The sequence below is a fragment of the Caldicellulosiruptor bescii DSM 6725 genome (genome assembly GCF_000022325.1).
GTDB classification, from domain to species: Bacteria; Bacillota; Thermoanaerobacteria; order Caldicellulosiruptorales; family Caldicellulosiruptoraceae; genus Caldicellulosiruptor; species Caldicellulosiruptor bescii.
Genome location: NC_012034.1, coordinates 1029215 through 1259900, shown reverse-complemented (window position 1 = coordinate 1259900; position 230686 = coordinate 1029215). Strand labels below are relative to the sequence as shown.

The 230686-nt window shown below is 34.8% G+C and carries 232 protein-coding genes, 1 tRNA gene, 1 other RNA gene, 11 pseudogenes and 2 riboswitches (2 of these 247 cut by a window edge); of the genes and pseudogenes, 44 read left to right on the top strand and 201 right to left on the bottom strand.

The window, feature by feature from the left end; all coding sequences use genetic code 11:
* The 3 genes and pseudogenes from ATHE_RS05840 to ATHE_RS15475 form a co-directional block, all read right to left on the bottom strand.
* Positions 1–676 carry the 5' portion of a hypothetical protein gene (locus ATHE_RS05840; RefSeq protein ID WP_013430483.1) on the bottom strand. It extends 26 nt beyond the left edge of the window, so the window shows 676 of its 702 coding nt (coding positions 1–676); its start codon is at positions 674–676; its stop codon lies off the left edge, out of view.
* A 19-nt stretch (positions 677–695) separates the two neighbouring features.
* Positions 696–1271, bottom strand: a complete 576-nt coding sequence (locus ATHE_RS05835) for an amidase domain-containing protein (protein WP_015907663.1) — start codon at positions 1269–1271, stop codon at positions 696–698.
* A 573-nt stretch (positions 1272–1844) separates the two neighbouring features.
* A pseudogene (locus ATHE_RS15475) lies at positions 1845–1982 on the bottom strand (ISNCY family transposase); the annotation flags it as partial.
* 140 nt (positions 1983–2122) lie between these two features.
* Here ATHE_RS15475 and ATHE_RS05830 point away from each other — a divergent pair.
* Positions 2123–3356: pseudogene (locus ATHE_RS05830) on the top strand (IS256 family transposase).
* 7 nt (positions 3357–3363) lie between these two features.
* Here the strand turns inward: ATHE_RS05830 and ATHE_RS05825 are convergent.
* From ATHE_RS05825 to ATHE_RS05740, 18 genes and pseudogenes are all read right to left on the bottom strand, one after another.
* Positions 3364–3927 (bottom strand): annotated as a pseudogene (locus ATHE_RS05825) (PLP-dependent cysteine synthase family protein); the annotation flags it as partial.
* Positions 3928–4080: 153 nt separating this feature from the next.
* Positions 4081–4341, bottom strand: coding sequence for a stage V sporulation protein S (locus ATHE_RS05820; RefSeq protein WP_013430486.1), 261 nt, complete (start codon positions 4339–4341; stop codon positions 4081–4083).
* Between the two features lie 106 nt (positions 4342–4447).
* Positions 4448–5290, bottom strand: coding sequence for a phosphate ABC transporter permease PstA (pstA, locus tag ATHE_RS05815; RefSeq protein WP_015907661.1), 843 nt, complete (start codon positions 5288–5290; stop codon positions 4448–4450).
* A complete protein-coding gene (pstC, locus tag ATHE_RS05810; RefSeq protein ID WP_015907660.1) occupies positions 5287–6141 on the bottom strand; it encodes a phosphate ABC transporter permease subunit PstC in 855 nt (284 codons plus the stop codon). The genes pstA and pstC overlap by 4 nt, the downstream gene beginning before the upstream one ends.
* Positions 6142–6172: 31 nt before the next feature.
* Entirely contained in the window at positions 6173–6991 is an 819-nt protein-coding gene (locus tag ATHE_RS05805; RefSeq protein WP_015907659.1) for a phosphate ABC transporter substrate-binding protein, read from the bottom strand.
* A 125-nt stretch (positions 6992–7116) separates the two neighbouring features.
* Positions 7117–8142, bottom strand: a complete 1026-nt coding sequence (locus tag ATHE_RS05800) for an elongator complex protein 3 (RefSeq protein ID WP_015907658.1) — start codon at positions 8140–8142, stop codon at positions 7117–7119.
* Entirely contained in the window at positions 8139–8807 is a 669-nt protein-coding gene (gene rnc / locus ATHE_RS05795) for a ribonuclease III (RefSeq protein WP_015907657.1), read from the bottom strand. Before rnc ends, ATHE_RS05800 begins: the two co-directional genes overlap by 4 nt.
* Positions 8808–8899: 92 nt before the next feature.
* Complete coding sequence (gene fabF, locus ATHE_RS05790; RefSeq protein ID WP_015907656.1) at positions 8900–10138, bottom strand: beta-ketoacyl-ACP synthase II; 1239 nt, start codon at positions 10136–10138, stop codon at positions 8900–8902.
* A gap of 81 nt (positions 10139–10219) precedes the next feature.
* The gene (locus ATHE_RS05785) at positions 10220–10456 is read right to left on the bottom strand and encodes an acyl carrier protein (protein WP_013290663.1); all 237 of its coding nucleotides are present in this window, start codon (positions 10454–10456) and stop codon (positions 10220–10222) included.
* Between the two features lie 56 nt (positions 10457–10512).
* Positions 10513–11259 (bottom strand): 3-oxoacyl-[acyl-carrier-protein] reductase, encoded by a 747-nt coding sequence (gene fabG, locus ATHE_RS05780; protein WP_015907655.1) that lies wholly within the window; start codon positions 11257–11259, stop codon positions 10513–10515.
* Positions 11260–11300: 41 nt separating this feature from the next.
* Entirely contained in the window at positions 11301–12212 is a 912-nt protein-coding gene (fabD, locus tag ATHE_RS05775; RefSeq protein ID WP_015907654.1) for an ACP S-malonyltransferase, read from the bottom strand.
* Positions 12213–12230: 18 nt separating this feature from the next.
* Positions 12231–13217, bottom strand: a complete 987-nt coding sequence (locus ATHE_RS05770) for a beta-ketoacyl-ACP synthase III (protein WP_015907653.1) — start codon at positions 13215–13217, stop codon at positions 12231–12233.
* Positions 13218–13219: 2 nt separating this feature from the next.
* Positions 13220–14224: a phosphate acyltransferase PlsX gene (plsX, locus tag ATHE_RS05765; RefSeq protein ID WP_015907652.1), complete on the bottom strand. Its 1005-nt coding sequence runs from the start codon at positions 14222–14224 to the stop codon at positions 13220–13222.
* A 21-nt stretch (positions 14225–14245) separates the two neighbouring features.
* The gene (fapR, locus tag ATHE_RS05760; protein WP_179121870.1) at positions 14246–14824 is read right to left on the bottom strand and encodes a transcription factor FapR; all 579 of its coding nucleotides are present in this window, start codon (positions 14822–14824) and stop codon (positions 14246–14248) included.
* 130 nt (positions 14825–14954) lie between these two features.
* Complete coding sequence (gene galU, locus ATHE_RS05755; protein ID WP_015907650.1) at positions 14955–15863, bottom strand: UTP--glucose-1-phosphate uridylyltransferase GalU; 909 nt, start codon at positions 15861–15863, stop codon at positions 14955–14957.
* Positions 15864–15973: 110 nt separating this feature from the next.
* On the bottom strand, positions 15974–16273 hold the full coding sequence (locus tag ATHE_RS05750; protein WP_015907649.1) for a DUF1292 domain-containing protein: 300 nt from the start codon (positions 16271–16273) through the stop codon (positions 15974–15976).
* Between the two features lie 84 nt (positions 16274–16357).
* Positions 16358–16675: a hypothetical protein gene (locus ATHE_RS05745; protein WP_013430500.1), complete on the bottom strand. Its 318-nt coding sequence runs from the start codon at positions 16673–16675 to the stop codon at positions 16358–16360.
* Positions 16676–16753: 78 nt separating this feature from the next.
* Positions 16754–17671, bottom strand: a complete 918-nt coding sequence (locus tag ATHE_RS05740; RefSeq protein ID WP_015907648.1) for an NAD-dependent epimerase/dehydratase family protein — start codon at positions 17669–17671, stop codon at positions 16754–16756.
* Between the two features lie 126 nt (positions 17672–17797).
* Here ATHE_RS05740 and ATHE_RS05735 point away from each other — a divergent pair, with 126 nt between their 5' ends.
* Positions 17798–18388: a hypothetical protein gene (locus ATHE_RS05735; RefSeq protein WP_015907647.1), complete on the top strand. Its 591-nt coding sequence runs from the start codon at positions 17798–17800 to the stop codon at positions 18386–18388.
* Here the strand turns inward: ATHE_RS05735 and ATHE_RS14270 are convergent.
* The 11 genes from ATHE_RS14270 to ATHE_RS05685 form a co-directional block, all read right to left on the bottom strand.
* A complete protein-coding gene (locus ATHE_RS14270; protein ID WP_015907646.1) occupies positions 18332–18514 on the bottom strand; it encodes a pro-sigmaK processing inhibitor BofA family protein in 183 nt (60 codons plus the stop codon). The two genes, ATHE_RS05735 and ATHE_RS14270, sit on opposite strands and share 57 nt — an antisense overlap.
* Before the next feature lie 74 nt (positions 18515–18588).
* The gene (locus ATHE_RS05730; protein WP_015907645.1) at positions 18589–18837 is read right to left on the bottom strand and encodes a hypothetical protein; all 249 of its coding nucleotides are present in this window, start codon (positions 18835–18837) and stop codon (positions 18589–18591) included.
* Between the two features lie 73 nt (positions 18838–18910).
* Positions 18911–19510, bottom strand: coding sequence for a recombination mediator RecR (recR, locus tag ATHE_RS05725; protein ID WP_041727129.1), 600 nt, complete (start codon positions 19508–19510; stop codon positions 18911–18913).
* Between the two features lie 18 nt (positions 19511–19528).
* Positions 19529–19870 (bottom strand): YbaB/EbfC family nucleoid-associated protein, encoded by a 342-nt coding sequence (locus ATHE_RS05720; RefSeq protein WP_015907643.1) that lies wholly within the window; start codon positions 19868–19870, stop codon positions 19529–19531.
* A gap of 53 nt (positions 19871–19923) precedes the next feature.
* Positions 19924–22497: an AAA family ATPase gene (locus ATHE_RS05715; protein WP_015907642.1), complete on the bottom strand. Its 2574-nt coding sequence runs from the start codon at positions 22495–22497 to the stop codon at positions 19924–19926.
* A gap of 27 nt (positions 22498–22524) precedes the next feature.
* The gene (locus ATHE_RS05710) at positions 22525–23787 is read right to left on the bottom strand and encodes a metallophosphoesterase family protein (RefSeq protein ID WP_015907641.1); all 1263 of its coding nucleotides are present in this window, start codon (positions 23785–23787) and stop codon (positions 22525–22527) included.
* 29 nt (positions 23788–23816) lie between these two features.
* Positions 23817–25481, bottom strand: coding sequence for an ATP-binding protein (locus ATHE_RS05705; RefSeq protein ID WP_015907640.1), 1665 nt, complete (start codon positions 25479–25481; stop codon positions 23817–23819).
* Between the two features lie 7 nt (positions 25482–25488).
* Positions 25489–26082: a hypothetical protein gene (locus ATHE_RS05700; RefSeq protein WP_015907639.1), complete on the bottom strand. Its 594-nt coding sequence runs from the start codon at positions 26080–26082 to the stop codon at positions 25489–25491.
* Positions 26083–26099: 17 nt separating this feature from the next.
* On the bottom strand, positions 26100–27272 hold the full coding sequence (locus ATHE_RS05695) for a DNA double-strand break repair nuclease NurA (protein ID WP_015907638.1): 1173 nt from the start codon (positions 27270–27272) through the stop codon (positions 26100–26102).
* Positions 27273–27337: 65 nt separating this feature from the next.
* Positions 27338–27811 carry a 2-C-methyl-D-erythritol 2,4-cyclodiphosphate synthase gene (gene ispF / locus ATHE_RS05690; RefSeq protein ID WP_015907637.1) on the bottom strand — a complete coding sequence of 158 codons (474 nt, stop codon included), beginning with the start codon at positions 27809–27811 and terminating at the stop codon, positions 27338–27340.
* Positions 27812–27865: 54 nt separating this feature from the next.
* On the bottom strand, positions 27866–28249 hold the full coding sequence (locus tag ATHE_RS05685) for a nucleotidyltransferase substrate binding protein (protein ID WP_015907636.1): 384 nt from the start codon (positions 28247–28249) through the stop codon (positions 27866–27868).
* A 160-nt stretch (positions 28250–28409) separates the two neighbouring features.
* A riboswitch (Lysine riboswitch) is annotated at positions 28410–28593 on the top strand.
* A 139-nt stretch (positions 28594–28732) separates the two neighbouring features.
* On the opposite strand from ATHE_RS05685, the gene ATHE_RS05680 reads away from it, so the two are divergent.
* The 6 genes from ATHE_RS05680 to ATHE_RS05655 all read left to right on the top strand — a co-directional run bounded on the left by ATHE_RS05680 (position 28733) and on the right by ATHE_RS05655 (position 37228).
* Positions 28733–29716: an aspartate-semialdehyde dehydrogenase gene (locus tag ATHE_RS05680; protein ID WP_041727369.1), complete on the top strand. Its 984-nt coding sequence runs from the start codon at positions 28733–28735 to the stop codon at positions 29714–29716.
* A 53-nt stretch (positions 29717–29769) separates the two neighbouring features.
* Positions 29770–30657: a 4-hydroxy-tetrahydrodipicolinate synthase gene (gene dapA, locus ATHE_RS05675; RefSeq protein ID WP_015907634.1), complete on the top strand. Its 888-nt coding sequence runs from the start codon at positions 29770–29772 to the stop codon at positions 30655–30657.
* Between the two features lie 37 nt (positions 30658–30694).
* Entirely contained in the window at positions 30695–31453 is a 759-nt protein-coding gene (gene dapB, locus ATHE_RS05670; RefSeq protein ID WP_015907633.1) for a 4-hydroxy-tetrahydrodipicolinate reductase, read from the top strand.
* Positions 31454–31465: 12 nt separating this feature from the next.
* Positions 31466–31933: an ACT domain-containing protein gene (locus ATHE_RS05665; RefSeq protein WP_013432426.1), complete on the top strand. Its 468-nt coding sequence runs from the start codon at positions 31466–31468 to the stop codon at positions 31931–31933.
* Positions 31934–32070: 137 nt separating this feature from the next.
* On the top strand, positions 32071–35439 hold the full coding sequence (rgy, locus tag ATHE_RS05660) for a reverse gyrase (RefSeq protein WP_015907632.1): 3369 nt from the start codon (positions 32071–32073) through the stop codon (positions 35437–35439).
* 73 nt (positions 35440–35512) lie between these two features.
* Positions 35513–37228 (top strand): methyl-accepting chemotaxis protein, encoded by a 1716-nt coding sequence (locus ATHE_RS05655; RefSeq protein ID WP_015907631.1) that lies wholly within the window; start codon positions 35513–35515, stop codon positions 37226–37228.
* Between the two features lie 46 nt (positions 37229–37274).
* On the opposite strand, the gene purB is transcribed toward ATHE_RS05655, so the two are convergent.
* From purB to ruvC, 16 genes are all read right to left on the bottom strand, one after another.
* Positions 37275–38705, bottom strand: coding sequence for an adenylosuccinate lyase (purB, locus tag ATHE_RS05650; RefSeq protein WP_015907630.1), 1431 nt, complete (start codon positions 38703–38705; stop codon positions 37275–37277).
* Between the two features lie 60 nt (positions 38706–38765).
* Positions 38766–39959 (bottom strand): pyridoxal phosphate-dependent aminotransferase, encoded by a 1194-nt coding sequence (locus ATHE_RS05645; RefSeq protein ID WP_015907629.1) that lies wholly within the window; start codon positions 39957–39959, stop codon positions 38766–38768.
* Between the two features lie 128 nt (positions 39960–40087).
* Positions 40088–40981 (bottom strand): dipeptidase, encoded by an 894-nt coding sequence (locus tag ATHE_RS05640; protein ID WP_015907628.1) that lies wholly within the window; start codon positions 40979–40981, stop codon positions 40088–40090.
* Between the two features lie 33 nt (positions 40982–41014).
* Positions 41015–41737 carry an MBL fold metallo-hydrolase gene (locus ATHE_RS05635; protein WP_015907627.1) on the bottom strand — a complete coding sequence of 241 codons (723 nt, stop codon included), beginning with the start codon at positions 41735–41737 and terminating at the stop codon, positions 41015–41017.
* A complete protein-coding gene (gene metX, locus ATHE_RS05630) occupies positions 41734–42879 on the bottom strand; it encodes a homoserine O-acetyltransferase MetX (RefSeq protein ID WP_015907626.1) in 1146 nt (381 codons plus the stop codon). The genes ATHE_RS05635 and metX overlap by 4 nt, the downstream gene beginning before the upstream one ends.
* A 123-nt stretch (positions 42880–43002) precedes the next feature.
* The gene (locus tag ATHE_RS05625) at positions 43003–44280 is read right to left on the bottom strand and encodes an O-acetylhomoserine aminocarboxypropyltransferase/cysteine synthase family protein (protein WP_015907625.1); all 1278 of its coding nucleotides are present in this window, start codon (positions 44278–44280) and stop codon (positions 43003–43005) included.
* A 113-nt stretch (positions 44281–44393) separates the two neighbouring features.
* Positions 44394–44517, bottom strand: a riboswitch (SAM riboswitch).
* Positions 44518–44589: 72 nt separating this feature from the next.
* Positions 44590–44877 carry a ribosome assembly RNA-binding protein YhbY gene (gene yhbY, locus ATHE_RS05620; RefSeq protein WP_013403491.1) on the bottom strand — a complete coding sequence of 96 codons (288 nt, stop codon included), beginning with the start codon at positions 44875–44877 and terminating at the stop codon, positions 44590–44592.
* Positions 44878–44992: 115 nt separating this feature from the next.
* Positions 44993–45178, bottom strand: a complete 186-nt coding sequence (locus ATHE_RS05615; protein WP_011917100.1) for a hypothetical protein — start codon at positions 45176–45178, stop codon at positions 44993–44995.
* A 108-nt stretch (positions 45179–45286) separates the two neighbouring features.
* The gene (gene obgE, locus ATHE_RS05610) at positions 45287–46570 is read right to left on the bottom strand and encodes a GTPase ObgE (protein WP_015907624.1); all 1284 of its coding nucleotides are present in this window, start codon (positions 46568–46570) and stop codon (positions 45287–45289) included.
* Positions 46571–46675: 105 nt separating this feature from the next.
* Complete coding sequence (gene rpmA / locus ATHE_RS05605; protein WP_013290701.1) at positions 46676–46975, bottom strand: 50S ribosomal protein L27; 300 nt, start codon at positions 46973–46975, stop codon at positions 46676–46678.
* Positions 46959–47300 (bottom strand): ribosomal-processing cysteine protease Prp, encoded by a 342-nt coding sequence (locus tag ATHE_RS05600; protein ID WP_015907623.1) that lies wholly within the window; start codon positions 47298–47300, stop codon positions 46959–46961. The genes rpmA and ATHE_RS05600 overlap by 17 nt, the downstream gene beginning before the upstream one ends.
* Positions 47301–47315: 15 nt before the next feature.
* Positions 47316–47627 (bottom strand): 50S ribosomal protein L21, encoded by a 312-nt coding sequence (rplU, locus tag ATHE_RS05595; protein ID WP_011917095.1) that lies wholly within the window; start codon positions 47625–47627, stop codon positions 47316–47318.
* A 168-nt stretch (positions 47628–47795) separates the two neighbouring features.
* Positions 47796–48332: an epoxyqueuosine reductase QueH gene (locus ATHE_RS05590; RefSeq protein WP_041727125.1), complete on the bottom strand. Its 537-nt coding sequence runs from the start codon at positions 48330–48332 to the stop codon at positions 47796–47798.
* Positions 48329–49345: a Holliday junction branch migration DNA helicase RuvB gene (ruvB, locus tag ATHE_RS05585; RefSeq protein WP_015907620.1), complete on the bottom strand. Its 1017-nt coding sequence runs from the start codon at positions 49343–49345 to the stop codon at positions 48329–48331. Before ruvB ends, ATHE_RS05590 begins: the two co-directional genes overlap by 4 nt.
* Positions 49346–49377: 32 nt before the next feature.
* Positions 49378–49971, bottom strand: a complete 594-nt coding sequence (gene ruvA / locus ATHE_RS05580; RefSeq protein ID WP_015907619.1) for a Holliday junction branch migration protein RuvA — start codon at positions 49969–49971, stop codon at positions 49378–49380.
* A complete protein-coding gene (gene ruvC, locus ATHE_RS05575) occupies positions 49968–50468 on the bottom strand; it encodes a crossover junction endodeoxyribonuclease RuvC (RefSeq protein WP_041727123.1) in 501 nt (166 codons plus the stop codon). The genes ruvA and ruvC overlap by 4 nt, the downstream gene beginning before the upstream one ends.
* Before the next feature lie 158 nt (positions 50469–50626).
* On the opposite strand from ruvC, the gene ATHE_RS05570 reads away from it, so the two are divergent.
* Entirely contained in the window at positions 50627–51109 is a 483-nt protein-coding gene (locus tag ATHE_RS05570) for a GNAT family N-acetyltransferase (RefSeq protein WP_011917090.1), read from the top strand.
* 223 nt (positions 51110–51332) lie between these two features.
* Here ATHE_RS05570 and ATHE_RS05565 read toward each other — a convergent pair whose 3' ends face one another.
* The 7 genes from ATHE_RS05565 to ATHE_RS05535 all read right to left on the bottom strand — a co-directional run bounded on the left by ATHE_RS05565 (position 51333) and on the right by ATHE_RS05535 (position 60423).
* A complete protein-coding gene (locus ATHE_RS05565; protein WP_015907617.1) occupies positions 51333–53546 on the bottom strand; it encodes a peptidase domain-containing ABC transporter in 2214 nt (737 codons plus the stop codon).
* 21 nt (positions 53547–53567) lie between these two features.
* A complete protein-coding gene (locus ATHE_RS14770; protein ID WP_015907616.1) occupies positions 53568–54284 on the bottom strand; it encodes an ABC transporter permease in 717 nt (238 codons plus the stop codon).
* A gap of 19 nt (positions 54285–54303) precedes the next feature.
* Complete coding sequence (locus ATHE_RS05555; protein ID WP_015907615.1) at positions 54304–55056, bottom strand: ABC transporter permease; 753 nt, start codon at positions 55054–55056, stop codon at positions 54304–54306.
* The gene (locus ATHE_RS05550) at positions 55049–55960 is read right to left on the bottom strand and encodes an ABC transporter ATP-binding protein (RefSeq protein WP_015907614.1); all 912 of its coding nucleotides are present in this window, start codon (positions 55958–55960) and stop codon (positions 55049–55051) included. Before ATHE_RS05550 ends, ATHE_RS05555 begins: the two co-directional genes overlap by 8 nt.
* A gap of 68 nt (positions 55961–56028) precedes the next feature.
* Entirely contained in the window at positions 56029–56787 is a 759-nt protein-coding gene (locus ATHE_RS14100) for a flavodoxin family protein (RefSeq protein ID WP_015907613.1), read from the bottom strand.
* Positions 56788–56836: 49 nt separating this feature from the next.
* Entirely contained in the window at positions 56837–59959 is a 3123-nt protein-coding gene (locus ATHE_RS05540; RefSeq protein ID WP_015907612.1) for a type 2 lanthipeptide synthetase LanM family protein, read from the bottom strand.
* 176 nt (positions 59960–60135) lie between these two features.
* The gene (locus tag ATHE_RS05535) at positions 60136–60423 is read right to left on the bottom strand and encodes a plantaricin C family lantibiotic (protein WP_015907611.1); all 288 of its coding nucleotides are present in this window, start codon (positions 60421–60423) and stop codon (positions 60136–60138) included.
* Positions 60424–61410: 987 nt separating this feature from the next.
* Between ATHE_RS05535 and ATHE_RS05530 the strand changes: the two genes are divergently transcribed.
* A complete protein-coding gene (locus ATHE_RS05530) occupies positions 61411–61887 on the top strand; it encodes a GNAT family N-acetyltransferase (RefSeq protein ID WP_013432408.1) in 477 nt (158 codons plus the stop codon).
* Positions 61888–61984: 97 nt separating this feature from the next.
* Here ATHE_RS05530 and melA read toward each other — a convergent pair whose 3' ends face one another.
* Together melA and arfA are read right to left on the bottom strand one after the other, a co-directional pair.
* The gene (gene melA, locus ATHE_RS05525; RefSeq protein ID WP_015907610.1) at positions 61985–63301 is read right to left on the bottom strand and encodes an alpha-glucosidase/alpha-galactosidase; all 1317 of its coding nucleotides are present in this window, start codon (positions 63299–63301) and stop codon (positions 61985–61987) included.
* 164 nt (positions 63302–63465) lie between these two features.
* Positions 63466–64983: an arabinosylfuranosidase ArfA gene (gene arfA, locus ATHE_RS05520; protein ID WP_015907609.1), complete on the bottom strand. Its 1518-nt coding sequence runs from the start codon at positions 64981–64983 to the stop codon at positions 63466–63468.
* Positions 64984–65257: 274 nt separating this feature from the next.
* On the opposite strand from arfA, the gene ATHE_RS05515 reads away from it, so the two are divergent.
* Positions 65258–66172, top strand: coding sequence for an ArsR/SmtB family transcription factor (locus tag ATHE_RS05515; RefSeq protein WP_013403511.1), 915 nt, complete (start codon positions 65258–65260; stop codon positions 66170–66172).
* A gap of 63 nt (positions 66173–66235) precedes the next feature.
* Here ATHE_RS05515 and ATHE_RS05510 read toward each other — a convergent pair whose 3' ends face one another.
* From ATHE_RS05510 to ATHE_RS05415, 20 genes are all read right to left on the bottom strand, one after another.
* The gene (locus ATHE_RS05510) at positions 66236–66709 is read right to left on the bottom strand and encodes a coiled-coil domain-containing protein (RefSeq protein ID WP_015907608.1); all 474 of its coding nucleotides are present in this window, start codon (positions 66707–66709) and stop codon (positions 66236–66238) included.
* Between the two features lie 73 nt (positions 66710–66782).
* On the bottom strand, positions 66783–67448 hold the full coding sequence (locus ATHE_RS05505) for a DUF2225 domain-containing protein (protein WP_015907607.1): 666 nt from the start codon (positions 67446–67448) through the stop codon (positions 66783–66785).
* Positions 67449–67466: 18 nt separating this feature from the next.
* Positions 67467–68843, bottom strand: coding sequence for a VanW family protein (locus ATHE_RS05500; RefSeq protein WP_015907606.1), 1377 nt, complete (start codon positions 68841–68843; stop codon positions 67467–67469).
* 8 nt (positions 68844–68851) lie between these two features.
* On the bottom strand, positions 68852–69391 hold the full coding sequence (locus ATHE_RS05495) for a 2-oxoacid:acceptor oxidoreductase family protein (RefSeq protein WP_015907605.1): 540 nt from the start codon (positions 69389–69391) through the stop codon (positions 68852–68854).
* 2 nt (positions 69392–69393) lie between these two features.
* A complete protein-coding gene (locus ATHE_RS05490) occupies positions 69394–70134 on the bottom strand; it encodes a thiamine pyrophosphate-dependent enzyme (RefSeq protein WP_015907604.1) in 741 nt (246 codons plus the stop codon).
* Between the two features lie 38 nt (positions 70135–70172).
* The gene (locus tag ATHE_RS05485) at positions 70173–71225 is read right to left on the bottom strand and encodes a 3-methyl-2-oxobutanoate dehydrogenase subunit VorB (RefSeq protein ID WP_015907603.1); all 1053 of its coding nucleotides are present in this window, start codon (positions 71223–71225) and stop codon (positions 70173–70175) included.
* A gap of 3 nt (positions 71226–71228) precedes the next feature.
* The gene (locus ATHE_RS05480) at positions 71229–71432 is read right to left on the bottom strand and encodes a 4Fe-4S dicluster domain-containing protein (RefSeq protein WP_015907602.1); all 204 of its coding nucleotides are present in this window, start codon (positions 71430–71432) and stop codon (positions 71229–71231) included.
* A 24-nt stretch (positions 71433–71456) separates the two neighbouring features.
* Positions 71457–72146 carry a hypothetical protein gene (locus ATHE_RS05475; protein ID WP_015907601.1) on the bottom strand — a complete coding sequence of 230 codons (690 nt, stop codon included), beginning with the start codon at positions 72144–72146 and terminating at the stop codon, positions 71457–71459.
* A 33-nt stretch (positions 72147–72179) separates the two neighbouring features.
* Positions 72180–73181 carry a hydrogenase expression/formation protein HypE gene (hypE, locus tag ATHE_RS05470; RefSeq protein WP_015907600.1) on the bottom strand — a complete coding sequence of 334 codons (1002 nt, stop codon included), beginning with the start codon at positions 73179–73181 and terminating at the stop codon, positions 72180–72182.
* Positions 73178–74233, bottom strand: coding sequence for a hydrogenase formation protein HypD (gene hypD / locus ATHE_RS05465; RefSeq protein WP_015907599.1), 1056 nt, complete (start codon positions 74231–74233; stop codon positions 73178–73180). The genes hypE and hypD overlap by 4 nt, the downstream gene beginning before the upstream one ends.
* Complete coding sequence (locus ATHE_RS05460; RefSeq protein ID WP_015907598.1) at positions 74220–74447, bottom strand: HypC/HybG/HupF family hydrogenase formation chaperone; 228 nt, start codon at positions 74445–74447, stop codon at positions 74220–74222. The genes hypD and ATHE_RS05460 overlap by 14 nt, the downstream gene beginning before the upstream one ends.
* Before the next feature lie 15 nt (positions 74448–74462).
* The gene (gene hypF / locus ATHE_RS05455) at positions 74463–76730 is read right to left on the bottom strand and encodes a carbamoyltransferase HypF (protein WP_015907597.1); all 2268 of its coding nucleotides are present in this window, start codon (positions 76728–76730) and stop codon (positions 74463–74465) included.
* 12 nt (positions 76731–76742) lie between these two features.
* Positions 76743–77405 carry a hydrogenase nickel incorporation protein HypB gene (gene hypB, locus ATHE_RS05450; protein WP_015907596.1) on the bottom strand — a complete coding sequence of 221 codons (663 nt, stop codon included), beginning with the start codon at positions 77403–77405 and terminating at the stop codon, positions 76743–76745.
* Position 77406: 1 nt separating this feature from the next.
* Positions 77407–77748 carry a hydrogenase maturation nickel metallochaperone HypA gene (gene hypA, locus ATHE_RS05445; RefSeq protein ID WP_015907595.1) on the bottom strand — a complete coding sequence of 114 codons (342 nt, stop codon included), beginning with the start codon at positions 77746–77748 and terminating at the stop codon, positions 77407–77409.
* Positions 77749–77799: 51 nt separating this feature from the next.
* On the bottom strand, positions 77800–78180 hold the full coding sequence (locus ATHE_RS05440; protein ID WP_013403526.1) for a 4Fe-4S binding protein: 381 nt from the start codon (positions 78178–78180) through the stop codon (positions 77800–77802).
* A gap of 27 nt (positions 78181–78207) precedes the next feature.
* On the bottom strand, positions 78208–79287 hold the full coding sequence (locus ATHE_RS05435) for a hydrogenase large subunit (protein WP_013430555.1): 1080 nt from the start codon (positions 79285–79287) through the stop codon (positions 78208–78210).
* A 7-nt stretch (positions 79288–79294) separates the two neighbouring features.
* Positions 79295–79666: an NADH-quinone oxidoreductase subunit C gene (locus tag ATHE_RS05430; RefSeq protein WP_015907594.1), complete on the bottom strand. Its 372-nt coding sequence runs from the start codon at positions 79664–79666 to the stop codon at positions 79295–79297.
* The gene (locus ATHE_RS05425; protein WP_013411860.1) at positions 79650–80114 is read right to left on the bottom strand and encodes an NADH-quinone oxidoreductase subunit B family protein; all 465 of its coding nucleotides are present in this window, start codon (positions 80112–80114) and stop codon (positions 79650–79652) included. The genes ATHE_RS05430 and ATHE_RS05425 overlap by 17 nt, the downstream gene beginning before the upstream one ends.
* Before the next feature lie 22 nt (positions 80115–80136).
* Positions 80137–80997 (bottom strand): respiratory chain complex I subunit 1 family protein, encoded by an 861-nt coding sequence (locus tag ATHE_RS05420; protein ID WP_015907593.1) that lies wholly within the window; start codon positions 80995–80997, stop codon positions 80137–80139.
* The gene (locus ATHE_RS05415; protein WP_041727122.1) at positions 80994–82904 is read right to left on the bottom strand and encodes an NADH-quinone oxidoreductase subunit 5 family protein; all 1911 of its coding nucleotides are present in this window, start codon (positions 82902–82904) and stop codon (positions 80994–80996) included. The genes ATHE_RS05420 and ATHE_RS05415 overlap by 4 nt, the downstream gene beginning before the upstream one ends.
* Positions 82905–83079: 175 nt before the next feature.
* Between ATHE_RS05415 and ATHE_RS05410 the strand changes: the two genes are divergently transcribed.
* A complete protein-coding gene (locus tag ATHE_RS05410; RefSeq protein ID WP_015907591.1) occupies positions 83080–83934 on the top strand; it encodes a Cof-type HAD-IIB family hydrolase in 855 nt (284 codons plus the stop codon).
* A gap of 43 nt (positions 83935–83977) precedes the next feature.
* On the opposite strand, the gene ATHE_RS05405 is transcribed toward ATHE_RS05410, so the two are convergent.
* Positions 83978–86089 (bottom strand): N-acetylmuramoyl-L-alanine amidase, encoded by a 2112-nt coding sequence (locus ATHE_RS05405; RefSeq protein ID WP_015907590.1) that lies wholly within the window; start codon positions 86087–86089, stop codon positions 83978–83980.
* Between the two features lie 170 nt (positions 86090–86259).
* Between ATHE_RS05405 and argC the strand changes: the two genes are divergently transcribed.
* Both argC and argB read left to right on the top strand, forming a co-directional pair.
* Positions 86260–87291, top strand: coding sequence for an N-acetyl-gamma-glutamyl-phosphate reductase (gene argC, locus ATHE_RS05400; RefSeq protein ID WP_015907589.1), 1032 nt, complete (start codon positions 86260–86262; stop codon positions 87289–87291).
* Positions 87292–87319: 28 nt separating this feature from the next.
* Positions 87320–88201 (top strand): acetylglutamate kinase, encoded by an 882-nt coding sequence (argB, locus tag ATHE_RS05395; RefSeq protein ID WP_015907588.1) that lies wholly within the window; start codon positions 87320–87322, stop codon positions 88199–88201.
* Between the two features lie 59 nt (positions 88202–88260).
* Here argB and ATHE_RS05390 read toward each other — a convergent pair whose 3' ends face one another.
* The 18 genes from ATHE_RS05390 to ATHE_RS05305 form a co-directional block, all read right to left on the bottom strand.
* Positions 88261–88725 (bottom strand): 23S rRNA (pseudouridine(1915)-N(3))-methyltransferase RlmH, encoded by a 465-nt coding sequence (locus tag ATHE_RS05390; protein WP_015907587.1) that lies wholly within the window; start codon positions 88723–88725, stop codon positions 88261–88263.
* A complete protein-coding gene (locus tag ATHE_RS05385) occupies positions 88722–89186 on the bottom strand; it encodes a low molecular weight protein arginine phosphatase (RefSeq protein WP_015907586.1) in 465 nt (154 codons plus the stop codon). The genes ATHE_RS05390 and ATHE_RS05385 overlap by 4 nt, the downstream gene beginning before the upstream one ends.
* A 2-nt stretch (positions 89187–89188) precedes the next feature.
* Positions 89189–90235, bottom strand: a complete 1047-nt coding sequence (locus ATHE_RS05380; RefSeq protein WP_015907585.1) for an L-threonylcarbamoyladenylate synthase — start codon at positions 90233–90235, stop codon at positions 89189–89191.
* A complete protein-coding gene (locus ATHE_RS05375) occupies positions 90232–90999 on the bottom strand; it encodes a ZIP family metal transporter (RefSeq protein WP_015907584.1) in 768 nt (255 codons plus the stop codon). Before ATHE_RS05375 ends, ATHE_RS05380 begins: the two co-directional genes overlap by 4 nt.
* Before the next feature lie 76 nt (positions 91000–91075).
* Positions 91076–91849, bottom strand: coding sequence for an OmpA family protein (locus tag ATHE_RS05370; RefSeq protein WP_013430567.1), 774 nt, complete (start codon positions 91847–91849; stop codon positions 91076–91078).
* Between the two features lie 7 nt (positions 91850–91856).
* Positions 91857–92654, bottom strand: a complete 798-nt coding sequence (locus ATHE_RS05365; RefSeq protein WP_015907583.1) for a flagellar motor protein — start codon at positions 92652–92654, stop codon at positions 91857–91859.
* Between the two features lie 64 nt (positions 92655–92718).
* A complete protein-coding gene (gene prfA, locus ATHE_RS05360) occupies positions 92719–93786 on the bottom strand; it encodes a peptide chain release factor 1 (protein ID WP_013430569.1) in 1068 nt (355 codons plus the stop codon).
* 24 nt (positions 93787–93810) lie between these two features.
* On the bottom strand, positions 93811–94677 hold the full coding sequence (gene prmC / locus ATHE_RS05355) for a peptide chain release factor N(5)-glutamine methyltransferase (RefSeq protein ID WP_015907582.1): 867 nt from the start codon (positions 94675–94677) through the stop codon (positions 93811–93813).
* Entirely contained in the window at positions 94667–95608 is a 942-nt protein-coding gene (locus ATHE_RS05350) for a DUF1385 domain-containing protein (protein WP_015907581.1), read from the bottom strand. The genes prmC and ATHE_RS05350 overlap by 11 nt, the downstream gene beginning before the upstream one ends.
* A gap of 79 nt (positions 95609–95687) precedes the next feature.
* Positions 95688–95897: a 50S ribosomal protein L31 gene (gene rpmE, locus ATHE_RS05345; protein ID WP_013430572.1), complete on the bottom strand. Its 210-nt coding sequence runs from the start codon at positions 95895–95897 to the stop codon at positions 95688–95690.
* A gap of 142 nt (positions 95898–96039) precedes the next feature.
* Complete coding sequence (locus ATHE_RS05340) at positions 96040–97311, bottom strand: MFS transporter (RefSeq protein ID WP_015907580.1); 1272 nt, start codon at positions 97309–97311, stop codon at positions 96040–96042.
* Between the two features lie 38 nt (positions 97312–97349).
* A complete protein-coding gene (locus ATHE_RS05335; RefSeq protein ID WP_015907579.1) occupies positions 97350–98054 on the bottom strand; it encodes a PrsW family intramembrane metalloprotease in 705 nt (234 codons plus the stop codon).
* 30 nt (positions 98055–98084) lie between these two features.
* Positions 98085–98939, bottom strand: a complete 855-nt coding sequence (locus ATHE_RS05330; protein WP_015907578.1) for a DNA-3-methyladenine glycosylase family protein — start codon at positions 98937–98939, stop codon at positions 98085–98087.
* A 93-nt stretch (positions 98940–99032) separates the two neighbouring features.
* Positions 99033–99605, bottom strand: coding sequence for an N-acetylmuramoyl-L-alanine amidase family protein (locus ATHE_RS05325; protein WP_015907577.1), 573 nt, complete (start codon positions 99603–99605; stop codon positions 99033–99035).
* A 174-nt stretch (positions 99606–99779) separates the two neighbouring features.
* On the bottom strand, positions 99780–101450 hold the full coding sequence (rho, locus tag ATHE_RS05320; protein WP_015907576.1) for a transcription termination factor Rho: 1671 nt from the start codon (positions 101448–101450) through the stop codon (positions 99780–99782).
* Positions 101451–101697: 247 nt separating this feature from the next.
* The gene (locus ATHE_RS05315) at positions 101698–102921 is read right to left on the bottom strand and encodes an NAD(P)-dependent malic enzyme (protein ID WP_015907575.1); all 1224 of its coding nucleotides are present in this window, start codon (positions 102919–102921) and stop codon (positions 101698–101700) included.
* 51 nt (positions 102922–102972) lie between these two features.
* On the bottom strand, positions 102973–104298 hold the full coding sequence (locus ATHE_RS05310) for a replication-associated recombination protein A (RefSeq protein WP_015907574.1): 1326 nt from the start codon (positions 104296–104298) through the stop codon (positions 102973–102975).
* A 17-nt stretch (positions 104299–104315) separates the two neighbouring features.
* Entirely contained in the window at positions 104316–105563 is a 1248-nt protein-coding gene (locus ATHE_RS05305) for a serine hydroxymethyltransferase (RefSeq protein WP_015907573.1), read from the bottom strand.
* Positions 105564–105784: 221 nt separating this feature from the next.
* Here ATHE_RS05305 and ATHE_RS05300 point away from each other — a divergent pair, with 221 nt between their 5' ends.
* Both ATHE_RS05300 and ATHE_RS05295 read left to right on the top strand, forming a co-directional pair.
* Complete coding sequence (locus ATHE_RS05300; protein ID WP_015907572.1) at positions 105785–106537, top strand: threonine/serine exporter family protein; 753 nt, start codon at positions 105785–105787, stop codon at positions 106535–106537.
* Between the two features lie 19 nt (positions 106538–106556).
* A complete protein-coding gene (locus ATHE_RS05295; RefSeq protein WP_015907571.1) occupies positions 106557–107003 on the top strand; it encodes a threonine/serine exporter family protein in 447 nt (148 codons plus the stop codon).
* A 62-nt stretch (positions 107004–107065) separates the two neighbouring features.
* Here ATHE_RS05295 and ATHE_RS05290 read toward each other — a convergent pair whose 3' ends face one another.
* From ATHE_RS05290 to ATHE_RS05170, 25 genes are all read right to left on the bottom strand, one after another.
* Entirely contained in the window at positions 107066–109171 is a 2106-nt protein-coding gene (locus tag ATHE_RS05290; RefSeq protein WP_015907570.1) for a polyribonucleotide nucleotidyltransferase, read from the bottom strand.
* 61 nt (positions 109172–109232) lie between these two features.
* Complete coding sequence (rpsO, locus tag ATHE_RS05285) at positions 109233–109499, bottom strand: 30S ribosomal protein S15 (protein ID WP_015907569.1); 267 nt, start codon at positions 109497–109499, stop codon at positions 109233–109235.
* Positions 109500–109617: 118 nt separating this feature from the next.
* Positions 109618–110535 carry a bifunctional riboflavin kinase/FAD synthetase gene (locus ATHE_RS05280; protein ID WP_015907568.1) on the bottom strand — a complete coding sequence of 306 codons (918 nt, stop codon included), beginning with the start codon at positions 110533–110535 and terminating at the stop codon, positions 109618–109620.
* Positions 110522–111394 (bottom strand): tRNA pseudouridine(55) synthase TruB, encoded by an 873-nt coding sequence (gene truB, locus ATHE_RS05275; protein WP_015907567.1) that lies wholly within the window; start codon positions 111392–111394, stop codon positions 110522–110524. The genes ATHE_RS05280 and truB overlap by 14 nt, the downstream gene beginning before the upstream one ends.
* Positions 111391–112347 (bottom strand): DHH family phosphoesterase, encoded by a 957-nt coding sequence (locus ATHE_RS05270; RefSeq protein WP_015907566.1) that lies wholly within the window; start codon positions 112345–112347, stop codon positions 111391–111393. The genes truB and ATHE_RS05270 overlap by 4 nt, the downstream gene beginning before the upstream one ends.
* Positions 112344–112742 (bottom strand): 30S ribosome-binding factor RbfA, encoded by a 399-nt coding sequence (rbfA, locus tag ATHE_RS05265; protein WP_015907565.1) that lies wholly within the window; start codon positions 112740–112742, stop codon positions 112344–112346. Before rbfA ends, ATHE_RS05270 begins: the two co-directional genes overlap by 4 nt.
* A 27-nt stretch (positions 112743–112769) precedes the next feature.
* Positions 112770–115307 (bottom strand): translation initiation factor IF-2, encoded by a 2538-nt coding sequence (gene infB / locus ATHE_RS05260; RefSeq protein ID WP_015907564.1) that lies wholly within the window; start codon positions 115305–115307, stop codon positions 112770–112772.
* Between the two features lie 25 nt (positions 115308–115332).
* Positions 115333–115596: an RNase P modulator RnpM gene (rnpM, locus tag ATHE_RS05255; protein WP_041727120.1), complete on the bottom strand. Its 264-nt coding sequence runs from the start codon at positions 115594–115596 to the stop codon at positions 115333–115335.
* Between the two features lie 13 nt (positions 115597–115609).
* Positions 115610–116683, bottom strand: a complete 1074-nt coding sequence (gene nusA, locus ATHE_RS05250; RefSeq protein WP_015907562.1) for a transcription termination factor NusA — start codon at positions 116681–116683, stop codon at positions 115610–115612.
* A 29-nt stretch (positions 116684–116712) separates the two neighbouring features.
* On the bottom strand, positions 116713–117168 hold the full coding sequence (locus ATHE_RS05245) for a ribosome maturation factor RimP (protein ID WP_015907561.1): 456 nt from the start codon (positions 117166–117168) through the stop codon (positions 116713–116715).
* A 169-nt stretch (positions 117169–117337) separates the two neighbouring features.
* A complete protein-coding gene (rpe, locus tag ATHE_RS05240) occupies positions 117338–118003 on the bottom strand; it encodes a ribulose-phosphate 3-epimerase (protein WP_015907560.1) in 666 nt (221 codons plus the stop codon).
* Positions 118004–118019: 16 nt separating this feature from the next.
* Complete coding sequence (gene rsgA, locus ATHE_RS05235; protein WP_015907559.1) at positions 118020–118892, bottom strand: ribosome small subunit-dependent GTPase A; 873 nt, start codon at positions 118890–118892, stop codon at positions 118020–118022.
* A 2-nt stretch (positions 118893–118894) separates the two neighbouring features.
* Entirely contained in the window at positions 118895–120778 is a 1884-nt protein-coding gene (pknB, locus tag ATHE_RS05230; RefSeq protein ID WP_015907558.1) for a Stk1 family PASTA domain-containing Ser/Thr kinase, read from the bottom strand.
* 34 nt (positions 120779–120812) lie between these two features.
* The gene (locus ATHE_RS05225; RefSeq protein WP_015907557.1) at positions 120813–121550 is read right to left on the bottom strand and encodes a Stp1/IreP family PP2C-type Ser/Thr phosphatase; all 738 of its coding nucleotides are present in this window, start codon (positions 121548–121550) and stop codon (positions 120813–120815) included.
* A gap of 12 nt (positions 121551–121562) precedes the next feature.
* Positions 121563–122588 carry a 23S rRNA (adenine(2503)-C(2))-methyltransferase RlmN gene (gene rlmN, locus ATHE_RS05220; protein WP_015907556.1) on the bottom strand — a complete coding sequence of 342 codons (1026 nt, stop codon included), beginning with the start codon at positions 122586–122588 and terminating at the stop codon, positions 121563–121565.
* Positions 122589–122593: 5 nt separating this feature from the next.
* Positions 122594–123889: a 16S rRNA (cytosine(967)-C(5))-methyltransferase RsmB gene (gene rsmB / locus ATHE_RS05215; RefSeq protein WP_079504015.1), complete on the bottom strand. Its 1296-nt coding sequence runs from the start codon at positions 123887–123889 to the stop codon at positions 122594–122596.
* Positions 123890–123891: 2 nt separating this feature from the next.
* Positions 123892–124587 carry a zinc metallopeptidase gene (locus ATHE_RS05210; RefSeq protein WP_015907554.1) on the bottom strand — a complete coding sequence of 232 codons (696 nt, stop codon included), beginning with the start codon at positions 124585–124587 and terminating at the stop codon, positions 123892–123894.
* 21 nt (positions 124588–124608) lie between these two features.
* Positions 124609–125538 carry a methionyl-tRNA formyltransferase gene (fmt, locus tag ATHE_RS05205; protein ID WP_015907553.1) on the bottom strand — a complete coding sequence of 310 codons (930 nt, stop codon included), beginning with the start codon at positions 125536–125538 and terminating at the stop codon, positions 124609–124611.
* A 46-nt stretch (positions 125539–125584) separates the two neighbouring features.
* Entirely contained in the window at positions 125585–126085 is a 501-nt protein-coding gene (gene def, locus ATHE_RS05200; protein WP_015907552.1) for a peptide deformylase, read from the bottom strand.
* Between the two features lie 27 nt (positions 126086–126112).
* Positions 126113–128287, bottom strand: coding sequence for a replication restart helicase PriA (gene priA / locus ATHE_RS05195; protein WP_015907551.1), 2175 nt, complete (start codon positions 128285–128287; stop codon positions 126113–126115).
* Between the two features lie 41 nt (positions 128288–128328).
* Positions 128329–129531 (bottom strand): bifunctional phosphopantothenoylcysteine decarboxylase/phosphopantothenate--cysteine ligase CoaBC, encoded by a 1203-nt coding sequence (gene coaBC / locus ATHE_RS05190; protein WP_015907550.1) that lies wholly within the window; start codon positions 129529–129531, stop codon positions 128329–128331.
* Positions 129515–129748, bottom strand: a complete 234-nt coding sequence (gene rpoZ, locus ATHE_RS05185) for a DNA-directed RNA polymerase subunit omega (protein ID WP_013403576.1) — start codon at positions 129746–129748, stop codon at positions 129515–129517. Before rpoZ ends, coaBC begins: the two co-directional genes overlap by 17 nt.
* Before the next feature lie 7 nt (positions 129749–129755).
* Positions 129756–130355, bottom strand: coding sequence for a guanylate kinase (gene gmk, locus ATHE_RS05180; RefSeq protein WP_015907549.1), 600 nt, complete (start codon positions 130353–130355; stop codon positions 129756–129758).
* A complete protein-coding gene (gene remA, locus ATHE_RS05175) occupies positions 130352–130642 on the bottom strand; it encodes an extracellular matrix/biofilm regulator RemA (protein WP_041723413.1) in 291 nt (96 codons plus the stop codon). Before remA ends, gmk begins: the two co-directional genes overlap by 4 nt.
* Before the next feature lie 31 nt (positions 130643–130673).
* A complete protein-coding gene (locus ATHE_RS05170) occupies positions 130674–131555 on the bottom strand; it encodes a YicC/YloC family endoribonuclease (RefSeq protein WP_015907548.1) in 882 nt (293 codons plus the stop codon).
* 174 nt (positions 131556–131729) lie between these two features.
* On the opposite strand from ATHE_RS05170, the gene ATHE_RS05165 reads away from it, so the two are divergent.
* Positions 131730–133370 carry a hydantoinase/oxoprolinase family protein gene (locus ATHE_RS05165; protein WP_015907547.1) on the top strand — a complete coding sequence of 547 codons (1641 nt, stop codon included), beginning with the start codon at positions 131730–131732 and terminating at the stop codon, positions 133368–133370.
* Between the two features lie 21 nt (positions 133371–133391).
* The gene (locus ATHE_RS05160; RefSeq protein WP_015907546.1) at positions 133392–134708 is read left to right on the top strand and encodes a histone deacetylase family protein; all 1317 of its coding nucleotides are present in this window, start codon (positions 133392–133394) and stop codon (positions 134706–134708) included.
* 17 nt (positions 134709–134725) lie between these two features.
* On the opposite strand, the gene ATHE_RS05155 is transcribed toward ATHE_RS05160, so the two are convergent.
* Entirely contained in the window at positions 134726–135622 is an 897-nt protein-coding gene (locus ATHE_RS05155) for a damage-control phosphatase ARMT1 family protein (protein ID WP_041727117.1), read from the bottom strand.
* A 121-nt stretch (positions 135623–135743) separates the two neighbouring features.
* Between ATHE_RS05155 and ATHE_RS05150 the strand changes: the two genes are divergently transcribed.
* Positions 135744–135818, top strand: a tRNA-Thr gene (locus tag ATHE_RS05150).
* Positions 135819–135927: 109 nt separating this feature from the next.
* On the opposite strand, the gene ATHE_RS05145 is transcribed toward ATHE_RS05150, so the two are convergent.
* Genes ATHE_RS05145 through ATHE_RS14095 form a run of 3 tightly spaced genes read right to left on the bottom strand, consistent with a single transcriptional unit; the run spans position 135928 to position 138545 of the window.
* The gene (locus tag ATHE_RS05145) at positions 135928–137130 is read right to left on the bottom strand and encodes a tyrosine-type recombinase/integrase (protein WP_015907544.1); all 1203 of its coding nucleotides are present in this window, start codon (positions 137128–137130) and stop codon (positions 135928–135930) included.
* 1 nt (position 137131) lies between these two features.
* Entirely contained in the window at positions 137132–137713 is a 582-nt protein-coding gene (locus ATHE_RS05140; RefSeq protein ID WP_015907543.1) for a Uma2 family endonuclease, read from the bottom strand.
* Complete coding sequence (locus ATHE_RS14095; RefSeq protein ID WP_231503289.1) at positions 137694–138545, bottom strand: helix-turn-helix domain-containing protein; 852 nt, start codon at positions 138543–138545, stop codon at positions 137694–137696. Before ATHE_RS14095 ends, ATHE_RS05140 begins: the two co-directional genes overlap by 20 nt.
* A gap of 154 nt (positions 138546–138699) precedes the next feature.
* Between ATHE_RS14095 and ATHE_RS05130 the strand changes: the two genes are divergently transcribed.
* The 11 genes from ATHE_RS05130 (at position 138700) to ATHE_RS05085 (ending at position 147671) form a co-directional block, all read left to right on the top strand.
* Entirely contained in the window at positions 138700–138918 is a 219-nt protein-coding gene (locus ATHE_RS05130) for a helix-turn-helix domain-containing protein (protein ID WP_015907541.1), read from the top strand.
* A gap of 99 nt (positions 138919–139017) precedes the next feature.
* Positions 139018–141546: a DUF927 domain-containing protein gene (locus tag ATHE_RS05125; protein ID WP_015907540.1), complete on the top strand. Its 2529-nt coding sequence runs from the start codon at positions 139018–139020 to the stop codon at positions 141544–141546.
* A gap of 398 nt (positions 141547–141944) precedes the next feature.
* The gene (locus tag ATHE_RS05120) at positions 141945–142649 is read left to right on the top strand and encodes a hypothetical protein (protein ID WP_015907539.1); all 705 of its coding nucleotides are present in this window, start codon (positions 141945–141947) and stop codon (positions 142647–142649) included.
* Positions 142650–142693: 44 nt separating this feature from the next.
* Entirely contained in the window at positions 142694–142870 is a 177-nt protein-coding gene (locus tag ATHE_RS14765; protein ID WP_015907538.1) for a hypothetical protein, read from the top strand.
* Positions 142871–142890: 20 nt separating this feature from the next.
* Positions 142891–143373 (top strand): hypothetical protein, encoded by a 483-nt coding sequence (locus tag ATHE_RS05115; RefSeq protein ID WP_015907537.1) that lies wholly within the window; start codon positions 142891–142893, stop codon positions 143371–143373.
* Positions 143370–143672 (top strand): DUF6809 family protein, encoded by a 303-nt coding sequence (locus ATHE_RS05110; RefSeq protein WP_015907536.1) that lies wholly within the window; start codon positions 143370–143372, stop codon positions 143670–143672. Before ATHE_RS05115 ends, ATHE_RS05110 begins: the two co-directional genes overlap by 4 nt.
* A gap of 78 nt (positions 143673–143750) precedes the next feature.
* Positions 143751–144401: a hypothetical protein gene (locus tag ATHE_RS05105; protein ID WP_015907535.1), complete on the top strand. Its 651-nt coding sequence runs from the start codon at positions 143751–143753 to the stop codon at positions 144399–144401.
* A gap of 187 nt (positions 144402–144588) precedes the next feature.
* Positions 144589–145071: a hypothetical protein gene (locus tag ATHE_RS05100; protein WP_015907534.1), complete on the top strand. Its 483-nt coding sequence runs from the start codon at positions 144589–144591 to the stop codon at positions 145069–145071.
* Positions 145072–145101: 30 nt separating this feature from the next.
* Positions 145102–146034: a sigma-70 family RNA polymerase sigma factor gene (locus tag ATHE_RS05095; protein WP_015907533.1), complete on the top strand. Its 933-nt coding sequence runs from the start codon at positions 145102–145104 to the stop codon at positions 146032–146034.
* 1003 nt (positions 146035–147037) lie between these two features.
* Positions 147038–147247, top strand: a complete 210-nt coding sequence (locus ATHE_RS05090) for a type II toxin-antitoxin system HicA family toxin (protein WP_015907532.1) — start codon at positions 147038–147040, stop codon at positions 147245–147247.
* 7 nt (positions 147248–147254) lie between these two features.
* A complete protein-coding gene (locus ATHE_RS05085; RefSeq protein WP_015907531.1) occupies positions 147255–147671 on the top strand; it encodes a type II toxin-antitoxin system HicB family antitoxin in 417 nt (138 codons plus the stop codon).
* 262 nt (positions 147672–147933) lie between these two features.
* On the opposite strand, the gene ATHE_RS05080 is transcribed toward ATHE_RS05085, so the two are convergent.
* From ATHE_RS05080 to iorA, 8 genes are all read right to left on the bottom strand, one after another.
* Positions 147934–148329, bottom strand: a complete 396-nt coding sequence (locus ATHE_RS05080) for a CoA-binding protein (protein WP_015907530.1) — start codon at positions 148327–148329, stop codon at positions 147934–147936.
* Between the two features lie 11 nt (positions 148330–148340).
* Entirely contained in the window at positions 148341–148985 is a 645-nt protein-coding gene (locus ATHE_RS05075) for a hypothetical protein (RefSeq protein WP_015907529.1), read from the bottom strand.
* A gap of 75 nt (positions 148986–149060) precedes the next feature.
* The gene (locus tag ATHE_RS05070) at positions 149061–149441 is read right to left on the bottom strand and encodes a DUF4363 family protein (protein ID WP_015907528.1); all 381 of its coding nucleotides are present in this window, start codon (positions 149439–149441) and stop codon (positions 149061–149063) included.
* A complete protein-coding gene (locus tag ATHE_RS05065) occupies positions 149438–150124 on the bottom strand; it encodes a YetF domain-containing protein (protein ID WP_041727114.1) in 687 nt (228 codons plus the stop codon). The genes ATHE_RS05070 and ATHE_RS05065 overlap by 4 nt, the downstream gene beginning before the upstream one ends.
* Before the next feature lie 63 nt (positions 150125–150187).
* On the bottom strand, positions 150188–151165 hold the full coding sequence (locus tag ATHE_RS05060; RefSeq protein WP_015907526.1) for a hypothetical protein: 978 nt from the start codon (positions 151163–151165) through the stop codon (positions 150188–150190).
* 7 nt (positions 151166–151172) lie between these two features.
* Entirely contained in the window at positions 151173–152420 is a 1248-nt protein-coding gene (locus ATHE_RS05055) for a phenylacetate--CoA ligase family protein (RefSeq protein ID WP_015907525.1), read from the bottom strand.
* 56 nt (positions 152421–152476) lie between these two features.
* Complete coding sequence (locus ATHE_RS05050) at positions 152477–153037, bottom strand: 2-oxoacid:acceptor oxidoreductase family protein (RefSeq protein WP_015907524.1); 561 nt, start codon at positions 153035–153037, stop codon at positions 152477–152479.
* Positions 153030–154826, bottom strand: a complete 1797-nt coding sequence (iorA, locus tag ATHE_RS05045; protein WP_015907523.1) for an indolepyruvate ferredoxin oxidoreductase subunit alpha — start codon at positions 154824–154826, stop codon at positions 153030–153032. The genes ATHE_RS05050 and iorA overlap by 8 nt, the downstream gene beginning before the upstream one ends.
* A gap of 149 nt (positions 154827–154975) precedes the next feature.
* Here iorA and ATHE_RS05040 point away from each other — a divergent pair, with 149 nt between their 5' ends.
* The 3 genes from ATHE_RS05040 to ATHE_RS05030 all read left to right on the top strand — a co-directional run bounded on the left by ATHE_RS05040 (position 154976) and on the right by ATHE_RS05030 (position 157448).
* Positions 154976–155347 carry a hypothetical protein gene (locus tag ATHE_RS05040; protein WP_015907522.1) on the top strand — a complete coding sequence of 124 codons (372 nt, stop codon included), beginning with the start codon at positions 154976–154978 and terminating at the stop codon, positions 155345–155347.
* 66 nt (positions 155348–155413) lie between these two features.
* Entirely contained in the window at positions 155414–155965 is a 552-nt protein-coding gene (spoVT, locus tag ATHE_RS05035; RefSeq protein WP_015907521.1) for a stage V sporulation protein T, read from the top strand.
* Between the two features lie 142 nt (positions 155966–156107).
* On the top strand, positions 156108–157448 hold the full coding sequence (locus ATHE_RS05030) for an MFS transporter (protein WP_015907520.1): 1341 nt from the start codon (positions 156108–156110) through the stop codon (positions 157446–157448).
* Positions 157449–157518: 70 nt separating this feature from the next.
* Here ATHE_RS05030 and rnpB read toward each other — a convergent pair.
* The 40 genes and pseudogenes from rnpB to ylxM all read right to left on the bottom strand — a co-directional run bounded on the left by rnpB (position 157519) and on the right by ylxM (position 188619).
* Positions 157519–157870: RNase P RNA component class A (gene rnpB / locus ATHE_RS14145), an RNA gene on the bottom strand.
* A gap of 41 nt (positions 157871–157911) precedes the next feature.
* A complete protein-coding gene (locus ATHE_RS05025; RefSeq protein WP_015907519.1) occupies positions 157912–158811 on the bottom strand; it encodes a polyprenyl synthetase family protein in 900 nt (299 codons plus the stop codon).
* Complete coding sequence (gene xseB / locus ATHE_RS05020; RefSeq protein ID WP_015907518.1) at positions 158808–159068, bottom strand: exodeoxyribonuclease VII small subunit; 261 nt, start codon at positions 159066–159068, stop codon at positions 158808–158810. Before xseB ends, ATHE_RS05025 begins: the two co-directional genes overlap by 4 nt.
* Positions 159061–160425, bottom strand: coding sequence for an exodeoxyribonuclease VII large subunit (gene xseA, locus ATHE_RS05015; RefSeq protein WP_015907517.1), 1365 nt, complete (start codon positions 160423–160425; stop codon positions 159061–159063). The genes xseB and xseA overlap by 8 nt, the downstream gene beginning before the upstream one ends.
* Positions 160422–160859, bottom strand: a complete 438-nt coding sequence (gene nusB / locus ATHE_RS05010) for a transcription antitermination factor NusB (RefSeq protein WP_079504014.1) — start codon at positions 160857–160859, stop codon at positions 160422–160424. The genes xseA and nusB overlap by 4 nt, the downstream gene beginning before the upstream one ends.
* A gap of 24 nt (positions 160860–160883) precedes the next feature.
* Complete coding sequence (locus ATHE_RS05005) at positions 160884–161093, bottom strand: DUF2273 domain-containing protein (protein ID WP_013403605.1); 210 nt, start codon at positions 161091–161093, stop codon at positions 160884–160886.
* Positions 161094–161103: 10 nt separating this feature from the next.
* A complete protein-coding gene (gene amaP / locus ATHE_RS05000) occupies positions 161104–161643 on the bottom strand; it encodes an alkaline shock response membrane anchor protein AmaP (RefSeq protein WP_015907515.1) in 540 nt (179 codons plus the stop codon).
* A 52-nt stretch (positions 161644–161695) separates the two neighbouring features.
* Positions 161696–162082: an Asp23/Gls24 family envelope stress response protein gene (locus tag ATHE_RS04995; RefSeq protein ID WP_013411746.1), complete on the bottom strand. Its 387-nt coding sequence runs from the start codon at positions 162080–162082 to the stop codon at positions 161696–161698.
* Positions 162083–162168: 86 nt separating this feature from the next.
* Positions 162169–162705 carry a SpoIIIAH-like family protein gene (locus ATHE_RS04990; protein ID WP_015907514.1) on the bottom strand — a complete coding sequence of 179 codons (537 nt, stop codon included), beginning with the start codon at positions 162703–162705 and terminating at the stop codon, positions 162169–162171.
* Entirely contained in the window at positions 162702–163256 is a 555-nt protein-coding gene (locus ATHE_RS04985) for a hypothetical protein (protein ID WP_015907513.1), read from the bottom strand. The genes ATHE_RS04990 and ATHE_RS04985 overlap by 4 nt, the downstream gene beginning before the upstream one ends.
* A 6-nt stretch (positions 163257–163262) precedes the next feature.
* Positions 163263–163757: a stage III sporulation protein AF gene (locus ATHE_RS04980; RefSeq protein ID WP_015907512.1), complete on the bottom strand. Its 495-nt coding sequence runs from the start codon at positions 163755–163757 to the stop codon at positions 163263–163265.
* 4 nt (positions 163758–163761) lie between these two features.
* Positions 163762–164871 carry a stage III sporulation protein AE gene (locus ATHE_RS04975; RefSeq protein WP_041727112.1) on the bottom strand — a complete coding sequence of 370 codons (1110 nt, stop codon included), beginning with the start codon at positions 164869–164871 and terminating at the stop codon, positions 163762–163764.
* Between the two features lie 12 nt (positions 164872–164883).
* Positions 164884–165270 carry a SpoIIIAC/SpoIIIAD family protein gene (locus tag ATHE_RS04970; RefSeq protein WP_015907510.1) on the bottom strand — a complete coding sequence of 129 codons (387 nt, stop codon included), beginning with the start codon at positions 165268–165270 and terminating at the stop codon, positions 164884–164886.
* A gap of 21 nt (positions 165271–165291) precedes the next feature.
* The gene (gene spoIIIAC, locus ATHE_RS04965; protein ID WP_015907509.1) at positions 165292–165492 is read right to left on the bottom strand and encodes a stage III sporulation protein AC; all 201 of its coding nucleotides are present in this window, start codon (positions 165490–165492) and stop codon (positions 165292–165294) included.
* Positions 165493–165514: 22 nt separating this feature from the next.
* Positions 165515–165997 carry a stage III sporulation protein AB gene (locus ATHE_RS04960; protein ID WP_015907508.1) on the bottom strand — a complete coding sequence of 161 codons (483 nt, stop codon included), beginning with the start codon at positions 165995–165997 and terminating at the stop codon, positions 165515–165517.
* Positions 165990–166931: an AAA family ATPase gene (locus ATHE_RS04955; protein ID WP_015907507.1), complete on the bottom strand. Its 942-nt coding sequence runs from the start codon at positions 166929–166931 to the stop codon at positions 165990–165992. Before ATHE_RS04955 ends, ATHE_RS04960 begins: the two co-directional genes overlap by 8 nt.
* Positions 166932–167063: 132 nt before the next feature.
* On the bottom strand, positions 167064–167843 hold the full coding sequence (locus ATHE_RS04950; RefSeq protein WP_015907506.1) for a TIGR00282 family metallophosphoesterase: 780 nt from the start codon (positions 167841–167843) through the stop codon (positions 167064–167066).
* 92 nt (positions 167844–167935) lie between these two features.
* On the bottom strand, positions 167936–169501 hold the full coding sequence (rny, locus tag ATHE_RS04945) for a ribonuclease Y (RefSeq protein WP_013430636.1): 1566 nt from the start codon (positions 169499–169501) through the stop codon (positions 167936–167938).
* 96 nt (positions 169502–169597) lie between these two features.
* The gene (locus ATHE_RS04940; RefSeq protein ID WP_015907505.1) at positions 169598–170200 is read right to left on the bottom strand and encodes a regulatory protein RecX; all 603 of its coding nucleotides are present in this window, start codon (positions 170198–170200) and stop codon (positions 169598–169600) included.
* Entirely contained in the window at positions 170184–171254 is a 1071-nt protein-coding gene (gene recA, locus ATHE_RS04935) for a recombinase RecA (protein ID WP_015907504.1), read from the bottom strand. The genes ATHE_RS04940 and recA overlap by 17 nt, the downstream gene beginning before the upstream one ends.
* Positions 171255–171316: 62 nt before the next feature.
* Positions 171317–172552, bottom strand: coding sequence for a competence/damage-inducible protein A (locus ATHE_RS04930; protein WP_015907503.1), 1236 nt, complete (start codon positions 172550–172552; stop codon positions 171317–171319).
* Between the two features lie 11 nt (positions 172553–172563).
* The gene (gene pgsA / locus ATHE_RS04925; protein ID WP_013403620.1) at positions 172564–173112 is read right to left on the bottom strand and encodes a CDP-diacylglycerol--glycerol-3-phosphate 3-phosphatidyltransferase; all 549 of its coding nucleotides are present in this window, start codon (positions 173110–173112) and stop codon (positions 172564–172566) included.
* Entirely contained in the window at positions 173112–174434 is a 1323-nt protein-coding gene (rimO, locus tag ATHE_RS04920) for a 30S ribosomal protein S12 methylthiotransferase RimO (protein ID WP_015907502.1), read from the bottom strand. The genes pgsA and rimO overlap by 1 nt, the downstream gene beginning before the upstream one ends.
* A gap of 18 nt (positions 174435–174452) precedes the next feature.
* Positions 174453–175322, bottom strand: a complete 870-nt coding sequence (folD, locus tag ATHE_RS04915; RefSeq protein WP_015907501.1) for a bifunctional methylenetetrahydrofolate dehydrogenase/methenyltetrahydrofolate cyclohydrolase FolD — start codon at positions 175320–175322, stop codon at positions 174453–174455.
* Positions 175270–177139 (bottom strand): annotated as a pseudogene (locus tag ATHE_RS15380) (YgiQ family radical SAM protein). The gene folD and the pseudogene ATHE_RS15380 overlap by 53 nt, the downstream one beginning before the upstream one ends.
* A gap of 9 nt (positions 177140–177148) precedes the next feature.
* Entirely contained in the window at positions 177149–179335 is a 2187-nt protein-coding gene (locus ATHE_RS04905; protein ID WP_015907500.1) for an FtsK/SpoIIIE family DNA translocase, read from the bottom strand.
* 96 nt (positions 179336–179431) lie between these two features.
* Entirely contained in the window at positions 179432–180028 is a 597-nt protein-coding gene (locus tag ATHE_RS04900; protein WP_015907499.1) for a dipicolinate synthase subunit B, read from the bottom strand.
* A 4-nt stretch (positions 180029–180032) separates the two neighbouring features.
* Positions 180033–180911 carry a dipicolinate synthase subunit DpsA gene (gene dpsA, locus ATHE_RS04895; protein ID WP_015907498.1) on the bottom strand — a complete coding sequence of 293 codons (879 nt, stop codon included), beginning with the start codon at positions 180909–180911 and terminating at the stop codon, positions 180033–180035.
* Positions 180912–181036: 125 nt separating this feature from the next.
* Positions 181037–181396, bottom strand: a complete 360-nt coding sequence (locus ATHE_RS04890; RefSeq protein WP_015907497.1) for a YraN family protein — start codon at positions 181394–181396, stop codon at positions 181037–181039.
* 4 nt (positions 181397–181400) lie between these two features.
* The gene (locus ATHE_RS04885) at positions 181401–181679 is read right to left on the bottom strand and encodes an EscU/YscU/HrcU family type III secretion system export apparatus switch protein (RefSeq protein ID WP_015907496.1); all 279 of its coding nucleotides are present in this window, start codon (positions 181677–181679) and stop codon (positions 181401–181403) included.
* Between the two features lie 4 nt (positions 181680–181683).
* The gene (locus ATHE_RS04880; RefSeq protein ID WP_015907495.1) at positions 181684–183096 is read right to left on the bottom strand and encodes a hypothetical protein; all 1413 of its coding nucleotides are present in this window, start codon (positions 183094–183096) and stop codon (positions 181684–181686) included.
* Positions 183097–183107: 11 nt separating this feature from the next.
* A complete protein-coding gene (locus ATHE_RS04875; RefSeq protein ID WP_015907494.1) occupies positions 183108–183728 on the bottom strand; it encodes a ribonuclease HII in 621 nt (206 codons plus the stop codon).
* Positions 183709–184557, bottom strand: coding sequence for a ribosome biogenesis GTPase YlqF (ylqF, locus tag ATHE_RS04870; protein ID WP_015907493.1), 849 nt, complete (start codon positions 184555–184557; stop codon positions 183709–183711). Before ylqF ends, ATHE_RS04875 begins: the two co-directional genes overlap by 20 nt.
* A 52-nt stretch (positions 184558–184609) precedes the next feature.
* Positions 184610–184996, bottom strand: a complete 387-nt coding sequence (gene rplS, locus ATHE_RS04865; RefSeq protein WP_013430653.1) for a 50S ribosomal protein L19 — start codon at positions 184994–184996, stop codon at positions 184610–184612.
* Between the two features lie 107 nt (positions 184997–185103).
* Positions 185104–185842, bottom strand: a pseudogene (gene trmD / locus ATHE_RS04860) (tRNA (guanosine(37)-N1)-methyltransferase TrmD).
* A gap of 2 nt (positions 185843–185844) precedes the next feature.
* Complete coding sequence (gene rimM / locus ATHE_RS04855) at positions 185845–186354, bottom strand: ribosome maturation factor RimM (RefSeq protein WP_013403633.1); 510 nt, start codon at positions 186352–186354, stop codon at positions 185845–185847.
* A 49-nt stretch (positions 186355–186403) separates the two neighbouring features.
* On the bottom strand, positions 186404–186637 hold the full coding sequence (locus tag ATHE_RS04850; RefSeq protein WP_013290831.1) for a KH domain-containing protein: 234 nt from the start codon (positions 186635–186637) through the stop codon (positions 186404–186406).
* A gap of 28 nt (positions 186638–186665) precedes the next feature.
* The gene (gene rpsP, locus ATHE_RS04845; protein WP_013290832.1) at positions 186666–186911 is read right to left on the bottom strand and encodes a 30S ribosomal protein S16; all 246 of its coding nucleotides are present in this window, start codon (positions 186909–186911) and stop codon (positions 186666–186668) included.
* Positions 186912–186944: 33 nt separating this feature from the next.
* Positions 186945–188276: a signal recognition particle protein gene (gene ffh / locus ATHE_RS04840; RefSeq protein ID WP_015907492.1), complete on the bottom strand. Its 1332-nt coding sequence runs from the start codon at positions 188274–188276 to the stop codon at positions 186945–186947.
* Positions 188269–188619, bottom strand: coding sequence for a YlxM family DNA-binding protein (ylxM, locus tag ATHE_RS04835; RefSeq protein WP_015907491.1), 351 nt, complete (start codon positions 188617–188619; stop codon positions 188269–188271). The genes ffh and ylxM overlap by 8 nt, the downstream gene beginning before the upstream one ends.
* 337 nt (positions 188620–188956) lie before the next feature.
* Here ylxM and ATHE_RS04830 point away from each other — a divergent pair, with 337 nt between their 5' ends.
* Both ATHE_RS04830 and ATHE_RS04825 read left to right on the top strand, forming a co-directional pair.
* On the top strand, positions 188957–189685 hold the full coding sequence (locus tag ATHE_RS04830) for a zinc metalloprotease (protein WP_015907490.1): 729 nt from the start codon (positions 188957–188959) through the stop codon (positions 189683–189685).
* The gene (locus ATHE_RS04825) at positions 189673–190458 is read left to right on the top strand and encodes a hypothetical protein (RefSeq protein ID WP_231503287.1); all 786 of its coding nucleotides are present in this window, start codon (positions 189673–189675) and stop codon (positions 190456–190458) included. The genes ATHE_RS04830 and ATHE_RS04825 overlap by 13 nt, the downstream gene beginning before the upstream one ends.
* A 196-nt stretch (positions 190459–190654) precedes the next feature.
* Here ATHE_RS04825 and ATHE_RS04820 read toward each other — a convergent pair whose 3' ends face one another.
* Genes ATHE_RS04820 through ATHE_RS04800 form a run of 5 tightly spaced genes read right to left on the bottom strand, consistent with a single transcriptional unit; the run spans position 190655 to position 194742 of the window.
* Positions 190655–191509 (bottom strand): ABC transporter ATP-binding protein, encoded by an 855-nt coding sequence (locus ATHE_RS04820; RefSeq protein ID WP_015907488.1) that lies wholly within the window; start codon positions 191507–191509, stop codon positions 190655–190657.
* A gap of 37 nt (positions 191510–191546) precedes the next feature.
* A complete protein-coding gene (locus ATHE_RS04815; RefSeq protein WP_015907487.1) occupies positions 191547–192641 on the bottom strand; it encodes an alpha/beta hydrolase family protein in 1095 nt (364 codons plus the stop codon).
* Between the two features lie 4 nt (positions 192642–192645).
* On the bottom strand, positions 192646–193269 hold the full coding sequence (locus tag ATHE_RS04810) for a hypothetical protein (protein WP_015907486.1): 624 nt from the start codon (positions 193267–193269) through the stop codon (positions 192646–192648).
* Positions 193256–193618, bottom strand: a complete 363-nt coding sequence (locus tag ATHE_RS04805; protein ID WP_015907485.1) for a GntR family transcriptional regulator — start codon at positions 193616–193618, stop codon at positions 193256–193258. The genes ATHE_RS04810 and ATHE_RS04805 overlap by 14 nt, the downstream gene beginning before the upstream one ends.
* 8 nt (positions 193619–193626) lie before the next feature.
* Positions 193627–194742 carry a hypothetical protein gene (locus tag ATHE_RS04800; RefSeq protein WP_015907484.1) on the bottom strand — a complete coding sequence of 372 codons (1116 nt, stop codon included), beginning with the start codon at positions 194740–194742 and terminating at the stop codon, positions 193627–193629.
* Positions 194743–195063: 321 nt separating this feature from the next.
* Between ATHE_RS04800 and ATHE_RS15470 the strand changes: the two are divergent.
* Positions 195064–195885 (top strand): annotated as a pseudogene (locus ATHE_RS15470) (transposase); the annotation flags it as partial.
* Here the strand turns inward: ATHE_RS15470 and ATHE_RS04790 are convergent.
* From ATHE_RS04790 to ATHE_RS04775, 3 genes are all read right to left on the bottom strand, one after another.
* Positions 195842–196426 carry a hypothetical protein gene (locus ATHE_RS04790; RefSeq protein WP_015907483.1) on the bottom strand — a complete coding sequence of 195 codons (585 nt, stop codon included), beginning with the start codon at positions 196424–196426 and terminating at the stop codon, positions 195842–195844. The pseudogene ATHE_RS15470 and the gene ATHE_RS04790 overlap by 44 nt on opposite strands.
* A 289-nt stretch (positions 196427–196715) precedes the next feature.
* Complete coding sequence (locus ATHE_RS04785; RefSeq protein ID WP_232422008.1) at positions 196716–198941, bottom strand: RCC1 domain-containing protein; 2226 nt, start codon at positions 198939–198941, stop codon at positions 196716–196718.
* Positions 198942–199499: 558 nt separating this feature from the next.
* Entirely contained in the window at positions 199500–203564 is a 4065-nt protein-coding gene (locus ATHE_RS04775; protein ID WP_015907480.1) for an Ig-like domain-containing protein, read from the bottom strand.
* Positions 203565–204002: 438 nt separating this feature from the next.
* Here ATHE_RS04775 and ATHE_RS04770 point away from each other — a divergent pair.
* Positions 204003–204260 (top strand): annotated as a pseudogene (locus ATHE_RS04770) (glutamate--tRNA ligase family protein); the annotation flags it as partial.
* A gap of 105 nt (positions 204261–204365) precedes the next feature.
* Here ATHE_RS04770 and ATHE_RS04765 read toward each other — a convergent pair.
* Positions 204366–205313 carry a hypothetical protein gene (locus ATHE_RS04765; RefSeq protein WP_015907478.1) on the bottom strand — a complete coding sequence of 316 codons (948 nt, stop codon included), beginning with the start codon at positions 205311–205313 and terminating at the stop codon, positions 204366–204368.
* A gap of 288 nt (positions 205314–205601) precedes the next feature.
* Here ATHE_RS04765 and ATHE_RS14480 point away from each other — a divergent pair.
* Positions 205602–205808: pseudogene (locus tag ATHE_RS14480) on the top strand (ISNCY family transposase); the annotation flags it as partial.
* 162 nt (positions 205809–205970) lie between these two features.
* Positions 205971–206408: a hypothetical protein gene (locus ATHE_RS04755; RefSeq protein WP_015907476.1), complete on the top strand. Its 438-nt coding sequence runs from the start codon at positions 205971–205973 to the stop codon at positions 206406–206408.
* A 473-nt stretch (positions 206409–206881) separates the two neighbouring features.
* Here the strand turns inward: ATHE_RS04755 and ATHE_RS04750 are convergent, their stop codons facing one another.
* The 6 genes and pseudogenes from ATHE_RS04750 to ATHE_RS14625 form a co-directional block, all read right to left on the bottom strand.
* Positions 206882–207751, bottom strand: a complete 870-nt coding sequence (locus ATHE_RS04750; protein WP_015907475.1) for an ABC transporter ATP-binding protein — start codon at positions 207749–207751, stop codon at positions 206882–206884.
* Positions 207741–208295, bottom strand: coding sequence for a hypothetical protein (locus ATHE_RS04745; protein ID WP_143287408.1), 555 nt, complete (start codon positions 208293–208295; stop codon positions 207741–207743). The genes ATHE_RS04750 and ATHE_RS04745 overlap by 11 nt, the downstream gene beginning before the upstream one ends.
* A gap of 100 nt (positions 208296–208395) precedes the next feature.
* Positions 208396–210447: an ABC transporter permease gene (locus ATHE_RS04740; RefSeq protein WP_015907473.1), complete on the bottom strand. Its 2052-nt coding sequence runs from the start codon at positions 210445–210447 to the stop codon at positions 208396–208398.
* A gap of 135 nt (positions 210448–210582) precedes the next feature.
* Positions 210583–210745, bottom strand: a pseudogene (locus ATHE_RS15465) (ISNCY family transposase); the annotation flags it as partial.
* Between the two features lie 459 nt (positions 210746–211204).
* A pseudogene (locus tag ATHE_RS04735) lies at positions 211205–212152 on the bottom strand (transposase).
* Positions 212153–212428: 276 nt separating this feature from the next.
* Complete coding sequence (locus ATHE_RS14625; protein ID WP_015907472.1) at positions 212429–212575, bottom strand: hypothetical protein; 147 nt, start codon at positions 212573–212575, stop codon at positions 212429–212431.
* Positions 212576–212962: 387 nt separating this feature from the next.
* Here ATHE_RS14625 and ATHE_RS04730 point away from each other — a divergent pair.
* A pseudogene (locus ATHE_RS04730) lies at positions 212963–213208 on the top strand (glutamate--tRNA ligase family protein); the annotation flags it as partial.
* 117 nt (positions 213209–213325) lie between these two features.
* Here ATHE_RS04730 and ATHE_RS04725 read toward each other — a convergent pair.
* Both ATHE_RS04725 and ATHE_RS04720 read right to left on the bottom strand, forming a co-directional pair.
* On the bottom strand, positions 213326–214264 hold the full coding sequence (locus tag ATHE_RS04725; RefSeq protein ID WP_015907470.1) for a hypothetical protein: 939 nt from the start codon (positions 214262–214264) through the stop codon (positions 213326–213328).
* A 19-nt stretch (positions 214265–214283) separates the two neighbouring features.
* The gene (locus tag ATHE_RS04720) at positions 214284–215129 is read right to left on the bottom strand and encodes a DUF6345 domain-containing protein (protein ID WP_015907469.1); all 846 of its coding nucleotides are present in this window, start codon (positions 215127–215129) and stop codon (positions 214284–214286) included.
* 583 nt (positions 215130–215712) lie between these two features.
* Here ATHE_RS04720 and gltX point away from each other — a divergent pair.
* Positions 215713–217155 (top strand): glutamate--tRNA ligase, encoded by a 1443-nt coding sequence (gene gltX, locus ATHE_RS04715; RefSeq protein ID WP_015907468.1) that lies wholly within the window; start codon positions 215713–215715, stop codon positions 217153–217155.
* A 56-nt stretch (positions 217156–217211) separates the two neighbouring features.
* Here gltX and galE read toward each other — a convergent pair whose 3' ends face one another.
* The 7 genes from galE to lon all read right to left on the bottom strand — a co-directional run bounded on the left by galE (position 217212) and on the right by lon (position 224754).
* Positions 217212–218195 carry a UDP-glucose 4-epimerase GalE gene (galE, locus tag ATHE_RS04710; protein WP_015907467.1) on the bottom strand — a complete coding sequence of 328 codons (984 nt, stop codon included), beginning with the start codon at positions 218193–218195 and terminating at the stop codon, positions 217212–217214.
* A 32-nt stretch (positions 218196–218227) separates the two neighbouring features.
* Positions 218228–219397 (bottom strand): galactokinase, encoded by a 1170-nt coding sequence (locus ATHE_RS04705; RefSeq protein WP_015907466.1) that lies wholly within the window; start codon positions 219395–219397, stop codon positions 218228–218230.
* Complete coding sequence (galT, locus tag ATHE_RS04700) at positions 219398–220387, bottom strand: galactose-1-phosphate uridylyltransferase (RefSeq protein ID WP_015907465.1); 990 nt, start codon at positions 220385–220387, stop codon at positions 219398–219400. It lies immediately after the preceding gene.
* 93 nt (positions 220388–220480) lie between these two features.
* Complete coding sequence (locus tag ATHE_RS04695) at positions 220481–221356, bottom strand: PocR ligand-binding domain-containing protein (protein ID WP_015907464.1); 876 nt, start codon at positions 221354–221356, stop codon at positions 220481–220483.
* A 24-nt stretch (positions 221357–221380) separates the two neighbouring features.
* Positions 221381–221797, bottom strand: a complete 417-nt coding sequence (locus ATHE_RS04690; protein ID WP_015907463.1) for a DUF523 domain-containing protein — start codon at positions 221795–221797, stop codon at positions 221381–221383.
* Positions 221794–222408: a ribosome biogenesis GTP-binding protein YihA/YsxC gene (gene yihA / locus ATHE_RS04685; protein ID WP_015907462.1), complete on the bottom strand. Its 615-nt coding sequence runs from the start codon at positions 222406–222408 to the stop codon at positions 221794–221796. The genes ATHE_RS04690 and yihA overlap by 4 nt, the downstream gene beginning before the upstream one ends.
* Before the next feature lie 18 nt (positions 222409–222426).
* Complete coding sequence (gene lon / locus ATHE_RS04680) at positions 222427–224754, bottom strand: endopeptidase La (RefSeq protein WP_015907461.1); 2328 nt, start codon at positions 224752–224754, stop codon at positions 222427–222429.
* 81 nt (positions 224755–224835) lie between these two features.
* Here lon and ATHE_RS04675 point away from each other — a divergent pair, with 81 nt between their 5' ends.
* A complete protein-coding gene (locus ATHE_RS04675; protein WP_013430681.1) occupies positions 224836–225399 on the top strand; it encodes a glycerol-3-phosphate responsive antiterminator in 564 nt (187 codons plus the stop codon).
* On the opposite strand, the gene ATHE_RS04670 is transcribed toward ATHE_RS04675, so the two are convergent.
* The 4 genes from ATHE_RS04670 to ATHE_RS14760 form a co-directional block, all read right to left on the bottom strand.
* Positions 225388–225765, bottom strand: a complete 378-nt coding sequence (locus ATHE_RS04670) for a DUF1667 domain-containing protein (protein WP_015907460.1) — start codon at positions 225763–225765, stop codon at positions 225388–225390. The genes ATHE_RS04675 and ATHE_RS04670 overlap by 12 nt on opposite strands.
* 28 nt (positions 225766–225793) lie before the next feature.
* Positions 225794–227056 (bottom strand): NAD(P)/FAD-dependent oxidoreductase, encoded by a 1263-nt coding sequence (locus ATHE_RS04665; protein ID WP_015907459.1) that lies wholly within the window; start codon positions 227054–227056, stop codon positions 225794–225796.
* 1 nt (position 227057) lies between these two features.
* The gene (locus tag ATHE_RS04660) at positions 227058–228497 is read right to left on the bottom strand and encodes an NAD(P)/FAD-dependent oxidoreductase (RefSeq protein ID WP_015907458.1); all 1440 of its coding nucleotides are present in this window, start codon (positions 228495–228497) and stop codon (positions 227058–227060) included.
* A 157-nt stretch (positions 228498–228654) separates the two neighbouring features.
* A complete protein-coding gene (locus ATHE_RS14760) occupies positions 228655–228825 on the bottom strand; it encodes a hypothetical protein (RefSeq protein WP_013403648.1) in 171 nt (56 codons plus the stop codon).
* A 153-nt stretch (positions 228826–228978) separates the two neighbouring features.
* Between ATHE_RS14760 and ATHE_RS04655 the strand changes: the two genes are divergently transcribed.
* Entirely contained in the window at positions 228979–230073 is a 1095-nt protein-coding gene (locus ATHE_RS04655; protein ID WP_015907457.1) for an iron-containing alcohol dehydrogenase family protein, read from the top strand.
* A gap of 101 nt (positions 230074–230174) precedes the next feature.
* Positions 230175–230686 carry the 5' portion of an FMN-dependent NADH-azoreductase gene (locus tag ATHE_RS04650; protein ID WP_015907456.1) on the top strand. Its footprint extends 94 nt past the window's final position, so the window shows 512 of its 606 coding nt (coding positions 1–512); its start codon is at positions 230175–230177; the stop codon falls past the right edge of the window.

The window sequence follows — 230686 nt, the reverse complement described above, 5'->3', positions numbered from 1 at the left end:
TGAATGTTTCTGAAGTTATTTTCCACTCTCCATTTTCTTTTTCTAAGTTGAAACCATACCTTTCACCAAATTTTACTTTATATTCACGTACTTTCTTAGGTAACTTTTCAGCTTTTTCGATAAACCTTTTCTGTTCTTCAGCTGACATTTTATAACCTTTAGCATTGGTTATTTCATTTAATTCAGAAGGCGGAATTGTATCAGTATCTAAAGCCAAACCTACAGATTTATATTCACCAAATACGTCTACAACAACTGTTGCTTTGTCTCCATTGATTTTTATTTCTAAAAATTTTATATCAGTCATTTTATGTTCAACAGGTTTAAATGAAGAGGGATATGCATCAAAAAGTACAGCATTCTTATAAATTTCCAATCTATTGGCCATCCAGCCGTATTTATTACTATAATACTTTTCACATGCTTGAGTAATTTCCTTTAATTTTCTATTTACAACTTCTTGAGGAATCTGAATGTCAGGTGATTTTGTATATTCTGCAGGATAGTCAAGCATTCCATGTGCTAATTTTAAAGCCCCTATTACTGTTTTCTTTATTTCCTGTTCATTATCTAATTGTTGACTACTTTTTACATTAATAGCAATAATTAATGCGCTGCACAAAATTAGTATTGATATTAAAGAAATAATTAAAGAGAAAATTTTCCTATCCTTCATTCTCAACACCTCTCTCATCTCATTTTGGACGAATTGCTACTATTGTTGTAGTAGTAGCTCTGACATTGTATGGTTTTAAATGCCAAATTGCATGAAATCTATCATAAGTGTGTTGATCTTGAACATTGCCAGTTCTCCCATAAGTAGAATCGTACCCTAAACCTACAGAAACACCAGCATGGTCAAATCTTCCATCTGAATTCCAATCATAAAATAGAATATCACCAGGTTGAAGTACATCATTATAATCATTAAAGCCTATTTGCCCCTCATATTTCCATCTACCTAAAATCGTTCCCCTGGCTGAGTTTGATAGATATCTGTACAAATCATCAGCTACACTCCAAGCTGTTCCCCAATTCCACCACCAAAGAACTTTCTCGCAATACCAACCATTTTGTTTATCAAATGGCAAAGTTCCTCCCTCATGCATTGCTTGAGATGCAAAATTTGTGCAATCTGCGTCAAAACTAGGGTAGTTTGAATTTCTGCTTAGTGCCCAAATATCTGCATATGAAGCAGCCCCAAAGCTATTGTAAGCTGCTTCAACTTTTACGCAATTGAAACAGTTTATCAGAACAAAACAGATAAGCATTAAAGATAGCGCAATGTTTCTTTTTATAGTCTATCCCCTCCATCCACACAAAATACCATGTTTGATTTTAGGCTCTTAAGTATTGCATTTTCAATTTGCTAATGTTGTACTCTTATGTTTCTTAATAATTTCAGCAGAAATATAAATAGTTATACAAAACGGAAATATATTATTTTAGTATACAAAAGTTTTAATGGAATAATATTACCTCTTTGGTAATTTATTTGTCTTTATAATAAAAAAAAGAAAAAAATCAATGTGTACTTTTCACAAAATTCAGAGTTATATTTTATTATCTTTTACCATTTCTGCGACTGGCTTTCAAGCGATATGTAAATATTTTGAATTTAACAACAGAATAAAGGTGTTAAAGAGAAAAGCATAACGGGTTTAGGAATTTCGAGAGGTTCAAAAAAAGGATACTGGTATGTCTTACAAACTAATAAGATAGCAAATGTAAATATTTAAAAATTCATTTTTTAGTATGGAATAGACTTAGTTGATATGTTTTTTTCAATTAAATTAGGTTGTTGAATAAAAAATATTACCAACAATACATAAAATAAACACAAATTATTGATTCCATTCATAAGAAAAAGAAAACTTCTTGCCTTCTAACTTTCTAAGAAGTTGCTCAAACAAAAAAGTAATTAGTATCCAATCAATATACCTTTTATAATTTCTAAATCCCTTGAGCCTCACATTCTCAAGAGGGTGTGTAAATAATTTTGTGTATTTAAGATAAGCCATCCTTCTTGGTAAGTAATCATTCAAAATTTTAGGGAGTTAAAATAAAATTGTGTCCACTGTATAATTAGTATTGAAATAATCACCAAAGGGGGTTCACGATTATGGAGAAAAATGAAATTTTTGAGACCGCTAAAAATATGGCTATCGAACAAGTGCTAAATATGTATTGCTTCCTGTGATGATCCTACTCGCCCAGCTCTAAAACAGCTAAAAGTAAAACTTGCTCGATTGCTTTATGTTATCAGAAAGAACTGTTTACCTTGCTAAAAACGAAAACGACAAAGGCAATGGCTTCTATGAAAGAAAACTTGCAACACCTGCCTAACGTCTTGAAATCTCTGTCCCTCGCACACGCCCTTAGAATTTCCGACCTTCTATTCTCTTCTTTCCGCTACAAAAGAGTTGATAGCTTATCTACTTCCCTGCTTATGTCGCAAGTACCTCAATGGTTACTCTTGAGCGTTCTCTTGTCCAAACTCTTAAAAGCATGAATTTGCCTTATTCTGAAGACGAAATCGAAAAAATCAAAAACGATCTAAAAAACGAGCTTCAACTCTTTAAACAAAGAGAACTTCCTGAAAGTACTTTTGCTCTCATCATTGACGGTTATTCAAAAGCGAAATTAAAGATAACTCAAAAGCTAAACAAGCTACTTGCTATGTTGTCCTCGGTATTGATTTAGAAGGCAAAAAAGATATCTTCGGTATTCTGCCCTTTCTTCGGCAAAGAAAACAAAGCCGATTGGATGAGAGTCTTTGACGACTTAATTACAAAAGGTCTTAAAAAAGTCTTAATAGTCGTAAGCGATGATTTCCCAGGTATAATCGATGCTGCTTAGCTCGCTTATCCCCTTGCCGACCATAAGCTTGTTCACCTTCAACGCAACGTTAGAAAACAATAGTCTTGAGATGATGCTTCTGTTTTCAACAAAGAACTTGATAAATTAAGAACTTCCTCTTCTGACTTCGATGAAGCAGTTTTAAAGTTTAAAGAACTTTGTAATCAATATTCCTCAAAATACCCCAGATTCTTAAAGGGTGTTTGCGAAAAAGCCGAATTTTATCTTGCACATATGAAGTATCCTGAAGATTTAAGAAAGCATATCTATACTTACCTGTGCAGTAGAAAGTGTTAACAGTATAATTGAAAAAATAAGAATAAACTCAGGCGGTTATTTTCAATCTGTAGAAATTTTAGAAATAAACATTTACTTACAAAGAGAAAACTTGCATCGTGGCAAGTGGAAAAACGGAATACCTATTCTTAAAAAATGCAGTTACAATATATTACAGCTCTACAATATGCGCTATTGATGTGGAAACACAAAATTCTTGACAAGTCTCCCCGTTATTGTTCCACCAGTTCCAACACCTGCAACAAATATATCTACCTGCCCGTCCGTGTCTCTCCATATCTCCTCTGCTGTTGTCCTTCTATGAATTTCAGGATTGGCTGGATTTTTGAATTGTTGTGGTATAAATGAATTTGGTATCTGTGCTGCTAATTCCTCTGCTTTTTTTACAGTTCCCTTCATTCCTTCAGCACCCGGAGTTAATACAAGCTCGGCTCCCAAAGCCTTTAAAAGTTTCCTTCTTTCAATACTCATTGTATCTGGCATTGTGAGTATTAACCTGTACCCTTTTGCAGCTGCCACAAAAGCTAATGCAATCCCAGTATTTCCACTCGTTGGTTCAATAATAACAGTGTCTTTATTTATCAACCCTTTTTCCTCAGCATCTCTGATCATTGCGTATCCAATTCTATCCTTTACACTTGATGCTGGATTAAAATATTCTAATTTTGCTATAATTCTTGCTTCTAAATTATTTAACCTGTTATAGTTTGATAGCTCTAATAAAGGTGTATTACCAATGAGATCAGTAAGATTTTTTGCAATCCTTGACATAGTATTACCTCCTATTTTTTACTCCAAGTATTTTTATATAATTACTTGGTTATCTTTGTTTTAATACCTTAAAAAATGTTTGTCAATAGATTTTAGAATAAAAAAAACAGGTAGTGTTTCTACCTGCCCTAACTTGTAAAACATTGATTTTCCTTACCTTGCCTGAACAATAAACTTTATTGCAGTTCTTTCTTCACCATCAATATCAATTTCAGAAAATGCTGGAATTACAATTAAGTCAATACCATTTGGCGCTACTTTTCCTCTTGCAATTGCAATAGCCTTGACAGCCTGGTTTACAGCACCTGCTCCAACTGCCTGAAGCTCAGCAACTCTTTTTTCCTTTATTACTGCAGTCAGAGCTCCTGCCACTTTTTGTGGTTTTGAATTTGCAGCAACTTTTAGAACTTCCATACTCACATTATACCTCCTGAATATGATGTGGTGATTTCATTTAAATATAAAACCGAATTTTATACTATATATAATTCTACATCATTTTAAAAATTCCTTCTTTAATTTATCCTCTGCCCAAAATTCTGTTATACCTTCGAATTATCATGTTTGCAAACGTATTTATTATAAACACAATTACAATGAGCAATGTTGCAGTAGCATATGAATTTAATTTTGAAAGTCCTTCTGAAGAAAGAATATAAAGATGCACAGACATGGTTCTCGTTGGACTAAATATGCTTGTGGGGAAATTTAGCGAACTTCCAGCTGTTAAAAGCACTGCAGCAGTCTCACCTATTGCCCTTCCAACTCCCAAGATAACTCCTGTCAATATCCCAGGCATCGCAGGTGGGATCACAACCTTAGCTATTGTCTGCCACTTTGTCGCACCAAGTGCAAGACTCCCTTCCCTAAAAGACATCGGAACAGTTTTTATAGCCTCTTCTGAAGTTCGTATAATGGTAGGCAGAATCATTATCGAAAGCGTAAGTGCACCTGATAAAATGGACCATCTAAATCCAAGTGCAATTACAAAAAATGCAAATCCGAAAAGTCCATAAATTATAGAAGGTATTCCTGCCAATGTTTCTGTGCCGAATCTTATAAGTTCAACAACTTTTCCTTTCTTTGCATATTCAGTCAAATAGATTGCTGCTAATACCCCTACAGGCGAAGCAATTATAACTGCAAGCAAGGTCACATACAAAGTTCCCACAATAACAGGGAATATTCCTCCGCTTTTGCCCATCTCTTCAGGGTACTGTAGAATAAAGTTTAAACTTATACCTTTTAGTCCATTAGAAATAATGTGAAATACTATAACAATTAATATTACCATGGTGATTAACGTAAAAAGTCCAATTATAGAAAATACAATACCCTGTACAACTTTATTCTTTCTTATCATCTCTCTTCACCAACTTTTCTTGCAATTACATTTGCAATGGTGTTTAAAATCATAATAATTACAAAAAGAACAATTCCGGTTGCAAAAAGCGCCTGAGCATGTTTACCAGACGCATACCCCATCTCAATTGCTATATTTCCTGTCAAGGTTCTTACCTGATCCAAAATACTATTTGGTATTTTTGGACTATTGCCTGCTACCATAATCACAGCCATTGTCTCGCCAATCGCCCTTCCCATGCCAAGAATTATTGAAGCAATAATTCCAGACTTTGCAGCAGGCAAAATAACCCCTTTTATTGTCTGCCAGTGAGTTGCACCAAGGGCTAAAGACCCTTCTTTATACTCTCTTGGCACAGACCTTATTGATACTTCTGAGATGTTAATAATTGTTGGCAAAATCATAATTCCCAAAATTATAGAAGATGCCAAAATAGAAAAACCAGAGCCTCCTAAAAATTTCCTTATTAGAGGAACCACCACAACAAGACCATAAAAACCGTAGATCACAGATGGAATTCCTGCCAACAGCTCAACAAATGGTCTTATAAGCCTTGATATCTTTTCATTTACAAGTTCACCCAAAAATATTGCTGTTGCAATTCCAATTGGTACACCTATAATAATTGCTCCCAAAGTAACATAAATCGAACCTAAAATCATTGGAAAAATCCCAAATTTGCCACTCAAAGGTGCCCATTTTCTGCCTAAAATGAAATTCCAAAGCCCATATTCTTTTATGATTGCAAAACCTTCTTTAAAAATAAAAATGGTGATAAGCAGTACAGAAACTACTGAAATAGCAGCAGCTAAAAACAAAATCATTTCTATGGCACTTTTCTTCTTAGGCATAATAAATCTTACACCCCATTGCAATAAAATACTACTTCACTTTGATGTAATGGTGTTTTTCTACAATGGCCTGTCCTTCTTCACTTAAAGTAAAATCAATAAATTCTTTTACAAGACCTTTTGGTTCATCCTTGGTCAAAAACAGAAAAGGTCTTTGAAGTTTATACTTGCCATTTTTTACATTATCCTCTATCGGTTCCACTCCTTCTATTTTTACAGCTTTAACACTTGAATCCAGCACACCTATTGAGATATATCCTATTGCATTAGGGTCTTGCGAAACAGATTGCTTTACTGCACCAGTTGATGGCTGAACAACTGCAGAATCAGAAATTGAACTACCACCCATCACAAGTTCTTCAAATGCACCACGTGTTCCAGACCCTTCTTCTCGTGTTACAACAACAATCTGCGCATCTTTTCCACCAACATCTTTCCAATTTTTTATTTTGCCTGTATATATATCTTTTATCTGATCTATTGTAAGATTTTCAATAGGATTTGAAGGATGCACAACAATTGCAATTCCATCAACTGCTATCTTGTATTCATGAAGACCTTTTTCTTCTGGTTTTAGTTCTCTCGAAGATGTGCCAATATCAGCAACACCGTCTCTGGCTGATTTTATCCCAACACCTGAACCTCCGCCCTGGACCTCAATTTTGGTGTCTGGGTGTTTTTCCATAAACGCCTTTGCCAAATCGTCTGCCAATGGCTGAACAGAGGTTGAACCCGCAACTGTAATTGAATTTTTAGATTTCTGAGCTTCATTTCCCACATTTTTGCAACCAAAAAGAAGCAAACTCAAAAAAGATAATACAACTACTAAAACAAAAGATTTTTTGAACATTCTTCCACTCCCCATTTTAATTTTTTACATAATTATTTTTACCCTTATGTTTTTGATATATTACGATTTTACACAACTAATGTTAAATCAAATTAAAATGAATGTTAAATCTATGTTAAATAACCTCAAAGTCTGCTAATATCAACTACAGTTTCGTTAGATTCTGTAATCATCCTTATCTTATCAACCTCTTCATTGCTACATAACACTTCAATTTCAGCATGAGAAAAAAGCAGTTTAAACCTCTTGATATTACTTTTTTTCTGTCCTACAAACTTTGAGTAGTTCTTAGGATGTACTATAAACAATACTTTAGTAAACTTTTGGTCTTGTAATCTTTCTACAACCTTTCTGAATATTATCTCTGAGTCTACAAGCTCACCAAACGAAGGATGAAAAGGTCCTGCTAAAACTTTTGCATTGTAATTTATCTCTTCTGTTGGCTGAAGCCCAACTCTAATAACATTTACGCCCTTTTCTATAAATATGGATTTTATCTGGCTACATCTTTCCACTGCCTCATTTAAAGAAAGAGGCTCATATTCTCCTCTTTGGTACATCTTTGCAAGATAAGTACCCTCTATGACAAGAGTTGGATAAATCCTTGCAATGTCTGGTGAAAAACTGGTCAATATCTTTGCTGTTTCAATATCCTTCTCAGACGTTGATTTTGGAAGCCCTACCATAACTTGAACCCCGAGTAAAAACCCAAACTTTTTTATCATTTCCATTGCATTTTTGCTATGTTGAGCAGTGTGTCCTCTTGCACTCGCATTTAAAACATGGTCAAACATGCTTTGGATTCCAAGTTCTATTGTCCTCACATTGTAAAGTTTTAATAATCTTAATCTCTCCTCATCAATACAGTCAGGTCTTGTGGAAATTCGAATACTCTTTATTCTCTCGAAACTATTAGCAAGTTCAAGCAATTTTTTTTGAAAATCTATATCGATGGCAGTAAAATTACCACCATAATATGCAAGTTCAACCTCCTCATCTGAATTAATTTTCAGCCCTTGTTCAATCTGCCTTTTTATCCTGTCCAAGCTTACCTCTTCTTTTTCTCCAGATATTGTTTTTTGATTGCAAAATATACAGTTAAAAGGACAGGCATACTGAGGAATAAATATGGGCAAAATCCTCTGTTTCACTCCTCTTGCTCCCCCATTTCAAGCAAGAATTTATACGCTGCATCCTGCTGAGCTTCTTTTTTTGAAGTTCCGTATCCTTCAGAGACTTTTTTCCCTTCAATGAAAAGCTCTGACTTGAAATATTTCTTTTCAATTATTTCATAATCTTTGTACACAATCTTTTTTTGCCCTTTCTTCTGTACAAACTCTTGAAGCTTTGTCTTGTAATCGTAAAAAAGCTTGCCTGCTACAGCTTTTTGAATGTAAGGTTTAAGAAGATTAACAATAATCTTCTCAAGTTTTTCGAAGCCAGATTCAATAAAAATTGCTCCAAAAATAGCTTCAACTACATCTGTTAAAATAGATTTGTTCTCATGAAATTTTTCCATTTTTTCACGTTTCCCAAAAATTATATGATTTTTAAGATTCAGCTTTTCAGCAATCTTAGATAACGTCTGACTACACACAACTGCAGCTCTTATATTAGTAAGTTCACCTTCAGAAAGCTCTGGAAAATGGACAAACAAATATTTGCTCACAACAAGTTCTAAAGCTGCATCACCAAGAAATTCAAGCCTTTCATAGCAGTTTTTGTTACTATGTGTTGCTGATTTATGAGTAAGCGCAAGTCTCAACAAGTTTTTATCCATGAATTTGTATCCTAAAGCTTTCTCTATTTCTTCCATCCTTACTTCTGTTTTCCCCTTTCGTGAAAATCTTCTATTAACAAATACAAAATGCCCCAATTTCTTTTTTAAAATTGGGGCATCTTTATTTTCTACTCTTCGTATTTTTTAAGAACAAGAACTGCGTTGTGACCTCCAAAACCGAAAGAGTTTGTCATAGCATACTCAATATTTCTTTCTCTGCCCTGATTAACAGTATAATCCAAATCGCACTCTTCATCTTTGGTAGTATAATTAATTGTTGGTGGAACAAATTGGTTATATATTGCCAATGCAGTTATCAATGTTTCCACTGCTCCTGCAGCGCCAAGCCAATGACCTGTCATAGACTTTGTAGAACTTACTGAAAGTTTATATGCATGTTCACCAAACAATTTCTTAATTGCAAGTGTTTCGTATTTATCATTATAAGGTGTAGAAGTACCATGAGCATTTATATAGTCTATCTTTTCAGGATCAATTCCTGCATCCTTTATTGCCCTTTGCATTGCAAGCATAGGCCCTTCCCCTTCTGGGTCAGGGGCTGTTATGTGATATGCATCATCTGACGCACCATATCCCACAACCTCAGCATATATTTTAGCTCCTCGCTTTTTTGCATGTTCAAGTTCTTCTAAGATAAGTATCGCTCCACCTTCGCCCATTACAAACCCGTCCCTGTCTTTATCAAACGGTCTGCAGGCTGAATTTGGGTCAGGGTTTGTTGACATTGCCTTCATAGCACAAAAACCTGCAAATGAAAGTGGAGTGATTGCCGCCTCAGACCCGCCAGTGACTATCACATCAGCATAGTCTTGCTGAATCATTCTAAATGCTTCTCCAATTGCATGTGCGGAAGAGGCACATGCTGTAACAATTGTTTCATTTATACCTTTGAATCCATATGTTATTGCAATGTGTCCTGCTGCAATATTTGCTATCATCATTGGAACAAAGAAAGGACTTACCCTTGATGGTCCTTTCTCTCTCAATATATTTGCCTGTTCCTCTAATGTCTCAATTCCCCCAATGCCACTTCCTATTACTACACCAACTTTTGTCTTGTCAATGTTTTCTAAATTGAGTTTACTATCTTCAAGTGCAAGTTTTGTTGCTGCTAAAGCAAAGTGTGTGAACCTATCCATTCTTCGTGCTTCTTTTTTGTCTATGTAATTTGTGGGGTCAAAGTTTACAATCTCTGCAGCAACCTTTGTAGGAAAGTTTGAAATGTCAAATTTCTCTACAACTTTGATACCATTTTTCCCATTTTTGATAGAATTCCAAAACGTATCTATATCAAATCCCAAAGAGGATATAACTCCCAGCCCAGTTATCACAACTCTTCTTTTCATTCAAGTTTACCTCCTAAACGTTTAAAAGTTGAATACTTTACCCCTGCTTTTGAAATTCTTAAAAGCAGGGGCAAGTATTTTTTATTGATGCTCTTCAATATATTTTACCGCATCTGCAACTGTTCTAATCTTTTCTGCATCCTCATCTGGAATTTCAATGCCAAACTCTTCTTCAAGCTCCATGATAAGCTCAACAATGTCCAGTGAGTCTGCACCAAGGTCATCCAAGAAAGAAGATTCAGGTGTTATCTTGTCTTCTTCAATGTCAAGTTTGTCTGCTATGATTTTTTTTACCTTTTCAAAAATTTCGCTGTTCACAAAAAACACCTCCAAAAATTTTGTATTTTTAATAATCGCTCTACTTAAGAATATTATTACATAATCATCCCACCGTCAACAACAATAACTTGCCCAGTAATATAGGATGAAAGGCTTGAGGCAAGAAAAAGTGCCACGTTTGCAATCTCATCAGCCTCGCCAAATCGACCAAGTGGGATGGAAGAAAGCATGGCCTCTTTTACCTTGTCACTTAAAACTTCTGTCATGTCAGTTTTAATAAATCCTGGTGCTATTGCATTTACCCTGATATTGCGGGACGCAAGTTCTTTTGCAAGAGACTTTGTAAGACCTATTATTCCTGCTTTGGACGCTGCATAATTTGCCTGTCCAACATTTCCTGCAATTCCTACAACAGAGGATATATTAATTATATTGCCAAACCGCTGTTTTACCATCATTTTGGCAGCTGCTCTTGCGCACAAAAACGCTCCTTTTAGGTTTATCGAAATAACCTTATCAAAATCCTCCTCATTTATTCTAAGAATTAGTCCATCTTTTGTAATTCCAGCATTGTTAACAAGTATATCAAGTCTTCCAAATTCATTTTCTACTTGTGAAAACATCTGATTTACTTCATCTGGATTTGAAACATCACATTTTATTATCATCGTTTTTGTTCCTATTTTCTCTATCTCTTCTTTCAAATTTTCTGCTTGGGACTGACTTGACGAATAGTTAATAACTACATTTGCTCCGTTTTGAGCAAACTTTAAAGCAATAGCTCTTCCAATTCCACGTGATGCACCTGTAATGAGCGCCACTTTATCTTTTAAAAGTTCCATAATTTAAAATCCTCCTACAACAAAATCTTATGAATGCGATATTAAAGATTATTTATGTCTTCAACCTTGTTAATGTTTATAATTTTAACATCCTTTTTTATCTTCTTTACAAGACCACTTAAAGTGGTTCCAGGTCCTATCTCTACAAATGTATCAAACCCATCTTCCAAAAGCCTATTTACACATCCAAGGAAATTTACAGTAGTATAAACCTGTTTTTCTAAAAGGTCTATTATATCCTCTTTTTTCATATAATCTGCTGTAACATTCGATACAACAGGGATTTGAGGTTCTTTTATGTCAATTTCTAATAAGTGTTTTTTTAGTTTCTCTCCTGCACCTTTTATAAGGCTGCAGTGAAATGGGGCAGAGACGTTAAGTTCCACACATCTTTTTGCTCCCTTTTGCTTTGTAATCTCCATTGCAAAATACACAGCTTGTTTTTCTCCGGAAATCACTGTCTGTTCAGGAGAATTGATGTTTGAAATTTCAACAACTCCCTTCTCTTTTGCTATTCTACAGACTTCTTTTACATCTTCAGCTGACAAGCCCAAAACCGCTGCCATTGCTCCTACACCTTCAGGCACCTCATTTTGCATATATTCTCCTCTTTTTGAAACAAGCCACACAGCAGTTTTAAAATCAATACAACCAGATACAACAAGCGCAGAGTACTCTCCTAAGCTCTGACCAAATACAGCTTTAGGTTCCAGTCTGTCTTTCACAGCTTCATATATTGCAATTGAGGTTGTAAGAATCGCAGGCTGAGTAATTCTTGTAAGTTTTAGCTCCTCTTCAGGACCATTGAAAACAATGTTTTTCAAATCGAAATCCAAAGCTTCATTTGCTAAATCAAAAATCCTTTTAGAAGCGTCAAAATTCTGATAAAAATCATAACCCATACCAACAAATTGCGCACCTTGACCAGGGAACATAACTGCCAATTTTCCCACTTTTTATATCTCTCCTTTCTAAATCCATTTAACAGCACAAGATGCCCACGTAAGGCCTCCTCCGAATCCAACAAGTACAATCTTGTCACCTTTTTTTATCTTTCCTTCTTCTATTGCCTCATCAAGTGCAATTGGGATTGATGCAGCAGATGTATTACCATATTTGTGCAGGTTAACAAACACCTTCTCCATCGGAATTTTGAGCCTCTTTGCAGCACTTTCAATTATCCTTATATTTGCTTGATGGGGTATGAAAACATCAATATCCGAAGAAGAAAGCCCAACCTTTTCCAAAACTTTTTCAACTGCGTATGGCATTATTTTAACAGCAAACTTATAAACCTCGTTGCCGTCCATAAAGATTTTTCTAAAATTTGGCATATCTTTGGACTGAGAATAGCTTAAATCACTGAGCCCAAACGCATGACAGTAAAGCAAAAGCCCATTTTCACCATCACTTCCAAGCTCAAACCCTAAAATACCTTCTTCGCTTGAAGCTGTTAAAATGGCAGCACCTGCCCCATCACCAAAAAGCACACATGTGGACCTGTCAGACCAGTTAGTTATCTTAGAGAGTGCTTCGGCACCTATAACAAGAGCAGTTTTGCAAAACCCGTTTTGAATAAATTGAGTAGCAATTGCCATACCATATATAAAACCTGAACATGCTGCGGATATGTCAAAAGCAAATGCATTTTTAAGTTTTAACTCTTTTTGAACAAGGCATGCTGTTGAAGGAAAAAACATCTCAGGTGTTACTGTTGCAACAACCACAAGGTCAATCTCATTGGGTAAAATTCCTGCCTTTTGAATAGCATTTCTTGCCGCTTGGACCGCTAAATCGGTTGTAGAAAGTTTTCCATCAACTATTCTTCTTTCTTTTATACCTGTTCGCTGGGTTATCCATTCATCAGATGTATCAACCATCTTTTCTAAATCATGGTTGGAAAGAATTCTCTCGGGTACAAATCTTCCTGTTGAAATAATCTTGACATTGTGTTTCATTTTTAGACCTCGCTTTCGGCTGTGATTTCTTCTTTAAGTAATGCTAATACATTATTTTCATAAAAAGCCTTTGCTTGATGTATTCCGCTGAAAATTGCCTGCCCATCTGATGAACCATGACATTTTACTATTATTCCATCTATTCCCAAAAGAGGAGCTCCTCCTACTTCCTTGTAATCGTATTTACCTTTTAATCTTTTGAGGTACGGTTTTAACAAAAGTCCACCAATTTGGGCTCTAAAACTTGATTTTGCAATATCTTTTAGGATATCAAAAAACAAAAGTCCCATTCCCTCTGTAAGTTTTAAAACTATATTGCCAACAAATCCATCACACACAACTATATCAGGGGGTGAAAATGGTAAACTTCTTGCCTCAACATTCCCCACAAAGTTTATGTTTTTTGCACTTTTTAAAAGTTCATACGACTGTTTTGAAAGGTCATTGCCTTTATTTTCTTCTGTGCCTATATTCAAAAGCCCGACTGTCGGGTTTTTCTTACCAAGCACCTTACTTACATACACTGTTGCCATCTGAGCAAACTGCAAAATATTTATTGGTCTGCAATCTGTGTTTGAACCAACATCAATTAAAAGGTACTGCCCATCTTTGTAGGGAAGCCGAGTTGTCAAAGCAGGCCTGTCTATCCCTTTGATTCTTCCAACAATCAAAAGCCCGCCTGCCATCAAAGCACCAGTGCTTCCTGCTGATACAAAAGCATCAATCTTGCCTTCTTTCAAGTACTGCAAACCCACTACGATAGATGAGTCTTTCTTTTGCCTTATTGCTTTTACTGGTTCATCTTCAAATTCTATCTTTTCTTTACAATCTATTATTTCTAATTTATCGAGAGGTTGCACTTTTTGAACACACTCTTCTTCAATAATGTTTTTATCGCCAAAAATTACTATTTCGTCATCTCTATTCTCCTTTAAATAGAGTGCAACGCCCTCTATAACTGCATGTGGTGCGTTGTCACCGCCCATTGCATCAATACCAATCCTCATATTTTACTACACTCCCATTTCCTATTGCGCTGAATTAGTCTCTTCATTTAATGCAACAAGAATAAATTTGCCCCTGAAAACCTCCTCATTATTCCTCTTGATAAATACCCATACTATATATTTATTGTTCCTTTTCTTTTTCAGCTCAGCTCTTGCAACAAGCCTATCATTTGCAAAAACTGGTGTTTTATACTTTATATTTGCCACTCCAATCAACGCTGCTTTTGCATCAATAACAGACATCGCAACCGACTCAGCAAAAGCATAGATGTACTGACCTTTGACCATATTACTATTGGTAAAGGTCATCCACAGCTCTGGCTCAAATGTTGCAATAGCAAAATTTTCAAGCTCTATGTCAATAATCTCACCCACAACATCTCGCGGTGAGATTGTCTTGAGCTTAGATATGCTTTCTTTTGCCATCTCCTTTATTCTTTCTCGAACTTCTTTGATATCCAAAATTGCCCTGTCAAGCCTTATTGTCTGAACCGAACATCCAAATTCACTTGCTAACTCCTCATCTGTTATAAAAGGGTTTTCTTTTATTCTTTGAAGCAGAAGTCTGTGTCTTTCTTTCCTTGATAGTTTTGCCATAATTTTATCACCATGATTTAATATTTGATATTAATATCAGGTATTAAATTCTTATGCCAATATTATATATAAATATGACTTAATTTTCAATAACAAAAAAGCCACTTTTTTGAAAGTGGCTAAAAAACTAATCTTAAATTTCTTCTATTTCGTGTAATTTCTCTTTATAATTTTTGGCATTTACAAGAGTAACAAGATAATTGTAAAAATCTTTGCCAATGTCTTTTCTTGAAAGAGCAATCTCGACTGTTGCTTGCAAAAATCCAAGTTTATTGCCCACATCATATCTTTTCCCTTCAAACTCATAAGCATACATAGCTTCTTTTTTTGAAAGTTCTCTTAAAGCGTCAGTCAGCTGTATTTCTCCACCAACACCTTCTTTTGTGTCTTCTAAGATATTTAATATCTCAGGTGTGATGATATATCTTCCAAGCACAGCGATATTCGAAGGTGCTTCTTCCTTTTTTGGTTTTTCAACAAGGTCCTTTACCTTATAGATTCTATCTTCTATTTGTTTTCCTGCCACAATTCCATACTTGCTAACATCATCATCTGATACTTTTTGCACACCCAAGATGGTTGTCCTGTACTCTTCATACACCTCTATCAGCTGTTTCAAACATGGCTTTTCAGAAATGATGATATCATCACCAAGCAAAACTGCAAAAGGTTCATTGTCAATAAAAAGTCTTGCACAGTATACTGCATCACCAAGTCCTCTTGGCTCTTTTTGACGTATGTAATGAACATTGTAGTCTGCTATTTTTCTTATTAGCTGAAGATTATCATAATCCTTTTTGTTTTCAAGTGCAACTTCAAGCTCAAAAGACTTGTCAAAGTGGTCTTCAATTGCTCTTTTGCCACGCCCTGTGACAATTAAAATACTCTCTATCCCCGATTCTAACGCTTCTTCAACTATGTATTGAATTGTTGGCTTGTCCACAATGGGAAGCATCTCTTTTGGCTGTGCCTTTGTTGCCGGCAAAAACCTTGTTCCAAGTCCTGCCGCAGGAATGATTGCTTTTTTAATAATTCTTTTCACTTATTTATCACCTTCTTTTTATGATTTTATTTAATTAATTCCATTATATCACAAATTGAGAGAAAAAAATAAAGCACGACCTCAAAAATTGGCCGTGCTTTATTTTTCACTTACTCTTCATCATCGTCATACATATCAAAGTCTTCGTCATCAAATCTGGACTGGAAGATTTCAAATACATTTTCAAGCTCTTCTTCGTCTTCTACACCCACATATACCTCTTCACCGTCTCTATCTTCTATTCTGAGAATTACAACCTCAGCCTCTTCATCTTCTTTCTCCATCTCTTCTAAAGGAAGAAGTACTATATAGTCATTACCATTGTAATTGACCCTATCAAGCATCTCAAAAGATATTTCTCTTCCTTCCTCATCTACCAATGTTACTACATTGTCTGCAAACATATCCATAATAAATTCACCTCTTTTCTAAATATAGATTATTGTAATACAAAAATTGGCACATGTCAACACTCAAATTCATCTACAAATATATTATCCCCACCAGATTTCATCATAACCATCTTCTTGGTCATTTGGTCCTTCGTAAAAGTCCAAATAACAAATCTTACCTGTAGATTTCTCAACCATTTTCAACCTAAACATAAAATCCGGATGCTCAATTTTATCAACTGCATCATAATCATAGGCATTATCAGTGGCAACTTCAAACCCAAAACCTTCAAGGTCGCTTATGACTTCTTTAATCTCATATTCAAAGTCGATATCAATCTCAGGGATATTTCCTTCTTTTAAAAGCTTTGCAACCTCATCGATTTCGCCTGTTTGATACCTGAAACCTCTTTTTATCATATTCTAAACAACCCCTTTTTAATAGCATTTATAAGTATATTAAATCTTACGATATAATGATACCCTTTATAAAAATTGTTAAACAGATTTAGATATAAAACATTCAACTGTCTTTTTCAATCCTTCCAAAAGTGAAAATTGTGGTGAAAATCCAAAGACATTCTTCAAAAGATTATTGGAAAGACAGCTGTGTGCAATATCGCCGGGCCGTTTTGATTGATAAACAGGACTTTTTTTGTACCCTGTTAAGCCAGAAAGAATCTCAAATAGTTCATTTACCGATATATTTTTACCAGTGCTCAGATTAAATGTTCCCGAAACAGAACTTTCCAGTGCAATACAGTTTGCTTCAGCAACATCTTCAACATATATAAAGTCTCTTGTCTGAGTCCCATCTCCATATATAATTACATCTTTGCTACCCAGCATACGCTCACAAAAAATTGATACAACTCCGCCCTCTCCACATGGGTCCTGTCGTGGTCCATAGACATTTGAATATCTGAAAATGATATACTCAAAATGAAACTTGTGTGCAAACATCTTTATATACTCTTCTGAAGTAAGCTTAGACAAACCATAAAAAGATTCTGGTCTTAACGGATGATTTTCGTCAATTGGAATATATTTTGGTTCTCCATAAACTGCTGCTGATGATGCAAAAATAAATTTTTTCACTTTGTATTTTACGCAGTAATCAAGAAGATTAACCGTGCCCAAGATATTTATACTGCAATCAAGGTAAGAATCTTCCATAGACTTTGCAACACTCACCTGAGCTGCCTGGTGTATGCAATATTCAATCTTATTTTCTTCAAATACTTTTTCTAAATTGTCACGAATATCAAGTTGATAGAATTTAGATTTTGGATTAATATTACAAACGTTGCCGGAAAGAAGATTGTCCACAACGCATACATCATACCCTCTTTCAATGAGTTTGTCAACAATATGCGACCCTATAAAACCCGCACCGCCTGTCACAAGAACTGTCAATAGACTTTGCACTCCTTTTTATTTTGTATATAGAAAAAGTATATATCTAATTTATTTCGATTGCAAACTTTGATATAATTAGAGGGGAAAATAAAATTAAACATCAGGGGGTTTTTAAAATACGAAATGAAAACCAAAAAGATATTTCTATATAGTCTGCACATTTTGAAAAACCACTTTCTAACAACTGTCATATTTATAGCCTTTATGTACCTATATTTTTCGGTTTTCAGGGGAGTAACTTCACAGCTTATAAGTGGCATATTTATCTGTCTACTTTATTTTTATGGAAATTTTTCGAGTGGCAGGTTTCATGCAAAAAAAAGAGATGCACTGTCTCTTTTAGAAGGTGCTGTAGCTATAACTATAGCTTCACTTCCCACAATTGTTTTAGCTATACTGGCAACAAATTATGTATCTCTGAATGATAAGGGTTTTTTAAATACTCATTGGGCAAATGTAGCATATAGACTTTGGAACTCCCCTTTTATTGGAGTATATTCATACGCAGATGAGATTGCAAAATCTAAGCATTCAGTCAATGTTATAATAACAACTTACTGGATAACCACATTATTCTTGCCTGTTTCATCCTTGATAGGCTATTCAATTGGTGTACTGGAAAAGAAAGAATTAATAAAGCTTCCTGAATATACTTTTTTACCTAAAAAGAAGAGCCAAAATAAAAAGCAGAGCAAAACCGGTAAATCCTATTAAAGTTCCAATTGCAAGGTTTACTATGTTAAATCCAATATGAAGACCATACGGCTGGCACATGAGATTAAAAAGGATGATAAAAGATGCAGTAAGAATAAATCTCACAATTAAATCAAAAAGTTTCATATATTGATTCCCTCTGATATGACTTTTCTAAATATAAATTTATGTCAAATCAAAAATAAAAAGAACCCTCTTTTTCAGTGAGGGTTCTGCTTTAAGATTTTATACAGGTAGTTTAACCACTTTTCAGCAAGAATTTGTTGATAGATGGCAATCTCTATAAGGTCTTGATCAGAAGCGAAATTAAAAATGGTGTTTGCCGAGGCAAGTAAACCTTTTACATAATTAAGTAATGATTCATAGTCATTTCTTTTTTGATCATCCATTTCTTTGCTTAGTTTATCTGCAAACTGGTCTGATACTACATTTAAAATATCCACTTTCATTTTAATTTACAGTTTTCCTCATTTATAAAGCTTCTTTTATATATTATGCACCAATATTTTATTTAATATACTACTAAATCTCTCTTCTTCCTTCTATTGCTTTAAGAATTGTAACCTCATCAGCATACTCAATGTCCCCACCAACTGGAATTCCTCTGGCAATTCTTGTAACCCTGATACCCATTGGTTTTATAAGCCTCGCTAAGTAGGAGGCAGTTGCCTCACCGTCAACGTCAGGATTTGTGGCAATTATAACCTCCTTGATTTGTGGGTCAGAAAGTCTTTTTAGCAAAACATCAATCGTAAGCTGTTCAGGATACTTACCTTTGAGCGGGGATATCGCACCGTGCAATACATGATATAGTCCTTTATATTCCTTTACTCTTTCAAGTGCTGCAACATCCTGTGGTTCTTCCACAACACAGATAATACTTTTGTCTCTTTTCTCGTCTTTACAGATAGGACATACCTCGTCTTCTGTAAAGTTACAGCACACTCTGCACAGTTTTGTGCTGGTTTTAGCACTCAAGATAGCATCAGCAAGTGCCTTGACATCTTCAGTTTTCATGTTAATGATATGAAATGCAAGCCTCTGGGCAGTTTTTTGCCCAATTCCCGGAAGCTTTTCAAGCTGCTGAATTAGTTTCGATATAGCATTTTCTTTTTGCTGCATCTTCATCTCAACCTCGTTTTAAAAAAGACCTGGGATACCAAACCCTGTAACTTTTTGCATCTCTTCTTCAACCATCTTGTCAACTTTTCTTATAGCTTCATTTACACATGCAACTATCAAATCCTGCAAAGTTTCCACATCTTCCGGATCAACAACCTCGGGTAATATTTGAATGCTTTTTATCTCTTTTTTACCATTAATAACAACCTTGACAGCACCACCGCCACTACTTACCTCAATCTCCCTTTGATTTAATTCCTCTTGCAACTTTTCTATTTCCTCTTGCATCTTTCTTGCCTGTTTTTGGAGCTGATTTATATTAAAGCCACCACCAAGCCCAGGAAACTTATTTTTTGCCATTAAAGTTTTACCTCCTTATCCAACATTAATTTCTTTTCAAAAATACTTTAATATTATACAACAAAAATTTTAGACCCTTCCACATCTTTTTTAACAATAATCCGTTGGTCGAACGCATCCATTAAATCCTCAATGTGGGTTATAACAAGTATAGTGTCAAATTGGTCTTTAATTCTATTCAAACATTCAACAATGTGGTCTTTTCCCTCTTCATCTTGAGAACCAAAACCTTCGTCTAAAATTAGCATTCTGATTGAAGCACCTGCTCTTTTGAGAAGTACCTTTGAAAGAGCAATTCTGATAGCAAAATTTATTCTGAAAAGCTCTCCTCCAGAAAAAAGCTCATAGTTTCTTGTACCATTTGCATCAGAAATTTCTATCTGGAGAGTTTCTATTGTTTTTCCAGATGCTGTTTCTTTTTGGGTTTTAAAATCTATTGAAAATGCTCCGTTTGTTAGTATTTTTAAAAGTCCATTTGCTTCATCTCTTATCTGTGGCAGCGTATTCGCAATAATCTCATTTTTTATTCCATCTGGTCCTGTGATATCTATTATTATGTCGTATATTTCAATCTTTTTTTTCATCTCCTCTATTTCACTCTCAAGCCTCAATAACTTCTTTTTTGCCTCTTCAATCTGATTTAGTTTCTGCTCAAGGATTCCCAATTCCTTTAAAACAGAATTAAGACTTTCTTGAAGATTTCTTATTTTACTTTCACAGCTTAGAATATCTGACTTTACTTTTTCAAGCATTACAGTATGTGCAATAGTAGATATATTTGCTATCTCCTGCTTTAAATCCTCAACCTTTTTCAAAATCTCTTTTTCCTGTTGTTGATACTCAAGTATCTCCTTTTTTAAATTCTCAGCTTTGACCTTGTTTATAGTAAGCTCATTAAATAGGCTTTGATACATTTCAAGTTCTTTTTCTCTTTGCAAAAGCTGGGTGTAGTAATTCTCATCAAAGTTTAAAATGGAAATTTCTCTTTTTAGGTTTGTCATCTCTTCTTTTAACCTTTCTATCTCATCTTCACAAAGCTTTATAGTTTGGGTCACCTGAATTACTGAATTTTGTAGATTAACAATGTTTTGTGTTTTCTGCTCCACCTTAGCCTTCAAGTTTTCAAACATCCCGTGAAGCTTTTTTTCTCTTGCCCGAAGAACCTCTTCAAGTTTTATCTTCTCTTCAAGCTCAGAAAACTCTTTTTTCAAAATTTCAAGTTTTTTTATCAAACTTTCTCTTCTTTGTTTAAATTCCCTACCCTGGGCTGCAATTTCACTCTTTATATGCTCTTTTTCTTCCTGACCATTAATTTGGCGCAAGCATACTGGGCACCTTCCCTGATTTGCTTCTATGAGCCTGTAACTTGAAGCAAGCTCTTTTAATTTGTTCTCCACCACTTCTAACAACTTTTCATGTTTTACAATCTCATCTCTTTTTTTCTCTTGTTCATGTTTATACTGTTTTACTTTTTCCAGCTCATTTTCGACCTTTGAAATTTCAATCTCTACCTTTTTTATCTCTTCTTCATACTTTAAAATCTCAGAAGTTTCTTTATTAAGTTGTAAATTACTTTCTTCGATACTCTTTTCAAATATTCTTTTCTGATCCAGTTTGTTTTTTATTTCCTTCTCACACAGAACTATTTTATTTTTGAGCTCAAGATACATTTCATAATCTTTTCTCTTGAGTTCAACCTTTTCTTTTACCATCTCATACTCTTTAACCATTGCAGTTATTCTATCTTCTTCATTTAACTTTTCTTCAATTTTTAAAAGCTCTTTTCTGGCAGTTTCAATCCTATACCTTATCTCCTCAGCTTTTCTCTGATGTTCTATCATTTCACTCTTTTTCTGACTCAATAAACTAAGTTTTTGTTCTATTTCAGACTTTTTTGAAATAAGGGCATTTAGTTCATTTCTCAAACCATTTAATTCAGCTTCAATTGCTGTTCTCTTCTTTTCCAAATCAGCCACCAAAGATTTTATAGACTCTTCCTCTGACAAAATCTTATTTTCTTCCTCTATTTCTCTGTTCTTTATATCCAGCAAAACTTTTATTTCTCTTCGTTTTTCTTTCGCAAGTTCGTTTATCCTGTCATATATGCTCAGGTTCAATATCTTTGCAAGCACTTCACGCCTGTCCTCTGGCGAAGACAGCAAAAAATCTTCTGTTCTCTTTTGAGAAAGATATGTTGAATGCAAAAAGACATTAAAATCTATCCCTAAAATATTCTGAAGCTTTTCTTGAGTTTGGGTGTTAGTTGCTTCATTTATAGGTATGAGGCTGTCTGCTTTTCTAACAAAAAGTGAAAGGTACTTTTTACCTCTTCTATCAAGTCTTCTCACAACTTTATATATGGTCTTATTCAATTCAAATTCAAATTCAACCTGCATATAATCACTATGTGAGTTTATATACTCTGTTTCTGCAATTTTTCCACGTTTTCCTGTTTGAAGTCTTTCAAACTCACCAAAAAGTGCCCAGGCAATTGCTTCAGCAATAGAAGATTTTCCATTTCCATTCTTCCCTATGATACAAGCAACTTTTATATTACTAAAATCAATCTCGTTCTGACTATCCTTGTATGATTTGAAATTTTCAATCCTCAAAAAAAGAGGTTTCAAATTACATCCCCACCTCTTACTTTTCCCTTATTTTTCTTGGATTTCATGTAGAAGTTTTTTAAATTCTGATACAATCTTATCTTTATTTTCTACATCCCTGTATTTCTGGCTTGCAGATAAAAACTTTTCGAATGCCTCAACAGGGTCCGACTTTTCATCAACCTCAGCAATTCTAAAATCTTTCTTTGAGTCAATTACCTCAATTTCGATAGGCGCTAAAACAAAACATCTGTCTCTCAAAAACCTTTCAACAAGCCCAATGTCAATCTTCTCTTTTATCAAACTCTGAGTTTTTATTATGAGCTTTACAACCGAAACCTGAATACTACTTGAAGTACTTTGCTCAAACATTTGTATTTTCTCTTCTATTTTGTCAAGAATCTTTTTGGTGAGATTTTCTACTTGGTCTTCAAACACATCAATCTCCAACTGGCAAAAAGGTCTTACCTTAACAGGTTGAAACTCAAACCTAAAGCTATCTTTATCTAATTCAAACACAACAAACCCCTTGCTGTCGTTTGCTTCAGAAAAATCTATTCTGTCAGGCGACCCACAATACAGCACAGTAGGGTTTGCTGCATGTAAAATCTGAGGTTTGTGAATATGTCCAAGGGCCACAAATTTTAACTTTGGATTTAAAAGGCATGAAAGAGGCACTTTTATGTCTTTGCCAAGCATAATTGATCTTTCGCTTCCAATCTGCGCCTCTACTACAGTAAAGTGCCCAGCAAGTATTGTTGGAATATTATCTTCTGAAGAGTCTAAAACCTGGCTTAGTTTTTTCTCAAAAAAATTGGCTGCTATCATATCAAGCTCTTCAGTCTTTTGAGGAAATGTCTCATCCACAAACCTTTCAAGATAAAGGTATGGCACAGCTATAATGCGAAGCTTTTCATCTCTTATTTCAAATTCTTTGACTTCAAAAGGTTTGTCCATTACAACAATGTTTGGCTGTTCAAATATCTCAAAGACCTTTACAGAATGGTCTTTTGTCTCAAATGGATGCATATCATGATTGCCTGGAATTATAATGACCAAAACACCTTCTTTCGAAATATCCACAATCCTTTTGTAAAACATATTCCTCAGCGTAGAGTTTGGTTCCCTGTCTTTAAAAATATCGCCTGTTATAAGCAAAAAGTCAATGCTGTTATCTCTTATAAACTGCAATATTCTGTCAAATGTTTTGAAAAAGTCATGTACACGTGAGCCAAGTCCGTCTGGAGTTTCGCGGCTATAAGTTGTCACTCCAAAATGAAGGTCAGCTGTATGAACTCCTCTAATTGCCATCTTATTCTCCCTCTTAAAAAATTTTTAATTTAATAGCACATCTCATCAAGCCACTTCTTAGATGCCTCTAAAGTTCTTTCATACTTTTCATCCACTTCATCTTCTTTGAAATAAATTGAAACAAAATCATAAAAGCTACTATCATACCCCCTCGTTTTTATCGCAATTGGCATAGGAACTGCATGACCTATTAACAAAGCCTGCTGTTTCGAATCAAGCGACTCTATAATTGCCCTCAGCTGTTTACTATTTTTCATACCAGCAAGTGCACTTGTAATGTCAGCTTCATCAGAAAGAGATAAAATAATCCTTGTTCCAATTTGCGATGCAATCTCGCTGTCTATCTGAGAAGGTCTCTGGTCTATACACATAAGACTTACCTTAGCTTTTCTCATCTCTCTTGCTATTGTTCCAAATATTGTCTGCTTTGCAACATCGGGCGATAAAAATCTGTGTGCTTCTTCAATAGCAATCACAAGTGGCCTTGGAGGAGAATATTTTTGTCTGTTTGAGATATACCTTTCGTACATCTCCATATATCTTTGGTAAATACGTCTTGATAATACGTTTGTAACAAAGAGGTAATTAAGTAATTTATCACTTTTGCCAAATGTTATATCAACACTTATACCTTTTTGAAGATAGTTTAAAATAATATCAATTGAGTTTGTACCAGGTCGTCTATCATATCTAAGGTAGGGTAATTCTTTTAACACAGAAAGCTTTCTGATAAGTGCCAAAAGCGAACTTCTGTTAACAACTGCTTCGCTGTCTTTAAACCTCTCTGCTAAGTCCTCACCATTTATAAGTATCTCTTCAAGCCAGTGTTTACCCTCTGTCTCCAATTTATTTTTCAGTGCAATCATAACCTGTTGTGCTGTCTCATTGAGGTTTAGCTCTTCTGCAATTGATAAAATATCCTCGATCTCAACATCTCTAACATCAATCTCAATCGGCAAAACACCTGCCATTGACGAGGAATTTTCAATTGTCATTATCTGGACTTTGCTTCCAAAAAGACTTTTAAGCCCTTTAACAGGACGGTTTTCCTCATCAACGCTGTCAGGTCCATGGTCTGAGTGAGCATCAAAAATGAGAAGCGATGCCTTATCACAAAGGATAATCCCCGCCATCAATAATCTTGCAATAAATGATTTTCCTGTACCAGTCCTCCCATAAATGCCACTGCTTCGTTCAATAAATCTTTCCATGTCTATGCATACTGTAGAGCTTTCGTCCATGTCAAGAACACTTCCAACTGGAAAATAACGTCTTGGACTTTTTTCAAAACTTCCAAACACATCTGAAATATCATCATAGGTAGCTCTTCTAACACTTGAAGCATGAACGGGTATGTTTCTTATAGGCTGATTTTTCTTTTCCTCAAGGTCGTAAGAAAGGACTGGCTGTGCCTTGAACACAGTATAAATTGAAGTCCCCCTTGTAATTCTGTTCAAAAGCAGGCTTGAGTTTCCTCGCGGAAGTTCTGTCAAAGCTTGCTTGTTCATGCCCTCTATTACCATGTCGGTAAGCATACAGTAGTACTTCCTCTTTTCTGTTTGGCTAACAAGAATTGCTCCAATCCTTGTACTTTCCACAACAGAATCATCCTCGACTTTTATTGCAAGACCTTCTGAATACGAACCACCTATGATTTTGCCAATTCTGTTCTCTTCATACATACTACTTGCCATATTTCAATCACCCTTCTTGTACAGTCATTATCAAATTCTCTAACCTCTCAATTATAGGCTCAAGAAGATTGAGGTCATATTTAAGATAAGCGTTCAAGCTTTTTCCCATCTGTTCTATATAGTAATAGTCTTTTCCTCTTGCAAGATATGCAAAAAAGAGCATCCATGGAACAACCTCGATTATATCAATATCTTTTGCCTTTAGTACAGAATTTAGAAAAAGACCATTTTGAGTGGCAAGAAGAATTTCTTTTTGGGTTGCCAGTTCAACCAAACTGTGAAGTCTTATACTTTTGTCAGGAAGACATCCAACAAACTTGCCATCCACTATGTAGCCAAGAACCACACATTTAAAATACCCCTTCAAAATCTGGTCAATCTGAGGGTAATGCTTTTTTATCTCTTCAGGTGACTTCCACAAAGCTCTCGGATATTCTCCCTCGGAGATGCTGCCGACGTCATATCTTGTAACACATCCTATCACCTTGTAATCATCTAACTCAAACTTTATAAACCTGCCGGGTGTAGGTATATTGTTCAAGTCCCTTGCCTCACAGGTAAGTTGTGTAAAAGAAATATCTATTATCTCACCCACTATCATCTCAAAAACTACTCCTTTTATACTATTCTTTTTATTTTATTGTTCTTTTTAGCAGAATAGCGCATAAGACTGTCTTCAAACCTATATAGCATACTTTCTATTGCGTCCTTGTCGCCTTTAGAGATAACAGAAAATTCATGGGCATGGGTCAAAGATATGGGATAGCCAAACCCAAGTTGACACTGATGGTAAATAGCACCCAAGCAACTCTCAAACCAGTTTTTATCGTTTGCTATATACAACGGAAACTCAACTCGTGCTATCTCGTAACCTGTGTTCAAATAAACAAAGCCTATATCGGTCTTCTCAAACTCATCAAAAGCTCTACCTAATGTGTAAAAGATGTTTGAATACTCTCCTTCCCTAAGGCCGGAAAATAAAATGACATCCTTTATTCTGCCTATCTTTTCACACTCTCTTTTTTGCTCCTTTGGACACTCTCTACAGTTTATCCTTGGTTTTTCACACATATATATTCTATAAATATTAGAAATAATTGAATTTTTAGGAACAGAAATAAAACCGCACACGGCTATTTTCTTTTGCTCTGCTAGCAGGAATATCCTTTCAAGAATAGCATTTGCTTTTCTGCCAAAACGCATACCTTGCCTGTCCTGCGACCAGTCAACAAGATTGCCGTCGTAAAGTACTATTTTGAGTTGATCTGTTTCGCTGCTCTCTTCTATATACTCTAAAATTGCCACAAATTCTTTTTCCTGTCTTTCTTGTGAAATCTCAGAAGAATTCTTAAAAGTAATATCATCTTTGTCAGAATAAAGTTCTTGGTCAAGATAAATGTAGGGAAAAGTTTTGTACCAAAATCTACTTTCTTTTTCTCCATAGGCAATAGAGACACAGGCAATGTTCAACACATAATAAGGTGTTAGAATATGCCTATCTATTTCTGTATTACTGCCATCTACTGCAAAAACCTCATAGTCAGTATTCAAAGGGCATTTGTGAGATTTCAAAAATTCATTGTAATTGCTATAGTATGGAAGGCAGAATAAAATCTCATTTTTCTCGTCCTTGCTAGGAATTTTTGAGAGAACATTTTGAATTTTCTTTCTATCTACTGAATTTAAAAACGCAAACACATCTTCAACATTTGATTTTAACTCTTCCTCATGCTTTGCTAAAATCTCTTTCTTTTCATTTATTTGTACAGACAATCTGTAAAGGTCTAACATCTTATCACATCCAAAAGTTATTCTTATACTTAATTATATCTCTTGTATGTCATTTTATCAAACATTTATTCGCAAATCAAAACAACTGCATATGCTGAGATTCCTTCTTCTCTTCCTTCAAATCCCAATCCTTCAGTTGTTTTTCCTTTTATATTTACCTGCGTACTTTCAATCTTGAGGCAATCTGCAATTTTATTTTTCATCTCATTAGTATAAGGAGAAATCTTGGGCCTTTGGCTAACTACTGTTGAATCGATGTTCACTATTTTCATATTCTTTTCTTCCAAAAGCTTTGCCACTTCTTTTAAAAGAACCAAGCTTGAAATGTCTTTATAATTAGGGCTACTGTCTGGAAAAAGCCTTCCAATATCATTTTCCCCCATAGCACCCAGAATGGCATCAATTATGGCATGAACCAAAACATCCGCATCTGAATGGCCCAGAAGTCCCTTTTCAAACGGTATTTCAACCCCGCCCAATATAAGTTTTCTTCCCTCGACAAATCTGTGAACATCATATCCAATCCCTACTTTAAACATTTGACTTAAACTCTCCTTTCAAATATTACATCTTCAATCCCAAATCTCATTTAATCAGCCCTTCAACTTTTCCTCAAGCTCTATCAATAATGGCAAGTAATCACTTTTTATTCTATCAAATATTATTTTAGCAATACACTCATCATAGGTGCTGACCACCAAATTCCTATCTTCGATCATCCTTAGCCATTTTTCTTGATTTTCAATCAAGCCCACTGAAAATGCTTCTTTGAAAACTGCTCTTGGTGAAGAAATATTTACTATGCCTTGATATTCCAAATACGCCTTCAATAATTTCCAGGCAAGCTCATAGGTAAATTCAAATCTTTGAATAGCACCGTCATACAAAAGAGGATTATCGCTTCTTTCCGACACTGCTTCTTTCAATCTCAAAAATGCTTTCTGAAAGTTAGTAAATCTTTCTCTAATTTTTTCCAAACCATTCATCCTCCATTTTCTTTTTGTCCATTTTAATATCTCAATATTTAAATTATATCACACATAAAAAAGAGCTCTTAGTCTTTCAAAAAAATTTGACATGTAAAGAATCTTAATGGTATTATTAAATAAACACCACAAGTGAATAGCTCATAATATATTAATAGATAGAGGCGCGTCTTTTAAGAGTAGGCAGGTGGATGTGAAAGAAGGCACAGATGAAACCTGCTGAAAGGAAAAGACGCCGAAGGGAGTTTCTTTCTTCTTGGAAACTTCCCTGGGTGCATGGAGAATATCCATGCAACTGTCACCAATTGAAAAATTGGTGGAGCGCTATCTGTTAATATATTGTATGCTTGATGTACAATATATTAACAGAAGCTGGCTCAAAAACCAGCTTTTTTTAGTTTTGCACAAACACATTGAAACATAACTTTAATTTTTGAAGAGGAGGTTTACAGTAAAGTGGCAAAGAAAATCAGAATGGCAATAGTTGGCGCAACTGGTATGGTTGGAAGAACATTTTTAAAGGTTTTGGAAGAGAGAAATCTGCCTGTTGAAGAATATTTCCTCTTTGCATCAAGCAGGTCAGCAGGGACAAAAGTTGAGTTTATGGGAAAAGAATACACAGTTGAAGAGTTAAAAGAAGACTCATTTGACAGGGGCATTGACATTGCTTTGTTCTCTGCTGGTGCTTCAACATCTCTTCATTTTGCTCCAATTGCAGCATCAAAAGGCTGTATTGTAATTGACAACTCAAGTGCATGGCGTATGGAAAAGGATGTTCCTCTTGTTGTACCGGAGGTTAACCCTGAAGATATTAAATGGCACAAGGGAATTATTGCAAACCCTAACTGTTCAACCATCCAGGCAGTTGTTGTTTTAAAACCTTTGCATGACAGGTACAAAATAAAAAGGATTGTGTACTCAACATACCAGGCAGTTTCAGGTGCAGGGTATCAAGGATATTTGGATTTAGAAGAAGGATTAAAAGGTGCTCCTCCAAAGAAGTTTCCATATCCAATTGCAGGAAATGTTATTCCCCATATTGACGTATTTTTAGAAAATGGATATACAAAAGAAGAGATGAAGATGATAAATGAGACAAGAAAGATTTTACATGATGACTCAATAAAGATTACTGCAACAACTGTTAGAGTGCCTGTTTTCAACGGTCACAGCGAATCAATAAATGTGGAGTTCGAAAAGCAGTTTGATTTAGAAGAGTTAAAAGAAATTCTCAAGAATGCTAAAGGTGTAGTTGTTCAGGACGACCCTGCAAATCTTTTATATCCAATGCCAATTTATGTTTCTGGAAAAGATGAGGTTTACGTTGGAAGAATTAGAAGAGATGAGTCTGTTGAAAGTGGGGTCAATCTATGGGTTGTTGCAGACAATATAAGAAAAGGAGCAGCAACAAACGCTGTCCAGATTGCTGAAAAGGTAATAGAATATTTCTTTAGCTAATTGAAAAGTGGATAAACTTTAAAGTTTGAATAAATTGGGAGGGTTTATTTGCTATGTCTCTTTTTAAAGGTTCAGGTGTTGCCTTAATAACACCATTTAAAGATGAGGAAAGTGTAGACTTTGAAACTCTTGGAAGGCTTGTTGACTTTCACTTAGAGCACAAGACAGATGCAATCATTGTATGTGGTACAACTGGGGAGCCTTCAACAATGCCAGATGATGAGCATTTAGAAGTAATCAGATTTGTAATTGACAGAGTAGCCGGTAGAAAACCTGTTATTGCTGGTGTTGGTAGCAATCACACAAAACATGCCGTTTATCTTTCCAAAAAAGCACAGGAGCTTGGTGCAGATGGTCTTTTGCATGTAACACCATACTACAACAAAACAACTCAAAAAGGATTGATTGAGCACTTTAAAGAAATAAACGATGCTGTATCAATTCCTATTATTGTCTACAATGTACCATCAAGAACAGGATTAAATGTCCTGCCTGAAACCATGAAAGAGCTTGCAAAACTGCCAAATGTAAAGGCAATAAAAGAAGCAAGTGGCAACATCACACAAGTTGCTGAAATTGCTATGCTCTGTCCTGAAATTGATATCTATTCTGGAAATGATGACCAGATAGTACCCATTCTCTCTGTTGGTGGAATTGGCGTTATTTCAGTGCTGGCAAATATTCTGCCTGATGAAACACATGACATTGTTGAATATTTCTTAAACGGTGAAATTGAAAAAGCAAGAGAGCTTCAGCTAAAGCTTCTTCCTATAATCAAAGCACTCTTTATTGAAGTAAACCCAATTCCTGTAAAAGAAGCTATGAACATGATGGGATTTAATGTTGGAAAGCCAAGATTGCCACTTACTACTATGACAGAAAAGAATAGAGAAATACTCAAAAAAGCACTTGTTGACTATGGCATTTCGGTAAAAGAATGAGAATAAAATAATAACAAGGATTGGATGTGAGACACAAATGATTAGCATCTTACTTAATGGCTGCAATGGCAAAATGGGTCAGGTTGTGAGCAGAGTTGCTAAGAACTATGACAATATCAAGATTGTTGCAGGAATTGATTTAAATACAACTAAAAACTTTGACTATCCTGTTTACAAAAGTCCTGAGGAAGTTACTGAAAACTTTGATGTCATAATTGACTTTTCTCTTCCTGAAGCAACAATGAAAATACTTGAGTTTGCAAAGCAGAAACAAAAGCCAGTTGTAATAGCAACAACAGGCTTTACATCTGAACAGAAAGCTAAAATTTTAGAATATTCAAAGCAAGTTCCTATTTTCTGGTCTGCCAATATGTCTGTGGGAGTAAATCTTGTTGCAGAGCTTATTCAAAAGGCTTATAAGGCTCTTGGTCCGTCATTTGATATTGAAATCATTGAAAAGCACCACAACCAGAAAATAGATTCACCTTCTGGCACAGCCCTGATGCTTGCTGATGCAATAAACGAGGTTGCAAGTAATTCTTATGAGTATATCTATGACAGGCATACAAGGAGAAAGAAAAGACAGCAAAACGAGATAGGAATATCATCTGTGCGCGGTGGAACAATTGTGGGTGAGCACAGTGTCATTTTTGCTGGCCCTGATGAGATTATTGAGATAAAGCACACAGCACTTTCAAAAGAAATCTTTGCAAACGGAGCAATCAAAGCTGCAATGTTTATGATAGGCAAAGGGGCGGGTATATATAATATGAAAGATTTGATTAATTCAATGTGAGGTGTTTTAAATTTGAAGCCTGTGACAAATTTAAATGTCACCCAGAACGTTGCCATGATAACCCTTGACAATGTCCCTAATAAAATTGACCTAATAGCCTCCATTTTTAATGAAGTGGCAAACCATGGAATAAATATTGATATGATAAGCCAAACAGCACCCTATAAAGGAAACATAAATTTATCATTTAGTCTTGACGAAGAAAATGTACCAAAGGCAATATCTGCACTAAGCAAGTTCAAAAAAGAGATTCCTCACCTGAGAATTGATATCGTGTCTGGCTTAAGCAAGCTTTCTATTTTTGGTGAAGCAATGAAAGACATTCCCGGCGTTGCAGCATCACTTTTCACCACTTTAGCTGAAGCAGGTGTTGAGCTTAAGATGGTAACAACAAGTGAAGTTGACATATCATATTTGATTGACCAGAAAGACGAGGAAAAAGCTGTTCAGATTATAAAAGAAAGATTTGATTTAAAGTAGGTTGTGTGCATGCTGCCCAAAACAGCCTTTTAAGCTGGGGCAGCTTATTTTTTGCAGTATTGAATTTTACTATTTTACTTAGTATATTGAAAAATAGAAGAGCTAATTAAAATCTTAAAAAACAGGAGGAGTGTTTGTTGGCAACAGGTGCGAAATACTACCATTCATGCATAAACTGCAGTGGAATAAATACAGATACAAGAAATGAAAAAGGGCTTCCATGTGAGAAGTGTCTTAAAGATGACCATCTTACCGAAAATGTATTTGAACTCTTAAAAGGTCGCGGGTTATTGAAAGATTATCAAATATACTGGAACTTTCACCAAAACTATAAAATGTTTGAAAAGTTTTTTGAGCATATTTTTCAAAAACCATTGACAGGATACCAAAGAACATGGGCACGACGTTTTTTGCTCTCAAAAAGCTTCACGCTTGTTGCCCCAACAGGAGTTGGTAAAACCACTTTTGGACTTGTAGCAAGCCTTTTTTTGGCGCTAAATGGCAAAAAGTCAGCTCTTGTATTCCCCACAGTCTCGCTTGCACAGCAGTCTTTTGAAAGACTTGAAGAGTTTAAAACAAAACTAGAAAATGCAAACGCTGTGAAAATCTTATTATTTAACTCTTCGATGACAAAAAGTAGAAAAGAAGAATTTGAAAAAAGGTTTATATCTTGCGACTTTGATATACTTATAATAACCACTCAGTTTGTTTCAAAAAGAAAAGATGTTCTATCTAAAATGTTTTTTGACCTTGTATTTGTAGATGATGTAGATGCTGTTTTGAAATCTTCAAAGAACATCGATACATTACTCCAGATGATAGGCTTTTCAGAAGATGAGATTGAAAAAGCAACCGAAAGATTGAGAAGCAAAAATAGAGAAAATGGGCAAGATACAGTTTCAAATGGTTCTAAAAATAAGGGAATGCTCATAGTATCCTCAGCAACAGCAAAGCCGCAGGGATTAAAACCTCTTCTTTTCAGAGAACTTTTGGGTTTTGAAATTGGCAGATTTACCTTCAATATACGAAATATCACTAATATAAGAATCAAAAAGAAGTCAAAAGAAAAATTGCTTGAAATAATCAACATCTTAAAAGATGGTATACTTCTGTTTGTCAACACCGAGGAAGAAGGAAAAGAAATTGTTAAATTTCTTTTAGATAATAGTATCAAAATTGGAGCTACATGGAATGATTTTGAGAAGGAATTTGAGCTTTTCAAAGAAGGAAAGTTGAATGTCATCTGTGGCGTCTCTTCTTACTATGGAAAACTAATAAGAGGAATTGATTTACCTTCACGCATAAAATACTGTATTTTTTGGGAAACACCTTGTTTTAGATTTTCGATTGACATGGATAAAGCTCCTCGATTCGTACTTGAAAGGGTCTTTGTTGAATACCTTGATAATCATCCTAAGCTCAAGGAGTATTTTAAAAATGTTGAAATTCTGCAAACAGAAAAGCTCAGACAGCTTGTCTCAAAATATATATCTAAGGAGGACTACAGTAAAATTGTAAATAAAATATTCTCACACCTGAAATTAACCGACGATGGCAAACTGGTTATCCCTGACGTTCCAACATACATCCAAGGTTCTGGCAGAACCTCGAGAATGTTTGGAATGCGCCTGACAAAAGGGGTTTCAATCCTCTTTGAAGAAGATGATACTATTTTTGAGAGCTTAAAGTCACGACTCATGTTTTTGCTGGATGAGGAATGGATGGAGGAAAATGAAGTAGATTTTGAAAGTCTTATGGAAGAGGTAAAAGTGAGCAGAAAAATCCAAAATGATGATTTTTATCAAAATGACACAAAGTCAAGACTTATGATAGTTGAATCTCCAACAAAAGCTGATACCATTTCGAAGTTTTTGGAAAAAGCCTCAACAAGAAGATATGGTAAACTCTCTGTATATGAGTCGATAACACCGGAAGGAATTCTACTTATCACTGCATCAAAAGGGCATGTGTACGACCTTGAAACAAAAAAGGGTCTACACGGTGTTGAGTACCATGATGGAAAATTTATTCCTTATTACAACTCTATTAAACGCTGCATGAAATGCAATACACAATTTACAGATGAGCTTGATAGCTGTCCCAAATGTGCATCTAATACAATTGATGATAAAAAAGAAATCTTAAAAACATTGCGTGAGCTTGCACTTGAGGTTGACGAAGTTTTGATTGCAACAGACCCTGATGTTGAAGGTGAAAAGATATCATGGGACATTTCACAGTATATAAAACCTGCAAATAGTAACATTAAAAGAATTGAAATGCATGAAATTACACGCTATGGTCTTGACAGTGCCTTGAGAAATCCACGACAGTTCAATACAAACCTTGTAAAATCTCAAATTGTGCGAAGAATAGAAGATAGATGGGTAGGATTTGAGCTTTCTTCAAAGCTTCAAGAAAATTTTAAAAGTTACAATCTTTCTGCGGGAAGGGTCCAGTCAACCATTCTTGGCTGGATTGTTGAAAGAGAAAAGGAATATGCAAAAAGTGAGAAAACATTTACTCTGCTAAAACTTGAAAACGGATATAATCTTGAAATTGAAGGTGAAATTGAATGCGAAAGAGTAAAAGCGCAGATTGTTGAACAAAAAATAGAGGAAATATCTGCACCTGCTCCATTTTCAACCTCATCATTACTATCTTTGGCTTCACAAAAACTAAACCTGGATGTACCAAGAATAATGGAGATTTTGCAGTTTTTGTTTGAGCACGGCTTTATTACTTATCACAGAACAGACTCAACAAGAATTTCGGTAACAGGACAGAACATTGCAAGAATGTTTTTAGAAAAGGTTGGTAAAAAGGAACTCTTTTTACCAAGAAGTTTTGGAAATGAAGGCGCTCATGAAGCAATAAGACCTGTAAAACCAATATCACCTGAGGAGCTAAAAGAGCTTGCCTATGAAAAATATACACAGGGTATTTCACAAAATCACATAAAAGTTTATCAGCTTATTTTCAACAGGTTTATGAGCAGCCAAATGAAAAATCCGAAGGTTTTGGTTCAAAAAGTGCATTTTAAAATCAATGACATTGAAATTGTCAAGGACATCCCAGTGAAAGTGGAAGAAGAGGGCTGGCTTGAATTTCTTCCTATGCAGATTTACCCTTTGTTTGAAAATAAGGATTATAGCTTAACTGACAAGCGAAGTTATAAAAAACATACCATTCAGCTTTACACCCAGGCAAGTCTTATTGACGAAATGAAACAGAAAAACATAGGAAGGCCTTCAACATATGCGAAGATGGTAGAGACACTTTTCAAAAGAGGATATGTTTTTGAAGATAGCTTTAGAAGAATAAGGTCAACATCGCTTGGTAAGAAGGTATATTCTTATCTTTCACAAAAATATGGTGAATATGTGAATGAGCAAACTACACGCGAGCTTGAAAAACTCATGGATATAGTGGAAGAAGGAAAAAGAGATTATCAGGAGGTTTTACTAGAACTTTACAATGATATAAGTGTACTTTTAAACAATTAAAAAAGATTTGTTTTTGTTTTTTAATATTGGGTAAAAAATATTTAAAAATAATCTTGAGATTGGAGGTATAATTTTGTTTAAGAATGTTAAAATAAGAACCAAGCTTGTTTTTCTTTTTTCTTTTATCTTTTTAGCTTTTATCATCACTTTAGAAGCTTATATCATCCCCTCTGTTATGACAACCATTGAAAACCAGATAAAAAATAAACTAAAGAATATTGTTCAAGTAGCAGTTTCTATTTGTGAAAATGAGTACAAATTACAGCAAGCAGGTAAAATATCACAGCAACAAGCTCAAAATACTGCAAAAGAAATAATTAGAAACCTAAGGTACAACACTACAGACTATATATGGATAAATGACTTGCAACCAAAAATGGTTATGCATCCTTTCAAGAAAGAATTAGAAGGGCAGGATTTGAGTAATTACAAAGATCCAACAGGATTCAAACTTTTTGTTGCAATGGTTGATATTGTTAAGAAAAAAGGTGAAGGATTTGTAAAGTATCAGTGGGAAAAACCCAATACAAAAAAGCTCTATCCGAAGATGTCATATGTAACACTGTTCAAACCATGGGGCTGGATACTTGGTACAGGTATCTACATAGATGACTTAGTTGAATATCAAAATAAGATTAAAATAACTATTAGGTTAATTGCAGGTTTAATACTTTTAATAGCTATGCTTCTCATTTTCACAATAACATTGTCACTTGGTCGAAGGCTTTCACAGGTTGAAAAGATGGCAGATTTACTTTCGCATTTTGACTTGTCTAAGACAGATGAGATTAAAAATATTAGCTCAGACGAGATTGGAAAAGTAATGAGTGCTTTTATCATGATGAGTAAAAATATAAAGGAGATGATAAAACAAATAAAAGATGTTGCAGGTTCAGTTTTAGATGCTGCAAAGGAGCTTACATCTGCATCAAGTGAGATTGCAAATGTGTCAGAGCAAATAGCACTTGCAATTTCAGATGTTGCAAAGGGAAGCTCTGAACAGGCAAACTCGATTGAAAAGTCAAGCCAGAGACTTTCTGCTCTTTCAAATTCTGTACAGGACATTTATGAAAAAATGAAAGAGGCTTATTCTTCCGTTCAAGCTGTACATCAGATAATCAACAATGGGCAGGAACTAATCTTTTCACAAGAACAAAATATGAATAGCGTAAAAAACATATGGCAAGATGTGCAAAATATTATGACAAGATTCTCTGAGATGAGTAATGAAATTGTTAAAATAACATCTTTTATAACAAATCTTTCTAAAGAGATAAACCTTCTTGCTCTGAATGCATCAATTGAGGCATCAAGAGCTGGTGATGCTGGCAAAGGCTTTATGGTGGTTGCAAATGAGATAAGAAAGCTTTCTGACCAAACATCAACTTCTGCAAAACAAATAGGAACGCTCTTAAAGGATATTTATGAGAATATTCAAACAATTACCAATCAATCTGAAGTGTTTAACAAAACATTAGAAACCCAAGATAATATAACAAAGCAGACCAAAGAAGTTTACTTACAAATTTTGCAGTTCTCAAAAGACTTAATTGAAATGATAAATAACGTGACAAAAAGTGCAGAAATAGCAAGCAGTAGTATTTCTGCAATATCTCAAGAAATTGCCAACATTGCAAGTATTGCTCAAGAAACTGCCGCTGCAACCCAGCAAACTGCCGCTTCAACAGAAGAACAAACTGCAACAGCTCAAACAATTGCCTCTACAATGAAAAACTTAGAAAACCTTGCTCAGCAAATGGCCAAAAAAGTTGAAATATTTAAGATATAAAAATTTAAAAGAGGGGCTTTTACATTTAAATGTAAAAGCCCCTTTTTTATATATTAACCTGTGATTCAAAATTAAGATCATCTTTATACTTTTCAAGTATTGGCTTTACATACTCATTATAATACTCTTGCACCTGTGAAGGTGCCCTTCCCACAAATTTTTTGGGGTCCAAAATAGCCTGAATTTCCTCTTTTGAAAGTTTAAAACTTGGATCATTTGAAATAAGCTCTATAAGATTATTTTCTTTCCCAAACTCTTTGACATTTCTTCCAGCTTCCATAGAATACTTTCTTATTTTCTCATGCAAATCTTGTCTGTCACCGCCACGCTTTACAGCTTCCATCAATATATTCTCAGTTGCCATAAATGGAAGTTCTTGCTGTATATGCCTTTCTATCATTCTCTCATATACAACAAGCCCACTTGCAACGTTGTGATAAAGGTTCAAAATACTATCCGTTGCCAAAAACGCCTCTGGAATTGATATTCTTCTATTTGCCGAATCATCTAATGTTCTTTCAAGCCACTGAACCGATGCTGTAAACAGCGGATTTTGAATATTCACCATGACATATCTTGCTAAGGCACAGATTCTTTCACTTCTCATAGGATTTCGCTTGTATGCCATCGCAGATGAACCAACTTGAGTTTTCTCAAACGGTTCTTCAATTTCCTTTAAGTGTTGCAAAAGTCTTATATCATTTGCAAACTTGTAACTGCTTTGCGCAATTGAAGCTAAAACTGATAAGACCAGAAAATCATATTTTCGTGGATATGTTTGGGATGTCAGCGGAAAACTTTTTTCAAACCCCATCTTTTTGCATACAAGCTTGTCAAGCATTTTTACTTTCTCTTCATTGCCGTCAAAAAGTGCCATAAAACTTGCTTGAGTTCCTGTTGTCCCTTTGACTCCTCTCAGATAAGTATGCTCCATTACATACTCCAAAAACTCTAAATCCATAACCAAATCCTGAACCCAAAGCATGGCTCTTTTGCCCACAGTTGTCAGCTGTGCAGGCTGAAAATGCGTAAATCCGAGCGTGGGCATATCTTTATACTTTAGAGCAAAGTCGGACAAAACCTTTATGCAGTTTACAAGTTTTTTTCTGATAAGTTTTAACGCTTCATACATAATGATAATATCTGCGTTGTCTGTAACAAAACAGCTTGTTGCACCAAGATGAATTATTGGTCTTGCTTTTTTGGCCTGCTCGCCAAACGCATGGATATGCGCCATCACATCGTGCCTGAGCTCTTTTTCCTTTTGCCTTGCTACTTCATAATTTATATCCTCTGCATATCTTTTCATCTCTTCAATCTGCTCATCTGTAATATCAAGACCAAGTTCTTTTTGTGCCTCTGCCAGTGCAATCCAGAGCTTGCGCCAAAGCTTAAAACGTGTATCGTTTGAAAAAAGTCTCTTCATCTCATCGCTTGCATATCTTGAATTTAGTGGTGTCTCATAAATATCGTTCACCTTACTTCACATCCCCATTACTTATCAATTCTTTAGCATTTGATACCATATATTATACTACTAACTTAGTTTTTCAACAAACCTCTTGATTCTTTCAAGCCCTTCTCTTATATTCTTCTCAGATGTTGCATATGAAAGTCTTATATGATTTTCCATTCCAAATCCTTCACTTGGAACTACAGCTACCTTTTCTACTTCCAAAAGAATTTTTGCAAATGTATTTGCCGAGTCTATTAATTTGCCTTCAAAACTCTTTCCAACAGTAGCAGATATGTCAACCCAGATATAAAATGCACCTTCGGGCTTCAGTGCAGATAAAAACTTGGTATCATTTACAAGGCTATAAATTAAGTCTCTTCTCTTTTCAAATTCACATATCATCTTTTTTACGCTATCCTGCGGCCCTACCAGTGCTTCATACGCAGCGTACTGAGCAATTGAATTTGGGTTTGAGGTTGTGTGGCTTTGAAGGTTTGACATAATCTTTGCAAGTTCCTTGTTTGAAAGGGTATAACCAATTCTCCATCCTGTCATCGCATACGATTTTGAAACACCGTTTACAACAACTACAAAATCTTTTGCCTTTTCATTTATCGATGCCGCCGATATGTGTTTTTTGCCATCATAAATCAACTTGTCATATATTTCATCAGAGACAATAAATATTTCTCTTTCAGTACAAAACTCAACAATTTGTTTGAGCTCCTCATATGTATAGACCATACCGGTGGGATTTGAAGGTGAGTTCAGCACAATCGCTTTTGTTTTTGACGTCGCATACCTTTCAATGTCAGATACTGTTATTTTGTAGTTCTTTTCTTTTGTTGTTGGGACAACTACTACCTTCCCACCTGTAAGTTTTATAAGTTCTGGATATGTAACCCAATATGGAGATGGCAGAAGTACCTCGTCACCGTCGTTTAAAAGTGCAAAAAACACGTTCATAAGTGAATGCTTTGCACCATTTGAAACAACCACTTCATCCGGAGAATAATCTACTGCATAATTCTCCTTGTAATACTTTGCAACAGCTTCTTTTAAACAGCTAATCCCCGCAACCGGTGTGTATTTTGTATACCCTTTTACAATAGCTGAAATTGCAGCATACTTAATATTATCCGGAGTATCAAAATCAGGCTCACCTGCACCAAATCCGATTACGTTTTCACCAGCTTCTTTTAATTTTTTTGCAAGGCTATCGATGGCAAGTGTCGGTGATGCTGAAATGTTAAGTGCCTTTTGAGAATATTTCATTTTTTTTGCTTCTCTCCTTCAAATCATTTTTGCAATACTATATCATATTTATATGCATTTTTCAATAGTACTGATACAGAAAACTAAGAATTTTTCTATCAAAAACGCAAGATGCAGCTATAAAAATTTCATTTTAAAAATCTTTCAGTAAACCTTGTAAGATTAAAATAGCAAATGTCCATAATCTCTTTTTCAGAAAACCCATATTTTTCAAGCTTCTTTGCTATATTTGGCAAATCTTCAACTCCTCTCAAGCCTTCCGGGAAATCATCTGCTCCATCAAAATCAGACCCAAACGAAATGTACTGTACACCAATTAGCTCTGCAATATATGCTATGTGTCTTAGAACATCATTCAAATTAGCTTTACCTTCATCTTTTACAAATGGAGAATAAAAATTGATTCCTATTATGCCATTAAAATCTCTTACAATTTTTATCTGCTCATCTGTAAGGTTTCGTGGGTGCGGGCATAAGCTAAAACAATTAGAATGGCTAACTATAAAAGGTTTATTTAGATGTTTCACAACATCAAAAAAAGTCTTGCTTGATGCATGTGCAAGGTCTATGATAAAGTTTTCTTCAAGTAGCTTTTTTAAAACTTCTTGTCCGATACTTGTCAAACCTTTATCTGAATATACACCGCCGCAAAGTTTATTTTCGTGATTCCAGGAAAGTGTTGCACTTTTTACCCCTCTTTGTTTTAGAAGCTCTATCTCATATGTGTCATTTATAAAAGATATATCCTCGATTGAAAGTAAAACGTTTATCCTGCCATCTTCGATTTTTTGGCTTTTGGCTACGTTGTTTATTTCGTACTCATTTATTCTGTCCAAAAAATAAAAGGCATTTTTCAAAAAATCAATGCCTTCTTGACGTGTGTCTTGCCATATTGCCATGTATTGAAGTCTTAAATTAACCTTTTTTGCCCTCTCAAAGTCAAACTGGCAGGAATTTTTGTAAAGATTCTCACCTTTTGAAAAAGCGGTGGTTACCGTATCATTATGGGCATCGGCAAACATTTTACAAAGCTCGTTGGATTTTTGGCCTCTCATTTAAAATTCTATTGTGTCATTATCAGTTGCAAGAACAACATTTTCAAAAACCTCTTTTGCAGACAGAAGATGTTCTTTTTCGCTGCATTCAGGCTTTAGGTGAGTCAAAACAAGAAGCTTAGCATTTGCTCTTTTTGCAATTTCAGCTGCCTGCTTTGGACTCAAATGGAATCTCTTTTCAGGTTCAATTTTCTCCACTTCCTTGTCTGTGTATGCTGCGTTTAGCAAAAGTATATCTGCATCCTTGAAAAATTCTATAAGTTCTTCTTTAAATCCTGTATCACCTGAGAATCCAAAAACCTTGTCATCTACTTCAATTTTTACAGCAAAGCTTTTGTAAGGATGCTGACCTTCTAAAAACTTGATTGTAAGATTTCCTATTTTTGCTTCCATATTATTTTCAATTTCTTTAACCCTGTACACTCCTTTTCTTATCAGATCATACTCCTCTTTTGGCTCAGAAGGTATATAAAGGTCTATTTCTTTCCCTCTTGATGCAAGATAGTATCTCAAAACTCCCAAATCGCTTGTGTGATCAGCATGAAGGTGGCTGCAAATGATAAATGAAATCTCATCAAAAGAAATAAAGTTCAAAAGCCTTGTCAAAACTCCACTTCCACACTCAAGTAGAATATTTGCCTCTTTTGTCCTCAAAAGATACCCCGATGTAGGCTCACCTTTTGCCGGATAAGGTCCTCTTGCCCCTAAGATATTTAATATCATCTTATCATCTCCTTATTATAAAGTAATTCTAAAAATTCAGATATAATATTCCTGTATTTTTCCTCTTCAACCAAAAAAGAGTCGTGACCATAATCAGACTCAATTTCTTTGTAAACAAGGTCAACCCCAGCTTCTAAAAGCTTGTCTCTCATATATCTCATCTGAGATAGCGGAAAAAGTATATCCGATGTTATAGCAATGAGCAAAAATTTTGCCTTTATTCGTCTTAAAGCCTCCTCTTCACTGCCATATGTCCTTCCCAAATCATAAAGGTCCATGGCACGTGTAAGATAAAGATATGTGTTTGCATCAAACCTCTGAACAAGTTTCATACCCTGATAGTGCAAATAACTTTCGACTTCAAACTCGGTGTTAAACGACTCAAAAAAGCTCTCAACAGGGTCTTTCATTCGTCGATTAAACTTTTTATCCATAAGCTTGTCAGACTGGTATGTTATCATGCCAAGCATTCTGGCAATTGAAAGTCCCTGAGAAGGTCCTGTCTTGTCATAGTAGTCTCCACCGTGCCAGTTTGGGTCTGCCATGATAGCCCTTCTCATAACTTCATTGAAAGCAATGGACTGTGCGTTGAGTTTGAGCGGCGATGCAATGTTTATAACCCCGTCCATAAAATCCGGGTAGCTCACAGCCCACTCCAAAGCCTGCATTCCGCCCATGGAACCGCCAACAACACATAGTATATGGTCTATCTTTAGAGCTTCTAAAAGCTTTTTCTGAACATTCACCATGTCTTTTATGGTTATTATAGGAAACCTAGCACCATAAGGTTTTCCTGTCTCAGGGTCAATAGAAGAAGGACCTGTTGTCCCCTGACAGCCCCCAAACACATTTGAACATATTACAAAATATTTATTTGTGTCAATCATCTTGCCAGGGCCAACAAACTTGTCCCACCATCCTGGCTTAGGGTCATCTTCTGAATGCTTTGCAACGTGAGAATCACCTGTTAGAGCGTGGGTTATAAGGATGATATTATTTTTTTCTTTATTTATCTCTCCATAGACTTCATAAGCAACTGTTATTGGTCCAAATGTTTTTCCACTTTCTAACACAAAATCTTTGTTGTGAGCAAATCGTACAAATTTTTTGTAGCCCTCTTCCCAGAACTCAAATTTTTCCAACTTTCCTTTACCCCCACCAAAAAGATTAATTAAAATGAAAGATTGCCCCATTTTTTATTTAATAAATCTTGATTTTTGGAGCAATCTTTCATTGCTACTTGAAATATCAGCTTAAAAACTATTTTACACTTTATTTAGTGCACTCTCAATATCATATATTAAATCTTCAATATCTTCAATACCTACAGAGAGTCTAATCATTTCTGGCAAAACTCCAGCTGCTCTTTGCTCTTCTTCTGTTAGCTGTTGATGGGTTGTTGATGCAGGATGAATTATAAGCGACTTTGCATCGCCAACATTAGCAAGGTGTGAAAAGAGCTTTACATTGTTTATAATCTTCTTTGCAGCATCGTAGCCACCTTTTGGTCCAAATGTGAAGATTGCACCCGGTCCTTTTGGAAGATACTTCTTGTAAAGCTCATAATACTTGTTACCTTCTAAAGCTGGATAGTTCACCCACTCAACCTTTGGATGGTCATTTAGAAACTTGGCAAGTTTCATTGCATTGTCAACATGTTTTTGCATTCTCAAAGAGAGTGTCTCAACACCAAGAAGTATCAAGAACGAATTAAATGGGGAGAGGCATGCACCAATGTCGCGCAAGAGCGTAAGTCTTAGTTTTGCAATATATGCAGCATTTCCAAACTCTTTTGTGTAAATAAGTCCATGATAGCTTGGGTCTGGCTGAATCAAATCTGGGAATTTTTCGTTCCACTCAAACTTGCCAGAGTCAACAACAATCCCTGCAATTGATGTTCCATGCCCGCCCAAAAACTTTGTCATTGAATACACAACAATGTCTGCCCCATGTTCAATAGGACGAAATAGATACGGGGTTGCAAACGTGTTGTCAACAATAAATGGAATCCCATGCTTGTGGGCAATTTCAGCTATCGCTTCAAAATCAGGTATGTTTATATTGGGATTTCCAAGAGTTTCTACAAATATAGCCTTTGTCTTGTCTGTGATTGCCTTTTCGAACTCTTCTGGATAATCAGGATTTACAAATTTTACTGTGATGCCAAGCTTTCTTAATGTGTGAGCAAAAAGGGCGTATGTTCCGCCGTATAAAGTGGATGCTGCAACAACCTCATCACCGCTTCTTGCGATATTTAAAATGGCATAAGTGATAGCAGCCTGCCCTGAAGAGGTTGCAACAGCCCCAACCCCACCGTCCAGTGCTGCAATCCTTTTTTCTAAAACATCTGTTGTCGGATTTCCTATTCTTGTATAGATATTTCCCGCTTTTTTGAGTGCAAACAAATCTGCTGCCTCTTCAGGTGTTTCGAAAATGTAAGAGGTTGTCTGGTAAATTGGAACAGCTCTTGATTTTGTCTCTCTGTCAACAAACTGCCCTGCATGAAGTTGAAGAGTATCAAAACCGTATTTTCTTTCTTCCATCTTCTCTTTTCCCCTTTCGTTAATTTTATAATATCTTGGTTTTCAAAAAAGATAAAAAAATAGTCTTCCTGCAGATAAGCTACAAGAAGACTTTTTTTTCAAAATCTTCTTACTTCTTATCTGCCAGGTATTTTAAAAAAATACCTGCTGGAATTGGCACCAAGAAAAAGGGCACCCCTACCTTTTTCCGGTTGCCGGGCTTCATTGGGCCAGTCCCTCCGCCACTCTTGATAAGAAGTAATTTTCTGATATTCAATTTTGTTGTTTTGATTATACCATTAATAATTCTATTGGTCAATACCCTACTTTTTAAATCTGAATTCTTGGATTTTCTTCAGACATTCTGTAAATAACAATTTTTCTACCAATCACCTGTACAGGCTCTGCGTTTAGTTTTTCGCATATATAAGCTATTGCTTCTTTCGGCTCGATCTCGCAGTTCTTCTCAAGCGCAATTTTTATAAGCTCTCTTGCAGTGAGTGCTTCATCTATTTGTTTGAGCACCCCTTCTGTAATCCCTTCCTTTCCAATTCGAATAATTGCATCCATTGTATTTGCCATGCCCCTGAGTTTTGCTCTTTGTTTGGATGTTAACAAGATATTTTTCACCTCTTTTTGAATTTAATTTTTGATAAAATATTTCTTTTTCGCTATTTATAAACTAAAACGGCAGAAAGGAACTTGCCTTTCTGCCGGCGTTTTTTTATTGTCTTCAAACCTCTACTTCTTTTCGAGACCTGCGCCGCTGCTTCTCGTACTCTGGATCCCCCTTTTTCCAACCGCTTCTTACCTTCTCAACCACCTTTTGTTTTGATACATCCACAACAAACCCGTTTTCCTTAAAACAAAAGTATGTGGTATTACCTACCTTGCAGTTCCCACAATTGATGCACTCCATTTAGAAAAGATAACCTCCAAACCTTTTAAGAATTTCTTTTTGCTTGTCAATTATTTTAACCCATTTTTGCTGTTTTGTCTATATCCATTTTTATGATAAATCTAAAACTTATTCATAATATTCAAACTCAACATCAAGTATCCTCACAATGTCGCCATCCTGTATCCCCATCTCTCTTAACTTATCAAAGACACCAAGCTTGTTTAAGAAATTTTGAAAATACCTGAATGAGTCATGGTCATTTAAAACTATGTTTCTTGCAACCTTCTCTACAACTGTTCCTTCTACAACATATACACCATTTTCTTTTCTGATAGTCAGCGGCTTTACATCTTTTTTCTTATAGTACACAAACGTCCGTGGCTTTGCATCCTCTTCGACGTTTTCAGCTGCCTTTTGCTGCTTCAAAAGTTCATAAGCCCTTTTTAAAACCTCCCTTACACCCATGCCAGTTGCAGCAGAGACAGGATACACTTCATACCCCATCTTTTCAATCTCTTCTTTGAAAAGTTCAAAATACGCCTGGGCATCAGGAAGGTCCATCTTGTTTGCTGCAACAATTTGAGGCTTTTGTGCAAGCTCAGGGCTGTATTTTTTTAGCTCCTCATTGATTTTTATAAAATCCTCAACAGGTTCTCTTCCCTCACTTCCAGACACATCAACAATATGAATTAAAACCTTTGTTCTTTCAACATGTCGTAAAAACTGATGCCCAAGACCTGCTCCTTCGCTTGCTCCTTCAATAAGCCCCGGAATGTCGGCAAGAACAAAACTTTCACCCTCGCTAATATATACAATCCCAAGGTTTGGATACTTTGTTGTAAATGGATAGTTTGCTATCTCAGGTCTTGCGTTTGTTGCAACAGACAAGAAGGTTGACTTCCCAACATTGGGATAGCCGATGAGCCCAACATCTGCTAAAACTTTGAGCTCCAATATAACCCAAAGTTCATCACCTTTTTCCCCAACCTCAGCAAATCTTGGCACCTGACGGGTTGAGGTTGCAAAGTGACTATTTCCTCTTCCGCCCCTTCCACCGTGCGCAACAATTGCTCTGTCGCCTTCTCTCGACAGGTCAGCAATTATCTCACCAGTTTCAGCATCTTTTATCACAGTTCCAACAGGAACCTTTATTATCAAATCCTCACCGTCTTTGCCGTGCATATTGTTAGGTCCACCACGCTCGCCATTTTGTGCCTTGTAATGTCTTTTGTATTTAAAATCAAGCAGGGTGTTGAGTTCTCTGTCAGCAACAAAAATTACATCTCCGCCTTTTCCTCCATCTCCTCCTGCAGGACCTCCTGCTGGAACATACTTTTCGCGCCTGAATGCAACTATGCCATCTCCACCGTCTCCTGCTTTGACATAAATCTTTGCTATGTCCACAAACATGAAAATCTCACCTCTTTTTAAGAACAACTAAAAGATACAAAAAAAGAGACAAACCTCTTTTGTCAGTTTGCCTCTTTTTGAAAAGCGTTAGACCATAATAGATTTTTATTGAACAGCAACCATCTCTTCAGCTGGAATAACAGACACAACTTTTCTTCCTCTCTTGTTTTCAAACTTTACATATCCTGTTACTAAAGCAAAAAGTGTGTCATCTCCACCACGACCGACATTTTTGCCTGGGTGGAATTTAGTCCCTCTCTGTCTTACCAAGATGTTTCCTGCCAAAACAAACTGACCATCTGACCTTTTAACACCAAGTCTTTTTGATTCGCTATCTCTTCCGTTTCTTGTTGAACCACCAGCTTTCTTGTGAGCAAAAAGCTGAATGTCAAAAATTAACTTCATCTTCTTTCACCTCCACTTTAACATATTTTGGATATTGAGATTCTATCTCTTTTAAAGCTAAATATGCTGTTTGAAGAAGAAGCGAACAGCCTTTTGTTACTTCTTCACTGTTATTTAGCACTTCAAATTCCAAATATCCTTCTTTTTGTTCTAAAAAGTGCTCAGCTTTCAATATCTCAATGCAGCCATTTACATTTGCAAGTACTATTGAAGAGACTGCACTGCAAACTATGTCTTTACCTTTTGGGGCAAAATGGCTGTGCCCTTTGACAACTATTTTATAATACCCTTTCTTTCGTGATTTTAAAAAAGTAGCTTCAATCATCTTTGGCTGCTTAATTTACTTTGCTATTTTTGTTATCTGAATCTTTGTATACCACTGGCGATGTCCAAGCTTTCTGTGATAACCTGTTTTTGATTTGTAAGTAAATACTATGATTTTCTTATCTTTTGCATGTTCTAAAACCTTCGCTTCAACATATGCACCATCTACATATGGCTTTCCAACAACAAACCCATCGTCGGACGAAATTGCCAGCACCTTGTCAATCTTTACCACAGAGTCAACATCAGCTTTTAATTTTTCAACCTTTAAAACATCGCCTTCCTGCACCTTATATTGCTTTCCACCTGTTTCAATTATTGCATACATCTTCTTTTCCATACCTCCTGCTTTTAAGAAATTTTTCAAATTCTGCCTGCACGCCGCTACGGGAGCAATTTGCCCTTTGCGAGCGCTCATAAAACAACATTCAATATTATAGCATTGAATATTGCCCATTACAATAGCAAATTTTCCTCAAAAACCTTTGTGTCTTTATTATTTTGTTTCCTTGTAAAACCTCTCTTTTTCGCTGTAAATACAGCCGCAATACTTTTGCATATAAAGTCCCATCTCTCTTGCTTTTTGCCTTCCTTCTCTAAATCCTTCCCTGAAATCTCTATAATAAAATTCAATTTCGTACTTTTTTGAAATTGCTTCTCCAAGTTCTTTTATAAGTTCATGCTTTTGATAAGGACTTACCAAAAGAGAGGTTGTAAAGGCATCAAACCCACTTTTTTTCGCAACCAAGGCAGTTCTTTCTAATCTTACAGAATAACAATAAATACACCTTGCATTTTCTCTAAAAGCACAGTTTCGCAAAAACTCTTCCAAGGGATATTCATCTATCACAATAAGTGTTTTACCTTTCATTTCATAAAAAAGTTTTGCAGAATCCAATCTGTTTTTAAATTCTGTATAAGGATGAATGTTGGGATTGAAAAAAAGCCCAAAAACTTCATGCCCTTCTTCACTTAGCTTCTCCAAAGGATACACACTGCAAGGTCCACAGCATGTGTGCATAAGTAACCTCATCTGTTATCACCGCTCTCTTTAAGCTTAAACTTTATCTTTGCTATATGACTTATAGCTTTTTGAGTTGCAACTCTTCCTCGCGCAGTCTTTACCAAAAAACCTTCCTGAATCAAATAAGGTTCATAAATATCTTCGATTGTTCCTTCATCTTCGCTAATAGCAGCTGCAATTGTAGAAAGTCCAACAGGTCCTCCACCAAACTTGTAAACTATCGCTTCTAAAATGTTTCTGTCAACAAGGTCAAGTCCATATTCGTCCACCTCAAACATCTCAAGACCACTTTTTGCAACCTCATATGTTATACTTCCTGTGTGCTTTACCATAGCATAATCTCTAAGTCTTCTAAGTAGTCTGTTTGCAACCCTTGGAGTTCCTCTTGAGCGCTTTGCAATCTCTATGCATGCTTCTTTTTCTATATCGCACTTTAAAATGCTGGCAGATCTCATAACAATCTGGCTTAGCTCTTCAACTGTGTAATAGTCAAGCCTCTCTATTATTCCAAACCTGTCTCTCAGCGGTGATGATAAAAGACCTGCCCTTGTTGTTGCTCCAATGAGTGTAAAAGGTGGCAAAGTCAATCTTATAGTTTTTGCGGACGGACCTTTGCCAATCACAATGTCAACCTTTTTGTCTTCCATTGCAGGATATAAAACCTCTTCGATTGTTCTGTTTAGTCTATGAATTTCATCAATAAACAGAATATTATTTTCACCAATATTTGTAAGAATGGCAACAAGGTCGCCTGCTCTTTCTATTGCAGGACCAGATGTTATTTTTATATCAACTCCCATTTCATTAGCAATGATGTTAGCCAAGGTGGTTTTCCCAAGACCAGGCGGACCATATAAGAGTACATGGTCAAGAGGTTCTTTTCTTTTTTTGGCAGCTTCAATAAAGATTTTTATCTTTTCTTTCACCTTTTGCTGGCCTATATACTCTTCAAGTGTCTTTGGTCGCAGTGACTCCTCATGAACATCCTCAATAGAAAATTTATTATCCAACAGTCTTTCCATTTTATTTCATTCCTCTTTGGATTTATTTTTTCTCAAATCTTTGATAACTTTTTCAAAGCAAGTTTTATTCCATCTTCCAAAGAAAGTTCAGAAAAATCTTCGGATGAAAGAACCTGGTTGACTTCATCAATGTCATACCCCAAGGATAAAAGTGCTAAAGATATTTCTTCAAGTTTTTCGTAAGTTTTTTCTTCTTTACCTGAAGTAGAAGCCACTTTGAATTCTTTTTTGAGTGTCTCTTTGAGCTCAAGAATTATCCTGCTTGCAGTTTTTTTTCCAATTCCTTTTACCTTCTCAAGTTTTGCCACATTTCCCTTTGCAATCTCAACAATAAGCTCTTGAAAGTCTATTGAAGAAAGAATCTGAAGAGCTAATTTGCTGCCAACACCGGTTACCTTCTGTAGCTTTAAAAAAAGCTCTCTTTCCTCTCTTGTCAAAAAACCATAACATTCAAGCTCTGATAAATTTTCATTAAACTTTAGGCTAACATACACTCTTTTTTCTTTGCCTAAAAATTCAGAGAATTTTGTGCTATTACAAAATATTTTTATGTATAGGTTATTGTAATTGAGGATAACATAATTACTAAATACCTCTTGAATTATTCCCACAATAGAATCTATCATATTTCATCCTCCTGATAAAGTACCGAAGAGCTTGACAGTATATGACACATTGCAACAGCCAAAGCATCTGCAACATCATCTGGTTTGGGAATCTCAGGAAGACTCAGCAAACTTTTTACCATTTTCTGTATTTGAGTTTTATTTGCTCTACCGTATCCAGTTATGGATTGTTTAACTTGCAGGGGGGTATATTCGTAAATGCTCAGGTTATTTTGAATACATGTGAGAATAATCACACCTCTTGCCTCACCAATTGTGATAGCAGTTTTTGAGTTTTTGTTGAAAAAAAGCTCTTCAATTGCAACAACGTCAGGCTGGTACAGCGAAATTATGCTACAAAGCTCAGTATAAAGATGTAAAAATCTCATCGACTTTTTGAGACTGCTTGAAGTTTCTATTCTGCCATAGTCGATTACTTTAAACTCTGAGCCATTTTTAGACTCTATAATTCCATAACCAGTCAGTGCAATTCCAGGGTCAATACCAAGCACTCGCAACTTTTCTCAAATCCTTTCTCTATATTTCGAATTTTTAAACTCCACAAACATTGATTCTTTATTCATTTTAGCACAATTTAATTTTTTTATCCACAAAATATATGCTTGCATTTTTATTCTTTTTAACTTATAATTATGCACTGAAGGAGGAAAGAATAATGGAATTTGTGGTTCGAAGAGCAACTTATGATGATGTAAAGGCTATAAAAGAAATAACAAAAGAGGCGTTTACAAAGTATTGTGAGCTTGCAGGTATTGACCCTGCCAAAAATGCGGCTGTGAATGAGACTGAAGAGGATATAAAAAGGGATATTGATACAAAAGAGGTTTATGTTGCTTTTATGGATGGAATAATTGTGGGCACAATCAGGGTTGAAATCTTTCCTGACAAAACAGCATATATTAGCCGTTTTGGTGTAAGGCTCAACTATCAAAACAATGGCGTTGGCAAGGCACTTATGAAAGTTGTTGATGAGAGACTCAAAGAGCTTGGGGTCAAAAAGGTTTATCTTCACACTGCATCTAAGGTAAGAGATCTGGTTCGATTCTACTATGCAAGGGGTTTTTATATTGTATCAACATCAAATGAAAATGGGTACATCAGAGCACTTCTGTGTAAAGAGTATGATGAAGAAAATTAAAGGGCTTTGTATAAACGTTTCTATACCTGTAAATAAATAACAGTAAATAACAATTATGAAAAATAAGCTTTAAAAAGATAAAGTATCTTCCCGTAAAATAAAAAAATAAGTGGTCCAACTCAGTGAGAAAACATAACAAAAAGAGCTATTTTTATAGTGCAAATTACTAATAGGTTAACAGTTTCAAATCGTGTAGGCATTTTTCTTGATTTTTATATTGCAATCATATACAGTTTAAACCTTTGGATTTAGTATTTTCTAAATCAGCATAAGCTTGATTCTTATTATAATTGTAATAAAGAATTGTATACATTCCATTTTTACGTAATAACTCTTCGTGTGTTCCTTGTTCAACAATTCTTCCTTCATCTAATACAACAATAATATCTGCATCAGTAATAGATGAAAGCCTATGAGTAATAATAATTCTGGTACATCCCATATTTTTAAAATAATCTAATATTTTCTTCTCATTAATGGGATCTAATGAGCTAGTAGCTTCGTCCAAAATAATTATTTTAGGTTTATTCAAAAGTGCTCTTGCAAGAGCTATTCTTTGTCGCTGTCCAGCTGATAAGTTTACTCCCATTTCGGTAATAATAGTATAATAACCCATGGGCATCTTTTGAATATCATCATCAATTTGTGCGATTTGACAAACTTTTTTTACTTCCTCAAGAGTAACATCTTTTCTATTCATAACAATATTTTCATAAATTGTTCTATTAAAAAGCATAATATCCTGAGGAACTATTCCTATTTGTTTTTTTATATATTTCTTATCTAACCTTCTGAGGTCTATACCATCATATAAAATTTCACCTTCAGACGGACTATATAAACCCGCTAATAATTTTGCTAATGTACTCTTCCCTGCCCCCGACTTACCAACAATTGCTATCATCTTGCCTTGTTCAATTTTGAGCGAAATATTATTTATTACTTTAGCCGAATGTTTTGTATACGAAAAAGACACATTTCTTAATTCAATATTACCCTTCACATTAATTTTAACAGACTCTTCAGACTCACTTTCCTTTTCATATCTGACTATATCACTTAGTCTCTCTAAGTATAGGCTACTATTTACAAAACTAAGCCATGTGTCAACTACCGACTGGGATAGTGAAAAAAAAGTATTGCTTAAAGAATAAAATGCTATCACCTGTCCTACACTCAGCAGGGATTTTATAGTAAAGATCACTCCTATAGATAACACAGCTATAGGCGATATCATTTGAATGAAAGACTGAATACTAAATATAAGATTATTTCTTTTTTGCCAATTAATATACCTACTCATGTAGTCTTTATATTTATTTTCCCATATTGCATAAATTTCATTTTCAATTGCATGCATTTTTATACCTAAAATAGAAAATATAGCTTCTGAAATTACACTTTGAGCTTTGCTTTGTTCATTAAGTAAATATTTACCATTTTCAAATATAACAGGTTGAGAAAATTTAACTACTAATAAATTGAACAAAAATAAAATAATTACTACAAATGTTAAATGTACAGATTGTGAAAACATATAGCAAATAATAAAAAGCGCTGCTCCACAGTCAATAATTCCGTTTATCATTTGATTTATAAACAATTCTCGTATGATATAACAACTATTTACACTAAACAAAATATCTGCTTTGTTTCGAAGATCAAAAAATTTGTAAGGAAGTTTCAAAACATCTTCTACAACCTTTTTGTTTAAATTCTCGTCAACAAAAGCCTTAAGTTTAACCAGACGTAACCCTTTTATAAAATTAGACAAAAAATAAATCAGCAATAGTAATAATAAATACATAATTGATTCTCTAATGTAAGCAATATCTTTCTTATTCAAACTATTGTCAATTAATTTTTGGATAAAGATTGGAATACAAAAAGTTGTTAAAAAATAGGTCATAATAGAATAAATTATAATTTGAAAATAATGGCTTCTTTTTCCTTTAAATATTATTGGTAAGAAATATAACCATATATTTTCACTTTTTCTTTTAGGAACAAATTTTTCATTTGGATAGGCATATATAGCATAATTAGAATACAAACTCGATAATTCAGATACTGTCAATTTTCTTCTACCACACGCAGGATCAACAATATAAGCATATTTCTCATCAATCCTTTCTAATATAACAAAGTGCCTCTGCTCCCAAAAAAGTATCGCAGGCAATTCTATGTAGTACAAACCTTCAGTCGAGCACTCATATAGTTTAGTTTTTAAGTTTAGTTTATTCATTAAATTTACTAACTGTCGTATTGTGGTTCCATCTCTACCAATATCTAAATATTCCCTCAAATTATTTAATGTAAAATAACTTCCATAGTACCTCAAAATCATTGCTACGCAGCATAATCCACACTCAGCTTGCTGTAGTTGTTCTACATAAGGAACTTTTTTCTTTCTTTTGTGCTTCTTTTTAGCTTTCACTTTAACATCACCTGCTTCTAATTATCGTAAGTCCTTTTTGTTAATTACTACAATTGTTATTAACAATGAGATTATTGAGTACAATATTAAACTTAAAAATTCTAATTCAGAAAATTTTTGTGTATAGAATATTTTTATGGCTAACCCAAATGGATTATATTTCATAATATTTCTGATAAGATCTATCTTGCATTTGGATGCTAGTAAAGAGATTAAATTTGAAATAAAGTCGTTAAAACAAATGTAAGATAATAAAAGGGTTATAGCAAAATTTAAAGAAATTGTACCTACTAAAATAGAAAAAGAACCAACTGATATAAAATAGATCAAAAAACTACTTAGAGATAATAAGATTTCTTTTAAGCTTATCTTTATAGTAATTGACTCTGATTCAATTACACTTGAAATTGTGTAAATGAAAAAATATATGAAATTGAATATTAAAGCTAAAAAAAATATACTTAACATTTTATAAAGTATTATTTGAGACCTACTTAACTTTCCAGTAAACAAAAATTTGTGCGTTTTGTATTCGTAATCTGCACACGCAATGTATGCTAACCAATACAATATTGTAATAGACATTAATGCAAGTAACAAATTCTTAGTATCAATTCTAAAAACATTATTTACTTGTATCACCAATGTACTTACTATTAACAACAAAAACACAATAAAACTTCGCATACGAAGAATTTTTACTATCTCTGCAATTGACATTCTAATAACCATTTTCATCTTCAACTTCCTCCAGCAGTTACCTAATATCTCTCTTGTTTAATATCACTATTGAAAAAACAAGGAAAATAGATCCGTATAGTAACATTAAAAACAGCTCATTTTTTTCAAATTTCCACGTACCTGACCATATACCAATGATATAGTTTGGAAAATAGGTGAAAATTCTTTCTGCAGTGCTTAAATTATTACCACTTAATATTTTTGAATGTATTTTAAATATAGGATATAATGATATATATTGAATAAATCCAAATACTGTTAATACTGAAAATATTGTTGTTATATGATTAAAGGATATTACAGAAATAAATAGAGCAAATACACATATTAAAAAAGCAACACAAAGATATATCACTAATGCATTTAAATCTTTCATTTTCCATATTTCGGATAATTTCAATGTACTATTAATTCTCAAACTGATCAGAGGATTTAATAATCGGCTTATTAACCAAAGTAAAAAACTTAATTGCAGCATCACTAACATTTTTTCTATTATTATTTCAGTACGTGTAAAAACGCCGGTAAATAATACTGTTGATGTTCTATACTTAAATTCCTTCCCTAATAACATACTTGAGAGATAAATAAATATAAATTGAATAAACCTAAAAAGCTCGTATTGATAATCCTCTAAAACAAAGAATTTTGGTTTATAAATCAACCATAACGAGATGTAAAACATCGCCAAAAACACACTAATTAAAAATCCTTTTGATTTTATTGTATAAAAAAAATCTCTTGTAGCAAGTGCCACAATTTTATTCAATTATCTTCCCCTCCATTTTTTTGATAAATCTTTCCTCAAGTGAAATTTTCTGTTTATATATTCCTTTAACAATAATTCCTTTCTGAACAATTTGAGGTAGCAAATTCTCAAACATTTCAGAGGTTATGACAACTTTTATTTTTCCCTCCCCCTCTATTATAGCTTTAATACCTCTTGCCTCAAAAAATTTTACTAAATCTTCTACACTGTTTGTTTCGAAAATATATGAAACACTTGTTTTATTTTCCTGATTTAAATTTACTTCCTCTATAACTTCACCATTTCTTATAAATAACACTCTATCACATATGGCTTCTATTTCACTCAAAACATGACTTGAAATAAGAATACCTATACTTTTTTTTCTCACTATATCTTTTAAAAAATTCCTCACTACTGGTGTAATATTGGGATCAAGTCCATTTGTTGGCTCGTCTAAAACCAAAAGTCTTGGATCACCAAGAACAGCCTGAGCAATACCCAATCTTTGTTTTGTACCCATTGAATATTTTACTGTTTTTTGGTAAATCACTTTTTCCAAACCCAATAATTTTACAACTTCATTGATTTCTGAATCATTCACATTTCCGAAAATTTTACTAAAGAACTTGAGATTTTCATAACCTGTTAAGTTAGGATAAAATCCCGGCGACTCAATCACACAACCAACTTGTTTCTTCTCAACGCTACCTTCTTTTATATTCCGCCCATCGATATATATATTTCCTTCATAATTTCTGATAAGTCCAGCTATAATCGCCATAAGAGTGGTCTTACCTGCTCCATTTGGTCCAACTAAACCTACAATTTCCCCACTATAGATAACAAACGAAACATTTCTTAAAACTTCTTTCTTGCCATATTTTTTACTAACGTTTCTCACTTCAAGTATTTTATTTTGCATTTTTAGCCCTCCTAATTCATACTTGAAACTGCTTATAAATTACATCTAAAACGATATAATGAATTGTTCTAAAACTCAACTATGTTAAAATCTTTGAGCATTGATTTTTTTTGAAGCAATTCATTAAATGTTTTGCATTCTAAAAGCCCATTGTTTTTCCAGAAAAGATACTCATAGTTAGGCATTTTTTCGTAGCCAATAATAGCTTTTTTTAAATTAAAAAAAATAACCTCCATTGTCTTATCAGATTCCACTTTTTTGTTGCCCATCAAATATTCGTAAATAGAACGCGAACAATTATCAATCTCTTGTTTTAAAAGGTTATCTTCTTCCAATTGTGATAAATCAAAAATTGCTGCATTCAATTGTTTAATAACTTTTAGTCCTAAAAAACTCATAGCTATATACAAATACTCAGATACAAAACTAATACCATTTCCTGTTGATGTTGTCACTGCTATCGCCGGCTTCCCACAAAGCCTTAGCAGATGCATCCAGTATGATATTCTATCAAAAAAAACTTTCATATCTCCGCTAACATTTGCTGCATAAATTGGTGTTCCAAATATTATGAAATCCGCTTTTAGCATTTCTGATTTTAATTTTCCCATATCGTCAGTAGAATCTAGTGGACACTTTCCATAAAAAAAGCAACTAATACACCCTCTACATCTTTCTATATAGCTGTTCTGAGGATGAAATACACTAATATTAAGACTTTTATCTTCAACTAAACAATAAACCTTCTTTAAAATTTCATTAATTATTTTTAACGTCTTTGACGCTTCACCATTTCTACTTCCCACATATACAAAAATATTTCTCATACACACCACCCTAATTGCTATAGTTAAAAAATATTTTTTAGGTTTTTAATTATTCCAAACATAATATTTCTGGCATTTGAACATATTCACAAAATTGAAGAAAAGCATACCCAACACCGGAAAGACCGGTCATTAATCCATAATTTTCAATTTTATTAAATTCTCCATTACACCACCTACCCATAAAATACCTATCTAAAAACTCATTCAACGTAGCCAAGCAACTAATTTTTAATTCTTCATCTTTCAAAACTTTAGCAGTATAATATAAAATTCTTAAATTGCCAATATCTCCATGACATAAACAATAATCTTTACCAAATGCATATTTCTTTGTAATTTCAATAGCTTTTTTAATTTCCTCAAAGCAATAATCATCATGATAACCTTTTTCAATTAAATTAATTCTGGACAATAGTATACCTGGTGCACCATGACACCAGCCAAATGAAAATCCATCTTCTAAAAGACTCCTTCGCCAATTGTTATTTCTTTTATCAAACATATTTCTCTCATAAGTTAAGGATAATCTTATTAAATCTATAATATTACTATTATGGTTAATATAGAACAGCCTGATTAGCTGAGATGTAACACCTGCATTACCATGAGAATAACCTACATAACCCTCTTCGCCCCATGTTATGCCTTCTTTACATTTATTAGATTTTTCATTGATTGCATAAAGAATCTTAGTGCATATTGAGAGTAATTCCTCTCTTATTTTTTCTTCTGCAGTCTTATCGTATATAGAGAGCAAAACTCCAAGTGTTCCTGAAAGTCCTGAAATTATATCATGATTTTCAGTTATTAATTCTGCTTTGCTTAAAATCCCAATTTTGCCATAAACAATATCCAAAAATTCTTTTATATCCAAACATTTACCTATATGAAATAACGCGTAAAAATAGCCACAAACTCCCGAAAAGGCTCCTATTCTATTAATTTTGCTATTTGAAACTTTTCCTAAATTTTCTATATATGATATTACTGGTACCATAGCTTCAATAGCAGCCAATTTATATTTTTTGCTTCCTGTAATTGCTCCCAAAAATGCCAGAAATAATGCTATTCCACTGTTTCCACTGTATAAATCGTAACCCACATCAGTTATAAAATAAAATTTGTCATCTATCCCAATTGAACCTATCCAACTTCGTTCATTTTTTCCATTTCTTTTTCCCATTATACTTTTTTCAAGTATTAAATCACCTATTTTTTTCGCGATATCCAAAAACTTCTGTTTGTCAAATTTTTTGATGTTATTACATGTTTTGAACCTTATATTTGTATGATATCCCATATCATACGTTACTTTATTTAGATAACTCATATTAATAAGTGCTACTTGTCTTTCTAAATCTTTTTCGTTCATACTCTCAATTTTTTTAATCACATAATCTAAAGGAGTTTGTTTATAACATGGTTCTATTTTTTCACCTTTGCTATTGATTATTGAATTGCAATTTAAAAATGTTGTAAAATAAGGCACATCTCCGTTTAACATATCTTCTATTTCAGATAAAACAATACGTTTTTCCTCTTCATAAGGAACAAGTCCAATTCTATGCAAGAATACTTTCCTATCAATCGAGTTACGTAATAAATCAGGATGGTAACTTGTAGCTAACAATTGTGCATAAATACTCGTTGGTTTAAAAATTACCCTGCATTTACAGTTTTGGAATTTTTCTCTTACTTTTTTAATATATTCATTCTTGTTTTTAAGTATCCATTTGTAGGTGTTAACAAAACCATTTATAATTTCGTTTACATATTCTGAAGATTTTATTCTTTTCCCTTTCATTATCGGATTGTTACTTTTAGGCTTTATAATGGCATAATCATATTCTATCTTAATCTCATCAGTGTTATAGTTATTAACAAAAAGACTATGAAATGGGGCTTCTTGTTCATCTTCTGCACATAACCCACCAATTTCAAATACCTTTCCACTTTTAAAATTTACTATTTGTGTTGGTAACAAACCAATACCCCTAACTGAGTTGTTGAGAATCCTTAAAACCTCTGTCGAGGCAAATGTTTCAGTTCTATTAATATCAAAAAGATCAGGATGAAACAGTGTTTCTAAGTCAATTAATACTGGATTTTCACCTTCTGCAATTATATTTTCGAAATGCATATCTCTTGCATTAAGGGTATAAAGAATACACAATATCTCGCCTGCTCTGTAATAAAATCGCTTTATTTCATCTATTTCACAACATTCCTTATATTCTATAAATTCTACCCAACCTGCCGATTCTATTGTATAAGTTCTGCATGTTTTCAAACTATAAAAATTAGGTATACATTGATTATTCAACCACTCAATAAATTCACCAAATTTGACTTCCAAATCTAAAGCTCTTGGCTTATAAATTAGCTTGACGCCAGAATCAAAATATAAAACAGCAACACTCCTCCCCCCGTTGTGCATATCTCCTGCTCCAAATTCAATGCTCTTTAATTTACCTAAGTGTTTCCCATCTAAGAGTTTTTTGGACAACTGTTTCTCTTCTCTCTCTGTGTTTTCAATTATTTCTCTTAAATAATTACAAAAATTTCTCATGCATAGATCCATTAAACGTGTCAATTCATTGTATTCCATATAGAGCTTTTCTATATAGTCATCATTTCTAAGTAAAATATTTGAAAAATAATTTGCTCTCTGCTCTGGTGTTTCTCCTACTAATTTCGACTCTATTCTTGCAATATTAAGTTCTAAGATAAGTACACGATATGCTATTTTATAAAGATTCTCTATTGCTAATTTTAATATCTGTATCATAAACTCATTTTTGTCATGTATAAATTCACTTCTTTGTGTAAGTTCATATATGTATTCAAAATAGGTTCTTATAATAGGCTTAAAAAAATATACCCATTTGTATTCATTGTGTATTATTGCTAATAATCTTTCTAACTCTAATACTAATTCAATATTATTACAATATTTTCCTAAAAATTTTTCACCATGTTTTTCGGTACTGTAATAATATTCCCTAATTTTTTCAAAATTCGTATTTGAAATTTCCTGCAATAACTTCTCCAGTTCTTCTTTTTTCTTTATTTCAGGAAACAACGTCAACCAGTAATTAATAACGTCATCAAACGTAAACTCTTTATCTGTACTCAAATTATAAATAAGCCAATTATTATCTTGTTTCATGTTAACTTCTTTCCCCTTTTCATATTATTGAATCTTTTTACAGCTTCCTGTAGAAATAATTCTCCAAAAATGTTGTTTTAATAAATTAACTAAAAAAAGTATTTTTATCTGCCTTCTAAATTATTAGCACTATGCCGCTCAGAAGAGCGGCATAGTGTTCATTCTTTAAATTCTAATTACCTCATTCTGCAGCTTCTACCATCGCTTCTGCACTCGGCTGAATAAGTATAAACAAGACTACAAGCATAGTACTTTGTAATTGCTTGATCAATTGAAAACGCTAAGTTTGTTACTGCTGTTACTGCACTAATCACACCAACAACTACAGTTGGAGTACCACCACCAGCTTGTTCTGGCAAATTCTGCTCTTGAATTTCTTTAACAATGTCGCCAGCGGGATTATAAATCTTTGCATTTACTTTGTTTCTCAAAACAGGATTTTTAATGATAGTAGACTCTTTCATTATTATCCCTCCCAAATTTTTAGTGTGTTATATCATAACCCTTTGTGCGCACAAAAAGGTCATGACCCCCGTCTAAAATAGATCATAAATCTTGTTTATACTTAAAAAAACAGTAAAAATAAACTAACAAAGTGTCAAAAGAAATAATTGAGGCCACATAATCGTGTAAATAGGAATTGAGCAACTCTCTCTTCACTTTTTAATTTTTAATTTGCTTAACTTTTTAATATGATTATTTCTTTATTTTCACTTTTAAGAGGTTTTATACTTTAACCTCTTTTTATGTAAACTTGCCCCTGGAAATTTCTATACAAATTTTATCCCGCATTTTTTTATCCTGTCAATCTCGTTTTTTTTTTTTTTTTAGCAATATTTCGTCAATTTTTGGGTATAAACTATATTTTTCTTTAAATTACTCTAAATTTCTTCAATTTTTTCGAGTTTATAATAAAATAGCTTTTAGCTCAATTAGAAGTTACATTAGAAAATCTTAGTGTAAAATATTCATAGGCTTTGAGATGGAAAAGCGACTCCCTCTTCTTGGCAATAAAGAGAGAATGAGATAAAATAGTGATAATCTGAAAATCAGAAAAAGGAAAAAATAAACCAAATGAGAGAGCAAAATAATTAATAATATTATATCAAATAGCTTGCTGAATAAAATAAATTTACAAAAGAGGCAATAGGAAGATACGGCTAAAAAAGCCATCCTACTTAAGTAAATACTGAATGAAATTATTAAGAAGGAGGTCAAAAAAGTAAGAAAGCTGTTTGGAGAGACAAGGAATAATATATCAATTCTGAAAAATGGGAAAATTAATTTGTTATATAAAGCTTCAAAAGCTTTAAGTTATTGTGATTTCTTAAATGTAGCTGCATTTTAATTAAAAAATTTCCCTACAAACTCTTGACACTATCTTTACAAAATATATGCTTGCATTTTTATTCTTTTTAACTTATAATTATGCACTGAAGGAGGAAAAGATAATGGAATTTGTGGTTCGAAGAGCAACTTATGATGATGTAAAGGCTATAAAAGAAATAACAAAAGAGGCGTTTACAAAGTATTGTGAGCTTGCAGGTATTGACCCTGCCAAAAATGCGGCTGTGAATGAGACTGAAGAGGATATAAAAAGGGATATTGATACCAAAGAGGTTTATGTTGCTTTTATGGATGGAATAATTGTGGGCACTATCAGAGTGGAGATATTCCCTGACAAAACAGCGTATATAAGTAGATTTGGTGTAAGGCTTAACTATCAAAACAACGGCGTCGGCAAAGCACTTATGAAGGTGGTAGACGAAAGACTAAAAGAACTTGGAGTCAAAAAGGTTTATCTTCACACAGCTTCAAAGGTTCGCGACCTTGTTCGATTCTATTATGCAAGAGGCTTTTACATTGTGTCAACATCAAATGAAAATGGGTATATTAGAGCGCTTTTGTGTAAAGAATATGATGAATAAAACTAAAGGGCTTTGCAAAGCTCATTGTAAGATGGGAATTTTGAGCTTCTTGTGCGTGCAAAGCCCTTTTTGACTTTAATTTCTATCTTAATCAAAATTACCTATAAAACTTTTCTGGCAGCCATTCTTTTTCAGCTTCAAACATCTCATCTACCATCTGGCGTATCTGGTCTAAATCCAAAACAGCACTTGTGAGAGGGTCCATCATAATTGCATGATAAACTGCTTCCCTATCACCTGTCAAAGCAGCAAGAACAGTTAGCTCTTGAACGTTTATGTTTGTTCTGTTCAAAGCTGCAAGCTGTGGTGGTAGATTTCCAACATAAGTTGGCTGAATACCATTTTTGTCAACCAAACATGGTACTTCAACGCAACATCCTTCAGGTAGATTTGTTATTAAACCTTTGTTTTCAACATTACCATTTATCACAGCTGGAGTATTTGTCTCTATGGAATGGATGATAGTTGCACAGTATTCGTTACTTCTCTTGGGGTCGATGTAGTCTGCCTCTGCCATTTTCCTCAGGTCTTCAAGCAAAGTTTTCGCAGCATCTAAACAGCAGTGCAGATACATACCATTGTAATGTTCTTTGTGCCATGAATGTGTTCTATGGATTTTATTTATCCAATCGTCGCTCTTTCTAAAATAGGGAACATATTCAGACATGTGAAAACTTGACTCTGTTACATAATATCCAAAATGTTTTAGTATTTCGAATTTTGTAACATCCTGTGTATAGATTTCGGGGTCACTTGCTTTTTCCCTTATAAGAGGATATGCATCTTTCCCATTCCACTCAAATTTTAAAAACCATGCCATATGGTTTATACCTGCGCATAAGTATGAAATTTCTTCCATTTTTGCCCCAATAATTTTTGCTAAAAATTCAGCAGTTCCTTGAACACTGTGACAAAGCCCTACATTTTTTATATTCGTAGCCTTATTTAACGCCCAGCAATTCATTGCCATTGGATTTACATAATTGAGCAAAAGTGCGTCAGGACACAGCTCTTCCATGTCCTTTGCAATGTCAAGTAAAACCAGTATTGTTCGCAAAGCCCTGAAAACTCCACCCGGACCTATTGTATCACCAACTGCCTGTTTTACACCATATTTTAGAGGAATGTAAATGTCATACTCGAAAGGTTTTAAACCTCCAATCTGTATTGTGACAATAACATATTTTGCACCTTTCAAAGCCTCTTTTCTATCAGTTGTAGCTTCAAGTTTAGTAGGATACTTTTCCTGTTCAATGAGCTTTTGCAGAGCTTTTCTCATAAATTCAAGCCTTATACTGTCAATGTCCATAAGCGCTATTGTAGAGTTTCTTAGCTCTGGATATGACAAAATGTCTCTTACCAAGTTCCTTGTGAAAACTCCACTTCCTGCACCTATGATAGCTATTTTGAGCATACTCTCATCTCCTTCCATGAATATATCTTTTATTTTAACCTTTCGGCCGCTGTATTTAAATTCTTATAATTTTGAAACTTCTATCAGATTTTATAAAACAAACAAGACAGCTTCTTAAATTTTATACTCTTTAAGAAGCTGTCTTGCTTAGCTTTGCAATGCAATTAATTTTCTTTCTTCTTTAACCTGATAACATTCCAGGAGAATTTGGGCAATATGGATGTTAAAACATTGCCTTCTATCTTTGAATTTCCACCTTTGTGGGGCACAACATTGTCAGGCTTATCTTGAGTGTTTCCTTTGTAAATATCATCACTTTCATATACAATGTGCTCCACAACCTCAAAGCCTTCAAAACCATCAAGCTTAAACTCAACTTGCATCTCCTCTTCTAAATCTCTGTTGACTGCAAAGATTGTTATTTCATCCTTTTCCTCATTGTATGTTGCAACTGTTTCAATATATGGAACATCAGTAAAGTCTTTTGAATCATATTTAGGAGAATTTACCTTGGGAAGCAGTGCAACTCCATGTCCAAAGTTTGCAGCATGCATGAAAGGATAATAGATTACCTGTCTGTAAGCAATTCCACCTTTTACAGTGGTAATTGGAGCAATTACATTTACAAGCTGTGCCATGCACGCCATCTTGACTCTATCACAGTGTTTCAAAAGCGCAATCAGCATGCATCCTACCAAAATTGCATCTTCGAACACATAATCTTCTTCAGCAATAGCACGAACTTGTGCCCAGGGTTCTGCTTTCTGGTCTTTCCCCTCAAGATGAGCATGGTACCATACATTCCATTCGTCAAATGAGATATTGACAACCTTTTTGCTTCTCTTTTTAGCCTTTACATAGTCAATTGTTGATATAACTGTTTTGATAAACTCTTCCATTTCAAGCGATTTTGCAACAAAATTCTTTGTGTCTTTTTCAGGATTTCCATAGTATACATGTAGCGACACATAATCTACAAGGTCATATGTGTGGTCCAAAACAATTGCTTCCCACTCAGGAAATGTTGGCATTTTGGGACCTGAGCTTCCCGCTGCAACAAGCTCAATACTCGGATCTATCCACTTCATAACCTTTGCTGTCTCTCTTGCAAGCCTTCCATACTCATATGCAGTTTTATGACCTATCTGCCAGTCCCCGTCCATCTCGTTACCAAGACACCATACTTTTATGTTGTGTGGCTGCTGATAACCATGCTGACGTCTCAAATCACTGTAGTATGTACCGCCTGGGAAGTTGCAATACTCAACTAAGTTTCTTGCAGCGTCAATTCCTCGTGTGCCAAGGTTTACTGTCATCATAACAGAGGTGTTTGCTCTTTTTGCCCATTCAACAAATTCGTTTACACCAACCTCATTTGTCTCGATGGCTCTCCACGCAAGCTCAAGTCTTCTCGGTCTTTTTTCTTTTGGACCAATACCGTCTTCCCAGTTATACCCCGACACAAAATTGCCGCCAGGATATCTTACAATAGGAACATTCAGCTTGCGAACAAGTTCTAAAACATCCTTTCTAAACCCCATTTCATCAGCCTGCGGATGGTCTGGTTCATAGATTCCTGTGTATATTGCTCTTCCCATGTGTTCTAAAAATGAACCGTAGATTCTCTTGTCTACTTGCCCGATTACGAACTCCTTATCGTAGATGACTTTTGCTTTTTTCATATATTTCCTCCTTTTGTAAATTATTTTAAGACCTTTTTAAGCAAATTCTCAATACACGTATTTTTATTTATTCTTAATTAAAATATTTTTAGTTAAATTATATAGATAGCATTCATAAAAATCAAGTTTGTTATTAAAACTTTTAATAAAAACTTGTCCACATACAAGCTAACTCAGTTTAAGTTCATAAGCTTTTGCTCATTTCTTGCAAATTATTTTAAAACCAGCTAAAATAAAAATGTTCAAATCTATAAAAAAGGGTGGAATAAAAATCATGAAACAAATAGACAATCTCAAAGAAGCAAAAATTCTCTTTGAAGCTTTAGCATCTGATGCAAGATTAGAAATTATAAACCTTCTGAGTAAACATCGTGAAATGAATATGAATGAAATTGCGCAAAAACTTGGACTTACAAATGGCGCAGTTACTCAGCACATGAAAAAGCTAATTGCTGCTGGGATTGTTACAATCAGTGCGGCTGCAGGAAAACATGGCAATCAAAAGATTTGCCGTCTTGTTGAAGACAAAATAATTATTAACATTGTCACAAAGCATCCTCAAAAATTATATGAATGCGAAATCAAAGTTGGTAATTATTCTATCTTTGAGGTTTATCCAACCTGCGGACTTGCTACAAAAGACAAGTTAATCGGAGAGGTGGATGACCCCAAATACTTTGCTCATCCTGAGCATGTTAACTGTGATATTATCTGGTTTACAAAGGGTTATGTAGAATATATAATCCCCAATTTTCTGCGCCAAAATCAAAAAGCTGTTGAAATTCAGATTTCATTTGAAATTTCTTCAGAAGCCCCAGGTGTTAGTGAAAACTGGCCTTCAGATATATACTTTTACTTAAATGGAGTTGAACTTGGTTACTGGACAAGCCCAGGGGATTTTGGAGGAGAGACTAAAGGAATCTTTACACCTGACTGGTGGTTCCCTAACTGGAACCAGTATGGACTTTTAAAACTTCTTTCAGTTTCAGAAGATGGGACATATATAGACGGATTTAAAATTTCTAATGTCACTATAAAAGATATTGATATTGAGTCCAAAAATGAAATAAGGTTCAGAGTTGCTGTACCTGATCACGCAAAGAACATTGGAGGAGTTACTCTTTTTGGAAGAAACTTTGGAAACTATGACCAGGATATAAAGTTTCGAATATTTTATGAGGAAGTATAAAACAAAAGAGGGGAATGTTCCCCTCTTTCGAGCTCTCAAGCTTTTAATTACTTTCTATGTAAACTATGAAGCTCTCACAACTCTTTTTAAAAATCGAATATCAATTTCATGCTCAACTGTCATGTCACGTAAATATTCAAACCCTTCTTTTAATCTTCCTGTTTGCTGCTCTAAATTATCAAATCTCTTGTATACCTCATCTCTGAACATAATCATCTCTGTTCGAAATTCAGTCAAGAATGCAACCTGGTCATATACAGCGTTCATTCTTCTTGTTAGCTCTTTGTCATTTTCTTTTAATATAACAATGTCCTGTTTGATAACCTGAACATCTTCTTCAAATTTTGCAACCCTCTCTTCAAGCTTATTCAATCTCATCTCCACAATATCAAGTCTTTTTTCTACTTTATCGAGTCTTTCTTCTACTTTGTCAAGCCTCTGCTCAATCTTATCTAATCTTTTCTCAATAGTATCAAGTCGCCCATTAATCTTTTCAAGTGTTGTAAATATAGCTTGCAGGACATCACTTTCTGGCATTTTTTGCCTCCTGAGTTTTCAAAATTTTATAGAAAGATTATATCATATTTCTTCTACCAATTTTTCTTGTATTTTATTCCATATCTCTCATAACCTGAATCTGGTCTCTTGCAAGTTCAAGAATGTGAGGATTGTTTCGTGCTTCTTTGCTGGATATAAGCTTTGAAAACCATTTTCTTGCCTCGTCAAGGTCACCTACTCGTCTTGAAAGCTCACCTATCAAATACATGACCGTTGCCAAATCTATTTCATCAGCTGACCCTTCTTCATGTTCAAATGCATCCTTATATGTTTGAAGAGCAAGTTTTTGAAATTCAAGCTCTTTTTCTTTATCCTGACTTAGCCTGTAGAGCCATGAAATTCTTAACAGAATTCCTGCAACCTCATATTTGTTAACTTTTCTTTTAGATGTTGCCGTAATCAAAGCCAACTTGTACAATGTAATAGCATCATCTACGGTTCTTTCAAACGGGATTTCTCTTTTTACCCACTTTGAAGCAACCTTTTCTTTTAATGATTCTACATCCCATTTTGTAAGTTTCCCAAAATTTTTGCTAAGTGCTGCATAACCACATTCCCCGCAGACAATAACATCATACAAAAGAGGGTTGACGCCCTTGTAGTAAACACAAAGGTCAGTATCCCGGCTCTCTACATAAATTGCTGAACTTTTTACAAATGGTGCTTTGATTGTGCTACCGCATACAGGGCACTCTAATGTCTTTTCATAAATGTCCATTTTCTTATCCTCTCCCTTTTACTCATAAACAGATGAAGAGACGGTCTCTTTTGCTTTTGTTCCAACCAGTATCACAGCATTTACAGGTTTATAATAGTCATAGGACAGAAGCTTTCTTTCTATTAACCTGCCATCTTTATAAACAAGCATATAAGTTTTTACCTTTAAGCCATTCTGGGGTTTATTGGAAAGCTTTTCTACTCCTTGAGGAAGTGTTGGATCATTTTTGTAGACTTTTTTATAAGGTACCCTTTCAATTATTTCCGATTCGAATTTGACAATTTCAGCCTTATGATTGTTTTTGCCATAGAGGTTGACTGTCACAGTATTTTTGGAAGTATAACTTTCAACATAGATAGGCGCATTTGTTGTATTTTTGAATTTAAAATCTATTGAACCTGAAGCAATTGTTGCATCCCTGCCAGGTGGCACGTACGAAATTAGAGCTGAATGTGGTGCTCTTTCCACAACCTTCAGCTGGGCCATCAAAACTGCATTGTACATAGTGGTTGCTATTTGACAAAGCCCTCCACCAACACCGTCTACAAACTCATTATTGACAATAACTTTTGCAATTTTAAAACCATTTTCGACTGTTACAGGTCCAATTACCTTTGACAGCGAAAATATTTCGCCCGGCATCACTAAGCTACCATTTATCTTTTGGGCAGCTACCCTTATATTTTCGCTTCTTGCAACATTTGAACTATCAAACTTTGTGGTAAACGAACCTATTATTTCTTTTACTTTTGATAGTTCACTCGCTGTGATTCGCGGAGTTATTCTTAAAAATCTTACATAAACCTTACCTTCTTGCTTGTTTTTAATTATGTCTTTCAATTTATTCAAAAGATAGCCATAATCAAGTTTTTTCCCTATTCTCTCTGGAGTTATAACAAACTGGTCTCCTACTTTTTTGATACTTGCATTAACAGGCGATTGATAGTATGTGTTAAAAAGTTCATCTACAAACTTTTTGAGTTTGTTTTCATCATATTCGAAATTAAGTCTTATGACCACTGGATTTTCATAAACCTTTTTTATCTCTTTAAACCGTGTTGCAAAATTGCCCTTTCTGCCAATTGAATATGCCTTTTCTACTGCCTTGTCAATATCCATCTTTATTCCAAGAGAAGAATACTCAAGAAAATAGCTTTTGTCTTCAACTATAACTTCAACTTTTTTGTTCTGCAGTGGCTCAAAATAAGTCTTTTTTAAAAGCTCAAGAGCCTCTTCTGTGGTAAGTCCACCCAAATGAACACCCTCAACATAAATGCCTTTATAAATCCTATCTGTATCAAGAACTTTCGTAACATTGGTATAAAGAGTATATCCCAGAACTGTGCTTGCTATCAAAAGCACCACAACAATTCCAATTAATATAAACCTTTTCACCTCAAATTTTACCCCCGTCCAGCAATTGCTTCAAAGCCCTTTTCAAGAGCCAAACAGTTTAAATTATAAATTTCTTCTGTTTTTGAAAACTCTCTTAAAACACCTTTTGCCTCGTCAACTGAAAAGTTTTGTTTTATTGCCAAATATGCGCCAAACATTACAATGTTTGCAACTCGAATATTCCCTACACTTGAAGCAATCTCAGTTGCCGGAATATAATGAACATTTATATCATCTCTATTTGCACAGATATCCACAAGAGAACTGTTTACAAGTAAAAGCCCACTTTTTTTTATCGCAGGTTCAAATTTTTCAAGCGATGGTTTATTTAAAACAAATAATGTATCGGGATTGAACACAACAGGAGAACCAATCATATCACTTGAGATTATAACACTGCAGTTCGCTGTCCCACCCCTCATTTCAGGTCCGTACGACGGAAGCCATGACACATTAAACCCCTTTTTCATTCCAAGATGGGCAAATACCTGTCCTAAAAAAAGAACACCCTGACCACCAAATCCTGCAATTAAAATCTCCTCTGTCATCTTCAAATTCCCCTGCCTTTATCTTTGAAAATTCCTATACTGTAGTATTTTAGTACCTCATTTTCTATTCTCTTCATACTCTCTAAAGGTGAAAGTCCCCAGTTTGTAGGGCAGTTTGAGAGCACTTCTATAATAGAAAAACCTTCATTGTTCATCTGAACTTCAAAAGCTCTTTTTATCGCTTTTTTGGTAAACTCAATATTTTTTAAGTTATGTATTGATGTTCTTGCAACAAAGGCAACACCATCAAGTGGCACAAGCATTTCACAAAGCTTTATATGATAACCTTGCACCTTTGGGTCACGCCCATATGGAGATGAGACTGTAACCTGCCCAGGAATTGTTGTCGGTGCCATCTGGCCACCTGTCATAGCATAAACTCCGTTGTTTACAAATATAGCTGTAAAGTTTTCACCTCGGGTTGCTGCATGTATGACCTCAGATGTCCCAATTGCCGCAATATCACCGTCACCTTGATATGAAAACACTAGAGCGTCTGGAATGCTCCTTTTTACACCTGTTGCAGCGGCTGTGGCTCTCCCATGAGCTGCTGCTACAAAGTCAAAATTAAAATAGTCATATATAAAAACTGCACAGCCAACAGGTGCAACACCTATTATTTTACTCTCTTTGTAATCCTCGTCAATAACCTCAGCAATTAGCCTGTGAATGATTCCATGTCCACACCCCGGACAGTAATGCATACTCTCTTTTGTCAAACACTCTGGTCTTTTGAACTTCATTCTATCATCTTCCTCTCAAATTTGGTGTGCCCCATTTGCTACTTTTTAAGGGAATAATAAAAGTCTATTATTTCTTGAATTGTGGGAACCATGCCACCTGTTCTTCCATAAAAGTGTACTGTTTTTTTCCCTTCCACAGAAAGCTTAACATCCTCAAGCATCTGTCCCAAATTCATCTCAATGTCAATAAAAAATTCTACTTCCTCTTTTAATGCATAACTTTTTAGCTCATTTTCTGGAAATGGCCAAAGGGTGATTGGCCTTACAAGCCCAACCTTCTCGCCTGCTTGTCTTAATCTGTTTACAGCACTTTTTACAATCCTTGCACACATTCCAAATGAGACAAAAATAACCCTTGCATCGTCTGCCAAGTATTCTTCGAGCATTACCTCATTTTCCTTTATTTTTTTGTACTTTTCTTTTAGCTTAAAATTATGTTTTTCAAGCTCTTCTGGAACAATATAAAGAGAGTTTGTCACTCTTTTTTCTCTATTTCTCTCGCCCGTCACTGCCCATGGTTTTTCTACCTTTTGTGGTTGATAGTTTTCGTCGAACTCAACAACCTCCATCATCTGTCCAAGCATTCCATCACCTAAAATCATAACAGGGTTACGGTACTTGTCTGCAAGGTCAAATGCCTTCATTGTAAGCTCTACTGCTTCTTGCACAGAAGATGGAGCAAGCACAATCACCTTATAATCTCCATGTCCGCCACCTTTTGTAGCCTGAAGATAATCAGACTGGGCAGCGTTTATATTGCCAAGCCCTGGTCCACCTCTCATAATGTTTACAATCACGCATGGAAGCTGAGCACCTGCTAAATATGATATACCCTCTTGTTTTAAGCTTATTCCTGGACCAGATGATGATGTCATAACCCTCTTGCCACAGCTTGACGCGCCGTAAGCCATGTTAATTGCTCCAACTTCGCTCTCTGCCTGGATAAAAACACCGCCACTTTTTAAAAGCTTTTTAGCCATATACTGCAAAAGTTCTGTCTGAGGTGTGATTGGATACCCAAAAAAACATTCACAGCCAGCCCTCAGTGCTGCCTCAGCAATGGCTTCGTTACCTTTCATAAGAATTTTCAAAGTTTACTCACCTACCTCAAACACTATGTCAGGACAAATTTTATAGCAGCTTCCACAGCCAATACATGAGTTTTGGTCCTTTACTTCAACAGGATTATACCCTTTTTTGTTTATTCTGCTTCTGTTGATATACAAGATTTTCTTAGGACAGATTTCCACACAAAGTCCACAACTTTTGCACTTATCATATTCGATTTTTAGCCTCAACTTATCAACCTCCAAAATGGGTTCTTATCTTATTATATACCTTTTAATGGCATATACAAGAGAATATTTTTTTATTTCTTCTAAAAGCTCTTCTTCAAATAGATTCTCTTCAACTACAGTAAGAATATAGGGAATATCTTTTTTTTCAGCTACGTTTTGGATAATTTTGAGGCTTCTTATAATATCTTCTGGTTTTGTTTCTGAAAGAAGATGAGAATTATTTATAATAGCTGTAATGTTCATCCCCAGAATACTCTCAATTTCATGCATGTTCTGCAAGATTTCTTCCTCATTTGAATTAAACGGCCTGTATATGTTGGCAACATAAAAAACACTGTACCCTTTTTTGTCAAGCAACTCTTTGAACTGGCCAACAACTCTACTGCCAAGCTCATCTCCACCTACATCTATTATGTTGACTCCGTTTGAACTGCTCAGCGCTTCAAAAACCCTGCCAGAAAGAACCGGAAGATCTATGCTTTTGTCCTCAAAGTGTGTAGAAATAAAATTTATATTTTTATTCTCAATAATATGCTTAACACTTCTGAGATTATAATAAAAATTTATTATATCCGCATCAATTAAATTTACATTGAAAAACTCCCCAAGTTCCAAAGAAACATTCAGAGCTATCTCACTTTTGCCGCTTCCCGCCGTCCCAACAAAGATGTTTGTTTTCCTGTTGACAAAACTTAAAGGTACCGTCATGCACATTCTTTTCACCCTCATCTCAGTCACAAATTTTCCTTAGCAAATCCTTGGTAACATTTCATAATAAAGCATGTCCAAAATTCTCGTACCGCCAAAGGTGGTTGACAGATATACTCTCTTTTCCCTACTTTCTTCTACCTTCCCAATCTCACATGCAAACCTGTTGTACTTTTTCAAAATCTCAATAGCTTTCTCTTTTTCATCACCATTTACTATGGCAACAAACCTACCTTCACAAGCAAGATAATAACTATCCAGCCCCAGAATATCGCACAGAGCTTTTACCTCATCTGCCACAGGTATTTTTTCTTCCTCAACTTTTATATCAAAGCCAGACTTTTGGACAATCTCATTTAAAGCTGTTGCAAGCCCACCTCTTGTAAGGTCTTTCATATACGCAACATCTACCTCTTGCATCAGCTCTGAAATTACATCTAACAAAAGCCCACAATCGGATTCTATCCTGTCTTCAAACCCAAGGTCTTCATTGTGAGAATATATGCATGCTCCATGTCTTCCTATATCCCCACTGACAATTACAACTTGATTACCTTTTATTCTTGAAATCAAAGGCATTTTTTGGGTATCTCTTGCAACACCCAATCCAGTCGTATTTATAAATATCCCATCTGCCGCACCTTTTTCTACAACCTTTGTATCCCCTGCAACAACTTCAACCTTTGCCAAATCTGCATATTTCTTTATTGATCTTGTAATTTTCTCTAAATCATCTATTGAAAATCCTTCTTCAATTATAAAAGAAACGGTAATATACTTTGGTTCAAGTCCTGCAACAGCTAAGTCATTTACCGTACCACATACTGAAAGCTTTCCAATATCTCCTCCTTTAAAAAAATATGGCTTTACTACAAATGAATCTGTTGATATTCCCACTTTCATACCGCTTAAAGAAAATACTGTTGAATCATCACCGCTTTTCAATATTTCAGAACCAAATATTGGCTTGAAAAGGTTGTCAATCAGCTCATATGTCTGTTTTCCGCCATTGCCATGTTCCTTACGAATAGTCCTCATCATTTCCACTTCCCAAATCTGAAGTATGCATTGCAAGAACCTTCTTGTGATACCATACACGCCCCTTTTGGTGTCTGAGGTGTGCATACCTTTTCAAAAAGAGGACATTCAAAAGGCTTTAATTTGCCTGTGAGCACATCTGCACATCTGCACGCAGAATTAGAAAAACTTTCATAGTCATATTTAAGCTGGACTGAAAAGGAAGAATACTCACTTTTAAGTCTCAACCCACCACCCTCAATCAAGCCAAGTCCTCTAAAATACGCATCAGTTCTTTCAAAAAATCTCTCTATATACCTTTTTGCAACTGTGTTACCCTCTTTTTTTACAATTCTTTTGTACTCATTTTTTACAGTAAAATCATTATCTAAGATACTTTGTGTTAAACTCAGCAAAGAAAGCAGAATATCATACTTTTCAAATCCAGATATAACAGAAGGAATCTCAAACTCCTCAACAAACTTAAATCCATCAACACCCAAAATTGTTGCAACATGTCCTGGCAGGATAAGTCCATCCACTTTTATGTGATCTTTTAAGAGGACTTTCAGCGGCTGGTCAATGGTTTTAAGCTCACATGCAAACTTGACATTTTTCAAATCCTTTTCCAATACCTTTTCCAGGCTCAGAGCAAAGGCTGGAACTGTGGTCTCAAACCCTACTGCAGCAATTATTGCTTCTTCATCCTCGGCTATATTCTCAACAGCATCAACCGGTGAGTACATAATTTTAATTTTGCCGCCTTTTGCTTTTGCCTCAGCTAAAGACATACTTTTGCCTGGAACTTTCATAAGGTCTCCAAAAGTGTAGATAGTATAGTTCATTTTTGCAAGCTCAATGAGATTATCTATATACCCTTCATGAGTTACGCAAACTGGGCAGCCAGGACCTGAAATAAAATCTATATATCCTTTAAAAAGACTGTGAAAACCGTTTCGGTAAATTGAAACAGTATGGGTGCCACACACCTCAATTATTCTTAGCTGCCTGCCAATCTTTTCAATATTGTTTTTTATTGTGTTAATAATAGGATTTCCCTTTTCAAGAGTTTGCATTTCTTACCTCACCAAAAAGTTTTTCTATTTCCTCGGCTTCTTTTTCATCTATTTTTTCAATTGCAACTCCTGAGTGAATAAGCAAATAATCACCAACAGCAAGCTCTTTTATGAGAGACACATTTACAGTTTTCTTTAAACCTAAATAGTCAACAATAGCTTTCTTACCATCTTCTAAAATTTCAATCACTTTTGCAGGATACCCTAAACACATATTTTTAAAACTCCTTTAACAATTTTTTAATAATTGGATTGTATAATATACTTGTCCAGCTGAAATTCCCCCATCGTTTATGGGAAATAAGGAATTAAAATAAACTTTAAACCCTTCTTTCTCAAGCATAGACACTGTCTTTTCAAGCAAAAGCCTGTTTTGGAATACTCCACCAGATAGTACTACAACGTCTTTATTATAATTTTCTCTCAACCTCTTTGCCACTTCAACAACTATTTTTGCAACGGTGTTGTGAAATTTCGCAGAAATCAAGCTTCTGTCAGTCTTTCTTTTAATATCATTAATGATTTGTTGTAGTATATACACAATATCTATTTCAATTTCATGTTCAAAATTCATAACAAAATCATAAAACCCCTCTTCGGTCTTGTCTGCAATACTTTCTAAAACCATTGGAATCTGTGCTTCAAAACTATTTTTCTCACCACACCTTAAAAGTACACCAACAACATCAAATATCCTTCCAAAACTTGAGCAAAGAGGGTAACTCAGTAACCTTGCTGCCTTTACAATTTTTGAAAGAAAAACTGAATTAGCAAAATATTCTTCTGCGAAATTTTTATCAATTTCATATGCAAAATAGTATGCCAGTCTCACAGGCTCTTTTATAGATTTTTCTCCGCCCACTAAAGGATAGTATTTCAAATGAAATACCCTTTTTACATCGCTTTTATTAATTATAAATCCTTCACTTCCCCATATGTTCCCATCCAATCCCAAGCCTGTTCCGTCAAATGCAAAGCCTATACAGCTCTCTAAATCATTTTCAAGCATACCTGAAAACACGTGGGCTATATGATGCTGAACATATACAATTCTTTTGTTATCTTTTATGGCAATATCCTCGGCAATGGAGGTTGTAAAATAGTTTTTGTGAAAATCACAGGCAATATAATCATATTCTAAGTTGTATAGAAAAAGAAGGTCACTTAGTGCAGACTTGTAAAAGTCTATATACTCTTTTGTGTCAAGGTCACCTAAGTATTGACTTACAATAACCTCATCCTCTTTTTTTAAAGCAACTGTAGCTTTTTCATGACCTCCTAACGCTAAGATATTTTTCTCTACAAATTGTGATAAAGATAGGTTTAGTCTCAGAGGAGCAAAACCTCTTCCCGGTCTTGTCAGTACAAACTTATCTTTTACAACAAACCCAACACTATCATCGCACCTTCGAACTATTTTTCTGTTATGATAGAGCACATAGTCACAGATACCCTCAAGTTTTTGAATAGCATCGCTTTCATCAATAATCATTGGAATTCCTGAAAGGTTGGCAGAGGTTGCAATTAAAAAGTCCCTGCCAGTTTTGCTCAGGATATAGTCCAAAATAGGGGTGTACGCCCTCATTATACCGAGGGTGTGAAGATTGCTATTTACATGTGAAAAATGCTCAGTCTTTTTTTCGAAAAGAATTATAGGACATCGTGGAGAAGAAAAAATCTCTTCTTCCATCTTATTGACATGGCAGTATTTTTTTACTACTTCAATGCCCCGGGCAACAAGTGCTAAAGGCTTACCTTCTCGTCTTTTGCTTTCAAATAGTCTTTTGACTACAGTTTCATTGTATGGGTCACACACCAAGTGAAAGCCACCTATTCCTTTTATTGCGACTATATATCCCTCTAAAATTTTTTGAGAAACAAAATCTAAAAGTTCAATTGCCTCTCCATGGATATGTTTTTTTTCACCAAATGAAAAAAGAAAAAGTCTTGGTCCACATACTGGGCAGGTTGTTGACTGTGCATTGAATCTTCTGTTGTCCGGAGTAAAGTACTCCCTTTCGCAATCACTGCAAAATTTAAATTGCTTCATAGATGTATTTTCTCTATCATATGGCAATGCTTCAATAATTGTGTATCTTGGTCCGCAGTCTGTGCAGCTAATAAATACGTTGTGATAGTGTCTGTGAGATTTATCATAAAATTCTCTTTTGCAATTTTCACACATCCCTAAGTCATATGGCAGGACTGTTGAAATCCTATTTTTTTGACTTTCAACAATACAAAATTCTTTTTCATCTACAACCGGTTCAATCTCATAAAACTCTATTTTCTCTAAAATAGCGTTTTTGGGAAGGTTAGTTATAATATAATGTGTTATTTGCTCTGAAGTTATATCTCCCTGAAACTCTGCCAAAACGCCTTCACCAGTATTTTTTACAAACCCTGTAAGTTCATATTTTTTTGCGAAACTATAAATAAAGGGTCGAAAACCGACCCCTTGCACAAGCCCTTTAAATATAAATCTGTACCTTTTCATAAGCATTTTCCCCTACTTTTTGAAATATGGATCTAAAAGAGTATAAAAGTAATTAGTAAGTCTTTCCATACCTTCTTTTGTCCTGAACGATACCTCAAACAGTTTTAAATCTTTGTCTTTTATAGCTTCTAAACCCTTTTTGTATCTTTGCATATCAAAACCAATGACATCAATTACATCAATCTTTGATAGAACAACAACGTCAGCTTTTTCAAACATTATAGGATATTTATATGGCTTGTCATCACCCTCTGCAGCAGAAGATACAACAACTCTCAGGTTTTCTCCCAAATCGAACGAAGATGGACAGATGAGATTGCCAATGTTTTCAACAAAGATTACTGTTTTGGGCATAGGCTTGAGAGTATCTATTGCTTCTGCAACACTATCTGCAACTAAATGGCAAGCACCACCTGTGTTTATCTGCAAAACTTTAACTCCATAGCTTGCAATTTGCTCGGCATCAATTGTTGATGCAACATCACCTTCAATCACTGCAATGTTAAATGTGTCTTTAAGATTTTCTATCATGCACTTAATGAAAGATGTCTTACCTGCACCAGGTGACCCCATCACATTCACAATATACCATTTATTTTCATCTGCTAACCTTCTTATATTGTCGGCTGCGTTTTGATTCCGCTCTAAAATATTTTTTATTACCTTTATCTCCATCTCAATCATCTACCTCTATAGACTCAATATAAAATTCCTTACCATGTTCAGTAAGTTTGCCTAACGACAAACATTTTGGACAGGTAAAATCTTTTGTCCTCTCAAAATATTCACTACATTTTTGACAGTACAAAAGAGCCTTTTTGGGAATTATTTTGAGCTGAGCGCCTTCTAAGATTGTTCCTTTTGTTAGAATGTCAAAATAAAATTTCAGCGATTCATCAATAATTCCACTCAGCTCCCCAACTACAACTTTAATTCTTGTAACCTTTTTAAAGTGGATATTTTTCAGCTCATCTTCTGCAATCTTTACAAGCTGCTGTGTAACAAAATACTCATGCATTTTACCATTTTCCTTCCACTTCTGCTTTAAGCTTTAGCCAAAGTCTCATATTTAACCATTAGTTGCAGCAGCCTGTGCCTTTGGCTGCACCTCATCTTTTACTTCCTGCTTTTTGATGTAAAACTCTTTATAAGTGGTTGGAACGTTAAATTGCTCTTTTGAAATTAAACACTTTTTAGGACAGGACTCAACACATACATTGCAGAGCACGCACTTGTACTGATTTAGCTGCCATGTCCTTGAGTTTCTATCCACCACTATCGCATTTGAAGGACATTTTCTCTGGCAAATACCACAAAAGATACATTTCTCTATCTCTATCTCAAGGCTTCCTCTTGTATCTTTAAAAAACGGCCTCTTTTCCTTCGGATAAAGTCTTGTTGCAGGCTTTGAAAATAGGTTGTCAAGAACATTTTTGAGCATTCCAAACATTTTACCATCCCTCTTTACAAAAACTTTTTACCTTTCAGTACATGAGATACATGGATCAATTGTCAAAACAAGCATTGGAACATCTGCAAAATCCACACCCTGAAGCATCTTCACAAGCGCAGGAATATTTGCAAATGTTGGTGTTCTAATTCTAAGCCTTTCTAAATTCTTTGTCCCGTTTGCCTTTATATAATATACATCTTCTCCTCGTGGCTGTTCAACCCTTGAAATAACCTCACCGTTTGGAAATCCTTTGACTGGTGTTGAAATCTCACCTTCTGGCATCTTAGATATAGCCTGACGAATAAGGTCAATTGACTGATAGCACTCGCGAAGTCTTACTTTAAGTCTTGCATAGCAGTCCCCGTCATTTTCCACGACAGGTTCAAAGTCAAGTTCGCCATATGCTGCATATCCAAGGGTTCGCAAATCCATACTAATTCCACTTGCCCTTGCCATAGGTCCAACGCATCCAAGCTCGTAAGCTTCTTGTTTGCTCAGAACACCTACACCTACAAGTCTTTTCTTGACTGTATAATCGTTCAAAAACGAACCTTCTATCTTCTTTAGCTCCTCTTCCAGTTTTGCAAGATTATCTAAAATGAACTTTTGTTTATCAGCATCTATATCTCTTCTAACCCCACCAATTATATTTGTGGAAATTATAACTCTTGAACCTGCTGTTGCTTCCATAAGGTCCATCACAAGCTCTCTATTTCTCCAGCATTGCATAAAAAGACTTTCAAAACCAAAAGCGTCAGCCAATAACCCAAGCCACAAATGGTGGCTGTGAAGTCTGTGAAGTTCTGCCCAAATAACTCGTAAATACCTTGCTCTGTCAGGCACTTCAATGCCCATTAGCTCTTCAATTCCCTGACAGTAAGCCAAAGCTTGTTGAAAACTGCATATACCACAAACTCTTTCGACTACATATATGTTCTGGTTTATATCCTTTTCCTCAGCAAGCTTTTCAAGTCCTCTGTGAACATAACCTATTGCAGGTATCGCTTCAACAACTTTTTCGTCCTCTAAAACAAGCCTAAGCTGCAGAGGTTCCGGCAAAACAGGATGCTGTGGACCAAACGGAACTATCGTTCTCTTCCCCAAAGCTTTCTTACTCTCCTTTCTTTACTTTTACCACTGGCTTTTTGCGCATAGGAGATTCTAACTCTTCAGTTATCATGAACTTTCCTTCGTAATCAATCAAAAGATTTTCAAATTCTATTCCAAACAAATCTTTTATCTCATTTTCAACAAACACAGCTGCAAAATATATATCTGAAATAGAAGGAACTTTTTCCTCAGCTTGAGCAGTAATTCTTATATTTGTCAGTCGGTAATCCTTATCAAAGTGATAGATTATATCAAACCTACCATCACCCAAATCAACACACGTTGCAGTGACAAATCTATAACCATCTGCTTTTAAGGCTAAAACTTCTTTCCTCAAATCCTCTTTTTGAAGTTCTTTAAGATTTTGCAACATTCAAAATCTCACCCTTTTTCATATTCTTTTTCTTCTCTTCTAAGAGCTGTGCAGCTTTTAATATTCCTTCCATAATAGCCTCAGGTCGTGGCGCGCAGCCAGGAACATATACATCAACAGGAACAACTGTATCAGCCCCGCCAAGAGTATTGTAACATTCTTTGAATATCCCACCGGAGCACGCACATGCTCCAATTGCTACAACAGCTTTTGGATGTGGCATCTGTTCATATATTGTCTTTAAAACTCTTGCATTTCTGTGGTTAACAGAACCTGACACAACCAATATATCAGCATGTTTGGGATTACCTACATTTATAATTCCAAATCTTTCAACGTCATATACAGGTGTTAACGTTGCCAGTATTTCTATATCACAGCCGTTGCAGCTGTTACAATCATAGTGAACAATCCATGGAGACTTTTTCAATGCCTTTCTAAATAACACTTTTTATTTTCACCCCTGTTTTTTATAATAACCTATACTTTATATATACCCAAATGAGATTAACAAGCGCAAAACCAAATGCCACTGACCAAGTAAGCTGTAACATTATCTTCCATGTAAGCCTTGCTGAGATATTGTCAATAACAATCTCTAAAAAGTAGCAAATCAAAATTGCTGCTATTGCCACAAAGATATTTTTTGCAAAAAATAGCCATACAAAAAGAAGCAAAAGTACAAGTTCGTACCAGTGACCAAGTTCAATCAAGCCAAGAACAGGTCCTGCAAACTCTGTTGTAATACCTTTTACAAGTTCCTGATGACCATGGTGTGAGGTTGACAAATCAAACGGAGATTTTCGAAACTTAATTGTTAAAACATAGCTGAATGCTATGAAGATAAACGGTAAATCTAATATTAGAAAGCTATTGTGTTTTAAAATGTCTTGTATATTGAAACTCCCAGTTACAAAGTAAATTGCTACTATCATAGCAATTAAAACAGGCTCATATGCAAGTACAGATATCAATTCCCTGTGAGCACCTATCCTTGAATATGGCGAATTTGTTGCCATTGCTCCAAGAATGAGCGCTGTTGTGGCAAATGCAAGAATAAATAAAATCAAAAGAAGGTCCATCTTAAGCAAAAACATCACAACTGCAACAATGTTAAATACCAAGAATAAAAACGCATATAATATCTGAGTATTCGAAACAACGATAGTTTCTTTTGAAAATAGTTTAAAAAGATCATAAAAAGGCTGTAGAATAGGTGGACCAAACCTGTTTTGCATTCTTGCTGTTATTTTGCGGTCAATTCCGGTCAAAAGTCCGCCAATTATGGGCGAAAGCACTACTGACGCAAGTACAATTAAAGCCTGTTTCACTTTAAAATCACCCCAAACATTATTGCGATTAATGCAATTGAAAGAACATTTACAACAAGCGTTACTGTTTTCTCATTTGTCAGTGTCTCAAAATAATAATTTTTGAACTCAAACGGCACAATCTTATCCTTTTCTCCTCTGAAACCAAAATTGTCCGAATTTTCACATGACATATACACAGGTACATATCTTTTCGGCTTAAACCACCTATATATTAGAACTCCCAGAACGACTGCTGTTACCAGCACACCAAAAAATACAACCGGATTAAATCCAAAGAAATCTTTTACATACAATTCTTTTATATTGGTGCTGCTAACTCCTGAATACCTTGCAAAAGAAGACTTGAAAAATGGCACAACAAACATATTTGTAAACTGGATCAAAAAGATGCTTACCAAAACTACTAATATTGAAATAGCCATCAACGGAATATGCTTTATAAATTCAAATTTCTCTATCTTATTTCTATCCTTTCCATCAGAAAGAATCTTGCCTATAAACTTTGTCCAGAAAACAACTGTAAAAGCACTTCCCAAGATTATTTCAAGCATTGCCGCAATGTTTTGAGTTGACACTTCAATAGCAATCCATTTTGTAATTAAAACGCCAAATGGAGGAAGTAGCATTGACACACTTCCCAAAAGAGTTAAGAAAGCAACAATTGGCATTTTATACTTGATTCCATCCATATCTTCTATGTTTCGGGAACCTATACCCTGTTCTATTGAACCAACACACAAGAACAAAAGCGCTTTAGACACACCATGCAAAACTATCAAAAGTGCAGCTGCATATATAGCATATCTATGTGCTATGGATGACAATGCAATTATAAGACCCAAATTAGAAATTGTTGAGTATGCCAACACTCTTTTTGCATTTGACTGAAATATTGCTAAAAGCGCTGCTGAAACAAAAGTAAAAGCACCTGCCACAGCAACTATTCTTCCCAGCCATGTATCAATAAATACCGGTGACAATCTCAAAACCAAATAAACACCTGCTTTTACCATTGTGCTTGAGTGAAGCAGGGCAGACACAGGTGTTGGTGCCACCATAGCACCAAGTAGCCAGCTCTGGAATGGCATTTGTGCAGACTTTGTAAATGCTGCCAAAGTTAAAAATGCAATTGGGATCATCAAAATACTGCTGTCTTGTGAAGATATAATCTCATTCAAAGCAACCGTTCCAGATTTGTAATACATAAATATTATACCTATAACAAAGCTAAGTCCACCTATCGAATTTAAAAGAAGAGCTCTTGTTGCATTTTTAATACTCTCTTCATTCTGGTCATGAGAAATTAGCAGGAACGAACAGAGTGTAGTAATCTCCCAGAAAAAGTATACCCACAGTATATTGTTCGAAATCACAAGACCGTTCATTGCACCCAAAAATAGCATAATTACTGCAAAAAATATGTTTTGTCTGCTTTTTTCAAGATGAAGGTGTTTCTCATGCTCTTCCATATAAGAAAGTGCAAATATTGCAATAAGCGGACCTATAATGTTTATCAAAAGAAGCATAATAAAGCTCAAATGGTCAACAAAAAATACATTTTCAACATCCAGTTTCCCTACTTTAAACTCAAACACAAACATTAAAACAAACTGCAAAATAGCAAGAAGGCTAATGAGCTTGTTTTTAAGTTTTGTACCAATCAAAAAGATTATTGCTAATAGAAAATAATCAGCAAAGGTTATTAGATACTCAAGTGCTGAATTTAATGAATGAGAAAGCACTATCACTTTATCACCTTGTGAAATAGAATACAAAGCTACACCAATTAATATTGCAGACATTAAAAAAACAATAGCTTTTCTAAAACTGCTATTGTTAATAAGAAGAATGAAAAATGCTGCTATCATGGGTAGAAAAATTAGGAGTAGATAGATGCTCGCCATCTGTTTCTTTCTTGCCCCTTTCTATTTATGATGATAAACTATTGCTATTAAAGATTATAACATATAATCTTTGTCTTGTATACAGTATGCAAAAGTTAATTTGTTAACAAACCCCAGAATACAGGTGAAATTCTTACTATTTTTTGTTCAACATTTTAAAAGAAGGTGAGAAGACTTGATAAAATTAATTGCACTGGATATTGATGGAACACTTTTGGACGATAGAGGTTACATCCCTCAAATAAACAGAGAGTTTTTAAAAATTGCTGTTGAAAAGTACAAAATTGTGATAGTACTTTGCACAGGAAGAGGCGCTTCAGCCTTTAAAATTGCAAAAGATTTACAGCTACCATGTTCATTAATCTCGGCAAATGGTGTTTATGTCTTCGAAAATCCTAATTTTCCACCTATTATAAAAAATTATCTTACAGAACGTCAGAAGAAAGTATTAATTGAGTTTCTTGATAACAATCATTTTGAAATAGACTACTATATTGTACTGGGATATGAACAAGATTTTCACATGATTTATAAAGAGAGAACCAATTATGATAGCTATTTTCTAAGCTTTGTAAATGGTCGCAAACAATTTAAATCTACATACCCTGCAGAAAAGCTTTTAAAGTTTTTAGAATACCCTATCAGTCACACTGGAATTGTAGGCAAATATGAAAAACTTAAAGAGATTAAAGAAATCCTTAAAACACTTGAGTTGGATTGTAATATTATTCTCTACTATGCATCAGACAACAAAGAATATGGTTTTTTAGAAGTCTTGAGCAATAATGCATCAAAAGAAAAAGCTCTTCTGCAATTTATGAACTTTAAAAATATCTCATCTGAAGAATTGATATCAATTGGTGATAATTTCAACGATGTCGGAATGTTCAAAATCTCTGGAATAAGTGTGGCAGTTGCAAATGCACCCGAAGAAGTAAAAAAAGCTGCAAAGTTTGTAACCTCCAGAACAAATAATGAAGGTGCAGTTGCTGAAGCTATTGAAATGTTTATAATAAAAAGGGATGGGTAAAAGTTTTGCTTCCCCATCCCTCTTTTTATTATTGGACAATCCTTCATTTGTTGTAATTTGTATTTATATACTCAACAGCATCAGCTATAGCCTTTGCAACTGCCTCTTTAAAACTATCGCTCAAAAGAAGGTCCAAATCCTGAGGGTTTGTTCCAAATGCAACCTCAATCAACACAGCTGGCATATTCGATGTCCTTAGCACAACCAAGTTTGGTCTTTCTACAATGCCCTTGTTCTGTGTACCAACCTGTTTGACTATGCTGTCAAGTACTATCTGGGCAAACTGCTTATCAGAAATAAGCCCATTTTGTTGTTTTTCTTTATACAAAACCATGGTTCCGCGCGCAGATGAATTATCATGTGCATTGTTATGGATAGAAATAAACAAGTCCGCATTTAAACTATTTGCCACCCTTGTTCTATCATAAAGGTCCACATATACATCTTTATCGCGTGACATATAAACTTCATAACCAAGGCTTTTGAGCTTTTCGCTAAGCCTTAAAGAAATATCCAAATTAAAATCTTTTTCATTATATGTTACCTGTTTGCCATTTACCACTTTGGTGTATATAGCACCTGGATCAGAACCCCCATGACCAGGGTCAATGAATATCTTCAATTTCTTCTGAGGTTTTTGTAATTTTTGTGAAAAACTTATTGTAATATCAGTTCCACTTTTGCTTATGTTTGCTATGTAGTTAGGATTAATTTGGATGTAAACAATGCACTTATCCTGCTGATAAATAGAATATACAGTAGTCACAACCGAAGCTTGCAAAGAATACACATCATCTGCAATTGTTATAGGATACTGGCTTTCAAGTCTTATGGTGTTGCTGCCCTGGTCGTAAAAATAGTTTATCTGAGAAACAAAAGGCGAACTCAAAACAAGACTTGAGGGCGGATTTACTCTTAAGCTTGAATACTGGTCAGCAAACACCACTTCTAATTTCCCATCTAATTTGTTTAAAACAAAAATCTTTGCCTTAGAAGAAAATATAATCTGAACACTGTTTTGGTCAACGTTTGATGCTATATAATAATCCACCCTTCCATCGTTTACTTGATAAAAATTACTTAACTGAGTGGATATTTGAGCACCTTTTAAATTCAAAACTATAAACGATTGGTCTGCACGATAAACATCACTTACAACTGTTGGAAGAATATCAAGTTCTGCAAGTGTAAAACCATCTGAAGGTATAATATTTATCTTCTGAATTACATACACTGGAGAAAAGGTTTCAGTTGAATTTTGTACATCTTGATTTTGAAAATCTTCACTGCTGTCAATATTTGTGTAAGCTGGTAAGTTTCTTGGCAGGTCTATCTCAATCTTTAGTTGATTGCTAAGGTTAGTTATCCTATAATCTTTTATTAAAGTCGAATCATAATCTATTACAATGCGTGTAAATAAACCACCATTTGTATCCTTGTTTTGAGCATGTCTAATTCTGAAAATGCCACTTTTATTTATTTCTATTTTGTTGTTTTGTATATTATCAATACTATCCGAAATATCCAAAACTATCCTATCAGGATTGGAAAGCCTATAGTCCTTGAAAGAAATACTTTTTGTTGCCAAAATATATAGTGTAAACTTATCATTTTCTATATTATATCTTATATCATTGATATAAATTGAATCTTTCTCTACCCTTTGAAAACTATTTCTCGAAGCAAGAGAATTTTTCTGTTGACTCTGCTGTAAAGGCAATACAGCAGTTTTTGGCTTGTTAATGTTCAAATTTACAAGTTTTTTTGTTTTATCAACATAACAGGTATAGCCAAAAATAGAAGCTATATCTTTTGCTAAAATGTACGACTTTCCACCACTTACGAAAATCTTAGCTGAAAGACTTTTTTTGTTTTTGTTGTAGTAGTAATATGCCCTATCAATATAGAACTGATATGTATCCTTAGACTTTTTGGCTAAGATAGATTTAGATTTTGAATTATAAGAAACGCTAAACCCTTTTAGCTTGAAAAAGTCAGCAAGTGCAAGGTAAACATTACCTTTGCTTTCTAAGGTTTTAACTGAAGAGATAAGCTTTCCTTCGACATAGAGCTTGTACGAGGCGGCAGCAAAAGCAGATACAAAAATCAACATAAATATTGTTATCGTAGCTACCAGAACTTTAATTCGTTTCATCCCAGAACCTACCCCGCAAAAAATGTAATTTATAGGTATATAATACCCCATTTTGTCGAATAAATCAATTTAAATATTTGCCAATGTATTGTATTTTTATACACTGTGTTGTATAATTATTTGCATAGTTGAAAACAAAATTTCATTAATACAAAGAGGAGATGACCAAATTGATAAAAGCAAGTATTATAGGAGCATCAGGATATGTGGGAGTAGAGCTTATTCGGCTTTTGTTAAGACATCCTGAAGTTGAAATTGTATCCATTATATCTTCAAGTAGCAACCAGCTTTCTATTGATAAAACAAACCCACAGTTTAAAAAAGTTTCAAACCTTGTATTTGAGGAATTTAAAATAGAAGCTATTCAAGAGGCAGATGTAGTGTTTTGTGCACTGCCTCACGGTATTTCACAGGAATATGTCAAAATAGGATATGACATTGGCAAGGTTGTAATTGATTTAAGTGCTGATTTTAGATACAAAGATCTGCAAAGATATGCAAAAGATTATAGTCAGCACAAATACCCTGAGCTTTTGAGCAAAAGTGCTTATGGACTTTGTGAAATAAACAGAGAAGAGATTAAAAATGCTCAGATTATTGGAAATCCTGGATGTTATCCAACAAGTGCAATATTGGGACTTGCTCCTCTTTTGAAAAATAAGCTCGTAGACAAAAACAGTATTATAATAGATTCAAAGTCAGGTGTTTCTGGAGCTGGTAAAAAATTTGACTTTGCATATAGTTTTTGCGAACTTGATGAAAATTTCAAAGCATATTCGGTTACAAAACATAGACATACAAGCGAAATTGAAGAGAAGTGCAGCTTTCTATTTGGCGAAGATTTGAATTTATCATTTACACCACATCTTCTGCCTGTAAAAAGAGGAATACTGTCAACTATATATGCAAACCTTATAAAAAAGATTGATAAAAACGACCTTGTTGAAATCTACAATGAATTCTACAAAGACGAATACTTTATTCGTATTTTTGAAGACGAACTACCTGAACTAAAGTACGTAAGAGGAACAAACTTTGTGGACATTGGATTTGAGGTTGATAAGAAGACAAACAGGGTTATCATAATCTCATGCATTGACAATCTCATAAAAGGTGCTGCCGGCCAGGCAATTCAAAATATGAATATAAAATTTTCTCTTGATGAAAAAATGGGACTTATAATGGTGGGAGAATATTTTTAAAAAATAAAATGAGGGGATGACGGTCTATATGTACGAAGAAATGGATTCTCTGATTGAAAAAGCAAGCATATTAATAGAAGCCCTTCCCTACATACAAAAACTCTATGGAAAGACTGTTGTAATAAAGTATGGCGGGAATGCCATGATAAATGAAAAGCTTAAAAACTGGGTTATGGAAGATATAACTTTGCTCAAATACATTGGCGTAAATCCAATAGTTGTTCATGGCGGTGGACCTGACATAAATTCAGTCCTCAAGAAGCTCAATGTTGAAAGTCAGTTTGTCAATGGGCTCAGAGTAACAGATATGCAAACCATGGAAGTTGCTCAAATGGTTCTGGTAGGAAAGACAAACAAAGAACTTGTATCAATGCTAAATCAAAAAGGTGGAAAGGCAATTGGTATTTGCGGAATTGATGGAAATTTAATTCAAGCACGAAAACATTATGAATATGTAAATGGGGAAAAAATTGATTTAGGTTATGTGGGAGAGGTCGTGTCAATAAACGCAAAGGTTTTAGAAATGCTTGCCAAAGACGAATATATACCTGTTGTTGCACCAATTGGTGTTGGTGAAGATGGCACAAGTTACAACATAAATGCAGATACTGTGGCGGCTGAGATTGCAAAGGCAATAAAGGCTGAAAAGCTAATGTTTATGACAGACGTCGAAGGATTAAAATATGATAAAAATAGCAAGAAAATAATCTCAGCAATAAGTGCCGATGAAGTTTTGAAGATGATTGAGGAAGGAAAGATAGATGGCGGGATGATTCCAAAGGTTTTAGGATGCATTGATGCACTAAAGCACGGTGTCAATCGTACACACATACTTGATGGAAGAATTCCCCACTGTATTTTACTTGAGATATTCACAGATAAAGGCATTGGAACAATGATTCATCTGTAAAAATTATGTATGTCAGTATAAATAAACGGGGCTTTATCCTTCTTTGACCATAGCCCCGTTTATTTATGGTACTTTGTCCCATAAATAATTGACAATCCTCTGTAAATCTGTTCATAAAGTAATACTCTAAAAAGCTGATGAGGGAAAGTGAGTTTTGAAAATGAGAGAAGCAAATCAGCTCTTCTTTTCACTTCATTTGAAAGACCGTTGGAACTGCCAATGATAAAAGTAATATTCTTGCTGCTATTTATATTTTTTCTTAAAATTTCAGAAAACTCTTCTGATGAAAGCTCTATTCCATTAATATCACACACTATTATAAATTCGCCTTCCTTGACATGTTTTAAAATCTTATCAGCTTCTTTTTCTAAAAGCGTTTCGATATTGAAATATTTATTTTCATCTTCTTCTTTTATCTCTATTTCTTCGACTTTTACCCATCGCGAAAGTCTTTTTTTGTACTCTTCACATGCCTGTAAAAAATACTTCTCCTTTATAGTTCCTACACTAATTATTTTTATCATATATCATCCACTTTCGACAAAAGTTTGTCAATAAGATAACTCAGTTCATCTCTGCAGCTTCTGTACTCTTCAATATCTCCACCATATGGGTCAACAACATCCAAATCTTCTTTGGTATTCATAACATACTCCTTTAAAGTAAACACCTTGTCTGCAGTACCAGGATACATTTTCGTAATTACCTCTTTATGATACCTTTCCATTGTCAAGATAAGAGTGCTTTCTTTTATCATCTCCTCATTTATAAGTCTTGAGACATGCGACGAAATGTCAATACCAAGTTCACTCATCACCAATATAGCATTTTTGGAAGCCTTTTGTGGGAAAAATGCAGAAAGTCCCGCTGATTCAACTTCAACGTTATCAATATTCATCTTTCTTAGCTTTTCCTTTAAAAGATATTCTGCCATCGGACTTCTGCAGGTATTACCTGTGCACACAAAAAGTATCTTTTTCTTCAATACTACAACACCTCAACAATATTGTTTGCCGCTGCTTTGTAAAGTCTATTTTCCAAGGCAAGAAATTCTAAGTCAAATTTTCCCCACTCACAAAGGATATAATCAACACCAAGTTGGTTGAATTTTCTGAGTATCGAAAATAGATTTCTCCCACACTCTTTTGCATCAAACATGCTTCCTAAAATGAGTTTGTATTGAGACTCAAAATTATGGGCTGTCTCATAAAAACACAAAATCCCAACCCTGTATCCTTTATACTCAAACTCCTTTTTCATATCATTCATTTTGTCAATCCTCTTATCAATTCTTCCTTTTACTATTATGAGCTTGGCATCAGGAGCATAGTGCTTGTACTTCATGCCAGGTGACCTTGGAACAGTTCCAGTTAGCCCTTCCACCACTGCTTTGCTATACTCTATATCACTAAGCACTTCTTTCAAAGCAAAATACGAAATAGCACCAGGTCTTAAAATCACAGCTTTTTCCCCACTTAAATCTACTACAGTTGATTCAAGTCCAAAAGAACATTTGCCTCCATCTATTATGACATCCACCTTACCCATCAGGTCCTCTATCACATGCTTGGCTTCTGTCGGACTTGGTTTTCCAGAGACGTTAGCTGATGGCGCTGCCACAGGAACACCTGAAAGTCGTATAAGTTCAAGTGCGATTTTGTTTGCAGGCATCCTAACACCAACCGTTGAAAGACCTGCTGTGACGTTTTCAGCAATAACATTTTTCTTAGGTAGAACAATCGTAAGCGGTCCTGGCCAAAACATTTCTATTAACATATAAACCCTATCATCTGTAATTTCAGCACACATCTCAAGCATATCTTTTGAAGATATATGAACAATCAATGGATTGTCCTGAGGTCTCCCTTTAGCTAAAAAAATCTTATCCACCGCATCTTTCAAAAGTGCGTTCGCTCCAAGACCATAAACAGTTTCTGTTGGAAAGGCAACAAGCCCACCTTCTCTCAATATCAAAGCCGCTTTTTCAAGCTTCTTATAATCTATTCCTTCTTTTGCGTCAATAATAATTGTCATAATTCCAACCACTCCAAAAGTAGTAATGCTACTATGATACCTATCACACTTGACATTGTAGCCACTTTAAGATTTTCTTTTCGACTATACTCTGGAATAAGCTCATTCATTACAACATAAAGCATTGCACCAGCTGCACATGCAAGACAGCTTGCTACCACATACTTGTTAATATAGCTTATCACACTTCCAACCAAACACCCAATACCTGTTGGAACTCCAGACAATATTGCATATCTTAATATTTTTATTTTACTCTGCTTAGCCATCTTCAAAGGTAACGAAAGTGCAAATCCTTCTGGAATATCATGAACTATTATCATAATCCCTACTAAAATTCCAAAACTTTTTTCTACGGAAAAGCTGCTTCCTATTGCCAACCCTTCAGGAAAGTTGTGAAGTGAAAGAGCAACTAAAATAAGTATTCCACTTTTGAGATATCTGTCCTGTGAAATTGAAAATTTCATTGTTAATGCTCTTTCCAATATCCCAATCAAAAAATACGAAGCAATCAATATTAAAATACACGTGAGCAAGTTTGAAATACATACAGCTTCAGGGATAAGCCCAAAGCAAATTAAACCAAGCATAAGTCCTGATGTAAAACCAATTAAGGAGTCTTTGAACTTCTCATCATTTAAATGCAAGACCAAACCCAGTAGAGCACCGACAAATGCTCCAGCTATCCCACAAAAAAAAGCAAAGAGATTGAAAAATAAAAAATCTATGTTTAACAAAGTAGCTTCAAATTTAACAAATTTCATTTAAATATTATGAGAATTTTATCTCTTTTATAAACACTTCTTTACAAACACTTCAAACAGATGTTTTAGAATTCTATTATCTTACAGGTTCAGCTTTACTGTAGACTGTTCTCAGTATCACAATTGTAACTCTTCTGTTGAGTGCTCTTCCTTCTGGTGTCTTATTAGAAGCAATTGGTCTGTACTCGCCATAGCCAACAACAGAAAATCTTTCTGGCCTTACCTTTGAAACTCTTAAAATTTCTTGCAAAACAGATGTAGCTCTTGCTGTTGAAAGTTCCCAGTTAGAATAAAAGTATTTATTGTGAATAGGGACATTGTCTGTGTGTCCCTCAATTCTTATGTTATTATTCGGGACTTTTTCTAAAATCTTTGCAATCTCATGCACAACTTCTTTCGCCTGTGGTGTAAGTTTTGCTGAACCTGTATCAAATAATACATCTTTAAGTAAAATTGATAATCCTCTCTCTTCCTGTATCACGAGCACCTTTCCTTCAATACCATGTTCCTTTATAAGCCCTAAAACCTGTTTTTGTATATCGTTAATAAGCTCTTCCTCAGTCATCTGCTTATTTTTTGTCGCCCCACCAACATCAGTGTTTGTTCCTTTGACATTCTTCCCAGATAATCCTTCCAGTATAGAGGGACCAGAGTTTTCAAAAATATAGGCTGTACCTTTCAAAACAGACGTTAGGGATTCTGTGAAGTTCTTAAATTTGTCCATGTCAAGCTTGCTCATGGAATACATAACAATAAAATATATGAGCAAGAGAGTAATTAAATCTGCATAGGTAATAAGCCATCGTTCATGGTTTTCATGGGCTGGTTCTTCCATACGCTTTCTTGCCATCTATTTTTTACCCCCCAACAGTTGCGCCTGCTGGCTCTTGAGCTTGGCTTTGTTTCTGACCAGTTTCTTTTAGCATTCCACCAATTTTTTCTCTTAGTATCCTTGGGTTTTCCCCAGCTTGGATTGACAAAAGTCCTTCCACAATTATCTCATTTAACATTCTCTCTTGTTTTGCTTTTGTCTTTATCTTTTTACCAAAGTTGAGCCAAATAAGGTTGGCAGATGAAACACCATACAAAGTTGCAACAAACGCAACAGCTATAGCTGGGCCAAGTTCATCTGGATTTGTCAAGTTTGAAAGCACAGAAATAAGTCCCATAACAGTACCAATAATACCCATTGTAGGAGAATATCCACCTGCTGCTTCAAATACCTCAGCTGCCTCTTTTAGCTCATCTTCAGCAAGATAAACTTCTCTGTCTAAAATATCTCTTATAACTTCTCCTTCAATACCATCAACAACAAGTCCCAAACCCTTTTTCAAAAGCGGATTTTGAATGTTAGGAATCTCTTGCTCTAAAGCCAAGAGACCTTCTTTTCGCGCCCTGTCAGAAAGCTGGACAAGCTGTTCAACCACACTTACAAAATCAATTTTCTTATCCATAAAGACCATTTTAAAATGTTTTACAGCAGTTTTTATCTGTGACATTGGAAACGATACAAGCACTGCTGCAATTGTCCCACCAAAAACAATCATGGCAGCTGAAATCTGTAAAAGCTTTGCAGGATTACCCTTCTCAATTATAAACGCAGTCAAAAGAGAACCAAACCCCAATATCAACCCGCCAATTGAAAGAATATCCATCTTTTATCATCATCCCTTTTCTGGTGATAATTTTGCGCACTCAGTCATAATTTTTATCGGCATTTTAACCTATTTCTTTTAATCTTTCTGTCTGAAAATGAGTAATCAGTGCATCGATAATCTCGTCAAGCTCACCATCTAAAATCTGCTCAAGCTTGTACAAAGTAAGACCAATCCTATGGTCTGTCACACGCCCTTGAGGGAAGTTATATGTTCTTATCCTTTCGCTTCTATCACCTGTTCCAACCTGACTTCTTCTCTGACTTTCTATCTCTTTTTGCTGAATGCTCTGATAGTAATCATAAAGCCTTGCCCTGAGTATCTTCATTGCCCTGTCCCTGTTTGCATGCTGCGACCTTTCGTCCTGGCAGGTCACAACAATTCCCGTGGGCTTGTGAACAATCCTAACAGCCGACTCTGTCTTGTTCACATGTTGGCCTCCTGCACCACCTGCCCTGAACGTGTCTATCTCAAGGTCCTCTTCTCTTATCTCCACCTCAACATCCTCAACTTCTGGCAAAACCGCAACAGTTGCTGTTGATGTATGAATTCTTCCGCCTGACTCTGTCACAGGTACTCTCTGAACTCTGTGAACACCACTTTCATATTTGAGCCTGCTATACGCACCTTTTCCGCTTATCATGAAAATTACCTCTTTAAACCCATCCAAATCACTTTCACTTGTTGACATTACTTCAACCTTCCAGTTTTTCCTCTCTGCATATCTTGAATACATCCTGAAAAGCTCTGCTGCAAAAAGTGCTGCTTCCTCGCCGCCAGCACCTGCTCTTATCTCCATTATAACATTTTTTTCGTCGTTGGGGTCCTTGGGCAAAAGTAAAATCTTGAGCTGTGTTTCAACAATCTCTTTCTGTTCTTTTGCCCGATTTAGCTCTTCTTTCACAAGTTTTTCAAAATCCTCGTCAAGGTCTGTATCTAAAAGCTCTTCAGCCTCTTTGATAGTGTCTAAAATTCTTTTGTATTCTCTGAACTTTTCCACAATTGGCTGAAGATTGCTATGTTCTTTCATAAGTTTTTGCCACTCTTGTGGTTGGCTTATTATCTCAGGGTCTGAAATCTTTTTCTCAAGCTCTAAATATTTTTCTTCAATTACTTGAAGCTTTTCTATCATTTAATCACCCCATTCAATATATTTTTACCCATTTATTGCAAAGATGCATCTTTCAACATTATTTAAATCTCTCCTTGAACTTATATTTTTGTATCCATTTTTCTTCAAAATCTCTTTGACTTTTTCAGCTTGAGAAAATCCTACTTCAAAAATAATATAACCACCATCTTTGAGATATAGCTTTGCTTTGTTTGCAATCTCTCTGAAAAACCAAAGCCCATCCTCTTTTGAAAACAAAGCTATATGTGGTTCTTTTAAAACCCGTGGGTCAAGTTCAAAAATTTCCTCATCAGAGATATAAGGTGGATTGCTAATTATGGCATCATATCTAAGATTTTTAGGAATATCTTCAAATAAGTTGCTCCTTACAAATGAAATCCTATTTTCTACACCATTCAATTTTGCATTCTTACTTGCAACCTCAAGCGCTCTTTCTGAAATATCAACAGCAAAAACCTTGCAATCTAAAAATTTGCAAAGAGCTACTGCAATACATCCACTACCCGTGCCAATATCTAAAAAGTACAGATTCTTTTTACTCTTAAATATTTCTATAGCAACCTCTACCAAAACCTCTGTATCAAATCGCGGAATCAAAACATTCTCATCAACATAAAGCTCAAGCCCCATAAAGAAAGCTTTATTTGTACAATATTGAAGAGGATAGTCTTGTAAATATTTGGAAATAGCATTTACAATCTTTTCATACTTGTCTTGTTCCACAGGTAAACCTTTATTTAGAATAACCTCTGTTTTTTCCATATTAAGTATCTGCGAAAGCATCATAAGTGCAATCTTCTTATAGTCTTCTTCCTTATTTTCACAATAATCTCTTAACATCAAAGCAGCTTCATTCAAAACCTCACCAATGGTCTTTATCCTACCACTCATCAAGCTTTGTATCCTCCGGAATTACTTCTTTTAGAGCTTCAATTGCAACCTCTAACTGCTTTTCGTCAGGCTCTTTTGTGGTAATGTTCTGAAGCCAAAGACCAGGATATGAGATTACTCTCGCTAAAATGCTTTCACTTTTCCCAGCCCATTTTATTATCTCATATGATATACCAACAATTACAGGAAGAAGTAAAAGTCGTATTAGAGTTCTCATAACAACAGATTGCCAACCAGATAATGTAAAAATGATAATACTGATAATTATAACAATAAATAAAAAGCTTGTGCCACACCGTGGATGGTGTGTAGAATATTTTTTTATTTTTTGAACACTTAATTCCTCTCCATTTTCATAAGCAAAAATTGTTTTGTGCTCTGCACCGTGATATTCAAAAACTCTTTTTATCTCTTTCATTTGGGATGCAAATAAAAGATAAAGAACAAAAATTATTACTCTCACTATTCCTTCTATCATGTTTTTCCAAAAGCTACTGAGAGTAAATCCTTTCAGTGCCTCAACAGACCAGGTAGGAATGTAAATAAATAGAAGTATTCCAAGAAGTATGGATACAATTACAGAAAAATAAATTGCTATATCAGTGATACCAAGCTTTTGAAAAAACTTTTTTTCAAAAATTTTATCAACAAAATCCTTTTGTTTTTCTTTTTCTTCATCTGGCAACTCTTCTAATGCAATGTCAGCAGATTTCATCAAAGCTTTTGTTCCAAGAATCATCTGCTCAAATAAAATAAATACTCCCCTTATAAAAGGAATCTTTTTCAGCTTGTTAGTGTCATCTATGGCTAAATCCTTTACCTCTTTGTAAAGTTCTCCATTAGGTTTTCTTATAACAATGGAAATTTTTTTAGGTCCTTTCATCATTATACCTTCTATGAGAGCCATTCCGCCTATAGTAGTTTTTTTCATACTCATCTTCCTATCTTTGTCAATTTATAAAATAAAAAGGATTAGCACAAGCTAATCCCCTTTTGGCGTGCACTCTTTATTATTTTTGGTCAAGTCCATATTTTTTCATGAATCTTTCTACTCTACCTGTTGTATCAACAAATTTTTGCTTACCTGTAAAGAATGGATGGCATTTTGAGCAAATTTCTACATGAATTTCTTTTTTCGTAGAACCAGTTATAAATGTCTCACCGCATGCACATCTGACAACTGCATCATGGTAATATGTTGGATGGATTCCTTCTTTCATTGCTTTCACCTCCTACAAGATTTATACAAATTTTTGTTGTTTCCTAAAATTAATAACTTGTTAATACCCATAAAGGTGCAAAAATATTTTACAACAGTTATTTCCCTTTTACAAGAGTTTTTTAAAAACCGGCATTGAAAGATTAGTCCTCTCTGACTAAAAAACACAGAATAAAAAATCCGAGCACCATGCAGCTAAATGAAATTAAAAAGAGAATGTTTTTACCAAGAGTATCAATTATACCTCCAGCTATTATAGAATTAAAAGCAAAAAATGGTCCCATCAAAAAATTTCTAAGACCAATATAAGATGGCTGCTTTAAAGGGTCCTTGCAAAGTTTTGCAGCCATATTGCTTTCGTTTACGTTCCTTGCACTTTGAGCAATCCCAAACAGAGCAACAGAAAGATAATAAACGCTTATAGAACTCATAAGGTATGTAAAATATATTGCAGGTAAAAACATCAAAGCAGAAATCAAAAGAGTACTTTTAAACCCATACTTAGAACCGATTATTCCCCATAGCATATATCCTATTGTCTGAGAAAAAAGCAATATTGTGGTTGCAATTGCAACATGTTGTGTTGAAATACTCAGGCTATTTTTTGCAAATATGGTTTGAAAACCAAATGGCATCTTACCCAGTGCGCCAATAAATAAAACTGAAAGAAGATAATATTTAAAATTTCTATCTTCTTTCAGTATCAAAAACATGCTCCTAAAATAATGCTTATTATCAATCACCTTTTTGGGTTTCTTGATAGGAATCTCTTTCATCATAGAAGCTATGTACAATGAGAGCATCATTATCAAAAACGAAATTAAAAATAAAAGACCATAGTTATAAGGAAAGTGTAAAAGCCTCAATATTCTTCCCATCAAAAAGGCTCCAAATGTCTCACACAGTCCCCCTATCGAAGACCTTATACCAAAAAACTTGCTCCTTTGTCTTTCAGGAACAAGCTTTAGAATAAGATTGAACCATGTTATATTGGCAAATGAAGCAAAAAAACCTTGAAGACTAAAAATTAGGTAAAAGAGAATTACAAATAAAAGCTCATTTGTGGTTGCAAACACAAACACATCAATTGCCAGTAAAAACCACATAAGTCTCATAAGTAAGGCAACTTTAATAAAATACTCTTTGTAGCTATCAAGCATCTCTAATTTTTTAGCAACAAGAATCTGCGGAGAGTTAGATAAAAGTACATTCAAGGTGGTTAAAAGTCCAATCAGCGTATTTGAGTGAACATAATGTGAAATAAAATAAACTATCACAGTAGAAACTGGAAGCATACCGCTTCCTATTGCAAATACTGCTCCATCTGCAATCGAAATGATAGAATTTTTCTTTAAATTTTTATAGGCAAAAACCTCAAGTCTTTTAAATTCCCGTTCTTGGTCTTCAGATGTCACTTTTTATCTCATCTCCTTAAATAAAATTCCTAACAAGTTTAAAAGTATAACCTTGAAATTTCTTGACTTCTTTTAATTAATCTTAGGCAATAAGCAAACAATATAATCTCATAAATACCAACAATGGCAAGCGCTCCATAGACATTCAACATGAGCACAAAATCATAAAACCCATGCAAAAGCATAGGGATAATTAAAGAAGCTTTGAAATACCAATAACTTCTACTCTCGGGCGCAAATTTTGCAAAGCCCAAATAATATCCCATTACAATTCCAAACATAGCATGTGCAGGTACTGCCATCACACCTCTTAGAACAAGAACTGAAATTGCAGCGTCATACGAGGCTTGAAAAGCTTGATAAACATATCCTACATTCTCAATTGCAGCAAATCCAACTGCAGAGAATACACAGTAAACAATCCCATCAAATGGTTGGTTAAAATGAGGAGTGTCAAAAGCCACTCTTAGCACAACAAGCCTTTTGAAATACTCTTCTGTAAGACCTGCAACAATAAATGCTTCAAATGCAATAAATGAGAGTCTGCTTGAAGCAGAAATACTTCCATATGCCATTAAAAAATATTCAATTGGCACCACAATAGAGCTAATAAGTATCCCCAATATAAAGGTCTTTAAAAGAAGATGAAGAGGTTCTTTTTCGAATTTGTCCCTAAAATAGATATAAAGAGCTATGAACAAAGATGGAGCTATGCTCAAAATAATCAGTTTGTAAAGCGTCACAGCAATTTACCTCCATTTGTTCACTTGAGTTTATTTATTGTTGTTTCTAATGTAGTGAAATAAAAAAAGTTGCGCATACCCGGCAAGTTCTCCAAACGACTTTATAAACTGCCTCAGCTGTTTTGTATTTTCAATTCCATAATATTCTCTCAAGGCACGCTTCACCCACACATCCACAGGGAACACATCATACTTTTGCAGTGAGTAAAGCAATATACAATTAGCAACCTTGTCTCCTATTCCTTTTACCGTTTTTAAAATCTTCCTTGCTTCATCAGAACTCAAAGACTCAAGACTTTCAAAGTCTATTTTACCTTCATCTAATTTAGCAATTGCATCTTTGATATACTCCGCTCTATAACCTAACCCTAAGCGTTTTAAATCTTCTATTGAGACCTTTTTTAAATCCTCAATTTCTGGAAATGTCCAAGAAGAAAATCCTCTGTATTCTATTTTTTCCCCATAAGCCTGGCAAAGTCTTTCCACCAGAATTTGAATTCTCTTTATGTTGTTATTCTGAGATATAATAAAAGAAATCATACATTCAAAAGGCTCTTGATTTAAAAGTCTCATCCCTCTGTACTTCTCAACTGCTTTTTTCAAAATCTCATCATGCTCAGAAAGCTCTTTCAAAATCAAATCATAGTCTTTGTCCAAGTCAAAATACCAGTAAAAAAATTTTTTAAACTCGTCAGGTGAACAGTTGTATATATCAAATGTATTGTTATCCTGCGGATATACTAAAACTATTTTTCTGTTTACAACCCCTATGTATCCATATTCTACCTTTTTCCATCTAAAACACTGCCCGCTAAAAAATGTTGCGTCAAAATTAATCTCTACTCCATTTATGCGAAGAAAATCAGTATACTCTTTTATGTTCAAAAAAATTCATTCCTTTCCAACTACTTATGTTGTAAAACAAAAAGAGCCAACTTATTCTTGGCTCTATTTTTAAGTATAAGAATACAGCATTTTTTATGCTTTATCAATATTTTTTTGATAATTCACAATTCCCTTTGCAATTGCCAAACCAATTTGAGTCTGGTAATTTTGATTATTTAGCATCTTTTCTTCTTCAGGATTGCTCAAAAAACCGCACTCTATTAAGATTGCAGGCATTTTGGTAGCTCTCAACACAAAAAAGTCTGCAAATTTAACTCCGCGATTTATGGTCTTTATTGACTCAATTATGCTTTTTTGTACCTCAACGGCCAGCAAAAATCCTTTCTGGCTTGTTTTGTAATAAAAAGTCTCTACACCCCTTGCAAACTCATTTTTACTGCTGTTGCAATGAATGCTGACAAAAATGTCTACCAAATTCTTGTTTGCTATATCACACCTTGCTTTTAAGTCTTCTTTTACACTTTTTTCTCCCCACGGCAAAATATCAGATTCTCTTGTCAAAATCACTTTGGCATTTGTACCATCTTCCAATATGAATTTTAATTTTTTAGCAATTGCAAGTGTTATATCTTTTTCTCTAGTGTTGTTCTTTCCTATTGCTCCAGGGTCTTTCCCGCCATGTCCCGGGTCTATACACACTCTCATCCTTTTCACCTCCTCAAAATCAGTGTATTCTAAATTCATTATGTTTGTGAAATTTAAAAAAATGCTCAGAAATAAAAAAGTAGCTGCTATTTTGCTCAAAATAGCAGCTACTTTCTCCAAAATATCAATTGGATTTGTTCAAATCTCAATTTTTTTTAAAATTACTTTCTATTTTTATCTTAAATTTTGTAATATCTTTCTTATGAATTCTTCATTTGACTTTGTTTGGGAAAGCATACTTATAATTCTCTCTGTAGTTTCAGCTGTTCCAAAGTTAGAAAGTGCTCTTCTGATAGCATCAACAGCTGCTTTTTCCTCTTCAGACAGCAAAAGTTCCTCTCTTCGCGTCCCTGACTTGTTTATATCAATAGCCGGGAATATTCGTTTTTCAGAAAGTTTTCTGTCAAGGTGCAACTCCATGTTGCCAGTACCCTTGAACTCTTCAAATATGACATCATCCATTCGTGACCCTGTTTCAATCAACGCTGTTGCAAGGATAGTAAGACTACCACCTTCTTTAAGGTTTCTTGCAGCACCAAAAAACTTTTTAGGTTTATGAAGAGCGTTCGGGTCAAGACCGCCAGAAAGTGTTCTGCCAGAAGGTGGTTCAACTAAGTTATAAGCACGTGCAAGCCTTGTCAAGCTATCTAACAAAATGACAACATCTTTTTTACACTCAACAAGTCTCATAGCCCTCTCTAAAACCATTTCAGCAACTTTTATGTGGTGTTCAGGAGTTTCATCAAATGTAGAGTAATGTATCTCTGCTTTTATTGAATCTTGCATGTCAGTGACCTCTTCGGGTCTTTCATCAATGAGCAGTACAATCAAATGCAAATCATCATAGTTTGTCAGAATACTATTTGCTATTTTCTTTAATAGCGTAGTTTTACCTGCTTTTGGTGGTGCTACAATTAATCCTCTCTGTCCTCTTCCAATTGGCGCAATAAGGTCTATGAGTCTAACTGCTAAATCCTTAGGCTCATTTTTATTTTCCAAAATTATTCTTTTGTTTGGGAAAATAGGGGTAAGGTCTTCAAAAGGAGTGCGTTTTGCAACTTCTTCTGGTTTCATATCGTTGACGCTCTGAACATACAAAAGCCCTGCAAACTTCTCATTTTCTTTCGGAAGCCTAATGGGACCTCTAATTTTATCTCCGGTTTTGAGATTGAATTTTCTGATTTGAGATGGCGAAACATATATGTCGTTTGGGCCAGGAACGAACGAATCGTCGCGCAAAAATCCGTAACCGCCACCGCCACCAGGCTCATAAATTATCTCCAAAACTCCTTCGCCTATGCCGCCTATCTCCACTTTACCTTCAAGTTCTTTTAATTCTGGCGGAATTTCTATCTGCATTTTATCCTCTCTTTTTTCTTCTTTTTTAGGTTTTAACTCTATGACTTTACTCTCCTCTTTTTTCTCCTCATTTAAACTAACATCTGTTGGCATTTCAGTTTTTTCTTCTTCTTTTTGTATATCCTCAGACAAAGTCTGTTCTTTTATGTTATCTTCTTCTTTATTTTCCATTTCACTTGGTCTTTCCTCTTCCTTCTCATTGGTCTCTCCAACCTTTGATTGTAGCTCCTCGCTCTTTAATTCAAAAGTCTGCTGAACTTCTGCAATTTCTGATTTCTTTTTTCTTCCTCTTCTTCCTTTTTCTTTTTTGCCTATGCCCTCAAGAACTGTGGCATCTTCTTTTGAACTTCCCAGAAAATTTCTAATAGCTTCCATCAATTCACCTTTTTTGAGCAAAGAATATTTCTGAATACCCAGACTTTTTGCTATTTCTCTAAGTTCAATAATAGACTTTCCTTTTAAAAACTCATCAAGTGACCCAGGCACTCTTTTCCCTCCTTGTCTACTTACTTCTCATTTCTTGCACTTATATTCTATTAACTTCTGTCTGGGGAAGTTAATTGCAAGAGATGACGCTTAATCTGACATCTTTTATTTTAAAAGTCTAATATTACTTTGTCAATAGTAACATTGTTGAGTTTAAGATAATGTTTTATTTATAATGATAAGATTAGAGATAATAAAAAATCAGAGTTAGGCATCAAAACTTCACCTAACTCTGCTCTTGACTCTTTTATATATTTAACATAGACAAAATCCTTGTTCTGAGCTCTTCATCATTCAGATCCAGCCGCGCTACCTTTTGTTCCACTGCCTTTTTTGCAACTGCTAAAGCCACCTCAAAGGCTACTTTCTTGTCAAAAGGCTTCGGAATTACATAATCTTCTGAAAGTTCCTCCTCTGCAACCTTAGCTATAGCCTCAGCAGCTGCTATCTTCATCTCATCTGTTATCCTTGTTGCCATAACATCAAGTGCTCCTCTAAAAATACCTGGAAATGCCAATACGTTATTGACTTGGTTATTAAAATCAGACCTTCCTGTGCAAACAATCCTTGCTCCTGCCTTTTTTGCAATATCTGGCATAATCTCTGGTATCGGATTTGCCATTGCCATCACAATTGCGTCATTCGACATCTTTTTAATATCATCTTCATTCAGGACATTTGCAACAGAAAGACCAATAAATACATCAGCACCTTCAATTGCTCTGTGTAGCGAACCTTTTATTCCTTCTTTATTGGTAATTCTTGCTATTTCTTCTTTATACTTATTCATATCTTTTTCTCTTCCTTCATATATGGCACCACATTTATCACAAATAACAATATTTCTTGCTCCATACTTTAATAAAAGCTTAGCAGTTGCAATTCCAGCAGCACCAGCACCGTTTATGACTATTTTTACATCTGATATTCTTTTCCTTACAATTTTGAGAGAATTTATCAAAGCCGCCAGTGCTACCACAGCAGTTCCATGCTGATCGTCATGAAACACAGGAATATCAAGACTTTCAATTAGCTTTTGTTCAATCTCAAAACATGCTGGTGCAGCTATATCTTCTAAATTTATTCCACCAAAAGATGTTTCAATAAGCTTTACTGTCTTTACAATCTCTTCAACATCTTTTGAGTCTATACAAATGGGGAATGCATCAACACCACCAAACTGTTTAAACAAAATTGCCTTGCCTTCCATAACAGGCAAAGAGGCATGCACACCAATGTCTCCCAAACCCAAGACAGCTGTACCATTTGTTACCACTGCAACCCAGTTGGATTTAGATGTATACTCATACACAAGAAACTTATTCTTTACAATCTCTCTGCAAGGTTCTGCAACACCGGGTGTATAGTATATACTAAGGTCGTGCTGATTATCTACGCTAACTTTGCTTTTGAGGGCAATCTTTCCTCTGTGTTGCCTATGAAGTTGCAGTGCAAGCGTTTTTACATCCATTTTTTATTTTCTCCTCTCACGCTCTTTTTATGCATGCAAATTTTTGACTTTTTAGCTATCAAGCTGTTCTCTCAACTTTTTAATATATTCAGCTATAAACTTTTCTTTTCCCATCTCAGTTGGAAAATAGTATCTTCTACCAACAAGCTCATCAGGTAGATATTGCTGAGAAACCCAGTGATTTTCAAAATCATGAGGATACAAATACCCAATACCATGTCCAAGTTTTTCCTCTCCATGTGTTGCCATTCTAAGATGCATGGGAATACTTTTTATACTCACATTTTTAGCATCTTCCAAGGCTTTTTCAATTGCCAAATATGCAGAGTTGCTTTTTGGAGCACATGCAAGATAGATTGTCGCCTCAGACAAAATAATTCTTGCTTCTGGCATTCCTACAAATTCACATGCCATTGCTGCAGAAACTGCAATTGTGAGCGCCATCGGATCTGCCAAACCAATGTCTTCTGCTGCCAATATTATTAGTCTTCTTGCGATAAACTTTATATCCTCTCCACTGTCAAGCATCTTTGCCAAGTAAAACAGCGCTGCATCCGGTTCAGACCCTCTTACACTTTTTATAAACGCAGAAATAGTATCGTAATGCATATCTCCTGTAGCATCGTACAATGCTGTCTTCCTATTTGAAAGATTTATGACAGATTCCTGAGAAATACAAATCTTGCCGTCGTCTTGGGCTGTAGAAGAATACACAACAGCTTCTAAGATGTTTAAAGCAACTCTTGCATCTCCACCTGAGAGTTTTGCTATTAGCTTTTTAGCATCATCTTCTATTTGGATATTCAACTCTCCAAGCCCATTTTCTTTATCCGAAATTGCTCTTTCAATAATCTTTAATATATCTTCCTCTTTAAGTGGAAAAAGCTCAAATACCAAGGACCTTGACACAAGCGCTTTATTGACTTCATAAAAAGGATTTTCGGTTGTTGCCCCAATCAAGATTATTACTCCTTCTTCTACAGAAGGCAAAAGGGCATCCTGCTGAAGTTTGTTAAACCTGTGTATCTCATCAATAAAGAGAATTGTCTTTTTACCTGTTTGAGTAAACTCAAACTTTGCTTCTTCTATAATCTTCTTAATATCGTTTACACCTGCAATTGTAGCATTTATGGTTTTGAAAGTCTTGCCTGTAGCGTTAGCAATCACATGTGCAATTGTAGTTTTCCCAGTCCCAGGTGGCCCATAGAGAATTATTGAAGTAAGTCTATCGTTTTTAATTAAGTTATAAAGAGGTTTGCCCGGGCTTAATATGTGTTCCTGTCCCACAATTTCCTCAAGGCGTTTGGGTCTGAGCTTGTAAGCAAGAGGTGATTCCTTTTTCAACCTCTTTTCGCCAAGATATTGGAAAAAGTCCATTTTAATTCACCTTAAGCTTATTCATCAAATTCTTTATACAAAGGATGTTTTTCGCAAAGAGCTTTCACTCTGATTAAAATATTCTCTTTAGTATCAGAATTTGTCAAAGCATCATGGATAATATCTGCAACCTCAAGCATATCCCCTTCTTTAAACCCTCTGGTTGTGACAGCCGGCGTCCCAAGTCTTATCCCGCTTGTTATCATCGGACTTTGAGTATCAAAAGGAACCGCATTTTTGTTACATGTTATATTATGCTCATCCAATATCTTTTCGGCGTCTTTTCCTGTTATACCTTTATTTCTCAAATCTACTAACATTAAATGATTATCAGTTCCACCACTCACAAGTCTGAATCCTCTTTCAATAAGTCTTGTACTCAGAGCTTTTGCATTTTTCAATATTTGAACCTGGTAGTTTTTGAACTCTTCTGTCATAGCTTCTTTGAGAGCAACAGCTTTTGCAGCTATTACATGTTCAAGCGGGCCACCTTGTATTCCAGGGAAAATGGACTTGTCAATTAATTTTGCATACTTTTCTTTGCAAAGAATAAGACCACCGCGTGGACCTCTGAGCGTTTTGTGTGTTGTGGTTGTAACAAAATCAGCATATTCAACAGGTGATGGATGAAGTCCTGCAGCAACAAGCCCAGCAATGTGAGCCATATCTACCATCAAATAAGCTCCCACTTCATCAGCTATCTCTCTGAACTTTTTAAAATCTATTACTCTCGGATACGCCGATGCGCCTGCCAAGATAAGTTTTGGTCTGTGCTCCTTTGCAAGTTTTAAAACTTCATCATAATTTATTGTCTCTGTTTCAGGGTCAACCCCATATGAAATAATATTGTAAAGCTTCCCTGAAAAGTTCACAGGGCTGCCATGAGTCAGATGTCCACCATGCGAAAGATTCATTCCAAGGATAGTATCGCCCGGATTTAATACTGCAAAATACACAGCCATGTTCGCCTGTGCACCTGAGTGCGGCTGGACATTAGCATGTTCAGCTCCAAACAGCTTTTTAGCTCTCTCAATTGCTATAGATTCAACAACATCGATATATTCGCATCCACCATAATATCTCTTTCCTGGATATCCTTCTGCATATTTATTTGTCAAAGGTGAACCCATTGCTGCCATTACTGCAATTGAAACAAAGTTCTCAGATGCAATAAGCTCAATTTTATTCTGCTGTCTTTTAAGCTCGCTCTTTATTGCCTCAGCTATTTCTGGATCTGTATTTTTTACTAAATTGTAAAAATACATTTTCATCTCCCTTTCCGAATATTTTATTGTAAAGGTATTCGAACGTTCATACCTTATGATTATACATCAATTTCTTCTTTGTGTATATTATATTTTAGCCCAATTTTAAAAGTCAACCATATGAACATATTTGTGCACAAAGTTTAATGTTCACATATTGGCACAAATACTATATAATCTTACTGTGAAAAATCAAGAAGATGGAGGCTATTCTTAAAAAAATGATGAGCTCGAAACAACTTATAGAGATTGCGCTCTTAGCAGGTGAGATAATGCTTACAAACGGTGCTGAAACGCACAGAGTAGAAGATACAATGGTTAGAATATGCTCAAAAGGAAAATTAAAGCTTGCCGAAAGTTTTGTAATACCTACAGTGATTGTCGCAACAATTTCAGATGAAAATAATAATCTGGTTACTGTCTCAAAAAGAATTAAAAGTAGAACAATCGATCTTAATAAAATCTCACTTGTAAATCAGTTTTCCCGCGATTTTCAAATCAAAGACTTCACTTACGATCAAGCAATTGAAATCTTGAATAAGATTAAAAATAAAAAAGGATATGCTTCTTATTTGCTACCATTTGCAGCAGCACTTGTGTGTTGTTTTTCCACAATTTTGTTTGGAGGAAAACTGAGAGATGCAATTTCAGCTTTTTTTGTAGGTTTTGTCACTCAAACCATTTTAAACTATACTAACTCTAAAAACTTTTCTTATTTTATTTCATACATCATTGGAGGGGCTATCACTGCTTTGATAGCTATTATCACAGTAAGTCTCAATATAGGTATTCACTTAGATAAAATAATTATTGGTTCTGTAATGATAATGACACCAGGTGTTGCAATTACTAACGCAATAAGAGATACTATTGCAGGTGATCTTTTATCTGGGGTTGCAAGAGGAGTTGAAGCTTTTTTAATAGCTGTGTTCATCGCAACAGGAGCCGGTATTGCGCTCAGTCTTTTTAGATAAACCTCAAAAGGAGGAAAAAATGTTGGAAAGAAGTTTGGTGTTTCAGCTAACTTCAGCGTTTATTGTAAGTTTTTCTTTTGCCATCCTTACAAACTCACCACGCAAAAGTCTGCTGTACTGTGGAATAAATGGAATGTGCGGCTGGCTTGTCAATTTACTTCTGTTGCAATTTGGGTTTTCTCAAATTCTTTCTGTTTTCTTCGCAGCACTCTCTATAAATGTGCTGTCAGAAATATTTGCAAGATTTCTCAAAAATCCTGTACCAATTTTTCTTATCCCGGGATTGATACCACTTGTGCCAGGAGCTGGCATGTATAATACAATGACAGCACTTCTCAAAAGCCAGTTTGAACTTGCTATTAAGACGGGCATGCAAACCCTTTTGATTGCAGGTTCAATTGCAGTGGCGATAATGATTGTAACGTCTTTTAACTGGGTGTTCAAGGCCTTTCAGAGAAAATCATAAGTTTAATTATAAATAAAAATAAAAGAAAGCATAAGCCACTTGCAAATGGTTTATGCTTTCTTTTATTTTGCTTTTCTTGAGTATGTTACGTTCAGTGCTTCTTTTCGTGAAAGTGAAAGTCTGCCAAGCTTGTCAATCCCTATTACCTTTACAAGCACCAAATCTCCAACTTTTACAACTTCGTCTACAGATTTTAATCTTCTCTCATCTAACTGAGATATATGCACAAGTCCTTCCTTGCCAGGATATATTTCAACAAATGCTCCATAAGATGCAGTTCTTGTCACCTTGCCAAGGAAAAACTGCCCAACTTCAATCTCGCGACCAATTCCCTCAATCATACTAATTGCCCTGTTACCAGAGATATCATCAGGTGCCGCAACAAATATTCTTCCATCGGGTTCTATATCAATCTTTACATTTGTCTCTGCGATGATTTTATTTATCATCTTTCCACCAGGTCCAATTATATCTCTAATTTTCTCAGGGTCAACTGTAGTTTTGAATATCTTTGGAGCATAAGGTGAAAGCTCGCTTCTTGGTTTGTCAATTACAGTTTGCATAAAATCCAAAATTTTAAGCCTTGCTTCTCTTGCCTGGTAGAGTGCTTTTTCGATAATTTCTTTTGTAAGTCCATGGATTTTTATGTCAAGCTGAATGGCAGTAATACCTTCTCGGGTCCCTGCCACTTTAAAGTCCATATCTCCAAAGAAGTCTTCTATACCTTGAATGTCAGTAAGTAAAATAAAACTGCCGTCGTCTTTTGTAATAAGGCCGATAGAAATTCCTGCAACCGGAGCTTTGATTGGCACACCAGCATCCATAAGTGCAAGAGTACTACCACATACACTTGCCTGTGACGTTGAACCGTTAGATGTCAAAACCTCAGATACAAGTCGAATGGTGTAAGGAAATTCATCTTCTGAAGGAATAACAGGTTCAAGAGCCCTTTCAGCTAATGCGCCATGTCCTATCTCTCTTCTTCCAGGACCTCTTACAGGTTTTGATTCACCTGTAGAAAATGGCGGAAAGTTATAATGATGCATATACCTTTTTGCCTCTTCTTCTTCAAGACCATCTAAAAATTGCATCTCACCTTTTGTACCAAGAGTTGCCACTGTCAAGACCTGAGTGTAACCTCTTTTGAACAGCGCTGAACCATGTGTTCTTGGCAGAATACCAATCTCAGCATAAAGAGGTCTTATCTCGTCGAATTTTCTGCCATCAGGGCGTTTCCCTTCCTCTGCAATCATCTTTCTGACAATCTCTTTTTCAAGGCTATAAAGAGCATCATCTACAAGTAAAAGAGTTTCTTCTGTCTCACCTTCAAAAGCCTTGAATACTTCCTCTTTGAGCTCATCAAGCTTTTTATCCCTCTCAATCTTGTCAGGTATCTGCACATACTGGTAAACCTTGTCGTATGCAATCTCACGTACCTTTTGTTTTATATCTTCTGGCACAATCCTCTTTTGATATTCCATTTTCGGCTTGCCAACTTCTCTTACTATTCCCTCAATGAATTCAACAATCTTCTTTATCTCTTCCTGTGCCCTCATTATAGCCTCAAGCATTATGTCTTCTGAAACTTCTTTCGCACCAGCTTCTATCATCATTACCCTATCTTTTGTTCCTGATACAACAAGATGAAGTTTGCTCACTTCTCTTTCTTTTGCGGTCGGATTTATGACAATTTTATCGTCCACATACCCAACAAGCACTGAACCAGTCGGACCTTCAAATGGTATATCAGAGATTGACAGTGCAACAGATGAACCAAGCATTGCAAGGACATCCGGTGGATTGTCAGGGTCAACTGACAGTACTGTGGCTATAACAGAGACATCATGATAAAAATCCTTTGGGAAAAGCGGTCTTATAGGTCTGTCAATTAATCTTGCAGAAAGAATCGCTTTTTCGGACGGTTTACCTTCTCTTTTTATAAATCCACCTGGAATTTTACCAACAGAGTACAGCCTCTCTTCATAGTCAACTGTAAGAGGGAAAAAGTTTATACCTTCTCTGGGCTTTTCAGAAGCACATGCAGTGACAAGTACTGCCGTATCACCATATCTTGCAAGCACAGCCCCGTTTGCTAAAAGAGCGTATTTTCCAATCTCAAAGCTTAGCTCTCTTCCAGCAAGCTCCATTTTATAAATTTTACTCTCCAATCCCTACCACCTCTTTCTAAAATAATGGAGCGGAATAATACCGCTCCACTTATTCTGCCAATTATTTTCTCAGTCCTAATTTCTCTATAAGCTCACGATACCTGTTGATATCATAATTTTTAAGATAATTGAGAAGTTTTCTTCTCTGCCCTACCATCTTCAAAAGTCCTCTTCTTGAATGAAAATCCTTTTTGTGAGCCTGAAGGTGTTCGTTGAGCCTGTTAATTCTTTCTGTCAAAAGCGCAATTTGTACCTCTGGAGAACCAGTGTCAGATTCATGGAGCTGATACTTTTTAATAATTTCTTCCTTCTGTTGTTTTGTGAGCATATCTTTACACCTCCCTTTCCTCTAAAAATGCCTGAATCTTTGTCAAAGGCTGGGAGCATCCTCTGACAATGACTCAGGTTAGCACATAGCATATTGTAGCAAAAATCTTCGCTTATGTCTATATACTTGCTTTGCAAAATAAAGCTTTTACATATTCAACATCTTGCGTTATTTGGTTTTTAAGTTCATCTATATTTGAAAATTTTTTCTCTTCACGCACAAAATCGATAAATTCTATTTTAACTCGCTTGCCATACATGTCCTTATCAACACCCAATACGTGTGTCTCTATCTTTATATTTTCTGAGGCTGAAACAGTGGGGTTTGTCCCCACATTGGTTATGGAAAGATACCTCTTATCATCAATAATTGTATTTGTGACATATACACCTTTTTTTGGTACTATCTTTTCTTTATCAAATTTTATGTTAATGGTTGGAAAACCCATCTTTTTCCCCAACCTGTTACCTCTTTTTACAGTACCACTAATGAAAAAGTGAAAGCCAAGCATGCAGTTCGCAAGTTTTATATTCCCCTCAAGTATTAACCTTCGGATAAGCGTGCTGCTCACAATGTGCTCTTGGTACATCACCGGGTCAATCACTATACACTTTCGGCCAAACTGGTAAAGTTTTTCACACAGATACCTGCTATCTCCCTCTGCCATGTATCCGAACGTAAAGTCATACCCTACAACTACCACTGATACATTTAACTTATCAATTAGAATTTCCTCAATAAACCTATCTTTATCCATCTGCATTATCTTTTTATTAAATTCTATAAAATACACATCATCTATGCCATAATTTCTGAAAAATTCTAATCTTTCCTCGTTCGTAAGTATATACTTTGTATCAAAACCAAGAAGGTTGTCGGGATGATTTTTAAAAGTAAAAACAACTTTCTTTTTTCCATTGGCATTTGCATTTAAAACCTCAAACAACTTTTTATGACCTATATGAAAGCCGTCAAAAAATCCAAGCGCAACAGCCGGGGTATCTTCCCTTTTCGCCACCATTTCATAAACATTCATCTGTAGTTTCCACCTTTAAAATATATTTAAACACATCATTTTCTCGTTTGTATATAAAGACAACCTTATCAACCCAAATTTTATAAAAGTCTGCAAATACAGTGTCAATATCTATAATATCTTCTATGTCCTGGTTTACGAGTGGATTCCCATTTAAAATCTTCTTATATGTTTTTCTGCCTACTTTTATCTCATTTTTAAATAGCCTACATACAGGAATTATACTTTCTGCCCTGATATCGCTCAAAGTAACTGCATCTTTCAAATCAAAAAAACCGCTTCTTATCCTTCTTAGCTCAGAAAGCAGACCCACAGTAGAAAGATTTTCTGCAATCTTTTCTGCCAAACTTCTTATATATGTTCCATGGCTGCACTGAACTTTAAATTCAAGATACGGATATGAAAAGTTGATTATCTCTATATTATATATGATACTCTTCACCTTTGGAATTTCAATATTTATTCCTTTTCGCGCATACTCATAGAGTTTTCTGCCATTGAGTTTCTTTGCAGAAAAAATTGGAACCTTAAGTTCGATTTCTCCTTTTAAAATTTTAAAGCATTCTTCTATCTCCTTTTCTTCAACAATTACACTATTCTTTTCTTTGATTTTACCAGTTATATCAAGCGTGTCAGTCCTTATGCCAAACTGCATTGTTGCTATATATGTTTTTTCCTGGCTTGTAAAGAAAGAAGAAAGCTTTGTAGCCTCCCCCAGCAAAATGACCAAAAGCCCTGTTGCAAACGGGTCGAGCGTTCCTGCATGCCCAGCTTTCACGTTGAACACTTTTCTGACAAATTCAACAACATCATGTGAGGTAATTCCTACTGGTTTGTCAACAAGCAAAACTCCATTCATCTCAGATCACTTTTTAATCTTTTTAGTAGGTTTTCCTTTACAGCAGCTAAAGAAACGTTTCTACTTGAAAAACCAGCTGCCCTCAAATGCCCTCCTCCACCAAATTCCTTAGCAATCTGGGCACAGTCAATATAGTATTTCGACCTCAGACTCACCTTTATTTTGTCTTCTTCTTCAATAAATATTGCAGCTATTTCAACATCTTCAATGTTTCTTGCAAAATTTATAATGTTTTCTGTCTCATCTCGTGAGGCACCATTTTTCTTCAGCATCTCTTTTGTCACTGTCAAAAAAGCAATCTTGTTTCCCTCAAAAAGTTCTAATGTTTGCAAAACATCTTTCAAAAGATTAAACTTTGAAAGGCTCATCTCATCAAATACCTTGTTGATAATATACACAAAGTCAATTCCAGTGTTTATTAAATCACCTGCAATCTGATGGGTTATTGAAGTAGTGTTTGAATATTTAAATCCTCCTGTGTCGGTAAAAATACTTGTGTAAAGACAGGTTGCAATTTCTTTATCATTATCAATCCCCATAAGTTTGACAATCTGGTATATAATTTCACCTGTTGCAGCAGAGGAAGAATTTATATAAAACAGATCTCCTATCCCTTCGCTTGTCACATGGTGGTCTATATTTATTAGCTTTGAATAACAATTTTCAATGTTTTCAATTCCCGTCCTCTCAAGCTCACCTGTGTCAAGCAGGACAAGAACATCAAAATTTTCGTCAATTCTGTCTACCACCTCTATTTTTTCTGCTGCAGGCAAAAACCTCAAATTCTTTGGAACATTATTTTTCAAGAACATTCTTGCATTTTTACCTTTTCTTTTAAGTGCCATATAAAGCGCAAGCATTGAGCCGATACAATCCCCATCAGGATTCTCGTGCGATACAATAGCAATCGAATTTGATTCTAAAAGCTGCTGAATAATCTTACTCTCTATCAATTTTCTTCTTCACCTTCACTTTCCTCAATGTTTTCATCTTCTTTTGGAATATTAAGCTGATTCAAAATCTGGGAAATTCGTGCACCATACTCAATCGAGTCGTCCAGCTCAAATGTTATCTCTGGAGTAAATCTTAAGCTTATCCTTCTTGATATTTCTCTTCGAATATAAGGTTTTGCATTTTCTAACGCTTTCATTGTAGTTTCAACTTTTTCTTTGTCCTTGTCAAATATACTAACATAAACCTTTGCATGTCTCAAATCCTTGCTCATATTCACCTTTACTATGCTTATAAGTTCTGCACAAAGGCGAGGATCTTTGAGATCATGTTGAATTATATCGCTAAGTTCCTTTTTTATCTCTTCAGAAACCCTGTCTGACCTTTCAAATTGCATATTCTGCTCCCCTCACCTTTTTATAATTTAGTTTTCCACTTTCTGCATTTCATATGCTTCCACAATATCCCCTTCTTTTATATCGTTAAACTTCTCAAAGGTCATACCACATTCATACCCAGCTGCAACTTCTCTGACATCATCTTTAAAACGCTTGAGCGATGCAAGTTTCCCTTCATAAACAACAACACCGTCACGAATAATTCGCGCGTTTGCTGTCCTTGTTATCTTGCCGTCCAGAACATAACATCCTGCAATTGTGCCAACTGCAGATGATTTGAATATCTGTCTTACTTCTGCATGTCCTATTACTACTTCTTTGTAGACAGGCTCAAGCAGCCCTTTCATAGCAGCTTCAATGTCATTTATTACATCATAGATTATCCTATACATCCTCACATCAACCTTTTCTTTTTCAGCAAGTGACATTGCACCAACCTCTGGTCTGACATTAAATCCTATTATAATAGCGTCCGATGCAGAAGCCAAAGTAACATCCGATTCAGTGATAGCACCAACCGCGGCATGTATGACCTTGACAGTAACCTTGTCGTTTGAAAGTCTTTCAACAGCAGATTTTAGTGCTTCCACCGACCCTTGAACGTCAGCTTTTATAATAACCCTTAGCTCTTTCAACTGGCCTTTTTGAATTCTTTCAAAAAGCTCATCAAGGGATATCTTTGTGCTTTGCATCTTTTCTTCTTTGAGCTTTTCCTGCCTTATCTGCGCAACCGTCTTTGCTGTCTTTTCGTCCTTCACACATACAAGCTCGTCACCTGCAATGGGCACATCTTCAAGCCCTAAAATCTCAACAGGCATGGAAGGACCTGCTTCCTTTATTCTCTGACCTTTGTCGTCCATCATTGCACGAATTCTTCCCCATGTGTTTCCAACAACAACATAATCCCCTACTTTTAGTGTTCCTTTTTGAATCAAAACTGTTGCAACAGGTCCTCTACCTTTATCAAGTTTTGCTTCAATTACCCTACCACGTGCAGGTCTGTTTGGATTTGCTTTGAGCTCCATAAGGTCTGCAACAAGCAAAATCATTTCAAGCAGATGGTCAATACCTATCTTTTTCTTTGCAGATACATTTACAAAGACTGTGTCTCCACCCCACTCTTCTGGAATAAGTCCATATTCTGATAGCTGTTGCTTTACTCTTTCAGGGTTTGCCTCTGGCTTATCAATTTTGTTTATTGCAACTATGATAGTAACATTTGCTGCTTTTGCGTGGTTGATAGCTTCTACCGTCTGTGGCATAACACCATCATCAGCTGCAACAACAAGTACTGCTATATCAGTGACCTGAGCACCTCTTGCCCTCATCGCAGTAAACGCTTCATGCCCAGGCGTGTCTAAAAATGTTATCTTTCTGCCGTTTATCTCAACAACAGATGCACCTATATGCTGTGTAATTCCACCCGCTTCTTTTTCTGTTACATTAGTTTTTCTTATAGCATCAAGTAAGGATGTCTTTCCATGGTCAACGTGACCCATTACAACCACAACAGGCGGTCGTGGAACAAGGCTTTCTGACGGGTCTTCCTGGTCCTCTAAAAGAATCTCTTCTTCAGTTTTTATAATCTCTTTTTCTACTTTAAATCCATAGTCTTCTGCTATTAAAGATGCAATATCAAAGTCTATCTCTTGATTGATATTTGCCATCACACCAAGCATTATTAGCTTTTTGATAATCTCTGCCGCAGGTTTTCCTATCAAGTTTGCAAACTCGCCAACCACAATCTTTTCTGGTATCTTTATTACCTCTTCTTTTTTCTCCTCCTGAGCTGGCTTTGTCTGTAATTTCAAAACCTCTTTTTGCTCTTTCGACTTCTTCTTAAGTTTTTCTTTTCTCCCGCGTCTGACATGCTTTTCTTGCAAGTATTCTTCTTCTAAAAGAGTATCTTCAACTTCTCTGTCAACCTTTTCAAGTTCTTCTCTGCCTAATATCACTTCTTCATGATGTTCTTCCTCAATAGCAAAAGTTTGTTTTTTGTGTTTTGGAGCCTTTTCCTGCTTCTGTTTTGCTTGAGCCTTATCCTGAAATTTCTTCTCTATTTTCTGTTCCTTCGCGACCTCGTATTTTGGTTTAGAAACCTGTTTTTTTTCTACTTCCTGCTTGGGTTCAATCTCTATAGTTTTCCTACTCTCTTGCACTGTTGTTTTGTCTCTTGCCCCAGACTTTACTGGTTTATCTTCTTTTTTATATCTCTCTTCTTTCTGTCTTTCATCTCGTAGCTGTCTACTTTTTTCTTTTTCTTCTACCTTTCTTTCATGACGAGGCTTTTCATCAAACTTTCGAGGTTTTCTGTCTTCTATTTTTTGCCTCTTTTCTTGAACCTGTTGATCCTTTGAAACATTTCTTCTTTCTGCTCTTCTTTCAGCTTGTTGTTTGTCCTTCTCTTGCAAAATATATTCAAGTACAAGATTTATATCATTCTCTTCAAGAGCACTCATATGATTTTTGTGTTCAATGTTTAACTTATTAAGTACATCCATTAAATCTTTATTTTGCATGTCAAGAAGCTTTGCAAATTCATATATCCTAAGCTTATTAGTCATTCCCACACCTCCGCATCAAAGCTTTTTACTGCCAATTTTTTAAAAATTCTTCAAGCTTTTCATAAAAATCTTTTGAAATATTCACTTTTAGCGATTTTTCTAATCCTTTTTTCTTCATAGCAAGTTTTAAACATTCTAAATCTTTACAAATATATGCTCCTCTTCCTGGCATTTTCTGTTTTGAGTCAATAAAAATTTCTTTATCTGTTCTGACAATTCTCAAAAGCTCTTTTTTAGGTTTTATACTCATACAGCCAACACATTTTCTATGAGGAATAAACTCTTGCACATTTTCACCCCAATCAATCTTTACCCTTTATATCTATTTTCCAACCAGTAAGTTTTGCTGCAAGCCGAGCGTTTTGTCCACCCTTGCCAATCGCAAGAGACAATTGGCTGTTTGGAACAAGGACAAATGCCTTTTTTTCAATTAAATTTAAATCAATATGGACGACCTCCGCAGGGCTGAGTGCATTCTTTATAAATTCCCCAATGTCACTACTCCATTTTACAATGTCAATTTTCTCACCATTCAAATGCTTTAGCACATTCTGAATTCGTATCCCCTTTTCACCTATACAAGCTCCAACAGGATCAACTTTTAAGCTGTTAGAATAAACTGCTACCTTTGACCTTGACCCTGCCTCTCTTGCAATTGCTTTTATTTCAATTATACCCTCTTGTATCTCAGGCACTTCATTCTCCATAAGCCTTTTTATTAAATTTGGATGAGTTCTTGAAAGATAAACAATAGGTTCTTTTTCTTTGGGAGGAATTTTAACATCAACAAGATAAAATTTCATCAATGTCCCTGGTTTGTACTCTTCACCGGGTATTTGCTCCTCCATTGGAAGTATTGCTTCAACCTTCCCACCTTCAATTTCTACAATAACATTCTTTTTATCAATCCTCTGTATAATACCTGTAACTATATTATCAATCTTTGAAGAATAATCTTCAAATATGATGCTCCTCTTTTTTTCTCTTATCTTGCCTATAACTGTCTGCCTGACTGTCATTGCCGCCTTTCTGCTAAACTGGGAAATGGGAATCTCTATTGCTACAATATCACCAATTTTATATCTCTTATCAATTTTTTGTGCATCCTCAAGTGAAATTTCATTTTTTCTATCTTTTACATTTTCGACAACTTTTCTGTATTCATAAATTTTTACACTTCCCTTTTCTGGATCAATGGAAACTTTAACGTTAGAAAGATTTTTGTCTTTTATTCCTTTTACCTGCTTATAAGCTGTCAAAAGAGCTGATTCTAAAACTGAGTATACATAATCCTTTTCAATCTTATACTCTCTTTCAAGCTCATCAATTGCCGAAAACAGCTCCTGAAAATCAAGAGTTTGCTCTTTTTTGGGCATCTTTCAAAAATCCCCCTTTTCATTTTTAGTTAGAATCTTATTGCAAGCTTTACCTTTTTTATATTTTCAATAGGTATAACTATCTTCTCTTTATCCACAATCAAAATTAAAGATTTTTCATTCTTCTCCACAAGCTCTCCTGTAATCCTTGTACGGTTCAAAAAAGGCTGATTCAAAAATACATCAACAACTTTTCCCTTGTTTCTTATAAAATCCCTGTCAGTGACAAGTGGCCTGTCAACACCCGGTGATGAAACCTCTAAATAATAGCTAAATGGAATAGGGTCAACAATGTCAAGCTTTTCAGAAAGTTCTTCACTGACAAGCTGACAGTCATCTATTGTAATCCCGCCGGGTTTATCTATATACACTCTCAAAAAATGACTTTTTCCTTCCTTTTTAAATTCAATATCCACCAGGTCAAAACCATACCTTTCTAATATAGGCTTTACAAGCTCTTCCACTTTCTTTGTTATCTTTGACATGAGAAATACTCTTCTCCCTTCTATTAAAACTTTTTACTACCTAAAACTCCATAAACAATATTAAAGAGTGGGGGATACCCACTCTCATGCTAATTTACTTTATGTCAGCAACTCTGATTATAAATATTATACCACCTTAATTTTATTTTAACAAGAAGTGCAAAAATTATTACCTCAAACTCTGGACCTTACTTCTCAAAACTTCAATAGATTTTGAAACATCACCACTGTCAAATACATATGAACCTGCAACTATCACGTTTGCACCTGCGTTTACACAATCAATAATGGTCTCTTCATTAATACCACCGTCAACTTCTATCTCAAACGAAAGTCCTTCCTTTTCTCTGAGGTTTGCCAACATTTCAATCTTTTTTAGGGTATATGGTATAAATTTTTGTCCTCCATATCCAGGATTTACAGTCATAACTAAAACCATATCAACAATTTCAAGAACATTTTCTATCATGTATACAGGCGTTGCAGGATTTAGCGCAACACTTGCTTTTTTGCCAAAACTTTTTATTTTACTGATGAGGGCATCCAAGTGGTAGGTTACCTCTGCGTGAACTGTAATATTATCAGCACCGCTTTGGACAAATTTTTCAATATGCTTTTCAGGATGTAAAACCATTAGATGTACATCAAAAAAAAGTGTTGAATTTTTTCTGAGACTGCTTACCACGGGAGCACCAATTGTGATATTGTCTACAAAGTTTCCATCCATAACATCTATATGGACCAAATCAGCTTTAGCTAACTCAAGTTTTTTAAGTTCATTTTTCAAATCTGCAAAATTAGAAGATAAAATAGACGGCGCAATCTTTATCTGCAACTTTTAATCCTCTCCTTTAATCGTACTCTTTTTGTGCAGGAAGTTGCATAAATATCTGTTTGTACCTCTCATACCTTTCAAAATTTATTTTTTTCTCGGTAACTGCAGCTTTTACCAGACATTCTGGTTCAAATATGTGGTTGCACCCTGGAAACTTGCACCCTTCAAAATCATAAAATTCCGGGTAATAATATTTTAGCTCATGTCTTAAAAGTCCTATTATCTCAATTGAACTAAAACCTGGCGTGTCTGCAATGTATGTATCCTCCCCTGCACGCAAAAGTTCTACTACCCTTGTTGTATGTCTTCCTCTTTCAATTTTTTTAGAAATTTCACCCACTTTCAAGTTAGCTCCTGGAATTAGACAGTTTAGTATAGAACTTTTCCCTACACCAGACTGCCCAGCAAAAACTGAAATCCTTCCTTGAATATAATTTTTGAGTTTATCAATGCCTTCTCCAGTCTTTGCAGACACACCTATTACATCAAATACACTGTACTGTTGCTTTATCATCTCAAATGTCTTTCCATCATCTAAATCAATTTTATTTACGCAAATTACAGGCTTTACCTTTTCCTTTAATACATTCACTAAAAGTTTATCCAGTGCGATTAAAGATACCTCTGGCGACACTGATGCTACCACTACTATGGCAATATCCACATTTGCAATTGGTGGACGGATTAGCTGATTTTTTCTTGGTAGAATCTTATCAATAATATATGAACCTTTGCTTTTCTCTACGATAACAACGTTGTCGCCCACAAGCGGAGTGATATCATCCTTTCTAAAAACTCCTCGTGCCCTACATTCATATATATTTCCATCATGGTCATATACATAATAAAAACCAGCAATTAGTTTTCCAATTACTCCATTTATATGCATAGCTATTCCACCGTCTCCTCTGTTGATAATTGGTCGTTTATATACATCCTAATTGTAGATTGTCCAGTGATAGGAATTTTAACCTGTAAAGGAGTCTCTTCTTTTTTTACTATTCTATCAAATACAATGCTCTCATTTCCGTTTGAACTTACCACTATTTTAACATTTGCTTCATTTAAATCAGAAGGTAAAATTACTGTTTTTATAATAATCTTTGTTGTAGTTTTTGTCTCAACCTTTTTGGTCACTATTAAATCAACAGTGCTTCCTTTTACAACCTGCTGCCCGTAAGATGGTGATTGACTGATAACAATATCAGACTCTCTATCTGTGACCTCTTTATAAGTAACGTTACCGACGTTAAGTCCGATTTTTAGTAAAACATCCTTGGCATCAACTATATTCATTCCTGTTACATCTGGAACTAATACTTTTTCTATTTTGGGACCCAAACTTACAGTCAAAATTACAGTACCATTTTTTTCTATAAGCTGGTTTGCAGAAGGCTGTTGATCAATAACTGTGTCCACTGGCTTGTCAGAATAATCTTTCTTTATCTCAACACTCAAACCATTGTTATCAAGCTCTATCTGAGCATCTTTGATATTGAGCCCAACCACATCAGGAACTTTGACCATTTCCGGTCCTTTGCTAACTATTAGCTTGACAGTAGTATCTTTTTTTACTTTAATACCTGCAGCAGGGTCTTGATTGATGACTGTACCTTTCTCAGCCGGGTCGTTTTGCTCTTCAACCGAATATTTTAGTCCCAGCTCATCAAGTTTTGCCTTTGCATCATCAATTGAAAAACCTACAAGGTCTGGCATTGTAATGTCATTTTCTTGATAAGTCAAGCTTTTCCCAATAGCATTATAAAATATTAGCCAGCCTATTGCAACAATAATAAGGGCAGTTAAAATCCCTGCTACAACATAAATCCAATCTTTTCTTTTTTCTTTTGACTCTTTTTTTGGGTCTACTGGGGTATTATCTGATTTTATCTTTTCAAACTGAAACTGTTTGGTAGCAGCATTTTCATGCGACTCTATCTTGACAAAATCACCGTCTGGTTCAATAAGCGAATTTTTCAAATCTTGAATCATCTCACTGGCTGATTGATACCTCAGCAAAATATCCTTTTGCATTGCCTTCAAAATTATTGCTTCTAAACTTTTTGGTATATTGGGATTATAAAGTGTAGGTTTTATTGGCTGTTCTTGCAGGTGTTTTAGCGCAATAGAAATCGGAGTATCTCCATCAAATGGCAAAACTCCTGTCACCATTTCATAAAGAACAACTCCAAGAGAGTACAGGTCAGACCTGCTGTCCACATATCCTCCTCTTGCCTGTTCTGGTGAAAAATAGTGAACAGAGCCAATGGTGATATTTGTATTTATAATGGTGCCTGTTGAAACTGCTCGTGCAATACCAAAGTCTGTTACTTTGACAATCCCATTTTCATCAATCAAGATATTTTGAGGTTTTATATCTCTGTGCACAATACCTTTTTTATGGGCATGGTCCAAAGCTCTTAAAACCTGTATAGCAATGGTTGTTGCATCTTTTGGACTGAGCCTACCAGTTTCTTTCATAAACTCTTTTAGAGTTTTGCCATTTACATATTCCATAACTATGTAGTACATCCCGTCCTGCTCACCAACATCATAGATTGATACAATGTTGGGATGCGAAAGAGATGCTGCTGCCAGCGCTTCTGTTCTGAACCGTTGCAAAAATTCCTCGTCTGTTGCAAACTCCGACCTTAAAACTTTTATGGCAACATATCTATTCAAAATTGCATCTTTGGCTTTGTACACAACCGACATTCCACCGCTTCCTAACTTCTCCTCAACTTTGTATCTGTTTCCTATTATAAACTCATCCATGAACAATCATCACCCTCACAAAATCTCTTTTTTCTTATACCAAGAGATAGACAATTGTTATATTGTCAATACCACCTGCCTCAAGAGCTTTTTCAATTAATTTCTTACCTACATCATAAAAATCATTTTTCTTAAATATTTCGTGAATTTGGGTATCAAAAACCATGTTGGTCAGTCCATCTGTACACATCAAAAAGCAATAATCCTTATTTTGCTCGCGTTCAATTTCGTAAAGATCAACTTCTAATTCTTCTTCTATTCCAATTGCTCTTGTTATGATGTTTTTCTTGGGATGAGTATAAATTTCCTCTTTTGTAATTTTTCCATCTTTAAACATCTCATAAACCAGAGAATGGTCCTCTGTAATTTGTCTAATTTCATTGTTATCTATAATGTAGACTCTTGAATCTCCGATGTTGCTCACAAGTATCTTATCCTTGTAGCAAAATAGTCCCGCTAAAGTGGTCCCCATTCCATACAAAAGGGGATTTTTTATCTGATGGTTTATAATCTTTTGATTTGCATACCTGTAAGCTTCTTTTATGATCTCTTTCAGAGAATATTTTAACATTTTCTGATTTAGTAATATATAGTCAAGTACATACTGGCAGGCAAAGCTGCTTGCCACCTCACCTGCACTGTGTCCACCCATACCATCAGCTATTAAAAAAACATTCAATCCATCTTCTCCTTTGTAAACAATATAATAATCCTCATTGTTTGTCCTTATATTTCCTTTTTCTGTGAGAGCAACGTATTTCACATACTTCATCCCCTAATTCCCTTATATGTTAAAATATCGTTTTCTCAGCTGTCCACACGCTGCAGATATACTGCTGCCAAGCTCTCTTCTAATTGTAACATTAATTTGATATGATTTTAAGGTTTCAAAAAATACTTTTATTTTTTCTTTTGAAGGTCTTCTAAACCCTTTTTCTTCAACTGGGTTAACAGGTATCAAATTTACATGTACAAGCTTACCTTTTAGCATCTTGCCAAGCTCTTGAGCACATTCAATAGAATCATTTACCCCATCTATCAGGGCGTACTCAAAAGTAACTCTTCTATTAGTCCTTTTAATGTAGTAATCAACTGCTTTCATAATATCTTCAACAGGATACTTTTTGTTTATCGGAACAAGCTTGTCTCTCAGGCTATTATTTGGGGCATGCAGAGATATTGCAAGGTTTACTTGTTTTGGAAAATCACAGAGCCTATAAATTCCTTCAACTATGCCAACTGTGGAAATGGTGATATGCCTTGCCCCTATGTTTTTCCCCTCTTTTGAGTTTATTATCTCAATAAATTTAAACACATTTTCAATGTTGTCAAATGGCTCGCCACTTCCCATCAGAACCACATTTGTTATTCTTTTGCCTGTAAAGTTTTCTACGTTGATTATCTGGTCAACCATCTCCCCTGCCGAAAGGTTTCTTACAAATCCGCCTATGGCAGAGGCACAAAACCTGCAGTTCATTTTGCATCCAACTTGTGTTGAGACGCATATTGCATTCCCATACCGATAAGGTAAAAACACACTTTCAACTCCATTTTTATCGCAAAGTTCAAACAGGAATTTTATACTCTCTCCATCACTTTGATGTTTCAAAATCTGTAAAGAGTTTATCAAAAACTCATCCTCAATCTTTTCTCGAAGTTCGAGTGGTAGATTGGTAAACTGCATTACATCAGTAGCATTTTTCTTGTAAAGCCACTCAAAAATCTGGCTTGTTCTAAAAGGTTTTTCACCAATATTTTCGAGCCACTTTTTTAGCTCATCAAACGTCAAATCTTTTATAAGCCTTTTCATCTTCCCTATCTTTCGCCCTCTTTTCTAAGTTTAGCTATAAAAAATCCATCACATTCAAACTCATCGGGAAAAATAGTAGTTAGGGATACCAACGAAAAATCTTTGTGCTTCTCTAAAAACTCTATAACTGTTTCTTCATTTTCTTTTTTCCCAAGCGTACATGTAGAATAAAAAAGTATTCCTCCTCTTTTTAGGTAACCTGCTGAATTGTCAAGTATTCTTACCTGCAGTTCATGAAGATTCTCAATGTCCTGATAACTTTTATTCCATTTGATATCAGGCTTTTTCCTAATTGCGCCAAAACCAGTACATGGAAGGTCGGCAATCACAATGTCAAATTTTTCGGCAAAATCAGGGTTAAAAACCTCAGCGTTACTTTTTGCAACAATGATATTATCAAAACCAAGCCGCAAAATGTTTTCTCGCAATATATCAAGCTTATGTTCGTTTATATCACATGCAACAACAAACCCATCTATAACCTCTGCGCAGTTAAAAGTCTTTCCACCTGGTGCGGCACACAGGTCTATCACTTTCTTTGCTCTTTTAAAATCTTCTTGGTTAAACTTTACAACAAGAGAAGATGCCAAATCCTGAAAATAGAAATAGCCTTCCTTATAAAGTTCTGTTTCCTTTATGTTGCCCTTCAAAATAAGGACTATTTCATTGTTACGAGAATTAATCTCATACTTAAATCCGTTTTTCTCAAGCTCTTGTGTTAATGTATTTACATTGGTTTTTTTAGTATTTATCTTTATACTCTGAGGAGGTTTTGTATTTAAAAATTCTAAAATTTTTATAGTTTTTTCAAGTCCATAACTCTCTTCTAAATAATCTATTAAAAATCTGGGATAAGAAAGCTTTATTGATAAATAACTTTTATAGTCCACGTCCTTAATTCTTTCCAATGACTCTTCTATTTGATTTTTGTTTCTGATTATATTTCTCAAAATTGCATTCACAAAAGCCTTTAAATGTGGATTTATTTTGCTTGCAACCTCACATGCCTCATTTACTGTTGCATACTCTGGAATCTTTTCAAGAAAAAGAAGTTCATATGTGGCAACCCTTAAAATGTTTAATATCCTTTTATCCTTTACTCCTTTTTTAGCAACAAAATTAATATAGTAGTCAATAAGGCTTTTGTATCTCAAAACACCATGAACAAGCTCAACAAACAAAGCCCTGTCCTTTTCATTTTTTAACTTTTGATGGAATTTCTCCATCAAAGAGTCCATGCCAGAAAACTTTTTCTTTTCAACCTCAAACAGTAAAAGAAAAGCAGCTTCTCTCGTATTAATCTTTAATCATCCCTTCTTCGTTGAACTAAACTAAGATAATATAATAACTGAAGTATTGCAACAGATACCGCTGCAACATATGTCATAGCAGCCGCACCAAGCACTTTCTTTACTGCTATCTCCTCGTCAGGAAGTATAACGCCTGATACTTTTAACGCCTCTACAGCTCTTTTGCTGGCATTTAATTCAACAGGCAGTGTAATCAAGGTAAACACAACTGCTAAACTGAAAAGCAAAATTCCAAGATTTATAAATATATCTCCATTCTTCAGTAAAAGCCCTATCAAAATAAGCGGAAAAGCCAAATTCGACCCTATATTCACAACAGGTACCATGGCAGTTCTAAGAGCCAGCCACGGATATTTTTGGTAGTGCTGAATGGCATGCCCTGCCTCATGTGCAGCAACTCCAACTGCAGCAACAGAATTGGAATCAAAAACCCCCTGTGATAGTCTGAGCACTCTAAATCGCGGGTCGTAATGGTCTGTCAAAAGTCCCGGTACATATTCTACTCTGACATCATAAATACCGTTGGACCACAGTATATTTTTGGCAACCTCGGCACCTGTCAGCCCTGAAAATGTTCTGACTCTGGAATACTTTGAAAAAACCATCTGGACCCTCATTTGGGCTATAAGAGATATCAAAAATGCAGGAATAGCAAACACAAGATACAAAGGGTCAAAATAGTAAAACACTTTTCATCCTCTCCCCTGATTTTAGGCTAAAACATCTCCTTTTTTTATTTTATACCCATTGACAAAGTCTCTTGCTCCAATCTTTTTTCCACCTTCAAGCTGAAGAAGTTTAAGTCTTATCAGTCCATCTCTAACTTTTATTATAATGCTGCTGTCATCTATCTCAACTACAGTACCATTTGGTACATTACTATTAATATTGTCTTTATTATCCTGAGCAATTTCAATATCGTGAATTTTTAAAAGTTTTCCTTTGAAAGTTGTGAAAATTCCTGGCCATATTTTAAGAGCTCTAAATCTATTATAAATTTCCTTCGCACTCATATTCCAGTCAATATTTCCTTCTTCCTTTTTGATAGGTGGGGCATATGTTGCTCTGCTGTGGTCCTGTTTTACAGGAGTTATATTTTCGATATTCCTCAAAGTTTCAATTAAAAGCTGGCTACCCACTTCTGCAAGCTTTTTTGAAAGTGTTAAAATGTCATCATCATTTTCAATTTTAACTTTTTTCTGAAGAAGAATATCTCCTGTGTCTAATCCCTCGTCCATTTTCATAATGGTAATACCTGTATATTCCTTTCCATCCATAAGTACTCTTTGAATTGGTGCAGCTCCTCTGTACTCTGGTAAAAGGGAAGCATGAACATTTATGCAGCCATACTTGGGTATCTCAAGCACTTCTTTGGGAAGAATTTTCCCATATGCAACAACTACGATTGTATCAGGATTTATTTCTTTTAGAAGTTCAAAAAACTCCTCGTTATTCTTTAGCTTTTCTGGTTGAACAACATCTTTTCCAACCTTTTGAGCAAACTCCTTGACAGCTGGTGCTGTCAATATTCTTTTTCTCCCAACAGGTTTGTCAGGTTGGGTCACAACAAGTTTTAAATTGACAAAAGGCTCTTGAATCAGTTTTTGCAAAATATCAACTGCAAAATCTGGTGTTCCCATAAACACAATGTCCAATTCACTTTCCCCTTTCTAAAACCCAAGCAATTTATTCTAAATCCATCTTATCGCCTCTTGAGCGCCTTTGCTCGATCTCCTCTTCAGATACAAATCGTATAACCTTGTCAACAAACAAAATACCATCAAGATGATCTATCTCATGACACACAGCCCTTGCTAAAAGCCCCTCTGCTTCAAGTCTAAACTCATTTCCAAACCTATCCTGAGCTTTTACTACCACTTTCTGTGGTCTTTCCACCTCACCCCACACGTTTGGGACAGAAAGACAACCTTCTACATCCACAGCACTTCCTTCTACTTGTTCTATTTCGGGATTGACAAGTTCAATTGCTCCTTCTCCTATATCAATCACAACTGCTCTTTTGAGTACTCCCACCTGCGGCGCTGCAAGACCAATGCCGTTTGCTTCATACATGGTGTCTTTCATATCGTCAAGAAGCTGGCAAAGTCGCTGGTCAAATTTCTCAACAACCTTCGATTTTTTGCGCAGTATCTCATCTTCATATGTTCTTATCTTTCTCAGTGCCATTTGTCTAAATTTAAACCCTCCTGTTTTTTAAAGTGTATCCAAAGGATTTACGTCGATGATAAGCGACGCGTTACTATAATTATATCTTTCTTTGATTAGATTTGCTATACTAATCATCTGCCCAGCTCTTTTGAACTTTACCAATATGTGATACCTGTACTGGTTTTCTATTTTAAAGATGGGATTTTCACTTGGACCATAAATTTTCATGTCATTCTCCATTTCATTCTCCTTGAGCAAAGCATATACATGCTCTATTCCTCTTTTTGCCATATTCTCTTCCCTTGCTACTGTAACAAAGTTAACTACATAAGAATACGGTGGATATACCATCATTTTTCTCAGTTTCATTTCCTGGGCATAAAAGCTTTCATAGTCGTGCTTTGAAGCAAACACAATGCTGTAATCTTCAGGGTTAAAAGTTTGAATTATAACTTTTCCTGGTTTTTCCCTGCCAGACCTTCCTGCAACCTGTGTAAGCAGTTGAAATGTTCTTTCTCTGCTCCTAAAATCTGGCATGTTCAAAAGAATATCTGCATCTATCACACCCACCAAGGTCAAGTCAGGAAAGTGCAAACCTTTTGCAATCATCTGCGTACCAACAAGAATATCTGCCTCTTTTTCCCTGAACTTTTTCACAATCTGTTCTGTCGCATCTTTTTTTGAAGTTGTATCACTGTCCATACGCAAAACCCTTGCATCTTTAAAGTACGCTTTTATCTCTTCCTCTATCTTCTGGGTGCCACTACCATATTGTCTGACATACCTGCTGTTACATTTTGTACACACACCTTTATATTCCTCTTTATACCCGCAGTAGTGACATTTCAAATACCCCTCTTTGTGGTATGTAAGTGAAATACTGCAGTTTTTACACATATAAACGTAGCCACACTCACGGCATATAACAATTGGAGAATAACCTCTCCTGTTTAAAAAAAGGAGAACCTGCTCCCCTTTTTTCAAGTTGTTCTCTATTTCACTAAGTAAAAGCCTGCTAAAAATGGACTTGTTACCTTCTAAGATTTCTTTTTTCATATCAACAATCAAAACTTCTGGCAGGGTCTTGTTTATTCTATTTTTCAATGTACAAAGAGAATACTTTCCTTTTTTAGCATAATAATAATGCTCAATAGATGGAGTTGCAGAGCCAAGTATAATGGGTATATTATTAATTTTAGCTCTCATCTGGGCAACCTCAACAGCATTTATCCGCGGCGATTTTTCAGATTTATAGCTTGGTTCATGCTCTTCATCGACAATTATAAGACCAAGGTTCTTGACAGGGGCAAAAACTGCTGATCGCGGACCAATCACCACAACCGCCTCTTTGTTTCTGGCAGCAAGCCAACTATTTAGCCTGTCTATACTTTTCATTTTGCTGTGATATACTAAAACCTTGTTGCCTATTCTACTTTGAACATTTTCTATCATCTGTGGTGTGAGTGAGATTTCTGGTACCATAAATATGACACTCTTGCCTTTTTCAATTACATATTGTATCGCTCTTATATAAACCTCTGTTTTCCCACTTCCTGTGACTCCAAATAAGAGAATATTTCTGTATCCTCCTTCATCAAACGCAGAGATTATATTATTTAGGGCTTTGTTCTGTTCTTCAGTTAAATTAAACTCTGGTTCTACCCGCGGCAGATTTTTCTCAGTATTTTCTCTTGTATCAAAATTCTTTAAATCAAACTCCAAAAGCCCTTCCAAAAAGAGTTTTACTATTTTTTCTTTGTTCTCTTTCACAAGCTTTGAATTTATGCTTACAGGTTTTTTCAAAATACTTTCATACAGTTCTTTTAGATCATCATCTAAGTTCTTATTTTCTTCACACTTTTTTGCACAGATATTATATATCTGTTTGCTGCTCACAAAAGGAGGTATAACAAGTGACAAAGCCTCACCCAAATTCAACGCATAGTAATTTTTCATTGAAAAAGCAAGTTCTATCTGTTCCTTTGAAACAATTGAAAACTTATCAATTACAGCAAGCACGCACTTTATCTTATTTTCCTCTATATCAGTAGTTTGCTTTATCCCAACAACAAGCCCTTCCACAATTCTATTTGAAACTCCAAAGCTTACATACACTCTTTTCCCTATCTCAATGCTATTTTCAAGATGTGTTGGTACCAAATAATCAAATACCTTATCAACATTGGCGTCCTGGTAGTTAATACAAACCTGAGCTATCATCTTAAAACCCAAACTCCATCCATTAAAAATTATTACCTCTGCTACATTTTGCAGAGGTAAGTCACTACATGGTCGAAAATCCTTTTAGCAACTTCACTTTTGCTCATTTTCGGAAGATTTTCTACCTTTTCTTTTGATATGAGTGTTACAATGTTTGTATCAACATCAAAACCTGCACCCTCTTCAAGCACATTGTTTGCAACAATCAAATCAGCATTTTTTGCTTCTAATTTCTTTTGAGAGTTCTCTAAAACATTCTCTGTCTCTGCTGAAAACCCCACGATTACTTGATTCGGTTTTTTATTCTCTCCCACAAACTTTAAGATATCTGGATTTTTAACAAGTTCAATAGTAAGTTCATCCTTGTTTTCCTTTTTAATCTTGTTTTGGCTCGTAGTTTTAGGTCTATAATCTGCCACAGCTGCAGAAAAGATTAGTATATCGTACTGCTCGTAAATCTCTTTTACCTTCTGATACATCTGAGAAGCTGTTTGCACGTGTATAATTTCTATGTCAGCATAGGTGTTGATACTCACTGGACCTGAGACGACTGTAACTTGAGCTCCTCTTTTGTATGCCTCTTCAGCTAAGGCATAACCCATTTTGCCAGATGATCTGTTTGAAATAAACCTGATAGGGTCTAAATATTCCCTTGTAGGTCCTGCAGTAATGAGAACTTTCTTTCCTGCCAAGTCTTGACTGCAAAGAAGCTTTTCTATCTCAATCAATATTTTTTGATTTTCTGGATATCTTCCCTTGCCATACACACCGCAAGCCAAAAACCCTGATTCAGGCTCGACAAAGTTTATCCCAATCGATTTTAGCTTGTGAATATTTTGCTTCACAATAGCATTTTCGAACATGTTTGAATTCATTGCAGGCACAATTAGCACAGGTTTGTCAAATGCCAAAAACGTTGTGGTCAGCAAATCATCAGCAATACCATTTGCAAATTTCCCAATTATATTTGCAGTTGCAGGAGCCACCACAAGAATATCTGCCCATGTTGTAAGAGAGATATGTTCTATATCGTAGAAATATTCGCTCTCAAAAGTGTCTGTATAAACCTTGTTCTGAGAAAGAGTTTGCAGTGTCAAAGGAGTTATAAACTTTTGGGCATTTTTTGTCATTATTACCTTTACGTTTGCTTCATTTTTCTTTAAAAGTCTTATAAGCTCGCATACCTTGTATGCTGCTATCCCACCGCATATTCCTATTAATACGTTTTTATTTTTTAATCTCATTCTTTTTCACCGGCTTTACGTACTTGTAAGAAATCTTCCCAGAAGCAACTTCATTTACTGCCATTGTAACATACTTGTCAGAGTTAAAATTGGTAATATCAACCTTTTTTTGTGCCTGCTGAAGAAGTTGTCTTGCTCTTTTTGCAACAAGTACAGAAAGTGTGTATTTATTGTCCACATACTTTAAAAGCTCGTCAAGCCCTGGTCGCAAAAGCATTCTTCATTCACTCCTTCAAAAAACTTTGTATATCAAATCTCCTACTCTTTAGTTTCTCAACTTCAATAATCTTTTGTATCTTTTCAGCAGCATCATCCACATTATCATTTATAACACAATAGTCATACTCTGGCACAAGTTTTATCTCGTTCTTGGCAATCTCAAGCCTTGCTCTTATTTCATCTTCCGACTCAGTGCCTCTTTTTACAAGTCTTTTGTAAAGCTCTTCTATGGATGGTGGCAGTAAAAATATCAGTACTGCATCCGAAAATACTTTTTTAATCTGAAGTGCTCCTTTTGTTTCAATCTCCAAAATTACATCATAGCCTTTTCCCAATGCTTCAAAGACAAAGTCTTTGGGCGTACCATAATAGTTATTGTTATACTCAGCATATTCTAAAAATCTTTCATTTTTAATCTCTTCTTCAAATTGCTCGCGCGAGACAAAAAAATAATTCACACCCTCTTTTTCCCCTGGCCTTGGCTTTCTTGTTGTTTTGGAAATTGAAAGTTTAATATTGGGATTTTTTTCAAGAAGCCTTCCAACAACTGTACCCTTTCCAGTCCCTGCTGGCCCTGAAATCACAATCAAAAGTCCTTCTCTCATTTTTTGTCATCCTCATCTTCAACTTCAATGTCTTCTTCTTCAAACTCTTCTTCAGGTTCTATAATTCTGTGTGCTACAGTCTCAGGCTGAACAGAAGAAAGTATTACATAGTCAGCGTCAGTTATTATTACCGCTCTCGTTCTTCTGCCATATGTGGCATCAATCAACATACCTCTTTCTCTTGCTTCCTGGATTATTCTCTTTATAGGTGCTGAATCAGGACTTACTATTGCTATCAGCCTGTTCGCTGAAACTATGTTACCAAACCCAATATTTATCAGTTTTATATTACCGCTATTGCTCAAAACAAACTCACCTCTATTCAATATTTTGAACTTGTTCACGGATTTTTTCAAGCTCATCTTTAAGACTTACAACACATTGGGAGATTTCAAAAATAGTAGATTTAGCGCCAATTGTATTTGTCTCTCTGTTCATCTCTTGAACTATAAAGTCAAGTTTTTTGCCAATACTTCCTCCAGCTTCTAAACACTCAGCAAACTGACTTATATGACTCTTAAGCCTCACAAGCTCTTCTGTTATATCACTTTTGTCAGCAAACAGTGTTATCTCCAGCATAAGTCTGTTTTCATCAATGTTTTTTAAATCGAAATATTCGCTTACCCGTTTGTAAAGTTTTTCTCTGTAATTTTCAACTAAATCCTTTGAATACTCTTCTATTCTACTCACCAAAGCTCTGATGGTTTCTAATCTCATCAGAATATCCTTTTTAAGATTTTCACCTTCTATCTTTTTCATTTTATCTAAATTTTGAAGTGCCTCTTCAATACAATCCAAAAGCTCAGACTTTACAGTACTGATGTCAAGTTCTTCAGTCTCAATCACAAGGGCATCTGGAAGTTTTATAAAAGTCGAAAGGCTAAAATCGTCCTGAATTTCCGAAAAGTTTTCCCTAACCCTATTTATTGCTTCCAAGTACTGCTTCATTATCCCTATGTTAGGAATAATCCTGTAGTCTTTTTCGCTGAAGCTTTTAAAACTAATATATATATCAACCTTTCCACGGCAAATATATTGCGAAACAACATTTTTTATCTCATTTTCAAATTTGATAAACTCTTTAGGCATCTTCAAGTTTATTTCTAAGTATCTGTGGTTTACACTTCTTATGTCAACGCTGTATTCCCTCTCATTTATTATTCTTTTACATCCACCGTAACCCGTCATACTTTTAATCATGATAATGCAACCAATCCTTTCAATGTTATTGTAAAAAAATCTTTATTCGAAGAAAAATAAAAACTCCTACTTGACTACTATCTATTTTAAAGTATTTTTACCCATAAAATCAAGAAAGGGTTATAATATTAGATGAAGTAAAATATACTTTTGAAAAGCAAGGTGAAGTTAAAAATGATAATAGGCCTTGATGTTGGTGGTACAACCATCGACACAGTGGCAATAGAAAACGGAAAAGTTGTTGCATTTAAAAAATTCGAACGTGGTAGAAGTTTAATAGACTCTGTATTAGAAAGTTTAAACCAGTTTATATCTAAAGAGATAATTTCGAACCTTGAAAGAATAACACTCAGTACAACCGTTACTACAAACGCAATAGTTCAAAATAATTTAGATAAGGTTGGAATGATAATAGAAAACGGTATTGGATCAAATCCTGAATTTTTGATGTGTGGTGATATGAATTTTTTGGCAGATGGATATATAAATAACAGAGGCATAGAGGTAAAACCAGTAAATATCGAAAGCGTAAAGAACGCTTTGCATAGCTTTAAACAAGAAGGTATAGAAAACTTGGGCATTGTTGGCAAGTTCTCTGTTCGAAATCCACAGCATGAACTTGCTGTGTATGAGGCAGCTAAAGAATACAACTTTAAATTTATGTCAGTTGGCTACAAACTTTCTGGCAAACTCAACTTTCCCCGAAGAGTTTTTTCCACATACTTGAACTGTGCAGTCCACAGTACATTTAACATGTTTTATAAAAGTATTTTAACATTTTCACAAGAAAGAAAAATTCCTCTTGAGAAGATATTTATTCAAAAGCCAGATGGGGGAATTGTAAATTTGCAAAATATTGAAAATTTTCCGATATTCTCTATTCTCTCAGGTCCAGCTGCATCTGCTCAAGGCGGATTTGTCTTATCTAATTTTGCAAAAAATGCAGTCATAATTGACATTGGTGGAACAACAACTGACATTGCGTTCTTGTCAAACGGTAATCTTGTTCTTGAACCATATGGAGCAAAAATTGGAAAGTATCCTACTTTGGTAAGATCAATATATTCACGTTCTGTGGGGCTGGGGGCTGAAAGTATTGTTAAAATAGTAGATAATACAATTAAGATAGGACCAGAAACAAAAAGATGGTATGAACAGGACAAAAATGAGTTTGCTACTTTGCATGATGTTCTTCAATTTTCAAGTTCACACTCTGAAAGTCCTGTAAATGTTCGTTTAAAGTCTTTATCTTCTCAGCTGAATATGAGCCAAGAAGACTTTTGTAAATTAGTGATAAGCAGGGCAGTAGCAATGATAGAAGAAAAATTGAAAGAGGGAATTGAGTACATCAATAATCTTCCAGTTTATACCATAAATAAGCTATTGTATGGAGAAAAATTCGCACCTCAGAAGATAATTCTAATTGGTGGACCAGCTCAGCTTTTAAAACCTTATTTAGAGAACAAGTTTAAAATAAAAGTTGAAGTTCCGAAATATTACATGGTTGCAAACGCAATTGGTTGTGCGATCGGCTCAATCTCAAAAGAGTACAACTTAGTTGCAGACACTATCCAAGGCAAAATGATAATTCCAGAGCTAAATATATATCATAATATTCCTGCAGATTTTACTATTGACCAGGCAAAGAAGGTTTTAATTGAAAAGGTCTTAGAGTGCAGAGAAGCTAAAAATCAAGACGATATAGAGATTGTAGATGAAAGTTCATTTAATATGATAAGAAATTTTAGATTCTGTGGAAGAATGATTAGAATTAAAGCTCAGTTAAAACCCAAGCTTTTAAATTTGAGAGATTGATTTTTTAGGAAGTGAGACAAGATGTTAAAAGCAAAAAATAGTTTAGGACTCATACTCTTTCCTGCCTTTGACTGGAGAATTTCTCCAACGCATCCTGAAAGAGAAGAAAGACTTTTGTATACAATTGACCAGATAGAAGAAGAGGGACTTTTTGACTATGAAAATATAAAAATTTACAATCCTGAAATGATTGACTCAAAATATATAGAGATGACCCATTTTTGCATTCCTACTATTTCTTCAATTGTTACCGTATCTCACAAGATAGCTGCAGGCTCAGCAATAACTATTGCTAAAAAGGTTCTGTCAAAGGAAGTAGAGAAAGGCTTTGCTCTTATTCGACCACCCGGCCATCATGCACACAGAGTAACATATGGCGACAGAGGATTTTGTATTATAAACAATGAGGCGATAATGGTGGAATATTTAAGAAAAGAATATAAAATTAAAAAGATAGCAATAATAGACACTGACTGTCATCATGGTGATGGAACACAGGATATCTTTTGGAACGACAAAGATGTCTTGTTTATTTCTCTGCACCAAGATGGCACAACCCTATATCCCGGCACTGGTTTTACTGACGAAATAGGGGGACCATCAGCAATTGGTTATACTTTGAATCTGCCCTTGCCACCGTATACATCTGATGATGGCTTTTTATATTGCTTAGACAATCTTATCATCCCTGTTTTAGAAGAATTTAAGCCTGATATCATAATAAACTCAGCAGGGCAGGACAACCATTATTCTGACCCACTAACAAACATGAACTTTTCAGCACAAGGATACGCAAAACTCACAGAAAAGTTAAGTCCAAATATTTCTGTTTTAGAAGGCGGGTATTCTATTGAAAGTGCTCTTCCTTACGTCAATTTAGGTATAATATTTGCACTTGCAGGTATTGATTATTCAAACATAAAAGAACCTGATTACAATCCTGAAAGACTTAAACAGTCTCAAAGAACAACTGATTATATCAAACGGCTTTGTGAACATGTATACAGTATATGGAAATCAAAAGAAGAAAGAGAATACAAAATCAAAATGGCAAATCAAGATTATTATGTCAGAAAAAAATCCATTTATTATGACACAATGGGATTCAGAGAAAATCAGCTTGAAAAAATAAAGAACTGCAAAAAATGCTCAGGTCTAATATTAATAGACTCTCTTTGTTTGGGATATAGGGTTTTAGCCATAGTAATTCCACACGACGCATGTAATGACTGCGAAAATGAAGGTCACAAGCTCTTTGAAAATACTGAGGTTGGAGACTATTCTCATATACTTTTGCAGGATAAAAAGAGTTTTGAGTTTTTTAGAAGAACCTCATAAAACTTATATTGTTTGTCTTACTTTAAAAGATATTTCTCTTTTCTCTCTTTTAATTTCTCACCATTTATGAGCACCAAGCTGCCCTGCTTGAATTTTAGTTTTTTGGCTAAGTATTCGCATTTTATTTTCAAAAGATAAAAAACATTGGGTTGAACATCTTCAAAGTCATCCACAGTCTCAAAGTTTGCCTGCCCTTTTGAAATAATCACATCAGCAGTAGATATAAGATTTTTGAGTTGCTCAGAAATAAAGTCTTTTGGAACTCCCAAAAGCCCTGCTCCGCTCTCAACAACATTTGCTATTCTGCTCATAGAAACTTCCTCTGCATCTTCTAACGTAGCATCGTTAAGTACGGGCTTAGACTTCACAATGTAATAAACATTTTTTCCCATTTTATTTAAAATTTCTACCAATACCTTATCAAACACAATCTCACCTGCATTATCACCGACAATCACTACATCTTTTGCCTTCTCAATCTTTTCCTTTAATAGAGGATAGTCATCAATCCAAAATCCAAAATCAAACGCGTGTTCTAATTCCTTATCAATATCAAAATCTCTCTGAATCCCCAAGTCAATAACATTGCCTGCAACAGAAACTTTCAACGCTTCATAAAGAGTATCATCAGCTGTTTGTACCTTTTCTTTCACTCTTGGATACAGTTCAAGTGCCAATTTGTTTGAAGATTTTTTCGCTTCATAATATGGGTCTGGATTATTTATATACTCATATGTTTTTAGCAATACAAGTGAAGAGTTATACGCTGGTGAGTCAGAAGGCTCCAAAGTTTTTATGAAATCCATGAGATTATAGAGCACTTCTATCTTTTTTTCATCGGGAACTTTTATCATCTCCATACATGAAACTGCCTGTTTTAGGTAGCAGTGAATGCAATCAACAAGGCTCTTCAATTAAAAGCTCACTCCCTTTGAAGTTAAATTCTTTAGCCAAGATACAAAATAAAGTATTAATAACTCTTGATTTGTTGTCAAGAAGAATATTATAATTGTATATGACATATATGTCATACGCGCTCCATTAGCTCAGTGGCAGAGCAGTCGATTCGTAATCGACCGGTCGGGGGTTCGAATCCCCCATGGAGCTCCAAGAAAATCAAGGGATTTGAGGATAGGTAAAATATAACAAGTGCGTTTTCTACAGCTACCTTACAGCTACCCGAGAAACTGTAAAATTTTAGGGTAACTACTCCACTTTCTTAGGAGTGGTTACCCTTTGTTTTTATATTCTCAAATAAACTGTTTAATTTCATTGCAGCAGCTTTCTTTATCTCAGGCATAACATGAGAATAAATATTGAGGGTTGTAGAAATATCTTTGTGTCCTAAAAGCTCTTGAACAACTTTGGGATGTTCATTTGCTTCTAAAAGCCTTGTTGCATATGTGTGTCTTAATGCATGAAAATTGACACTCTTGTCAAGTCCCGCTTTTTCTCTAATTCTGTAAAAAAGCCTTTCAAAATTTCTTGGGTCAATTGGGGTACCAAGCTCTGTTGCAAATACTAAATCGTTATCTTCATAAAGCGCTCCAGCTTTCAGTTTTTCTTCTAACTGTTTTTTTCTGTGCTGTTTTAACTCTTCAATTATTACTGGTGGCAAAGGCACTATTCTTTTACCTGCTTCTGTTTTAGGTTCTTGAAAAGCAAGTGCAGTCTTTTTAGAATTGCCTCCATCAAAAATCCTTACACGCTGTAAAGACCGTCTAACTTCAATGTATCCATCCTTGAAATTGACATCTTTCCAGCGCAAAGCTAAAAGTTCACCAATTCTAAGTCCACTTGCTAACTCAACAAGAAACGCAGTTTTTAATCTTTCCCCTTCCAAAGCTGCAATAAATCTTTGTTGTTCTTCTAAACTTAGTATCCTTATCTCTCTTTTTGGCTTGCCTTTTGGTAAAGTGGTTGCCTCTGAAACATTTCTGTTGACAAGTCCATTCTTTAAAGCTTGGTCTAAAGCTGAATGCAAAACAGTATGAATCTGCTTAATTGTACTTATACTCAAACCTTCTTGATATTTGGCATTATACAAAGCTTGAAGATGTTCAGGTCTCAAATCTTTTAACTTATAATGACCAATGGCAGGATTTATATGTCTTTCTATATAGCACAAATAATCTTTGAACGTTGAAGGTCGCAATGTCTGCTTTTTATATTCCCAAAGCCATGTGTTAAGCCAATCTTTCAACGTTGTCTTTGCAGGGTCAACATATACTCCATTGGCTAAGTCATTTAGTGTCTTTGCTATCTTTTCAGCAACCTCTTGTCTTGTCTTGCCATAGAAATACTGCCGCTTTTGTCTGCCGTTTTCATCTCTTCCTATGGTGATTTGACCGCACCAGAGCCCATCTTTTCTTTTGTATATGCTGCCTTCATTATTCCCTCTCTTTTTTGTTTTGGTAGGCATTTTATAACACCTCTTTGATTTGCGCAAAGTCTATCATAAGGTCTTCAAAAAGAGAAACTTTTATTTTGTCATTAAAAGTGTAGACTTTTGGATATGAATATCCAGTCTCTGGACGATATACATACACAAAAATGTTTTGTTCATATGGATTAACAATCCAATATTCTTTGACTCCAAATTGAGTGTAAAGATTAAGTTTTCGAATATAATCATGTGCAGGATTATTTTGTGACACAACCTCAATTATCATCTCAGGAACTCCAACACAGCCTTTTTCAGTTAGCTTTTTCTTGTCGCATATGATTGATATATCAGGCTGAACAACGTTAGTTGCTTGCTTCTCATCCTGCCCTTCCTCTATTAGAACTACATCAAAGGGGGCTGTATAAACTTTGCAGGGCTTATTAGAAGATTTGAGATAATTCTTTATCAATGTTGCAAGCTCTATTACAATTTCTTGGTGCACTCTTGAAGGTGCAGGACTCATATCATAAATGATACCGTCAATAAGCTCTACCCTTGCGTCTTGTGGCAGCTGAAGATAGTCTGCATAGGTGTAAAGTTTAGGTATTCTGGCTTCCATTGGATTCACCTTCTTTAGAATTTTTATTTTTTAAAAAAAGATTTTTTAATTCATCTAATTCTGAATGCAAACCAACATCATATTCATAAAGCCAAATTGTAGTTGCCAAAAGCTTTTGTTGTAGTTCTGTGAGGTTCTCATAGAAAAAGTTATATAGTGAATAGCTGTTGTCAGATATTGCTTTTGATTTTTTGCTCAATTCTTCTACAAATAATTTTACTATTTTATGTGTCTCATTAATTAATGTGGGAATATCAAAAATGAAATATTTTAATTTTTTGTCTTTTAAATAAGAAAGTGCATCTTCAAATACGTATGTGTCAAGTATAAAAGGAAAACTTTTCATATAAGAAATCTTCAATAAAGTTTTTAGCATATCCAGAATAGGCATAAAAAGGTCAAAAAAATTTGCTTTTACTTTTTGATAACTATCGACAATAATTTTTTCATCTTCATAGATAGAAATTGCCTTTAGCAATGGCTCAAACAATGAAACAATATATTCAAAATAAGCTTTGACGTTTTCTTCATGTTTAAAAAAGTTTTTTAATTCTTTTACTTTCTTTTCTTTGATTATTTCTTCTATCGAGTTTAAAGAATCTCTCTTTTTTATTGGTGTCATACCAAGAAGATAATCACTTGATACATTAAAATAATTTGCTATTTTTTGTAATGTATCAATATCTGGTTTTCTCACACCAAGTTCATAATTACTCAAGGTAGCCCTTCCTATACCAAGCTTTTCTGCTAATTCATTTTGAGTTAAATTTGCTTCTTCACGTAACTCTTTTAATCGCATAGCAAAAATATTTTCTTCTATCAAATCAATCACCTCTATTATGCTTCTTTTTAATACATTATAACACTCTATAAGCAAAAATGAAACATTTTTATTGACAAATATTATTTGAAACATTATAATTAATTTAGATGAAGAATGAAACATTATTTTGTTTTATAACGAAACATAAAGGAGGTCAAGGATAATGGAAATCTACAATCCCCAACCTCAAAGAGACAAAATAGAAAAACTCACCATAAGCATTAAGGAAGCTGCCCAAATGCTTGGCATAAGCTATAACGTAATGCTCACTTTAGTCCACAGAAAAGACTTCCCCAAAATCTTAGCTGGGCAGCGACGAATCCTTATACCCAAAGAAGCTTTTATTCGCTGGGTCAATGAACAGGCTTGCCAGAATAAATAACAGGTACTTAATTCCGTGCGGTCATCGGCAGAATGGCTTGATAGGAATAGTAGAGGTTGTAAGGTGTTGGTGGCTTTGTAACAAAAGGAGGAACAAACAATGACAAAACAATACAAGAACGTAGATTTAGATAAATATATAGATTATGAGAAGTTTTATAGTCGATACCTCTCCAACATGAAAAAGACTGGCACTGATAAAATAAGCGCTCAGTGTCCTTTTCATGATGACCAGCACAACAGCTTCTGGTTCCGAATCCAAAATGGCTGTTGGAAATGTGAGGCAGGTTGTGGCAATGGCAACGCTATCACGTTTTTAGAAAGAATAGAAAAAATAAGCAGGAAAGAAGCTTATAAAATTTTACTCAAGGAAGCAGGATTATTAAAAGATGACGAGAAGAAGGAGAAATTAATGAAATATACTTTAGATGATTACAGCAAAGAAAAGAAACTACCAATCGAATTTTTGACAAAAATATGTGAAATGAAACAAGAAGATTACAACAAAAGATATGTAAGCATATATTACAAGGACGATCAAGGGAACACAGCAGGAATCAGGAAAAGGTATTATCCAAGTAGCAAAAAAAGGTTCGCTTGGGTTCAAGGTGCGCGGGTTGTTCCATATGGACTCTGGCGACTAAGCGAATTCAATAAGGATTACATTATACTTGTTGAAGGTGAGAGTGATACCCAAACCCTTTGGTATCATGGATATCAAGCTTTGGGTATTGCTGGAGCCAGCAATTTAAGATGTGAAGATTTTAAACACTTAGAGAAGTTTGAAAAAGTATATATTTGGCAGGAACCAGACAGGGGTGGGACAACTTTTATAGAAAGGTTTATAAGACTTGCAGGTGAAACTGGTTTTGATAAACCTTGCTTTATACTGCAAAGCGATAAATTTAAGGATGTGTCCGAAATACACATCCACCACAACAGTAATCACGAAAGATTTGTTGAAGAAATAAACAGCATTATAGAAAATGCAAAGCCAATAAATATTGAAAAACAAAATAAAAATCTCTTTGGTGTGGATTTCAAATATAATACTCCACAGGGGTATTATATCACACCAGAAGGGATTTTGAAAGAAAATGTATCAAAGAAGACTGAAGAAATTACTACTATTGAGGTTACTAAAACTCCAGTTATCATTAGTAAAAAATTAAAAGAAATTGAAACAAACCTTGAAAAAGTTGAACTTGTTTATCTTACAAATAATTTGAAAAACTCTATTGTAATTGATAAAGGAGTAATAGTAAGCACACGCGAGATTTTAGAACTTGCTAACTATGGTATTCTTGTCAACTCAAATAATGCAAAGCTATTAGTTCAGTATCTGTATGATTTTGAAAGTGCAAATCTTAAAGAACTACCTACTCTACTTATGAGTAAAAAGCTTGGTTGGTATAAAGAAATGTTTATTCCCTATGAACCAAACATTATTGTTGTTCAAAGTGATGCTCTATTTGAAGGCTTAATACCAGCTGGAACATTCCAAGCTTGGCAGCAAGGAATGAAAGAATTTCGCTATAACGAAGCCTTTAGATTTCTAATGGCTGCGTCTTTTACAGCACCTCTTTTGAGGTTATTGAATCAACGAATATTCCTTATTCACCTATGGGGAGATAGTCGTTCTGGGAAAACCGCAACACTCAAGGCTGCCCTGTCAATTTGGGGTAATCCAGACGACCTTGTTGTAACATTCAATGCCACTAAAGTTGGTCTTGAGAAAATTGCAAATTTTTATAATGACCTACCTATCGGCATTGATGAGCGACAAGTCGCAAATAACCAAGAATTTATAGAAAACCTTGTATATATGCTGTCACTGGGTAAAGGCAAGCTCAGAGGATCAAAAGGTGGTGGATTACAACCACTCAGTACTTGGCACACTGTTATCTTATCAACAGGTGAAGAACCTCTGAGCAGCACAACTTCAAATGAGGGTGTATTTACCAGAACAATAGAGATAAATCTTAAACCTTTCGACAATGAAGAACAGGCAAGGGCTTGCTATGAGGTAATCCAAAGCAACTATGGTTGGGCTGGCAGAGAGTGGATAAAAACCATTCAGCAGAATAAAAACATTATCCAAAAAATCAAAACTACATCACAAAGTTTATTTGACACAATCCTTAAAAAATATCCTAAAATTCTTCAAAGTCACGCAATGGCTTTAGCATTGGTGGGTGCAGTTGATATGACTACATCAAAATTAATCTTTGGTGAAAAACATCCAGAACCTATAACAGAAATTGTTATATCAGCTATAGCTGAACAACTTCAAGGGGTAGAGGAAGTAGACATTGGGCAGCGAGCTTATGACTATATTTTGGACATGATAAATGCCCATATAAAAAACTTTGAAGAAGAAGCCAAGGAGCGGTGGGGGTTTTTGCAAGATGGCGTTGTAGAATTTTTCCCAAGTGTGTTGGAAAAACTTTTGCGAGAAATGAATTTCAATCCGAAAAAAGTTTACGCTGCATGGGAAGAAAAAGGTTTGATTAAAGTTACCTATGAAAAAGATTGCAAAAGGTACTCTGTTCTTAAGAAAAAGGCAGGAAAAGTTTTTAGGATTGTGGAGATTAAACTTCCTTCTCAAGAAGAAAGCAAAGTTATATAGAATACCCCATTATGGTATGTCCAAAGGTAACCAGTAGACTTTTCAAGCATTCTCAAAGCTTTAGTGGACTCACTGGTTACCTTGGTTACCTTACTGGTTACCTATTAAAAAGCAGATAATATAAGCTTTTATATACCCCCAGTAACCAGAGTAACCAGTAAAAATAATAATACTTTATAAAAAATAAAAATTGAGGGGAAATATTTGGTAATTACCATTGGAAAAATTTTACCCTCAAAAATATAAAAAAGTATATATGTATTTAAAATTTACTGGTTACCCGAGCACAAAAATGTGCACATAGGAATTTACAATGGTTTTAAATTTTAAAAAGGTAACCAGTACTACTGGTTACCTTCTAAAAACCACCCTTCAAAATCAAATTTGAGGGTAATTAATTGGAAATAATTCCAATTCCGCTGGTAATAACATGTTTAAACTGTGAGGTGATTAAAATGTTCCCTACCCTAAAACAAAAGTATTATAAGCTTGGAGACCAGCAAGCTTTAGAACGTGCAAAAAGATTGATAGAAAGCAATCCAGAGCTAAAAGCTCAATATACACAGCTTTGTGAAGAAATTTGGCAGGAGATTGGAGAGTATAAGAAATATGCAACAGAGGAGCAATTAAAAGACATTGAAACAGCCCTTATATTCTTGGACAAGGATAAGGTTAAAAAAGCAATTAAAAATCTCAGAGAAAGTATCTCTATCAGCTTTTTTGACATGGACAGTGAGGCAAAGCTAAACAAAACAGAACCTAAGAAAGGCAGCAAGGTTTTAGATACAGAGTTTACGAAAAAGAGAGCACCAGTAGGACAAAAAGCTTTTGTCATAAAAAGCAAAAAACCAATTGAGATTGAAAAAGCAAAAGAAGCTTTCACAGATTTCAATTGTAATGTATGCGGTAGTAAAGAACTTGCATATTTTGAGGCAATAGGCGCTTTTGTCTGTAAAAATTGCTTTCCTCAAAGCGACATTGCTATTCAAGTTATAAGTTATACCCAGCCTCTTACGAATGAATATATCTATGAGCTTTATCCTCTCTACAGGACAGCTAAAAAACAAGAAGAAATCAGCATTCAGACTATGGCACAAATTTAAAATTCAGATAACAAGAAAATTAAAATTGAAAGGAGATGTTTTCAATGTCCAAAAAGGTTGTTGTTGACCTTGAAGAACTTGAAAGATTTTTAGATTACTTAAATGATAAAGTATTTGAAGGCTACAAAAGGGAAACGACAAAAGCGGTAAAAGAATTTCTTGAAGACCTCAAAAAGCGCAATAGACTTTCAGCAGACAAAGGCAATTCAAGGTATTATTAAGTGAAAGGAGAGATTTTACAATGCCAAAGGTAACAGTGAACATACCTAAGCCAGTCTATGACAAGCTTTGTAAACTTGCAGTTGAAGGCAGGACTTTGGACGAGATTGTAACCCATGCAAGTGGAATTTTGATTGACACTATAAGAAGAGCTACCAAAAGAGAGTTAGAAACAGCTCACTGGTTTACAATTGCTTCTGCCATTGATATGGATTACAGAAAGCTTTTGATTGCATTTTTAGACCAAGGCACAGAGTTATTCTCATCAGTCTTTATAAAGAACCTCAAAGTTGGAAATAACAGAGAAACTTCTCAGTGTTTAAGAACTCTCATATTGCTTGAGTACTTGAAAGAGTGTATACACAATGAAGGTATTGAAAATCTGGTAGAGCTCAGATATCCACCTTTGGATGAAGAACTCAAGTTTTGGCAGGACAAAGGCTTTACAATTCCAGAGAACATACTTCTAAAATCCAATTCAGAAAGCGAGGCGGTTTATCAATGATAACAATTGAGAAAGCTCAAACAAATGATGTATTTGAAAAAGTCTTTTCGCAGCTAACAGTTGACCTTGTAAGCTATAGGTCTAACGAGATTTTAAAAGACCCAGAGTATTTAAAGACAACAGGCAAAATTGATATCCTTGAGGCAAAGCTCAAAGAACTGATGAGTAAAGAAGCTTTAGAAATTTACACAGAGATTGAAGAACTCCAGAACTACCTATGTGCAATTTATGCACTTCACGGTTACAAACAAGGTCTCAAAGATGGTGCAAAACTGACAGTAAAGCTTTTGACTGAATGAAATAACAGATTGATGAGCCGATAGGTTTTCAGCCTGTCGGCTCTAAGGTATAAAATTGTAAAGGGAGGATTAAAGGCAATGAAAGTTAGTCCTATTTTGTATCTTAAAGCTGCCAAGAGATTGAGCTCAAACTTTGTGCGTGGCAATCAATTAGGCTTAATACCTGAAGAAGAAATTAAAGAAATCTCAACAAAGATTGCATATTATCTTTTGAAGTATGTAATTACTAAACCAGAACCTGAGTTTATAACAAAAGAAGAGGTTGACGCTGAACTTTCGCTCCAGTGGACTGTACTACAATTCTTTTCTCAGATGACACCAAAACAGTTTTTAAACATCTTCCCTATCAGGAAATTTTACAAGGGTAGCAAGTATTCAACCAAAGATTACTACACAACAAAAGAAATGCTCAGCAAAGTTGATATGAACAGTCCTATTGGTTACAAGGTTATTGTTTTTTTATGGGATTATGCCAATGACGACATAGAAGAATTTCTTGTAAGATACATGGTCACAGTCAGCAAATTAAGAAGATTTGAAGGCAAACCATCCCTTGCTGAAGAGATGGCAAAAGAACTTGGGCTTAAAACTTATAGATTGTATCAAAGCAGCAATGGCAAAAAGTTTTTGCTTGATGAAAAAACAGGCAGAACTATAAGAGTTAAAGAAAGACCAAAACATTTGAAACTGATAAAAGGCAGGGGTAGGGGGGAGTCAAAAATTTTGTAAAAAGCTTATGGACCGCGCGGGGCAAGTCAGCGCGCACAAAGTTCCCTTTATTTCGCAAAAGGGGGTATCCTTATTTGGGGATACCTTTTTTGTTGCAAACACATAACAAGATTATGACAAAATTCGACATAAAAGCTTTGCATATAGTATAATCATAGTAAGAACATAAGTTTGAAGTGATTTCAAAATGCCATACTATGACTGGGAAAGTTTAAAACGTGAGTTTATGCTTGGAGATTTCAAGACTCTCAAAGAGTTTGCACAGGCTAAAAATATAAGCTATGGATTTTTGAGAAACAAAGCAAAAGGCTGGACTCAGGAGAAAAGACAACTTAGCAAAACCAAGAGTCAGCTTGTGGTTGAAAAGACATTGCAAAAACAAATAGAAAAAGCAAGCGACTACAATACTTTGCATGTTGAGTTTTGGGACAGGCTTCTTGACTTGGTGTGGCAGGCTTTGCATGATGAGAAAAACATCAAAACCAAGGATGGCAGAATAAACATTTATGCACTTGAAAAGCTGGCTTTGGTGGTTGAGAAGGTGCAAAAAGGACAGAGACTTGCTCTTGGACTTGATGAGAAAAACTCAAATCAACCGCAGATTGAAGACAGTATTAGAGAACTTATCAAAGCACTTCATGAACCAGATGAGCCTTCTGTTTTAAACTAAGCTTGCAATATAAGAAGTGGCAATAAACAAATGCAGCAGTCAGAAACAAGACAGTTTGCCAAGGTACAAAGCCAGCTTTTAATTGTCGACAACCTGAAGCTTGTGTATCATGTTGCAAATAAATTTATGCCATGTCCAAAGGGCTATTACTATGAAGTTGATGACCTTGTCAGTGAAGGGTACATTGGACTTGTTGTTGCAGCAAAGAACTATGACCCTGCCAAAGGCAGTTTTTCAACCTATGCTTGCAAGGTGATTGAGAGCAAGATAAAAAGAAGCTTGCCAAAATACAAGTTATCTTGTGCCATCTCTTTGGACAGTCCGATATCAAAAGAACCCGAAGAAGATACATCTACAGTTGCAGATATAATCTCAGATGGTTATTCAGTCGAAAGCGAAGTGATTAGGAAAGACACAGTCCAAAAGCTACATAGGTATTTTGCCATCTTAACCGAAGAGGAAAAAGAAAGAGTCTTATATTACATCTCCACAGGAAAGAATTTACCTGCCAGTGATAAGGTGTTCAAAAAAGCAAGAAGAAAGATAATAGCCAAGATGAGACAAGAACAGTTTGAGGCAGACCTTGACGACTTGACAGTGTTTATATCCTGCCCAGCTGTGCACATAGCAAGTGGTAGTAATTTTGGCTATTCACCAGTTGAGGCAACTGTTATTGATAGAGAAGAGAAAAGAAAACAGCTTGAGGTTTTGTCTGCAATACCACAATTGGACAAGCTGAGGGTTTTAAAGCAACAAGGCGAACAGGACAGGATGAAACTTCTTGCTGCCAAGTGGGAAGTAGAAGAGTTTATAGAACGTAACTGGGATAATCTCACAGTCTACAATGTAAGACTTCTTAAAGATTACTTTGTATTTTGTCTTTCACATCTTTCGATGGTACAAAAGTATGGAAGCAAGTACAGAGAACAATTAAAAAGAGTCATGAAAAAGATAACTGGATAGAGATAAAAAAATTATCATTGCTAAAAAAGCGAAAAAAGCTAAAAAAGTCTTGAGAATAGGAATATCAAGGGTTTTGGTATACCTACTTTTTTAGCAGGCAAAGCTAAAAAAGTTTTTCAAATAATCTCAATAGCTTGTGGCATCTAAAGTTTAAGCTTGCTAAAAAAGTGCTAAAAAAGGTTGTATACCCTATATGGGGTATATAAGCTTCTGCATATCCCCCCACCTTGACCGAGAAACAAACCCTTGGAGACCGGCGGGGCCACCTACAAAAGCCTACACCTTACACGCACACGAGGGGGGTTAAACAAAAAAGACTAAAAACAAACAAAATTTCGCATTTTAGCTTAAAAAGTCTGAAATAATTTTAAAATTGCTTAAAACATTGCAATTTTAAAGAGGCTAAAAAGCTTTCACAGGACAAAAAGGAAAGACAGAGAACAGATACAAAATTTCAAAAGATCATTTTGAACCTTTGAAACATTCACAGCATAGCCAGTAATTTAAATGTTCAAATTGAACCTTATAATTCCTTTCCAGTAATTCCATTCTTACCATCGTTTATAAGCACATCAAAATGGCAAGATGGTATTTTATATTCCCCTATCTCATTCTGCACGTTGTAGAGACTTTAAAAGCGCTTTGAGAAGGTTGTCAAACGTGTCAAATGCAAAGTTTAACGTGACAGGTTGACAATTTAACAGAGCTGATTTTGACCGCAGCGGTCAAAGTGGAACAAGCTTAACAACCATCGAGAATCAGGACCAGCGCGCTGGGGTTTGCATATGTGACCGCAAGTTTTCAATGTCTTTTGGAGCTTGTCTGTTCTTTGCAGGCTTTAGTTTAAACTCCAGAATTTTGAGCAAAAAGCTACTTAGTAAAACTTAAGGTTCGTTAAGGTTTTGAATTTGATAAAACTTGAGAAAACTTGAATGTTAAGGTTAACAAATTATTGACACGTATTAAAATACGTATTAAAATAATGGTGAAAGGATGAGTTGTAATGAAAGCTTATTCTTCACGAGAGATAATAAAAATTCTAATGGCTGACGGATGGTATTTAGAGGCAGTTAGAGGAGACCACTATCAATTTAAACATCCTGTCAAAAAAGGAAAAGTTACTGTCCCTCATCCCAAAAAGAATTTGCCAATTAGAACAGTTAAAAGTATTTTACAACAAGCTGGAATTAAAATTGAAGATATTGGGGAGTGAAAAAGAAATGAATAGAGATATTTATGTCTTTCCAGCTATTTTTACTTTTGATGATGACGGTATAACAATTGAATTTCCCGACCTGCCCGGTTGTATTTCATGTGCTGATACTTTGGATGAAGCAGTGAAAAATGCAAAAGAAGTATTAGGGCTGTATCTTTGGAGCATGGAAAAAGACAATGAACCAATACCAGAGCCAACACCTGTGAACAACTTAAAACTTGAACAAAATCAAATACCAATGTTGATTGAAGTATGGATGCCACTTGTTCGGCATGAGATGGACAATAAAGCAGTAAAAAAGACTTTGACAATTCCTCAGTGGTTAAATATCTTAGCAGAAAAGAACAACATAAATTTTTCTCAAGTGCTTCAAGAAGCACTAAAAGAAAAATTAGGAATAAATGACTACAACCGCAACTAAAATTTTACTACAGCTACTACAGCTACACTACAGCTACCGAAATAAAAAAATGTGCTTTTTATTGAGCTGGAATAAATTTTCAAAGTTTTGTAATTAAGATGTATCAAGTTGTTTGTGGTTTGTTAAAGTTTGTAAAATAGTATCTCAGCGATTTCGTAATCGACCGGTCGGGGGTTCGAATCCCCCATGGAGCTCCAGTAAAAAACAAAAACCGCCATCCTGCCACATTTACAAGCGCAGATGGCGGTAAATTTTTGAAAAGTTATTTCTTATGGTTTAACGCAACCAGAACACATGCGTTGTAAATTGGAACTATACTATTCTTCTCACATAGTTCAACAAGCTCATCACTTTCTGCTCCTGGTTGAAACCAAACATACTTTACTCCTATTTTTGTTGCCTGTTCGATATATAATTTTCCTCTTTTTGGTGAAACAACCATGCTCACGCAATCTATTCTCTGATTTAAATCCAACAATGTCTTGTATACCTTGTCATCCTCAATCTCATCATACAAAGGATTTATAGCAAACACATTGTAGCCTTTCTCTTTGAGCTTTTTGTAGACCATGTATCCATATTTTTGTTTGTTTGGTGTTGCACCTACCACAGCCCAGTTTTTAAAACTCAACGCTGACACAATAGCTTCTGAATTCACATCTTTCCACCTCATTTTCTGCTCATAATAAAGTTATAAACCACATCCAGCCTGCTATCATCAAATTCAAACGTGTCTTTCCCAATCGAAATCAAAAGCTTGTTCCCCACAACATTCATCCTCAAATCTTCACCATATTTGTCTTTATACATTTTCTTTAGACTAAGCATGAACTGTTTCACATTTTCTTTTCTGTACTCAAACAAAAACTCATCAACAGCATCAACAATATCGTATTCTTTTATAATCACCGGGTCACGCAATACTCCTTCTCCTCTTATTTCGACAGAGTTTGATTTTCTGTCATATATAATCTTAAACTCGTTAGCTTTTGTTTCGTACATCAATTCTTTAAACCCTTCTGAAACATTATAGGTAATGACAGAGAAGAATCTATCCGACGGATATATTATCCGGGAAATATCGACGCAGGCTTCAATAATATTATCTATCAAATAAGTATCCAACTTTTCTGCTAAAGCTGCCTCTTTAAATTTTATTGCAAACTCATTATAATCTTTGTAGGGAATATTAGTGAATTTGTCTTTTTCAAGCTCTTTCAAGTCTTCTACGAAAAAGTAAGCAAAACCTGCGTTGCCGTTTTCAATGTCGTATTCCTCAAAGGAGTAGCCCATAACTAAAGCGTACCTTTTCATGGCTCTCCCCTCCATTTAAAAAACATTTCTTATATATTATATACCACTCAAACGCACATTTGTATTAAAAAATTTTTAAAAAATATTTTCAATCCTGAGTAAAGTCATTTCCCTAACATGACGAATATAAAATTTAAGTAGACCAATTTCACTTACCAAAAGAACGCGGTTTTGCTCTAAAAGATATTCCCTTATTTTTGTGAGCTCTTCATCTATCTTATCTATTTCTTGATGCTCAATAAGCATAGCCCAGCTTTTTTTATATTCATTCCACTTCTTCACAATATCAAAGTAGTTTGACTTTGCAAGATTGTAGTTGCTTTTAACAACATTTTCATACAAGTCAGACAGGTCATTTTCAATCTTATCAGCAGCACCTAATATTAGCAGTGTCGAAATTAGTGTAAGCATAACTATTAAGATGAAAAAGCAAACCACTGTGGACCATACTTTCACTTGCCTTTTCCCTCCTTTTTTTGAACAAACCAGTTGCCCTCAGGATCAATGCAGGCAAAAAAAACATCCTGTACGCTATCTATTCCTCTTTTTTTAATCTCTGTGAGCACCTGCTCCAATGTTAAATTGGCATATTTCAAAGCCTCTTCTTTTATCTTGCCATCGACAATTACACTTACTGGAATTCCTTCATACTTTGTTGGTATTCCCAAATCAGCAGGCGTGAGATATCTTTTTTGAGACTTCGGAATCACAGAAATATCTCCATCAGTCTCCAGTATGGCGTATTCTATGTCATGAATGTTGAAAAATCCTTTTATTCTCAGCTGTTCCATAAGGTCATTCAAGTTATACTGTGTCTTCCTCAGTGCATCTTCCAAAATTCTGCCTTTCGCTATCAAGATGGTAGGACTTCCACACACAAGTCTTTTTATAAAATCAGATTTCAAACTTCCAAATGTAATTAACGTTTGCAAAAATAAAAGAGTTAAAATAGGAATGATACCGTTTATGAGAGGCACACCGGTGTTTTGCATTGGAACAGCCGCAAGCTCAGAAATCATTATTGTTATGACAAGTTCAAATGGCTGAAGTTCACCCATCTGTCTTTTTCCCATAAGTCTCATCACCAATACCACTAATACATATAAAATTAATGTCCTAAAAAAAATGGTTATAACCACAAAAATACCCCTTTCTTTGGTATTTCTATTTACTATCTTTTCCAAAGAGAAGGGGTTTTATTCTTAATTTTCTTTTTGCGAGCGCTGTTTATACATCACCTTTTTGAACCATTCCTTATTTGGTCTGCAAAATCCAATTGTAATCAAATATTTCTTGAAAACTTTGAGCTTAGGATAAAAACAGTTTTCTCTTCTTCCTCTTTCAAGACATTTTATCAGATAGAATATTTTTCTTTTTTCTATCCCTGTATATGCCAAAAACCTTATCTTCCTTTTCAACTGGTTGATATTACCATACTCAAGGATTATTTCAAATAGCTTATAAGCACTTCTTAGCTCATGGGAATTCAGAAGATGAAAGTACAAAGAAATAAGAAGATCAACAATCTCTCTCAAATAGCTATTTTCATTCTTTATTTCTGATAAAATCTTGATGGTTTCGTTACTTACAAGTATAGGTTCCAACAGATTTTGATTAAAACGATAAGGGTAATTTTGAAGAAACTGTTTTAAAATTAAAAGTTTTTCGTTGATTTCTTCTTTATTGCTCTCTTGTACAGCCCTTTTCAAAGCTTTTAATAGCGCATTGAGAAAATTGACAGGATAACTATTTTTATATAATACCCAAAAATAAGCAATAACTATAACCAGGTCTGCTACTGAAAGCATAATATCAAAGTTTATACCTTTTACCACCCACCTGTATGAGCTTCCTATGACATTCACAATTGTTAGCATAAATATAATATGTATAGTTGTTAATAGCATCGTCAGAATAAGCATATCATTTAAACAAAGAGAAAAGATAAACGAACAAACCTTTTGAGAATATTTTATTCTCAGTAATCGTAGTACAAATGAAATAGTAATTGCCACACTAAAGAATATAAATAGTTGCAACGCAAAAAGCCACGTAAGTATTCTATTTGCACTTAGTTTGTCGTAAGAAACTGAAGTTGGAGACAAGATGTAAATTATTACAACAAGCAAAATAGAGGAAAGCATCTGCTTCCCTCTATCTGACTTAATCTTTTTTGCCATTTTTCTTTCAGCCTCTCAAATCAAATATGCGTTTTGTCTTCTTTTCGCTTCGAGGAAGTTCACCTACCCTGCACAAAATGACCTCAGGCGATACTCCTATCTTATTTTTAAATTCATGAGAGATTAACTCTTTCATCTCAGAAGTAAAATATTCATCTTTAACCTCAACCTTTAATGTAAGTTTATCCCTGTAATCAATCCTCTCTATAATCACTTGATATTCACTTCCAACACCATCTACATCATTCAAAAATGTGTCTATCTGAGCAGGAAAGATATTAACACCTTTGACCTTTATCATGTCGTCAGTTCTACCAACAATCCTGTCAATACGTGGATACTTAGAACCACAACTGCACTCACCTGGAATTTTTCGTGTGATGTCTCTTGTTCTGTATCTTATAAGAGGAGCACCTTCTTTTCTCAAAGTGGTAATAACAAGTTCACCAAACTCTCCATCAGGCACATTCTCTCCTGTTTGAGGGTCAATTATTTCAAAATACAGAAAATCATCAAAATAATGAAGGCCTGTATGTTTTTTGCAATCTATTGCAATTCCCGGTCCATAAATCTCTGTTAACCCATAAATATCAAAACTTTCTATGCCCAGATACGCCTCAATAGTTTTTCGCTGTTTTTCTCCCCATCTTTCAGAACCAAATATCCCAATTCTTAAATGTATCTTGTCTTTTAAACCTCTTTTAACTACCTCTTCAGCAAGCAAAAGCCCGTAAGATGAAGTCGCAATAATGACTGTTGACTTTAAATCCACCATCATCTGAAGCTGTTTTTCTGTATTTCCGGGCCCCATAGGAATTGTCATCGCACCCAAAAACTCAGCACCAAGCTGAAATCCAATACCTGCTGTCCAAAGGCCATATCCAGGAGTTATCTGGACTCTGTCCAGCTCTGTTACACCTGCTAACTGATAACACCTTTTCATCATTTCTTTCCAGTCATCAACATCTTTTTGAGTGTAAGGAATAATCACTGGCATTCCAGTTGTACCTGACGAAGAGTGAATTCTTACAACCTTTTTCTCATCAACAGCCATAAGCCCTAAGGGATAAGCATCTCTTAACTCTTCTTTTGTTGTAAATGGAAGTTTTTTGATATCATCTAAGTCCTGTATCTTACTAAGTTTTACCCCTGTTTCTTTGAATTTTTTTTGATAAAAAGGACTGTTTTTAAAGACATTTTCGAGCTGGCTCAAAAAAAGTTCACTTACATTTTCTCTCATCTCAACACTTTCCATAATCTCTTCTCCTCTCTTCTTTTCTCTTCTTAATTTGATTGCTAATATATAAAATTTTAATATTTCTCATAAATTTTTTCAACAAGAATTTTATTCATTTCGTACATCTGGGGACTCAAAACCAGCTTTAAAGCTGTCATAATTTCTTCTTTTGAAAAAGGGAATATTTCTTTTTTACATATCAAAGTTAACATTGTAATATTTTCTGCTTTTGGCATATCCAATTCTAAAGCAATGTCAAATGCATTTAATATATAAAATTTTGGAATGTTTGACTCAATGAGGTTGAGTATTTGTTGTTTTTTTAAATCTGAGTTTTTAGGTCTTACAAACCTATTATTTAGAACAACTAAAGAATTTTTATTAATTTTATTAACATTTCTTGCTGCTTCAGACATCTCAAGTCCTATTAGAATGTTAGCTTTACCATCTGGCACAATTGGTCCAACTTCATCTCCTACTCTGATATAACTTACAACAGAACCGCCTCTTTGGCTCATTCCAATATTCTCAGCTGACTTTACATCAAAACCTCTGTTCATGAAAAGTTGACAGATCACCCTTGAAAGAAGAATATTTCCCTGTCCACCTATTCCCGCTATTATAATATCATTCATTTTCCATCACCTTTTCAATCGCATAATAAGGACAAAAATTTTTGCAAAGCCCACAGCCTTTACACAAAACTGAATCTATGAAAATATTCCCATTTTCATCTTCATCTATTGCAGGGCAGCCTGTCACATTCAAGCATACCTTACATTTTAAACAGTTCTGATTTATTTTAAAGTAGCCTTCTCTTGAATTTAAGTTGGCACATTCTCTTCGAAAAACTATTACACCAAGTTGGTCGTTATTTAAAAATTCTCTTACTTTGTCTACATTTTGTGTAAAATCTGAATAAGGGTCAATCATTAAAACTTTTTCAACACCTATTCCTTTTACAATACTTTCAATACTAACCTTTCTTCCTTCTTCCCCATAAATCTTCTTTCCTGTTCCAGGATGAGGCTGAAATCCTGTCATACCAGTTGTCAGATTGTCTAAAATGCATATGGTTATGTTGTGTCTATTGTAGTAGCTATTTACAAGTCCTGTAATGCCGCTGTGAAAAAAGGTTGAATCCCCTATAAAGGCAATAACCTTTTTTGAACCATCTGTAATTTTAAGACCTTGTGCCATAGTAATACTTGCACCCATACAAAGACAAGTGTCTGTTGTTGAAATGGGTTTAGCAAATCCAAGAGTGTAACAACCAATATCTCCTGTGAAGATTACATCCTGCCCTTTAGTTGCATATTTGACAATCAAAAAAGAATTCCTGTGAGGACATCCAGCACAAAGTTGTGCTTGTCTTTTGGGAATTTGCAGAACATCCGTAAATGTATTTTTCATTAAGAATCGCTTGTCAGAAAGTACCTTGTAAAAAATGTCCTTTACTTTGTCAACATCAAGTTCACCTGCAAATGGAACATAACCATTTCGTTTTCCATATGTTGAGATGATTCTACCATTCTCAAAAAGTATTAGTTTAACTTCTTCTTCCAAAACAGGGTCAAGCTCTTCGATGAATATTAGTATTTCTTTATCCTTTACAAATTCCAATATAAGTTCTTCATCTAAAGGATGGGCAACTGTAATCTTTAAGATTGAAAACAAATCCTCAAAACCCTTTATAGCTTCTTTCACGTAAAAATATGATACTCCACCCGTTACAATTCCTATTTTCCCTTTACCTTCAACTTTGTTGTAAACAGAAAGTTCTTTTTTCATATCCTGAAGCTTTTGTTCAAGTTCCATATGTTTTTTGTACGAAAGGGCTGGTAAAATAACCCAGTCTGGCTTTTTCTCGAACCCTTTAATCTTCCTCTTTTCTCTTTTGAATTCAAACTCAATTGACTGGTTCGAATGACAAACTCGTGTTGTCATTCGAAAAAGCACAGGCAGCTTGTATTTTTCTGAAATCTCAAAAGCAGGTTTTATGAGTTCAAATGCCTCTTTTGGAGAAGAAGGGTCAAAAACTGGCAGGTTGCAAAACCTTGCAAAGTTTCGAGTGTCTTGCTCTGTCTGAGAGGAATGAGGTCCAGGGTCATCAGCTACAAACACTATAAGTCCGCCTTCTACACCTACAACCGAAAGTGATAAAAGAGGGTCTGCTGCAACGTTCAAACCAACTTGTTTCATCGCAGCCACAGTTCTTGCACCTGCAAGGCTCGCACCTGCTGCTATCTCAAGTGCTACTTTTTCGTTTGTCGACCATTCTACATAAAAATCATCATCTTGAAAGTTTTTCAACGTCTCTATGACCTCTGTTGAAGGCGTACCTGGATATCCAACAGCAACATTTACGCCATTGATAAAAAGAGAATATGCTACAGCTTCGTTGCCCATTAAGACTTTTTTCATAGTTTTACTCCTCACCCTTTCTACTACATAAAGCTGACTTGTAGTTTATTATACTGTAAATTTGTTTGATTTAAAATCATTTTTAAGATTAAAACTATATTCATTTGTAAAAAATACTAAGTAGAATATTTTATTCAAAGGTGAAAACGATGAAAGATGACCTTCATATAAACAAACGCAGATTCGAGCATTTTAAAAACCTTGTTGAAAATTATACCAGAACAAAACGTCATCTTGAAGAGTATGGTGAGATTTTGCCATATGAAAAGATTCAACAGGTTATTCAAAAGCAAAGGCGAAGAGAAGAACAAATAGAAAATATACAGAAAGCCATATTAAACGAACACGATAGGGAAGATGAAGTCAGAAATTTAGTTAAAAACTATCTCTATACAGAAGGATATTTGAAACATTATAAAGATAAGTTACCAAAACAAATTGTGAATAACATGCTTAGAAGGCAGACATTTAGAAAAATTCAACTGGAAAATTTAATAAAAAAGGTTGATGATGAAAAGTAAAGAATAAGGCTGCAAAAAATTATCAAAACTAATTATAGAAATATTTAAAAAAGGAGCTGAAATAAAATGAAGGCAACAGGGATTGTAAGAAGAATTGATGATTTGGGAAGAGTTGTAATCCCGAAAGAAATAAGAAGAACTCTTAAAATCAGAGAAGGTGACCCGCTTGAAATATATACCGATAACGAAGGTGAGGTAATCTTAAGGAAATATTCACCGATAGGCGAAATGGGAGCATTTGCCAAAGAATATGCTGAAACACTTCATCAGGTAAGTGGACATATCATAATTATCACTGATAGAGATAGAGTAATTGCTGTTGCAGGTGCTTCTAAAAAGGATTATATGGATAAGCCTTTGAGCCAAGAACTGGAAAGGGTGATAGAAGAAAATTCTATTGTTGTTGTGAAATCTGAAAATGACATGAGCAGCATACCGATTGTCGAAGGTGACACAACAAGATATACTGCGCAGATAGTAAGTCCTATACTTTCCGAAGGAAGTGTAATCGGTAGCGTGATTATGTGTTCAACACAATCCAATGTTGTTATGGGTGACTCAGAGTACAAGCTTGTTCAAGCTGCAACATCTTTTTTCGGAAAACAGCTTGAACAGTAGTTGTTTTTAACAAAATTTTAAGGTTAAACTGTAGGTTTTTAAACCTACAGTTTTTTTTAATGAAATATTCAAGTATAATAATCTGTGTAAAAAAAATTAATTTACTACAACGTAAACAATGCAACATGTTGGGGGTCATTAGATGTTCAAATTAAACGCAGACTTGACATCAGACAATTCACTGCGCAAAAGTCTCAATTTTGTAATACTTGGCATCACATTTGGCATAGTTTTTTTCAATGTAACAACAGGGTCACCAGTTGCAGGATTTGCAAAGGCTATAGGATTTGGCGATCTGATGTATGGTGTGATGCTTGCCCTGCCAGTGCTTGGTGGTGTAGCGCAAGTTTTTGCATCTTATTTTCTTGAAAAGTCAAAAAAAAGAAAGTTTATATTTTTAATAAGCGGATTTATTCACAGACTACCATGGGCATTAATTGCCATTTTGCCACTGATTTTAAGAAAAGGCTCGTATATTTTGTTATTCTTTCTGGTACTATTGATGACAATATCTTCAATATCTAATTCGTTTACAAATGTTTCTTTCTGGTCATGGATTAATGACTTGGTCCCAATGCACATAAGAGGTAGGTTCTTTTCCAGAAGAGCAACAATCTCTACCATAGTTGGAATGCTCAGCGGACTTGCCATTGGTAAATTTCTGGACATTTATAATAACCTTTTAGGATTTTCTATAGTTTTTGTGTTTGCAGCTATAATGGGAATGCTTGATATTGCTTGTTTTTTCTTTGTAAAAGATATTCCTATGAAGGTCCAAAATCAACAAACTGATCTGAAAAATATGTTTGTTTCAACACTTAAAAATAATCATTTTAAAAAATTTATGGTCTTTTTTATCATTTGGAATTTTGGACTTAGCATTGCAGGTCCGTACTTTAATATGTATATGATAAAAAACCTCAAAATGAGTTATTTTGATATAATTCTCCTGACCCAGATTGTGAGCAACATTGTAACCATACTCACATTACCATACATAGGAAGAGTGGTAGATAAAATAGGTAACAGACCCATGCTCCTTTTTGCAGCAAGTATTTTGTCGTTCTTGCCTATTGTATGGTGCTTTACTAATGAAAACAATTACAAGTATTTAGTAGCTATAATAAGTATTTTTGCAGGACTGTTGTGGCCTATAATTGATATGAGTAACAATAATTTAATCCTGAAACTATCTGATCAAACCCAAACATCTATGTATGTTGGTGTTATAAACATGTTCAATGCAATATTTGGATCGGCTATTCCAATTATACTTGGAGGCTATCTTATAGAAGATATCGCACCTTATGTTGTTACTTTTTTCAAAAATTATATGCATTTTGATATAACTACATATCATGTTGCATTCTTTGTATCAGGTTTTTTAAGATTTTTATCTGTGATTTATCTTAAAAAGAACGTAAAGGAACCCGGCGCAAAGAGCCTCAAGAATGTTATCAAGAGTAAAATAAAAAGATCATAAAACGGACAAAATGCAAAAATGCCCAAAGCAAAATGAAGCTTTGGGCATTTTTTGAATTATCTATTTTTGATGTGCGACCAGGTCTGTAAGCCGAGTTCTGTCGAGAACGGCTATTTCTCTTTGGGTCTGACGTTGCCATCAGACCTCTTGCGACCAACCCGGGAACGCAGCGGGCCACTGCATTGTTCCCCTATTTGGTCTTGCTCCGGGTGGGGTTTGCACAGCCAGTCAGTCGCCTGACTGCTGGTGAGCTCTTACCTCACCTTTTCACCCTTACCATCCATGCAAAAATGGACGGCGGTTCTTTTCTGTTGCACTTTCCTTGGAGTCGCCTCCACTGGGTGTTACCCAGCACCCTGCCCTGTGGAGCTCGGACTTTCCTCACAAGGGTTATTCCCTTGCGCAGCCGTTCGACCTGCTCGCATATTATATATTATAAATTCTATTTAAATTATGTCAACTGCTACTTTTCTCTGTTTATCAAATAATTGGTAAGCTCTATAAGAAGTTCTGAATTGTCATACTTTTTTATCACATCTATGGCTTTCTTAGAATAATGTTCAACAAGCTGTTGTGCTTTTCCCAAACCATAAAAGGTTACAAAGGTATTCTTCTTTTCTTTTATATCCTTTCCTATGCTCTTGCCCACTTTTTTACTGTCACCAATAACATCCAAAACATCATCTCTTATTTGAAAGGCAAGACCAAGATTTTTACCGTATTCCTCCAAGTCAGATACAACATCATCTTCTGCGGCTGCTACAAGAGCTCCGCATACACACGATGCCTGAATCAATCTTGAGGTTTTCTTCAAGTGCATCTCAAACAAAAGTTCTTCACTTTTAATATCCTGTCCAGAGTTTGTTATATCAATAACCTGACCACCTATCATACCTTCCACACCAGATGCCCAGAAAAGGTATTTAGCTGCTTTTACTAAATTTTTATCACAGCCATAACGCAATATCCAGTCCATGCAAACTTCTGCTGCTAAATTTAAAAGTGCATCTCCTGCTAAAATAGCTATTGCTTCTCCAAACACAACATGATTTGTCGGTTTTCCTCTGCGCAAAACATCATTGTCCATCGCCGGCAAGTCGTCGTGAATAAGAGAATAAGTGTGAATAAGTTCTATTGCAGATGCAATATCCAAAATCTTTTCGTCTACTATTTGGTCTTTTGAAACCATCTGATATGAAAGCAAACACAGCAAAGGTCTTAGCCTTTTTCCCCCTGCAAAAACGCTGTATCGCATAGCCTGATATATTATTTCTGGAGACCTTTCTTTTAAAATTTTTTCTAAATTCTCTTCTACTTTTTTCTGTGAAAGGTATATATATTCCTCTAATTTCCTGCTTATCATTCTTTCTGCCCTAAGCCTCCATAAATATCATTGGTAATGTCATCTTGAATGTATTCTCCATTTAGTTTTTCAATTAACACTACTCTCTTTTCCACGCTGCGGAGTATATCATTGCAAACCTTTGTAAGCCTAATTCCCTCTTCGTAAAGCTTTATAGCCTCCTCAAGAGAAAGATTACCATCTTCCAAGCTCTTTACAATCTCCTCTAATCTTTTCATCGCATCTTCAAATTTTATATCTTTTTGCACTTCACACATCACTTTCAGCTCCTTTTTGCTTGAAAAACACCTTAGATTTTATTATACCATCTGAAAGTTGAGTAACTATCTCATCTCCATTACTTACCTGCGAAATGGAAGTCAAAATCTTAGAATTATGTAATGTTATAGAATACCCCCTCTTTAAAACATTAAGAGGATTTAGAGCAATTAATTTTTCCAGATTTACCTTATATGCAAACTCTTTTTGCTGAAAAATCTTCTTGAAAGCTTCCCCAAGCCTTTTGCTACATATATCAAAATTTGTTCTCGCAATCGAAAGCCTTGATTCAGGATTCAAATCAGCCAATCTTTTTTCAAAATTCTTCAAATTTCTATGAGCTTCATGGAGCTTTCTACTAATTGCAAAAGAAAGCTTGTGGCAATACAAATCAATATCCTGTGCACGTTTTGCAACGGTATTTGCTGGCGAATTTTGGTATAATTTGTATTGAAGTATTCCTACTTTCTCTTTGACATTATTAAATTTCTTTTCAATTGCACTTTTCATTTTCTTTTGATATTCAATCAGTTTCTCCAGTGCCTGTTTCTGAAAACTCACCACCATTTCGCCGGCATTGGTGGGAGTTATAGCCCTCATGTCCGCAACAAAGTCACTTAAAACATAGTCCCTCTCATGCCCTACCGCTGATATAATAGGAATTTTAGATTCAAATATCTTCCTTACTACCATCTCATTGTTGAACGCCATTAAATCTTCAAATGCGCCGCCACCACGTCCAACAATAATAACCTCAACAGGCTCCTCGGTGTTAAAATATTCTATTCCTTCGCAAATCTCATATGGAGCGTTTTGTCCCTGAACTGAGCAGCTGTAAATATATACCTGAATGTTTTCAAATCGGGTATAAATTGTATTAAGAATGTCCCTGATTGCTGCGCCATTTTTTGAAGTAACTATTCCCACTTTTTTAGGATAACGTGGAATTTCTTTTTTGTATTTTGAATCAAAAAGTCCCTCCTGTCTTAGCTTTTCTTCAAGTTGTTTTAATTTTACAAACAGCTCTCCAAGTCCTATATCAGTGATTTCGCTTACCTTTAGCTCAATTATCCCTTCTTTTTCATAAAAAATGACATTGCCCTTTACAAGCACTTTTGAGCCATGCTTTATCTCAACATTTTTGTCAAACCAAAAAAATACACACTTTATTTTTGCATCATATTCTAAATCCTTCAGTTCAAAATAAAGATGGTCACCTGAAACTGAAGGTCTTATAACTTCACCTTTTAGGTATATGTTTTTCAAAAGCACATCCATTTCAACTTTCTTTTTTAAATAGCTTGTAAGCTCATAAACGCTCCATTCTTTCTTAGAAACTATATTGCTTATCATCATGATTTCTGGCCTCTTTTCACCTCATTTGCAGCAATCCTGCCAAGTATACCGTTCACAAAGCTTGGCGCCTTTTCTATCCCAAATATACTTGCCATGTCAACAGCCTCGTCAATTGCAACAGAAACAGGCACTTCCTCTTCAAATAAAAGCTCATACACAGCAATTCTCATAAGTTCAAGCTCAACCATTGGAAGTCTGCTAAGTGGCCAATCTTTTGAGTACTTTTCAATAATGTTATCTATTTTTTGCTGGTTTTGAATTACTCCTTTTAATAATCTTTCAAGATACTTCTCATCTATGTCCTTGAAATCTTCATCTTGATTTAATTCTCTAAACTTTTTGTAAAATTCTATTATGTCTTGTGTATTATTTTCAAATCTGTAAGCATACAAGATTTTCATGCAGAGTTCTCTTGTCTTCCTTCTTCTGTGCATTTTTTTTCATTTTCAACCCCTTTTTTACCATGGTAAGTGTTTGTCTAAAAACTCAATTAGTTTTTTCTTTTCAAAATATCGTCCGCCTATAAATATTCCAACCGCTATGCAGATGAATATAAACAGTGTTTTAAAAAAACCAAAAATAAGCACAAATATTGCAAATACAAGACCAATCAGCCCGCCTATTACTTCTCCTAAATGTTTTACTAAAAATTCCTTCAACAAATCCATTTTAACACCCCTACCTCAAATGAGTAATAGGTACTTGCGGGGCAACCATATCCTTCACGTGAAAGTTAATAGCTTTAACAGTGATTCCTATTGCCACTTCCACATGACTCTTTATAGCATTTTGAACCTCTTTTGTCAACTCAGGCACATTGATATCATTTGTGACAATAGCATCAATGTAATATATAACACCACTTTCGTCAAACTCTATCTCAATTGAGGCATCTTTTATTCCCTTTATATCCTTTACTGCATTGTACCCTGCAGACTCAAATGTCTTTGGTGAGATTAAGAGATTTCCAAACTCGTTTGTGTGAATTATCCCAAGCCTTGCTTTTTTCTTCTTAACACCAATAAACATTACTGAAAACCCCATTATTATCAGAAGTAGCGGTATGATGGCATATATGGGTGTGTTCATATAATTATATACAGCAGCCTGAACTGTATCTACGTCAAAGATGTTGAGTGGAAGCAAAATAGCAATTACTGAAAAAAATATTACAATTAACGTAAATATGGTCAAAAGTATTCTCTCACCAATTTTCATTTGCACCTTTCCTCCTCACAAAAATGAGAGTAAATCTCTGCTGCCCAGAGATTTACTCTGCCACCTCTTCTTTTTGCTCTTCTTTTTCAAACTTTATCCCCTGAACATGTATATTGACTTCAACAACTTTCAAGCCTGTCATGCTCTCAACAGCACTCTTTACTCTCTCCTGAATCTCCCATGCGACCTCTGGAATTCTGACACCATACTCTACTGTTATGTAGATATCAATTGCCGCTTCTTTTTCTCCAACTTGGACTTTTACACCTTTTGCTAAGTTCTTTTTACCCAGAGCTTCTGTAATATTGCCTGTCCAAGACCCAACCATTGATGCAACACCTTTTACTTCAGAGGCTGCAACAGCTGCAATTATAGCCACAACTTCTTCAGCAATCTTTACAACCCCACCCATTGTTTCGCCAATAGTGTTTTCTGACATTTTAAAATACCTCCTCAATCTTTAATAAGAATTTTCATTCTATGTTATATATTATACCCTATACTTTTTTGTTTTAACAACATCAGTTAATTTAAGTTTTTACTTTGAGACACTCTTATCTTGTTAAAATCCACCTTAAATACGTTCATTATCACATTCTGAATCTGAATTAGCTCTCTCTTTTCAAGCTTCTTTTGTACCACAACATATATTGTATCATCTGTATAAAACACTGCACTCTCTCCCAAACCCTTGGAACTTAGAACATTTTCGCATGTCATTTCCTTGTTGCTGATATCAATAATTTTAGCTATCTTATCATCAATCTTTTTCTGAGCATTTGCATCAGCTTGGTCATTTAAAAGAGACTTTAAAAGGTTTATCTCTTTAGAGCGTTCTATTTCTCTTTTTAGCTTCATTTCATCAATTGTACTCTCTTCAGCATCGCTTTCACTTTTGTGTACAGTCGGATTACTTACTTCAATTACAGAAGGGTTTATCTTCTTTTTATTTCCAAGCTCCACTCTTGAATTTATAATTCCTGCTACTATAAGCAAGATGACAAGCGAAATTGTCATAAGCTGTCTTTTGCTATATACTTTTACAAATATCTTCTTGTTCACTTAACAAACACCTCCACTTTATCAGGAGTTATACCAAGCACAGTTGATGCAGCCTTAACAAGACCTATATATACCTTCTTATCCCTTGCTCCTTTGGAAACTATAGCCACTCCTCTGACTTTTGGGTATATCCTTTTCACCACAAAAGGTTTTGATTCACCTTGCTGTTGCAACACAACTACTTTGCTATCTATTTCTTCTTCAGAAATGGTTGTATTTTGGTTTTGTTTTTCACTTCGCCTGTTCTCTCTTGTTTCAGTAGCAAGCACGTACTCATAGCAGTCGTCAAAAGTTATCATCACTGAAACATCTCTTGTTGGGTCTATTTCCTTTAATATACCCTCAAGTTTTTTCTCAATTAGCTGTTCATACTGCTGCCCATCCTCTTGAATTTCTTGTTGTTTTATAGTAGCACTTGTTTGTTTTGAAGATGTAGAAAAGTTTGAAGAAACTACAAGAAGAAATATTCCACATACGCCCAAAAAAATAATCAAATCTTTGATTTTCATAACATTTTCAAGCAAATTTTTTATCTTTCTCAAATCAGCCATTTTTCTTCACCTCAGCTTTTGGAAATAGATTTTATCTTTGCGCACATGATACTTGTTTGAAATTATCTCAACCACCTTACCATCATACTCACCTTCAATTTTTATTTCATTTATCTTACCAAAATCAGGCGAATCCATGTTTTCATAGATGTTCATTTCAACAATCTGTATCTCTTTTCCACAGGTAGAACTAACATCATCTTTAATTTCATCTTGCAATTTACTTTTATACTCTTGTACAAGAGCTTCCCTGTAGATGTCTTGAGAGTAAATTCCTTGCTGGTTAAATTCGCTCTCTATCCTCTGTAGAGTTTTTTGAAACTCAAACTTTAAAAAATCTGATTTTTGGACAATGGGCGCTATTAATACCATACTTACTATCAGTCCCAGAAAAACATTTATGTATTTTCTGTATCTTTCATTTACTAAGTTTTCAATTAAAATTGAAATTATTACTATATAAAACAGAGAGAGGCTAATTTCGTTTAGAACCTCCTGCATGTTCTCACCTTCCAACCTGAAGCAAAAAGAGGGTTGAGGAGAACGCAACAACAAACATACACAAAGCTGTAAATGCTATTGCAAAAATCAAAATGAGTACGTCGGCATAGTCATCCAAAAACTGGGCAAGCATTGCATCACCAACTAAACCTACAAAAATAGCTGCCACTCTGAATACCACAAACACTGCTAAAATTTTTAATAGGGAAACTCCAATCCCTATCAGCAAAACTATCAAGCCTACTACACCAAGAGAATTTTTCACTATCGCAAGGCTTGTCGCAAGAGTATCAGCGGCATCGGATAATATCTTTCCTACAAATGGCACAAAGTTACCAACGCTGTATTTTATTGATTTTGTAATTAAGCTGTCCACTGTAACATTTGCAATACCTTCGACAGAAACAATAGCCACAAACACAACAATCCCAACTACTGTACACCACATCAACGCAGTTTTACAGAAACCCAGAACCCTTCTCAATCCTAATCTTCCACTATCAATATTCGATAAAATACTAATAAGTATGTAAGTATATGCAAAGGGGGAGATGATGTTTTTCAAAAATTCAGATGAGAATACAATGGCAAACATTATCTTGGGGCTCATTGCAGCCGCATATGTTGGATATCCCATAGAAGCTATCAGAGAAACAAAAAGAGGAAAAAATACTTCAGCAAAATTGCACGCATTTTGAACTGTCTGCTGGGCATCTAAAAGAACATCTTTTAAATTTTGAAGTACAATCAAAACCTCTGTAAAGAAAAAAGCCAAAAACGTTACATTTGCAACCGACTGATTCTTAAGACCTGTTTGAACGCTTGCAATGAGTATATATAATAGGGCTATAATAAGTATCAAACTTATTTGACGAAAAGTAGAAAAAATCTGTCCCATTATTTTCTCTTTTAAAATATTTACCATATCTAAGGTTGCTCTTTTTTGTTTTACAATACTTTCCAGATAACTACTTATATCTTTTTCAGTGTAGTCATTTAAAATTTGTTTCGTTTTTTTGATGTATTCTTGCGAAATCTGGGATGCTTGGCAACATTCAAGTGCTACTATGAAAAATACAAGTATACACACTGAAACTAAACTCTTTTGTCCCATCATTCATTCCTCTTATCTTAAAAATTTAGTAATCAAATCGAATAGGCTCATTATTAAAGGAAGTGATAAAAACAAGATTATAACTTTTGCTGCAAATTCTACCTTTTCAGCAATTGCACTCTCACCGCTGTCTTTACACACGCTTGCTGTATACTCTGAAACCAGTGCAATACCAGTCATTTTTATTAGCGTCTTTACATAGCCGCTTGCAAAAGAGACTCTATTGCTCATCTCAACAATCTTCTCAACAGCATACACAAGTTTATCAATCAGCATCAAAAAAATGAGTATTCCAACAATGACCGCCACAGCAAGTCCAATCTCTTTTTGAGTTCTTTTTAATATACTCACAACAAATATTGAGACCATGCAAAGCGCAACGATATTTAATATTTCCATTTTTCGTGGTCCCTCAGCATCTTAGTAAAGATTGAAAACTGATTTAACAGTATCAAAAAACCTTCTTATGAGGTCAATTATGAGAAAAAGTACAATTATAACTCCTACAAGGGTTGTCATCATCGCAAGTTCTTCCTTTTCAGCTTTTGCAAGCACTTGATTTACAAGGTACAGGATTATACCTATTACTGCTATCTTGAAAATCAAATCTATTCCATTCATCAATTCTTACACCTCAACCCACTTATAGAAGTAATATGCAAAGAGACACTCCACAAAAAATCCCAAGTACAGCAAACATTTTGCTATTTTTCTTGTATTTGAGCTTGTAAGTATCGTAGTATTCTCTAAGTTCTCTGATTCCTTCATCCAAAACCTTTTCTATCTCGCTTATAGAATAAAAAGCTATGACATTAAAAAGGCTAACAAGAAGGCTATGAAGATTTTCATCAAGTTGATAAACATTTTTAACATCACTTTGGTTTTTCCCTATGGACAAAAAGTAGTATTCAATTACCTGATTAAACTTACTTTCCTCTTTGAGCTTAAAATTTTCCAAAATCTCGGCAAACGTCAGACGTGCTGCAATTACATTTGCTTTTGCATATGTAAAAAATACTATCATATGGTTTACAATCTTTACCTGCTGCCACAGCTTCAAGGTTTGATAGTACCCAATCATGCAAGAAGAAAAAATAATCAAAACCGAACCAATTACCTTAATCACCATTTCTCTCTTCACCCAGTGATACTATTTTTTCAATAGTTCCGGGACCGTTTTTAGAACTTAAGACAATCACCTTTTCAAATACACCTTGATTGATTATTTTTTTAGAAAACTCCCTCATATAAATGTCTTTTATCGACTCTGCGTGCATTGTTGCAATTATTCTAACACCCATTTTTGATGCTTCACAAACTGCCAAATAATCAGAAGGCGACCCAAGCTCATCCATCGCAATTATCTGAGGATTTAAACTTCTCACAGCCATTAAAATCCCTCTGAGCTTATCCACTCCGTCCAATACAAAGGTTCTGATACCAATCTCCCTTTTGTCATTATTCTCTGTACAAATCTCAGACCTTTCATCAATTACCACTACTCTTAATCCTCTTCCTGCCAAAATTCCTTCACCAGAGCTTAAGATTCTTATAATGTTTCTGAGAAGTGTAGTTTTCCCACAGCCAGGCGGGGAGATTATGAGAGTGTTATAGATACTATCAAGATTCTCTTTCACTATACTTTTCAAAATTTTTTCAGATTCTATTCTAACTGTTTTCGCCACTCTAATATTAAGCCCACTGATTGAACTGACAAAACCCTGTTTGTTCCCATTTTCGAACGTGAATTTTCCAGCAACTCCAATTCTGTGCCCACCGTTAACTGTAAAGTATCCCTGGAGTATATTTTTTTCGTATGTAAACAGAGAGTTGTTTGTCAGCCTGCTTATACATTTGTTTAAAATCTCTTTTGTAATTATCAAACTTTCAAAGACATACTCTCTTTTACCAATTACAATTAGTGGACAGTTTAAGTTTATTTTTATCTCACAAATTTCATGAAGATTTTCTTCAAAGGTTGTTTTGATTGTGTAAACAATCTCGGCAGGAAGCCTGTCAAGGAGTTTCTCAACTTCTGTATTTATACTTAAAGCTGTCATTAAGACCTCACATTCCTTTCTCATTTGTTCTATATTAAATTATTATTATGTTACCCAGAAGATTATGAGAAAAAATAAGAGCTGCAAATTTTGATTACTTGCAGCTCTTAAAAAGTGTGTACAAATCTTTATTTACTCTTCCAGCGTAAAGTTTATCCTCTCAATAGAAACTGCTTTTCCGCTGTTGTTGTCCACTTCAAACACAATTCCGTTGAACTGAGCTTTACCTTTGGCAACCTCAAACCTGACAGGAAGAAGGGTTGTGAATTTTTGAATTACAATATCCTTGTCAACACCCAAAACAGAGTCATACGGCCCTGTCATACCAATATCTGTTATATAAGCTGTACCGTTTGGAAGTATTTTTTCATCTGCTGTTTGCACATGTGTGTGAGTTCCATAAAGACAAGAAACACGGCCATCAACATAAAAGCCAAGTGCTATCTTTTCTGATGTGGCTTCTGCATGAAAATCAACAATGATTATTGGACATTCTATTTTTTTCAAAATCTCATCAATTTTCCTAAAAGGACAGTCCAAATTTTCCATAAATACTCTGCCACACAAGTTAATAACTGTAAATTTTACATTATTTTTTTCAAACACATTATATCCTCTGCCCGGAGTAGTACCCTCGGGATAATTTGCAGGTCTTATTATCCTGGTCTCATTTTCTATGAAAGAAAAAATCTCTTTATTTGCCCACACATGGTTTCCCATTGTCATAACATCAATTCCTATAGAAAAAAGCTCATCAGCGACCTTTTTGGTAAGTCCATTACCGCCCGCAGCATTCTCACAGTTAGCAATCACAACGTCTATCTTGTAGTTTTCCTTAAGTTTAGATAGGGTGCTCTTTAGAATGTTTCTCCCCGGTCTTCCAACAACGTCTCCTATAGCTAAAAATCTCATTCCATACCTCCAGATATTTTCCAGAATAAATTTATAAAAAGCGTGTCTTGTTCAAAGCTTTTAAAAGCCATGAACAAAACACGCTTTTTTTCTCATTTTGCATATTCAACTGCTCGAACTTCTCTGATTACATTTACCTTTATCTGACCTGGATAATCAAGCTCACTTTCAATTCTCTTTACTATCTCTCTTGCCATTATAACAATATCATCATCACTCACATGGTCAGGCTTTACCATTATTCTTATCTCTCTTCCTGCTTGAATTGCATAAGCCTTTTCAACACCATCAAAAGAATTCGCAATCTCTTCAAGTTTCTGAAGTCTTTTGATATAAGACTCAAGAGATTCTCTTCGAGCTCCTGGTCGTGCCGCTGAAACAGAGTCAGCAGCCTGAATTAACACATTGTAAATTGACCTTGTTTCCATCTCACCGTGATGCCCACCAATCGCTTCAAGGACATCCGGGTTTGTCTCCTTGTATTTTTTAGCAAGCTCATAACCAATCAGGGCATGTGACCCTTCCATTTCATGGTCAACTGCTTTGCCAATGTCATGCAAAAGACCTGCACGCTTTGCAATGCTCTGGTCAAGACCGAGCTCTGCTGCCATGATACCTGCTATGTTTGCTACCTCAATAGAATGTGCAAGAACATTTTGACCGTAGCTTGTTCTGTACTTAAGTTTTCCTATGAGCTTAATGAGTTCTGGATGCAAGTTGTGAATCCCAAGCTCAAATACAACCCTTTCTCCTTCTTCTCGAATCTTATTCTCAACCTCTCGTTTTGCTTTTTCGTACATTTCTTCAATTCGCGCAGGATGTATTCGCCCATCTAAAATGAGCTTTTCAAGCGTCAATTTTGCTATCTCACGCCTTATCGGGTCAAACCCTGATAATATTACTGCCTCGGGTGTGTCGTCAATTATAAGGTCTATTCCTGTGACAGTCTCAAATGTCTTTATGTTTCTTCCTTCTCTACCTATGATTCTACCTTTCATTTCATCATTTGGGAGTGTCACAACAGAAACAGTGTTTTCTGCAACATAGTCTGACGAATAGCGTTGGATAGCAGTAGCAATAATTTCTCTGGCTTTTTTGTCAGCCTCTTCTTTTGCTTGCTGTTCAAGCTCTTTTATCATGAGCGCAACGTCATGTTTGACATCTTGTTCAACACTCTTGAGTATAATTTGTTTTGCTTCTTCCTGAGTGAGCCCAGAAATTCTTTGCAGCTCTTCCTGCTCTTTTTGTTTTAAAAGTTCAATCTCCTCTTGAAGTTTTTGAATATCTTTCAGCTTCTGATTGAGCTGCTCTTCTTTTTCCTCTACAGACGCCATCTTTTTGTCAAGCATCTCTTCTTTTTGGATAAGTCTTCTTTCGAACCTCTGGAGCTCTGCTCTTCGTTCTCTTACCTCTCTGTCAAATTCGCTCCTTGCTCTGTGTATCTCTTCTTTTGCAAGGAGTGTTGCCTCCTTTTTGTATGCCTCGGCCTGTTTTTTGGCCTCCTCAACAATTCTTTGGGCTTCTTGTTCAGCACTTTTTATGGTCTTTTCTGCAATCTTCTTTCTATATAAATAGCCCAAGAAAAAGGCAACCATTGATGCTACCAAAACAATTGCTCCAATAATTACAAACTTCAATGTCTCACTAATCTTTTGCACCTCCTTTGTGTTGAATAAGTTAAAATTAAATTATAAAAAAACTGCTTCAATTAAATTTTATTACTTTTTGCATACAGTGTCAACAATGGCGTCTTCTCAATAATCTAAGAATTCTCTAATTTTTTCAACCACTGTATTGTAGTCATATCCTCTTGCCACAAACCACTTAATAACCTTTAAAATCTCTTTGCTATCCTCATTATCTACTCTCCTTAACTTCTTTTGTAAAAGCTTTACAAGAATTTCTTTATCATTTTCAGACTTTAAATTTAGCTTTGAAATTGTGGACGATTTGAACCCATTTTTCCGCAAAAGCTGTAATATCTCAAAGCTTGACTTTCTCTTTTGATACTTATTTACAAGCTTTTTGGCAGCTTCCAGCTCATCAATGTATCCGCTATTAACAAAATAAGCTACCGCTTTCAAAGCAGTAGCCGAATCATACCCGCGGGAAAGCAAATATTTGTAATATCCATATTCAGATTTGAGCGGATACCTTTGAATGTAGCTTACCAGCAACTTTTTTGCACTTTTAAGGCCACTTTCAAATAAAACCTCTTCCAATTCTTTTTGGTCTATCTCATCTTTTGCATACAATCTTCTTTCAAGATAGACCTCTCTGTCTATCTCAACTTCTTTGCCATCGTCAAAAACAAGCAAAGCTCTGTTCCCAACTATCTTTTTATCCAATATCCTCATTAATTTCACCACTCAACAGCAAATCCTCATCAGAAATCTCTGCTGTTGTCTTTATTTTCTCAAATGCAAGGTTTGCATTCTGCCTTATCTTTTCAATTATCTCCTGCATTATATCAGGATTTTCTTTCAAAAACTGTTTTGCGTTTTCTCTACCCTGACCAATCTTTTGACCGTTGTAGGTATACCACGCCCCACTCTTTTGAATAACATCGATGTTAACTGCAACATCTAAAACATTTCCTTCTTTTGAGATTCCTTCTCCATAAATCAAATCAAACTCAGCCTCTTTAAACGGTGGCGCAACCTTATTCTTCACAACCTTAACCTTTACCTTGCTGCCTATCGGTTGGCCTTGAGACTTGATAATCTCACCTTTTCTAACTTCTAATCTGACAGATGCATAGAACTTAAGCGCTCTACCACCTGGTGTTGTCTCAGGATTGCCAAACATTATCCCAACCTTTTCGCGAAGCTGGTTTATGAATATGACTGTGGTCTTTGTCTTGCTTGTAATACCGGCAAGCTTTCTGAGCGCCTGTGACATGAGCCTTGCCTGAAGCCCAACATGCGCCTCTCCCATCTCACCATCGATCTCTGCCTGAGGCACAAGCGCTGCAACAGAGTCAATTACAATAACATCTATTGCATTACTTCTAACAAGTGCCTCCACAATCTCCAAAGCCTGCTCGCCGCTGTCTGGCTGAGACACAATAAGATTGTTTATGTCAACACCAAGTTTTTTAGCATAAAATGGGTCAAGCGCATGCTCAGCGTCAATAAATGCTGCCTCACCACCCATTTTTTGTGCCTCTGCAATTATATGAAGCGCAATAGTGGTCTTACCAGATGACTCTGCACCATAAATCTCTACAATCCTGCCTCGCGGAACTCCTCCAACGCCAAGCGCAATGTCTAAAGAAAGCGCACCTGTGGGTATAACATCAATATTTTCTTTTGCCATCTCGCCAAGCTTCATTATAGCGCCTTTCCCGTAAGCCTTCTCAATGTCCATAATAACCTTGTCTAAAGCTTTTTTCTTATCTAAGTTTTCCATTTTTAACCCCCATCTTTTCGAACATATGTTTAGAATTATTATATACTTTTGCTTCTAATTTTTCAATAATCAATTATCTTTTTTCTCAAAATGTTGAGGGCAGCCTTTGAAGTCATCTCTTTTATCCTTAATCTGTCACCCGAAAACCTGAATTCAAAACTCTCAACATTATCTTTTGTTGCAATACCAATATATACAAGCCCTACAGGTTTTGTTTCACTCCCACCGCCTGGCCCTGCAATTCCTGTCACAGACAGTGCAATATCTGATAGCGAATTTGAAAGTGCTCCCTGTGCCATAAACCTGGCTGTCTGAGAACTTACTGCCCCGTGCTCTTTCAACACTTGCTCTGGAACACCAAGCAGTTTCATCTTGGCCTCATTTGAATATACTATAAACCCTCTGTCAAATACTTCGGATGCGCCTGGCACATTTGTAAGCTTGTTGCAGATAAGCCCTCCCGTGCACGACTCGGCAACGCTAACCTTTAACTTCTTTTCTGTAAGCAAGCCTATCACAACTTCTTCCAGCAGCTGTCTGTCAACACCATAAATATACTCTCCTAAACGCTCTCTTATTCTATATTCCATCGATTGAAGAAGTGATTTTGCAAGCTCTTCACTCTCTTTTTTTGTTGTAATTCTCAGCTCAACTTCAAACGGTTTTGCATAAAGAGCCATCGTTGGGTCTGTCTGAGAGAGGATTAAATCCTTCAGAGCCTCTTCAATAGAAGACTCACCTATTCCAATAAACTTTAACACTCTTGAGTAAATCTTTTGTTTTGAAAACTTCTCTAAATAAGGCAAGACTTCTTCTTCAAACATCGGCTGCATCTCAAAAGGAGGTCCAGGAAGCAAAATTGCAATCTTGCCGTCTTTTTCAATGATAAGTCCAGGTGCTGTACCATTTTTGTTGTGAAGAACTTTTGCACCTTCGGGAACATATGCCTGTTTTTTGTTAATCTGAGGCATCTTTACCTGCCTGCGTTCAAAAAAACTTTCAATTCTTCTTAATATATCTTCATCCAGCACAAGGGTCAAACCAAAATAATCTGCTACTGCTTCTTTTGTAATGTCATCAGATGTTGGACCAAGCCCTCCTGTAAAAATCAATACGTCAGACCTTTTTGTGGCTATATCAATTGCCATTTTGAGCCTTTCCATATTATCCCCAACAGTTGTCTGAAAATAAAGGTCAATACCAAGCTCGGCCAATTTTTGAGCAAGATATTGACTATTTGTGTTCAAAATCTGACCAAGCAACAGTTCTGTACCCACACAGATTATTTCAGCCACCATAAATTTTCGCCTCACTTTTTTGTAAAATCTATCACTTTCCAGTTTGCTTTTATATAATCAAAACCTGAATAAATTGTAAGTATTACTGCCACGTACAACATTATCTTATCAAGAGGAAACCCCAGAAGAACAAAAGGATAGTTGTCAAGCAAAAGAAGCACAACTGCCACAATCTGGCTTATTGTTTTCAGTTTTCCCCACACATTTGCAGAAATAACTACACCTTCAGCCGCTGCAACCATCCTAAGGCCAGTTACCACAAATTCTCTTCCAATTATAATCATGGCAACCCAAGACGAAATTTTTCGCAGCTCCACTAAACACACAAGTGCTGCGGTTATCAACAACTTGTCTGCAAGAGGGTCCAAGAATTTACCAAAATTTGTTACAATTTTTCTTGACCTTGCAATATATCCATCTAAGCTATCAGTAATTGCAGCAACTATAAATACAGCCGCTGCTACCACCTTTGAATATGGAATACTACTGTAAAGCAAGAAGAACATAAATGCAGGTATCAACAATATTCTCACAGTTGTTAAAATATTGGCGATATTCATCAAATTATCTCTCCTACCAAATCATACTCAAACGCATCAAGTATCTTTACCTTGACAAACTTGCCAGCTGTCAGTTTCTTTTGAGAAAACACCAAAACTTTTCCGTCAACTTCTGGTGCTTCAAACTGGCTCCTTCCAATATAAAAGTTGTTTTTATCTTTTGCCTCTATAACAACTTCGTATTCTCTGCCAACTCGCTTTTTGTTCTGCCTTTTAGAAATTTTTCTCTGAATATTCAAAACCTTTTCATATCTTCTTTGTCTCACCTCATCGTCAACCTGAGGAAGCTGCGAAGCAAGCGTCCCTTCCTCTTGAGAATACATAAAAGCACCAAGCCTGTCAAACTCAGCCCACTTTAAAAAGCTGCAGAGCTCTTCAAACTCCTCATCAGTTTCTGTAGGGAACCCAACCAAAACTGTTGTTCTTATAATAACCTCATCAAAGCTTCTTCTTATCTTCTCTATCAGCCTTTTTATACCTTCTTTTGTTGTTTTTCTGTTCATGAGTTTTAATATTCTATCATTTATATGCTGAATTGGAATGTCAAAATAGTTAACTATTTTAGAAGAAGATTTTACAACCTCAATAAGACTTTCATCCACATCCTCAGGGTAAGAGTATAAAAATCTTATCCACTTGATTTTTTCAATCTTTTCAAGCTCTTCAAGCAAAGCATGTAACATCTTTTTGCCATATAAATCCAAACCATACTTTGTAGTATCCTGAGCTGTGAGGACAATTTCCTGGTATCCTTTTTCTGCTAATTCTTTTGCTTCCTTTACTATATCTTCAATGGGTCTGCTTGTATACTTGCCTCTAATAAGTGGTATGGAGCAATAAGAGCATCTGTTGTTGCACCCTTCTGCTATCTTTATGTAGGCATAGTAACTGGGTGTAGCAATCACTCTTGGCATTGAACTTAAGTATACAAAAGAAGAAGTATCATCGAACACTTTTATCTTCTGCTTACCTTCGTACAAATCTTTTATTACCTCAGGCAGTTTTAACATTTCTTTCACACCAAGTATTGCATCAATTTCTGGCATTTGTTCTAATATCTCATCTTTGTATCTTTGTGTCAAACATCCTGTTACTATCAAAAATTTGCATTTTTTGCTCTTATATTCAGCCATATCTAATATGGTATCTATGGATTCCTGTTTTGCATCGTTTATAAAACCACATGTATTTACAACAATCACATCAGCATCTTCTGCATTTGAGGTTATCTCAAACCCTGCTTTGACACATGCGCCCATCATTATTTCACTGTCAACAAGGTTTTTATTACATCCCAGTGAGACAAATCCAACCTTTATCAATTTCTTGGCACTCCTTTTTTACACCAGATTGTTTTGAAGCATGGTAGCAAAAAGTGTATTTTTCATAAGCATAGCAACTGTCATTGGCCCAACACCACCTGGAACAGGTGTAATAAACGATGCCACTTTTTCTACAGTTTCAAAGTCAACATCACCAACAAGTTTCTGGGTAGCACCGTCTCTATTTATTCCAACGTCAATAACAACTGCTCCTTCTTTTACCATATCAGATGTGACAAACCTTGGCTTTCCAACTGCAGCAACAAGTATATCTGCCTGTTTGCAAATTTCTTTTAAATCTTTTGTATATGAATGACAAATGGTAACTGTTGCGTTTTCTCTCAAAAGAAGCAAAGCCAGAGGCTTCCCAACAATATTGCTTCTTCCTATCACAACAGCATGTTTTCCTTTTATCTCTATATTTTCTCTTTTCAAAAGCTCAATAATCCCAAATGGCGTGCACGGTTTGATTGCTCTTTCAAATTCTATGCCAGTTGCAACCATTCCAACATTGAGCGGATGAAATCCATCAACATCCTTGTGTGGAAGGATTTTTGTGCAAATCCTTTTCTCATCAAGTCCATTTGGCAGTGGAAGCTGAACCAGTATACCGTTTATTTTCTCATCCCTGTTCAGTCTGTCAATCAAGCTCTCAAGTTCATCTTGAGTTGTGTCTTTGCTAAGGGCAAACTCCACAGAATTTATTCCAACCTCGCCACATGCTTTTTTCTTGGAATTTACGTAACTTCTGGATGCCGGATCATCTCCCACAATCACAACAGCCAAAGTTGGCTCTATTCCTCTTTGTTTTAGTTTTTCAACCTCAGTCTTTACTTCATTTTTTATTTCTTGCGCTATCTTTTTTCCGTCTATTATCTTTGCTGACACTTTTATTACCTCCATCTTTTGGTTTTGGTGGAATCAAACAGTCTTTGCCATATCCTATCAAATCATCTCTTTTTGCTATCTTCAAAGCCTTATAAACCAAATCATAATTTTTGGGATTGTTAAAGTGCAAAAGAGCTCTTTGCATCATCTTTTCTTTCAACGTCTTTGGAACATAGATCTTTTCTAAGGTAAACGGGTCCAATTCGGTGTAATACATTGTAGTTGATACAGTTCCGGGTGTTGGATAAAAATCCTGAACCTGCTCTGGTACAAACCCATTTCTTTTTAGAAACACTGCAAGCTCAATTGCATCTTCAAGCTTTGTCCCAGGATGTCCTGACATAAGATAAGGAATGATATACTGTTTTTTATTCAGTCTTTTATTTGTCTCAAAATATTCTTTCACAAATTTTTCATATACCTCTTTCGGAGGTTTACCCATATATTTTAACACATTATTAGAGACATGTTCAGGTGCTATTTTTAACTGACCAGAAATATGGTACATGCAGAGCTTTTCCAAAAACTTTCTGTAGTTTTTGTCAAGTAAAAGGTAGTCATACCTTATCCCCGACCTTATAAATACCTTCTTTACACCTTTTATCTTTCTTATCTTCTCTAAAAGTTCAAAATATTCGCTGTGGTCAACCTCCAAATTTTTGCACGGCTGCGGAAAAAGACACTGCCTATTTTTGCAAGCACCTCTTTCAAGCTGAAGACTACACGCAGGATTTCTGAAATTTGCAGTAGGTCCACCAACATCGTGAATATATCCCTTAAAATCGGGAAGTTTTGTTAGCTTTTTTACTTCCTCTAAGATTGACTTCTGGCTTCTTTTTTGAATGATCCTTCCCTGATGAAAGTGAAGAGCACAGAAATTACAGCCTCCAAAGCACCCTCTGTGAGATACAATGCTGAACTTGACCTCTTCCAGTGCTTTTATACCGCCTTCTTTTTCATAAATGGGATGATAGTTTCGCTCATACGGCAGAGAATAAACATAGTCCATCTCTTCCACTGTCAAAGGCTTTGCTGGAGGATTTTGAACCACATATAAATTTTTATGTGGCTGGACAATTATCTTTTCCTGTGTACGGGTTTTGTTCCCTGTACTGGATAGCAAAAGCATGGGCATATGCCACTTTGTCTTCTTTTACTTTTTCATAGCTGTCAATGATGATATAGTCTTTTCCCTCAAGATGCTGAATATCCTTTGCTACATAACACGTCCCCTGCACATCTCTTATCTCTTTTATGTTCTCTCCCTTTTTGAGCCTTGGTAGAATCTCAAACAATGGCTTTTCGCCCATTCCGTATATCAAAAGGTCAGCACTGCTGTCTATCAATATCGAAGCTCTCACCTTATCAGACCAATAATCATAATGAGCAAACCTTCGCAAAGAAGCCTCTATACCGCCAATTATGATGGGAATATCACCATACTCTTTTCTTATCAAATTACAATAAACAATTGTTGCTCTGTTTGGTCTTTTTCCTCTTTTCATACCAGGCGAATAATAATCCTGGCTTCGTGGCTTTTTAAACGAAGTGTAATGTGCAACCATAGAGTCAAGATTACCACTTGATACCAAAAAAGCAATTCTCGGTCTTCCCAGCACTGTTATGCTTTTTGAATCTCTCCAATCGGGTTGAGGAATTATTCCAATTCTAAAACCATAATCCTCAATTATTCTTGATATTATTGCATGTCCAAAAGATGGATGGTCAACATACGCATCTCCGCACACAAATACAAAGTCAAGCTCGTCCCACCCACGCTTTTTCATGTCTTCTCTGCAAATAGGTAAAAAAGCCATTCTACTTTCTCACTCCATATTCATAAGCATCTCGTCAAACTGTTCTTTGGTTATTAAAACTTGGCGCTTGCCGGTAGAATCCATCTTGCTAATTATTCCTCTTTCCTCCATCTGGTCAATTAGCCTTGCCGCTCTTGAATAACCTATCCTGAGTTTTCTTTGTAAAAATGAGGTTGAAACATTTTGCGCTTCCACCACAAGCTGGATAGCCTTGATCAAAAGCTCATCAGCCTTATCATCTTTAACATCTAAAACCTTGCTGTTTATCTCTTCAATCACTTCCTGATTGTACTCAATGTTAAAATTCTGTTTTAAAAACTCCACAACCTTCTCAACTTCGCTTTCAGAAACATACGCACCTTGAACTCTCAGAGGTTTTGCCAAACCTATTGGAAGATATAGCATATCACCTCTTCCCAAAAGCTTTTCAGCTCCCGCCTGGTCTAAAATTGTGCGTGAGTCAACTTGGGATGATACAGCAAAGGCTATTCGCGACGGAATATTTGCCTTTATAAGACCAGTGATGACATCTACAGAAGGTCTTTGCGTTGCAACAACAAGATGCATACCCGCTGCTCGTGCCATCTGTGCAAGCCTGCATATACTGTCTTCAACCTCGGCAGGTGATACCATCATAAGGTCGGCAAGCTCATCTATAATAATAACAATATATGAAAGTTTTTCTTGTCCATTTTCCTCACACCACTTGTTATAACCCACAACATCTCTTACACCCGCTTGAGCAAAAAGCTTGTATCTATTTGTCATCTCTCCTACTGCCCAGGCAAGTGCGTTTGCAGCTTTTTTGGCATCTGTTACAACCGGTATTAAAAGATGAGGTATACCATTGTAAAGACTCAGCTCAACAACCTTTGGGTCAATTAAAATCAGTTTTACCTCATCAGGCATGCACCTGTAAAGAATGCTAATTATAAGTGAATTTATACACACACTCTTACCCGACCCTGTTGCACCTGCAATCAAAAGGTGAGGCATTTTTGTTATATCTGCTATCACAGGACTTCCTGCAACGTCTTTACCTATGGCAAATGGTATCTTGTACTGCAGTGTGTAAAAATCTGGACTTTCAATCAGCTCTCTTATATAAACAGGTTTTGGTTCTCTGTTTGGAATTTCTATTCCTATTGCAGACTTATTTGGAATTGGTGCTTCAATTCTAACAGATGGTGCTGCCAGTGCAAGCGCAATGTCATCAGAAAGATTGACAATTCTGCTGACCTTTACCCCCTGTCCCGGCTGCAGCTCATATCTTGTGATTGTTGGTCCTACATTTACTTCTGTCACCTGAGCTTCAATGCCAAAGTTTTTTAATGTTTCTTCAAGCTTTCTTATGTTTTCATTTATATCTTTTCTTGAAACCTGCAAGTTATCATTTGGTTTTTTAAGATAGTCAACGGGAGGATAAAGATACTGCTCGCTTGAAGGTAAAAAAATTTTTTTATCTGCAGTTTTGTCATTTCTTCTTCCCTTTTTAGACAATTTTACAGGAACTTCTTCACTTTTTTTTTCTTCAGTTTTAGTATCAAAATTAAAATTGTAAAAACCATTAGTTTCAAGTTTTATATTCTCTTCTTCAGTAATCTCTTCTCCTCTTTTCTCATCTTGCTGAGTATCCTTAGGTTTCTTTTTTTTCAATAAATCTCTTATAGAAAAACTGAAAACAATCATGCTCATGATTATAAGCGTAGAAAAACAAATAATTAGCGTGCCTGTAAAACCAAATAACGATACAAAAGGGTATGTAATGGCAGAACCAAAAACACCAAATCCCTTGAAGTTCAAGCCATCAAAGTATGCATCTTTTAAAAACTTTATAAATGAACCAGAAGGTTTTATATTTGCTTGAATAAAGGTGGTAAAAATCATGAATATAAGAAGTATATAGGTAAATACAATTATATCCCTTTTGTCAAATACTCTTGGTCTTCTTAAAATTGAATCAAGTGATACATAGAGCATGAAAGCAAGAATTAAGAAAACACCTACTCCAAAACATCCTAGCAAGGTCTTCTTAACAAAATCGCCAACTATTCCAACTTTATCTGTTGCAACTGAAAAAACAAAAAATAGAAAAACAAAAAATAAAAAAGTCCCATACACTTCGGCATTTAACCTGTCAAAAACCTCTTTTTTTATCTTATATCTCTTCTTTTTTGATACTGCCTTTGCTCTCATAAATCCCTTCACTTCTTCTCTCGCATTTTCTAAGAATATTATAGCCTTTTTCCAAAAAAATAAAACCCCCAAAAATATTCTTTTGAGGGGGCTCAATCACTTTTTTGCACCAGGACAAAGCAAAAGCGGCTGAATTTGCCTGCCAGAAAGTGCTTCAATTATTGTGGGAATGAGAAGAGTGTATTCTGCAACAAGTGAATTTGGCTTTGCCAAAGGGTCATCCTGCCTAAATGGGACAAAGTAGATATTTTTTGTGTTAAGAAGAATGGCAATATTTTTGCAGTTAAGACCAAGCGCATCGTTTGTAGATATCGCAACAACCACCGGTCTTTGATTCCTAAGGTGCGCTTTTGTGCACATAACAGGAGTTTCATCAACAATTCCGTTTGCAAGCTTGGCGATAAAGTTCCCTGTTGCAGGTGCAACAACCAGTACATCAAAAAGTTTTTTAGGACCGACAGGCTCTGCTTCTACAATATTTGTTATTGGCGGGTTTCCACAAATAGAAACTATTCTCTTTACGACTTCATCCGCTTTTCCATAGCGTGTATTGGTTGTCTGTACTTTTTCACTGAATATTGGTGTTATGATTGCACCTTGTTTTTTGAGTTCTTCAATTACAGTTATTATTTGGTCAAATGTACAGAACGACCCTGTAATAGCAAACCCTATTTTTAGATTATTCAAGTCCACTCTATCACCCCCAGATTTCTTCCAGCAAACTCAACAGCACCTCAGATATATATTTGGCAGCTGTAACTGGTGCCACCTTGCCAGGAAGAGAAAGCGCATGTACCACTTCAATACCCTTTTCCCTTGCATATTCAAAGTCTACTCCACCCGGTTTTGAGGCAAGGTCAATTACAAGAGTATCGGCTCTTATCCTATCTATCACTCCTTTTGTAACAACCACAGCAGGAATGGTATTAATAATCAAATCCATTTTATTTACATACTCTGCTATATCACACAGGCGGACCGGTAGAAAACCAAATGCTTTGCACCATGTCAAATCTGAGCTTTTTCTTGAAGCCACATATATGTTTGCTTCAAATCCTCTCAAGACCTTCGTAAGGACTTTGCCTATTCTTCCATATCCAAGAATTAAGATGTTCGAAGAGTGAAGGGTAATTGGCATCTTCTCAATTGCAATCATCAAACATCCTTCAACAGTAGGTATTGCGTTCAGGATTGCAAGCTCTTCTTTTTCGTATAGGTCAAAAATTTTTATATTTTTCTCTCTGCAAAGACTTTTTATATTTTCAGAAATTACACTTGCAATGAGGACAATCTCTTTGCCAGACAGTTTTTCTATTAAACTTTGTATCTCTATTGACTGCTGTGAAAGAGGTGCAAATATATACTTTCCATCCTGTGTGAAGGGAATTGGTCCTATTAATACCTTTGATTTTTCAATAATTTCATCTAAACTTTTTGCAAAGTTTATATTTGGGCTACTCAGCACTTTGCCTTTATCTGTTGCCCAAAGCAAAACATCAAATCCTTTATCAGCTAAGCTTTCCGCCAAAATCAAAATCCTTTGGTCCCCACCAATAACACCTATATGTTTTTCCATCATTATCCCTCTTTTTTTGTTCTTGCTGCAAAGCTAATATAATCTATGTATTAATTTCAAAAAAGGTGCTTGGACAAAAAAATAAAAGCCACTTTTAGTGGCTTTCTATCTCTCTCAATCTTTTTTTAAAATGCATCTTTGATAAGATTTATTTTAGTTACATTATTTTTGCCATCTATAAATATCTCCACAACATCAAATCTGTACAAATACTTATCTTGCGAAAGATGGTATGCAATGAAATACTCAGCAACCTTTTTTATGTGAAGCTGTTTTTTAAAGTTGACAGATTCTGAAGGCAAACCAAATTTCAAGCTCTTCCTTGTTTTTACCTCAACAAATACAATTGTCTTGTCTTCTTTTGCTATTATGTCAATTTCACCAAGCCTGCATCGAAAGTTGGTTCTCAAAATCTCATATCCATGTTTTATTAAAAAATCAACCGCTAAATTCTCACCAAATCTTCCCACCTGTTTTAAATTCATTTTTTTACTTTGCTCCATTCTTACTAATTTTATCAAGATACCCAATGAAAACTAATATCTGCGCAACAACCTCATACAGGTCTTCCGGAATATATTCCTGAAGCTCTAAATTAAATAGCTTTTCTACCACCTTTTGGTCTTCATATACAGGAATATCTTCTTGTTTTGCTTTCTCTATAATCCTTTCGGCAACATAACCTTTTCCTTTTGCAATGATTTTTGGTGCTATATCTTCAAGATCATACTTTATAGCCACAGCTTTTTTTAACTTCTTCTTATTCATTATCTCACACCTTCAAATCAAGCCTGCTTAAAGTATTATCAAATATCAAATAGTCGAACGCAAGAGAAGAATTAGAGGTTTGGTCTATCCTGTATTCAATATCAAGTTTATACCCATTTTCTTTTAGAATCTCTAAGAGCTTCTGCTGGTTTTCTCTTATCAAATTCAGAGTTGACAGCCTTTCACAAACTATGATTGATTTGAAACTACCTTGGGAAACCTTTTTAACATAAATGCCTATTGTCCCAATGTTCTGGGTTGCCAATTTTAGCATAATGGAATTTGCTTTGAAGTTTGAAACTCCCTTCTTTTTGTTAACAAAAACTGAAATTTCATATTGGTGGTTATTAAGCTCATACTTGAGATTAAGAATATTCATGTAAAAGGTATCAAAATCAAGTGTGGTTTGCTGGTTTTGATTTGGGTTTATCTTCTCCAGCAGCTGTAACACCTTTTGTTCTGAAAACTCTTTGTGAAAATCAGCTATCTTGAAAAGCAAAAATTCCTCTTTTTTATTCAAAGTAATATCTTGATTTTTAACTTCTTCTTTATTTTGAAATCTTTCAAAAATCTCTTTAATCTTCTCCACAAACCTTATAAATTCACTTTTTTCTTTTATAAATTCCTCTTTTGACAAAGGCTTTTTAGAAAAAATCAAGCCCAAAAAAGCAAATAAGTCATTTTCATTATCTATTTTAATATCAAACTTTCCTATATGATCATTTAACATACTTTTAAAAAAATCTTTCATGAAATTCTTCTGAGGAACAAAAATCAATCCTTTCCCTTTTTCGAATACCACTATAAAACTCTCACTTTTGTAGTCAGAAAATTTCAGCTTTTCTAATATCCTATTTTCATTTTGGCTTCCCAAAAAAACCTCTTTTCTAAATTCAAAGGTTTTATCAGACAACTTCAAAAAGACATTTTCATCATTTTCAATTTCCAAAGAAGCAACAAACACCTTTTCTTTCTCTGCAAACTCCAAAAACTCAGCTGTAAACCTATCTTTAGGAATAGTAAAAATCTCTTCTTTTGCATTTTGTGCAAGGTCAAATACGTTATTTAACTTTACAGCATCGAAGGTTTTAAATAAAGTCTCTTCTTGTAGTTTATTTTCAAGGTAAGATATACTATTAAAATTTTCTTGTTTAGAAACAACGTCCATTATCTTGAATGTAAGCTTGCCATCTTCCCACACAGGATTTGCAAGACGCACCCTGTCACCTGGATTGAAAAAAAATGAGGAGCTATTTTGAGCTAAAATTGTTTTTGAACCTACATTCAGAATAAGTCTATCTCCTTCGACCCCGACAACCTGAGCGTCAAATTCTTTGTCTTGATTACCAAAAAGGTTAAGTATCTCTTTTATGTTATTTTGTTTTAAGAAGGTTATGAGATTATTTGTATAATTCATACTTTTTCACCTTAAAGAGAAAGAATATTTTTTAAAAACGAAATCCTGTGAATTTCGCATGGACCATATTTTTGCAAAATCTCTATGTGCTCTTTTGTGCCATATCCTTTGTGTTTTTCAAATTTATAGAGTGGGTACTTTGAAGAAATCTCTACTATATATCTGTCTCTTGAAACCTTTGCTAAGATTGACGCACAGGCAATTGAGTAGGATTTTCTGTCGCCTTTTATGATAGCCCTTTGATTAAAGCCCAGGTTCGGAATTTTATAACCATCCACTAACACTATGTCAGGCTCAATTTTTAAGTTTTCAATAGCATTTTTCATAGCCAAAAAAGTTGCATTGTTTATGTTTATCTCATCTATGACTTTGCTGTCTACCATCGCAACAGAATACGCTATACTCTCTTTTATTATCTCTTCAAAGAGTTTTTCTCTCTTTTTAGGAGTCAGCTTTTTTGAATCTCTCACACCTTCAATTATCCTTTTTCTGTCCATAACAACTGCTGCAGCAAAAACAGGTCCTGCCAAAGGGCCTCTTCCTGCCTCATCAACTCCACAAATAAATCTGTAACCTTCATTCAAAAGCTTTTCTTCTATTTCAAAATAGTTTTCATCTTCTGACAACCTCATCAAGTGTTATCCTCCCAATCCTTCCTTTTCTCAAATCGTCCAAAAACATTGTTGCTGCTTTAAGAGTATCAATCCTACCCTCTTTGAGTATACATCCTCTCTTCTTTCCTATTTCTGTTAGGTACTCTTCCTCCGAAAGGGTGGAAAAATCGATTAAATACTTTGTATTCAAGAGGTGAGAATACCTTTCTTTTATCATCCCAATTGTTTTCTTTGCAACAAGTTCTTTGTCAAAGAGGTCCTCTTTAATACTACCTATCGCACAAAGCTTTATAGCAACATTGTCATCTTCAAGCTTTGGCACAAGTATTCCGGGGGTGTCGAGCATTTCAAAATAGTCGTTGATTTTTATCCACTGTTTTGCCCTTGTAACACCAGGCCTGTCACCTGTTCTTGCCTTGGCTGAGTTTGTTATCTTGTTTATAAGTGTCGACTTTCCGACATTTGGTATGCCAAGTACCCCAAATCTTATAATTTTCTTTCTTCCTTTTTGTTTTGCCTCTTCAATCTTGTCTTTTAATAAATTTTCGGCTATTTTCAATATATTCTTTACGTTTGTACCTTTCAAAGAATCAATGCACACAGCAACCTGGTTATTTTCCTGAAAATACTTTACAAATTCTTGGTTTTTTGTTTCGTCGGCTAAATCTGATTTGTTCAGAACATAAATTTTAGGCTTATCTTTTATCAAAGCTTCGAGCTGTTCGTTTCTGGAACTCAAAGGTGCTCTTGCATCAAGCAAAATTAGATACAAATCAATATACTTGTTTAGCTCTAAAATTTCTCTTTTTGCCTTTTGCATATGTCCAGGATACCACTGAACGATCAAAGCAAAAATCCTCCTCTTTTTGTTGTAAATATAAAAAAGAGACTAAGCTTTTTTAAGCATTAGTCTCTTCGGTATTGTTATTCTCTTTATCTGGTTGCTGAACAAGCTCTTTAATCTTTGCAGCCTTACCTATCTTTTCTCTGATGTAATAGAGTTTTGCTCTTCTTACTTTACCTCTTCTTATAACTTCAATCTTCTCAAGCCTTGGTGAGTGAAGAGGGAATACTCTTTCAACACCAATACCATATGAAATTCTTCTGACTGTGAAAGTTTCCGAAAGCCCTTTTCCTCTTCTTTTTATGACAAGCCCTTCGAAAGCTTGCACTCTTTCTCTTCCACCTTCAATAACCTTAAAGTAAACTCTTACTGTGTCACCAGGTTTGAAATCAGGAATATCTTTTCTTAGCATTTCGCTTTCAATCTCTCTGATTATATCCATCTTCCACTTTCCCTCCTTCCAGCAATAAGGATGTTCTTGCAAACCGTGTTTGCAGAGGACCATGTACTTTATTTACAAGAAAAAAGCCCAAAAATGAACATGTGTAATTATAACACAATTTTTTGCGTCTCACAATATTTTATTAAAAATTCTCTGTCTTCGTTGGTTAGCTCAAAGTTTTCAAGCAAATCAGGTCTGTTTTTTATTGTTTTCAGTAAACTCTGATACCTTCTCCACTTTCTTATCTTCTCATGGTCTCCACACAAAAGTATCTCAGGAACCTTTTTCCCTCTGAACTCAGCCGGTCTTGTATACTGCGGATATTCCAAAAGCCCTGTTGAAAAACTCTCTTCTTGAGCTGACTTTTCTTCAATGACACCCTTTACAAGCCGCGAAACAGAGTCAATCACCACAAGTGCAGCATACTCTCCTCCAGTTAAAACATAGTCTCCTATAGAAATCTCATCTGTCACAATCATGTCAATTACTCTCTGGTCAATTCCTTCATAGTGCCCACATATTATTACAATCTCTTTTTCTTTTTGACAGCTGCTCTGCATAGCGCTGAGTGTATGTTTTGCCTTGAGGTGTAAGATAAATAACTCTGTGAGGTTTGGCTGGTTTTATACTCTCATATGCATCAATTATCGGCTGGGCACTCATAACCATTCCAAACCCGCCGCCGTATGGATAGTCATCTGTCCTCTTGTGCTTATTCATAGTAAAATCTCGTATATTAATTGCCTCTATCTTTATCAGCCCTTTTTGCTGAGCTCTTTTTAAGATGCTATAGTTTGTTGCAGATAAAATAACTTCTGGAAATAAAGTTAGAACTTTGAATACCATCTTTAATCCAACAACCCTTCAACAACCTTTATTTTCATATATCCCTCTTCGATATTAACCTCTTTTACAATCTCTTTCAAGGCAGGAATCAGTATGTCTTTCTTTCCTATATAGCTGTCGCAAATGTAAACATCGTTGCTTCCGGTTTTTAAAACATCCTTTATTCTACCCAGTTTTCTGCCATCTAAATCATACACTTCAAGCCCAATAATATCACATATAAAATAAGTGTCCTTTGGCAGTTTTTTGGCTCTTTCTCTTTCTATCACTATATACCTGTTTTTCAGCTTTTGTGCTTCATCTATGCTGGAAATTTCTTTGAACTTGATTATCACAATATTATCTTTTACTCTATATCTTTCAATTGTGAGCTTTGTTGAAAGGTTGTCTTCCAAAAGAACATATTCAAGCTCAGAAAACCTGTCAACCTCATCTGTAAGAGGTATTACCTTAACTTCACCTTTGAGTCCAAAAGTATTTACAATCTTGCCAACTTGGAGGTACTTATACATAATCTACCTCCTTTTTAAAAAAGAGTTAGGCAAGATACGCCTAACTCTTTTATTGTAAAATCTCAACTATAACTCTCTTGTTGTCTTTGTTTGCTGCAGCTCTGACAACTGTTCTTATAGCTCTTGCTATTCTTCCCTGCTTGCCAATGACCTTGCCCATATCTTCAGGAGCAACTTTAAGCTCAATAATTACTGACTGCTCACCGTGGATTTCACTAACCTTTACTTGGTCTGGATTGTCAACAAGAGATTTTGCTATGACTTCAACTAAATCTTTTAGCATGACAAGCTACCCCTCCTTTTAAAATGTTTTATTCAATTACTCCAGCTTTTTTAAGCAGAATTTTAACAGTATCTGTTGGTTGAGCACCGTATGATAACCATTTTTTTGCCTTTTCAACATCAACTTTGATGTCAGCAGGATTCTTCAAAGGATTGTAATAGCCAATTTCGTCAATTGTTTTTCCATCTCTCGGTGTGCGTGAATCTGCAACAACAATTCTATAAAAAGGATTGTTTTTTGCACCCATTCTCTTGAGTCTTATTCTTACTGCCACTTACATCACCTCCTCTTTTAAATTTTTGATGTATTACATGAAAGGAAATTTAAATTTTCCTTTCTTGGCAAAGCTGGGATTTGAAAATTGCTTCATCATCCTTTTCATATCCTCAAACTGTCTCAAAAGTCTGTTTACATCCTGAACAGTGGTACCTGAACCCATAGCAATTCTTCTTTTTCTGCTGGAATTAATAATACTTGGATCTTGGCGTTCTTCTTTTGTCATGGAATTTATGATTGCTTCTATTTTTTTAAGTTCCTTCTCGCCAGCATCAAAATCCACATCACCTTTTAATTTCACTCCAGGTATCATGGAAATAATCTGAGATAAAGATCCCATCTTCTTTATTTGCTTTAGCTGGTCTAAAAAGTCTTCAAGAGTAAACTGCATGCTTCTGAGCTTTTTTTCAAGCTCCTCAGCTTTTTTTTGATCAATAGCTTCCTGAGCTTTCTCTATTAAAGTCAAAATATCTCCCATTCCAAGTATTCGGGAAGCCATCCTGTCGGGATGAAAAGCCTCTAAATCTTCCATCTTCTCGCCAACACCGGCAAACTTTATTGGTTTGCCAGTTATAGCTTTGACAGAAAGAGCCGCTCCGCCTCGTGTGTCACCGTCAAGCTTTGTCATAATAATTCCATCTATGCCAAGCTGCTCATTGAAAGCTGCAGCAACATTCACAGCATCTTGTCCTGTCATGGCATCTAATACAAGCAAAATTTCTGTCGGCTTTATTGCATTTTTGATTGCAACCAGCTCATCCATAAGTTCTTGATTTATGTGAAGTCTTCCTGCAGTGTCAACAATGGCAACATCGCACCTGCTTACCTTTGCAAACTCAATGCCTTCCTTTGCTATCTTAACAGCATCTTTGCTGTTGTAGTCTGCAAAACATTTCACTCCAACCTTTTGTGCAACAACCTCTAATTGTTTTATTGCAGCAGGTCTGTATATATCACAGGCAACAAGCAAAGGGTTTTTGCCCTGCCTTTTTAAAAGCCCGGCAAGCTTTCCAGCTGTGGTGGTCTTACCAGAACCTTGAAGCCCCACCATCATATAGGTGGAAAACCCGCTTGGTGAAAATGTAAGTTTTGTGTCACTTCCACCAAGAAGGTTTACCATCTCATCGTATACAATCTTTATTACCTGCTGGGCAGGAGTGAGGCTTTCTAAAACTTCTTCTCCCACAGCCTTTTGTGTCACAGTGTTGATAAAATCTTTTACCACTTTGTAGTTTACATCAGCCTCTAAAAGAGCAAGTTTCACTTCTTTCATAGCGTCTTTGATATCCTTTTCTGTGAGCTTGCCCTTACCTCTCAGTCTTTTGAAAACATCCTGCAGTTTTTCAGAAAGACTACTAAACATCTTCTTGCCACTCCTGAATACTATTTATTATACTCATGATTTCTTCATCTTTGTATCTTTCGTATATTCTCCTTAGTTTCTGGAGGACTTCTTCAATTATGCTCCTGTTTTTATAATACTTGTCTGCCAGTTTTAGCTTTGCCTCATACCTTTTTAAGGCTATTTTTGCTTTTCTAAATGCATCAAAAACACCCTGCCGTGATATGCCAAGTTCTTTTGATATCTCTCCCAAGGTTAAATCTTCATTTACATACAGCTCTATAATCTTTTTTTGTCTTTCGGTCAAAAAGTCCTTATAAAAATCGTAAAGAAGGCTCAAATATACCTTATTTTCTTGCTGCATTTTTAATTTCATCTCTCTGTAAAGCTTAAAAACTTGACACTATTATATGATAATAAACTTCTGATCTTTTGTCAAAAATTTTTTGTGATTAGATAGTGTCAAGAGTTTGTAGAAAATATTTTATTATAAATTGCAATACTATTAATGAAATAACACTTGACAAGTTTTTTTTTTTTGTTATTTTTAATTCGTAGTTTATACTAAAAATTTCTATTATAAGAGGAGTGTGATTGATATGTATTAGAAATTACACTATTATTATAATTGATTTTTTGAACTAATTACTTCATTTTTAGTGAATTGATTAAAATATTTGCTGTTAAGGAGGGAAAAACTAATGATTAAAACTGTTCACAAAAAATGTTTTAATCAAATCAAAGTTCTCTTTGCAACAGTTTTAGTTATATTATCTACTTACTTACCAACTTATACTTACTCACACGAAATATACTCGTACCCCATTAGATGGTATACTAAAATTACAGAAGATGGCAAAACAAAACTTTATTTAAAAGCTAATAAGGATTATTTAGATCAACCATTCTTAGAGACATATACATCTTCTTTAAGTAACTGGAATAATGCATGGAGTGCTAATGCAAATTATAATATTCACTCAGTTTCTCATATAAAATGTATTGATACAACATACTCAAATGCAAATCTTTTCTTTTGCTCAGCTTCAAAAGAATGGTGGCAACAATTATTTAATTACAGTTACGAGCAATACGAGTTTTTAGCTCTCACAGAAAATTATAATATCTATGGAACTAAAGTTGACTCTTCTACCGTTTCAAGTGTAGACAGAAATATTGGCAAATCTATTATATACTTAAGTCCCTACGTCACTTCGACTGCCTACAATTTTATTCAACGGAGAGGAATTTTAATGCATGAGATGGGACATGCAATTGGTTTGGGACACCCAAATGGTACAGATTCCAGAAATCCATATTCAGCTCAAACATACGGAAGTATAATGGACAATTATTTTAATGAGGATTATCCTTCTATTCACGACGTATATGATATAGAGATAATGTATAATTTTAATTGCCGTTATTAAAAAATGTATTTGATAATTTAGGAGGTAATAGTATGAAGAAAAGAATTAAAATAGGCATTTTAATTCTTTGTATTTTTTTGTTGTTATTACTACCTTACATGCTTATCAAATTTAAAAATACACACACAACAATTCAATATGAAAAACCTAAAATTTACATTGATCCTATGTCTTCTGTAAGATTTCTTAATTTTGAATTTTGCGCAAAATATTCAGAGCTTATTATCGTTGGAAAAGTTATTAAAAAAGAACAAGTAGAAGAAACAATAACTGCACAACCTGGTACAAATGAATATGGAGTTGCGAAAGCAGCAGGCATACCTTTTGTTAAGATCCTGCCAAGACTTTATGTTACAGTTGAAGTTGAAAAGGTTCTCAAAGGCAAATTAGATGAAAAACAAATTGATGTAGGCTTTGTAGTCTTTGATCCACAAAATCACTCTGATCTTTTTGCAATGAATCCTGGTGAAAAATTTGTGTTTGTTCTGACAAAAGGAAAAAACACAAGGCCTAATACCTGGTATGTAAATTGTCCCAATAGGTTTATATTCAAAGTGAACAGCAACAATACCGTATATCCTGCTTGTTGGTGGTATGATGAAAGATATAAGAGGAAATATTTTAATATAACCTTAGATCAATTATCAGAAGAGTTCAAAAGAATAGATAAACTTGAAAATGTCCCTATGTATGATGATGTTCCAAAAGAGGTATGGGAAAAGTACTACGAAGCAGAATCTGAATCGCAAACTAAAAGCTCTTCAGAAAAATAAAATATCTAAAAGGTGGGAAGTTAAAACTTCCCACCTTTTTGTTAGCCTTAAAAACACAATTTTATATTAGTAAAAATTGGAAGAGAATACAAGGAATATTGGCAGAAATTTTTTAATGGCTATGAACAATCTTTGTAATTTTATCCTAAGATACAAGAGCAAAGTGAGCCGAACATTTCAGTAATTTTAAGGTATATTATAAAGAATTTAAATCTGTTATCTGGTAGTAACCACTTTTAATTTCCTGCATACCTTCTTTTCCTCTTAAATATCCAATTATAATTTGATTTAATCGGGGATATTCTCCCATATCCTTCTCAGTTCTTACTAAAACCTCACCGTCAAGCAAACCTACAACTTCTGCATCCTTCAAGTTTGCCATTGAAGAGACTATTCTGTGTTTTTGTTTAGCATCATCAATTGAATCGCAGTACAAAATTCTGCCATTTTTGATTATCGCAATATTTGTTGCATACTCTTCAAGTTCAAAAATCTCGTGTGAAGACACAATAACTGCTATATTTTTCTCTTGAACATATTGTTTTATAAGTTGTATCAACTCAAATCTTACAGTTGGGTCAAGGTTTTGAGTAGGTTCATCTAAAAGCACCAGCTCTGCATTTGTTGCCAATACTAAGATAACAAGGATAAGTGTTCTTTGTCCCATTGAAAATTTAGAAAGTTCTTGATTTAAGCTAAACCCATAGCGCGAAAGAAAATTTTTGAAAAATAAATCATCCCAATTTGGATACAAGGCTTGATACATTTTATAGTAATCACCTAATGTCAACCTTGAAAAAACTTTTCTGTGCTCAGAAACAAATGCTATGTTCTTCTTTAAAGAAGGCTCAAAAGGCTTGCCAAAAATCAAAACCTCTCCAGTATCTCTGGAAGCTGCATTTATTATACACTTTAGAGTTGTCGTCTTACCAGCCCCATTTGGTCCAACAAGAGCCAATATCTCACCTTTTTGAACTGAAAAATTCACGTCGGCTAAAATCTGTTTCCCGCTTATTCTTTTGCTCAAATTTTTGACTTCTAATACTACCATCTCAGTACTCACCGCCTTCTCTTTTATTAAGACCTCGCTACATACTTCTATTTTTTTGTAATTCTATTGCATTATCAAAAAACTCAACTATTTGCTCCATCATGTCTTGATCAATCTCAGACATTAATTTGCTGTTTATACTAGCTTGAAAGTCCTTAAGTATTTTTTTAGGAATTTTTTTGTAGCTGCCATACTTACTTGTTAACTCTTTAAATTCATTTCTTTTTTGGCGAATATATTTCAAGGCATTGTCTGATAAAAAAATATCATGTCCTTTACTATCAAATAGTTTTAAACTAACATTAGTTTTATTTAAATGTTTGCACGCCTCAAAAATACTATTTTCCAATTTCACTGTATCATCATCCTTACTATGTATGACCAACAGAGGTACTGAACTTTTCTTTATTCCATCTAATGCAGTTATGTTTGCTAATTTGCTAAACTTTATTTTTCCAAGCAAACTTAAATAAGGCAAAATAACTTTTCCCCATAGTCCATAAGAGTTTATTGCAGTTGTTTTTACAATTTCATATGGGGAATTGAAACCAGCACACGAAACAACACCTGCAATTTTATGAGAATAGGATAAAACAGCACAAACAGCATAACCACCCCAACTATGTCCAAAAAGCAATATGGGCATGTTTTTAAATTCATTATTCTTTTCAATAAAACGTAACGCATAATCAAGATCAGCAACAGCTTGTGGAAGCCCAATCATTGAATCCCTTTCACTTTCACCACATCCAGTATTATCGAATCCAAGAACGTAATATCCTTTGTCCGTAAAATAATTTATTTCATCTAAATAATTGATATGGGTTCCGCCAAATCCGTGTGATACAACAATTAAACCTTTTTTAGCTTCGATATTATTTTTCTTATAATAAATATAACCTCTTAACATTTGTCCTGCATTTGATTTGAATTGTACTCTTTTGTAAATTAAATCAGGATACTTTTTCACAAGAGAATACACTTTATCATCTTTGGAGGTACATCTCTTAAAAGCTTGACTATATAAAACAGTGGTAATTAGTAAACAAATTGAAAAACTTATTAAGATAATAAAAAGTATTGCAGCTATAATCTTGTTTTTATTTTTTTGAGTCTTTGCTATTAAATTCATCTTTCTATCCCTCCTTTTTTACATATGCAAAATATGCAAAAAAGCAAATCAGAGCAGCATACAAAAAGGCTAAAACTATGTTTCCCTGCTTTGTAAAGCTTATTAAACTATATGGATTAAAATCAGCTGCATTCAAATTATTTGAGCCTAAATCTCCCAGCAAAGCATCTGCAATTGTTATTACAATACTCCAAATAAAACCATCATGTCCTAATGTCGCGAATAACATACTTATCCCGTAAATTGCTAAAAGCGCAATGATTGTTTTTAAAATAGCTAATAACCCTTCTAAAATGGTCAGGTTATAGTATATTTTATCAACTGCCGATGTTATTGAAATTATAAGAACTAAAAACATTAGATTATACAGGAAAAGCTCTCTTTTTGAGAACGGTAAAAAATACAAAAGCTCAACATTTTTATTCTTAATATCATTCACAAGCATTGCAGAGCAAAGAAGTATTATGCCAATAACTCTCATGGTAAAACTTGGTATAAACAATATTAGCATGAAAAATAGTATTTGACCTGTTTTTTCTTTTAGTTCTTTTCCAATGTAAATATCCATTTTTGTTAGACTTTCTTCGATGTTAAAATTTAAAATTCTTGAAAATTCAAACCTCTTCATTTTTCCACACCTCCTCAAATAAAATCATGGCTGTGTAAAAATCTATTTGATGACTTCTAAGTTCCCTAACACACCCTTTTATTATCTCTATTATCTTTTTATCAACATCAATATCCTTCTTCACAAAATACCCAATCCCCTGTTCTGCTTCAATAAAACCTTCAGCTTTTAGTTTTTCAAATGCTTTTAAGACAGTGTTTATATTCACATCAAAAATTGCCTGAAGTTCTCTTACAGTTGGAAGCTGTAAACCTTGCTGAAGATTTCCAAGTATTATCTCTGATTTAATCATGTTGACAATCTGGACGTATGCAGGCACACCGCTGTGTTTATCAACTTTTCTCAGCATTTTAATCATCACTCTCTTATAAGTTTTACAAAACCTGAAGTTATAGTTGCAACAGGTGCACTGTAAAGGTTATTGATTTTTACAATACCACCTGTTGCTTCAATGTTCAAAATGCCCTTTTCATTTTCGCTATTCAAAATATTAATTGATCCATTCAATCCTGTTGCATTAATATCAAACTCCTCAAACCTTGCTTTTACCCTGATATTCAATCCTGTTGAATCAATCTCAATTTTATCAAATATCAACTGTGAATTTATATTTGCCCCAGAAGAATTAACCTTCAAATGCTTCCCCTTAAAATCAGCTCTCAGTTCAAGCCCTACACAGTCTAAAGAAATATTATCTGTTGCTTCAATCTGCCCTTGAAAAAAGCTGCCATCTGAATTTACTGTTAGATTTTTGAACTTCCCATCACCTCTTGTTTTTAGCCCTTTACAGGAAATTTTTACATTTTTCAAAGATTTTGTACCAAGTCTTATTTCATATGTTGTATCAAATTCTGTATTTCTGTCAAAGACTTTTAAAGTTTTTCCTGAAACTTTTGTTTTGAGCACTGAAGGAAAATAGATGGTATCTTCATCATCAATGAGTTCTAAATCTATTCCGCCTGAACAGCTAATTACAATTTCATCAAAATTCTTAATTGACATATCCTGGTCTGCAGAATAAGTAATTGAATGATAAACCTCTATAAAGTCGCTGCTGGTAATCACATCAGAAATTATTTGTGAAATACTTTTTGATAAACTAGAAAACTTAAAATCTTGCTTATCAGAAGAGTAGTAGTGAAGTTGAGATATAATTGAACCAACAACAATCAATATGACTAAGATTATAGCAATAATCATTCCCATAGAAGTTTTCTTTATTGTAAAAATACTAAATAAAAACAAAATGCAGCTCAATACAAACAAAACCTTTAATGCAGTCCATGGAAAAATCCATGCAAATAAAATTGAAAGCAGTGATAAAACAAGTCTCATTGTTTGGTTGGTGTGAAATTTTTTAATCTGAAATATGTTAGAGCTATTTTTGGATATAAGATAGAAAAGCCCAAGTACAATGAAAAAAATGACCACCAGCAAACCAATAAGTCCTAAAACATTTTGATTAAAATGCATAACCTACCCTCCTGTTTGATTTTTATAGTGTTATATAATTATATAACACTAAAATTTGATTCTGTCAACTGTATTTTTCGATGATTTTTAAAATTTTTAAATTATATATTCCGAGTACTTTTGATATGGATAAACGGAATTCTAAACTAATATTTCTAATAAATATAATTATGATATAATGTACTATATGAAATTATTTCTATCCTGAGGTTGTTGAATAAAAGAAATAACCATGTTATAGTAAACGTAGCAACAAAAGAAAATACCCCTCTTGTGTTATAATTTTAATTTAAGAGAAAATCACAACAAAACACAAGGGGGAAAAATTTCAGAGAATTAAAATATCGAATAAACCAAGACACAGAGTTTAAAAGAGCAATAGGTATGGAAGAAAGTCCAAACTATTCATATTTTGCAAAGTTGTCAAGAACAATATAGAAAGAATACATGCAAGATATAAAGGACATAGTAATAGCTGAAATAAAACCTGATATGAGTATAGCAAAAGTTGACTCGCCGTCGCTGAGAAGTGCCAAAAATGATTTAGAAGCAAAAATATGTATACATATTACAATAGGATTTTTCAGGGGATACAAATTACATCTTTTGTGTGCAGGTAAAGAAGAAGTAATACCACTTTTCTGAATTTTAGCAACAGCAAACGAACATGACTCAAGACAAAAAGAGCTTTTGTATAGGGCATGGGGCTTGAGCTGTGAGATTGTTTTAGCAGATGCGGGATACGATTGTAGCAGCTGATTTAATATAGCAAATAAGCTTAAAGTTAAATTTGTTGCTGGGATAAATAAAAGAAACATGAAAAATAAAAACAATGTTAGCAATAGTTTTAGAAGCAAGAACATAAGATTTTTAGAAACTGAAGAGGGTAAAAAGCTATACAAGCAGAGAACAAAGATTGAAAGACTATTTAGCAAATTAAAAGGAGAATATAATCCTGAGAATGTGAGGCTCAAGGAATTTAGAAATCATAAAAGATTTATTGATTGGATATTAATTACTTTTCTATTTGAGCAACTTTTTAGAAAATTAGAAGGTAAGAAGTTTTCTTTTACTTATGAATGGAATCAAAAACTTTTGTTTATTTTATGTATTGTTGGTAATATTTATTATTCAACAACCTAATTGATTGTCCATAATAAATATCTACAACATTTTGTACAATAACATTTAACAAACTAATTTTGGTACTATAATCAATTATTCTTATCCCCCAAAATTCAGGACTTATTGCAGGGATTCTTCTGTCTATTAAGTAATAATGAATTTTGTTTTCAGGTATATTTCTTTCAAATTCTAACACATCAAAAGTACAAATATTGTCCATTGATTTCTTAATTCTTTTAATTCGTGAACCATAGACCACTAACAATTTATATTTATTACTATCCACCTTTCTCAGTTTTTCTAATAGTTTCTGGACACGATAGCTTTTATTTTTATCATACCCTAACACTAACAACATATTAACCTCATATTCTACAAAACTGTCTCGCCAAATAATTTTTTCTATTTCTTTGTCACTCTCTATCCAACCAATATAATAAGTTTTAACTTCAAAAGGTATAATAGGATATATATACCACCAAAAAATAAACATACCTACACTGATTGTTAATATTGCCCAACAACCCATCCCTTTTTTGCTTTCACCCTTTTCCATCATAATTACTTATCACCTCTATCTCTACTAAAAATTTATCACACCAATATAAACATTTCATCCTTCCATTTCTATCTTTAAAATATATGACCTTCCTAACAGGTAATACTTTTATTCCGAAAACCATAAATAAAACACTTACTAATACCAATAAGTTAAGCTAAATACTTCTTAAAAGCTGAATTAAGTAAAATTTGAATGTTATTTTTATTTGGTATATTATATCCCCTACCTCTTGACATTCTGCTGTTTGTCTATTATACAAAATTATTTATAGTCTAATACTCAATCTTCATCTGAATTTTATTTGTACCGGAATAGATGAAGAGGAAAGAATCTCTTTGCTAAGATCTCTGTCACATTCAATCCCCCACACCCATACTGTTCCATCTTTTTTAAGCGCTACTGAATGAGTATCTCCTGCAGCAATTGCCACAACATTGTCAAGCTTTTCTACTTTTAAAGGAACTGTTGAAAATTCTATATTTCTTCTACCAAGCTGCCCTCTAATGTTTGAACCCCATACCCAAACAGTTCCATCTTTTTTCAGTGCCATTGAATGGTAATCCCCTGCAGCAATTGCTACTACATTGTTTAGACCTTTCACACGTACAGGAACAAAAGATGTCTCTCTTGTCCCATTCCCAAGCTGACCATAAGCATTATATCCCCAACTCCAAACAGTACCATCCTTTTTCAAAGCCAAAGAATGATATTTACCAGCCGCTACTTTTACTACTCCACTCAATCCCTTTATTTTAACTGGCTTTTCTGAAAAATTAAGATATTTCTTTTTATTATCTAAATTAGTATCACCCCATGACCAAACAGTCCCATCAGTTCTCACAGCCAATGAATGAAAGTAACCTGCTGCAATTGACCTCACATTTTTTATATTATCTAAACGTATTAATTTAGTCACAGAACTTACTGAACTGTCGGTAAATTTGCGAAAATAAAAATCATTACCACACCCCCATATGTTCCCATCTTTTCTTAAAACCAATATGTAATCTAATCCACCAGCTATTTCCGTAATATCGTTTAATTTTCCAATCTTTATTGGTAGTGGAGATAATATATCTTTAGTATTTTTTTCACTCCACACACTTTCAATAAATCCCCATACCCAAACAGTGCCATCTTTATCTACTGCTAATGAATGTTGAGATCCAGCCTCCACTAACACAGCATTATTTAGTCCCTTTACACACGTAGGAATATACGAAGATTTATAAGTCCCGTTACCAAGCTGACCTTTGTTATTAGCACCCCATGACCAAACTGTTCCATCTCTTTTTATTGCTAACGTATGAGAACCACCCGTAGCAATTGCTACAACATTGTCAAGCCATTTCACTTTATATGGAAGATTTAAAGAAAAGCTATTATTCTCTCTTCCCAGCTGACCAAAAGCATTATTCCCCCATGCCCAAATAGTACCATTTTTTGTTAAAGCAACTGAATGCAATCTGCCTGCGGCAACTGCTACAACGTTCTTTAAACCCTTAACCTGAACAAGCAAAAATGAATGCTCACCAACATTACTACCAAGCACACCATAAGAATTATGTCCCCATACCCATACTGTCCCATCATCTTTCAATGCTATTGAATGACGATAACCGGCAGCAATAGCTACAACCTTATTTAACCATCTTATACGTACAGGAATATATGAATTATCTATTTTCCCATTTTTCTCAATTATACCTCCACCCCAAATCCAAACAGCGCCATCTTTATTTAGTGCTATAGAATGAAAACCACCTGCTGAGATTGCTATAACATCAGATAATCCCTTTACACGGACAGGAACAGAAACAGTATAATCTTCAGTTGGTCTGTTCCCGAGCTCACCATCTTCATTATATCCCCAACTCCAAACAGTACCATCACGTTTCAGTGCCAATGAATGATAAAGTCCTGCTGAAACTGCTACTACATCTTTTAACCCTTTCACCTTTACTGGAACAGCTGATGGTTTTAAACTCCCAATTCCAAGCTCCCCATGATTGTTTATACCCCATGCCCAAACGCTTCCGTCAGAACCAACAGCCAATGAAAAATCCCACCCAGCTGCAATCGCAACTATATTTTTTAGTTCTTTTACCTTCACTGGCGTTGTAAAATCTCTATATACATCGCTTTTTCTCTGTCCATAGTTAGTATGACCCCAAATCCATACACTCCCATCCTTCTTTAACGCCAAAGAATGAAACGTCCCTGCTGATACTGCCACCACATCCTTGAGCCCCTTAACACGAACAGGAATACACGAATCTTTATATGTGCCATTGCCAAGCTGCCCAAAACCATTATATCCCCATGCCCACACTGTTCCATCATCTTTAATTGCCAACGTGTGAAGACTCCCGGCACCTGATGAAATAACCTTAAAATTTTCTCCCTGCAACTCTTTGCTGTTTTCTTTATTCTTTGAATTTGCATTTGATAAGGTCATACTTAGAAAACTAAAAATTAAAAACAATAATACTGCATACTTTATTTTTCTCATTTTCATTTTGCACCTCTACCAAAATTAATTATAGTTTTACCTTTTTATATTTTATATTACAACATTTTGTATAATAACATTCAGCATGCTAATTTGGCACTATAACCAATTATACTTATCTCCAAAGATCAAAATTTGTTGCAGTGATTCTTCTGTCTATTAAGTAATAATGAATTTTGTTTTCAGGTATATTTCTTTCAAATTCTAACACATCAAAAGTACAAATATTGTCCATTGATTTCTTAATTCTTTTAATCCGTGAACCATGAACTACTAACAATTTATATTTATTACTATCCACCTTTCTCAGTTTTTCTAATAGTTTCTGGATACGATAGCTTTTATCTTTATCATCTCCTAACCTTAATAACATACTAACTTCGTCTTCTATAAGCTCGTCTCGCCAAATAATTTTTTCTATTTCTTTGTCACTCTCTATCCAACCAACATAATAAGTTTTAACTTCAAAAGGTATAATAGGATATATATACCACCAAAAAAATAAACATACCTACACTGATTGTTAATATTATCCAACAACCCATCCCTTTTTTGCTTTCACTCTTTTCCATCATAATTACCTATCACCTCTATCTCTACTAAAAATTTATCACACTTATATGAACATTTCGTCTTTCCATTTCTATCTTTAAAATATATGACCTTCCCAACAGGTAATACTTTTATTCCGAAAGGATTATACGAGAGTCCAACCGGCCTTGGAAAATTTTTGTGCCTTTTATAATTCTCTAATTGCTCAAGCTGTTCGTAAAAAGAACTCTGGTCTAAAGCAATTCTTGGAAAACATGTGCCCCCGAAAAAACTCAATGAACCATCAAACCCCTCTACTTTCTCAACATTCTGCGTTTCTAAAAATGCCTGTGCCACGTTACCAAGGGTAACTAATTTTTTATCTTTTTCACTTATTGTTGCTTTTGTGTCTATAGCATCAAGCAAACCATTATTGCAACTTAGCAGTACTAGTTCCTTTATTTTCTTTTCCTTTAATTTCCTTATTTCAGTTGCTAAATCATCATGTAGTGTCTTCCCGTCTGGATTGACTGTTAGGTTTTCTTTATCTGTTTTATTATCACGATCAACGTCTCTATCATTATTTATCATTATAGCATAATACTTACCGTGAAAAAACAAAATTACGTTGTCAATCCCTTCATCTCTCATATTATTCCATTCCCTCACAAATACTTCCTCTGTTTCTACTTGGATGGCTTTAACCTGTTCTATACTCTTGTATCCATTTTTAAATCTAACCCATTTTCTCGCAAACTCTGCTTGTGATTTAAAGTTTTTTGGATCATAAAATATATAACTTATTCCCTTTGTGTTATTAAAAATACCCCTGCTAAAATCTTTGCTAAACATCAGTGGATCAACTTCTACTGGTCGCCCTGAATATCCGTAATTTACATCAAATCTAATATTATCTATCAACACAGCTGTCGTATATATGGTATCAACCGCATCTTTAACGCTAAATTTCAGAACTGCATTCTGCCCTCTGAATGGTGTTACATCAAATTCTGTGGTCTGCCAGTCTGTCATCCATACATCGCCTTTATCAAACACTATCTCAGGTGAAACTTTTATTAAATTCCCACCGTTAGTTTCTGTCGCATTAAACATTGAAGCTATTTTATTTATGTCCAAATCTAAAATCTTAACCTCCTGCCCATTTTCACCCTCTAAGGTTATTGTTACAACAAATGGATCATCGTAGCGTGAACCTATCCATTCTAAAAATTCTTCTGATAAAACATTCCAATCAAATATTAACTTGTTGGCATATTCAGGTATAAATATTCTTTGCTTTAGCTCACCATGTTCTAACGTATAGCCTAAACCTGTTGAAATAATCCCCATCTTGCTTCCATCTGTCGGCTTTACAAAGCCAAGCCCAGTTGTTGCTCTCCCATCTCCGTCCGTTTGCCACCCAATAAGGTCATTTTCAAAACTACCATTAATCAATCCATATGGCATCTTCAAATTTGCCTGACCTTTTATCTGAAACATCCCATTATCATTATAATAAGTATCTAAAGTTGGTACATAGGCTTCAACTGTACACCTACCATTCAAAATTATCTCTGTAAGTAAATGCACGCTATTTATCACTATACATTCATTCGTTACTTTATCACTATAACCAAAATATGCACATGCTCCTCTTTGAGCAAATGCATTCCAAAGTAAATCTGTTGCTGTGCTATAGCAAGAATTATTTACTATAATGCTCTTGGCAAATCTATCAGAAAGATTATTTTCAAACCATTTGTTGCTTACTGCATAATAGGTTTCAGAATTTTTATTATCTATATCTGCTATTGTAAATATACCAACTTCATCTTTCTGCTGTTCTATTTTGTATTTAATGTTTTCTCCCAATTTTTCTCCTGTCACCAACCACTGACCATTATGACCATGAGTTGCAAATATAATCATACCATATTTTGTAACATCCCTCAGTGACTCTACATTGGCTTCAGTATCTCTTACTATGTCCAACTTATAACCATACGGCGAAGAATTTACAATCTCTTCAACATATCTTGTCTCGTCGGCCTCGCCCCACTTTGTGTCAAACGGTGCCCACAGCAGAATGTCCTTTGATAATGTAAAGTCATAATTAAAATCAATAATTTTACAATCAGATTCTGGTTTTAAATCTATCTGTTGAAAACTTCCACTACCTCTAACCATTGTCTCAGTACTGCTATTTTCTGTTATTAGAACATATAACTTCAAACCGCTCGTCAATGTGATTTCTAATGAATCATTAACAACATTTACTTCTTTTATCCTGTCATCCCCACTCAGTTCCAGCTTTAGTAGATTTGCTAATTCCTTAACGCTTGTGTTAACATTGGAAGTAAAATAACTTTGAATATATTCCCTCACGTAGTTATTAACATCAATAAGTGTTTGGAATGCCACATCAGGTAAAGGTTCAATAACTTCTATGCTAAACTCTTTGCTAATTTGAGTTCCATCAGCTCTGTAAACTACAATTTTCAATCTTAGTTTTCCCTGCTGAGTTTCATTAAAGTCAAAAATATTTGTGTACACTTGGTCAGCTTTGATCTCATCGCCATTTATACTTAAATTGCCATTGTCAAAAAGAAAACCCTTTGATAACCACTCGCCTGAAGCATTCATCATAAATAGCTCCACAGGTGTACTGTTTTGTGTTTCGCTTCTTAACTGGTTCTTCTCGTAAAGCACTTTTACGCTTATTCGGTTTTTAACCGGTTGATTTGTTAAAATAGTTTTATATTGAACAAATATCTCGTTAAGTAACTCTTGCAGAATGATTGTATTCGAATATACATTACCTGCTGTTAAACTTATCTTTTCATAAATAACTTGTTTGTAATTATCTTTCCCTATTTTAAAGGTATAATTTCCCTCAGGCAAACTAAAATCAGCAATACCCTGTTCATTAGAATAAAATACTTTACTTGCATTATCAGCCGCACTATCCAAGGATAAAACGGTTATTTGGGCTCCACTTACAGGTAAATTGTTATTATCCACAATGTATAAATTAATAATTGCTTGATTCTTCACAAAATTAAGTACTATAGATTTGCTCAAACCCTTCTTTGTGGTTATAGTTAGCGTAATTGATTCATTCATACTATCCGAAATAACAATAGTTGCTCTTCCATCACTATTGGTCGTAACAGAACTTGGTGCAGTTGCATTGCCTGTAACACTTATTGAACAGATAACATTCGGTACTGGTTTGCCAAACTTGTCCACTATCGTAAATGATATTTTATGTTCAATATTGCATTCATATTCATTTCGAATTTGATCAAAAATTATATCTGTTTCTCTGTAAATTAAATCTATATCCTCTTTGTTGCTCTGTACATTTAAAGTAATTCCTCTAAAAATTATTTTATTCGCCAGTATCCTTCCTTTCAAAGTAAATATTCCCGAATTAATAGTAACAGTTCCTTTAGGCGCATAAATGATACCCTTTATATTTACCTCAGAACCATTAAAGGTAATATTACCTGTTTCAGAACAAATAACACTCCCATTTTTAAAGCCAATTTCACTTTTCGCCACATTAATTGAAATATCTTTCGTTGCTATTATATAGTCATTAGTTGTAAATTTCGAACCATTTACAAAAATACTCCCATTAGCAATGATAGATTTCTCGAATACTATACTGTTCCCATGGTATTTCTGATCAGCTTCAAATATCTCTGCATTTTCACTTGCTATTGTTTTAATCTCAGTAGTATAATCCGACATTTCAATAATGGGTGCACATTCAATTTCTTTGGTTATTAAAGCTTTTGCATTCTTTGCACTCACTTTACCTGAAGCTTCACATGCACCGTCAATAACAAGCTCTGAACCTTGATACACAAAGTCCGCATTAGTATGCACATCACCCTTTATGCTGATTCTTGAACCATTCAGTAATAATGCGCTCTCTCGACTTGCAGAAAACAAAGCATAATCAACAGCTTCCCGTCCAGACATCTGAACTTCTCCATCAGCAGCAAACGTATTGAACGGTAAAAATTGGAGTACCAAAAACATTGCTAAAATCATACTTAAAAACTTCTTATTTCTTGCATTCATTACACTTTCCTCCTCCAAATTTTAAAATTTAATTTAGCCTTTTGCAGAACGCTCAATATGAGCGTTATCAATCATTTAAAACATCTAAACAGTCTGGTCACTTTCCTTATATTTGTAATATTTTCTTGCTTCCTTGATACATAAACTAAATCTTTTTATTTGTCCACTTTCTGGATTGAATTTTATGCTAAGATTTTATCAAAACATTTCATAATATGTCAACATCCATCTTTTGTTTTTAACTTTCATTTCACAAATTTAGCCTGCTCAAACTTCGATTCGCTCATTTATTTATTAAAATTTCTATGCAGTCTATGAAATTGAAAACAAAAAATCAGCCCTCTCAACAGCATTTTTGTGTTATAATACAATCTGTTATAAACTAAACAACTTATAATACCAAACCAAAACGCAACTTAGCATGAAAAGAGTAAAAAGATGGTAAGAGTCAGATTTGCACCAAGTCCGACCGGTCAGCTTCACATAGGCGGTGCAAGGACAGCACTTTTTAACTATCTATTTGCCAAAAAACACAATGGAAAGTTCATTTTGCGTATAGAAGATACCGATTTAGAAAGGTCAAGAGAAGAATGGGCAAAAGTGATTATGAAAAGCTTAAAGTGGCTTGGAATTGAATGGGATGAAGGAAAAGCTTATTATTGTTTTTGTAGCCAAGAGGAAATAGAAAAAGCAAGAGGGCTGGTTGGTAACTTTACCTCAACCCTCTTATTTTTTACTGTATATTAATTATCAAAAATTATTGTCTTGAGACGTCCCTACATAAACAACCAGTCCGAACTTTTACTCTATAGCCGGAACAACAGCATCAAATTTTTCTACTTTCCCATCTTCAGTCACAGCCTCCCCGGCAAATACCCAAACAGGTTGCAAATATGGCTGCTCTTCAATTGTACCTGCATCTTCCCAGTAAGCAAGAAAAACTTCTTTGATTGTTGCAGACTTTGCCTTAGGATTGATACTATTCGATGATTTTCTATTTTTAACTTTTTCAAAAGCTTTCTCTGCAGGCATTATCTTTACCTTTTTATACTCTTCTATCTCTTTGTACCATTTGGTAACTTCTACTATTTTGCCATTGTCACCTACAGTAACTATTATTTTCGAAACACCATATACATCTTTCCCATCTACTACTGGGAAAAAATTTACATCTTTACGAAGTACTTTATAATCATTAGTAAGCGCACTTCCAGAGGATTCATATGCAACTCCGCAATATATAAATCTTTTATCATAAATACCATTTTTCTTTAAAAAATCAAGTGCAATCTTTTTGGCTTCTTCATCTGAAGGCAGATTCTGTGGTTTATAATCATAGTTATGCATATATTCCTTCATATCCGTGTAAACCCAACGCCCTGTATTAATCTGATACCTCAGTAGACGATAATCTCTATCGTCCACTCCCTCTTTTATAAAGTATTCATTAGCCGCTTGATAATATTGTACCTCACCATTTAGTCCAAATATCTTAGCTAAAGATTTTATTTCTGCTTCTGGATCTTTAGGTTTTTTAAATCTGTATACCATAGCTTCAGTAGGTAAATTGTCAAATTTGGCTGTCACTTTATAGTCTATTTCAGGTATTTCATTCCCCGGCTTAGGAATATTAAGCGGCGGTATTTTGTTTGGTCTTATATACAAAAAATAACCTGCTATAAAAGCAATTATTAAAATTACAAAAAAAACTTTTAACATATTTCCAATTTTAATACCATTTATTTTCATTTAATCATCCCCCTTTAATTCACTTAACAACAGTAACTTTAGATGGATATATTACATTTTCTGCTAATATACCATACCCTTGCTTGTAATTTTTATACCATTCTTTTTCAGGTCGACAACCATAAAAACTATAAAGAGTATCATTTGCTGCTAATTTATATCCCATTATACGAGCAATAATAACAATATCAAGAACGAAATTATTTGTTTCGATAGCGAAATTTAAAGAAATCGCGAGATATTTTGAGAAAATCTAAGGTATATTGAGAGAGGGGGAAAAAGATACATATGAATATTAAAGCACAAAATAAGAAATTTTTAAAGCTACTTTTTGTAGTGAAAAAGGTTGCTGAAGCTCTGTCAAGGAGAATAAAGCACAATAGAAGAGGACGCCCAAGGAAATTTAATTTGTTTCAAATAATAGCTTGTCTGGTTTACAAAGTTAAGAAGGGGATAAAAAGTTTCAGAGAATTAGAATATCGAATAAATCAAGACATAATAAACAAATTACCTAATCCAGGCACAAAATATTTTAATGTAAAATTTACCTATGATATATCAAATATGATGGATTATACTTATGGAGGAGTAAAAACATATACTATTTCTCTGCCGTACATTTGTAAATAATTTTTCAAAAGGGAGAAATGTTAAAACATGAACTTTGGAAATATCGAGAGAAAGAGATGCTATATAATCGTATTATTAATTTTACTTCTTATTATAAGTAACTTATTGACAGTTGCCAAGCTTTATATTTATAACAGAACATTGAAAGAAATTAAAGAAGATTTATCTCAAACTTTCTTATCTGAAATTAACCGAAGTTTAACTATAACCAACCAATTTATAGTAGATGTCCAAAATAGTTCCGAATTTAATATGACAACAATTGGATATTTGAGTGTTCTTCAGAAGAGCATCGGAAGAATGTTTTCTTTGTTAAAAATCGCAGATAATTGTTTTGAAAGTAAAAATGGCAGAGATTTTTCATTTTTTAATGTTGCATTTTTTATTTCAGGTTATGAAGATAAAATTTATCAACTTCAAATATTGCTATTAAATAATAGAGAAAAATCAAATTTCAGTGAGTAAAGTTGTTAACCAATTACTGGTTTTAAAAAATGATTTAAAATTAATTAAAAGTTTTGATATTTCAAAAATTAGCAATAGAAAAGAAGCTAAAATTAAATGGGAACAGATTGAAAAGAAACTAAAGTTTTTGAAACTGCAGAAATAAGAAATCTTCTAATATTATTAATTTTCTATCATTGAAATATTTTTTATTTGTAGCGTTTTTTAGAACTCAAACAAAATTCTTATGTTAAAACACTTTTAAACCAAGGCAAAAAGCCTCCTTTTTGGTAATCTATGCTTTATGTAAAATTCTTACTAAAAAGGAGGCTTTACTCAACACAAAATTATTTATTGTCCCTAGAAGGTAAAAATTTTCTTTTGCTTATGAATGGAATTAATAACTCATGAACCAAATGTATAAGTACTATCTTAATTAGTCTCTCAAAATTTTAATATATAGGTATATCAGTAATATTCCTTAAAGACATTATTTATTCTCCTTTAACTTTATTTAACAAGCAATAATAACCTAATTCCAATGAAGGTTCTACTGGCTTACTACCCTCTATTTCTTTAGAACTAATAAAACGAACACTAAGTCCTGTATCATTCCTTTTCACGTTTAATATTTGATATTTTTCTCTTATCTCATTATAACACTCAGGTTGCATTTCAATTTCCCAAACATTCCCACGTGAATATTCACTTAAACCTTCAAGATTACCTTGATAAAGAATTTTGCCTTTATTTAGAACGCTGAGTATGTTACAAGTATCTTCAATATCAGATATAATGTGTGTAGACAAAATTACTGTTTTGCCTAAACTAAGTTCAGCTAAGATATTGCGGAATCTTATTCTTTCTTCAGGGTCTAATCCAGCAGTCGGTTCATCCACAATTATTACCTCTGGATTCCCTAAAAAAGCTTGAGCTATTCCTAAACGTTGCTTCATCCCTCCAGATAGAGTTTTAATTTTTGAAAATCTTTTATCTCCTAAATTTACAATCTCCAATATTTGATCAGCCTGTTTCTTTATTTCTGTTCGCGATATACCTTTTAATGCACCAACAAAATACAAAAAATCTATTACAGTTACATCCCCGTACAAACCATACTCCTGGGGAAGATAACCAATAATTTGCCTTATCTCTATTGGATTTTTTGTAACATCATATCCATCATAAAAAACTGTTCCACTTGTAGGCTTTAAGACTGTTGCCATAATTTTCATCAAAGTGGTTTTGCCAGCTCCATTTGGTCCCAAAAGACCATACATTCCGCCCTCAATAGTGATATTCAAATTATCTAATGCTAACAGTTCACCATACGTTTTTGATAAATTGCGAATTTCAATTTTCATTTATAATCTTATCCCCCTGTGTATATATCTTTATTGAAAGAATTAAGAACAATAAAGCTAATAAAGAGAAAAGTGTCATTGACAGCAAAATAGAAATATTTATTCTTAGCAGTATTAAAACTACTATTAAACTTGCAATTAATGATAGTTCATAATTACGAATGAGTAAGGAAATAAAACTTGTCACATTCCCAATGAATAAACAATCTATAAAAGTGCTAACCGCAAACAAAAATAAACTATGTTCACCTTTATAATTGCCTCCTCTAATAACAAAAGATAACATAAAACAGCTTATCATTGGAATGAGACAAAACAGCAGAGCAAGCAAATATTTAAATAGAAAAATGTAAATTTTCTTTTCCGGGTAGCTTGACATAATTTCCCAATATCCCGCTGAAAACTCGGTTGTTAATATTCTGGTAAAAACACTTGCAAACATTATCAGTCCAAATATGAAAAAGGCAACCCCAAAGTTAGTATCTTCTAATTGCTTTGCAGTGAGCAAAACAGTTATGTTTACAAATAAAAAAACAACTGGCATAATAAAAACATTTATATTCTTGTTTATCTTGTAGTAAAGGTAAAGCTTATAAAACATAACGCATATTCCCTCGCTTTTCTTATCAATAACAATATTAATATTAATGAGACAAAAGTTCTATCAAATCTTCTACATTCAATTTTTGCTGCTTTTCACTATTCATAAGTTCCCTTAAAAATATCTTTGTCTTCTCAATATCATTTTCCTTATATTTTTTTATAAGCGCAACAATTGGCTCTGAAGCATCCCCACCAAAATTTCTCTTTACATTTTCTATAAATTCCTTTTCATCAAAGTGTGGGTTATACTTTTGCTCATAAATATAATCAAACAAATACTTTATACTAAGTGCAAGCATAGGTGGACCTAACCTTATACCTGGCAACGTGTCAGATATATAACCTTCTTTAACTAAATTACTATCCATGTTTTGATTAAATCCCTCATCAGATAAGTTGAACCAACCTGAAAAAACAGCCCAATCTAAATTGTGTTTATCCATCTCTAAAAGATTATTCGTTCCAGCCTTAATAAACAAATTTTCACTTATCATTATTCGACCATAGCCATTTTCAACATTCAAATTTTGCTCCAAACCTGCTAAAAAACTGTTCTGTGGCACCTCAAAAACTTGAATTCTTGGTAAAGGGACTAATTCATTTAAAAGTTTTACTTCATTTTTTATATATTGATGCAGTTTTTTAACTGATTCTTTGTGAATTGAAAGGTAATAATACTCAACTCCACCATAGACAGATTTCTCCATATTTTTGTAGCCATATATAATATTTTGATCTTCCACAATAGGAAATTTTGATTTTATATTTGAATTAAATTTTCGCGGTCTTATCTCCCGTCCTGGGTAAAGCCATTTCTTTCGAGGAATATAATTATATATTGCATGTTCCATAGGATACCAACCAGCATTTCCCGGAACAAATACCATGTTAGAAGTCATATATGCATAAGGCTTATAAATATATTCAAAAGCCTCATCACTGCATTTTGCAAATTCCTGTAAAGATCCTTGATATTCTAAAGCACAATTTACTTGTTCCTTGGGTTGAATTGTTTGATTGATATTGACTAAATCTCCTTTGCGCTGAAACTCTACTAAATTACCATCTACTTTAATGTATTTTATATTAAAATTTGAAGCTAAATAAAACCTTAACTTTTGAGGATTATTTGTGTTATTGTATGCATTAAAATTTACTTTTAATGAAAGTTTATTACCATTGAGTTCACCTTCAATACTGTAATCATCAATATGAACATTTAATACGGTATTATTGTAATACAGTATCTTTCTCAAAACTTGTTTTTCAGGAATGATTGAAAACTTCCAATATAAAACAGTAACAGCAATACAAATTGAAAATAAAACTGTCAAAGTAATGTAATTAGTTAATTTGTTGGTCTTTTCTCTGTAGGTTTTAAAAATTGTCAGAGTTAAAAACAATAAAAACAGAGAAAAAGTAATTAAAAACAGACGGCTTAAAAATAATATATCCTTCTCAACAGGAGTCATATCAAAGTTAGTTATATTCGAACTTTTGAAAATGTTCAAGTGAATTATTTCTACTATGCTCAGAGCTTTTATTGTAAACCTGTCTAAAAACATGTTAATAATTAAAACCAAAAAACTTATTATATATCCCAATATACTTTCTTTTAAAACAACTCCACAGAATGCTCCGAATGATGATAAAAATAGTACATTGATGATATTTTGAAATAAGAATATAAAAATCGTCCCCAATGTTATATGTTTGTGAAAAACAAGGGTTCGGATTAACATAATAACACTAAATTGCAAAATTGAATAAAATAAAAACACTATAAAAACAGCTGCGTAAACTCCAAAATATAACTGCCAATTACGAAAAGAATAACTATCCATTAAATCACAAAATTCGCCTTTAGAAATGCTATAATAAATCCAAACAATATATGTAATAGTGATAAAAGGAAGCAAAAGATTTTGCTGAAAATATGAACTTACAAATGCTGCTTGACCACGGTCTGTCCAAAACAAATCATAAGCATAAATGACCATAAATAAAACACTTACTAATACCAATAAGTTTAGCCAAATATTTCTTAAAAGCTGAGTTAAGTAAAATTTGAATATTATTTTTATTTGGTACATTTTATCCCCTACCTCTTGACATTCTGCTGTTTGACTCTCAATAGAATACGTTCACATATTTTCATTCTCTTTGGTATGTATTTTTATTTATAAATTAGGTTGTTGAATAAAAAATATTAACAATTATACATGTAATCTGCTACGATCGTATCCTCCATCTGTTAATACAATCTCACAGCCAAAGCCCCATGCCCTATACAAAAGCTCTTCTTGTTTTCAAGTCATGTTCATTTGCCTCTGTTAAAATCCAAAAAAGCGGTATCACTTCTTCTTTGGCTGTATACAAAAAATGTAATTTTTTCAAAATAATTAGCTTAAAAATTTTTATTTTGTGCTTTAATGCTCATGAGTATATTTTTAAAAACTTTTTTGTTACTATGTTTACTCTATATGGCTATTTCTGTTATTCAACAACCTCTTTAATCATTAATAATTTATATTCTCCATACCTCTGTTTTTTTTTACTTTTTCTTACTCTTGGAAGTTAAAATAAAATCTCGCCCACTTTACAATTAAAATCGTAATCATTGGCAAAAGGAACTTCATAAATAAATAAGAGAAATATTGGAAACAATCAAAGATAAGCCTATCAAACAAGTGTTAAATATGTATTACCCTCAGTACAACTCTACTCGACCAGTTCTTAAACAAATTATAGAAAGCTTCTAAGAATGCATTAATATTCTCAAAAAGATCAATTTACCTTACAAATAAGTTGTTGAATAAATAATTATACCATTAATGTTATTATATAGGATTACAAATTATTCCACGTGTATTTAAAAGAAAATTTACAGTTTTCAATTTTTTGAATATAGACCTCTATCAAATAAGTAATCATTATCCAGTCCACATGCCTCTTATATGTTCTAAAACCTCTTAACCTTACTTGTTCTAAATTGTATTCTCCTTCTAATTTCCCAAATAATCTTTCAATTTTTGTCCTTTGCTTATATAACCTTTGTCCTTCTTCACTTCTTAAAAATTCCATATTCTTTATCCTCAAAATATTTTTTACATTACCGAAATCCTTACTATTTCTCTTATTTACCGCCGCTACAAACTTTATCCCAAGTTTATCTGCCACCTCAAACCACTTTACACAATCATAACCTGCATCCGCTAATATCACATCAAGCCAAATATCTTAGATCAATACAAAACTTCTACTACTCTACTGTCATGGACATTTGCACGTGTCAACCACCATACTATTGGTATAACCTCATCTCCAACTGTTGCTATTACATGTAATTTATATCCATTGTAAAAACCTAAACTAATACATACTCCTGTTCCTGCTTCTTTGTCACCCCTCGAACTTCTCAAAGGGGTAGAATCTATAGCACAAACTTTTGTCTGCGGAGCTATTCTTCTTGCTAAAATTCTTGCTATTTCTTCTATATATTCTTCTTCAATTACCTTTGCCCATTTCGAAAAATATGAAATGTCAAAAGCTCTTCTCTATCCCTATAGCTTTTTTAAATTCTTCATCTTCGTTTATCTTGTATTCTAATTCCCTGAAGCTGTTTATCTTGTTTTTGACTTTGTAAACAAAACAAGCTATTATATGGCTTAACTTAAACTTCTTTGGTCTTCCTCTTCTATTGCTTTTTATCTTTAATCCCAGAGCTTTTATTACTTTCTCAATTGTCATAAGTATCTTTAAAAATTTTTGATTTTGTGTTTTAATAAAATTAGTCATTGCCATCCTCCTTTGTTATGTGTTTTTTGTCTTCTCTTCCTATAATTTTACCTCAAGGAGGATGGCTTTTTATATATCTATTTATTATCTTTTATGTTAATTTCTTTTATTCAACAACCTATTACAAAAAATAAAACAACAAAGGCACTAGCTTTTATTAGAGAAAACTTACACCCCCTATTGGCAGCTTTAAAATTTTTGTCCTCAGAGCATATTTGGGGGATTTTTGTTTCTCTGATCTCCCTAACCAATACAAAAGAGTTGACATGCCTCATTTCATATACTACTGAGCAAATTTTCTTTTAACTTCCTTAACTTTGCGATTAAAACAATCTTCCTATTTCTAATTGCTAATTTTACCAACCATACCGCACTACAGCCTTTTATGTCTCTCTCCCTAACACAGTAGTATCTTTTCTTCATTCTACCTTTCTCTTAACTCAATATCTTTATTCTACCTTTTTTCCATGCTTACTTACTACATAAACTAAATCTTTTTATTTGTCCACTTTCTGGATTGAATTTTATGCTAAGATTTTATTCAAACATTTCATACTATGTCAACATCCATTTTTCGCTTTTTTTCTTTTTTACTCTTCATTTTTTAAACCTAGCTACTTCATGCTTTAATTTACTCTTTATTTCTTTAAATTTCTATGCAGTTTATGAAATTGAAAGTAAAAATATTTATTTTCTTTCTCAAAAAATCAGCTCTCTCAACAGCATTTTTGTGTTATAATACAATCTGTTATAAACCAAACAACTTATAATGCTAATCAAAATGCAACTTAGCATGAAAAGAGTAAAAAGATGGTAAGAGTCAGATTTGCACCAAGTCCGACCGGTCAGCTTCACATAGGCGGTGCAAGGACAGCACTTCTTAATTATCTATTTGCTAAAAAACACAATGGAAAATTTATTTTGCGTATAGAAGACACCGATTTAGAAAGGTCAAGGGAAGAATGGGCAAAAGCGATTATGAAAAGCTTAAAGTGGCTTGGAATTGAATGGGATGAAGGAAAAGCTTATTATTGTTTTTGTAGCCAAGAGGAAATATAAAAAGCAAGAGGGCTGGTTGGTAACTTTACCTCAACCCTCTTATTTTTTACTGTATATTAATTATCAAAAATTATTGTCTTGAGACGTCCCTACATAAACAACCAGTCCGAACTTTTACTCTATAGCCGGAACAACAGCATCAAATTTTTCTACTTTCCCATCTTCAGTCACAGCCTCCCCGGCAAATACCCAAACAGGTTGCAAATATGGCTGCTCTTCAATTGTACCTGCATCTTCCCAGTAAGCAAGAAAAACTTCTTTGATTGTTGCAGACTTTGCCTTATGATTGATACTATTCGATGATTTTCTATTTTTAACTTTTTCAAAAGCTTTTTCTGCAGAGATTATCTTTACCTTTTTGTATTCTTCAATCTCCTTATACCATTTATAAACTTCTACTATCTTTCCATTATCACCTACAACCACTAATATCCTTGAAACACCATATACAGGCTTTCCTTTTATCTCGGGATAAAAATATACATTCTTGTGATGAACCTTATAATCATTTGTAATTTTATCGCCAGATGAAGAGTCTGTAACTGCACAATAAATAAATCTTTTATCATAAAGACCATTCTTTTTCAAAAAGTCAAGTGCAATTTTTTTTGCTTCTTCATCAGAAGGTAGATTTTGTGGATCATCATTATCAAGTCCTTTGCTATCTTCATAATGCCATCTCCCTGTGTCAATTTCATATTCCAATGCACGATAATACTTTTCATCTATTTTCTCTTTTATCAAATAAGTTCTCCATATAGGTTGATATTCCATTTCACCTTTTAGTCCAAATATTTTAGCTAAAGATTTAATCTCTATATCTATGTTTTTTGGCTTTATAAATCTGTATACCATAGCTTCAGTAGGTAAATTGTCAAATTTGGCTGTCACTTTATAGTCTATTTCAGGTATTTCATTCCCCGGCTTAGGAATATTAAGCGGCGGTATTTTGTTTGGTCTTATATACAAAAAATAACCTGCTATAAAAGCAATTATTAGCACTATAAAAGATATTTTTGATATAGTATGCATTTTAGCAGTTTTTATCTTCATTTAGCTTAACCCCTTTCATTTACCTGATAACAACTCCAGTTGGAGCTATTTTTTCCTCTGCTAATATACCATACCCTTGCTTGTAATTTTTATACCATTCTTTTTCAGGTCGACAACCATAAAAACTATAAAGAGTATCATTTGCTGCTAATTTATATCCCATTATACGAACAATACTGCTTTGACCATCTTGCCTTTGTGGCTGATAAATTCTTGCAGCTTTCACAAATGCTTTTACAAAGCTATCTTTGTATCCCGTTAAAAACTTTACAAAATCAACTGCTTCACGACTGTCTAAATACATGGTAGATGCAAAACCCATAACAAGTGTTGCGCCCTCAAATGTTTTATAAATATTCTCTAATTTTTCTTGATCCCCGTTGCTATTTAGCCAGTTACATGTATACATTATAACCCATTTTAGATTACTGTGCCCAAATCGAACTTCGTTTGTCCTTGCATTTACCTCATCATTATATTCCATTGAACTGTTATGCCAAGTTTCACCTGTACTTCTTGCAAAAAAATGAGCAGCATTCTCTTTAGAAAAACATAGTCCATGTCCAGAATAAACTAACAAATCAGCCTGTGATGTAAGCGAAGTATTCTTCAAATAGGACTCATTCGCTTCACTGTTGAGTTTTATAAGATAAGCAGTTACCCATGCATTTCTCCATAAACTATCGGCTAAATTATAAACATAATGAGCACCTGCTCTATCGCCATATGTGCATGAGCCATTTGGACTACTGTAAGTGCTAACGCCAAGGTAAATACCTTTTAAATTTGCCGAAAAAGCTACACAAAAGTTAAATATCAGTATTATAATTAAAGCAAGAGAAATATAAAATTTATTTTTAATCAATTCTACTTAGCCCCCTTGCTTTTGTTAAATTTTTTACAGTAAAAACTCAATATGAGTGTTATTATAAGAACTTTCTAAAAGTTTTCCTTTGACTATATTCCATTAAAGCAATTTAAGAAGAACAAGGTAACAGTTATTGCTAATAGTTATTAATATCAGAATTGTCAAAATAAACCTTGTCAGAATAATAAATTTTTAATGTTAATTAATCAACTTTGAGCCCTTTTTGACGGGAAATAGTTTTGAAGTATTTAAAAGGTGTTATATATACAAACAATCATCAACTCCTTTCAATGGATAAAGTAACTGTAAATAGTTATATCAAAAAAAAAAACATAATGCAATGGGCAAATTAGATAAATTTTTTATGTTATAATTGGAAATTTTCATAAATTAAAATTAATTTTTTATTTACAAATTCTAAACAGTTTTTTGCAAATGTAATATATTTTTGCTCTATCATGAATTATAAGGTAGATAAAAAGATAAGATACTCTTTCATTAACTTTTTTATGTTATAATACAATCTGTCACAAAACTAACACTGAACCAAAATAAAGCTTTAAATGAAAGGAGTAAAAAGATGGTAAGAGTTAGATTTGCACCAAGTCCAACAGGTCAGCTTCACATAGGTGGTGCAAGGACAGCACTTTTTAACTATCTATATGCCAAAAAACACAATGGAAAATTTATTTTGCGTATAGAAGATACCGATTTAGAAAGGTCAAGAGAAGAGTGGGCAAAAGGTATTATGAGAAGCTTGAGATGGCTTGGAATTGAATGGGATGAAGGACCTGATGTTGGCGGTGAATTTGGACCGTACTTTCAATCTCAGAGAAAGGAAATCTACCTTGAATACATTAAAAAGCTTTTAGAAGAAGGAAAGGCTTATTACTGTTTTTGTACACAGGAAGAGATAGAAAGAGAAAGAGAAATTGCAAGGCAGCAAAAGATACCGTACAAGTACAGCAAAAAGTGCAGGAATATCAGTTTAGAAGAAGCAAAAAAAAGAATCGAAAACGGTGAAAAGGCAGTTGTTAGAATAAAAGCACCTGTGGAAGGAACAACAGTTGTGCATGATATCATACGCGGAGATGTTGAATTTTCAAATGACCAGTTAGATGACTTTATAATCTTAAAGTCTGATGGAAATCCAACATACAACTTTGTTTGTGTAATTGATGATTATCTTATGAAAATATCGCATGTTATAAGGGCTGAAGAGCATCTTTCGAACACCCCAAAACAGCTAATAATATATGAAGCCTTAAATATTCAGCCGCCGCAGTTTGCACATGTTCCCATGATTCTGGCACCTGACAGAAGCAAGCTCAGCAAAAGACATGGTGCAACTTCAGTTGAAGAGTTTTTCGAAAATGGATACTTAAAAGAAGCAATTGTCAACTACCTTTTGCTCCTTGGCTGGTCACCTGGCGAAGACAGAACTATCATAAGTCTTGACGAAGCAATACAGAAATTTGAGCTTGAAAAGGTTTCAAAAAATGCAGCTATTTATGATATAAACAAGCTTACTTGGATAAACGGGTACTACCTCAAAGAAATAGACATTGATGATTTATATGAGAGAATGAAATATTTTTATTCCAAAAATGGTATTGATATATCAAGCTTTGATAAAGAATATGTAAAATCTGTTTTAAAGCTTGTGCGCGAAAAGGTCAAAACACTTGTTGAAGTAGTTAGTGCAAGCACTTACTTTTTTGACTCAAATTATGAATATGAACAAAAGGGTGTGGAAAAATATTTTACGGCTGATAACCTAAAATGCCTTCAACTTCTTCTTAATGATTTAAAAAATGTACAACCTTTTTCATCAGAAGAAATTGAAAAACTTGTGAGGTCAAAAGCTGAAGAATTTAATACAAAAGCTGCAAATCTTATTCATACAATAAGGATGTGCATAAGCGGAAGAACTGTAACACCTGGTCTTTTCGAGATGATGGAAGTTCTCGGTAAAGATGAAGTAATAAATAGAATAGAAAAAACACTTAAAATATTTGCGTAAATACAAAAAGGGTTGGAAGGAAAAATGTACAACTTCTTCCAACCCTTATTCTTTGTTTATTCTTCATATCCATGGGGATGTGTTGAATGCCATTTCCACGCTGTAGATATTATTGTCTCCAAACTATTATATTTCTGCTGCCACCCAAGAAGCTTTTGAGCTTTCTGTGATGATGCAACCAAGATTGAAGGGTCGCCTGCTCGTCTTGGTCCAATTTCATATGGGATTCTCTTGCCAACAACCTCACTTGCCTTTTCGATTACTTCCATTACAGAAAATCCCATCCCATTTCCCAGATTAAATATTTCACTTTTGTTGCTCTTTTCTAAATACTCCATAGCTTTTAGGTGTGCATCGCAAAGGTCAATAACATGGATGTAGTCTCTTATACAAGTGCCATCTTTTGTATTGTAATCATTGCCATATACAATAACCTTTTCACGAATACCAAGTGCTGTTTGAAGCACTATTGGAATAAGGTGTGTCTCAGGATTATGGTCTTCTCCAATAATCCCGTCGGGGTGGCTACCTGCAACGTTGAAATACCTCAGTGAGACAAATTTTAGTCCATAGGCAATATCCATCCATTTTAGCATCTTTTCAATTGCAAGTTTTGTCTCACCATAAGGATTTGTAGGCTGGGTTTTGTCCTCTTCAAGTATAGGGATGTTTTCTGGTTCTCCATAGACGGCAGCTGTTGAAGAAAACACAAGTTTTTTTACATTGTGTTTTATCATTGTGTCAACAAGGTTAAGAGTACCATAAACGTTGTTGTAGTAATACTTTATAGGATTCTCAACGCTCTCCCCCACCAAAGAAGACGCAGCAAAATGGATAACTGCCGAGATGTCATTTTCAGAAAATACTTTTTCCAAAAATTCTTTGTCTTTGAGGTCACCATTATAAAATTTTCCGCCTAAAACGGCTTTCTTATGACCTTTTTCAAGATTGTCAATAACGACAACATCATATTCCTTTTCAAGCAAAAGCCAAACCATATGGCTTCCAATATACCCTGCTCCACCAGTAACCAAAATCATCTCTTATCAATCCTTTCTTATTAAAAGAATTTTTAAATTTCTATCTCCCTTGCACCATCGTCAATCTCAAATGTGTAAAAATCTGCTTTAAGACCTGTCTTTGCATAATAGCTTTCCCCTACTTTTCTTATAAACTCTTCTATTGCATCCTTATGAACAATTGAAACTGTGCAACCACCAAAACCAGCACCAGTCATTCGTGTACCAATTACACCCTCTATTTTCAGAGCTTCTTCAAAAAGTGTATCAAGCTCAAGTCCTGTTACCTCATAGTCGTCTCTTAGCGATATATGAGATTGTATCATAAGCTTGCCAAAAGCTTCAAGGTTACCTTTTTGCAAAACTTCAATGGATTTTAAAACTCTATCGTCTTCGTACACAACATGTCTCACTCTTTTTAGGATTATTTCGTCATCAATTAAATCTTTGTACTTTTCAAACGTCTCAACGTCAAGCTCGCCAAGGCACGAAATGTTAAGTTCCTTTTTCAAAAGTTCAAGCCCTTTTTCGCACTGAGACCTTCTTTCATTGTATTTTGAGTCTGCAAGACTTCTTTTCTTGTTAGTGTTGCTAATGACAATCTTGTAATCACCAAGTTTTAAAGGTACATACCTGTACTCCATAGTGCGTGTGTTGAGAAAAATGGCATGGTCTTTTTTCCCAAGACTTGAAGCAAACTGATCCATAATACCACAGTTTACCCCAACAAACCTGTTCTCAGCTCTTTGGCATATGAAGCTAAGCTTGAGCCTGTCAATTGGCTTGTTATTGAATAGGGAGTAAACTGCAATTCCAGTTGCACACTCAATTGCAGCAGATGATGAAAGCCCTGCTCCGTGCGGTACAGTGTCGTGAAAGAGCATGTCAAGACCTCCAACTTCATATCCTGCCTCTTTTAGCTCTTTTACAACACCAAGCTGGTAATTTCCCCATCTGATATTTTTATACTCATCAATCTTATCGATGTCTGCTTCAACAAGCTCTTTTAGGTCTGTTGCATACAAGCAAATTTTTTTGTCGTTTCTTTTTCGAGCAAGAACGGTGGTACCAACATTGAGTGCCGCAGGGAAAACATACCCACCGTTGTAGTCTGTATGCTCACCGATTAGGTTTACTCTCCCACTTGAGAAAAAGCACCTGATAGGCTCTTTATTTTCGCCATATACATCTTTGAACATCTTCAAAAGTTCTTCAATCTTCATTTACTTGATTCCTCCTTGCATCTTTTTCATAAATCTTTTATAAGCCTGTCTCAGCTCTTCTGCCTTTTCCTCAGGTGAAGTGGTGTTACACGGTGCCCATGCCCCTGTTTCACTCGACGCATTAAACTTTTGTTTATCTTTCGAGCGCATAGGTGGGTAAAATTCTACATGAAAATGGTAAAATTTTGAATAGTCCTCATCGACATTGACAGGTAGCTGATGCATACACATCATGTACGGGAACTGATAGTCAAAAAGACTATCCAATGTTCCTGTTGTCTCTTTTAATATCTTTGCAAAGCTGTTTTTTTCTTCTGCTGAAAGGTCAGCAATCGTCCCCACATGTCGTTTTGGAGATATAAACACACCATAAGGATATTCAGTAAAGAAAGGTAGGTATGTTACAAAATGGTCGTTTTCTATGATTATTCTCTTTTTAAACTCCATCTCTTCTCTGTCAATCCTGCAGATTAAACACTCACCATGATCTTCATAGTGCATCTTAGCACTTTCAAGTTCACGTAAGATTTTTAGTGGTATCCATGAATATCCATATATCTGACCATGTGGATGCGGCATTGTGACACCCACTACCTCACCTCTGTTTTCAAAGATGAATATAAACTTTATGTTTTTATCTTTCCTTAGAGTTTCAAATCTTTCAACCCATAAGTCCACAAGCTTTCTTATATGAGAGACCTCAAGCTCAGGCAGTGTTATGATATGATTTGGAGAGTACAAAATCACCTCACATTTTCCATATGCGGGTGCAACCTTATAAAAAGACGTAGCAACATCATCTGGTTGTGGTGGATTTTGCATTAAAGCTGGAAAGTCGTTATCATATTCTAAAACATCATAACTTTCTGGAACCTTGCCAGAACCAGGACAAAACGGGCACCAGTCTTTAGGCATTTGTGGTCTTTCTTGTCTGTGCGATGCAATCATTACCCAGTCACGTAAAAGAGGATTCCATCTAAGTTCTGCCATTTTTTCTCCCCCACATCAAAATAAAATTTTTTCTCCTTTCTTCCTATTTTTCATTCTAAAAAAAAAGAAGTGCAATTTGAATGCACTTCTTTTTTATGTATTAGCATTTTTTTTAGGTGTATCATAAATATATTTATCCTTCTTGTAATTCATTGGAGACACTCCATACTTTCTTTTAAACAATCTGCTAAAATAGTTCTGGTCTTCTATTCCAACCATCTTTGAGATTTCTCCAATCGGAAGGTCTGTTGTTTCTATGAGCTCTTTCGATTTTTTAAGCCTTATGTTAATAAGATATTCCTTGAATGTCACACCAAGTTGCTTTTTGAAAAGATAGCTCAAGTAAGTTGGAGATAAATATACCATTTTAGCCAAATCATCAAGTGTTATCTCTTCCATATAGTGGTTTTTAATATATTCAATTATCCTTTCAATTGACGAGAGAGAAGAAATTCTTATCATCTCTGAGTCTATAATGTATTTTGCCACTATATGCATCATATCAAGTACACTTTTCAGTTTTTCCTGGTCAATGAAGGTAAGCTTGAAAAAGCTCTCTTTTACTCTTTGTATGTCCACTGGCTGACCGTCTAATTTTTTTGCAATTTGTTCCCACATCTTTTCTGATGGCGGCTCTAAAAGAATCTGACCAATAAAAAGTGAGCCTATATAGCTTGTGTTGAAAAACAGAGGAATAACAGCCTCAATAAGCCCCATGTGACACTTATAAACATGTATACCCTTTTTCTTTTGAGCAGTCTGTGCACCGTTTATATCAGATTCTCGGCACGCTTCACCATTTTTATAATAGTTTTTCATTATAGTACAAAATTCACATGTGCCTTTCTTCTTATTTTCTACCCATTCGTTGTCAGCTGTCAAAAAGTTTGCTGAGATTCCTGTAATGTAAGAAAAGTTATCTAAAACCGAAATCAAATCGTCATACTTGATAATCTCTTTAAAATCCATATCCTTTTTACACCCTCTATAATCTTAATCAATACAGACCACTTTGATACCATTTTGCATAAAAATATCAGCTGTAATGCCACTTCCTTCAACCAGTTTTCCTGAAAAGCTTCCATCATAGATTTTGCCATAGCCACAAGAAGGACTTTTAGACTTTAAAAATGCAATTTGTGCACCGAAAAAACTTGCAAGTTTTAGAGCTTCATAAGCACCTTTATAAAAATTATCGGTAAAATCCCTGCCTGTTATATCTATAACCCTGCCATCTTTTATCTCACAGGGATTTCGTGGTGTTGGAAGTCCTCCAAGCTGTTCAGGACAAATGGGAATAAGAATGTACTCATTTTTCAATCTTTCAACAACTTCTTCTCTCAAATTGTTTGTCCCATCATATTTTGTATTGAGCCCTATAAGACAGCTGCTGATGAGCGCATATTTCATTTTTTACCCTTCTTCTGCGTTATTGCCTCTTCCATAAATTTGGTTATGGCAAATTGCACCTGTTTTACCCCCATACCAGATTTAGCTGAAAAGTGGTAAAATAACTCCTTTTCTATCCCCAGTTCTTTTGAAATAAGCTCTGTATTTTTTGCAAGTTCATTATTTGAAAGTTTATCACACTTTGTTAGTACAATCATGATAGGAATTTCTTTTTTATCAAAAAAGCCAAGCATAATCTTATCATCTTCTGTGGGAAGATGTCTTGAATCTAAAAGCAAAACAGAAAGTTTTAGCTCCTGCCTTTCAAGCAGGTACTCCTCAATCATGGTTCTCCATCTTCGCTTTTCCTCTTTTGAAACCTCAGCATAGCCATAGCCCGGCAGGTCAACAACCCTGAACTTGTTGTCTATATTGAAAAAATTGATTGTTCGGGTTTTCCCCGGGGTTGACCCAACCTTTGCAAGCTTGTCTTTGAACACAGCATTTATAAATGATGATTTCCCTACGTTTGACCTTCCGCAAATGCACATCTCTGGCATTTTAATCGGCGGATAGTCTTCTTTTTTCACAGCAATCTTTTCAAGCCTTGCATTGGAAAGATTAATTTTCAAATTAATTTTCACCCCCCTTTACTTTACTATTGCAACATCAAACACCTCATCAATTGTTTTTACAAATATAAAGTTCATATCTTTTTTTACATAGTCTTCAAGCTCATCTACATCCTTTTTATTTCCAATAGGTAGTATTACATTTTTAATACCCATTCTCTTTGCTGCTAAAACCTTCTCTTTAACCCCGCCAATTGGAAGTACCCTACCGCTTAAAGTAATCTCGCCTGTCATGGCAACATCGTATCTTACTCTTCTCTGTGAAAGTGCCGAAACCATTGCAGTTGCCATTGTCACTCCAGCAGACGGTCCATCTTTTGGAATAGCACCTTCTGGAACATGAATGTGAATATCACACTCTTTGTAAAAGTTTTGGTCAATTCCAAGTTCTTTCGCCCTTGACCTTATAATACTCACTGCAGCCTTTGCTGACTCTTTCATAACATCGCCAAGCTGACCTGTAAGTTCTAACTTGCCAGACCCTGGCATAACAAGTGCTTCGACAAAAAGAGTTTCACCACCAAATGGAGTCCATGCAAGACCCGTCACAATACCAATCCTATTTTCTTCTATTAACTCATCTCTTCTGTACTTAGGTGTACCTAAGTACTTCTCAAGATTCTTTGATGTGATTTTTACCATCTTTTTGTTTTTTTCTAAAATTTCCTTAGCAACACGCCTACACAATCTCGCAATTTCTCTTTCTAAATTTCTCACACCTGATTCACGTGTATAAAATGCTATAATATCCTTTATAGCACTCTCTTCACATCTCAGTTGAGATTTTTTAAGCCCATTCTGTTCTAATTGCTTGGGCAAAAGGTACCTTCTAGCAATCTCAAGCTTCTCTTCTTCAGTATACCCTGTAATCTCAATCACTTCAAGCCTGTCAAGTAAAGGTCTTGGAATTGTCTCAAGTGTGTTTGCTGTTGCTATGAACATTACTTCAGACAAATCAAAAGGAATTTCAATATAATGGTCGCGGAATGCAAAGTTCTGTTCACTGTCCAAGACCTCTAAAAGCGCAGATGCAGGGTCACCCCTAAAATCATTCGACATCTTGTCAATCTCATCCAAAAGTATAAGAGGGTTTTTTGTTTTTGCCTGACGAAGAGCATAAATAATTCTTCCTGGCATTGCACCAACATAGGTTTTCCTGTGTCCTCGTATCTCTGCTTCATCCCGAAGACCACCAAGCGAAATTCTTACATAATTTCTGTTAAGTGCACGTGCTATTGATTTTGCAATTGATGTCTTCCCAACACCAGGTGGTCCTACTAAACACAAAATAGGCCCTTTCATGTCATTTTTTAGTTTCCTTACAGCAATATACTCAAGTATCCTTTCTTTTACTTTTGTAAGCCCATAGTGGTCTTCATCAAGCACTTTTTTGACCAGATTTATATCAATCTTTTCATCGCTTCTCACATTCCATGGAAGGTCAACAATCCAGTCAAGGTACGTTCTTATAACCCCAACCTCGGGCGAGTTTGGAGGCAATTTCTCAAGCCTATCTATTTCTTTGAACACCTTTTGAAGGCTTTCCTGGCTCAGTCCCAGTTTTTTGACCTGCTCTCTATATTCCTCTGCCTCAGAAAAAAGGCTGTCTTTTTCCCCAAGTTCGCTCTGGATTGCCTTTAGCTGTTCTCTCAGATAATACTCTTTTTGGGTTTTATCAATCTGTTTTTTCACTTTGATAGCAATTTTTCTTTCAATCTCAATTATTTCTTTTTCCTTTAGTATCATTTCATATAGTTTTACAAGTCTTTCTTTCAAGTCAACCTTTTCAAGTAAAAGCTGTTTATCTTCAAGCTTGACAACAACATTTGCAGCTATAACATCTGCAAGCTGGTCAGGGCTTTGAATTGTAGTGACAGACAAAATAGCATCAGGTGGAATTTTGTTTGTGAGTCTTGCAAACTCTTCAAATGCTCCAACCACATTTCTTATGAGTGCTTCTAATTCAGGATCATCTTCTAATTTAATTTCATTTTCTTTATATTCTTCAACCTCAACTAAAAAATATGGGTTTGTTGACAAATATCTTATAACTCGTGCTCTATAGAGACCTTCAACAAGTATCCTTGAAGTCTCGCTTGGCAGTTTTAACATCTGCTTTACCTTTGCAACTGTGCCAAACTGATACATATCATCCGGTGTTGGTTCTTCTTGTTTTGGGTCTTTTTGAGAAAGAAGCAAAACAAGCTGGTCATTTTCCATAGCTTGTTCTAATGCCTTAAGAGAAATTTGTCTTCCAACATCAAAGTGAAGCATCATGTATGGAAAAACCACAAGCCCACGCAGAGGAATCACTGGTATTGTTCTTGTAGATACTGTGCTGCTCAAATTTTATCTGCCTCCGTTTTTATAATTTTATTTCTGGGTGTATAATTATATTAAAACTCTTCAAAGGAGCTAATGGCTATGATGGAAAACTTGATAGACAAACTCATTCAAAATCCTATTATACCAGCTATAAGAGACAAAGCAATACTTGAATATGCAATAAATTCTGAATGCAGTGTCATTTTTCTTCTTCACTCTTCTATTTTAACCATAAAAGATGAAATTAATATGATAAAACGAAAAAACAAAACAGTTTTCGTCCACATAGACCTAATTGAAGGTGTGGGAAAAGACGAAAAAGGGATTGAGTTTGTTATAAACTGTGGTGCTGATGGTATTATATCAACAAGGCAAAACTTAATCAACTATGCTTCTTCTCTTTCTGTACCTTGCGTTCAAAGAATATTTTTGATAGACTCGCAGTCCATAACATCCGGTCTTAAGATAATTGAAAACTCTAAGCCAACACTAATTGAGGTGTTGCCAGGTGTAATACCAAAAGCAATACAAAGGCTGGCCATTTCAACTACAATCCCTATTATTGCAGGCGGGATGATTGAAACAAAAGAAGAGGTAATACAGGCTCTCTCTTCCGGTGCTGTTGCAATCTCAACAAGCAAACCTGACCTCTTTTCAATCATATGATGAGTCTTTTTTGCCAACCCTTCTTGTTGCAACAACATCAGCACCAGTATCAAGAATATTTTTCACAATCACACTTCCTATCTCAACTGGTGCTAAAACTTCTATGCCTTTTAAGATTGAGATAGCTTCAAAAATTTTCTCCTTAGGAATAGGTATGTTAGTTCGAACAGGCACAAAGTCTATTTCACCATTTTTAACATGGACGGTGGTTGTAAGAATTCTTTTAGGGTTTGTAAACTCTTCTTTTGCCCACTTCATCCCTCTTTTGCACCCAAATCCAGTAAACTCAAAAGTATCACCTTGTGCCTTTTTTTCAATTGTGCAGCCTCTTGGGCAAAGAATGCATGTGACTTTATTTTTCTGCATTTTGGCTTCTTCTCTCCTTTTTTTGCCTTTAAATGTTTTGCAAGCTTACCACAATATCATTAGAAAAATCCAACTGAGAGAGAATCTTTTGTGAAATTTCTATACCCTCCATCTCACCAGGTGTTAAAATGCTTTTTTTGATCTCAATAAGAATTTTGCCTGCATTAGAAATAGTCACAACAGCATCTTTATAAAAATTATCTACCCTAAACCTGAGAACAAAGGGCTGGACAAAATTTTTGTTTAGCTTTTGCGGCACAACATATTTTATACCCTCTTTTGCCACAATATTTATATGAATGTTATTTTCAAAAAGCTCAGGGTGCTGAGAATATATTGCAGCATACCTTCCTGCTGTCTGCGCCTCTTTTGTAACATTGTCAACAAGATCATGAACATGAAGAACATTTCCACAGGCAAATATCCCTTTTTGCGAGGTTGAAAATGTATTGTCAACAACTGGACCTCCTGTTTTTGAATCAAGAACAACTCCAGCTTTTTTACTCAGTTCATTTTCAGGTATCAGCCCAACAGAAAATAGCACCGTGTCGCATTCGATAAACCTTTCTGTTGACGGAATTTCTTGCAGTTGAGAGTCCACCTTTGCAATTGTAACACCTTCAACTCTATACTTTCCGTGAATCTTTACAACCTTGTGCGATAAAAGAAGAGGTATCCCAAAATCATCTAAGCATTGAACAATGTTTCTTCTTAGCCCTGTAGAGTAGGGCATTATCTCCACCACTGCCTTTACCTCTATCCCTTCTAAAGTAAGACGTCTTGCCATGATAAGACCTATATCCCCAGACCCAACAATTACTGCTTTTTTGCCAATTCTGTATCCTTCAATGTTTATAAACCTTTGAGCCTGACCTGCTGTGAAAATCCCCGCAGGTCTTGTTCCAGGTGTCATTATAGCACCCCTTGTTCTTTCCCTGCATCCCATTGCAAGCACAATAGCATCTGTTTTTATCCTCTTAAGCCCTTTTTTATTGACAGCTACTATTTCCTTTTCTGGGGTTATGTCTATCACATGAGTTTCGGTAAGATATTCAATTTGGCTTTCAATCACTTGTTCAATAAACCTGTGGGCATACTCAGGTCCTGTTAGTTCTTCCTTGAAATAGTGAAGTCCAAAGCCAGGATGAATACACTGGTTTAAAATCCCTCCTAAAAACTTGTCTCTCTCTATGATCAGCACTTTTTTATCATCCAAGCTCTTAAAACTTTCTAAAGCAGCCGCAAGTCCGGCTGGTCCACCACCTATGACAACTACTTTATATTTTTCCATCTCAGTCTTCCCACCTTTTCTCGGTCAGAATATAAGAGTTTATTCCAAATTTTGTTATTTTAGTTTTGTCAATTTTTAGCTCCCTTGAAAGTATATCCATCACACGAGGCAGACAAAATCCTCCCTGGCACCTTCCCATACCAGCTCTTGTTCTTCTTTTGATACCATCTATGGTCCTTGCACCTCTTTTTATTGCTTCAACTATCTCATATTCAGACACAAGCTCACATCTGCACACAATGTTCCCAAAACTCGGATAAAGCTTAATCATTCTTTCTTTTTCTTCATCAGAAAGCTTTGAAAACCTTTTTATATCTTCCCTATAAGGATTAAAATTAAGATTTCTTTTCGCGTTAAGTTTTCTGCTTACAAGTCCAGCGATATACCTTCCTATTGCCAACGATGCGGTAAGACCTGGTGACTCAATTCCTGCAACGTTTATAAAGTTTTTGACATCTTCGTCTTCTTCAATAATAAAGTCATGAGTATCCGGTGTTGCTCTGATTCCCGAAAAGATTGTTATTACATCTCTCTTGCTCAGGCTTGGCAATACTTTCCTTGCCTTTTCAAATACCTCATCAAGCCCCTTTTGGGTTGTAGCTGTGTCATCCTTGTCATCTATATACTCAGAGTTTGGTCCAATAAGTAAATTTCCATCTACAGTCGGGGCAACTAAAATTCCTTTTCCCTTTTCTGTGGGTACCTGAAAAATGACTCTGGTAACTGGCATCTTATCTGGCTTGTCTAAGATGTAGTACTGTCCGCGTCTTGGATATATTTTAAAAAGCTTTGCTCCTGCCAATTTACTTATTTCATCTGCATACACTCCTGCACAGTTTATTAAAACCCTGGTTTTTATAAAGTGGCCGTCCGCTGAATGAACCACAAAATAGTCTCCATCTTTTTCTATTTTGCAGACTTCAAAGCCAAATATCACATCTGCTCCATTTTGAATAGCATTTTCAAAAAGGGCGACTGTTAATTTATACGGATTTGTAATTCCAGAGTATGGAGCAAAAAGTGCTGCTTTTATGTTTCTGCTCAAATTCGGCTCATTTGCAAAAACCCACTCTTGACTTTTTATCTCAAGCCCTTTAACACCATTTCTTTTTCCTCTTTGCAAAAGTTCTTCCAATACATTTATTTCATGGTCATCAAATGCAACCACAAGCGAACCAATCATCTTATACTCAACATCAAGTTCATTGCAAATATCTGCAAATATATTGTTACCCTCAACATTGAATCTTGCCTTTTGGGTCCCCTCAATTGGGTCATAACCTGCATGCACTATTGCGGAGTTTGCTTTGGACGCACCTTCTGCAACATCTTCCATCTTTTCAAGACTGCATACTTTTAATCTGTAACGTGTTAGTTCTCTTAAAATTGACATGCCAACAACTCCCGCTCCTATTACAGCAACATCATAAATTCTGCTCATATTATCACCCTTTTCAAAATATGGTAAATAAAAAGCCTGCAAATAGCCCCTTTTTAAATGAAGCTATTTGCAGGCTCTCCACATCTCTTGCCAAGCTTTATTTTAAGACAATTCAATCAAAAAATCAATAAAAATTTTCAAAGACCCATTACAAACTCTATGTCTGGTCCATGCTGGTCAGAACATTATCAAAATAGTTTATATTGCACCTTTTCCCATCCCAGTGAATACAAACTTCACAGCTTATATCACCTTTGTGAGAATAACCACCATCGTTAAACTCTGGGCAGAGTTTGGCAACTGCTCTTTGCTGTTCCTTGCTTGCCATGTTTTTTATCACCTCTGGCTTGGTCTTAAAATACTTTCTATAATAAATAACTTTTCCTGTAAAGATGGTCTTTTATACGTCTTTAACACAAAATATGTGCTATAATTTATTTTAAAGCACAAATAGTATAGTACTGTGAAGGAGGCTTTAAAAATGAGCAAATTTTTTATGCCAACAAAGGTCATATTTGAAAAAGATGGTGTTTTGAAGAATAAAGACCTTTTCAAGCTTGGCAAAAGAGCTTTTATCGTGACATCTCCATCTTCTCTTATGAATGGTTCCTTAGAAGATGTAACAACTGTATTAAAGGAACTTTCAATTGAATATTCAATATACAGCAAAATTGCTCAAAACCCAAGCGTAGAACAGATAGATGAAGTTTCAAAATTGGCAAGAGAGTTTTCCCCAGACTTTATAATTGGAATTGGTGGAGGTTCTCCTCTTGACTCATCAAAGGCAGTAGCAGTGCTGTGTGCTGAAAAAAATCTAAAAGCGCAGGATCTTTTTGACTCAAAATTTGAAAAGTGCTTACCTATAGTTGCAATTCCAACAACATGTGGCACAGGAAGCGAGGTTACTCCATATTCAATTCTTACACTTAAAACCATTGAAAACAAAAAGAGCTTTGCGTCAGAATTAATTTTCCCGAAAATAGCAATCGTGGATTACAAATATCTTTTAACATTGCCACATAACGTTATTGTAAACACTCTCTTTGATGCTCTTTCTCATGTGATAGAAGGCTACCTTTCAAAATTCTCAGACCATATAATTGAAGCTTACTCTAAAAAAGCCTTGAGCTTGTTTGCAAGCTCAAAAGGTAATCTAAAAGAAAACACTCTAAAAGAAACTGACCTTGAAAAGTTTGCATGGATATCATTGATTGGTGGAATAATCATTGCACAGACAGGTACTTTAATTGTTCATCCTTTAGGTTACAATCTTACTTATTACCATGACATCCCACACGGAAGAGCCAATGCAATTTTACTTTCAAGCTTTTTGAGGCTTGAAAGCAAATATTTAAAAGAAGAAGTAAGCTTTGCTTTAAACTGCATGGGCTTTGAAAGCATAGACGAATTTTCTGAGTTTGTAAGATTTTTTGTTAAAGAATCTATTCCAAAATTGCCAAGTGACAGAATAGAATATTATGCAAAAAGAGCCCTCGAGTCTAAAAATGTAGCAAATTTAAGACATGCAGTCTCGCTTGATGAAATGATAGATGTTGTAAAAGGTTCGGTTGAGTAATTTAAAATAAATTCATAGTTATATAATCGATTTACAAGGGTATAATATAATCAAGAAAATTACTTATATGAGAGGTATATTGAGAAGAGGAGAAGTTCAGAATGGCAAAGCTACTGTATATAAAAGCTAATCCAAAGAGCAACCAGAGTTCAAGAACATTTATAATCTCGGAACATTTTATAAAGGTATACAAAGAATTTCATCCAAACGACCAGATTATTACTTTGGACCTTTACAAAGAAGGAATTCATTTTCTTTCTCAAGAGGATATCAACGATATCTTTGCTCCAAAGACTGAGGCATCAAAGCATCACCATATTTTGAAGTATGCTTATCAGTTTGCTGAGGCTGACAAGTATGTGTTTGCAGCACCTATGTGGAATTTGGGCATTCCCGCAATCCTCAAGGCATATATAGACTATATCACAGTCTCAGGAATAACCTTTAAATACACTGAACAAGGGGCTGTGGGTCTTCTTCGCGGTAAAAAAGCAGTTCATATCATGGCAACAGGCGGAGAGTACAAAACACTACCATTTTCGGACTTTGAGATGGCAAACAGGTACCTGAAAACAATTTTGGGTTTTATGGGAGTTGAGGATTTTAAAACGAT

Coding starts and splice junctions, on each gene's coding strand:
- ATHE_RS05835 (WP_015907663.1), bottom strand. CDS start 1,271: ATGCTTATCTGTTTTGTTCTGATAAACTGTTTCAATTGCGTAAAAGTT.
- ATHE_RS05820 (WP_013430486.1), bottom strand. CDS start 4,341: ATGGAAGTTCTAAAAGTTGCTGCAAATTCAAAACCACAAAAAGTGGCA.
- pstA (WP_015907661.1), bottom strand. CDS start 5,290: ATGATAAGAAAGAATAAAGTTGTACAGGGTATTGTATTTTCTATAATT.
- pstC (WP_015907660.1), bottom strand. CDS start 6,141: ATGCCTAAGAAGAAAAGTGCCATAGAAATGATTTTGTTTTTAGCTGCT.
- ATHE_RS05805 (WP_015907659.1), bottom strand. CDS start 6,991: ATGTTCAAAAAATCTTTTGTTTTAGTAGTTGTATTATCTTTTTTGAGT.
- rnc (WP_015907657.1), bottom strand. CDS start 8,807: ATGGAAGAAATAGAGAAAGCTTTAGGATACAAATTCATGGATAAAAAC.
- fabF (WP_015907656.1), bottom strand. CDS start 10,138: ATGAAAAGAAGAGTTGTGATAACTGGGCTGGGAGTTATATCCTCTTTG.
- fabG (WP_015907655.1), bottom strand. CDS start 11,259: ATGGAACTTTTAAAAGATAAAGTGGCGCTCATTACAGGTGCATCACGT.
- ATHE_RS05770 (WP_015907653.1), bottom strand. CDS start 13,217: ATGAAACACAATGTCAAGATTATTTCAACAGGAAGATTTGTACCCGAG.
- plsX (WP_015907652.1), bottom strand. CDS start 14,224: ATGAGGATTGGTATTGATGCAATGGGCGGTGACAACGCACCACATGCA.
- ATHE_RS05750 (WP_015907649.1), bottom strand. CDS start 16,273: ATGGATATGTTTGCAGACAATGTAGTAACATTGGTAGATGAGGAAGGA.
- ATHE_RS05745 (WP_013430500.1), bottom strand. CDS start 16,675: ATGATAAAAAGAGGTTTCAGGTATCAAACAGGCGAAATCGATGAGGTT.
- ATHE_RS05735 (WP_015907647.1), top strand. CDS start 17,798: ATGAAAACCAAAAAGATATTTCTATATAGTCTGCACATTTTGAAAAAC.
- ATHE_RS14270 (WP_015907646.1), bottom strand. CDS start 18,514: ATGAAACTTTTTGATTTAATTGTGAGATTTATTCTTACTGCATCTTTT.
- ATHE_RS05730 (WP_015907645.1), bottom strand. CDS start 18,837: ATGAAAGTGGATATTTTAAATGTAGTATCAGACCAGTTTGCAGATAAA.
- recR (WP_041727129.1), bottom strand. CDS start 19,510: ATGCAGCAAAAAGAAAATGCTATATCGAAACTAATTCAGCAGCTTGAA.
- ATHE_RS05720 (WP_015907643.1), bottom strand. CDS start 19,870: ATGGCAAAAAATAAGTTTCCTGGGCTTGGTGGTGGCTTTAATATAAAT.
- ATHE_RS05710 (WP_015907641.1), bottom strand. CDS start 23,787: ATGGCAATTAGAGGAGTTCATACAGCTGACCTTCATTTTGGAGTGACA.
- ATHE_RS05705 (WP_015907640.1), bottom strand. CDS start 25,481: ATGGCAAGTAGTATGTATGAAGAGAACAGAATTGGCAAAATCATAGGT.
- ATHE_RS05700 (WP_015907639.1), bottom strand. CDS start 26,082: ATGATAGTGGGTGAGATAATAGATATTTCTTTTACACAACTTACCTGT.
- ATHE_RS05695 (WP_015907638.1), bottom strand. CDS start 27,272: ATGTTAGACCTTTACAGATTGTCTGTACAAATAAATGAAAAGAAAGAG.
- ispF (WP_015907637.1), bottom strand. CDS start 27,811: ATGTTTAAAGTAGGGATTGGATATGATGTTCACAGATTTGTCGAGGGA.
- ATHE_RS05680 (WP_041727369.1), top strand. CDS start 28,733: ATGGCAATAGTTGGCGCAACTGGTATGGTTGGAAGAACATTTTTAAAG.
- dapA (WP_015907634.1), top strand. CDS start 29,770: ATGTCTCTTTTTAAAGGTTCAGGTGTTGCCTTAATAACACCATTTAAA.
- dapB (WP_015907633.1), top strand. CDS start 30,695: ATGATTAGCATCTTACTTAATGGCTGCAATGGCAAAATGGGTCAGGTT.
- ATHE_RS05645 (WP_015907629.1), bottom strand. CDS start 39,959: ATGAAATATTCTCAAAAGGCACTTAACATTTCAGCATCACCGACACTT.
- ATHE_RS05640 (WP_015907628.1), bottom strand. CDS start 40,981: ATGTTTGCCGATGCCCATAATGATACGGTAACCACCGCTTTTTCAAAA.
- ATHE_RS05635 (WP_015907627.1), bottom strand. CDS start 41,737: ATGATATTAAATATCTTAGGGGCAAGAGGACCTTATCCGGCAAAAGGT.
- ATHE_RS05625 (WP_015907625.1), bottom strand. CDS start 44,280: ATGGAAGAAAGAAAATACGGTTTTGATACTCTTCAACTTCATGCAGGG.
- ATHE_RS05615 (WP_011917100.1), bottom strand. CDS start 45,178: ATGGAGTGCATCAATTGTGGGAACTGCAAGGTAGGTAATACCACATAC.
- obgE (WP_015907624.1), bottom strand. CDS start 46,570: ATGTTTGTGGACATAGCAAAGATTTATGTCAAAGCAGGAGACGGTGGA.
- rpmA (WP_013290701.1), bottom strand. CDS start 46,975: ATGAAGTTAATTTTTGACATTCAGCTTTTTGCTCACAAGAAAGCTGGT.
- ATHE_RS05600 (WP_015907623.1), bottom strand. CDS start 47,300: ATGATTGAAGCTACTTTTTTAAAATCACGAAAGAAAGGGTATTATAAA.
- rplU (WP_011917095.1), bottom strand. CDS start 47,627: ATGTATGCAATAATTGAAACAGGTGGAAAGCAATATAAGGTGCAGGAA.
- ATHE_RS05590 (WP_041727125.1), bottom strand. CDS start 48,332: ATGAGGTTACTTATGCACACATGCTGTGGACCTTGCAGTGTGTATCCT.
- ruvB (WP_015907620.1), bottom strand. CDS start 49,345: ATGGAAAGACTGTTGGATAATAAATTTTCTATTGAGGATGTTCATGAG.
- ruvA (WP_015907619.1), bottom strand. CDS start 49,971: ATGATAGATTCTATTGTGGGAATAATTCAAGAGGTATTTAGTAATTAT.
- ATHE_RS05570 (WP_011917090.1), top strand. CDS start 50,627: ATGGAATTTGTGGTTCGAAGAGCAACTTATGATGATGTAAAGGCTATA.
- ATHE_RS14770 (WP_015907616.1), bottom strand. CDS start 54,284: ATGAAAATGGTTATTAGAATGTCAATTGCAGAGATAGTAAAAATTCTT.
- ATHE_RS05550 (WP_015907614.1), bottom strand. CDS start 55,960: ATGCAAAATAAAATACTTGAAGTGAGAAACGTTAGTAAAAAATATGGC.
- ATHE_RS14100 (WP_015907613.1), bottom strand. CDS start 56,787: ATGAGAAATATTTTTGTATATGTGGGAAGTAGAAATGGTGAAGCGTCA.
- ATHE_RS05540 (WP_015907612.1), bottom strand. CDS start 59,959: ATGAAACAAGATAATAATTGGCTTATTTATAATTTGAGTACAGATAAA.
- ATHE_RS05535 (WP_015907611.1), bottom strand. CDS start 60,423: ATGAAAGAGTCTACTATCATTAAAAATCCTGTTTTGAGAAACAAAGTA.
- ATHE_RS05530 (WP_013432408.1), top strand. CDS start 61,411: ATGGAATTTGTGGTTCGAAGAGCAACTTATGATGATGTAAAGGCTATA.
- melA (WP_015907610.1), bottom strand. CDS start 63,301: ATGCTCAAAATAGCTATCATAGGTGCAGGAAGTGGAGTTTTCACAAGG.
- arfA (WP_015907609.1), bottom strand. CDS start 64,983: ATGAAAAAAGCAAAAGTCATCTACGATAAGGAGTTCGTAATCGGGCAA.
- ATHE_RS05515 (WP_013403511.1), top strand. CDS start 65,258: ATGAAACAAATAGACAATCTCAAAGAAGCAAAAATTCTCTTTGAAGCT.
- ATHE_RS05510 (WP_015907608.1), bottom strand. CDS start 66,709: ATGCCAGAAAGTGATGTCCTGCAAGCTATATTTACAACACTTGAAAAG.
- ATHE_RS05505 (WP_015907607.1), bottom strand. CDS start 67,448: ATGGACATTTATGAAAAGACATTAGAGTGCCCTGTATGCGGTAGCACA.
- ATHE_RS05495 (WP_015907605.1), bottom strand. CDS start 69,391: ATGACAGAGGAGATTTTAATTGCAGGATTTGGTGGTCAGGGTGTTCTT.
- ATHE_RS05490 (WP_015907604.1), bottom strand. CDS start 70,134: ATGAAGTTCAAAAGACCAGAGTGTTTGACAAAAGAGAGTATGCATTAC.
- ATHE_RS05475 (WP_015907601.1), bottom strand. CDS start 72,146: ATGTGCATGACGGTACCTTTAAGTTTTGTCAACAGGAAAACAAACATC.
- hypE (WP_015907600.1), bottom strand. CDS start 73,181: ATGATGAGGACTATTCGTAAGGAACATGGCAATGGCGGAAAACAGACA.
- hypD (WP_015907599.1), bottom strand. CDS start 74,233: ATGCAAACTCTTGAAAAGGGAAATCCTATTATTAACACAATAAAAAAC.
- ATHE_RS05460 (WP_015907598.1), bottom strand. CDS start 74,447: ATGTGTTTAGGGTATCCTGCAAAAGTGATTGAAATTTTAGAAGATGGT.
- hypF (WP_015907597.1), bottom strand. CDS start 76,730: ATGAAAAGGTACAGATTTATATTTAAAGGGCTTGTGCAAGGGGTCGGT.
- hypB (WP_015907596.1), bottom strand. CDS start 77,405: ATGGAGATAAAGGTAATAAAAAATATTTTAGAGCGGAATCAAAACGCA.
- hypA (WP_015907595.1), bottom strand. CDS start 77,748: ATGCATGAGTATTTTGTTACACAGCAGCTTGTAAAGATTGCAGAAGAT.
- ATHE_RS05440 (WP_013403526.1), bottom strand. CDS start 78,180: ATGTTTGGAATGCTCAAAAATGTTCTTGACAACCTATTTTCAAAGCCT.
- ATHE_RS05430 (WP_015907594.1), bottom strand. CDS start 79,666: ATGTTGCAAAATCTTAAAGAACTTCAAAAAGAGGATTTGAGGAAAGAA.
- ATHE_RS05415 (WP_041727122.1), bottom strand. CDS start 82,904: ATGGCGAGCATCTATCTACTCCTAATTTTTCTACCCATGATAGCAGCA.
- ATHE_RS05405 (WP_015907590.1), bottom strand. CDS start 86,089: ATGAAACGAATTAAAGTTCTGGTAGCTACGATAACAATATTTATGTTG.
- argB (WP_015907588.1), top strand. CDS start 87,320: ATGTACGAAGAAATGGATTCTCTGATTGAAAAAGCAAGCATATTAATA.
- ATHE_RS05390 (WP_015907587.1), bottom strand. CDS start 88,725: ATGATAAAAATAATTAGTGTAGGAACTATAAAGGAGAAGTATTTTTTA.
- ATHE_RS05380 (WP_015907585.1), bottom strand. CDS start 90,235: ATGACAATTATTATTGACGCAAAAGAAGGAATAGATTATAAGAAGCTT.
- ATHE_RS05375 (WP_015907584.1), bottom strand. CDS start 90,999: ATGAAATTTGTTAAATTTGAAGCTACTTTGTTAAACATAGATTTTTTA.
- ATHE_RS05370 (WP_013430567.1), bottom strand. CDS start 91,849: ATGGCAAGAAAGCGTATGGAAGAACCAGCCCATGAAAACCATGAACGA.
- ATHE_RS05365 (WP_015907583.1), bottom strand. CDS start 92,654: ATGGATATTCTTTCAATTGGCGGGTTGATATTGGGGTTTGGTTCTCTT.
- prfA (WP_013430569.1), bottom strand. CDS start 93,786: ATGATAGAAAAGCTTCAAGTAATTGAAGAAAAATATTTAGAGCTTGAG.
- prmC (WP_015907582.1), bottom strand. CDS start 94,677: ATGAGTGGTAGGATAAAGACCATTGGTGAGGTTTTGAATGAAGCTGCT.
- ATHE_RS05350 (WP_015907581.1), bottom strand. CDS start 95,608: ATGAAAAAAACTACTATAGGCGGAATGGCTCTCATAGAAGGTATAATG.
- rpmE (WP_013430572.1), bottom strand. CDS start 95,897: ATGAAAGAAGGAATCCATCCAACATATTACCATGATGCAGTTGTCAGA.
- ATHE_RS05325 (WP_015907577.1), bottom strand. CDS start 99,605: ATGAGAGTGTGTATAGACCCGGGACATGGCGGGAAAGACCCTGGAGCA.
- ATHE_RS05315 (WP_015907575.1), bottom strand. CDS start 102,921: ATGGATGTAAAAACGCTTGCACTGCAACTTCATAGGCAACACAGAGGA.
- ATHE_RS05310 (WP_015907574.1), bottom strand. CDS start 104,298: ATGGACTTTTTCCAATATCTTGGCGAAAAGAGGTTGAAAAAGGAATCA.
- ATHE_RS05305 (WP_015907573.1), bottom strand. CDS start 105,563: ATGTATTTTTACAATTTAGTAAAAAATACAGATCCAGAAATAGCTGAG.
- ATHE_RS05300 (WP_015907572.1), top strand. CDS start 105,785: ATGATGAGCTCGAAACAACTTATAGAGATTGCGCTCTTAGCAGGTGAG.
- ATHE_RS05295 (WP_015907571.1), top strand. CDS start 106,557: ATGTTGGAAAGAAGTTTGGTGTTTCAGCTAACTTCAGCGTTTATTGTA.
- rpsO (WP_015907569.1), bottom strand. CDS start 109,499: ATGCTCACAAAACAACAGAAGGAAGAAATTATTAAAAAGTATCAGCTC.
- ATHE_RS05280 (WP_015907568.1), bottom strand. CDS start 110,535: ATGAATGTTTATGAAATGGTGGCGAAAAGGGAAGATACCCCGGCTGTT.
- truB (WP_015907567.1), bottom strand. CDS start 111,394: ATGAATGGAGTTTTGCTTGTTGACAAACCAGTAGGAATTACCTCACAT.
- rbfA (WP_015907565.1), bottom strand. CDS start 112,742: ATGCAATTTGAAAGGTCAGACAGGGTTTCTGAAGAGATAAAAAAGGAA.
- infB (WP_015907564.1), bottom strand. CDS start 115,307: ATGACTAATAAGCTTAGGATATATGAATTTGCAAAGCTTCTTGACATG.
- nusA (WP_015907562.1), bottom strand. CDS start 116,683: ATGCCCAAAAAAGAGCAAACTCTTGATTTTCAGGAGCTGTTTTCGGCA.
- ATHE_RS05245 (WP_015907561.1), bottom strand. CDS start 117,168: ATGTCAAAGATAACAAAGAAAGTGGAAGAGCTTGTAAAGCCTATATTA.
- rsgA (WP_015907559.1), bottom strand. CDS start 118,892: ATGCATATAAATGGAGTAATTGGAAAACTAATTGCTGGTTTTTATTAT.
- pknB (WP_015907558.1), bottom strand. CDS start 120,778: ATGGATGAGTTTATAATAGGAAACAGATACAAAGTTGAGGAGAAGTTA.
- ATHE_RS05225 (WP_015907557.1), bottom strand. CDS start 121,550: ATGAAGTATGTGAAATACGTTGCTCTCACAGAAAAAGGAAATATAAGG.
- rlmN (WP_015907556.1), bottom strand. CDS start 122,588: ATGAAAAGGCTTATAAAAGATTTGACGTTTGATGAGCTAAAAAAGTGG.
- fmt (WP_015907553.1), bottom strand. CDS start 125,538: ATGGGAACACCAGATTTTGCAGTTGATATTTTGCAAAAACTGATTCAA.
- def (WP_015907552.1), bottom strand. CDS start 126,085: ATGGCACTGAGAAAGATAAGAACATATGAAGATGAGATACTGCGCAAA.
- priA (WP_015907551.1), bottom strand. CDS start 128,287: ATGATAGCTCAGGTTTGTATTAACTACCAGGACGCCAATGTTGATAAG.
- coaBC (WP_015907550.1), bottom strand. CDS start 129,531: ATGAGATTAAAAAATAAAAACGTATTAATAGGAATATGCGGTGGGATA.
- rpoZ (WP_013403576.1), bottom strand. CDS start 129,748: ATGCTTTTGCGACCAGGGCTTGACGAGCTTTTAAAGTATGTGGACAAT.
- gmk (WP_015907549.1), bottom strand. CDS start 130,355: ATGAGAGAAGGACTTTTGATTGTGATTTCAGGGCCAGCAGGGACTGGA.
- ATHE_RS05170 (WP_015907548.1), bottom strand. CDS start 131,555: ATGATTAAAAGTATGACGGGTTACGGTGGATGTAAAAGAATAATAAAT.
- ATHE_RS05165 (WP_015907547.1), top strand. CDS start 131,730: ATGATAATAGGCCTTGATGTTGGTGGTACAACCATCGACACAGTGGCA.
- ATHE_RS05160 (WP_015907546.1), top strand. CDS start 133,392: ATGTTAAAAGCAAAAAATAGTTTAGGACTCATACTCTTTCCTGCCTTT.
- ATHE_RS05145 (WP_015907544.1), bottom strand. CDS start 137,130: ATGCCTACCAAAACAAAAAAGAGAGGGAATAATGAAGGCAGCATATAC.
- ATHE_RS05140 (WP_015907543.1), bottom strand. CDS start 137,713: ATGGAAGCCAGAATACCTAAACTTTACACCTATGCAGACTATCTTCAG.
- ATHE_RS05130 (WP_015907541.1), top strand. CDS start 138,700: ATGGAAATCTACAATCCCCAACCTCAAAGAGACAAAATAGAAAAACTC.
- ATHE_RS05125 (WP_015907540.1), top strand. CDS start 139,018: ATGACAAAACAATACAAGAACGTAGATTTAGATAAATATATAGATTAT.
- ATHE_RS14765 (WP_015907538.1), top strand. CDS start 142,694: ATGTCCAAAAAGGTTGTTGTTGACCTTGAAGAACTTGAAAGATTTTTA.
- ATHE_RS05115 (WP_015907537.1), top strand. CDS start 142,891: ATGCCAAAGGTAACAGTGAACATACCTAAGCCAGTCTATGACAAGCTT.
- ATHE_RS05110 (WP_015907536.1), top strand. CDS start 143,370: ATGATAACAATTGAGAAAGCTCAAACAAATGATGTATTTGAAAAAGTC.
- ATHE_RS05105 (WP_015907535.1), top strand. CDS start 143,751: ATGAAAGTTAGTCCTATTTTGTATCTTAAAGCTGCCAAGAGATTGAGC.
- ATHE_RS05100 (WP_015907534.1), top strand. CDS start 144,589: ATGCCATACTATGACTGGGAAAGTTTAAAACGTGAGTTTATGCTTGGA.
- ATHE_RS05095 (WP_015907533.1), top strand. CDS start 145,102: ATGCAGCAGTCAGAAACAAGACAGTTTGCCAAGGTACAAAGCCAGCTT.
- ATHE_RS05090 (WP_015907532.1), top strand. CDS start 147,038: ATGAAAGCTTATTCTTCACGAGAGATAATAAAAATTCTAATGGCTGAC.
- ATHE_RS05085 (WP_015907531.1), top strand. CDS start 147,255: ATGAATAGAGATATTTATGTCTTTCCAGCTATTTTTACTTTTGATGAT.
- ATHE_RS05075 (WP_015907529.1), bottom strand. CDS start 148,985: ATGAAAAGGTACGCTTTAGTTATGGGCTACTCCTTTGAGGAATACGAC.
- ATHE_RS05060 (WP_015907526.1), bottom strand. CDS start 151,165: ATGGCAAAAAAGATTAAGTCAGATAGAGGGAAGCAGATGCTTTCCTCT.
- ATHE_RS05055 (WP_015907525.1), bottom strand. CDS start 152,420: ATGGAAAGTGTTGAGATGAGAGAAAATGTAAGTGAACTTTTTTTGAGC.
- ATHE_RS05050 (WP_015907524.1), bottom strand. CDS start 153,037: ATGAATGATATTATAATAGCGGGAATAGGTGGACAGGGAAATATTCTT.
- iorA (WP_015907523.1), bottom strand. CDS start 154,826: ATGAAAAAAGTCTTAATGGGCAACGAAGCTGTAGCATATTCTCTTTTT.
- ATHE_RS05040 (WP_015907522.1), top strand. CDS start 154,976: ATGAAAGATGACCTTCATATAAACAAACGCAGATTCGAGCATTTTAAA.
- spoVT (WP_015907521.1), top strand. CDS start 155,414: ATGAAGGCAACAGGGATTGTAAGAAGAATTGATGATTTGGGAAGAGTT.
- ATHE_RS05030 (WP_015907520.1), top strand. CDS start 156,108: ATGTTCAAATTAAACGCAGACTTGACATCAGACAATTCACTGCGCAAA.
- ATHE_RS05025 (WP_015907519.1), bottom strand. CDS start 158,811: ATGATAAGCAGGAAATTAGAGGAATATATATACCTTTCACAGAAAAAA.
- xseB (WP_015907518.1), bottom strand. CDS start 159,068: ATGTGTGAAGTGCAAAAAGATATAAAATTTGAAGATGCGATGAAAAGA.
- xseA (WP_015907517.1), bottom strand. CDS start 160,425: ATGATGATAAGCAATATAGTTTCTAAGAAAGAATGGAGCGTTTATGAG.
- nusB (WP_079504014.1), bottom strand. CDS start 160,859: ATGCACAGAAGAAGGAAGACAAGAGAACTCTGCATGAAAATCTTGTAT.
- ATHE_RS05005 (WP_013403605.1), bottom strand. CDS start 161,093: ATGGATTTGTTGAAGGAATTTTTAGTAAAACATTTAGGAGAAGTAATA.
- amaP (WP_015907515.1), bottom strand. CDS start 161,643: ATGAAAATTGGTGAGAGAATACTTTTGACCATATTTACGTTAATTGTA.
- ATHE_RS04995 (WP_013411746.1), bottom strand. CDS start 162,082: ATGTCAGAAAACACTATTGGCGAAACAATGGGTGGGGTTGTAAAGATT.
- ATHE_RS04985 (WP_015907513.1), bottom strand. CDS start 163,256: ATGGCTGATTTGAGAAAGATAAAAAATTTGCTTGAAAATGTTATGAAA.
- ATHE_RS04980 (WP_015907512.1), bottom strand. CDS start 163,757: ATGCAGGAGGTTCTAAACGAAATTAGCCTCTCTCTGTTTTATATAGTA.
- ATHE_RS04975 (WP_041727112.1), bottom strand. CDS start 164,871: ATGGGACAAAAGAGTTTAGTTTCAGTGTGTATACTTGTATTTTTCATA.
- ATHE_RS04970 (WP_015907510.1), bottom strand. CDS start 165,270: ATGGAAATATTAAATATCGTTGCGCTTTGCATGGTCTCAATATTTGTT.
- spoIIIAC (WP_015907509.1), bottom strand. CDS start 165,492: ATGAATGGAATAGATTTGATTTTCAAGATAGCAGTAATAGGTATAATC.
- ATHE_RS04955 (WP_015907507.1), bottom strand. CDS start 166,931: ATGACAGCTTTAAGTATAAATACAGAAGTTGAGAAACTCCTTGACAGG.
- ATHE_RS04950 (WP_015907506.1), bottom strand. CDS start 167,843: ATGAGATTTTTAGCTATAGGAGACGTTGTTGGAAGACCGGGGAGAAAC.
- ATHE_RS04940 (WP_015907505.1), bottom strand. CDS start 170,200: ATGAGGATATTGGATAAAAAGATAGTTGGGAACAGAGCTTTGCTTGTT.
- recA (WP_015907504.1), bottom strand. CDS start 171,254: ATGGAAAACTTAGATAAGAAAAAAGCTTTAGACAAGGTTATTATGGAC.
- ATHE_RS04930 (WP_015907503.1), bottom strand. CDS start 172,552: ATGGTGGCTGAAATAATCTGTGTGGGTACAGAACTGTTGCTTGGTCAG.
- pgsA (WP_013403620.1), bottom strand. CDS start 173,112: ATGAATATCGCCAATATTTTAACAACTGTGAGAATATTGTTGATACCT.
- ATHE_RS04905 (WP_015907500.1), bottom strand. CDS start 179,335: ATGAGAGCAAAGGCAGTATCAAAAAAGAAGAGATATAAGATAAAAAAA.
- dpsA (WP_015907498.1), bottom strand. CDS start 180,911: ATGGAAAAACATATAGGTGTTATTGGTGGGGACCAAAGGATTTTGATT.
- ATHE_RS04890 (WP_015907497.1), bottom strand. CDS start 181,396: ATGAATTTAAAACAGGTGGGAAGATTTGGTGAGAATTTAGCGGTTGAT.
- ATHE_RS04885 (WP_015907496.1), bottom strand. CDS start 181,679: ATGAATAAGAAGAAGTTAAAAAAAGCTGTGGCTATAAAGTATGATCTT.
- ATHE_RS04880 (WP_015907495.1), bottom strand. CDS start 183,096: ATGAATTATACAAATAATCTCATAACCTTCTTAAAACAAAATAACATA.
- ATHE_RS04875 (WP_015907494.1), bottom strand. CDS start 183,728: ATGAGGTTGTCAGAAGATGAAAACTATTTTGAAATAGAAGAAAAGCTT.
- rplS (WP_013430653.1), bottom strand. CDS start 184,996: ATGGATATAATCAGAGAGATTGAAAGCGAAATGCTAAGAAAAGATATT.
- rimM (WP_013403633.1), bottom strand. CDS start 186,354: ATGTATAAGTACCTCCAAGTTGGCAAGATTGTAAATACTTTTGGACTC.
- ATHE_RS04850 (WP_013290831.1), bottom strand. CDS start 186,637: ATGCTAAAAGATTTAGTTGAAGTCATAGCAAAATCTCTTGTTGACAAT.
- ffh (WP_015907492.1), bottom strand. CDS start 188,276: ATGTTTAGTAGTCTTTCTGAAAAACTGCAGGATGTTTTCAAAAGACTG.
- ylxM (WP_015907491.1), bottom strand. CDS start 188,619: ATGCAGCAAGAAAATAAGGTATATTTGAGCCTTCTTTACGATTTTTAT.
- ATHE_RS04830 (WP_015907490.1), top strand. CDS start 188,957: ATGATTAAAACTGTTCACAAAAAATGTTTTAATCAAATCAAAGTTCTC.
- ATHE_RS04820 (WP_015907488.1), bottom strand. CDS start 191,509: ATGGTAGTATTAGAAGTCAAAAATTTGAGCAAAAGAATAAGCGGGAAA.
- ATHE_RS04815 (WP_015907487.1), bottom strand. CDS start 192,641: ATGAATTTAATAGCAAAGACTCAAAAAAATAAAAACAAGATTATAGCT.
- ATHE_RS04810 (WP_015907486.1), bottom strand. CDS start 193,269: ATGAAGAGGTTTGAATTTTCAAGAATTTTAAATTTTAACATCGAAGAA.
- ATHE_RS04805 (WP_015907485.1), bottom strand. CDS start 193,618: ATGCTGAGAAAAGTTGATAAACACAGCGGTGTGCCTGCATACGTCCAG.
- ATHE_RS04800 (WP_015907484.1), bottom strand. CDS start 194,742: ATGCATTTTAATCAAAATGTTTTAGGACTTATTGGTTTGCTGGTGGTC.
- ATHE_RS04790 (WP_015907483.1), bottom strand. CDS start 196,426: ATGATGGAAAAGGGTGAAAGCAAAAAAGGGATGGGTTGTTGGGCAATA.
- ATHE_RS04785 (WP_232422008.1), bottom strand. CDS start 198,941: ATGAGAAAAATAAAGTATGCAGTATTATTGTTTTTAATTTTTAGTTTT.
- ATHE_RS04775 (WP_015907480.1), bottom strand. CDS start 203,564: ATGAATGCAAGAAATAAGAAGTTTTTAAGTATGATTTTAGCAATGTTT.
- ATHE_RS04765 (WP_015907478.1), bottom strand. CDS start 205,313: ATGAAAATAAATGGTATTAAAATTGGAAATATGTTAAAAGTTTTTTTT.
- ATHE_RS04755 (WP_015907476.1), top strand. CDS start 205,971: ATGAACTTTGGAAATATCGAGAGAAAGAGATGCTATATAATCGTATTA.
- ATHE_RS04750 (WP_015907475.1), bottom strand. CDS start 207,751: ATGAAAATTGAAATTCGCAATTTATCAAAAACGTATGGTGAACTGTTA.
- ATHE_RS04745 (WP_143287408.1), bottom strand. CDS start 208,295: ATGCCAGTTGTTTTTTTATTTGTAAACATAACTGTTTTGCTCACTGCA.
- ATHE_RS04740 (WP_015907473.1), bottom strand. CDS start 210,447: ATGTACCAAATAAAAATAATATTCAAATTTTACTTAACTCAGCTTTTA.
- ATHE_RS14625 (WP_015907472.1), bottom strand. CDS start 212,575: ATGAAGAAAAGATACTACTGTGTTAGGGAGAGAGACATAAAAGGCTGT.
- ATHE_RS04725 (WP_015907470.1), bottom strand. CDS start 214,264: ATGAAGATAAAAACTGCTAAAATGCATACTATATCAAAAATATCTTTT.
- gltX (WP_015907468.1), top strand. CDS start 215,713: ATGGTAAGAGTTAGATTTGCACCAAGTCCAACAGGTCAGCTTCACATA.
- galE (WP_015907467.1), bottom strand. CDS start 218,195: ATGATTTTGGTTACTGGTGGAGCAGGGTATATTGGAAGCCATATGGTT.
- ATHE_RS04705 (WP_015907466.1), bottom strand. CDS start 219,397: ATGAAGATTGAAGAACTTTTGAAGATGTTCAAAGATGTATATGGCGAA.
- galT (WP_015907465.1), bottom strand. CDS start 220,387: ATGGCAGAACTTAGATGGAATCCTCTTTTACGTGACTGGGTAATGATT.
- ATHE_RS04695 (WP_015907464.1), bottom strand. CDS start 221,356: ATGGATTTTAAAGAGATTATCAAGTATGACGATTTGATTTCGGTTTTA.
- ATHE_RS04690 (WP_015907463.1), bottom strand. CDS start 221,797: ATGAAATATGCGCTCATCAGCAGCTGTCTTATAGGGCTCAATACAAAA.
- ATHE_RS04675 (WP_013430681.1), top strand. CDS start 224,836: ATGGAAAACTTGATAGACAAACTCATTCAAAATCCTATTATACCAGCT.
- ATHE_RS04670 (WP_015907460.1), bottom strand. CDS start 225,765: ATGCAGAAAAATAAAGTCACATGCATTCTTTGCCCAAGAGGCTGCACA.
- ATHE_RS04665 (WP_015907459.1), bottom strand. CDS start 227,056: ATGGAAAAATATAAAGTAGTTGTCATAGGTGGTGGACCAGCCGGACTT.
- ATHE_RS04660 (WP_015907458.1), bottom strand. CDS start 228,497: ATGAGCAGAATTTATGATGTTGCTGTAATAGGAGCGGGAGTTGTTGGC.
- ATHE_RS14760 (WP_013403648.1), bottom strand. CDS start 228,825: ATGGCAAGCAAGGAACAGCAAAGAGCAGTTGCCAAACTCTGCCCAGAG.
- ATHE_RS04655 (WP_015907457.1), top strand. CDS start 228,979: ATGAGCAAATTTTTTATGCCAACAAAGGTCATATTTGAAAAAGATGGT.